Annotated in this window: 176 protein-coding genes, 4 pseudogenes and 3 riboswitches; of the genes and pseudogenes, 89 read left to right on the top strand and 91 right to left on the bottom strand. The window is 68.3% G+C overall.

Annotated features, from left to right (window positions below; all coding sequences use genetic code 11):
* The first annotated feature begins 67 nt into the window (after positions 1 to 67).
* The 4 genes from AC3WLY_RS29345 to AC3WLY_RS29330 all read left to right on the top strand — a co-directional run bounded on the left by AC3WLY_RS29345 (position 68) and on the right by AC3WLY_RS29330 (position 2,851).
* Positions 68 to 907: a formyltransferase family protein gene (locus tag AC3WLY_RS29345; protein ID WP_492309063.1), complete on the top strand. Its 840-nt coding sequence runs from the start codon at positions 68 to 70 to the stop codon at positions 905 to 907.
* On the top strand, positions 907 to 1,923 hold the full coding sequence (locus tag AC3WLY_RS29340; RefSeq protein WP_175749384.1) for a GNAT family N-acetyltransferase: 1,017 nt from the start codon (positions 907 to 909) through the stop codon (positions 1,921 to 1,923). The genes AC3WLY_RS29345 and AC3WLY_RS29340 overlap by 1 nt, the downstream gene beginning before the upstream one ends.
* Positions 1,924 to 2,174: 251 nt before the next feature.
* The gene (gene vapB / locus AC3WLY_RS29335; protein ID WP_175961454.1) at positions 2,175 to 2,438 is read left to right on the top strand and encodes a type II toxin-antitoxin system VapB family antitoxin; all 264 of its coding nucleotides are present in this window, start codon (positions 2,175 to 2,177) and stop codon (positions 2,436 to 2,438) included.
* The gene (locus AC3WLY_RS29330; RefSeq protein WP_492309062.1) at positions 2,435 to 2,851 is read left to right on the top strand and encodes a PIN domain-containing protein; all 417 of its coding nucleotides are present in this window, start codon (positions 2,435 to 2,437) and stop codon (positions 2,849 to 2,851) included. Before vapB ends, AC3WLY_RS29330 begins: the two co-directional genes overlap by 4 nt.
* A 48-nt stretch (positions 2,852 to 2,899) precedes the next feature.
* On the opposite strand, the gene AC3WLY_RS29325 is transcribed toward AC3WLY_RS29330, so the two are convergent.
* The gene (locus AC3WLY_RS29325; protein WP_492309061.1) at positions 2,900 to 3,805 is read right to left on the bottom strand and encodes a nucleotidyl transferase AbiEii/AbiGii toxin family protein; all 906 of its coding nucleotides are present in this window, start codon (positions 3,803 to 3,805) and stop codon (positions 2,900 to 2,902) included.
* The gene (locus tag AC3WLY_RS29320) at positions 3,774 to 4,847 is read right to left on the bottom strand and encodes a type IV toxin-antitoxin system AbiEi family antitoxin (RefSeq protein ID WP_492309060.1); all 1,074 of its coding nucleotides are present in this window, start codon (positions 4,845 to 4,847) and stop codon (positions 3,774 to 3,776) included. The genes AC3WLY_RS29325 and AC3WLY_RS29320 overlap by 32 nt, the downstream gene beginning before the upstream one ends.
* 342 nt (positions 4,848 to 5,189) lie before the next feature.
* On the opposite strand from AC3WLY_RS29320, the gene AC3WLY_RS29315 reads away from it, so the two are divergent.
* Complete coding sequence (locus AC3WLY_RS29315; RefSeq protein ID WP_492309059.1) at positions 5,190 to 6,353, top strand: M20 aminoacylase family protein; 1,164 nt, start codon at positions 5,190 to 5,192, stop codon at positions 6,351 to 6,353.
* A gap of 234 nt (positions 6,354 to 6,587) precedes the next feature.
* Here the strand turns inward: AC3WLY_RS29315 and AC3WLY_RS29310 are convergent, their stop codons facing one another.
* Positions 6,588 to 7,910, bottom strand: coding sequence for an integrase catalytic domain-containing protein (locus AC3WLY_RS29310; protein WP_492309058.1), 1,323 nt, complete (start codon positions 7,908 to 7,910; stop codon positions 6,588 to 6,590).
* 238 nt (positions 7,911 to 8,148) lie between these two features.
* On the opposite strand from AC3WLY_RS29310, the gene bamE reads away from it, so the two are divergent.
* The 3 genes from bamE to AC3WLY_RS29295 all read left to right on the top strand — a co-directional run bounded on the left by bamE (position 8,149) and on the right by AC3WLY_RS29295 (position 9,345).
* A complete protein-coding gene (bamE, locus tag AC3WLY_RS29305) occupies positions 8,149 to 8,688 on the top strand; it encodes an outer membrane protein assembly factor BamE domain-containing protein (RefSeq protein ID WP_310142595.1) in 540 nt (179 codons plus the stop codon).
* 122 nt (positions 8,689 to 8,810) lie between these two features.
* Entirely contained in the window at positions 8,811 to 9,056 is a 246-nt protein-coding gene (locus tag AC3WLY_RS29300; RefSeq protein WP_175961448.1) for a type II toxin-antitoxin system ParD family antitoxin, read from the top strand.
* Complete coding sequence (locus AC3WLY_RS29295) at positions 9,046 to 9,345, top strand: type II toxin-antitoxin system RelE/ParE family toxin (protein WP_492309057.1); 300 nt, start codon at positions 9,046 to 9,048, stop codon at positions 9,343 to 9,345. The genes AC3WLY_RS29300 and AC3WLY_RS29295 overlap by 11 nt, the downstream gene beginning before the upstream one ends.
* A 91-nt stretch (positions 9,346 to 9,436) precedes the next feature.
* Here the strand turns inward: AC3WLY_RS29295 and AC3WLY_RS29290 are convergent, their stop codons facing one another.
* The 4 genes from AC3WLY_RS29290 to cobA are packed head-to-tail and all read right to left on the bottom strand — an operon-like array spanning position 9,437 to position 12,564.
* The gene (locus tag AC3WLY_RS29290; protein WP_492309056.1) at positions 9,437 to 10,741 is read right to left on the bottom strand and encodes a cobyrinic acid a,c-diamide synthase CobB; all 1,305 of its coding nucleotides are present in this window, start codon (positions 10,739 to 10,741) and stop codon (positions 9,437 to 9,439) included.
* A 2-nt stretch (positions 10,742 to 10,743) separates the two neighbouring features.
* Positions 10,744 to 11,346 carry a cob(I)yrinic acid a,c-diamide adenosyltransferase gene (gene cobO, locus AC3WLY_RS29285; protein WP_034184156.1) on the bottom strand — a complete coding sequence of 201 codons (603 nt, stop codon included), beginning with the start codon at positions 11,344 to 11,346 and terminating at the stop codon, positions 10,744 to 10,746.
* A 34-nt stretch (positions 11,347 to 11,380) separates the two neighbouring features.
* Positions 11,381 to 11,758 carry a cobalamin biosynthesis protein gene (locus AC3WLY_RS29280; RefSeq protein WP_111017102.1) on the bottom strand — a complete coding sequence of 126 codons (378 nt, stop codon included), beginning with the start codon at positions 11,756 to 11,758 and terminating at the stop codon, positions 11,381 to 11,383.
* Positions 11,755 to 12,564, bottom strand: a complete 810-nt coding sequence (cobA, locus tag AC3WLY_RS29275) for a uroporphyrinogen-III C-methyltransferase (RefSeq protein WP_492309055.1) — start codon at positions 12,562 to 12,564, stop codon at positions 11,755 to 11,757. The genes AC3WLY_RS29280 and cobA overlap by 4 nt, the downstream gene beginning before the upstream one ends.
* 110 nt (positions 12,565 to 12,674) lie before the next feature.
* Positions 12,675 to 12,912: riboswitch (cobalamin riboswitch) on the bottom strand.
* 124 nt (positions 12,913 to 13,036) lie between these two features.
* A riboswitch (cobalamin riboswitch) is annotated at positions 13,037 to 13,300 on the top strand.
* A 187-nt stretch (positions 13,301 to 13,487) separates the two neighbouring features.
* Between cobA and AC3WLY_RS29270 the strand changes: the two genes are divergently transcribed.
* The 8 genes from AC3WLY_RS29270 to AC3WLY_RS29235 all read left to right on the top strand — a co-directional run bounded on the left by AC3WLY_RS29270 (position 13,488) and on the right by AC3WLY_RS29235 (position 22,891).
* Positions 13,488 to 14,546 carry a HoxN/HupN/NixA family nickel/cobalt transporter gene (locus AC3WLY_RS29270; protein WP_175961444.1) on the top strand — a complete coding sequence of 353 codons (1,059 nt, stop codon included), beginning with the start codon at positions 13,488 to 13,490 and terminating at the stop codon, positions 14,544 to 14,546.
* A gap of 25 nt (positions 14,547 to 14,571) precedes the next feature.
* Complete coding sequence (gene cobW, locus AC3WLY_RS29265; RefSeq protein WP_310142581.1) at positions 14,572 to 15,660, top strand: cobalamin biosynthesis protein CobW; 1,089 nt, start codon at positions 14,572 to 14,574, stop codon at positions 15,658 to 15,660.
* 6 nt (positions 15,661 to 15,666) lie between these two features.
* On the top strand, positions 15,667 to 19,476 hold the full coding sequence (gene cobN / locus AC3WLY_RS29260; RefSeq protein WP_492309054.1) for a cobaltochelatase subunit CobN: 3,810 nt from the start codon (positions 15,667 to 15,669) through the stop codon (positions 19,474 to 19,476).
* The gene (locus AC3WLY_RS29255; protein ID WP_492309053.1) at positions 19,473 to 20,558 is read left to right on the top strand and encodes a magnesium chelatase ATPase subunit I; all 1,086 of its coding nucleotides are present in this window, start codon (positions 19,473 to 19,475) and stop codon (positions 20,556 to 20,558) included. Before cobN ends, AC3WLY_RS29255 begins: the two co-directional genes overlap by 4 nt.
* Before the next feature lie 68 nt (positions 20,559 to 20,626).
* Positions 20,627 to 21,235: a vWA domain-containing protein gene (locus AC3WLY_RS29250; protein ID WP_492309052.1), complete on the top strand. Its 609-nt coding sequence runs from the start codon at positions 20,627 to 20,629 to the stop codon at positions 21,233 to 21,235.
* A gap of 100 nt (positions 21,236 to 21,335) precedes the next feature.
* Positions 21,336 to 21,788, top strand: coding sequence for a YaiI/YqxD family protein (locus tag AC3WLY_RS29245; protein WP_072440986.1), 453 nt, complete (start codon positions 21,336 to 21,338; stop codon positions 21,786 to 21,788).
* Positions 21,789 to 21,959: 171 nt separating this feature from the next.
* Complete coding sequence (locus AC3WLY_RS29240) at positions 21,960 to 22,532, top strand: DUF1993 family protein (protein WP_310142567.1); 573 nt, start codon at positions 21,960 to 21,962, stop codon at positions 22,530 to 22,532.
* A gap of 32 nt (positions 22,533 to 22,564) precedes the next feature.
* Positions 22,565 to 22,891, top strand: coding sequence for a low molecular weight protein tyrosine phosphatase family protein (locus AC3WLY_RS29235; RefSeq protein WP_310142565.1), 327 nt, complete (start codon positions 22,565 to 22,567; stop codon positions 22,889 to 22,891).
* 21 nt (positions 22,892 to 22,912) lie between these two features.
* On the opposite strand, the gene AC3WLY_RS29230 is transcribed toward AC3WLY_RS29235, so the two are convergent.
* Positions 22,913 to 23,335 carry an NUDIX hydrolase gene (locus AC3WLY_RS29230; protein ID WP_492309051.1) on the bottom strand — a complete coding sequence of 141 codons (423 nt, stop codon included), beginning with the start codon at positions 23,333 to 23,335 and terminating at the stop codon, positions 22,913 to 22,915.
* A 150-nt stretch (positions 23,336 to 23,485) separates the two neighbouring features.
* Positions 23,486 to 23,743, bottom strand: coding sequence for a hypothetical protein (locus tag AC3WLY_RS29225; RefSeq protein ID WP_492309050.1), 258 nt, complete (start codon positions 23,741 to 23,743; stop codon positions 23,486 to 23,488).
* Between the two features lie 275 nt (positions 23,744 to 24,018).
* Here AC3WLY_RS29225 and AC3WLY_RS29220 point away from each other — a divergent pair, with 275 nt between their 5' ends.
* The 4 genes from AC3WLY_RS29220 to AC3WLY_RS29205 all read left to right on the top strand — a co-directional run bounded on the left by AC3WLY_RS29220 (position 24,019) and on the right by AC3WLY_RS29205 (position 28,687).
* Entirely contained in the window at positions 24,019 to 25,182 is a 1,164-nt protein-coding gene (locus AC3WLY_RS29220) for a CaiB/BaiF CoA transferase family protein (RefSeq protein ID WP_492309049.1), read from the top strand.
* 127 nt (positions 25,183 to 25,309) lie between these two features.
* Positions 25,310 to 26,611, top strand: coding sequence for a CitMHS family transporter (locus tag AC3WLY_RS29215; RefSeq protein WP_492309048.1), 1,302 nt, complete (start codon positions 25,310 to 25,312; stop codon positions 26,609 to 26,611).
* A 112-nt stretch (positions 26,612 to 26,723) separates the two neighbouring features.
* On the top strand, positions 26,724 to 27,890 hold the full coding sequence (locus AC3WLY_RS29210; RefSeq protein WP_492309047.1) for an acyl-CoA dehydrogenase family protein: 1,167 nt from the start codon (positions 26,724 to 26,726) through the stop codon (positions 27,888 to 27,890).
* Between the two features lie 53 nt (positions 27,891 to 27,943).
* Positions 27,944 to 28,687, top strand: coding sequence for an IclR family transcriptional regulator (locus AC3WLY_RS29205; RefSeq protein ID WP_310142552.1), 744 nt, complete (start codon positions 27,944 to 27,946; stop codon positions 28,685 to 28,687).
* A gap of 176 nt (positions 28,688 to 28,863) precedes the next feature.
* Here the strand turns inward: AC3WLY_RS29205 and AC3WLY_RS29200 are convergent, their stop codons facing one another.
* The 6 genes from AC3WLY_RS29200 to cobG form a co-directional block, all read right to left on the bottom strand.
* Entirely contained in the window at positions 28,864 to 30,219 is a 1,356-nt protein-coding gene (locus AC3WLY_RS29200; RefSeq protein ID WP_492309046.1) for a chitinase, read from the bottom strand.
* Between the two features lie 133 nt (positions 30,220 to 30,352).
* The gene (locus AC3WLY_RS29195) at positions 30,353 to 30,571 is read right to left on the bottom strand and encodes a hypothetical protein (RefSeq protein WP_425133218.1); all 219 of its coding nucleotides are present in this window, start codon (positions 30,569 to 30,571) and stop codon (positions 30,353 to 30,355) included.
* A 93-nt stretch (positions 30,572 to 30,664) separates the two neighbouring features.
* A complete protein-coding gene (gene cobJ / locus AC3WLY_RS29190) occupies positions 30,665 to 32,374 on the bottom strand; it encodes a precorrin-3B C(17)-methyltransferase (RefSeq protein ID WP_310142548.1) in 1,710 nt (569 codons plus the stop codon).
* Positions 32,371 to 33,105 (bottom strand): precorrin-2 C(20)-methyltransferase, encoded by a 735-nt coding sequence (locus AC3WLY_RS29185; protein WP_034184173.1) that lies wholly within the window; start codon positions 33,103 to 33,105, stop codon positions 32,371 to 32,373. The genes cobJ and AC3WLY_RS29185 overlap by 4 nt, the downstream gene beginning before the upstream one ends.
* Positions 33,102 to 33,728, bottom strand: coding sequence for a precorrin-8X methylmutase (locus AC3WLY_RS29180; RefSeq protein ID WP_096470918.1), 627 nt, complete (start codon positions 33,726 to 33,728; stop codon positions 33,102 to 33,104). The genes AC3WLY_RS29185 and AC3WLY_RS29180 overlap by 4 nt, the downstream gene beginning before the upstream one ends.
* A complete protein-coding gene (gene cobG, locus AC3WLY_RS29175; RefSeq protein WP_492309094.1) occupies positions 33,721 to 35,100 on the bottom strand; it encodes a precorrin-3B synthase in 1,380 nt (459 codons plus the stop codon). The genes AC3WLY_RS29180 and cobG overlap by 8 nt, the downstream gene beginning before the upstream one ends.
* Positions 35,101 to 35,208: 108 nt before the next feature.
* A riboswitch (cobalamin riboswitch) is annotated at positions 35,209 to 35,400 on the bottom strand.
* Positions 35,401 to 35,602: 202 nt separating this feature from the next.
* Between cobG and cbiE the strand changes: the two genes are divergently transcribed.
* Genes cbiE through cobM form a run of 4 tightly spaced genes read left to right on the top strand, consistent with a single transcriptional unit; the run spans position 35,603 to position 39,426 of the window.
* Positions 35,603 to 36,838, top strand: a complete 1,236-nt coding sequence (cbiE, locus tag AC3WLY_RS29170) for a precorrin-6y C5,15-methyltransferase (decarboxylating) subunit CbiE (RefSeq protein ID WP_492309093.1) — start codon at positions 35,603 to 35,605, stop codon at positions 36,836 to 36,838.
* Positions 36,838 to 37,926, top strand: a complete 1,089-nt coding sequence (locus tag AC3WLY_RS29165) for a cobalt-precorrin-5B (C(1))-methyltransferase (protein WP_175961429.1) — start codon at positions 36,838 to 36,840, stop codon at positions 37,924 to 37,926. Before cbiE ends, AC3WLY_RS29165 begins: the two co-directional genes overlap by 1 nt.
* The gene (locus AC3WLY_RS29160; RefSeq protein ID WP_175961428.1) at positions 37,923 to 38,654 is read left to right on the top strand and encodes a cobalt-precorrin-6A reductase; all 732 of its coding nucleotides are present in this window, start codon (positions 37,923 to 37,925) and stop codon (positions 38,652 to 38,654) included. Before AC3WLY_RS29165 ends, AC3WLY_RS29160 begins: the two co-directional genes overlap by 4 nt.
* 43 nt (positions 38,655 to 38,697) lie before the next feature.
* Positions 38,698 to 39,426 (top strand): precorrin-4 C(11)-methyltransferase, encoded by a 729-nt coding sequence (gene cobM, locus AC3WLY_RS29155; protein WP_059789909.1) that lies wholly within the window; start codon positions 38,698 to 38,700, stop codon positions 39,424 to 39,426.
* A gap of 284 nt (positions 39,427 to 39,710) precedes the next feature.
* Here cobM and AC3WLY_RS29150 read toward each other — a convergent pair whose 3' ends face one another.
* Positions 39,711 to 40,889 carry an MFS transporter gene (locus tag AC3WLY_RS29150; RefSeq protein ID WP_492309045.1) on the bottom strand — a complete coding sequence of 393 codons (1,179 nt, stop codon included), beginning with the start codon at positions 40,887 to 40,889 and terminating at the stop codon, positions 39,711 to 39,713.
* Positions 40,890 to 41,018: 129 nt separating this feature from the next.
* Between AC3WLY_RS29150 and AC3WLY_RS29145 the strand changes: the two genes are divergently transcribed.
* Positions 41,019 to 41,552, top strand: a complete 534-nt coding sequence (locus AC3WLY_RS29145; RefSeq protein WP_492309044.1) for a MarR family winged helix-turn-helix transcriptional regulator — start codon at positions 41,019 to 41,021, stop codon at positions 41,550 to 41,552.
* A gap of 114 nt (positions 41,553 to 41,666) precedes the next feature.
* Here the strand turns inward: AC3WLY_RS29145 and AC3WLY_RS29140 are convergent, their stop codons facing one another.
* From AC3WLY_RS29140 to AC3WLY_RS29130, 3 genes are all read right to left on the bottom strand, one after another.
* Positions 41,667 to 42,371 (bottom strand): glutathione S-transferase N-terminal domain-containing protein, encoded by a 705-nt coding sequence (locus AC3WLY_RS29140; RefSeq protein ID WP_310142534.1) that lies wholly within the window; start codon positions 42,369 to 42,371, stop codon positions 41,667 to 41,669.
* Between the two features lie 193 nt (positions 42,372 to 42,564).
* Positions 42,565 to 43,689 (bottom strand): porin, encoded by a 1,125-nt coding sequence (locus tag AC3WLY_RS29135; protein WP_310142532.1) that lies wholly within the window; start codon positions 43,687 to 43,689, stop codon positions 42,565 to 42,567.
* 352 nt (positions 43,690 to 44,041) lie between these two features.
* Complete coding sequence (locus tag AC3WLY_RS29130) at positions 44,042 to 46,735, bottom strand: winged helix-turn-helix domain-containing protein (protein WP_492332737.1); 2,694 nt, start codon at positions 46,733 to 46,735, stop codon at positions 44,042 to 44,044.
* A 250-nt stretch (positions 46,736 to 46,985) separates the two neighbouring features.
* Between AC3WLY_RS29130 and AC3WLY_RS29125 the strand changes: the two genes are divergently transcribed.
* The 17 genes from AC3WLY_RS29125 to AC3WLY_RS29045 all read left to right on the top strand — a co-directional run bounded on the left by AC3WLY_RS29125 (position 46,986) and on the right by AC3WLY_RS29045 (position 67,291).
* Positions 46,986 to 47,903, top strand: coding sequence for a universal stress protein (locus AC3WLY_RS29125; RefSeq protein ID WP_175961422.1), 918 nt, complete (start codon positions 46,986 to 46,988; stop codon positions 47,901 to 47,903).
* A gap of 18 nt (positions 47,904 to 47,921) precedes the next feature.
* Entirely contained in the window at positions 47,922 to 48,902 is a 981-nt protein-coding gene (locus tag AC3WLY_RS29120; RefSeq protein WP_175961421.1) for a quinone oxidoreductase family protein, read from the top strand.
* Positions 48,903 to 48,912: 10 nt separating this feature from the next.
* Positions 48,913 to 49,761, top strand: a complete 849-nt coding sequence (locus AC3WLY_RS29115) for a TauD/TfdA dioxygenase family protein (RefSeq protein WP_492308845.1) — start codon at positions 48,913 to 48,915, stop codon at positions 49,759 to 49,761.
* Between the two features lie 127 nt (positions 49,762 to 49,888).
* On the top strand, positions 49,889 to 50,944 hold the full coding sequence (locus AC3WLY_RS29110) for a beta-keto acid cleavage family enzyme (RefSeq protein ID WP_492308846.1): 1,056 nt from the start codon (positions 49,889 to 49,891) through the stop codon (positions 50,942 to 50,944).
* A gap of 156 nt (positions 50,945 to 51,100) precedes the next feature.
* Positions 51,101 to 52,429 (top strand): MFS transporter, encoded by a 1,329-nt coding sequence (locus AC3WLY_RS29105; protein ID WP_310142522.1) that lies wholly within the window; start codon positions 51,101 to 51,103, stop codon positions 52,427 to 52,429.
* Between the two features lie 17 nt (positions 52,430 to 52,446).
* Positions 52,447 to 53,040, top strand: a complete 594-nt coding sequence (locus AC3WLY_RS29100; protein ID WP_310142520.1) for an alpha/beta fold hydrolase — start codon at positions 52,447 to 52,449, stop codon at positions 53,038 to 53,040.
* 133 nt (positions 53,041 to 53,173) lie between these two features.
* The gene (locus AC3WLY_RS29095) at positions 53,174 to 53,347 is read left to right on the top strand and encodes a hypothetical protein (protein ID WP_175920480.1); all 174 of its coding nucleotides are present in this window, start codon (positions 53,174 to 53,176) and stop codon (positions 53,345 to 53,347) included.
* A 150-nt stretch (positions 53,348 to 53,497) separates the two neighbouring features.
* Positions 53,498 to 53,734, top strand: a complete 237-nt coding sequence (locus AC3WLY_RS29090) for a type II toxin-antitoxin system death-on-curing family toxin (RefSeq protein ID WP_244137320.1) — start codon at positions 53,498 to 53,500, stop codon at positions 53,732 to 53,734.
* Between the two features lie 374 nt (positions 53,735 to 54,108).
* On the top strand, positions 54,109 to 55,284 hold the full coding sequence (locus AC3WLY_RS29085; RefSeq protein WP_492308847.1) for an ABC transporter substrate-binding protein: 1,176 nt from the start codon (positions 54,109 to 54,111) through the stop codon (positions 55,282 to 55,284).
* 49 nt (positions 55,285 to 55,333) lie between these two features.
* Positions 55,334 to 56,425, top strand: coding sequence for an ABC transporter ATP-binding protein (locus AC3WLY_RS29080; protein WP_492308848.1), 1,092 nt, complete (start codon positions 55,334 to 55,336; stop codon positions 56,423 to 56,425).
* A gap of 37 nt (positions 56,426 to 56,462) precedes the next feature.
* Positions 56,463 to 57,332: an ABC transporter permease gene (locus tag AC3WLY_RS29075; RefSeq protein ID WP_175961415.1), complete on the top strand. Its 870-nt coding sequence runs from the start codon at positions 56,463 to 56,465 to the stop codon at positions 57,330 to 57,332.
* Positions 57,332 to 58,255 carry an ABC transporter permease gene (locus AC3WLY_RS29070; protein WP_175961414.1) on the top strand — a complete coding sequence of 308 codons (924 nt, stop codon included), beginning with the start codon at positions 57,332 to 57,334 and terminating at the stop codon, positions 58,253 to 58,255. Before AC3WLY_RS29075 ends, AC3WLY_RS29070 begins: the two co-directional genes overlap by 1 nt.
* 149 nt (positions 58,256 to 58,404) lie before the next feature.
* Entirely contained in the window at positions 58,405 to 58,842 is a 438-nt protein-coding gene (locus tag AC3WLY_RS29065; RefSeq protein ID WP_034184197.1) for a hypothetical protein, read from the top strand.
* 557 nt (positions 58,843 to 59,399) lie between these two features.
* Positions 59,400 to 60,533 carry an ABC transporter substrate-binding protein gene (locus AC3WLY_RS29060; RefSeq protein ID WP_310142506.1) on the top strand — a complete coding sequence of 378 codons (1,134 nt, stop codon included), beginning with the start codon at positions 59,400 to 59,402 and terminating at the stop codon, positions 60,531 to 60,533.
* Positions 60,534 to 60,578: 45 nt separating this feature from the next.
* The gene (locus AC3WLY_RS29055; protein ID WP_492308849.1) at positions 60,579 to 64,271 is read left to right on the top strand and encodes a response regulator; all 3,693 of its coding nucleotides are present in this window, start codon (positions 60,579 to 60,581) and stop codon (positions 64,269 to 64,271) included.
* Between the two features lie 58 nt (positions 64,272 to 64,329).
* Entirely contained in the window at positions 64,330 to 66,912 is a 2,583-nt protein-coding gene (locus AC3WLY_RS29050) for an EAL domain-containing protein (RefSeq protein WP_492308850.1), read from the top strand.
* 166 nt (positions 66,913 to 67,078) lie between these two features.
* Complete coding sequence (locus AC3WLY_RS29045; protein ID WP_006497261.1) at positions 67,079 to 67,291, top strand: hypothetical protein; 213 nt, start codon at positions 67,079 to 67,081, stop codon at positions 67,289 to 67,291.
* Between the two features lie 292 nt (positions 67,292 to 67,583).
* Here AC3WLY_RS29045 and AC3WLY_RS29040 read toward each other — a convergent pair whose 3' ends face one another.
* Complete coding sequence (locus tag AC3WLY_RS29040; protein WP_492308851.1) at positions 67,584 to 68,558, bottom strand: D-2-hydroxyacid dehydrogenase; 975 nt, start codon at positions 68,556 to 68,558, stop codon at positions 67,584 to 67,586.
* A 269-nt stretch (positions 68,559 to 68,827) separates the two neighbouring features.
* On the opposite strand from AC3WLY_RS29040, the gene AC3WLY_RS29035 reads away from it, so the two are divergent.
* The 5 genes from AC3WLY_RS29035 to AC3WLY_RS29015 all read left to right on the top strand — a co-directional run bounded on the left by AC3WLY_RS29035 (position 68,828) and on the right by AC3WLY_RS29015 (position 73,482).
* Positions 68,828 to 70,018, top strand: coding sequence for a CaiB/BaiF CoA transferase family protein (locus AC3WLY_RS29035; protein ID WP_492308852.1), 1,191 nt, complete (start codon positions 68,828 to 68,830; stop codon positions 70,016 to 70,018).
* Positions 70,019 to 70,047: 29 nt separating this feature from the next.
* The gene (locus AC3WLY_RS29030) at positions 70,048 to 71,010 is read left to right on the top strand and encodes a hydroxymethylglutaryl-CoA lyase (RefSeq protein WP_492308853.1); all 963 of its coding nucleotides are present in this window, start codon (positions 70,048 to 70,050) and stop codon (positions 71,008 to 71,010) included.
* 23 nt (positions 71,011 to 71,033) lie between these two features.
* Complete coding sequence (locus AC3WLY_RS29025) at positions 71,034 to 71,417, top strand: VOC family protein (protein ID WP_034184203.1); 384 nt, start codon at positions 71,034 to 71,036, stop codon at positions 71,415 to 71,417.
* Positions 71,418 to 71,667: 250 nt separating this feature from the next.
* Positions 71,668 to 72,495 carry an alpha/beta hydrolase gene (locus AC3WLY_RS29020; protein WP_492308854.1) on the top strand — a complete coding sequence of 276 codons (828 nt, stop codon included), beginning with the start codon at positions 71,668 to 71,670 and terminating at the stop codon, positions 72,493 to 72,495.
* Between the two features lie 93 nt (positions 72,496 to 72,588).
* Positions 72,589 to 73,482 (top strand): LysR family transcriptional regulator, encoded by an 894-nt coding sequence (locus AC3WLY_RS29015; RefSeq protein ID WP_096470941.1) that lies wholly within the window; start codon positions 72,589 to 72,591, stop codon positions 73,480 to 73,482.
* Positions 73,483 to 73,554: 72 nt separating this feature from the next.
* Here AC3WLY_RS29015 and AC3WLY_RS29010 read toward each other — a convergent pair whose 3' ends face one another.
* The gene (locus AC3WLY_RS29010; protein ID WP_492308855.1) at positions 73,555 to 75,018 is read right to left on the bottom strand and encodes an MFS transporter; all 1,464 of its coding nucleotides are present in this window, start codon (positions 75,016 to 75,018) and stop codon (positions 73,555 to 73,557) included.
* Positions 75,019 to 75,462: 444 nt separating this feature from the next.
* Here AC3WLY_RS29010 and AC3WLY_RS29005 point away from each other — a divergent pair, with 444 nt between their 5' ends.
* From AC3WLY_RS29005 to AC3WLY_RS28990, 4 genes are all read left to right on the top strand, one after another.
* A complete protein-coding gene (locus AC3WLY_RS29005) occupies positions 75,463 to 76,563 on the top strand; it encodes an NAD(P)H-dependent flavin oxidoreductase (RefSeq protein WP_492308856.1) in 1,101 nt (366 codons plus the stop codon).
* 184 nt (positions 76,564 to 76,747) lie between these two features.
* Entirely contained in the window at positions 76,748 to 77,119 is a 372-nt protein-coding gene (locus AC3WLY_RS29000) for a GFA family protein (protein WP_175961404.1), read from the top strand.
* Entirely contained in the window at positions 77,116 to 77,244 is a 129-nt protein-coding gene (locus AC3WLY_RS28995) for a hypothetical protein (protein WP_256260697.1), read from the top strand. Before AC3WLY_RS29000 ends, AC3WLY_RS28995 begins: the two co-directional genes overlap by 4 nt.
* 124 nt (positions 77,245 to 77,368) lie before the next feature.
* Positions 77,369 to 77,824, top strand: a complete 456-nt coding sequence (locus AC3WLY_RS28990; RefSeq protein WP_492308857.1) for a MarR family winged helix-turn-helix transcriptional regulator — start codon at positions 77,369 to 77,371, stop codon at positions 77,822 to 77,824.
* A gap of 48 nt (positions 77,825 to 77,872) precedes the next feature.
* On the opposite strand, the gene AC3WLY_RS28985 is transcribed toward AC3WLY_RS28990, so the two are convergent.
* The 5 genes from AC3WLY_RS28985 to AC3WLY_RS28965 all read right to left on the bottom strand — a co-directional run bounded on the left by AC3WLY_RS28985 (position 77,873) and on the right by AC3WLY_RS28965 (position 80,773).
* Positions 77,873 to 78,589 (bottom strand): GNAT family N-acetyltransferase, encoded by a 717-nt coding sequence (locus AC3WLY_RS28985; RefSeq protein WP_492308907.1) that lies wholly within the window; start codon positions 78,587 to 78,589, stop codon positions 77,873 to 77,875.
* A gap of 246 nt (positions 78,590 to 78,835) precedes the next feature.
* Complete coding sequence (locus AC3WLY_RS28980) at positions 78,836 to 79,165, bottom strand: DUF4148 domain-containing protein (RefSeq protein ID WP_072441087.1); 330 nt, start codon at positions 79,163 to 79,165, stop codon at positions 78,836 to 78,838.
* A gap of 55 nt (positions 79,166 to 79,220) precedes the next feature.
* Positions 79,221 to 79,547, bottom strand: coding sequence for a DUF4148 domain-containing protein (locus tag AC3WLY_RS28975; protein WP_175961401.1), 327 nt, complete (start codon positions 79,545 to 79,547; stop codon positions 79,221 to 79,223).
* A gap of 66 nt (positions 79,548 to 79,613) precedes the next feature.
* A complete protein-coding gene (locus AC3WLY_RS28970; RefSeq protein ID WP_072441379.1) occupies positions 79,614 to 80,033 on the bottom strand; it encodes an organic hydroperoxide resistance protein in 420 nt (139 codons plus the stop codon).
* 275 nt (positions 80,034 to 80,308) lie between these two features.
* Positions 80,309 to 80,773, bottom strand: coding sequence for a RidA family protein (locus AC3WLY_RS28965; protein ID WP_492308858.1), 465 nt, complete (start codon positions 80,771 to 80,773; stop codon positions 80,309 to 80,311).
* 215 nt (positions 80,774 to 80,988) lie between these two features.
* On the opposite strand from AC3WLY_RS28965, the gene AC3WLY_RS28960 reads away from it, so the two are divergent.
* Complete coding sequence (locus AC3WLY_RS28960) at positions 80,989 to 81,954, top strand: LysR family transcriptional regulator (RefSeq protein WP_175961399.1); 966 nt, start codon at positions 80,989 to 80,991, stop codon at positions 81,952 to 81,954.
* A gap of 31 nt (positions 81,955 to 81,985) precedes the next feature.
* On the opposite strand, the gene AC3WLY_RS28955 is transcribed toward AC3WLY_RS28960, so the two are convergent.
* The 4 genes from AC3WLY_RS28955 to AC3WLY_RS28940 all read right to left on the bottom strand — a co-directional run bounded on the left by AC3WLY_RS28955 (position 81,986) and on the right by AC3WLY_RS28940 (position 84,861).
* Complete coding sequence (locus tag AC3WLY_RS28955) at positions 81,986 to 82,693, bottom strand: SDR family oxidoreductase (protein ID WP_310142470.1); 708 nt, start codon at positions 82,691 to 82,693, stop codon at positions 81,986 to 81,988.
* 521 nt (positions 82,694 to 83,214) lie between these two features.
* Complete coding sequence (locus AC3WLY_RS28950) at positions 83,215 to 83,778, bottom strand: shikimate kinase (protein ID WP_425132637.1); 564 nt, start codon at positions 83,776 to 83,778, stop codon at positions 83,215 to 83,217.
* Entirely contained in the window at positions 83,775 to 84,422 is a 648-nt protein-coding gene (locus AC3WLY_RS28945) for a hypothetical protein (protein WP_310142465.1), read from the bottom strand. Before AC3WLY_RS28945 ends, AC3WLY_RS28950 begins: the two co-directional genes overlap by 4 nt.
* Before the next feature lie 28 nt (positions 84,423 to 84,450).
* A complete protein-coding gene (locus AC3WLY_RS28940) occupies positions 84,451 to 84,861 on the bottom strand; it encodes an acyl-CoA thioesterase (RefSeq protein ID WP_034184218.1) in 411 nt (136 codons plus the stop codon).
* A 372-nt stretch (positions 84,862 to 85,233) separates the two neighbouring features.
* Here AC3WLY_RS28940 and AC3WLY_RS28935 point away from each other — a divergent pair, with 372 nt between their 5' ends.
* The gene (locus AC3WLY_RS28935) at positions 85,234 to 86,346 is read left to right on the top strand and encodes a 3-deoxy-7-phosphoheptulonate synthase (protein ID WP_492308859.1); all 1,113 of its coding nucleotides are present in this window, start codon (positions 85,234 to 85,236) and stop codon (positions 86,344 to 86,346) included.
* Positions 86,347 to 86,365: 19 nt separating this feature from the next.
* On the opposite strand, the gene AC3WLY_RS28930 is transcribed toward AC3WLY_RS28935, so the two are convergent.
* Complete coding sequence (locus AC3WLY_RS28930) at positions 86,366 to 87,733, bottom strand: glutamate--cysteine ligase (RefSeq protein WP_492308860.1); 1,368 nt, start codon at positions 87,731 to 87,733, stop codon at positions 86,366 to 86,368.
* 120 nt (positions 87,734 to 87,853) lie between these two features.
* On the bottom strand, positions 87,854 to 88,690 hold the full coding sequence (locus AC3WLY_RS28925; RefSeq protein ID WP_175961391.1) for an AraC family transcriptional regulator: 837 nt from the start codon (positions 88,688 to 88,690) through the stop codon (positions 87,854 to 87,856).
* A 103-nt stretch (positions 88,691 to 88,793) separates the two neighbouring features.
* Between AC3WLY_RS28925 and AC3WLY_RS28920 the strand changes: the two genes are divergently transcribed.
* The 5 genes from AC3WLY_RS28920 to AC3WLY_RS28900 all read left to right on the top strand — a co-directional run bounded on the left by AC3WLY_RS28920 (position 88,794) and on the right by AC3WLY_RS28900 (position 94,510).
* On the top strand, positions 88,794 to 90,293 hold the full coding sequence (locus AC3WLY_RS28920) for an efflux transporter outer membrane subunit (RefSeq protein WP_310142454.1): 1,500 nt from the start codon (positions 88,794 to 88,796) through the stop codon (positions 90,291 to 90,293).
* A 9-nt stretch (positions 90,294 to 90,302) separates the two neighbouring features.
* Positions 90,303 to 91,670 carry an HlyD family secretion protein gene (locus tag AC3WLY_RS28915; protein ID WP_492308861.1) on the top strand — a complete coding sequence of 456 codons (1,368 nt, stop codon included), beginning with the start codon at positions 90,303 to 90,305 and terminating at the stop codon, positions 91,668 to 91,670.
* Complete coding sequence (locus tag AC3WLY_RS28910) at positions 91,667 to 93,205, top strand: DHA2 family efflux MFS transporter permease subunit (protein ID WP_492308862.1); 1,539 nt, start codon at positions 91,667 to 91,669, stop codon at positions 93,203 to 93,205. Before AC3WLY_RS28915 ends, AC3WLY_RS28910 begins: the two co-directional genes overlap by 4 nt.
* Positions 93,206 to 93,264: 59 nt before the next feature.
* Positions 93,265 to 93,693 (top strand): hypothetical protein, encoded by a 429-nt coding sequence (locus AC3WLY_RS28905; RefSeq protein ID WP_175961387.1) that lies wholly within the window; start codon positions 93,265 to 93,267, stop codon positions 93,691 to 93,693.
* An 82-nt stretch (positions 93,694 to 93,775) separates the two neighbouring features.
* On the top strand, positions 93,776 to 94,510 hold the full coding sequence (locus tag AC3WLY_RS28900; protein WP_175961386.1) for an autoinducer binding domain-containing protein: 735 nt from the start codon (positions 93,776 to 93,778) through the stop codon (positions 94,508 to 94,510).
* Here AC3WLY_RS28900 and AC3WLY_RS28895 read toward each other — a convergent pair.
* The 7 genes from AC3WLY_RS28895 to AC3WLY_RS28865 all read right to left on the bottom strand — a co-directional run bounded on the left by AC3WLY_RS28895 (position 94,433) and on the right by AC3WLY_RS28865 (position 101,191).
* Positions 94,433 to 95,215, bottom strand: coding sequence for a glutamine amidotransferase (locus tag AC3WLY_RS28895; RefSeq protein ID WP_492308863.1), 783 nt, complete (start codon positions 95,213 to 95,215; stop codon positions 94,433 to 94,435). The genes AC3WLY_RS28900 and AC3WLY_RS28895 overlap by 78 nt on opposite strands.
* A 21-nt stretch (positions 95,216 to 95,236) precedes the next feature.
* The gene (locus AC3WLY_RS28890) at positions 95,237 to 95,881 is read right to left on the bottom strand and encodes a glutathione S-transferase family protein (RefSeq protein WP_175961384.1); all 645 of its coding nucleotides are present in this window, start codon (positions 95,879 to 95,881) and stop codon (positions 95,237 to 95,239) included.
* Entirely contained in the window at positions 95,875 to 97,068 is a 1,194-nt protein-coding gene (gene metC, locus AC3WLY_RS28885; RefSeq protein WP_492308908.1) for a cystathionine beta-lyase, read from the bottom strand. The genes AC3WLY_RS28890 and metC overlap by 7 nt, the downstream gene beginning before the upstream one ends.
* Positions 97,069 to 97,103: 35 nt before the next feature.
* Positions 97,104 to 97,757 (bottom strand): pyridoxine/pyridoxamine 5'-phosphate oxidase, encoded by a 654-nt coding sequence (locus AC3WLY_RS28880; RefSeq protein WP_175961383.1) that lies wholly within the window; start codon positions 97,755 to 97,757, stop codon positions 97,104 to 97,106.
* Positions 97,758 to 97,765: 8 nt separating this feature from the next.
* On the bottom strand, positions 97,766 to 98,668 hold the full coding sequence (locus AC3WLY_RS28875) for an HpcH/HpaI aldolase/citrate lyase family protein (protein ID WP_492308864.1): 903 nt from the start codon (positions 98,666 to 98,668) through the stop codon (positions 97,766 to 97,768).
* Between the two features lie 49 nt (positions 98,669 to 98,717).
* Entirely contained in the window at positions 98,718 to 99,860 is a 1,143-nt protein-coding gene (locus AC3WLY_RS28870) for an acyl-CoA dehydrogenase family protein (protein ID WP_175961381.1), read from the bottom strand.
* 455 nt (positions 99,861 to 100,315) lie between these two features.
* Positions 100,316 to 101,191, bottom strand: a complete 876-nt coding sequence (locus AC3WLY_RS28865; protein ID WP_175961380.1) for a lipid A biosynthesis lauroyl acyltransferase — start codon at positions 101,189 to 101,191, stop codon at positions 100,316 to 100,318.
* A gap of 745 nt (positions 101,192 to 101,936) precedes the next feature.
* On the opposite strand from AC3WLY_RS28865, the gene AC3WLY_RS28860 reads away from it, so the two are divergent.
* The 5 genes and pseudogenes from AC3WLY_RS28860 (at position 101,937) to AC3WLY_RS28840 (ending at position 104,267) form a co-directional block, all read left to right on the top strand.
* Positions 101,937 to 102,410: a universal stress protein gene (locus tag AC3WLY_RS28860; protein WP_492308865.1), complete on the top strand. Its 474-nt coding sequence runs from the start codon at positions 101,937 to 101,939 to the stop codon at positions 102,408 to 102,410.
* 9 nt (positions 102,411 to 102,419) lie between these two features.
* A pseudogene (locus AC3WLY_RS28855) lies at positions 102,420 to 102,593 on the top strand (DUF1488 family protein); the annotation flags it as partial.
* A 182-nt stretch (positions 102,594 to 102,775) separates the two neighbouring features.
* Positions 102,776 to 103,210 carry an Hsp20/alpha crystallin family protein gene (locus AC3WLY_RS28850; RefSeq protein WP_175961379.1) on the top strand — a complete coding sequence of 145 codons (435 nt, stop codon included), beginning with the start codon at positions 102,776 to 102,778 and terminating at the stop codon, positions 103,208 to 103,210.
* Positions 103,211 to 103,321: 111 nt separating this feature from the next.
* Positions 103,322 to 103,972 carry a BON domain-containing protein gene (locus AC3WLY_RS28845; protein ID WP_425132263.1) on the top strand — a complete coding sequence of 217 codons (651 nt, stop codon included), beginning with the start codon at positions 103,322 to 103,324 and terminating at the stop codon, positions 103,970 to 103,972.
* A gap of 55 nt (positions 103,973 to 104,027) precedes the next feature.
* Positions 104,028 to 104,267 (top strand): hypothetical protein, encoded by a 240-nt coding sequence (locus AC3WLY_RS28840; protein ID WP_425132264.1) that lies wholly within the window; start codon positions 104,028 to 104,030, stop codon positions 104,265 to 104,267.
* 77 nt (positions 104,268 to 104,344) lie between these two features.
* Here AC3WLY_RS28840 and AC3WLY_RS28835 read toward each other — a convergent pair whose 3' ends face one another.
* From AC3WLY_RS28835 to AC3WLY_RS28820, 4 genes and pseudogenes are all read right to left on the bottom strand, one after another.
* Positions 104,345 to 106,093, bottom strand: coding sequence for a SulP family inorganic anion transporter (locus AC3WLY_RS28835; protein ID WP_492308866.1), 1,749 nt, complete (start codon positions 106,091 to 106,093; stop codon positions 104,345 to 104,347).
* 186 nt (positions 106,094 to 106,279) lie between these two features.
* The gene (locus tag AC3WLY_RS28830; protein ID WP_175961586.1) at positions 106,280 to 106,531 is read right to left on the bottom strand and encodes a hypothetical protein; all 252 of its coding nucleotides are present in this window, start codon (positions 106,529 to 106,531) and stop codon (positions 106,280 to 106,282) included.
* A gap of 148 nt (positions 106,532 to 106,679) precedes the next feature.
* Positions 106,680 to 106,964 (bottom strand): annotated as a pseudogene (locus tag AC3WLY_RS28825) (LOG family protein); the annotation flags it as partial.
* A gap of 54 nt (positions 106,965 to 107,018) precedes the next feature.
* Positions 107,019 to 108,020: an Acg family FMN-binding oxidoreductase gene (locus tag AC3WLY_RS28820; protein ID WP_492308867.1), complete on the bottom strand. Its 1,002-nt coding sequence runs from the start codon at positions 108,018 to 108,020 to the stop codon at positions 107,019 to 107,021.
* Between the two features lie 176 nt (positions 108,021 to 108,196).
* Between AC3WLY_RS28820 and AC3WLY_RS28815 the strand changes: the two genes are divergently transcribed.
* Positions 108,197 to 109,186, top strand: a complete 990-nt coding sequence (locus tag AC3WLY_RS28815; RefSeq protein ID WP_492308868.1) for a zinc-dependent alcohol dehydrogenase family protein — start codon at positions 108,197 to 108,199, stop codon at positions 109,184 to 109,186.
* A 34-nt stretch (positions 109,187 to 109,220) separates the two neighbouring features.
* Here the strand turns inward: AC3WLY_RS28815 and fnr are convergent, their stop codons facing one another.
* Together fnr and AC3WLY_RS28805 are read right to left on the bottom strand one after the other, a co-directional pair.
* Entirely contained in the window at positions 109,221 to 109,994 is a 774-nt protein-coding gene (gene fnr, locus AC3WLY_RS28810) for a fumarate/nitrate reduction transcriptional regulator Fnr (RefSeq protein WP_310142420.1), read from the bottom strand.
* A gap of 303 nt (positions 109,995 to 110,297) precedes the next feature.
* A complete protein-coding gene (locus AC3WLY_RS28805) occupies positions 110,298 to 110,945 on the bottom strand; it encodes a response regulator (protein ID WP_175961373.1) in 648 nt (215 codons plus the stop codon).
* Between the two features lie 207 nt (positions 110,946 to 111,152).
* On the opposite strand from AC3WLY_RS28805, the gene AC3WLY_RS28800 reads away from it, so the two are divergent.
* A complete protein-coding gene (locus AC3WLY_RS28800) occupies positions 111,153 to 111,611 on the top strand; it encodes a universal stress protein (RefSeq protein ID WP_175961372.1) in 459 nt (152 codons plus the stop codon).
* Between the two features lie 52 nt (positions 111,612 to 111,663).
* Here the strand turns inward: AC3WLY_RS28800 and AC3WLY_RS28795 are convergent, their stop codons facing one another.
* The 3 genes from AC3WLY_RS28795 to AC3WLY_RS28785 form a co-directional block, all read right to left on the bottom strand.
* Positions 111,664 to 112,497, bottom strand: a complete 834-nt coding sequence (locus AC3WLY_RS28795; RefSeq protein ID WP_492308869.1) for a universal stress protein — start codon at positions 112,495 to 112,497, stop codon at positions 111,664 to 111,666.
* Positions 112,494 to 112,997, bottom strand: a complete 504-nt coding sequence (locus AC3WLY_RS28790; protein ID WP_175961370.1) for a universal stress protein — start codon at positions 112,995 to 112,997, stop codon at positions 112,494 to 112,496. The genes AC3WLY_RS28795 and AC3WLY_RS28790 overlap by 4 nt, the downstream gene beginning before the upstream one ends.
* A 177-nt stretch (positions 112,998 to 113,174) precedes the next feature.
* Positions 113,175 to 114,014: a universal stress protein gene (locus tag AC3WLY_RS28785; RefSeq protein WP_492308870.1), complete on the bottom strand. Its 840-nt coding sequence runs from the start codon at positions 114,012 to 114,014 to the stop codon at positions 113,175 to 113,177.
* A 209-nt stretch (positions 114,015 to 114,223) separates the two neighbouring features.
* Between AC3WLY_RS28785 and AC3WLY_RS28780 the strand changes: the two genes are divergently transcribed.
* From AC3WLY_RS28780 to AC3WLY_RS28765, 4 genes are all read left to right on the top strand, one after another.
* Positions 114,224 to 114,721 carry a hypothetical protein gene (locus AC3WLY_RS28780; RefSeq protein ID WP_492308871.1) on the top strand — a complete coding sequence of 166 codons (498 nt, stop codon included), beginning with the start codon at positions 114,224 to 114,226 and terminating at the stop codon, positions 114,719 to 114,721.
* A complete protein-coding gene (phbB, locus tag AC3WLY_RS28775) occupies positions 114,711 to 115,457 on the top strand; it encodes an acetoacetyl-CoA reductase (protein WP_175961367.1) in 747 nt (248 codons plus the stop codon). The genes AC3WLY_RS28780 and phbB overlap by 11 nt, the downstream gene beginning before the upstream one ends.
* Positions 115,454 to 117,268, top strand: a complete 1,815-nt coding sequence (locus AC3WLY_RS28770; RefSeq protein WP_492308872.1) for a PHA/PHB synthase family protein — start codon at positions 115,454 to 115,456, stop codon at positions 117,266 to 117,268. The genes phbB and AC3WLY_RS28770 overlap by 4 nt, the downstream gene beginning before the upstream one ends.
* A gap of 157 nt (positions 117,269 to 117,425) precedes the next feature.
* Complete coding sequence (locus AC3WLY_RS28765; RefSeq protein WP_175961365.1) at positions 117,426 to 118,466, top strand: zinc-dependent alcohol dehydrogenase family protein; 1,041 nt, start codon at positions 117,426 to 117,428, stop codon at positions 118,464 to 118,466.
* A gap of 84 nt (positions 118,467 to 118,550) precedes the next feature.
* On the opposite strand, the gene AC3WLY_RS28760 is transcribed toward AC3WLY_RS28765, so the two are convergent.
* Entirely contained in the window at positions 118,551 to 119,954 is a 1,404-nt protein-coding gene (locus tag AC3WLY_RS28760) for an MBL fold metallo-hydrolase RNA specificity domain-containing protein (protein ID WP_492308873.1), read from the bottom strand.
* Between the two features lie 1,165 nt (positions 119,955 to 121,119).
* Here AC3WLY_RS28760 and AC3WLY_RS28755 point away from each other — a divergent pair.
* The gene (locus AC3WLY_RS28755; protein WP_175961585.1) at positions 121,120 to 121,431 is read left to right on the top strand and encodes a hypothetical protein; all 312 of its coding nucleotides are present in this window, start codon (positions 121,120 to 121,122) and stop codon (positions 121,429 to 121,431) included.
* A 140-nt stretch (positions 121,432 to 121,571) separates the two neighbouring features.
* Here the strand turns inward: AC3WLY_RS28755 and AC3WLY_RS28750 are convergent, their stop codons facing one another.
* The 16 genes from AC3WLY_RS28750 to AC3WLY_RS28675 all read right to left on the bottom strand — a co-directional run bounded on the left by AC3WLY_RS28750 (position 121,572) and on the right by AC3WLY_RS28675 (position 144,084).
* Positions 121,572 to 121,946, bottom strand: a complete 375-nt coding sequence (locus AC3WLY_RS28750; protein ID WP_310142401.1) for a DUF3564 family protein — start codon at positions 121,944 to 121,946, stop codon at positions 121,572 to 121,574.
* A 380-nt stretch (positions 121,947 to 122,326) separates the two neighbouring features.
* Complete coding sequence (locus tag AC3WLY_RS28745) at positions 122,327 to 124,246, bottom strand: bifunctional aminoglycoside phosphotransferase/ATP-binding protein (protein ID WP_492308874.1); 1,920 nt, start codon at positions 124,244 to 124,246, stop codon at positions 122,327 to 122,329.
* A 338-nt stretch (positions 124,247 to 124,584) separates the two neighbouring features.
* Positions 124,585 to 127,758, bottom strand: coding sequence for a multidrug efflux RND transporter permease subunit (locus AC3WLY_RS28740; protein ID WP_492308909.1), 3,174 nt, complete (start codon positions 127,756 to 127,758; stop codon positions 124,585 to 124,587).
* 112 nt (positions 127,759 to 127,870) lie between these two features.
* Positions 127,871 to 129,505 (bottom strand): ABC transporter ATP-binding protein, encoded by a 1,635-nt coding sequence (locus AC3WLY_RS28735; protein ID WP_492308910.1) that lies wholly within the window; start codon positions 129,503 to 129,505, stop codon positions 127,871 to 127,873.
* Complete coding sequence (locus AC3WLY_RS28730; protein WP_492308875.1) at positions 129,505 to 130,608, bottom strand: ABC transporter permease; 1,104 nt, start codon at positions 130,606 to 130,608, stop codon at positions 129,505 to 129,507. The genes AC3WLY_RS28735 and AC3WLY_RS28730 overlap by 1 nt, the downstream gene beginning before the upstream one ends.
* A complete protein-coding gene (locus tag AC3WLY_RS28725) occupies positions 130,562 to 131,614 on the bottom strand; it encodes a microcin C ABC transporter permease YejB (protein ID WP_175961361.1) in 1,053 nt (350 codons plus the stop codon). Before AC3WLY_RS28725 ends, AC3WLY_RS28730 begins: the two co-directional genes overlap by 47 nt.
* A 12-nt stretch (positions 131,615 to 131,626) precedes the next feature.
* The gene (locus AC3WLY_RS28720; RefSeq protein WP_310143055.1) at positions 131,627 to 133,531 is read right to left on the bottom strand and encodes an ABC transporter substrate-binding protein; all 1,905 of its coding nucleotides are present in this window, start codon (positions 133,529 to 133,531) and stop codon (positions 131,627 to 131,629) included.
* A 237-nt stretch (positions 133,532 to 133,768) separates the two neighbouring features.
* The gene (locus AC3WLY_RS28715; protein ID WP_310143058.1) at positions 133,769 to 136,549 is read right to left on the bottom strand and encodes a TonB-dependent receptor domain-containing protein; all 2,781 of its coding nucleotides are present in this window, start codon (positions 136,547 to 136,549) and stop codon (positions 133,769 to 133,771) included.
* Positions 136,550 to 136,901: 352 nt separating this feature from the next.
* Positions 136,902 to 137,477 carry a helix-turn-helix domain-containing protein gene (locus tag AC3WLY_RS28710; protein ID WP_310143060.1) on the bottom strand — a complete coding sequence of 192 codons (576 nt, stop codon included), beginning with the start codon at positions 137,475 to 137,477 and terminating at the stop codon, positions 136,902 to 136,904.
* 309 nt (positions 137,478 to 137,786) lie between these two features.
* Positions 137,787 to 138,977 (bottom strand): tetratricopeptide repeat protein, encoded by a 1,191-nt coding sequence (locus AC3WLY_RS28705; RefSeq protein ID WP_425132280.1) that lies wholly within the window; start codon positions 138,975 to 138,977, stop codon positions 137,787 to 137,789.
* A 16-nt stretch (positions 138,978 to 138,993) separates the two neighbouring features.
* The gene (locus tag AC3WLY_RS28700; protein WP_072441201.1) at positions 138,994 to 139,425 is read right to left on the bottom strand and encodes an ExbD/TolR family protein; all 432 of its coding nucleotides are present in this window, start codon (positions 139,423 to 139,425) and stop codon (positions 138,994 to 138,996) included.
* Positions 139,426 to 139,521: 96 nt separating this feature from the next.
* Positions 139,522 to 139,944, bottom strand: a complete 423-nt coding sequence (locus tag AC3WLY_RS28695; RefSeq protein WP_175961355.1) for an ExbD/TolR family protein — start codon at positions 139,942 to 139,944, stop codon at positions 139,522 to 139,524.
* A 20-nt stretch (positions 139,945 to 139,964) separates the two neighbouring features.
* Positions 139,965 to 140,867 carry a MotA/TolQ/ExbB proton channel family protein gene (locus tag AC3WLY_RS28690; protein WP_492308877.1) on the bottom strand — a complete coding sequence of 301 codons (903 nt, stop codon included), beginning with the start codon at positions 140,865 to 140,867 and terminating at the stop codon, positions 139,965 to 139,967.
* 86 nt (positions 140,868 to 140,953) lie between these two features.
* The gene (locus AC3WLY_RS28685) at positions 140,954 to 141,655 is read right to left on the bottom strand and encodes an energy transducer TonB (RefSeq protein ID WP_347066751.1); all 702 of its coding nucleotides are present in this window, start codon (positions 141,653 to 141,655) and stop codon (positions 140,954 to 140,956) included.
* 855 nt (positions 141,656 to 142,510) lie between these two features.
* On the bottom strand, positions 142,511 to 142,996 hold the full coding sequence (locus tag AC3WLY_RS28680; protein ID WP_047900737.1) for an aminoacyl-tRNA deacylase: 486 nt from the start codon (positions 142,994 to 142,996) through the stop codon (positions 142,511 to 142,513).
* 101 nt (positions 142,997 to 143,097) lie between these two features.
* Positions 143,098 to 144,084: a cysteine synthase A gene (locus AC3WLY_RS28675; protein WP_175961352.1), complete on the bottom strand. Its 987-nt coding sequence runs from the start codon at positions 144,082 to 144,084 to the stop codon at positions 143,098 to 143,100.
* A gap of 141 nt (positions 144,085 to 144,225) precedes the next feature.
* Here AC3WLY_RS28675 and AC3WLY_RS28670 point away from each other — a divergent pair, with 141 nt between their 5' ends.
* Together AC3WLY_RS28670 and AC3WLY_RS28665 are read left to right on the top strand one after the other, a co-directional pair.
* On the top strand, positions 144,226 to 144,714 hold the full coding sequence (locus AC3WLY_RS28670) for an adenosine-specific kinase (protein WP_175961351.1): 489 nt from the start codon (positions 144,226 to 144,228) through the stop codon (positions 144,712 to 144,714).
* Between the two features lie 322 nt (positions 144,715 to 145,036).
* A complete protein-coding gene (locus tag AC3WLY_RS28665; protein ID WP_310143080.1) occupies positions 145,037 to 145,324 on the top strand; it encodes a YciI-like protein in 288 nt (95 codons plus the stop codon).
* 10 nt (positions 145,325 to 145,334) lie between these two features.
* Here the strand turns inward: AC3WLY_RS28665 and corA are convergent, their stop codons facing one another.
* Positions 145,335 to 146,312 carry a magnesium/cobalt transporter CorA gene (gene corA / locus AC3WLY_RS28660; RefSeq protein WP_175961349.1) on the bottom strand — a complete coding sequence of 326 codons (978 nt, stop codon included), beginning with the start codon at positions 146,310 to 146,312 and terminating at the stop codon, positions 145,335 to 145,337.
* Between the two features lie 179 nt (positions 146,313 to 146,491).
* Between corA and cydX the strand changes: the two genes are divergently transcribed.
* Together cydX and AC3WLY_RS28650 are read left to right on the top strand one after the other, a co-directional pair.
* The gene (gene cydX, locus AC3WLY_RS28655) at positions 146,492 to 146,638 is read left to right on the top strand and encodes a cytochrome bd-I oxidase subunit CydX (protein ID WP_034181373.1); all 147 of its coding nucleotides are present in this window, start codon (positions 146,492 to 146,494) and stop codon (positions 146,636 to 146,638) included.
* On the top strand, positions 146,635 to 147,252 hold the full coding sequence (locus tag AC3WLY_RS28650) for a P-loop nucleotide/nucleoside kinase family protein (RefSeq protein ID WP_310143083.1): 618 nt from the start codon (positions 146,635 to 146,637) through the stop codon (positions 147,250 to 147,252). The genes cydX and AC3WLY_RS28650 overlap by 4 nt, the downstream gene beginning before the upstream one ends.
* Before the next feature lie 100 nt (positions 147,253 to 147,352).
* On the opposite strand, the gene AC3WLY_RS28645 is transcribed toward AC3WLY_RS28650, so the two are convergent.
* Entirely contained in the window at positions 147,353 to 148,453 is a 1,101-nt protein-coding gene (locus AC3WLY_RS28645) for a saccharopine dehydrogenase family protein (protein WP_492308878.1), read from the bottom strand.
* A 458-nt stretch (positions 148,454 to 148,911) separates the two neighbouring features.
* Complete coding sequence (locus AC3WLY_RS28640; RefSeq protein WP_006481526.1) at positions 148,912 to 149,376, bottom strand: Lrp/AsnC family transcriptional regulator; 465 nt, start codon at positions 149,374 to 149,376, stop codon at positions 148,912 to 148,914.
* 370 nt (positions 149,377 to 149,746) lie between these two features.
* On the opposite strand from AC3WLY_RS28640, the gene AC3WLY_RS28635 reads away from it, so the two are divergent.
* Positions 149,747 to 150,298, top strand: a complete 552-nt coding sequence (locus AC3WLY_RS28635; protein WP_072441223.1) for a Spy/CpxP family protein refolding chaperone — start codon at positions 149,747 to 149,749, stop codon at positions 150,296 to 150,298.
* 131 nt (positions 150,299 to 150,429) lie between these two features.
* Entirely contained in the window at positions 150,430 to 150,861 is a 432-nt protein-coding gene (locus tag AC3WLY_RS28630; protein WP_175961346.1) for a PGDYG domain-containing protein, read from the top strand.
* Between the two features lie 33 nt (positions 150,862 to 150,894).
* Here the strand turns inward: AC3WLY_RS28630 and AC3WLY_RS28625 are convergent, their stop codons facing one another.
* From AC3WLY_RS28625 to AC3WLY_RS28590, 8 genes are all read right to left on the bottom strand, one after another.
* Entirely contained in the window at positions 150,895 to 151,257 is a 363-nt protein-coding gene (locus AC3WLY_RS28625; protein WP_175961345.1) for a DUF3022 domain-containing protein, read from the bottom strand.
* Between the two features lie 13 nt (positions 151,258 to 151,270).
* Positions 151,271 to 152,059 carry a YhfC family intramembrane metalloprotease gene (locus tag AC3WLY_RS28620; RefSeq protein ID WP_175961344.1) on the bottom strand — a complete coding sequence of 263 codons (789 nt, stop codon included), beginning with the start codon at positions 152,057 to 152,059 and terminating at the stop codon, positions 151,271 to 151,273.
* 54 nt (positions 152,060 to 152,113) lie between these two features.
* Positions 152,114 to 153,157 (bottom strand): LacI family DNA-binding transcriptional regulator, encoded by a 1,044-nt coding sequence (locus AC3WLY_RS28615; RefSeq protein WP_492308879.1) that lies wholly within the window; start codon positions 153,155 to 153,157, stop codon positions 152,114 to 152,116.
* A 464-nt stretch (positions 153,158 to 153,621) separates the two neighbouring features.
* Positions 153,622 to 154,587, bottom strand: a complete 966-nt coding sequence (locus AC3WLY_RS28610) for a 2-hydroxyacid dehydrogenase (RefSeq protein ID WP_425131327.1) — start codon at positions 154,585 to 154,587, stop codon at positions 153,622 to 153,624.
* Positions 154,588 to 154,592: 5 nt separating this feature from the next.
* Positions 154,593 to 155,873 carry an MFS transporter gene (locus tag AC3WLY_RS28605; protein ID WP_175961341.1) on the bottom strand — a complete coding sequence of 427 codons (1,281 nt, stop codon included), beginning with the start codon at positions 155,871 to 155,873 and terminating at the stop codon, positions 154,593 to 154,595.
* A gap of 158 nt (positions 155,874 to 156,031) precedes the next feature.
* Positions 156,032 to 157,024, bottom strand: a complete 993-nt coding sequence (locus AC3WLY_RS28600; RefSeq protein ID WP_492308880.1) for a sugar kinase — start codon at positions 157,022 to 157,024, stop codon at positions 156,032 to 156,034.
* Between the two features lie 28 nt (positions 157,025 to 157,052).
* Positions 157,053 to 157,817: a sugar phosphate isomerase/epimerase gene (locus tag AC3WLY_RS28595; RefSeq protein ID WP_492308881.1), complete on the bottom strand. Its 765-nt coding sequence runs from the start codon at positions 157,815 to 157,817 to the stop codon at positions 157,053 to 157,055.
* A gap of 159 nt (positions 157,818 to 157,976) precedes the next feature.
* The gene (locus AC3WLY_RS28590) at positions 157,977 to 158,870 is read right to left on the bottom strand and encodes a LysR family transcriptional regulator (protein ID WP_492308882.1); all 894 of its coding nucleotides are present in this window, start codon (positions 158,868 to 158,870) and stop codon (positions 157,977 to 157,979) included.
* A gap of 111 nt (positions 158,871 to 158,981) precedes the next feature.
* Here AC3WLY_RS28590 and AC3WLY_RS28585 point away from each other — a divergent pair, with 111 nt between their 5' ends.
* Entirely contained in the window at positions 158,982 to 160,049 is a 1,068-nt protein-coding gene (locus AC3WLY_RS28585) for a YeiH family protein (RefSeq protein ID WP_492308883.1), read from the top strand.
* Between the two features lie 103 nt (positions 160,050 to 160,152).
* Positions 160,153 to 161,886 (top strand): ClcB-like voltage-gated chloride channel protein, encoded by a 1,734-nt coding sequence (locus AC3WLY_RS28580; RefSeq protein WP_425131375.1) that lies wholly within the window; start codon positions 160,153 to 160,155, stop codon positions 161,884 to 161,886.
* A 95-nt stretch (positions 161,887 to 161,981) separates the two neighbouring features.
* Here AC3WLY_RS28580 and AC3WLY_RS28575 read toward each other — a convergent pair whose 3' ends face one another.
* A complete protein-coding gene (locus AC3WLY_RS28575; RefSeq protein ID WP_492308884.1) occupies positions 161,982 to 162,602 on the bottom strand; it encodes a TetR/AcrR family transcriptional regulator in 621 nt (206 codons plus the stop codon).
* 178 nt (positions 162,603 to 162,780) lie between these two features.
* Between AC3WLY_RS28575 and AC3WLY_RS28570 the strand changes: the two genes are divergently transcribed.
* The 4 genes from AC3WLY_RS28570 (at position 162,781) to AC3WLY_RS28555 (ending at position 169,763) form a co-directional block, all read left to right on the top strand.
* The gene (locus tag AC3WLY_RS28570) at positions 162,781 to 163,890 is read left to right on the top strand and encodes an efflux RND transporter periplasmic adaptor subunit (protein WP_492308885.1); all 1,110 of its coding nucleotides are present in this window, start codon (positions 162,781 to 162,783) and stop codon (positions 163,888 to 163,890) included.
* Positions 163,887 to 167,036 carry an efflux RND transporter permease subunit gene (locus AC3WLY_RS28565; RefSeq protein ID WP_492308886.1) on the top strand — a complete coding sequence of 1,050 codons (3,150 nt, stop codon included), beginning with the start codon at positions 163,887 to 163,889 and terminating at the stop codon, positions 167,034 to 167,036. Before AC3WLY_RS28570 ends, AC3WLY_RS28565 begins: the two co-directional genes overlap by 4 nt.
* 2 nt (positions 167,037 to 167,038) lie before the next feature.
* Positions 167,039 to 168,613, top strand: coding sequence for an efflux transporter outer membrane subunit (locus AC3WLY_RS28560; RefSeq protein ID WP_492308887.1), 1,575 nt, complete (start codon positions 167,039 to 167,041; stop codon positions 168,611 to 168,613).
* 121 nt (positions 168,614 to 168,734) lie between these two features.
* Positions 168,735 to 169,763, top strand: coding sequence for a MerR family transcriptional regulator (locus AC3WLY_RS28555; RefSeq protein WP_492308888.1), 1,029 nt, complete (start codon positions 168,735 to 168,737; stop codon positions 169,761 to 169,763).
* A gap of 150 nt (positions 169,764 to 169,913) precedes the next feature.
* On the opposite strand, the gene AC3WLY_RS28550 is transcribed toward AC3WLY_RS28555, so the two are convergent.
* Positions 169,914 to 170,180, bottom strand: coding sequence for a hypothetical protein (locus tag AC3WLY_RS28550; protein ID WP_244137315.1), 267 nt, complete (start codon positions 170,178 to 170,180; stop codon positions 169,914 to 169,916).
* Between the two features lie 106 nt (positions 170,181 to 170,286).
* On the opposite strand from AC3WLY_RS28550, the gene AC3WLY_RS28545 reads away from it, so the two are divergent.
* Positions 170,287 to 170,487, top strand: a complete 201-nt coding sequence (locus AC3WLY_RS28545; RefSeq protein WP_244137314.1) for a hypothetical protein — start codon at positions 170,287 to 170,289, stop codon at positions 170,485 to 170,487.
* 108 nt (positions 170,488 to 170,595) lie between these two features.
* On the opposite strand, the gene AC3WLY_RS28540 is transcribed toward AC3WLY_RS28545, so the two are convergent.
* The 3 genes from AC3WLY_RS28540 to AC3WLY_RS28530 form a co-directional block, all read right to left on the bottom strand.
* Positions 170,596 to 170,820 carry a helix-turn-helix domain-containing protein gene (locus AC3WLY_RS28540; protein ID WP_006488139.1) on the bottom strand — a complete coding sequence of 75 codons (225 nt, stop codon included), beginning with the start codon at positions 170,818 to 170,820 and terminating at the stop codon, positions 170,596 to 170,598.
* Between the two features lie 8 nt (positions 170,821 to 170,828).
* The gene (locus AC3WLY_RS28535; RefSeq protein ID WP_034181353.1) at positions 170,829 to 171,392 is read right to left on the bottom strand and encodes a DUF2975 domain-containing protein; all 564 of its coding nucleotides are present in this window, start codon (positions 171,390 to 171,392) and stop codon (positions 170,829 to 170,831) included.
* Positions 171,393 to 171,527: 135 nt separating this feature from the next.
* Positions 171,528 to 172,925, bottom strand: a complete 1,398-nt coding sequence (locus AC3WLY_RS28530; protein WP_492308889.1) for a sigma-54 interaction domain-containing protein — start codon at positions 172,923 to 172,925, stop codon at positions 171,528 to 171,530.
* A 249-nt stretch (positions 172,926 to 173,174) separates the two neighbouring features.
* On the opposite strand from AC3WLY_RS28530, the gene AC3WLY_RS28525 reads away from it, so the two are divergent.
* The 3 genes from AC3WLY_RS28525 to AC3WLY_RS28515 are packed head-to-tail and all read left to right on the top strand — an operon-like array spanning position 173,175 to position 176,585.
* On the top strand, positions 173,175 to 174,059 hold the full coding sequence (locus AC3WLY_RS28525; RefSeq protein WP_492308890.1) for an MBL fold metallo-hydrolase: 885 nt from the start codon (positions 173,175 to 173,177) through the stop codon (positions 174,057 to 174,059).
* 30 nt (positions 174,060 to 174,089) lie between these two features.
* A complete protein-coding gene (locus AC3WLY_RS28520) occupies positions 174,090 to 175,760 on the top strand; it encodes a bifunctional protein tyrosine phosphatase family protein/NAD(P)/FAD-dependent oxidoreductase (protein ID WP_492308891.1) in 1,671 nt (556 codons plus the stop codon).
* Between the two features lie 18 nt (positions 175,761 to 175,778).
* Complete coding sequence (locus tag AC3WLY_RS28515; protein ID WP_492308892.1) at positions 175,779 to 176,585, top strand: sulfite exporter TauE/SafE family protein; 807 nt, start codon at positions 175,779 to 175,781, stop codon at positions 176,583 to 176,585.
* Positions 176,586 to 176,681: 96 nt separating this feature from the next.
* Here AC3WLY_RS28515 and AC3WLY_RS28510 read toward each other — a convergent pair whose 3' ends face one another.
* The 4 genes from AC3WLY_RS28510 to AC3WLY_RS28495 all read right to left on the bottom strand — a co-directional run bounded on the left by AC3WLY_RS28510 (position 176,682) and on the right by AC3WLY_RS28495 (position 180,764).
* Complete coding sequence (locus AC3WLY_RS28510) at positions 176,682 to 177,503, bottom strand: ABC transporter permease subunit (protein ID WP_175961325.1); 822 nt, start codon at positions 177,501 to 177,503, stop codon at positions 176,682 to 176,684.
* A complete protein-coding gene (locus tag AC3WLY_RS28505) occupies positions 177,500 to 178,426 on the bottom strand; it encodes an ABC transporter permease subunit (protein ID WP_072441279.1) in 927 nt (308 codons plus the stop codon). Before AC3WLY_RS28505 ends, AC3WLY_RS28510 begins: the two co-directional genes overlap by 4 nt.
* Positions 178,423 to 179,583 (bottom strand): ABC transporter ATP-binding protein, encoded by a 1,161-nt coding sequence (locus tag AC3WLY_RS28500; RefSeq protein WP_175961324.1) that lies wholly within the window; start codon positions 179,581 to 179,583, stop codon positions 178,423 to 178,425. Before AC3WLY_RS28500 ends, AC3WLY_RS28505 begins: the two co-directional genes overlap by 4 nt.
* A gap of 86 nt (positions 179,584 to 179,669) precedes the next feature.
* Positions 179,670 to 180,764: a polyamine ABC transporter substrate-binding protein gene (locus AC3WLY_RS28495; RefSeq protein ID WP_175961323.1), complete on the bottom strand. Its 1,095-nt coding sequence runs from the start codon at positions 180,762 to 180,764 to the stop codon at positions 179,670 to 179,672.
* A gap of 421 nt (positions 180,765 to 181,185) precedes the next feature.
* On the opposite strand from AC3WLY_RS28495, the gene AC3WLY_RS28490 reads away from it, so the two are divergent.
* Complete coding sequence (locus tag AC3WLY_RS28490) at positions 181,186 to 181,389, top strand: DUF1289 domain-containing protein (protein ID WP_006493160.1); 204 nt, start codon at positions 181,186 to 181,188, stop codon at positions 181,387 to 181,389.
* 75 nt (positions 181,390 to 181,464) lie between these two features.
* Here AC3WLY_RS28490 and AC3WLY_RS28485 read toward each other — a convergent pair whose 3' ends face one another.
* The 3 genes from AC3WLY_RS28485 to AC3WLY_RS28475 all read right to left on the bottom strand — a co-directional run bounded on the left by AC3WLY_RS28485 (position 181,465) and on the right by AC3WLY_RS28475 (position 184,921).
* On the bottom strand, positions 181,465 to 182,106 hold the full coding sequence (locus tag AC3WLY_RS28485) for an OmpW/AlkL family protein (RefSeq protein WP_310143140.1): 642 nt from the start codon (positions 182,104 to 182,106) through the stop codon (positions 181,465 to 181,467).
* A 65-nt stretch (positions 182,107 to 182,171) separates the two neighbouring features.
* Positions 182,172 to 183,362 (bottom strand): NAD(P)H-dependent flavin oxidoreductase, encoded by a 1,191-nt coding sequence (locus AC3WLY_RS28480; protein ID WP_310143142.1) that lies wholly within the window; start codon positions 183,360 to 183,362, stop codon positions 182,172 to 182,174.
* Between the two features lie 122 nt (positions 183,363 to 183,484).
* The gene (locus AC3WLY_RS28475) at positions 183,485 to 184,921 is read right to left on the bottom strand and encodes an aldehyde dehydrogenase family protein (protein WP_492308893.1); all 1,437 of its coding nucleotides are present in this window, start codon (positions 184,919 to 184,921) and stop codon (positions 183,485 to 183,487) included.
* Positions 184,922 to 185,256: 335 nt separating this feature from the next.
* Between AC3WLY_RS28475 and AC3WLY_RS28470 the strand changes: the two genes are divergently transcribed.
* A complete protein-coding gene (locus tag AC3WLY_RS28470; RefSeq protein ID WP_034181339.1) occupies positions 185,257 to 185,622 on the top strand; it encodes a hypothetical protein in 366 nt (121 codons plus the stop codon).
* Positions 185,623 to 185,785: 163 nt separating this feature from the next.
* On the opposite strand, the gene AC3WLY_RS28465 is transcribed toward AC3WLY_RS28470, so the two are convergent.
* The gene (locus tag AC3WLY_RS28465) at positions 185,786 to 186,271 is read right to left on the bottom strand and encodes a YjjA family protein (protein ID WP_175961319.1); all 486 of its coding nucleotides are present in this window, start codon (positions 186,269 to 186,271) and stop codon (positions 185,786 to 185,788) included.
* A gap of 277 nt (positions 186,272 to 186,548) precedes the next feature.
* Here AC3WLY_RS28465 and AC3WLY_RS28460 point away from each other — a divergent pair.
* Positions 186,549 to 186,785, top strand: a pseudogene (locus AC3WLY_RS28460) (hypothetical protein); the annotation flags it as partial.
* A gap of 35 nt (positions 186,786 to 186,820) precedes the next feature.
* On the opposite strand, the gene AC3WLY_RS28455 reads toward AC3WLY_RS28460, so the two are convergent.
* On the bottom strand, positions 186,821 to 188,053 hold the full coding sequence (locus AC3WLY_RS28455; RefSeq protein WP_244137313.1) for an MFS transporter: 1,233 nt from the start codon (positions 188,051 to 188,053) through the stop codon (positions 186,821 to 186,823).
* A 217-nt stretch (positions 188,054 to 188,270) separates the two neighbouring features.
* A pseudogene (locus AC3WLY_RS28450) lies at positions 188,271 to 188,484 on the bottom strand (isochorismate synthase); the annotation flags it as partial.

The raw sequence follows: 188,484 nt of genomic DNA, 5'->3' as shown, positions 1-188,484 counted from the left end.
GCGCCGGCCTTCGTGGCCGGCGCGGGCCGGCCGCGGCGCCTTCGTCCGCTTTTTCCACGACGCATCCATGCCGAAGAAAAATCTCGTCTACATCCAGTCGCTGCGCAACGGCGCAGCCGATCGCGCCGGCCAGCCGGTCGCTTATCAGGGCGGCACGCGCTACATGAAGGCGCCGCTCGAATTCCTCGTCGAGCGCCTGAACGACTCGCCGCTCGGCGAGCGCTACACGCTCAAGGGCGTGATCGTCGACGACGACGACGGTTCGCCGGCCGACCGCGCGAAGGTGGCCGACTACGGCTTCGCGCGCACGCCGGGCCAGCCGTGGATCCTGCCGGAAGGGTTGACGGTGCAGGGCCGGCCGGTCGACGAACTGTTCTGCTCGATTCCGTCGACGTACCGGCGGCTGCCGCGCGACGCGCGCGAACGGGTGGCAGGCAAACAGGCGTTCGAGCGCCGCCTGCTCGAGCGCCTGCTCGAACTCGACGCCGACGTCGTCGTGCTCGACGGGCTGCTCGTGATCCTCGACGAACTCGTGCGGCCCGGTGCGCGCTTTCACCGACGCATCGCAAACATCCACCCGGGCATCACGGCCGACGATTCGCCGTACCAGCGGCGCGGCGCGTGGGCGACGCTCGACGCGCTGCACGGCGCGCGCGGCGAACGGGTCGACTGGGCGAGCGGCGCGACGTCGTCGGTCGAACCCGTGACGATGACGGGCGCGTCGTTCCACTACGTCGACAACGGCATCGATTCCGGCGAGGTGATCTGCGACGTGCTCGACACGCCGATCGCGCCGGACGACACGATTCTCGAACTGCGCTGGAACAACTTCCAGCGCAGCCTGTTTCCGGCGCTCGAGCGGGGGCTTCACGTGCTCGCCGACCGCCACGACGCGGGAGCACTGTGATGGAAGACACGCTGACGAAACCGGCCGGCGCCGCGGACGCCGTCGAAGGCGAGGTGGCCGCCGCGCTCGACGGCGCCGCGCATGGCCAGGCGACGCAGGTCGCCGAGCACACGCTCGACGCATGGCATCCCGACGACTCGCCGGACTGGCTGCTCGCGGCGTTCGTCCCGTTGTTCAACACCGACACGCGGTACGACGCGGCAACGATCTCGGTGCCGCTCGGTGGCGCCAGTGCGGCGGCCGTCGCGTCGTACGTGGCGCGCGCGGTGCGCGAGGGCGTGATCGACGGCGCGCAGGTCGCCGGCGACACGCTGCGCCTGAACGTGTCGCGCACGACGTTCTGGCAGAACCCGCGGCCGTGGCTGAGGGCGCCCGCGTCGAGCGGGATGCCGCTGCGCTACGCGATCACGAACGGCCACCGGCATCCGGTGCGGCCGCCGTCGCCGGCCGGCGAGATCTACGCGCGCACCATGCCGCAGGTCGGGATGACGTTCAGCCTGCGCACCGTCGATATCGATGCGCATGCGGACCTGTTCAGCGGCTGGATGAACCTCGATCGCGTCGCGCAGTTCTGGGACCAGCGCGGTACGCGCGACGAGCATGCGGCGTATCTCGCCGAGCGGCTCGCCGATCCGCACATGCACCCGATGATCGGCTATTTCGACGACACGCCGTTCGGCTATTTCGAGTTCTACTGGGCGAAGGAGGACCGCCTCGCGCCGTTCTACGACGCACACGACTACGATCGCGGGCTGCACCTGCTGATCGGCGACTCGCGCTTCCAGAGCGCGGGCAAGCTGCATGCGTGGTGGAGCGGGGTGCTGCACTACATGTTCGTCGACGAACCGCGCACGCAGCGGCTCGTCGGCGAGCCGCGCGTCGATCACGTGCGGCACATCGCGTACATGCACCGGCTCGGGTTCTATACGCTGAAGGAATTCGACTTCCCGCACAAGCGCGCGGCGCTCACCGTGATCGAGCGCGATACATTCTTCGACACTTTCCGGTTGCCGTGACGGGGCGGGCGCGCAGCGTCGGCGCGACGCTGCGCGCGGCCGTGCATCGCGCCTGTATTGGCCATCCGGGATATGGACCGCGCGGCCTGCGTCGTGAAGAATGAATCGCTCTTCTCATCGACGACAGGCTGGCAGCATGGCAAAAACACCCGCGACAGCGTTGGGGCGCGACGTCCGATTCGCATCCCCTCAAATTGACATATGCCGACATATGTCTAAAATGGGCGCATCGTACTCCCATGGAGTGGCTCATGCGCACCGTTTCCATTTTCAAGAACGCCCGTAACCAGGCAATCCGCATCCCGAAGGACATGGAGTTCGAGGGGGTGACGGAACTCGAGATCCGCCGCGAGGGCGACACGCTGCTGCTGCGCCCCGTGCGCCCCACGTGGCTGTCGTTCGCGAACGAACCGCTGGCCGACGCCGACTTCCTCGCCGAACGCCCGGCCGTCATCGAATCCGGCCGCTTCGACCTGTCCGGCGATGCCGGCGTGCCGACGGAGTCCGGCCGGTGACCACGCTCTACATGCTCGATACGAACATTTGTTCGTTCATCATGCGCGAGCGGCCGCCCGTGGTGCTGTCGCGGCTGCAGTCGTGCGTCAACGCTCAGCACCGGATCGTCGTGTCGGCAATCACCTATGCCGAAATGCGGTTCGGGGCCGTGGGCAGGAAGGCGTCGCCGAAGCATGCGGAACTCGTGACGGCGCTTGTTTCGCGGCTGGATGGCGTGCTGTCGTGGGATACGGCGGCCGTCGACGCAACGGCCGCGATTCGCGCGGATCTCGCCGCGCGCGGCACGCCGATCGGCGCGAACGATGCGTCGATCGCCGGGCACGCGATCGCGGCCGGCGCGGTACTCGTCACGAACAACGGCCGCGAATTCGGCCGTGTCGCCGGGTTGTCGCTCGAAGACTGGGCGGCCTGAGCGCAGTGCGGCGAAAGCGCGATGACGTTGCTGTTTCGCAGCGGCGCGTCACGCGTGCGGCGCGGGAGGATCGACGAGGAACGCGTTGCGGAACGCGTCGAGATACCGGTCGGCGTCATCGATGAATTCGCCCGGCAACTGCGCGAACGCGCGTGCCAGCAGATCCTGGCCGAGCGCCGCGTAAGTCGCTGCGTCGGACAACAGCGCGCGGATGGCGTCGCGCGTGTGCGGCGAAGCAATCCGCTTCGCATCCCGCGCGAGCAGCGCGGCGGCGGCGAGGCCCGGCTGGAACGCATGCGTCTCGAGCAGGTCCGGCGCGGCGTCCCAGATGCGCTCGCGATTGCCGGCGTCGTGATAATTGCGCAGCAGGAACAGCAGGTCGTACGCGTCGCTGTTCTGGCGCGCGCGCCGGTCCTTCCATGCGAGCAACTTCAGCAGCGCGAGCGCCGGCAGGCTGGCCACCGGCACCACGGTGCGCGCGTCGATCGACACCGGCAGCGCCGTGTCGACCGCCTCCTGGAACCCGAGCACGTTCAGCACGAATTCGCCGCCCGGCGGCCACGCGATCTCGCCCGGCGGCGTTTCGAGCGGCCCGAACGGCACGAGATCGAGCTCCGTGCGAAAACCGTGCGTTCCGCTTTCGAACAGCAGTTTCTGCTGCTGCTTCGGCGCGCGCGTGAATTGCCCGGTCGCGACGAGCGCATCGACGAGCTGCTCGTGGAACGGCCAGCTCACCGCGCACACCGCGACGTCGACATCCCGAGTCGCGCGCACCGGCCGGATGCCGTGGACATGCCACATCAGGATGTCGCGCGCGGTTGCGCCGGCGACGACGAACGCCGCGTCGAGGCGCGTGCAGGCGCTGCCGACCGCTTGCAGCAGCGCGACCGCCGCCGGCTCGAGCGGCCGGCGCGCGTTGACTTCAAGCGGGCGGATGGGCGAGGTATCGGTCATGGATCCGTTCGGCGGCGGCAAGATTGCGGCTGTCTCCGGACGAGACGAGATCCGCGTAGATCAGGAGCGGCGGCACGAGCGGCACATCCTGCTCGCGCCAGTCGAGCGCAGGCGAGCGCGGCCAGAACGCTTCGAGGATTTCGACGTCGCCGCGCGCGTCCGGACGCAGGCGGGCCTGGAGCAGCAGGCGGTTCGACACCGCGCCGTGCGTATAGACGGTGATCGCGGCCGGTTTCAGGTCGTGCGTCAGCAGGTCGGCCGCCGGTTCGCCGCCGAGCTGCGCATCGAACGACGCGAAATCGAAGCCGCGCCACCAGTCGGGTGCGAGGCCGGCAAATCGTCGGCTCGACAGTTTCGCGCGCAAGCGGCTCGGGTACAGCGCGACCCATTCCTGCACGAAGCGCGGCCAGTCGGGAAGCAGGCGCTCGCCGTTGCGGCGCTGCCCGACGAGGCCGCGCGCGATCAGATCGTCCATCGCGAGATTGACCGTGCCGAGCGCAACGCCCGACGCGGCGGCAATCGCCCGATACGGCTGCGCGACGAGGCCCGGCTGCGTCGCGAGTGCGAACATCACGGCCAGTCCCTTCGGCGTCGTCGCGCGCGACGCCTGCCGGCGCGGTGCGCGCGCGGGCTTCGGCCGGCCCGCGATCATCACGGTCGCCTCCGGCTGAATCAGGCATGCGTTGCCGGCGGTGTCGAGAAACGGGATGCCCTGGTCGGTCAGGCCGGCGGCCAGTTCGGCCGAAAGATGCGGCGCGATCAGCATCAGCGGCCGTTCGCCGGGCATCGGGGTAGCGCCGCCGCGGCGGCGCAGTTCCGCGAGTGCGCCCGGCAGCGATTCGACGCGCAGGCTCACGGCGACCGGCATCTCGAAGGCCTGCCCGGCAACGTCGAAGCGGATCATCGCGTCGGCACGCGCCTTATACGCGGCCGGCACGCGCATGGGCCGCGCCCTGAAGCGCCGGGTCGCGCGTTCGAACGCGGCGCAGGCTTCGTCGAGCACATGCTGTTCCGACATCGGGAGGGGGGCGTTCTCGGGCATCAGGGGCGATCGCTTGTTCACTTCTTTGTCAGCGTACACAAAAAATGTACAGACGTCAAAAAGTGAACAAATATCCGTAATGCTTTGATGTATAGGAGTTATTTTTGATGTTTGAACGGTCGTCGCCGGATCCTCATGCACGTTAATTCGATGCGGAGCGCACAGTTTCACGTATCCGGATCATCTGCGGCAGTCATCCGGATGGCCGGCTTGCGCTTGCCGCGCACCGCGCCAGCTACGGCAACTACCAGTTGCTACCACGACGACTTTCCGTCTGCCCGGTTGCCGGTGAACCGAATATCCTTGGCTGCACATTCCCCACCGGACACAGGAGACGACACCGTGACGCACAGCGTGATTCCCGCAGGCCTTGCCGACGAAATGATCGAGATCCGGCACCGCATCCATGCTCATCCCGAACTGGGCTTCGAGGAATTCGCGACGAGCGACCTCGTCGCGGAGCAACTGCAGTCGTGGGGCTACACGGTGCATCGCGGGCTCGGCGGCACGGGTGTCGTCGCGCAGTTGAAGGCAGGCAACGGCATGCAGCGCCTCGGCCTGCGCGCCGATATGGACGCGCTGCCGATCCACGAGGCGACGGGCCTGCCGTACCAGAGCACGATCGCCGGCAAGATGCACGCGTGCGGCCACGACGGCCACACGGCGATGCTGCTCGCCGCCGCGAAGCATCTCGCCCGGGAGCGCCGCTTCTCCGGCACGCTGAACCTGATTTTCCAGCCGGCCGAGGAAGGGCTCGGCGGCGCGAAGAAGATGCTCGACGAAGGCTTGTTCGAGCTGTTCCCGTGCGACGCGATCTTCGCGATGCACAACATGCCGGGCTTCCCGACGGGCAAGTTCGGTTTTCTGCCGGGGCCGTTCATGGCGTCGTCGGATACCGTGGTCATCGACGTGCAGGGCCGCGGCGGCCACGGCGCGGTGCCGCACAAGGCGATCGATCCCGTCGTCGTGTGCGCGCAGATCGTGCTGGCGTTGCAGACGATCGTGTCGCGCAACGTGTCGCCGCTCGACATGGCGATCGTCACGGTCGGCGCGATCCACGCGGGCGACGCGCCGAACGTGATCCCCGATCGCGCGCAGATGCGCCTGTCGGTGCGCGCGCTGAAACCGGAGGTGCGCGACCTGCTCGAGACGCGCATCAAGGAAGTCGTGCATGCGCAGGCGGCCGTGTTCGGCGCGACCGCGACGATCGACTACCAGCGCCGCTACCCGGTGCTCGTCAACGACGCGGAGATGACCGCGTTCGCGTGCAACGTCGCGCGCGAGTGGGTGGGCGATGCGAACCTGATCGACGGGATGGTGCCGCTTACCGGCAGCGAGGATTTCGCGTTCCTGCTCGAGAAGCGGCCGGGCTGCTACCTGATCATCGGCAACGGCGACGGGGAGGGCGGCTGCATGGTGCACAACCCCGGTTACGACTTCAACGATGCTGCGTTGCCGACGGGCGCGTCGTACTGGGTCAAGCTGGCCGAGGCGTTCCTGGTTTGACGCAGCGGCGTGGCGACGCGGCGGTCACCGCACGGTGTGCGCAAGCGCGGCCGCGTCCGCGAAATCGGACGCGCGCGGGCTGAGTACTTTCCAAAACCGAAAGGAGCCTGGAGGGAGCGGAGTACTTGGGGCTGGATGGTCGTTAAAGGGAACTGCATTTTAGGGTATGGGGAGTCTCGGTTGCGAGGGGGAAGTCGTGAAGGACGTAGCTCGTAGCGGCTTCCCCCTCGCGGGCTATGCGCGGCGTGCCCGAGCCAGGCTCCATACATCGGGGTAGCGAGGCCGGGTTTGGTCGGCGACCTTGCCCATCAGACGTTCCCGCGCCTGGCGAACCTGGCGGGCGGCTTCGACATCCGTCTGGCTGCGCGCGTGCTGCTTCAGTTGATCGATCGTGATGTCCGTACGCAGGAAGTCATCCACATTCGGCAGGCTGGCTAGCTTCTCAAGCGGCGTCATCACATCTTCGGCTCGGTGAACGCGTCGCGTTCGGCCCGGCTTCCTGGGATCAGGGACTTCGGTGCCGAAAAGGCAGGGTCGGTGCATGTTCAAAAACGGATTAAGCAGATCTACGCAAAAGGCGTTGAACTGCTTCGCCCACTCGGCCGGTATGTGCGCGTAGCCGAATTGCTTGCGCACGACATTGCCGTTCTTGGATTCGGCCAGGGCGTTGTCGTTACAGCGTCGTGGACGTGAGCGGGTGAACTCGATGAGTTGTTCCTTGAGCATCTTCGCGACCTCGTGATTGATGTACTCCGAACCGCCATCGCTGTGAAAGCCAAGAATACGGAATGGAAACTGGTCAATCATGTCGCGCAGTACCGGCAGCATGTGTTCCCGCTCCAGCGATGGCACGGTCGCGACGACTTCCCACTGGGTTACGCAGTCGACGGCGTTGATGTGATACACGCCGCGCTGTTCGTCGATGTTGCCCTGATGAACGCTGTCGATGCGGATGAAGCCGGGGCGGTTCTCTGGCGCGGGAGCCCGGCGCACGGCGATTGCCGCGCCTCTGGGATTGGCCTGAGTCTTCGTGTAGACCGTGTGATGCAGACGATAAGCCTGCGAACGTCGCAGGTTGTACAGGTGAGAGGCTGAAAGGTGCTGCAGGCGCTCGTAGCGCTCATCGTGGTAGACCTGATACATGCGACGCAGCACGACGACCATCGCCGGGCCGGAAAGCCTGCCGTACTCGCGCTCGGTCTGGGCGAGCGTGAAGATGTCCTCATCGGTGTAGCGGCGGGCGAAGGCATTCGCGGGCGAGCCCTTCAGCCATGCGAGCCTTTGCCCTTGCACCCAGCGTTGTACCAGCCGTGTCATGTGGGCTCGGCTGAAGCCGCTAAAGCGTCGCAGATAGCGCAGCACGAGCCCCCGGTGAGGTCGCTTGAGCTGGTCGTAGCGAAAGCGCCGCAGAACAGAGGCGACCCATTCGCGACGTTCGTGAGGGCACGCGGCGGGTGCGAAGTCGAGCGTCTGTGTACCGTCGAGGACGGCGCGCACCTGGTCCAGGGCACGGATTTGCGATTCGTTCAAGTTGATGATCATCCGGTAAATGATCATCCACCCCGGTGCTCCAGCGTCGGTCAACCCGTGCGTGTCGGGCCAACAACGGGCTCATTTGCATTGGAAACGCGCCAAAGACGCCACACAAGAGCCAGCGCAGACCCTCGCCCAGGCTCATGTTCCATTGGAAAGCGCTCTGCACGTTGATTTGACGCTCCTTGACATCGGCGCGACAGGCCGCGTGCTACGCTGCGCGCGACGCCGGATCGGCTCGATGAATACAGGTGTGGACGAAATGCGAAAACAGCTTCTGGCCGTGCTGACGGCCTGTGCGGTCGGCGTTCTGGCGGCCGGGTGCGACGACCAGAAGGTGGCCGATGCGGTCAATGCGATCAAGCCCGATCCGATGGCGTTCGGCAACCTGCAGCCGGGCGTCTCGACGACCGAGGACGTGCTCCGTCAGGCCGGCAAGCCCGAGATGGTCAGGCAGGGTGACGACGGCTCGCAGCGGTTCGAGTATCCGCGCGGCCCGTACGGCACGAGCACCTACATGCTCGATTTCGGGCCCGACGGCCGGCTCGTGTCGATCACGCAGGCGCTGACGGCGGCGAACATCGCGAAGGTCGTGCCCGGGATGTCGAAGGACGACGTGCGTCAACTGCTGGGCAAGCCGACCGAGGTCGCGCAATACGCATTGAGCCATGAAGAGGTGTGGAGCTGGCACTGGGCCGAGGGCGGCGTATCGGGCGATGCGATGTTCAACGCGCATTTCTCGCCCGATGGCACCGTGATCCGGACTTCGCGTTCGGAAGCGCCGGGCCGGGAAAAACCCTGACCTGACGAAGGAAGCAACACATGCGGCACGGGGTCGGACATCGGCAAGGTCGCCACTGTGGTCCAACGCGAAAATGTACCAAACTTTGGTATATGATGATCGCATTGAAAAGGAGGTGACTCATGTCGCGAAACACATCCGTTTCCCTGGGCGACCACTTTGCCGAATTCGTCGACGCTCAAGTCCAATCGGGGCGATACGGTTCCGCAAGCGACGTCGTGCGAGCCGGTTTGCGGCTCCTCGAGTCACACGAAACACAAATGCGTGCGTTGCAAGAAGCGTTGAAGGCCGGCGAGGCATCAGGAGAGCCACAGCCATTCGACAGCGAGGCCTTCCTGGTCCGCATGCGGGCCACGCATGGCGGTTAAAGGCAGACAGCTTCGGCTGACACCGCTGGCTGAACTCGATCTCGAAGACATTTGGCGTTATACCGTCGAGCATTGGTCGCTCGAGCAGGCAGACCACTACCACCGCGATCTGGTCGGGACGATGGAAGCGCTGGCGCGCGGCAAAAAGGCTGGCCGGACTTGCATTGTTCGGAATGGATATTTCCGGTACGCAGTAGGTTCTCACGTCGTGTTCTATCGCGAAACGGATGACACGATCGACGTGATTCGGGTCCTGCATCAGCGAATGGATATCGAACGACATTTGTAGCCGAGCACGTCGAGCGGCGCGATCGTTGCGAAGTGGCCCGCAATCCCGGCATGACTGATGCCGTCTCGATCCGAGCGCGGCATCGAGCAGTCTAGAACGCTTCCCCGCTGAACAACGCCACGACAGCATCCGGATTCGACGGCCAGTACATATGCATGTACGTCGCGACGATCGCGCCGCGGCGATAGACGGCTTCGCCGCTGCCCGGCGCGCCGTCGGGGCGCACCGCGTTCGCGACCGGTTCCAGCGGCGTCGCGAGCCGCGAATAATGAAACGTATGGCCGCGCATCGGCCCGGTGCGCGTATCGAGCTGCTGCATGCCGAGCGCCGCGAATCGGCGCTGCATCGTCGCGTGGCCCGGCAGCAGGCCGAGCATCGGCGTCGTTGCGCCGTCCACGTCGGTCAGCGATTCACACAGATACACCATCCCGCCGCATTCCGCGACGATCGGCCTGCCTGCAGCCGCATGCGCGCGAATCGTCCGCGCGGTTCCGGCATTCGCCGCGAGCGTTGCCGCATGCAGTTCCGGATAGCCGCCCGGCAGAAACAGCGCGTCGCAATCGTCCGGCACCGGTTCGCCGGCGAGCGGCGAGAAGAACCGCAGCCGCGCACCGAGCGCATCGAGAAGCGCGAGATTCGCCGGATAGATGAACGAGAACGCCGCATCGCGCGCAACCGCGATCCGTTTGCCGGCGAGCGCACGCGGCAGCGGCGCCGCGACGTCCGGTTCCGCGAACGCGACGGCAGGCGGCAATTCGGCGAGCGAAGTTTGCGCGATCACGTCGGCCGCGCGTTCGAGCCGCGCCTCGAGGTCGTCGATGTCGGCCGGCTGGTGCAGGCCGAGATGTCGCTCCGGCAACGCGATGCCTGCATCGGCCGGCACGTGGCCGAGCCAGCGCAGGTCGCCGGGCAGCGCCTGTTGCAGCAATTCCGCATGCCGGGCCGAGCCGACGCGGTTCGCCAGCACGCCGTGAAACGGCAGCCCCGGCCGGAACCGCGCGAGCCCGAACGCGATCGCGGCGAAGGTCTGCGCCATCGCCTTCGCGGAAATCACCGCGACCACCGGCACGCCGAACGCGGCCGCGAGATCGGCACTGCTCGGCGTGCCGTCGAACAGCCCCATCACGCCCTCGATCAGGATCAGGTCCGCATCGCGCGCGGCATCGGCCAGCAGCGCGCGGCAGCCGGCCTCGCCGACCATCCCGAGGTCGAGCGCATGTACGGGCGCGCCGCTCGCGCGCTCGAGCAGCATCGGATCGAGAAAATCGGGCCCGGTCTTGAACACGCGCACGCGGCGGCCGAGCCGGCGGTGCAGCCGCGCGAGGCCGGCCGTCACCGACGTCTTGCCCTGGCCGGACGCGGGCGCGCTGACGAACAGTGCGGGGCAGGCGGGCACGCTCAGAACTCCACGCCGCGCTGCGCCTTCACGCCTTGCTCCTTGTACGGATGCTTGACGAGCCGCATTTCAGTGACGAGATCGGCCGCGTCGATCAGCGCGTCGGGCGCGTGCCGCCCGGTGACGACGACATGCACCGACTCCGGACGCGCGACCAGCGTCGCGAGCACTTCGTCGAGCGGCAGGTATTCGTACTTCAGCACGGTGTTCAGCTCGTCGAGGATCACCATCCGGTAGTCGCCGCTTTCGATCATCCGGCGCGCCTCGTCCCAGCCCTTGCGCGCGGTCGCGATGTCGGCGTCGCGGTTCTGCGTGTTCCACGTGTAGCCGTCGCCCATCGTCACGAAGTCGCATTCCGCGACCGCGCCGAGGAAGTCGCGCTCGGACGTGTGCAGCGCGCCCTTGATGAACTGCACGACGCCGAGCCGCATGCCGTGGCCGAGCACGCGCACGGCCATGCCGAACGCAGCGGTGCTCTTGCCCTTGCCGTTGCCGGTGTGAACGATCAGCAGGCCTTTTTCATGGGTGGCGGCGGCCTGCTTCTTCTCGTGGCCGGCACGGCGGCGCTCGGCCATCCGCTGATGGGATTCGGAATCGGTCTTCATCGGGAATCGTCCTGTCGAAAGCGAAACAAAGGGTTCAGAGCGGGCCGGCGAGTGCGACCGTCACGCCGTTCCGGATGGATTTGGGGCCCAGCAGCCGGCCGTGCGGCGCCGCGAGCTGCGCGCACGGCTCGGCCACGCCCGCGACGCCGAAGCGTGCGAGCGCGGCGTCCGACGGGCCGCTCGCGGCCAGTTCGGGACGGCTCGCGAGTTGCGCCGCGTCGAACGCGACGAGCGGCCAGCCGCGTCGCGCGCACAGCGTGCGCAGCGCGCGGGCACGCGCCTTGTCGGCGAGCGTCGCGACGAGCGCCGGTTCGGCGGCCGGGTAGAGCGCCAGCGCCGCGCGGATCGCGGCATCGAGTTGCGCGGCCGTCACGCCCGCGCGGAACCCGACGCCGAGCGCGACGCGCATCATGCGCCGCCGCCGAGCGCCGCACGTACCGACGGATCGTCGGCAAGCGCCGCGACGCGGCCGATCACGACGATCGCCGGCGAACCGATGCCGGTCGCGCCGACGCGTTCGACGACGGTGTCGAGCGTCGCGAGCACGTGCCGCTGTTCGGGGCGCGTCGCGTTCTCGATCGCCGCGCACGGCGTATCGCCCGGCAGGCCGCCGTCGCGCAGCGCCGCCGCGATCGTGTCGAGCCGGCGGATGCCCATGTAGATCACGATCGTCATGCGCGTGGCCGCAAGCGCGCGCCAGTCGGGCTCGTCGGCGCCCGCGCCGTGGCCCGTGACGAAGATCACGCCCTGCGCGTCGCCGCGCTGCGTGACCGGAATGCCGAGCGCGGCTGGCGCGGCGATGCCTGCGGTGATGCCGTTCACGACCTCGACCGGGAAACCGGCCGCACCGAGCGCGGCCAGTTCCTCGCCGCCGCGGCCGAACACGAACGGATCGCCGCCCTTGAGCCGCGCGACGCTGCGGCCGGCGCGCAGGTGCGCGAGCATCGCGGCGACGATCGCTTCCTGCGGCGTCGATGCATGGCCGCCGCGCTTGCCGACATGCTCGATGTGCGCGTCGGCGCGCGCATGGCGCAGCACGTCGGGGTTCACGAGATCGTCGACGAGCAGCACGTCCGCCGCGCCGATCGCGCGCACGGCCTTGAGCGTCAGCAGCTCGGCGTCGCCGGGGCCGGCGCCGATGAGCCAGGCGCGGCTCATCGCGCGCGGCACGGCGCGCACCGTGTCGAAACAGTGGAAAGGGGACGGCGGGCGGCACATCGGCGGCCGGCGGACAGGCAATGCATGACGGATCGGGCGAAGCCCGCGCGAACGCGGGTGGAATGCGCACCCCATCCGTCCCCCGCGGATCGGGCGTTCGGCGAGCGTCGGGCTCGCCCCTTGCGTCGGCCGGTATCCGGGCTGGCCGCTTGCCAGGCCGCGGCCTTCCCGCCCGGCTGAAGGGCAGTGGCATCGTGGGCGGCATGGGCGCGAGCGCGGGGAAGCGCGTCGCGCGGGCGGCGTACCGTTGCGGGGACAGCACAGGCCGGGCGGACCTCCGCCTCCTGTTTCCCGTTTAACTGCATGCGCGGAATGCGCATGCGAGCACCGAACGCGGCGCTACGATAGCACAGCGATCCGCCCGCGCGAACCCGCTTCGCCGATGCCGGAAGCGGCCTCCGGCATGGCGCGGCGGCCATGCAAGCCGCCGTTCGGCGGGCCGCGCCGCCTTGACGCTCCCGCCCCCGACGCCTACACTCGCACGCGTTTTGGTGCTCGCGCGCGCCCTCCGGCGTGCGCAGTTAAACGGGAAACAGGGAGCCTGCCTGCGTCGCAGTCGAGCCAACCTGTGCTGCCCCCGCAACGGTAAGCGAACGCATCGTGCCCGCCGCGATGCAGCGCCGCTTCGCCGCATGCCGCGTGCATGCGGACGACCGCCACTGGATGCCCTGCGCATCCGGGAAGGCGAAGCGGCGTGTTCGTCAGCCCGGATACCGGCCTAAACGTTGGGGTTCAGCGCCGCGGGGAGGCGGCGCATCGTCCACGGCCGCAGCGTGCCCGACACCCGAGCGTTTCCCGATTCCCGTCGTCCGGCCGCCTGCGCGAGTGCGCATGATCCGGCGCGATGAAGGGCCGGACCGCACGGGGCGAGCAGCGACGGCCGTGTTGGCATTCTTCATGTCGACCGTTCGCAAAGGAGCGTCATGCTCGATTCGCTGTTTCGCCTGTTCAACGACAGTCCGTCCGGGCTGCGCGGCAAGATCGTCGCGATCTACGCGCTGCTGATCGCCTTCAACGCAGGCGCGTGGATCTGGGCGTTCGCCGCCTTCCACGGCCAGCCCGTGCTGCTCGGCACCGCGCTGCTCGCGTACGTGTTCGGGCTGCGCCATGCGGTCGACGCCGACCACATCGCGGCCATCGACAACGTCACGCGCAAGCTGATGCAGGAGGGCCGCAGCCCGCTCGGCGCGGGCCTGTTCTTCTCGCTCGGCCACTCGACGGTCGTGATCGTGATGTCGGTCGTGGTCGCGCTCACGGCCGCGTCGCTCGCGCGCTTCGAGAGCATGAAGGCGTGGGGCGGCGTGATCAGCACGAGCGTGTCGGCGTTCTTCCTGCTGGTGCTCGCGATCGCGAACCTGCTGATCCTGATTTCCGTCTACCGGACGTTTCGCGCCGCACGGCGCGGCGAGCCGATCGTCGACGCCGATCTCGACCTGCTGCTGAACCAGCGCGGCGTGCTCGCGCGTCTGTTCCGTCCGCTGTTCCGGCTCGTGTCGCGCAGCTGGCACCTGTATCCGGTCGGGTTCCTGTTCGGCTTCGGCTTCGATACGGCGACCGAGATCGCGCTGTTCGGCATCTCGGCGGCGCAGGTGCAGGGCGGTCTGTCGTTCTGGTCCGTGATGGCGCTGCCGATGCTGTTTACCGCCGGCATGACGCTGGTCGACACGACCGACGGCATCCTGATGATGGGCGCGTATCGCTGGGCGTACGTGCGGCCGATCCGCAAGATCTACTACAACATGACGATCACCTTCGTGTCGGTGCTGGTCGCCGCGCTGATCGGCGGCATCGAGGTGCTCGCGCTGCTCGCGGACAAGCTGTCGCTGCAGGGCCCCGTGTGGGACTTCGCGTCGATGGTGGCGTCGCACTTCGGCATGCTCGGCTACGTCGTGATCGGCCTGTTCCTCGCATGCTGGCTCGTGTCGGCCCTGATCTACCGGTTAAAGCGCTACGACGAGATCGACGTGACGATCTCGGCCTGACTCCCCTTACGACCCTGGATATTCCATGACCCTACGCAAGCTGCCCGTCACGATCGTCACGGGCTTTCTCGGCAGCGGCAAGACCACGCTGATGCGCCACATCCTGCAGCACGCCGAAGGCCGCCGCATCGCGGTGATCGTCAACGAATTTGGCGAGCTCGGCATCGACGGCGAAATCCTCAAGGGCTGCGGCATCGGCTGCGACGATGCGGAGGGCGCGCAGGACGAAGCGTCGGGCCAGCTTTACGAACTCGCGAACGGCTGCCTGTGCTGCACCGTGCAGGAAGAGTTCTATCCGGTGATGGAAGCGCTCGTCGAGCGCCGCGCGGACATCGACCACGTGCTGATCGAGACGTCGGGACTCGCGCTGCCGAAGCCGCTCGTGCAGGCGTTCAACTGGCCGACGATCCGCAACAGCTTCACAGTGGATGCAGTCGTGACCGTCGTCGACGGGCCGGCGGCCGCGAGCGGCCAGTTCGCGGAAAACCCGCAGGCCGTCGACGCGCAGCGCCGCGCCGACCCGAACCTCGACCACGAATCGCCGCTGCACGAGCTGTTCGCCGATCAACTATCGTCCGCCGATCTCGTGATCGTGAACAAGGCCGATCTCGTCGGCGACGCGCAGTTCGCGCAGATCGAAACCGCGATCCGCGACGAGATCCCGCCGCAGGTGAAGATCGTGCGCGCGACGCGCGGCGAGCTTGACCTCGCGATGCTGCTCGGGCTCGAATCGGCGTCGGAGGAAACGATCCACCTGCGCCACGACCATCACGGCTCGGCCGACGACGGCGATCACGATCACCATCACGACGACTTCGACTCGGTGGTCGTATCGGGCGACGCAGGCACGCGCGAAGCGACGATCGCGGCGCTGCAGCGTGTCGTCGAAGCGCACACGATCTATCGCGCGAAAGGCTTCGCCGCGCTGCCCGGCGCGCCGATGCGGCTCGTGATCCAGGGCGTCGGCCGCCGCTTCGACAGCTATTTCGACCGTCGCTGGCAGGACGGCGAAACGCGCGCGAGCCGTTTCGTGCTGATCGGCGAGGATCTCGACGCGGCCGCGCTGCAACGCGCGTTCGACGCCGCGTGCGCGGCCGAGCCGCAACAGGCGTAACGCACGATGCATCTGCTGCGCACCACGCCGGGCGGCTTCGTCGACGATACGCAGGGCGTCGTCCGGATCGACCAGCAGCCGGCCGACATCGTGATCCTGAGCTCGGCCGACACGACGCTGTCGCTACTCGCGAGCGTCGTACCGCAACTGCCGGCCGGCTTCCCGAGCGTGCGGCTCGCGAACGTCACGTTCCTGCGGCAGCCGGCGTCCGTCGACTTCTATGTCGACGACGTGCTGCGCCACGCGAAGACGGTCGTGATCGATCATCTCGGCGGCGAAGCGTACTGGCCGTACGGGATCGAACAGGCCGTGTCGCTCGCGTCGAAGCGTGGGCAGCAGCTCGCGATGTTCTCGGGCGACCTGCAGGAAGACCCGAACCTCGTCGCGAAGAGCACGGTCGCGCCCGACCTGTGCCGGCTGTGGTGGCGCTACCTGCGCGAAGGCGGCGTGCACAACGCCGAAGCGCTGTTGCGCAGCATCGCCTTCCATACGCTGGGCTTCGGCGACGAACCCGAGCTGCCGCGCCCGCTGCCGGCCGCCGCGCTGTATCACCCGGCGCGCGACCGCGCGAGCGTCGACGACTGGCGGCCGCGCTGGACGCCCGGCGCGCCGGTCGTCGCGATCCTGTTCTATCGCGCGCATTGGCAGGCCGCGAACACGGCCGTGTTCGATGCGCTGGCCGACGCGCTCGTTCGGGAAGGGCTGAATCCGCTGCCGATCGCGGTGACTTCGCTGAAGGACGCGGTTAGCCGCGAGGTCATCACGCAGCTCTGCGACACGCACGGCGTCGCGCTCGTGCTGAACACGACCGCGTTCGCGGCCGGTGCGATCGATGCCGCCGAGCCGGAGGTGCTCGCCGGCGACGCGCCGGTGCTGCAGGTGATCCTGTCCGGCGGCAATCGCGACGCGTGGGTGGCCGACAACCAGGGCCTGCATGCGCGCGATATCGCGATGCATATCGCGCTGCCCGAGGTCGACGGGCGCATCGTCACGCGCGCGGTGAGCTTCAAGGGGCTCGCGTATCGCTGCCCGCACACCGAGGTCGACGTCGTGCGCTACCAGCCGGATGCGGAGCGGATCGCGTTCGTCGCGGCGCTCGCGCGCGGCTGGTGCCGGCTGCGCACGCTCGACAACGCGAGCAAGCGCATCGCGCTGATCCTCGCGAACTATCCGCAAAGCGAAGGGCGGATCGGCAACGGCGTCGGGCTCGACACGCCGGCGTCCGCGCTGCGCGTGCTCGCGGCGCTGCGCGACGCGGGCTACGCGCTGGCCGACCTGCCGCCCGACGGCGACGCGCTGATCGCACGGCTCACCGAAGGCGTGACCAACGACGCGGCCGTGCATGCGCTGCGCCCGGCGTTCCAGAGTTTCGCGCTGGCCGACTACGTCGCGCATTTCGCGCGGCTGCCGGCGGCCGTGCGCGATGCGCTGAATGAGCGCTGGGGCCCGCCCGAAGCCGACCCGACGCTGCGCCACGGGCGTTTCACGATCGCGGGCTGGCGCGCGGGCAACGTGTTCGTCGGCATCCAGCCGTCGCGCTCGCGCGGCGAGAACGACTACGCGAGCTACCACGACGCGGATCTCGTGCCGCCGCATGCGTATCTCGCGTTCTATTTCTGGCTGCGCGATGCGTATCGCATCGACGCGGTCATCCATCTCGGCAAGCACGGCAATCTCGAATGGCTGCCGGGAAAGAGCGTCGCGCTGTCCGACGCATGCTGGCCCGACCTGACGCTCGGGCCGCTGCCGCACCTGTATCCGTTCATCGTCAACGATCCGGGCGAGGGCAGCCAGGCGAAGCGGCGCGCGCAGGCCGTGATCGTCGATCACCTGATGCCGCCGCTCACGCGCGCGGAAAATTACGGCCCGCTGCAGGATCTCGAGCGGCAGGTCGACGAATACTACGAAGCGCTGATGGTCGATGCGCGGCGCGCGAAGCTGCTGAGGAAGACGATTCTCGCGACGATCGCCGAACACCGGCTGCACGACGAACTGAGCGTATCGCCGCCGCGCGATGCGGGCGACGAGGATGCGCTGCTGACGCGCGTCGACGCGTGGCTGTGCGAATTGAAGGAAGCGCAGATTCGCGACGGGCTGCACGTGTTCGGCGTGTCGCCGGCCGATCGCCAGCGACGCGACACGCTGCTCGCGCTTGCGCGTTTTCCAGTTGGCGACGGCAAGGGCGAGCGCGCCGGGCTGATCGGTGCGCTCGCACGCGACCTGATGCTCGGCGACGATTTCGATCCGCTGTCGGCCGACTGGGCCGCGCCATGGGCCGGCCCGCGGCCGGCGATCCTGCAGGCGCTCGATGCGTCGCCGTGGCGTCATGCGGGCGATACGCGCGAGCGGCTCGAACGGCTCGCGCAGCAATGGCTGGACGGGCTGTGCGCGGCCACCGGGGGCAACCCCGGCACCGACGCGACGCCGCCCGGCGAATGGCCACATACGCTCGCGGTGATCGATCGCGTTCGCGCGACGCTGATGCCTGCGCTCGACGCATGCGGCGGCGAGGAAATGCGCCAGCTGCTGCGCGGGCTCGACGGCCGCTTCGTGCCGCCGGGGCCGAGCGGCTCGCCGTCGCGCGGCCGCCCCGACGTGCTGCCGACCGGGCGCAACTTCTACTCGGTCGACACACGCGCGGTGCCGACGCAGGCCGCGTGGTCGCTCGGCCTGAAATCCGCGCAGCAACTGATCGAGCGCCATCTGCAGGATCACGGCGATTATCCGCGCGCGATCGGCCTGTCCGTGTGGGGCACGGCGACGATGCGCACGGGCGGCGACGACATCGCGCAGGCGTTTGCGCTGCTCGGCGTGCGGCCGAAATGGGCGCACGGCAGCCATCGCGTGACCGATTTCGAGATCCTGCCGATCGAGATCTTCGACCGGCCGCGCATCGACGTGACGCTGCGCGTGTCGGGCTTCTTCCGCGACGCATTCCCGAACCTGATGCACCTGTTCGACGCGGCCGTGCAGGCCGTCGCCGCGCTCGACGAGCCCGAGGAACTCAACCCGATCCGCGCGCGCATCGAGCGCGAACGCGCGAAATGGATAGCGCAGGGCGTGCCGCCCGACGAAGCGCGGCGCCGCGCCGGCTGGCGCGTGTTCGGCGCGCGGCCGGGCAGCTACGGCGCGGGCCTGCAGGACCTGATCGACCAGCGCCGCTGGCAGACCGACGCCGATCTCGCCGATGCGTACCGCCAATGGGGCGGCCATGCGTACGCGCAGAACAGCGCGGGCGACGCTGCGCCCGACGTGTTCGGCGAGCGGCTGGCGACGATCGACGTCGTCGTGCAGAACCAGGACAGCCGCGAGCACGACATCCTCGATTCGAACGACTACTACCAGTTCCAGGGCGGGATGACGGCGGCCGTGCGGCACTTGTCCGGGCAGCAGCCGAGCATCTATCACGGCGACCATGCGAACCCGGTCGCGCCGAAGATGCGCACGCTGCGCGAGGAGATCGCGCGCGTGATCCGCTCGCGCGTCGTCAACCCGAAATGGCTCGACGGCGTGAAGCGCCACGGCTACAAGGGCGCGGCCGAGCTGGCCGCGACCGTCGACTACCTGTACGGCTATGATGCGACCGCGCGCGTGCTGTCCGACCACCAGTACGCACTCGTCGCCGACGCGTACCTGTTCGACGACGACACGCGCGCGTTCCTCGAACGGCACAACCCGAAGGCGCTGCACGGCATCTGCGAACGCTTCGTCGAGGCGATGCAGCGTGGCCTGTGGCAGCAGCCGGGCGACTATCGCGAGCGGATCGAAGCGGTCTGGCTCGAAAGCGAACAACTCCAGGAAGGAGGACGGCGATGACCGATCCGACGCTGCACCGCGCGCGCGCGGTCTTTCCGTTTGCGGCGCTCGTCGCGCAGGACGCGTTGCAGCAGGCGCTGCTGCTCGCCGCGATCGACCCGTCGCTCGGCGGCGTGCTGGTGAGCGGGCCGCGCGGCACCGCGAAATCGACCGCCGCGCGCGGCCTCGCGGAGCTGCTGCCCGAAGGGCAGTTCGTCACGCTGCCGCTGTCGGCGAGCGACGAACAGGTGACGGGCACGCTCGATCTCGCGCATGCGCTGGCTGAAAACGGCGTGCGCTTCCGGCCTGGCCTGCTGGCGCGCGCGCATCTCGGCGTGCTGTATGTCGACGAAGTGAACCTGCTCGCCGACGGGCTCGTCGATACGCTGCTCGACGTCGCCGCGAGCGGCGTGAACATCGTCGAGCGCGATGGCGTATCGCATGCGCACGACGCGCGCTTCGTGCTGGTCGGCACGATGAATCCCGAGGAAGGCGAACTGCGTCCGCAGTTGCTCGACCGCTTCGGGCTGATGGTCGAACTGGAAAATTGCTTCGATGCCGCGCAGCGCGAGCGGATCGTGAAGGCGCGGCTTGCATTCGATCTCGATCCGGATGCGTTCCGCGCCCGTCATGCAACCGCGCAGCGCGAACTCGGCGACCGGATTCATGCGGCGCGAGCGCGGCTGGCGATGCTCGATTTCGACGACGCGGTGCATGCGCGCGTCAGCGCGCTGTGCATCGACGCGGCCGTCGACGGGCTGCGCGCCGATCTCGTGATGCTGCGCGCCGCGCGCGCACTCGCCGCGCTGGAACGGGCCGATGCGGTGACGGTGTCGCATGTGGAGCGTGTGGCCGAAGCGGTGCTGCGGCACCGGCGCCATGCGGGTGCGCCGCCATCTTCCGGCGCGTCGCAGCCGGACCGCGAACGTGATGAACGTGACGATCGCTCGCCGCCGGATGCGCGCCAGCAGCCGGAGAACCAACCGGGAGCGACGAAGAACGACACCGCCGCAACGCAGGGCGACTGGGGCTACCTGCCGCCCGAACCCGCCGGGCTGCGCGACGTGAAAAGCGTCGTGCCGCTGCCGCTAAAAAAACGCTGAGCCATCGAGCAGGCGCCGCCGCGAATGCCGTTCGCGGTCCTCGATGGCAATCAGGCGCAGCCGCGCGCGTGCCGGGCACCGCGCGCGCCGGTACGGCCGTTGCGTGGCCGGCGACGCTCGCCGCGAAACGCGGCGATTCGCTCCACCTCGGCCATCTGCGCTTCCGGAAACGGGCCGGCACGCCGCACGCGCTGCATTGCTTCGTGCTCGACTGTTCGGCGTCGATGCTGTCGCACGACCGGCTCGCGCTGGCGAAGGGGCTGATCGTCGCGTATTTCGATCGCGCCGCGCGCGAGCGCGTCGAAACCGCGCTGATCTGCTTCGGCGGCAACGGCGCCGCGCGGCGCTTCGGCCCGGCCGTGCCGCGCTGGTGGAACGCGCGCTGGCTCGAACCGGTCGACGGCGGCGGCGGCACGCCGCTCGCGGACGGCATCGCGGCCGCCGCGCAGTTGCTCGCGCGCGAAGCGCGGCGCGAGCCCGGCAAGCAGCGCTGGCTGTGGGTGCTGTCCGACGGCCGCACGCGCGAAGCGCCGGCGAAACCCGAGGCGGCCGATCACGTCGTGTTCGTCGACTTCGACGACGCGGCCGTGCGGGTCGGGCAGGGTGCACGGCTGGCCGATGCGTGGGGCGCGCAGTGGGTGATGGCCGATGCGCTTTGCATGGGCCTCGCGGGCTGATCGGGCTGAGTGGGCTGATCGGGCGGCGTGTCGGCCCAGGGCCGCGGCCGGTGGTGCGCTATCATCGCCGCTTCTGCTTCAGCCCATTGGAAAACCCGCCATGCAAGTACTGGTCGATGCCGACGCGTGTCCCGCCGTCATCAAGGACATGCTGTTTCGCGCCGCGCGTCGTGCCGAAATCCGCGTGACGCTGGTCGCGAACCAGTTTCTGCGTACGCCGCCGTCGCCGTTCATCAAGGCGGTGCAGGTGCCGGCCGGCTTCGACGTGGCTGACGCGCGTATCGTCGAGCTGGCCGAGGCCGGCGACCTCGTGATCACCGCCGACATCCCGCTGGCCGCCGCCGTGCTCGACAAGGGCGCGCATGCGCTCGACCCGCGCGGCAACTGGTTCAGCCGCGAGAACATCGAGGAACGCCTGTCGACGCGCGCGATGATGGATCAGTTGCGCAGCACGGGCATCGACACGGGCGGGCCGGCGCCGTTCAGCGCGCGCGACGGCAAGACGTTTGCATCGCAGCTCGACCGGTTCCTGGCGCGATACGGCAAGCCGTGACGCCGCGTTTCGGCGTGCTCCACCATTGATCATCCCGCGTACGGAAACGCTCGCACGCGCCATGCGGCAATGCGTCGAATTCGCATCGGATCGTGTGCGCAGCTCGGGTCGGAATGCAGGTTTGCGCCGACGCTGATATCGTGGCGCAAACCACTACACAGGAGCTCGCACGTGTCGCCGACCCAACTTCTCGTTCCGACGTTTACCCAGATGCTGCGTGCGCAGTCCGCGTGGCTCGACAAGGCTGCCGCACACCGGCAGGCCGCGGGCGACGAGCCCGATGCGGCGATGACGCTGAAGCTGGCGGCCGACATGTATCCGCTCGCCGCACAGGTGCGCTTCTCATGCTTCCAGGCGATGGAGCCGGTCTACCGGCTGCGCGGCGAGCCGCTGCCGGCCGCGCTGCTGGCATTGCGCGAAGCCGGATGGAATGCGGATGCGCAGCCCGGCTCGTTGAGCGACGCGCAGGCGATCATCGCGGGCACGCTCGCGTTTCTCGGCGAACTCGCGCCGGATGCGCTCGATGGCGGCGCCGCGCTCCCGATCGCGCTCGAAATGCCGAACGGCGTCGCATTCGACATGACGGGCGAACAGTACGCGCGCGACTGGGCGCTGCCGCAGTTCTACTTCCACGCGATTGCCGCGTACGCGATCCTGCGCCATCACGGCGTCGAACTCGGCAAGGCCGACTACGTGCCGCACATGCTCGCGTACGTGCGGCCCGGCACGATTCCGCAAGGGTGATGGGTGAGCGGGCCAGCAGGCCGCGAAGCGGCATGACACGGGCACTGTTCATCTGCAGCCGCAACCGGCTGCGCAGCCCGACGGCCGAAGCGGTATTCGCCGCGTGGCCGGATGTCGAGACCGACTCCGCGGGCCTCGCGCCCGATGCGGATACGCGCCTGTCCGCCGAGCAGCTCGATTGGGCCGACATCGTCTTCGTGATGGAGCGCGCGCACAAGGCGAGGCTGTCGGCGCAATTCGGCGCCCGGCTAAAGCGCAAGAAAGTCGTCTGCCTCGATATCCCCGACCGTTACGCGTTCATGCAGCCCGAACTCGTCGCGCTGCTCGAACGCAAGGCCGGCCCGTTCCTGCGCGCGTGACCGGCGCAGGCGACATCGAGGTCAGCGCAGCGGGCCGTTCGCGATCGCCGAAAAGCAGTCGAGGCGCAGCAGCTCGATGATCTTGCGCGTCGGCACGCTCGCCCGGAGCGTGTCGAGCCGGTCGACGGTGAACCACTTGCAGCGGGCGATCTCGTTGCTCGCGCGCGGCGTCAGGTGCGCCGGCACGTCGGCCACGAACACGTGATGCAGCTTCGTCAGCCCGCCGAATTGCACCGCGTAGTCGAGCGCAAGCCCCTCCAGCCGCGTTTCCTCGGCGAGCTCCCGCTGCGCGGCCTCGAGCGGCGTCTCGCCGCGCCGGATCGTGCCGCCCGGCAGCGACCAGCGCGACGCGGTGCGGGCGACCAGCAGCACGCTGCTGCGCTGGCGGCACACGATCGTGGCTCTTTCCTTGATGACGGCGAGAATGTCCGGCCCGGTACTCATGTTCGGCAAAACAGGTGCTGAATCGTGGAGAAAATGCGCGTCGGCGGTTCGTTGTCCGGCAGCGGGCCGCGACGGCATGCAGGCAGCCGCAGCGATCTTACCGGCCGTTCGTGACAGTTCCGTGCATGGCATCGCGCCGCCTGCGCCAGGTTACGCGTGCGTGTAGATCCCGCTGCGCGTCGGCTTCGCGTGGCGCGAATGGCGGCGCGTGTGAACGGCGCGCCGGTGATGGGGCGGCGCCGTCACGTGCCGGCGCGTGGGCGCGGGCCGTGCGGTCGGCGCAGCGGCCTGCGGTGCCGCGGCCGGCATCTGCGTCTGTCCTTCGCCGAAATGGAATGTCCGGGTTTGCGCGTGTCCGACGCCGAGCGTCGACGCCAGCATGAAGGCCGCCAGCAGGATTCGTTTCATGAATATTTCGCCTTGCTTTTCGAGATGAGCGTTGCCCGCCAGCTTAACGAAGGGCGGGGTGGTGCCGCAACCGGCCCGGGTTCGGTGTCGTCTCCAGTTGCGTCCGGCGGCGTTATCCGCGCTTCGCGCCGGATGCATCCGGGCTTGACAACATAATTCCTGGGTGTGAATATAAATTCACTTACAAGAATTATTCGCCGAATCCGGAAAGTCGCGCCGCAGGCGCCGGCCGCCGGAACCGGCAGTCCGATCGACCGGAACCAGGAGCGGGACACATGGCGGAACGGGAGCAGCAGGGCGCGCTGGCGGGATTGCGCATCGTCGATCTGTCGCGGGTGCTGGGCGGCCCGTACGCGACGCAGATCCTCGCCGACCACGGCGCGGAGGTGATCAAGGTCGAACCGCCGTCCGGAGACGAGACGCGCACGTGGGGCCCGCCGTTCGACGGCGACACCGCGTCGTACTTCCTCGGCGTGAACCGCAACAAGCTCGGCGTCGCGCTCGACCTGGCACAACCGGGCGACCGCGAGCGGCTGCTCGGCCTGCTCGAACACGCGGACGCCATCGTCGAGAACTTCAAGATCGGCACGATGGAGCGCTGGGGGCTCGGTTTCGACGCGCTGCATGCGCGGTTTCCGCGGCTCGTTTATTGCCGCGTATCGGGCTTCGGCGCGGACGGCCCGCTCGGCGGGCTACCCGGCTACGATGCGGCCGTGCAGGCGCTTGCGGGGCTGATGAGCGTGAACGGAGAAGCAGGCGGCGCGCCGTTGCGCGTCGGCGTGCCGATCGTCGATCTCGTGACCGGACTGAACGCGGCGCTCGGCGTGCTGATGGCGCTGCGCGAGCGCGACGCGAGCGGCCGCGGCCAGTTCGTCGAATCGACGCTGTTCGACTGCGCGCTGTCGATCCTGCATCCGCATACGCCGAACTTCTTCCATTCGGGCAACGCGCCCGTGCGCACCGGCAACGCGCATCCGAACATCACGCCGTACGACAGCTTTCCGACGGCCACCGTCGACATCTTTCTCGCGGTCGGCAACAACGGGCAGTTCGCGGCGCTGTGCGACGTGCTCGGCACGCGCGACTGGCCCGACGATCCGCGTTTCGCGGACAACCGTGCGCGCAGCGCGAACCGCGCCGCGCTGCGCGCGCTCGTCGAAACGGCGCTGGCCGGACACGACGGCGCGGTGCTCGCCGAACAGTTGATGCGCCGCGGCGTGCCGTGCGCGCCAGTGCTCGGGCTCGACGCGGCGCTCGACCATCCGCACGTCGCGCATCGGCAGATGAAGGTCGAGCTGGGCCGCCATCGCGGCATCGCGTCGCCGATCAAGCTCGGCCGCACGCCGGCCACGTACCGACGGCCGCCGCCCGCGCTGAACGAACACGCGGCGCAGGTTTTCGCCGGCGCCGATAACGATCGCGCCAACCGCCGGGACTGACCGGCAGCGCGGCCGCCGGCCGTGCCGCGCGCCCGACGGCGGCGCACGGCCGCGCGGGCCGTACGCCCCCAATTCGGACAGCACGCCGGCCCGCGCACGGACGCACCGGCTGAAGAGGAGACGCATCATGCTCGCATGGATCGGCGCGATCGCCATCGTCGCGCTGTTCGGCCTGATCATCACGAAGCGGCTGTCGCCGCTCGTCGCGCTGATCGTCGTGCCGGTGGCCGCATCGCTCGCGGCCGGTTTCGGGCTGACCACCGGCAAGTTCATCGTGCACGGCGTACAGAACATCGGCCCGATCGCCGGGATGTTCGTTTTTGCGATTCTATTTTTCGGTATCCTCACCGATGCGGGGATGCTCGACCCGATCATCGCGGGCGTGCTGCGCGTGATCGGCTGCCACCCGCCGCGCATCGTGATGGGCTCGGCGCTGCTCGCGCTGCTGATCCATCTCGACGGTTCGGGCGCCGTCACGTTTCTCGTCACGCTGCCCGCGATGATGCCGCTCTATACGCGGCTCGGGATGGATCGCCGCATCCTCGCGTGCGTCACGTCGATGGCGGCCGGCGTCAACTTCCTGCCGTGGGTCGGGCCGATGCTGCGCGCGTCGGCGGCATTGCACATTCCCGGCTCGGCGATCTTCATGCCGATGATTCCGGTGCAGATCGTCGGGCTCGCGTTCGTGTTCGGCACCGCGTACGTGTTCGGCGTGCGCGAGGCGAAACGGCTCGGGCTCGATCGCGCCGGCGCGGCGTCGCTCGCGGTCGCGCCGCGCGAGCTGACCGACGCCGAACGCGCGCTGCGCCGGCCCGGGCGCTTTCGCATCAACCTCGCGCTGACGCTCGTCGTGCTCGTCACGCTGGTGTCGGGCATCGTCGACCCGATGGTGATGTTCATGCTCGGCACGGTCGCCGCGCTCGTGATCAACTACCCGGACGTGCAGGTCCAGCGCGAGCGGATCGACGCGCATGCGAAGGCCGCGCTGATGATGGCGAGCGTGCTGCTCGCGGCCGGCGCGTTCACCGGCATCATGTCCGGCACCGGGATGCTGAAGGCGATGGCGGAAGTCGTCGTCGCGCACGTGCCGGTCGAGCATGCGCGCCACATGCCGTTCGTGCTCGGGCTGCTGTCGATGCCGCTCAGCCTGCTGTTCGACCCCGATTCGTTTTATTTCGGCGTGCTGCCGGTGCTCGCGGAAAGCGGCAAGCTGCTCGGCGTGCCGCCGATCCAGATGGCGCAGGCCGCGCTGCTCGGCCAGATGACGACGGGCTTTCCGGTGAGCCCGCTCACGCCCGCGACGTTCCTGATCGTCGGACTGACCGGCGTCGAGCTCGCCGAACACCAGAAATTCACGATTCCGTTCCTGTTCGCCGCCACCGTGCTGATGGTCTTCGCCGCGGTCGCGGCGGGCGTGTTTCCGTTATGAGCGCCCCCAGACCTGTCGCTTCGCGCCAGGTCCCCCGACGGGACTTCCTTCGGGCGGCCCGGCGTTTTCTTGAGAACGGCGCGGCCGTTCACGTTTTCCGGGAGAGCAGTCCATGCAATTCGACCTGACCGAGGACCAGCGCGCGATCGAAAGCGCGATCGAGAAAATCTGCGCGCGCTTCGGCGACGACTACTGGCTCGAACGCGACCGCGCGGGCGGGTTTCCGGCCGATTTCCACGCGGCGCTCGCCGAGGCCGGCTGGCTCGGCATCGCGATGGACCCGGCCCACGGCGGCGCCGGGCTCGGGATGACCGAGGCCGGGCTGATGATGCGCACGATCAGCGCATCGGGTGCCGGCCTGTCCGGCGCGTCGGCCGTCCACATGAATATCTTCGGGCTGAACCCGGTGCAGGTGTTCGGCAACGACGTGCAGAAGGCGCGCTTCCTGCCGCCGCTGATCGCCGGGCGCGACAAGGCGTGCTTCGCGGTGACGGAGCCCGACGCGGGCCTCGACACCACGCACCTGACCACGCAGGCGCGCCGCGACGGCGATCATTACGTGCTGAGCGGGCGCAAGATCTGGATCTCGACCGCACAGGTCGCGAACAAGATGCTGATCATCGCGCGTACGACGCCGCTCGACCAGGTCGCGAAGCCGACCGACGGGCTGAGCCTGTTCTATACCGACCTCGACCGTTCGCGCGTCGAGGTGCGCGAGATCGAGAAGATGGGCCGCAAGGCCGTCGATTCGAACATGCTGTTCATCGACAACCTGCGCGTGTCACGCGACGACCTGATCGGCAGCGAAGGCGACGGCTTCCGCTATCTGCTGCACGGGCTGAATCCCGAACGGATCCTGATCGCCGCGGAGGCGATAGGGCTCGGGCAGGCCGCGCTGCGCCGCGCGACGCAGTATGCATGCGAGCGCGTCGTATTCGGCCGGCCGATCGGGCAGAACCAGTCGATCCAGCATCCGCTCGCGCTGGCGTGGATGCAGCTCGAGGCCGCGTGGCTGATGGTGATGAAGGCCGCGACGCGCTACGACGCGGGGCAGTCGTGCGGCGCGGAGGCGAACGCGGCGAAATACCTCGGCGCGGAAGCCGCGTTCCACGCGTGCCAGACGGCGATCGCGACGCACGGCGGAATGGGCTACGCGAAGGAATACCATGTCGAGCGCTACCTGCGCGAGTGTATGATTCCGAGGCTCGCGCCCGTGAGTCCGCAACTGATCCTGTGCTATATCGCGGAGAAGGTGCTCGGGCTGCCGAAGTCGTACTGACGCGCGGCGGCCCGCCCGGCGCGCGGTTTCCCGTTCCGAATCAAGCGCTCGTCATGGACGTCAAACTCGTTGCCCGCACGCTCGACCTGTTCGAGCTGTTCGCCGCCGAACGGCGGCCGCTGCCGCTGACCGAACTCGCGCGCCTGCTCAACGTGCCGGCGTCGAGCTGCCTCGCGATGGCGCGCACGCTCGTGAGCCGCGGCTACCTGTACGAAGTGCGCAAGCGCGGCGGCTACTACCCGACGCGGCGCCTGCAGACGATCGCCGCCGCGATCGATGCGACCGATCCCGTCGTCGACATCGTGCATCCGCATCTCGTCGCGCTGCGCGACGCGAGCCGCGAGACAGCCGTGCTCGGCAAGATCCAGGGTTCGTCGGTCACGTACCTCGACGTCGTCGAATCGGAGCAGGCGATCCGCTATACGCGCCAGCCGGGCGAACTGCGCCCGCTGCACGCGAACTCGATCGGCAAGGCGATCTTCGCGGAACTCGCCGGCGATGCGCAGCAGGCGCTCGGCGCGCAGTTGCCGTTCGAGCGCTTCACCGACGCGACGGTCGCGGACCTGCCGGCGCTCGTCGCGCAAACCGCACGGTTTCGCGAACTCGGCTGGGCCGAGAACTTCGGCGAAAGCGCGCCCGAGCTGTCGGCGATCGCGGTCGCGCTGACGCTCGACGGCGACTGGTACGGGCTGTCGGTCGTCGGGCCGACCGAGCGGATTCGTCAGCATCGCGACGCGCATGCGGCGCTGCTCGTCGACGCGAAGGCGCGACTGCTGGCCGAAAACGCGCGCGGGTAGGGTAGCGGCACGCGAGGGCCAGTAGCGGGCCAGCGTCTGAACTGCACCGCAAAAGTCGGGCACCGATCCAAGCTTTGGGGTGCTTTTCATGGCGAAGCATGACGAGCCGTTCCGGCATTCGCTCCTGCCGCGCCGGAAACGGCTCGCCGCGCATCATGCGCCGGCGCGTTGCGCCATCACGACTTCACCCACACGCCGCCGGCACTCGGGTTGTCGCCCTGGGTCCACCATTTCGCGCAGTATTTCGCGCCCTGGTACATCACGCACGTGCCGCCCTGGTAGGCGGTCGTGGCCGACCATACGGGCGAGCCGCCGCCGACCGGCTTCCACACGGCCGCCTGGCCGGGCACGTCGCCCTGCGTCCACCATTGCGCCTGATAGGTCGTGCCCTGGTAGGTGACCGTCGCGCCGGCCGTATAGACCTGGCCGGCCGCCCAGGGCGCGCCCGGCTGCGGCGTGCCGCCGTCCGAGCCGCCGCCGTAGTTCGGGTCCTGCGTGACGCCCGCGCCCCACTTGCCGTCGAGCTTGCGGAAAATCGCCGCGAACGCATACGGCTGCTGCGCGACGCCCGAGCAGGTCGGCGACGCATACGCGCCGTTGTTCGGGCACGGCTGGTCGCTGCCGACCGACCAGTTGCCGAAGAACCCGTAGCCGTTATTGACCGCCGCGTTCAGCACGCTTTGCGCGTTCGCGAGCGTGAAGGTCTCGCCCTGCACGTCGTTCACGCCGATCATCGGCGTCACCCCCACCATCTGCCACAGTTGCGCGCCGGTCTTCGGCTGGCCGGCCGACTTGAACGCGGTGTCGAGCTGCGAATACAGCGCCTGCGCGGCGCCGATCGCGGCCGCGCCCATGTCGATGTTCGCGGGGCCGTAGTCCATCGTCATCAGGTTCACGGCATCGAACGTTGTCTTGTTCGCGATCGCCGCGTCGACGACGTTCACGCCGTCCTGCGTGAGCCCGGTCGGCATCGTCGGCAGCGTCAGCGTGACGTGCAGCGGCTTGCCCTTCGCCGCATAGTCGGACTGCAGTTGCGCGACGGCCTGGAAGTTGCGCGCGACCGCGGCGGTGTCCTGCTGCGACGCACCTTCGATGTCGAAGTCGATATGCGTGAGGCCGTATGTGTCGATCACCGTCTGGTAGGCGGTCTTCAGCGCGGGAACCGTCGAGCAGGCCTGCATCAGCGGCGTGCCGTTCGCACCGCCGAACGACACGGCGACTTCGCCGCCTTTCGCGCGGTAGCTCGCGATCGACGTCGACAGCGCGGTGAGCAGGCCGCCGCTCGCGCCGTTGCCGATCGGCTGCACGCCGCCCCACGACGGCGCGCAGCCGCTGCCCGCGACCACGAACGCGAGCGTGAACTGCTGGATGCCTTGCCGGACGCCGATCTGGTCGACGAGCGGCGTCGGATAGAGCGTCACGTCGACGAAAGGCGCATAGACGCCGGCGCCGTGGGACGCGCTCGCGGCGGCGAGCAGACAGCCCGCGGCAAGCGCGCGCGGGATGAAACGCTGCAACACGTTGTTGTTCATTCTGTTCTCCAAGTGGAAGAGGGATACGCTGGCCCGCGTATCGCCGCCGGGCGGACGACCGGACATGCCGGCCGGCGGCGTGCCCATCTTGGAGGATTCGTGCCGAATAGTGAATGGTCAGGAGTTCTTTTTGTTATTTGATTTCCGATACGTAACGATCTTGCCGATTCGACACCGTTCCGTAATGCATCGGCGGACGATTTTCCCGATCGATCGTGCTGATTGCACGAAGCCCGATGCGCGTCGCTAACGTCGCTAACGTTGCGTTAGCCGATACAGGCTGCACCAGCGAGCGGGCCAGCGCGACGAAGCGTTCGACGCACACCGACGCAAACGGCTCGCTCCACGACACGATCTGCTCGACCGAATGCGCACCGGCGATCGGTACATGGATGACGCCCGGGCATGCCGACGTGCGCTGCCCCGGTTCACGCGCCGACCGCGCTCAGCGATACCAGCGCGGCGTATAGACCCACTCGCGTCCGCCGTCGATCGCGAAACGCCGTGTGGTCGACGAGCCGACGATCACCATCGTGCGCATGTCGACCTGGTCGCTGCGCAGCGCGCCGAGCGTCGTCGTCGCGAGCGTCGCGCCCGGCCGGCCGATGTCGCGCCCGAGCACGACCACCGTATCGGCCGCACGATGCGCGCGCACGACATCGAGCGCGCGGTCGAGCTGCCACGGCCGCGCACGCGAAATCGGGTTGTAGAACGCCATCACGAGATCGGCTTGCGCCGCATGCCGCAGGCGCATCTCGATCACGTCCCACGGCTTCAGGTTGTCCGACAGCGAGATCGCGCAGAAGTCGTGGCCGAGCGGCGCGCCGGCCTGTGCGGCGGTCGCGAGCGACGCCGATACGCCGGGTTCCACGCGCAGGTCGACCGCGGCCCATTGCGGATCGCGAGATTCGTCGAGCGCTTCGAGCACGGCCGCGGCCATCGCGAACACGCCGGGGTCGCCCGACGACACGACCGCGACGCGCCGGCCTTCGGCCGCGAGCTCGAACGCATGGCGCGCGCGCTGCATCTCCTCGCGATTGTCGGTGCCGTGCACGCGCTGGTCCGCCCGGAACGGGCCGGCCATGTTCACGTAGGTCGTGTAGCCGAGGATGTCGGTCGCCTCCGCGAGCGCGGCGCGCGCGGCCGGCGTGAGCCACGCGGCGGCGCCCGGGCCGAGGCCGAGCACCGTCAGGCGGCCGCGTGCACGGCCCAGCGTGGCGGGATCGACCGGACGCGATGCGACCGCGCACGCGAGCCCGTTCGACGCTGCGTGCAGCGTGTGCGCGACGCGCAATGCGCGGCCGAGCAGCGTGGCCGCATCGGCTTGCGCGTCACCGTCGACATCGACGAAGCGCAGCGGCACGCCGAGCGTTTGCGCCGCTTCCTCCAGCATGGTTTCGCCGATTGCCGACGCCGGCGCGACGATGGCCGCGAGCGCCAGCCGCGCGAAGCCTTGTGCGTCGAGCGCGGCTTCGATGCGCGCGGCGAGCGCTTCGTCCGCGTGCACGGTTTGCGCATCGACGCCGACCACCACGCTGCGCGGATGGATCACGAGTTCGTCTTGCGTGCCGCGCCACGCTTCGGGCGTCACGCGGATCGCATGCGCGGCTGCGTCGTCGCGCGGCAGCGCGACGTCGTCGAGCCACGGCGCCGCGCCGTCGATGCGCGTCGACGCGCCCGCGAGCAGGTCGGACACGAAGCGCTTGCCCTGCGCGAGATCGGCGAGCGCATAGCCTTCGGGCGGATTGAGCACGCACGCGCCGAAGCGCAGTTCGCCGCTCGTCGTGATCGCCGGCGCGACGCCGAGCCAATCGGCGATTTCGCGCGCGATCGCGTTGACGCCCGTCAGCCCGCCGAGCAGCGGCACGACGGCCGAGCCGTCCTCCGCGACCGCGAGCACCGGCGGCTCGACGCCCTTGTCGGCCAGCGCGGGCGCGACGCAGCGAATCACGATGCCGGCGGCGCACAGCGCGACGATCGGCAAGCCTCGCGCATAGAGTTCGCGCAGGTGCGCGCCGAGTTCGTCGAACGGCTCGTCGGCATCGACGCGCGACGCGAGCCCGTGCACGCGGGCGCCCGGGTAGCGCGCCTGGATGCGCCGTGCGGTGTCGAGCGCACCCGCGCCGAGAATCACGATCGCGGGCGGAGTCGTCATCCTTGCCATTTTTCCCCCGGCACGACGAGCAGCGAGAAATACGGCGACGCCATCGGGTCGACTTCGTCGAGCGGCACGATGCGCTGGCTCGCCATCGTCGCGCGCTCGACATACAACGCGCGCTTCGCGAGCCCGAGTTCGTCGAGCACGCGCCGCACCTTGTCGAAATTGCGGCCGAGCTTCATCACGACGGCCGCGTCGGCCTGCGCGAGCCGCGCGCGCAGCTCGTGCTCGGGCAGCACGCCCGACAGCACCGACAGGCTCTGGTTGCGATAGACGAGCGGCTGGCCGAGCACGGCCGTGCCGCCGAGCATGGCGCACACGCCCGGGATGACCTCGGTGTCGTAGCGCGGTGCGAGGCGGTCGTGCAGGTACATGTACGAGCCGTAGAAGAACGGGTCGCCTTCGCAGATCACCGCGACGTCGCGGCCCGCGTCGAGGTGCGCCGCGACGATTTCCGCGGCCGTATCGTAGAAGTCGGCGATCACCGTCTCGTAGCAGAGCGGCGGCGGCAAGGCCTCGGTCGTCACCGGATAGACGAGCGGCAGCTGCGTCTGCGTGTCGAGCAGGTGCGCTTCGACGATGCCGTAAGCATTGCCTTTCTTGCCCTTCGCGACGAAATACGCGACCACGGGCGCGGCCTGCAGCACGCGCAGCGCCTTGATCGTCATCAGTTCGGGGTCGCCGGGGCCGACGCCGACCCCGAACAGGCGTCCGCGCGCGGTCGTCATTCGACCTCCGTCGCGAGCGCGTTGACCGCGGCGGCGGCCATCGCGCTGCCGCCGCGCCGGCCGAGCAGCGCGACGTACGGCACGCCGCGGCTGTCGGCGTCGAGCATCGCCTTCGATTCGGCCGCGCCGATGAAGCCGACCGGGAATCCGAGGATCAGCGCGGGGCGCGGCGCGCCGGCGTCGATCATGTCGAGCAGGTGGAACAGCGCGGTCGGCGCGTTACCGATCACGACGACGCTGCCGGCGAGATGCGGGCGCCACAGTTCGAGCGCGGCGGCCGAGCGCGTGTTGCCGAGATGGCGCGCGAGGTCGGGCACCTCCGGCTCGCCGAGCGTGCAGATCACGGGATTGCCGGCCGGCAGCCGCGCGCGCGTGATGCCTTCGGCAACCATCTTCGCATCGCACAGGATCGGCGCGCCGGCCGCGAGCGCCGTACGGCCCGCGGTGCCGGCGCCGGCCGAGAAGCGCAGGTCGTAGACGACGTCGACCATCCCGCACGCGTGAATCACGCGCACCGCGAGTTTCTCGAGATCGGGCGGAACCTGCGACAGGTCGGCCTCGGCGCGGATCGTCGCGAACGACTGGCGGTAGATTTCCTGTCCGTCGCGAATGTAGTCAAGCATCGGTGGTGGTGTCCTGGCTATGCCGTGCGCCCGTCAGTCGGGCCGCGGCCTGGTCAATCGTCAGATGGCGCGCGAGCGGGGCGCCGAGGCCCGCGGCGGCGTCGCGCCGGTAAAGGTCGTAGTGCGCGGGCGCCACCGCGACCAGCGTGTGCGCAGCGGGATGCGGCAGCGCGCAGTGGCGCTCGCAGCCGGTCAGGTGCACGTCGACCGGATGGCCGATGCGTGCGGCGAGCGCGAGCGCGTCGCGTTTCGTGTCGGCGTGCGCTTTCGCGCAGCCCGCGCTGCCGGTGCACGCGACGAGCGTCGCAAGCGGGTCGGACGATGCGCAGACGAGGCCGAGCGCCGCGAGCGCATCGAGCGTGGCCGGTGCGCGTGCGTGCGACACGCCGTGGATGAACACGCCTTGCCACGGCGTCATCGACAGCGTGCCGTCGCCGTCGGCTTCGGCCAGTGCGGCGAGCCGTTCCAGCTGCGTCGCATCAAGCCGCCCGAGCACGAATTGCGCGCCGACGCTGCAGCGCGCCGCGTCGAGCGACAAGCGCGCGCCGAAACGCAGTGCGGCGTCGGAACGCGTGCGTCGCCAGCCGGCGAGCGCGGGATCGGCCGCGAGCGGGAAGGGCAGGTAGTGCTGCGCGCGTTCGAGCAACGCCCGTTCGCCGCACGTCGCGAGCAGCGCACGCATCCGCGTGACGTCGGCCGGCGCGAGATCGAGGAACGCGAGCAGCAGCGCGCGGACGAGCGCGACGCTCTGGTCGGGCGACACATCGACCGAAGCAGGCGTGTCATCGAATGCGACCGGCGGGCAGCCGGCCAGCCCGGCCGCGATGCGCACCACGCCGTCGTCGCGGCGCCATGCGGCGAGCCAGATGTCGTGCGGATGATCGAGCGCCGCGACCGATTCGCCGCCGTCGAGCTGGATCGCGAATTTCGGCGACAGCTCGCCGCGGCGCGGCTCGCTGGCCAGCATGTCGAGCAGCGGAACGGCGAGCGCGCGGCTGTCGACGAGCGCGGCGGGGTCGTGTCCGGCGAGCGGGCTGAGCATGACATTGCGGACGTCGTCGCTCGCGGCGAGTGCGGCCGCATCGGCGATTGCGTCCGCGGTCGATTTTGCGGTGACATCGGCGCGCGGGCCGAGCCCCGCGTCGAGCAACGCGCGCGTCAGCGCGTCGGCCGCGCCGTCGCGAATGCCGCGTAGCTGGAGATTCGCACGATTGGTCGCGTCGATCGCGCCGGAGCCGTATGCGCGCGCGGCGGCGGCGATCGCACGCGCCTGGCGCGCGTCGAGCCGGCCGCCCGGCAGCTTGATCCGGCACAGCCCGCCATCGGCGGCCGCGACGACGCGCACGAGCCCCGGGCAGGCCGACGGGCGCACGACGGGCGACGCAGGAATCGAATCGGGGGCGGAACTCAACGGGGTATCGGGACAGTGTCGCGCCGCGGGCCAACGCATCGGTACACCCCGCCCGACGCCGACTGGCACGCACGCACTTTCTGGCCGGCAGGTCTCCTGGCTGACAGGTCGGCGCCGGCTCCCGGCCTTCCCGGTCGAACCAGTGGCGTGAGGGGGGAGATCGGCTCGCTGTCTACAGTTGCGGGGGCAGCCACAGCGGCGCGCGGCGCGCCCTGTGTTCCCTCTTCGGCCCCGAAGGGCACCGGCGAACGAACGGCCGTAGGATACCCGATTTCGACCGCAATTCGCGACCGGAAAGCCGTTCTCGGCGGACGAAGCGGGGGTTGGCCCGGCGCCGGCGGGCCGGCAGGTGAAACGCGGGATGGAACACGGTACCATGCCGTCTTTCGCAATGCGGACGGCTGCGCCGGCCCTTTTTCGGCCGCGCGGCGACACGATGGAATCGAACGATGGGGAAGGGTGCATGACGGCGTGGCTGACGGTAGTGGGCATCGGCGACGACGGTTACGCGGGGCTCGGACGCAGCGCGCGGCGCGCGCTGCTCGACGCGACGCTCGTCGTCGGCGCGCAGCGGCATCTCGACATGCTGCCCGCACGGCTGCCGGCCGCGCGCGAAACGTGGCCGTCGCCGTTCGACGTCGCGGGCGTGCTGGCGCGTCGCCCGTCGCCCGTCTGCGTGCTCGCGAGCGGCGACCCGATGCTGTTCGGCGTCGGCGCCACGCTCGCGCGCGAGCTTTCCCCCGACGAATGGCGCGTGCTGCCCGCGCCGTCGTCGCTGTCGCTCGCGGCCGCGCGCCTCGGCTGGGCGCTGCAGGATATCGGCGCGGTATCGCTCGTCGGGCGTCCGCTCGCGACGCTCGCGCGCCACCTGCTGCCGGGCCGGCGCCTGTTCGTGCTGAGCGCCGACGGCCGCACGCCGGCCGCCGTCGCGGCCGAACTCGCCGCACGCGGCTTCGGGCCGACGCGCATCAGCGTGTTCGAACATCTGGGCGGCCCGCTCGAGCGGCGTGTCGACGGCCTCGCGCAGGACTGGAACGTCGACGAAACGGCCGCGCTCAATCTCGTCGCGCTCGACTGCCAGGCCGGCCCCGACGCGCCGCGCCGCGCGCTCACGCCCGGCCTGCCCGACGATGCGTACCGCCACGACGGCCAGCTCACCAAGCGCGACCTGCGCGCGGTGACGCTCGGGCGCCTCGCGCCCGCGCCCGGCGAGCTGCTGTGGGACGTCGGCGCCGGCAGCGGCTCGATCGGCATCGAATGGATGCGTGCGCATCCGTCATGCCAGGCGATTGCGATCGAAGCGCATGCGGAGCGGCAGCGCTACATCGAGCACAACCGCGACGCGCTCGGCGTGCCGGGCCTGCAACTCATCGCGGGGCGCGCACCCGACGCGCTCGCCGGGCTCGCCGCGCCGGATGCGATCTTCATCGGCGGCGGTGCGACGGCGCCCGGCGTGCTCGACGCGTGCTGGTCGTCGCTGAAACCCGGCGGCCGGCTGGTCGCGAACGCGGTCACGCTGCAGGGCGAGATGGCGCTCGCCGCATGGCGCGATGTGCACGGCGGCACGCTCACGCGGGTGTCGCTCGCGCATGCGGAGCCGCTCGGCCGCTTCGATACCTGGCGGCAGCCGTTGCCGGTCACGCTGTACGACGTGCGCAAGCCCGACGCGGCCGGACCGTCGAACCCGATGGACGCGTGATGCGCGACGAAACCCCCGAACAGCACGCACCGCTGCGCTTCGGCTACACGACCGGCAGCTGCGCGACCGCGACGTCGCTCGCGGCCGCGCGCCTGCTGCTCGCGGGCCACGCGGACGATGCGGTCGAGATCGTGCTGCCGAAGGGGCAGCGCGTGATGATGCGGCTCGAGTTCTGCCGGATCACGGCCGACGGCGCCGAAGCCGGCACGATCAAGGATGCCGGCGACGATCCCGACGTCACGCACGGCGCGCTGATCTTCGCGCGCGTCGCGCTCGCGGCGGCGCCCGGCGTGCGTTTTCACGCGGGGCCGGGCGTCGGCACGGTCACGCGTGCGGGGCTGACGCTGCCGGTCGGCGAACCGGCGATCAACCCGGTGCCGCGCCAGATGATGACGACGCACCTCGACGCGCTGGCGGCCGAGCACGGCTACACGGGCGGCTTCGACGTGACGATCGGCGTCGAAGGCGGCGAAGCGCTCGCGCTGAAGACGATGAACCCGCGCCTCGGCATCGTCGGCGGGCTGTCGATCCTCGGCACGACCGGCATCGTGCGGCCGTTCTCGTGCTCGGCCTATATCGCGTCGATCCACCAGGGCATCGACGTCGCGCGCGCGAACGGCATCCAGCATATCGCCGCGTGCACGGGCAACACGAGCGAAGACGCGATGCGCGCGCACTACCACCTGCCCGACATGGCGCTGGTCGAGATGGGCGATTTCGCGGGCGCGGTGCTCAAGCATCTGCGGCGCGCGCCGGTCGCGCGGCTGTCGATGTGCGGCGGCTTCGGCAAGCTCAGCAAGCTCGCGGCCGGCCACCTCGACCTGCACAGCCGCCATTCGAGCATCGACCTGCCGCTGCTCGCGCAGTGGGCGGCCGAGGCCGGTGCGAGCGATGCGCTGCAGGCCGCGATGCGCGCCGCGAACACGAGCCAGGAGGCGCTGAAGCTGGCGCTGGCCGCGGGCGTGCCGCTCGGCGATCTCGTCTGCGCGCAGGCGCTGCGCGTCGCGCGCGATATCGTGCCGCCTTCGGTCGCCGTCGAGATGTTCGCGATCGACCGGCAGGGCCGCTTCGTCGGGCAGGCGCGATGAGCGCGCGCATCCTGCTGCTCGGCGGCACCGGCGATGCGCTGAAAATCGCGCGCGCGCTCGGCCCGCATCACGTGTATAGCCTGGCCGGCCTCGGCAAGGTGCCCGACGACCTGCGCTGCGACGTGCGCGTCGGCGGTTTCGGCGGCGCCGCCGGATTGGCCGCGTATCTGCGCAGCGCCGGCATCGGCCTCGTGATCGACGCGACACATCCGTATGCCGCGCAAATCAGCGCGAATGCCGCTGCCGCGACGCGCGACGCGGGCGTGCCGCTGTGGGCGCTGCGCCGCGCGCCATGGGTGCCGCAACCCGGCGACGACTGGCGGATGGTCGACGACTGGGCCGGCATCGAGGCCGCGCTCGCGCCGTTCAAGCGGCCGCTGTTCACGCTCGGCCGCGAGCCGCTCGCGCATCTCGATGCGATTCCGCCGCACCAGTTCTGGCTCGTGCGCTGCCTCGACGCGCATCCCGGCAACGCGCACGCGCAGATCGTTGCCGCGCGCGGGCCGTTCACGCTCGACGGCGAGCGCGCGCTGTTCGCGCTGATGGGGATCGACGTCGTCGTCAGCAAGAACAGCGGCGGTGCGGCCACCGAGGCCAAGCTCGACGTCGCGCGCGAACGCAGGCTGCCGGTCGTGATGCTGCGGCGGCCGCCGTTGCCCGACGCCGACCGCACGTTCGACTCGGCCGCCGCGCTGGTCGACGCACTCGATCCGGCCGCGCGCGCGTGACGCCGCGCGGCCGATCGTCCAACGAATTGACGGAGATTTTTCGATGACGGTGTATTTCATCGGCGCGGGCCCCGGCGACCCGGAGCTGATCACGGTGAAGGGCCAACGCCTCGTGCGCACCTGCCCGGTGATCCTGTATGCGGGCTCGCTGGTGCCGGCGGCCGTGCTCGACGGCCATCGCGCGGAGCAGGTCGTCAATACGGCCGAACTCGACCTCGACGCGATCGTCGCGCTGCTCGCCGCCGCGCATGCGAAAGGGCAGGACGTCGCGCGCGTGCATTCGGGCGATCCGTCGCTGTACGGTGCGATCGGCGAGCAGATCCGCCGGCTGAAGGCGCTCGGGATTCCGTACGAAATCGTGCCGGGCGTGACGGCCACGGCCGCGTGCGCGGCGACGCTCGGCGTCGAGCTGACGCTGCCCGGCGTTGCGCAGACGGTGATCCTCACGCGCTTCGCGGGCAAGACGACGATGCCGGAAGGCGAAGCGCTCGGCTCGCTCGCCGCGCACCGCGCGACGCTCGCGATCCATCTCGGCGTGCGCCATCTCGCGCGCATCGTCGACGAAGTGCTGCCGCATTACGGCGCCGATTGCCCGGTCGCGGTGATCTATCGCGCGAGCTGGCCCGACGAGGAACGCGTGACCGGCACGCTCGCCGACATCGTCGGCAAGGTGCAGGGCACGCAGATCGAGCGCACCGCGCTGATCCTGATCGGGCGCGTGCTCGACGCCGAAGGGTTCGCGGATTCGACGTTGTACGCGAGCGCGGGCTGATCACGCTGCGCCGGCCGGAGTGCGGCGCGACGTTCGCGCAGGTGCGCGTCGCACGCGGATCGGCGATCGCGGACATCACGCGCACGATGACGGTCGAACCGCGTTCGCAACCCATGCCTCATGCCGATCTGCGAACAACTGATCGGCGCACTGGCCGACGACGTGCAGCCCGCGATCCGGGGGTGCCGGCCGTGCGACGAAGACGCGTGCGAGTTGCGGCGATGCGTGCCTATCGACGGTTGCCATCGGAGCGGGAAACGAGCGGCTGACGTGCGGCCGACCGCCTAAGCACTCGCAACACGCCGCGCGAGCCGCGGCGCAAAACCCGCCGCCAGCGCGAACAGCACGACGCACAGGCACGCCATCGCCACCCACGCGGGCGTCAGGTCCGCGAGATGCTGGCGCACGACGCCGGCCGCGAACGGGAACAACCCGGCGATCAGGTAGCCGACACCCTGCACGAACCCCGTCAGCGCTGCGGCGTCGGCCGGCGTCGCCACATGGTCGACCGTGACGATCAGCGACAGCGGAAACAGCGCACCGATTCCCGCGCCGAGCAGCAGCGCGGCCGGCAAGGCGAGCGCTTCGGGCGCGGCCAGCATCGCCAGCAACCCGACGAACAGCGACGCGATCGCCGCATGCAGCGCGGGCCGGCGATCGGGCAGGCGGTCGATCGTCGCCGAGATCGTCAGCCCCGCGACGACTTCCGCGAGCGTCACGCCGCCGAGCAGGCTGCCGGCCGCCGTCGGCGACCAGCCGAGCCGCATGTAGTACGGCGGCAGCCACGCGAGCACCAGCGTGTACGCGCCCGTCGCGATCCCGAAGAACAGCGCGAGCCGCCATGCGCGCGGCGAACGCGACGGCTGCGCAGTCGATGCCGAAGCCGGCCCGGCGGCGAGCGCATCGCCGCCGCGGCTGGCCAGCGGCCATGCTAGCGCGGCCACCGCGGCCGGCAGCGCCCAGCCCGCGAGCGCGGCGAGCCAGCCCCAGCGCGCCGCGGCGAACGGCGCGACGACGCTCGCGAGCACCGCGCCGCCCATGATCGACGTCGAATAGACGCCCATCGCGCCGCCGACGCGTGTCGCGAAATGCGCCTTTACGAAACCGGGCAGCAGCGCCTGCACCATCGCGATCCCGACGCCCGCGCAGCAGGCGCTCGCGAGCAGCAGCCACGCGTGCTGCGCGCCGATGCGCGATACGCAGGCCAGCCCGATCAGCGCGACGCCGAGCCCTACGCCGCCCGCGATGCCCGTCACGCGCTGCAGGCGCCGCGCACTCAGCGCACCGAGCCCCATCAGCAGGATCGGGATCGTCGTCAGCAGGCTGGCCGCGCCGTCGCCGATGCCGGTCGCGCGCTGGATCATGTCGAGCAGCGGGCCGACGGCGGCGAGCGCCGGCCGCAGGTTCAGCCCGACGAGCACGATGGCGGCGAGCCGCCATCCGGGGGAAGTGAAACGATTCATCGACAGGCCCTCTGTATCGGTGCACGGCGTCCGTCCGGGCGCCGTGCGTTTTCATGTAAAGTATCTCGGCATCAAGATAAATGCCGATTTATCTCGACGTCAAGATAACTGGTGAGCCGAGGAGGGTTAATGGATCGAGCCGCGCATGCGCTCGCGCAATGGCGCGCCGAGCGTCCGGATCTCGACGCGTCGTCGATGGTCGTGATGGGGCGGCTGCAGGAAGTCGCGCTGGTGATCGCGCGCGACCGTCTCAATCCGCTGTTTGCGCGCTACGGGATGCAGCCGGGTGAATTCGACGTGCTCGCGACGCTGCGGCGCAGCGGTGCGCCGTTCGCGCTGACGCCGACCGCGCTGTACGACGCGCTGATGATGTCGTCGGGCGGGATGACCGCGCGCATCGACCGGCTGCAGAAGGCCGGCTGGGTCGAGCGCCGGCCGAACCCGGCCGACGGGCGCGGCACGCTCGTCGCGCTGACGGAAACCGGCCGCGCGCTGATCGACGAAGCAGTTGTCGCGCATATCGACAACCAGCGCGCGCTGCTGGCCGCGCTGTCGGACGCGGAACAGGCGCAGTTGTCGCAATTGCTCGGAAAGTTGCTGGCGGGGCTGGCCGACGGAGCGCCGGAACGACCGGAAGGGTCGGAAGGGTCGGGACGAAAGTAACGTCGGCGAACGGCGGGCGCGAACGCGCCGAACGGAAAGAAGCGACACCCGCCGCGCAATGCGGCGGGCTGCGCGGATTATCGCGGGCCGCACACGGCGCGCCCGCGTCGCCGGTCAGCTGCGTGCCGGGATATTGAGCCCGCGCGCGACGGCCGGACGCGCGACGAACGCGTCGAGCGCCCGCGCGACGTGCCGGAATTCGCCGAAGCCGACCAGATCGCCCGCTTCGTAGAAGCCGACGAGGTTGCGCACCCACGGGAAGATCGCGATGTCGGCGATCGTGTACGTGTCGCCCATCATCCACTTGCGGTTCGCGAGATGCGCGTCGAGCACGCCGAGCAGACGCTTCGACTCGTCGACGTAGCGGTCGCGCGGACGCTTGTCCTCGTAGTCGCGGCCGGCGAACTTGTGAAAGAAGCCGACCTGGCCGAACATCGGGCCGATGCCGCCCATCTGGAACATCACCCACTGGATCGTCTCGTAGCGGCCGGCGAGATCCTTCGGGATCAGCTGGCCGGTCTTGTCCGCGAGATAGATCAGGATCGCGCCCGATTCGAACAGCGGCAGCGGCTTGCCGTCGGGGCCGTTCGGATCGATGATCGCCGGGATCTTGTTGTTCGGGTTCAGCGACAGGAACGCGGGCGACAACTGGTCGTTCGTGTCGAAGCGCACGAGATGCGGCTCGTACGGCAGGCCGGTTTCCTCGAGCATGATCGACACCTTGACGCCGTTCGGCGTCGGCAGCGAGTACAGCTGGAGACGGTCGGGATGCTGGGCCGGCCACTTTTGCGTGATCGGGAAGGCGGACAGGTCGGGCATGGAGGTTCGCTCGTCGAAGTGGATGATCCGCGTCCGCCGTATCGCTGCGTGTCGCGCCTGGGGCTCGACACGGCGGGCGGCGGGCCGCGCCGAAAAACGCCCACTGTAGCCGATCCCCGGAATCGATGCAGGCGGCGGCCGGGGTTCGTACCCGGGTGCCGCGTCGCCCGTTCCGCGTCAGGTCATCGCATCGTCAGAAGCTGTGCCGCAGCCCGACCATCGCGGCCGTCGTGCCGACACCCGGCGCGACCGGCTGCCCGTATACGAGCATCTGGCCCATCGTGCCGCGGTTGTTCACGCGGCCGACCTGCGCATAGACCATCGACCGCTTCGACAGGCTGTAGTCGGCCGCGAGCACGACCGCCGTCGACCGGTTCTCGGAACGGTTGCGGTCCTTCAGGTAGTACACGGCGGAGGTGACCTGCAGCGCGGGCGTGAAGCGGTAGCCGACGCCTGCCGACAGCATGTCGAGGTTCATCCGGTCCGCGTGCGCAGGATTCCTGCCGTTGCCGTACGACGCCGACACCGAGAAATCGCGGATCGTGTATTTCGCGCCGACGTAGATGAAGCGGTTGTTGTCGACGCCGGTCGGCGCGACGCCCGGTGCCGGATTCGTGTCGTGGCCGTTGTAGTAGACGGCCGACGCATTCAGCCCGTAGTTCGCATACCTGAGCACGACGGATTCGCGCGTGCCGCCCTGGAACTGCCCGGCGACGCCGCCCGGCGCATATTCGAGCGCGATCGACGCGCCCGCGAACGTGGGCGACTGGTAGACGAGCGCATTGCTGTCGTACAGCGCGCCGATCGCGCCGTTGGTGCTGGTCCCCGGCCAGCCGGCCGCGGTGTTCAGGCCGAGCCACGCGGTCAGCACGCTGCCGAAGAACTGCGCGTTGCGCACGTCGGTGTCGGCCATCGCGTAGATCATCGGCACGATCTGGCGGCCGGCCGTGAACGTGCCGAACGGGCCCGACACGCCGAGCGACGCGACCTGGTTGAAGATCGCGACGGCACCCGGCGTGTCGCTCAGTTGCAGCTTGCCGGTGCCGCTGTCGAACGAACCCTGAAGCTTGAAGTTGATCTTGTAGCCGCCGCCGATGTCCTCGCTGCCCTTGATGCCCCAGAAGCTCGAATAGATGCCGCCGTCCTTCATGCGAAACACCTTGCCGGTATTCGGCGCGGTCGGGCTGAACGACGCGGCCGACGTGCTCTGGTACAGCAGGCCCGTGTCGACCACGCCGTAGAGCGTGACGGAGGATTGCGCGTGCGCGAGCGCCGAACAGCCGGCAAGCGCCGCGAGCGCGGCCAGTTTCGTCTTCATGAAGTCTCCAGGGTCGTATTGGACCGGCCGGGATCGAGCCCGGCCGGGCGAAGCGGGGAAGCATCGGGGCAGGCGGGAAGGCGCGGGATGCGACGCCGGCGCGAGCCGTGCGGAAAGACTACGCAACGGCGGGCGGCCGCTCCCCCCCATGCGCGGGGGGCAGGGTTGCGGAGAATCGAAAGGGTTAGGGTCTGCTCATGCCAATAACGGGCTTGCGAACGTGCGTTTCAGCCCGTCCCCCAAGGGGACTTCCTGTGGGCGCGTGCAAGGAGAGGGGAGGCGCGATAGCCGCAGCTATTGCAACGACGAACGACGCCGCAATGCGGGTGGAACAGGCCGTTTCAGGCCAGCGTCAAGGTGCGCTTTCAAGCAGCCCGAGCACCAGTGCGCGGCGCACCGCATGCTTGCGCGAGCTGGCGTCGAGCTTGCCGAACAGGTTCTTCAGGTGCCACTTCACGGTTTCCTCGCCGACGGCGAGCGCTACCGCGATCTCCTTGTTCGACAGATTGCGCGCGAGCAATTCGAGAATCGCGCGCTCCTTCGGCGTCAGCACGACGCTCGGCACTGCGCGCGGGCTGGCGGCGCCGCGCGGCGCGGGCGGCACGATGCGCGGCTGCGGCAGCGCGTGCCGCGCGGGGCCGTCGCCGGCGGCCGCCTCGTCTCCGACGCGGCGGGCCCAGTCGGCAACGGCCGGATGCGCGTCGGCAAGCGTACGTGTGAGCCCGAACATGTCCGCGAGGTTCATCGCCTCGTCGAGCAGTGCGCGGCCGCTGCCGCCCGACTGTTCGAGCGCGAACGCGCCGAGTGCCATGATCTCGATGCGCTCGCGCCCCATGCTCATTTCGCGGGCCAGCACGGCCGCTTCGTCGAGCGCGGCGCTTGCGTCGTCCCAGCGGCGCGCGGCGAGCGCCGCGCCGGCATGCGCGGTCGCCTGCAGCAGCACGACGGGGCGCCGCCACAGCGGCCCGTGCGACGGAAACTCGGCCGCGGCGATCGCGTCGATGCGCTCGACCAGCGCATGGCAGGTCGCCTCGCGATAGCGGGCCGCGTGAATGCGCACCTGCTCGGCGAGACTCGCGACCGACAGGCGCGGCAGCCGGCGCGCGACGCCCATCGCGTCGAGCGCCTCGAGCAGGTCGATCGCGCGGTGCTCGACGCCGCGCAGCAGCGCGATGCGCGCGGCGGTGCGATAGCCGAGCAGCACGGTGTCGGGCGTGCCCGCGTGTTCGAGCACGTCGAGCCGGTTCGCGAGCAGCGCGGCGGCCTGGTCGACGCGGTCGGCCTCGTACGCGATCGCCGCGCACATCGCCGCGAGCATGCAGGTCAGCGGATGGCGGCGGCCGAGATCGGCTTCCGCGCGCGCCAGCGCCGGCGACAGCGCGTCGTCCGCGAGCCGGATCTGGCCTTCGCGCAGGTAGCTCAGGCCGGTGATCAGCTCGCCCCAGCGCGCGACGTAGCCGAACCCGGCCGCCGTCTCGCCGCGCGGCGCGGCCTGCTGGAAGCGGCGCGCCTGCGCCGGTTCGCCGACGATGATCGCGCGCGCCGACAGCCGGTTCGCGTGCATCTGCGCGAGCCACGTCGCCGCCGGCGGCGTGAAGTCGGCCCACGGTTCGAACAGTTCGACGAAACGGTCGATTTCATCGGCGTAATACGCGGCCGCGCTGAGGATCAGCGCGCATTCGTAGCGCATCGCGGCCGGCGTGCCGGAGTCGGCCAGGATGCCCGCGATCTGGCGCTGCGCCTCGACATGGCGCTCACCGAGCGCCAGCGCCCATGCGACCGCGATCCGCAGCGTCGGGCGCTTGTCGAGCTCCGCGTCGGGCAGCAGCGCGAGCCAGTCGAGCACGTCGTTGATGCGGCCCTGCTTGATCGCATCCTCGAGGCAGCGCTGCGCGAGCGCATACGCGGTCTCGACCTGGCCGGCCGCATACGCGTGGCGCGCCGCTTCCTCGGTCATCCCGTGCGTGTCGAGCCACGCGGCCGCGCGCGCATGCAGCACGCTGCGCTCCGCGTCCGGGCCCGCGGCCAGGCGGTCGCGCAGCGTGTCGCGCACGAGCGGATGCAGCCGGCACCAGTCCGAATCGTCCGATGCAATGAACAGCGGCGTGTCGCGCGCGAGCCGCGCGAGACGATCGGGCGCGCCAGCGTCGTCGAGCAGCGCGGCGCACAGCGACGGATGCAGCCGATCGGCGACGCTCGTGCGTGTCAGGAACGCGGTGTCGTCGGCCGACAGGTTCGCGAGCAGCAGCTCGACGAGCCGGTCGCGCGTGTCGTCCATACGTGCGGCGAGCGCGTCGACCGCCTGGCGCGGATCGGCCGAGCGCGCCATCGCGGCCATCGCGAGCTGCAGCCCGAGCGGCCAGCCGTCGACGCGTTCGAACAGCCGCGCGCACGCATCGGCGTCGACGCGCTGCGCGAAGCGCGCGCCGACCAGCGCGATCGTCTCGTCGAGCGTGAAGCGCAGCCAGTCGGGGCCCGCGAGCGTGCATTGCCCGCCGGCGAGCAGGTCGCCGGCCGCGTGATCGAGCCCGCGCCGCGCCGCGACGACCACATGCAGGTTTTGCGGCGCGTTGTGCAGCACGTAGGTCAGCGCGTCGAGGCCGGCGGCCGGCAGGCGCTCCGCGTCGTCGACGATCAGCAGCGCGTCGATCGACAGTTGCGCGACCTCGGCCAGCCACGCGGTCAGGCCGTCCAGCGCGCGCGCCGCGCCGCCCGGGATCAGGCGTCCGAAGCCGGGCCGCGCGCAGCCGGTGCGCACCGCCTGCACGAGCCCCTGCAGCAGCCGCGGCGCGTCGTCGCGCTCGTCGGCCGACAGCCACACGACCGCGCGGCCGAGCGCGAGGTATTCGCGGCGCCATTGCGCAAGCAGCGACGTCTTGCCGTAGCCGGCCGGCGCCTGCACGAGCGTGACCGGACGGCCGTCGAACGCCGGTGCGGCGAGGCTCAGCCGCGCACGGGCGAGCAACTGCGCCGGCACGCGCGGCGCGGTCGTTTTCAGGACCAGTTCGGTGGGGGGCGCGTCGGCGCGATCGGGTGGGTGGGCCATCGGGGCAGCAGTCGGAATCCGGCGGTGCCGTGCGGGCCAGCGTCCGGGGTGGGCGTGGGGGCAAGGATCGGTCGAACCGCGTTCGCGCGTCAATCCCCCCCGCGACGAGTGGGGCCGCGCCGGCGCCGCGCCGATAGCATGGGTTCCGATGCATGACGAATGACGAACACCACAAGGAGGGCACCCATGAAGATCGTATCGACCGGCGCGCTGTGCGGCGCGCCGACCGCCGGATAAGCGGAGCGGCGCGATGTACCGCCATCTGCTCGTGACGGTCGACGGCGCGCCCGGCGGCATCGACGCGATCGGCCATGCGCTCGAACTGGCCCGTGCGGTCGGCGCGCGGGTCACGTTCGTGCTGCCCGGCGCCGCGCCGGACTCGCGTTTATCCGGAGCGCGGCTGCCGGAACACGGTGCGAAAGTGGAAGCCGCTGCCCGGGCGCAGGGCTTGTCCCATGCGATCGCGGGGGCCGGCCACCCGGCGGCCGGCGACGCATCGCCCGGCACGCTCGCCGGCGAACTCGGTTGCGACCTGATCGGCGTCGCGGCGCTGCCGCACGACGCCGATGCGGCAACCTGCGCGCAGCGGCGGCGCCTGCTGGCGACGAGCGGCGTGCCGGTGCTCGTATGCACGTCGCAGCGTTCGTCGGCCGAGGCGCGCGTGATGGCGCGCTGTCTCGATGCACATCGCGCGGTCGGCGTGCTGCTGCAAGCGCTGATGGGGTGCGGCGATGCCGCGAACGGACCGCGGCGGCAAGCAGTCGACGCGCAGGGTGTGCTGGCGTCGCTCGCCGCGCTGCAGCACGCGCGGTTCGGCACGGCTGCCGAAGCGCGGCTGTTCGCGGCATTGCGCGCCCGTGCGGAGTGCGTCGCGGCCGAGCTGGACGAACTCGACCGCCAGCGGCAGCGCGACGCGCAAGCGCTCGACGCACTGGCGCGAATCGCCGTGGACGGGCTGCCGTCGGCCGCGTTCGACACGGCGCTCGCGCGCTATGCACACGGCGCGTTCGAGCAGATGGGGCGGATGGAAGGCGTGATTTTCCCGGCCGCGCGGCGCTACCTGGCCGACGCCGACTGGGCCGAACTGGACGAGCCGCAGGTGGCTGGCGCAGCCGCGACGCCGCCGGGCGCGAACGAACCCGACGATGCGCGACGCGCATCCGACTGACACCATACGGAGAACAAGATGGCACATGCAGTGCGATTCCACGAAACCGGCGGCCCCGACGTGCTGCGCTGGGAAGAAGTCGCCGTCGGCGACCCGGGACCCGGCCAGGTGCGCCTGCGGCACGAGGCGGTCGGCCTGAACTTCGCCGATACCTATTTCCGCAGCGGCCTGTATCCGGTTCCGCTGCCGTCCGGCATCGGCGTCGAGGCGGCCGGCGTGGTCGAAGCCGTCGGCCCCGGCGTGACGAACGTCGCAGCCGGCGATCGCGTGACTTACACGGGCTTCATCAACACGCTCGGTGCGTACAGCACCGAACGGCTGATCCCGGCCGCGCCGCTGATCCGGCTGCCGGCCGGCATCGCGTGCGACACCGCCGCGGCGATGACGATGCGCGGCCTGACGTCGGCCTACCTGCTGCGCCGCATCCACGCGTTCGCGCCGGGGGACACGCTGCTGCTGCACGCGGCCGCCGGCGGCGTCGGGCTGATCGTGTCGCAATGGGCGAAGCTGCTCGGGCTCACGGTGATCGGCACCGTGTCCAGCGAACGCAAGGCCGACATCGCCCGCGCGCACGGCTGCGACCATACGATCGACTACAGCCGCGAGGATGTCGCGAAGCGCGTGCGCGAACTGACGGACGGCGCGGGCGTCGACGTCGTGTTCGACAGCGTCGGCAAGGACACCTTCGAAGGCTCGCTCGATTCGCTGAAGCGGCGCGGGCTGATGGTGTGCGTCGGCACCGCGTCGGGCCCGATCCCGCCGTTCGATCCGCAACGCCTCGCGATGAAGGGCTCGTTGTACCTGACGCGCCCGGCGCTGGCCGACTACATCGCCGATCCTGCCGAGAAGAACGACCTGGCCGGTGAGCTGTTCGCGCATGTCGCGGCCGGCCGCATCCGGATCGAGATCAACCAGCGTTATGCGCTGCAGGACGCCGCGCAGGCGCACCGCGATCTCGAATCGCGCAGGACGACCGGTTCGTCGGTGTTCATCGTCTGAGGAGGCGCGCATGCGAGTCGAACCCCTGACCTGCGCGATCGGCGCGGAACTGCTGGACGTGAGCCTCGCCGATGCCGTGCACGACGACGGCCTGTTCGCCGAGATCCGCGCGCAGCTGCTCCGGCATCGCGTGCTGTTCCTGCGCGACCAGGACATCACGCGCGCCGAGCACGTCGCGTTCGCGCGGCGCTTCGGCGAGCTCGAGGATCATCCGGTCGCCGGCAGCGATCCCGAGCACCCGGGGCTCGTGCGGATCTACAAGTCGCCCGACCAGCCGAACGACCGCTACGAGAATGCGTGGCACAGCGACGCGAGCTGGCGCGTGGCGCCGCCGTTCGGCTGCGTGCTGCGCTGCATCGAAGGTCCGCCGGTTGGCGGCGACACGATGTGGGCGAACATGGTGCTCGCGTACGAGCGCCTGCCGGAACACGTGAAGCCGCAGATCGACGGGCTGCGCGCGCGGCACAGCATCGAGGCGAGCTTCGGCGCGGCGATGCCGATCGACAAGCGCCTCGCGCTGAAGGCGCAGTATCCGGACGCCGAGCATCCGGTCGTGCGCACGCATCCCGAAACCGGCGAGAAGGTGCTGTACGTGAATGCGTTCGCGACGCACTTCACGAATTTCCATACGCCGGAGCGCGTGCGTTTCGGGCAGGACGCGAACCCCGGCGCCGGCCAGTTGCTGCAATACCTGATCAGCCAGGCCACTATCCCCGAATACCAGGTGCGCTGGCGCTGGAAGAAAAACAGCGTCGCGATCTGGGACAACCGCAGCACCCAGCATTACGCGGTGATGGACTACCCGCCGTGCGTCCGCAGGATGGAGCGCGCGGGCATCGTCGGCGACGTGCCGTTCTGAGCGCGCCCGCACCGTAACCGATTCGCAACCCATGCAACGCGCCGGGCCCGCCGCCCGGCGCGGCGGGATACGCACGCCCGTACGCCCGGACACAACCCGAATACAACGATTTCCACTGGAGGACGACATGCAATTTCTCGACGATTCGCTGCACCCGGAAAACCAGGACAAGGTAGTCATCACGGTCGCGCCGTACGGCCCCGAATGGATGCCCGCCGATTTTCCGGAAGACATTCCGGTGACGATGGACGAGCACGTGAAGAAGGCCGTCGACTGCTACAACGCGGGCGCGACGGTGCTGCACCTGCACGTGCGCGAGCTCGATGGCAAGGGCAGCAAGCGGTTGTCGAAGTTCAACGAACTGCTCGGCCGGCTGCGCGAAGCCGTGCCCGACATGATCCTGCAGGTGGGCGGCTCGATCTCGTTCGCGCCGGAAGGCGACGGCGCGGAAGCAAAATGGCTGTCCGACGACACGCGACACATGCTCGCCGAGCTGAGCCCGAAGCCCGACCAGGTGACGGTCGCGATCAACACCGTGCAGATGAACATCACCGAGCTGATGAACCGCAACGACATCGCCGGCACGTCGCTGAACGAAACCGCGTACTGGGACGCGTACCGCGAGATGACCGTGCCGGCCGGTCCCGGCTGGGTCGACGAACATCTGCGGCGCCTGCAGGCGGCCGGCATCCAGCCGCATTTCCAGCTCACCGGCATGCACGCGCTCGAAACGCTCGAACGGATCATCCGCCGCGGCGTCTATCGCGGCCCGCTGAACGTCACGTGGGTCGGCATCGGCGGCGGCTTCGACGGCCCGAATCCGTACAACTTCATGGAATTCGTGCGGCGCTGCCCGGACGGTGCGTGCATCACGCTCGAATCGCTGATGAAGAACGTGCTGCCGATCAACACGATCGCGATGGCGCTGGGCCTGCATCCGCGCTGCGGGATCGAGGACACGATCATCGACCAGAAGGGCAACCGGATGACGTCGGTGCAGCAGGTCGAGCAGTGCGCGCGAATCGCGCGCGAACTCGGCCGCGACATCGCGACCGGCAAGGAAGCGAAGGCGATCTACCGGATCGGCGTGCAGTACGACGGTATCGACGAAACGCTCGCGCAGCTCGGGATGGCGCCGAACCGCCGGCCGGGCCAGGTGAGCGTGCCGCTGCGCGCGGCCTGACGCGCCGCGCATCCGGGCGGCCCGCGAGCGCCGCCCGCCGATCGATGTGGTGCGGCACCCACCCTCGCGCAGCGCGCGAGGCAAGCTCCGCCGAACGGAGCGGGGCCGCGCAAGCCGCGCCGGCGCGTTGCCGCACCGGTGCCGGAGGAGACACGCATGTTGATTCATCATGTCGAGCCGTCGCTGCAGGACCTGACGGCCACCGAGCGGCGCGCGCCTGCGTACGCGTGGCTCGTGTTCGGGCTGACCGTCGGCCTGCTGCTGTCGGACTACATGTCGCGGCAGGTGCTCAACGCGGTGTTTCCGCTGCTCAAGCATGCGTGGAACCTGTCGGACACGCAGCTCGGTTCGCTGTCCGGCGTCGTCGCGCTGCTGGTCGGCTTGCTGACCTTTCCGCTGTCGGTGCTCGCCGACCGCTTCGGGCGCGTGCGCAGCATCGTGCTGATGGCCGCGTTATGGAGCGTCGCGACGTTCGGCTGCGCGCTGTCGACCAACTACGCCGAAATGCTCGTGGCGCGCGGCCTCGTCGGGCTCGGCGAAGCCGCGTACGGCAGCGTCGGCGTCGCGCTGATCCTCAGCATCTTTCCGGCCCGCCTGCGCGCGACGCTGACCGGCGCGTTCATGGCCGGCGGCGCGTTCGGCTCCGTGTTCGGGATGGCGCTCGGCGGGCTGGTCGGCGCGCATCTCGGCTGGCGCTGGTCGTTCGGCGTGATGGCCGCGCTCGGCATCGTGCTGCTCGTCGCGTATCGCTGCGTGGTGACCGAACGGCGGCTTGCTGCCTGCCGCGTCGAGCCGTGCCGGCGCGATGCCGATGCGCCGCGCGACCTGCGCGGCAGCATGCGCGCGCTGATGTCGGGGCTGTTCGCGTCGCGTTCGGTGATCTGCGCGTATCTCGGCAGCGGGCTGCACCTGTTCGTGCCGGGCGCGCTGTTCGCGTGGCTGCCGAGCTATCTGAACCGCTACTACGCGATGGCGCCCGACCGTGCCGCCGTGCTCGCGGCCGGCTTCGTGCTGCTCGCGGGCGTCGGGATGGTCGGCTGCGGCATCGTCACCGACCGCGTCGGCCGTGCCGACGGTTCGCGCAAATGGCTGACCGCGATCGCGTATTGCGTGCTGGCGGGCATCTGCCTCGCGGTCGCGTTCCGGCTGCCGCCCGGGCCGCTGCAGCTCGCGCTGATTTGCGCGGGCATGCTGGTTGGCGCGGGCGCGTCCGGCGCATCGGGCGCGATGGTCGCGAACCTGACGCCGGCCGCGATCCACGCGTCGGCGTTCGCGACGCTCACGCTCGCCAACAACCTGCTCGGCATGGCGCCGGGCCCGCTGCTGACGGGTTGGGTCGCCGATCGCGCCGGGCTCGTCGGCGCACTGCAATGGATTCCCGTCGTGCCGCTCGCGGCCGCCGTGCTGTTCGCGATCGGACGCGCGAGCTACGCGGCCGATCTCGCGCGCGTCGAACGCGAACGGCGCGCGACACACCTTTCCTGAACCCTCCCGGAGGCTGCATGACCCTGGCGACCACGCCCACCATCCTGATCGTGCCCGGCTTGCGCGATCACGTCGAAGACCACTGGCAGACGCACCTCGAACGGCGCCTGCCGAACGCACGCTCCGTCGCGCCGCTGGAAGCCGACAAACTGAGCCGCGCCGCGCGCGTCGCGGCGCTCGACGCGGCGCTGGCCGAGATCGACGGCCCCGTGATCCTCGTCGCGCACAGCGCGGGCGTGATGATCGCCGTGCACTGGGCACGGCAGGCCACGCGCGCGATCCACGGCGCGCTGCTCGCGGCGCCGGCCGATCTCGATACGCCGATGCCCGACGGCTATCCAACCCCTGAAGCGATCGATGCGCACGGCTGGACGCCCGTGCCGACCGCACGGCTGCCGTTCCCGAGCCTCGTCGCCGCGAGCCGCAACGATCCGCTCGCGCGCTTCGAACGCGTCGAGGCGCTGGCGGCCGGGTGGGGCAGCAAGCTTGTCGATCTCGGCGAGGTCGGGCACCTGAACCCGGTGTCCGGGTATGGCGAGTGGCGTGACGCGGAACGGCTGATCGGCGAGGTGGTTGCGCTCGGCGAAAGCCGCGCCGATTTGATCGATTGACACGCCTGCATTGTTTTCCTGCGCGGACGTTCTGAGGCGGTTCGTTGGGTGCTACGATTGGCCGAAGTGTCGCCGCCGCATGCCAATGCGGGATAAGTGGCTGATTACTATTATTTTTTATCGGAAATCTGTCATGGCTCCCAAAAGGAAAACGCTGTACGGAGTCGAGCTGAAACCTCGCACGATCATTCGCCCCACGACGGAGGTCAAGGTTTCGACCGAAACCGAGAAAGGCGACGTGCTGCGTGCAGCACGAAAAGTCATTACCGAACACCGCGAGGTGCTGATCGCGCTGAAGGATCGCTGATTTGCTGGATCTCGATTACGTCATCACCATTCATGACGAGATCATCCGGGATCTCGGCGGCCTCAGCGGTTTCGCTCATGCCGGCCGAGGCGGCGTCGAGGCTGCCTTGCATCGCGTCGAAATCATGTTCATTACGCGGGACTTGATGACGTGTTCGGTATTGCCGCGACCTATGCCATCGCAATCGCGCGCGGCCATGTGTTTAATGATGCAAACAAGCGTACCGGCCTCACTTGCGCATTGACGTATATGGAGCGGCAAGGTATCTCGATTCCTCGCCTTGCCGATCTCGAAGACCTCATGGTCGATGTCGCCGACGGCAGCGTCACGAGCGAGGAACTGGCCGAGTATTTCAGTGCGGTCTGGGAATTGTCCCTGTCCCGTTGAAACCCTGCCTCACGCAGCCATTCTCTGCGGCCTTGTCTTGATGACCGCGCGCCGATAACCTGCACGGGCTCGATACCTCTTCCGGATATCCGGTCGACGTTGCATTCCTCCCACGAAACGCGCCGGTCGGGCGTTCCGACGCCCCGGCCTGATTCTGCCCCCCACACGCCGACATACGATGTCCTAACACGCTGCATTCAAACTGCCGCAGCACACCTGGCATCCGTTCGACCTGTTGAATCACAACATAGCGGAAGGTTTTTGTCAGGGAAAGTCCCGCCCCGCGCGTCATGGTTTTTTGTTGACCGACATCGTATAACGCCGTCATGATTTCCCGAAAGAAAGGTCCCATCCACCGACCGAAGCGAGGAGACATGAACACAACCACGATCGCGCGCCGTGCCCGCCGGATTGCCGTCGCGCTGGGCTTCACGCTGACGGCGGCAGGGGCCGCGACGGCCGTTGCCGCGCCCGTGTCGCTGAACATCGTCGACGTCGCGGGCAACCTGCAGCTCACGCAGAAGGCCATCGAAGCGTTCAAGGACAAGAACCCGAACCTCGTATCGAACGTCACGTTCACGAACGCGCCGGCGCCGCAGTTGCCGGGCAAGATCAAGGCGATGCAGGCGGCCGGGCGCTCCGACATCGACCTCGTGCTGACGGGCACCGACGCGCTGGCTGCCGGCATCGAACAGAACCTGTGGCAGAAACTGCTGCCCGACGACGCGGCCGCGTTCCCCGGCGTGCTCGACAGGTACGCGCCCGGCCCGCGCAAGATGCAGGATCTCGCGCAAGGCTTCGGCCTCGCCGTCACCTACATGCCGGCCGGCCCGCTGCTCGAATACAATCCGGCGAAGGTGAGCAACCCGCCGAAGACGCCCGACCAGTTGCTCGCATGGTGCAAGGCGCACCCGAACAAGCTGATCTACGCGCGCCCGGCGAATTCGGGCCCCGGCCGCACGTTCCTGATGGGGCTGCCGTACGTGCTCGGCGACAAGAATCCGCAGGACCCGATCAATGGCTGGGACAAGACCTGGGCGTTCCTGAAGGCATTGAACGACTGCGTCCCGTACTACCCGGGCGGCACGTCGGCCGTGATGAAGGAGCTCGGCGAGGGCACCCGCGACATGACCGTCACCGTCACCGGCTGGGACCTCAACCCGCGCGCGCTGGGCATCGTGCCGGCCGAGTTCCGGGTCCAGGCGTTCGACAACATGACGTGGGTCAACGACGCGCACTACATGGTGATTCCGAAGGGCGTGCCGAAGGAAAAGCTCGACGTGCTGTTCAAGCTGATGAACTTCCTGCTCGAACCGGCGCAGCAGGCGATGACCTACGACGACGGCTATTTCTATCCGGGCCCGGCGGTGAAGGGCGTGACGCTCGAGATGGCGCCCGCGCACAGCCAGGAGGTGATCCGCAAGTTCGGCCGCCCCGAATACGCGAAGCTGCTCGCCGATCGCCCGCACGTGCAGCCGCTCAACGCGCAGGCGATGGTCGCCGCGTTCCAGAAGTGGGATCGCGAGATCGGTTCGCAGAAATCGAAGTGACGCTTGAACCGGCGGGCGCCGCGGCGCCCGCGTGCATGGAGTTCGCGCAATGAAGCACAGTTTCGAACGCTTGCGGCTCGACGGCGTGTCCCGCAGCTTCACCAATGCGGAGGGCGCGCAGGTCGCCGCGCTGAACGGGCTCGACCTCGAGATCCGGCGCGGCGAGTTCATCGCGCTGCTCGGCCCGTCGGGCTGCGGCAAGTCGACCGCGCTGAACTGCATCGCGGGGCTGCAGCCGCTCACGAGCGGCGGCATCTGGCTCGACGACACGCGCATCGACGTGCTGCCGCCCGAGCGCCGCGGCTTCGGGATGGTGTTCCAGAACTACGCGCTGTTTCCGCACATGTCGGTGCTCGACAACGTCGGCTTCGGCCTCAAGATGCGCGGCATGGCGAAGCAGGAAACGCGGCGGCGCGCGCAGCAGGCGCTCGAACTCGTGCAGCTCGTCGGCCATGAGGGCAAGCTGCCCGGGCAGTTGTCGGGCGGGCAGCAGCAGCGCGTCGCGATCGCGCGCGCGATCGTCATCGAGCCGCCGCTCGTGCTGATGGACGAGCCGCTGTCGAACCTCGACACGAAGCTGCGCATCGAGATGCGCGCCGAGATCCGCCGTATCCACACGCAGCTCGAACGCGCGACGATCTACGTGACGCACGACCAGGACGAGGCGCTGTCGATGGCCGACCGCATCGTCGTGATGAAGGAGGGCGTCGTGCAGCAGGTCGCGTCGCCGAAGGACGTCTACACGCGCCCGCACAACCTGCATGTCGCGCGCTTCATGGGCTATCGCAACGTGCTGCCGTTCACGCTCGAAGGGATGGCCGGCGACTGCGTGAACGTCGCGGCCGGCGGCGTGCGTCTCGCGGGCGTGCCGATGGCCGGCTTCGACGCGAAGGACGTCGTGGTCGCGCTGCGCCCCGACGACATCGAGCGCGCGGACGACGCCGGCGACAACGCCGGCAACAACGCGTTCGACGCGACGGTCGAAACGGTCGAGTACGGCGGCCGCGACTCGCTGATTCGCGCGATCGCGCCGTTCGGTTCGATCTGGGCGCGCGTCGCCGGCGAATTCTCGGAAGGCGAACGGTTGCGGCTGCGCGTCGCGCCGTCGCGCACGCTCGTCTATGCGGGAGACGCGGCATGAGCCGCCCGACCGCAGCGCTGTCCCGCCGGGAGGCTGCATGAGCACGCTTGCGGCCGGCGCGCCGCGCGACGCGAAGGCCTGGCTCGTCACGCCCGCGCTCGGGTTCATCGTCGCGCTGTTCATCTATCCGTTCGCGTACGGCCTCGTGCTGTCGTTCCAGCCGACGAACGGCGGCGGCGCGCTCGCGAACTACGTGCAGTTCTTCACCGATACCGCGATGTGGCCGACCGTGCTCGTCACGCTGAAGCTCGCGGTGCCGGCCACGCTGCTCAACGTCGGCGTGTCGGTGCCCGTCGCGTTCGCGCTGCGCCGCCATTCGGCGTACCAGAAGTTCGTCACGACGCTGCTCGTGATTCCCGTCACGCTCGGCACGGTGCTCGTCGCCGACGGGATGCTCACGTACTTCGGGCCGAACGGCTGGTTCCCGCAGGCGCTGCAGGGGCTGCACCTGTACACCGACGAAGTGCGCCTCACGCACAACTACTGGGGCGTGCTGCTGTCGCTGATCGTGTCGGGCTTTCCGTTCGCATTCCTGCTGATGCTGTCGTACATCAGCGGCATTGACCCGACGCTCGCGCGCGCGGCCGCGACGCTCGGCGCGAACCCGTGGCAGCAGTTCCGGCAGATCTACCTGCCGCTGCTCGTGCCGGGGCTCACGATGGCGGCGTGCCTGTCGTTCGTGCAGGCGTTCTCGGTGTTCCCGTCGGCCGTGCTGCTCGGCGCGCCGGCCGGACCGACGCGCGTGATCTCGATCGCGGCGGCCGAGGCCGCGTTCGAGAGCTACGACTATTCGCTCGCGTCGGCGATCGCGATCGTGATGGGCTTCGTGCAGTTGCTGGTGGTCGCATCGATGCTCGGCGCGCGCCGCTTCTTCTACACGGGGCCGGTGACGGGGGGCAAGGGCTGATGGCGACCGACAATCGTGCCGCGCCGGCCTGGCCGCCGAAGCAGGGTTCGCCCGATGCACGGCCCGTCGATGCGAGGCAGCCGCAAAAGATGAGAAGCAACCTCGCCGGCCGCGCCTGGAAGGCGCTCGTCTGGGGGCTGATGGCGTTCTTCCTGCTGAACGTGATGCTGCTGATCGCGACCGTCGCGGTGAACTCGGTCGCGACGCGCTGGTTCGGCACGCCGCTGCCGCAGGGCTTCACGCTGCGCTGGTATGCGAAGGCGTGGCTGGACTTCCAGCTCGCGAGCGTGCTGTGGGTGACCGTCGAGGTCGTCGGCGCGGTCGTGCTGCTGTCGATCGCGCTCGGCGTGCCGGCCGCCTATGCGCTCGCGCGCGTGCAGTTTCGCGGCAAGCGCTTCGCGCTGCTGGTGTTCCTGCTGCCGCTGATGGTGCCGCCCGTCACGTACGGGATTCCGATGGCGACCGTGATGTACAAGGTCGGGCTCGCTGGCACGCTGCCGGGCGTGATCCTCGCGAACCTCGTGCCGGCGCTGCCGTTCGTGATCCTCGTGATGACGCCGTTCATCGAACAGATCGACCCGAATCTCGAAGCCGCCGCGCGCATCTTCGGCGCGAATACGTGGCGCTATTTCCGCTACGTGCTGCTGCCGCTGCTCGTGCCGGGCATGCTCGCGGCCGGGCTGCTCGTGCTGGTCCGCACGATCGGGATGTTCGAGCTGACGTTCTTCACCGCGGGCCCGAGCACGCAGACGCTCGTCGTCGCGCTGTATTACGCGGTGTTCTCGACCGGCGTGCGCGCGCCGCAGTCGATCGACGCGATGGCGATGATCTACATGGTCATCACGCTCGTGTGGGTCGTGATCGCGCTGCAGTTCGTGAGCCCGACGCAGCTCGTCAGCCGCGTGAAGCAGGAGCGGCAGTAGGCGCGGGCGCGGCAGCGGGCGATCGCGTCCGTGCAATTGGTTACAAATGGATACCGCGAACGACACGCGGACGTTGCAGACTACGCGGCATACCGGCCGGCGAACGTGTTCCCGCGCGCCCCCCGACGTTTACTCGACAACGGATCTCCATGAAGTTTCAAACGCTGCTGACACTCGGCTGTGCCTCGACGCTGCTGGCCGCCTGCAACCTGCTCCACGACGGTCCCGGATCGAACGACGTCGACGCCGCGGTGCGCCGCGCGCTCGAAGCGGAAAACCACGGCGGCCTGAACGCGCTGTTCGGCCAGCCGCTGCCGGTGTCGGCCGATGTCGTGTCGGCGAAGCCGGACGGCGACTGCAAGAAGCTCGGCGATCGCACGTACTCGTGCGACGTCGTCGTCACGTGGCGCAATGCCGATTACTCGCCGTCGCGCGCGAACCTGACCTTCGTGAAGGCCGCCGACGGCTCGTGGCAGACCTCGGGCGTCGACGCGGCGCTCGCGACCGGCACCGCGAAATCGCTGATCGACCAGATCGGCAAGGCGTGGCATGGCGACGCGGCCAGCGGCGCGTCGGCGCCGAAGTGACGTCGCCGCGGACTCCGGTTTGACCATCCGACGATCGGGACATTCGCGCCGTGCTGGCGAGCTTCCCGACGCGTTGCAGGTCGGGGGCCGGTTCCGTTTTCGAATCGGAACCGAATCGCGCCACCACGGCGCGCATTCATCGCGATTCGAATGAGCGAATTTAAGCAAAAGAATGGCGAATTAAAAATCGAATCGAAATTCCGAAAGCAAAACAAAATGCATCCTTCGCGTGGTGACGTTCCCGTGCGGGAAGTGCAATGCCGTCGATAATCCGCGTTTAATCGCCTCCGGCTTGCAGTCGCATTTGATGCAACCTATATATATGACTAATCGCATCGTGCCGCACCGGTAATCCGGCATGCGGCGGGCATGACCAGATAGCAAGAATCAAGAAACCGGGTGCGGAAGGGGAACCCAGCATGGGCAATAGCGTGTGTGTCGCACGAATGTGTTCGGGTACCCGGTTTCCGCATGTATTGCGCGCGCTTGCCCGTGCCGATCGCCTGCCGTTCGCGCCGATCGTTCGAAGCGCGGCGTTGCGCCGGACAGTGACGCTGATGGCCTGCGTTGCCGCGATGACCGGCCCCGGCGCCTGCCTCGCGGCAGAGCCCGGCGTGACCGACGGCGCGATCCGCCTTGGGATGGTCAACGCGCAATCGGGCAATTCGGCAGGCCTCGGGCGCGGGCTGCTGGCGGGCGCGCAAGCCGTGTTCGACGACGTGAACGCGCGCGGCGGCGTGCATGGCAGGAAGATCGACCTCGTGGTCGGCGACGATCGCTACGAGCCCGACAGGACCGTCGACAGCACGCTGGAGATGATCGAACGGGGCAATGTGTTCGCGCTGTTCGGCTATGTCGGCACGCCGACGACCACCGCGGTGCTGCCGATCATCCGGGAGGCCGGCATTCCGCTCGTCGGCCCGTTCACCGGCGCGATGGCGCTGCGCAAGCCGGTCGTGCCGGAGGTATTCAACATCCGCGCCAGCTATGAAGACGAGACCCGCGCGCTGGTCGACCATTTCATCGCGCACGACGGCGCGAAACGGTTCGCGGTGTTCTATCAGGACGACGGCTTCGGGCTCGCGGTGCTGGCGGGCACGCGGCTGGCGCTGCAGCGCCATGGCCTGGACGTCGTCGCGACCGGCACGTTCCGTCGCGGGACCACCGCGGTCGACACGGGCCTCGCATCGCTGCTGGACGGCCAGCCGGACGTCGTCGTCATGGCCGGCCCCTATACGCCGATTGCCGCGTTCATCCGCGCGGCACGTCGCGAAGGCCTGAAGGCCCGGCTCGCATCGGTATCGTTCGTCGGCACCGACGACCTGCTGCGCCTGGTCGGCGACGAAGGGGACGGCACGCTGATCTCGCAGGTCGTGCCGCTTCCGCAGAACGACCGGGACGTGATCCGCGACTGCGTACGGCTGATCGAGCGGCGCTTTCCGGGAGAACACGCGGGCGTGGTGCACATCGAGGGCTGCATCGACGCGAAGATCATGCTGATCGGCCTCGAACGCGCCGGCCCGTCGCCGACCCGGGCGGCGCTGAAGCAGGCGCTCGAATCGATCCGGCATCTCGACCTGGGCGGTCTGGTCGCCGATCTGGGCGCGGACAATCACCAGGCGCTGAATGCGGTGTTCCTCTCGGAAATCGCGCACGGCCGCATCGCGCCCGTGGACGCGCCGGCCAGATAACCAGCCGGATGGCCGCGCGCGGGCCGTCCCGATCCCGGAGGCTGCATGGACATCAAGGCCAAGCTTGTCACCGGCACCAGCCTGATGCTGCTGGGTGCGCTGGCGATTTCCGCGACCAGCCTGATCGCGGTGCACGGCATTGCGTCCGGCGTGCGCACGCTGACGACCGAATCGTTGCCGCTGCAGGTGCGCAGCAACGAACTCCAGCGCGCGTACGCGGAGCTCGCGGTGGATTTCGGCCGGCTCGAGCAGGCGCAGGACGCGTCCGAGCAGGAGCAGGCCGCGGCGGAGATCGAAACGCAATTGCAGCGGACTGCCGCCCTCATGGCCGCCGTGCGCGCGATCGACGGGCACGGCGTCGACGCGCCGTCCACCGACCTGCGCACGATGCTGCGGTCGATGAGCGAAGGCGTCGGCCAGCGTCTGCGGGACGAGGCACGGCTGGGCGCCGAAACCCGTCTGGTCGAGCGCATCCAGGCACGGGGCGACGCATTGATGGGCACGATCCGCGCCGAAACCGAACGGCTGGACAGCCAGGCCAGCGCGGCGGTGAGCGACGCGCTGGCGGCCAACACCGCGTACAACCGGACGATTCATGCGCTCGGCCAGGTTCGCATGAACGTCAAGGACATCGTCAGCGTTGCCGATCATGTCGACGCCGCGCCGAGCCGGTACCGGCTCGCTCCGCTGCGGGATCGCATGCAGGCGGCCATCGGCGGTGCGCGCAATGCGCTGGCGATCGCAGCGCCGAGCCTCGAGGCCGCCACGACGCAGGACGTCGCGAATGCGCTCGGGCGCGCGGCGGCCGACATCCTCGACGGCAACGACAGCCTTGTCGCGCTGCGCGGCAGGATGTTCGTGGAGCCGTCCGTCGCGACGCGCTACCACGCGAGGGAGGACAAGGTCCTGCAGTCGCTCGATGCGCTGGACACGAAGCTGGCGGAAATCGCCGACCCGTTCGCGCTGCGGATCGTCAAGGCGCGACAGCGCCTCGACGAAACGATCGCGCTCCAGCGGCAGGCGGCCCGGATCAGGTACCTGTCGACCGTCGTCAACGGCGGCATCAAGGAACTGGCGGCCGACCTTCGCATGGTCGCGCAAAGCAAAAGCACGGAACATCTCCAGCGTGCCGACGCCGACGCACGGGAGAATATCGGCAAGCTCGCCGCCGCCGCGAGCGCGCTGCGCGATGCACTCGTCGCGAGCGGGCAGCGCGAGTCGAGCCGCGCGCAGGATGTGGTTCCGCTGGCCGCGGAACTGGCCGGATCCGCACGCCGCATCGTCGCGGTGCGGTCGAACATGTTGTCCAACGACGCGAGCATGCAGCGCATCATCGCGGACGTGGAGACGACCGCGAATCGCCTCGCGGCCTATACGGAGCAGGAGGCCGTGCGCGTCGATCTGCAGCAGCGCAGCATCGTGTCGCAGGTCAATCGCGCGGTGACGAGCGCCATCGCGATGATCGTCGCCGTGTCGTATTTGCTCGCGATCGGCAGCCTCGTGATCAGTCATCGCCTCGGCACGTCGATCTCCCGCCCGCTGGGGAATCTGACGCGCACCATGGCCCGCATCCGCAGCGGCAGCGACCTGTCCCTGCGCATGTCCCACAAGGGCCGCGACGAAGTCGCGACCCTGATCGCCGGCTTCAACACGATGCTCGACGAAATCGAACGTCGCGACATCGACCTGCAGGCGGCAATCGCCGCGGCCGAAACCGCGAATTCGGCGAAATCGGAATTTCTCGCGAGGATGAGTCACGAGATCCGCACGCCGATGAACGGCGTGCTGGGCATGACCGAGCTGCTGCAACGCACGCGCCTGACGTCGAAGCAGCGCAAGTTCGTCGACACCGTGTATCGATCCGGTCAGACGCTGCTCATCATCATCGACGACATACTCGATTTTTCGAAGATCGAGGCCGGCAAGCTGACGCTGGAGCACATCGATTTCAACCTGCACCAATTGCTCGACGATGTCGTCGCGCTGCTGGAACCCAATGCGCAGCGCAAGGAGCTTGCGCTGGCATTCCGCAAGGCGGATACCGTGCCGCAATGGATGCGCGGCGACCCGGTCCGGCTGCGCCAGATCCTGACGAACCTGATCGGCAATGCAATCAAGTTCACCGAGCGCGGGCAGGTCGAGCTGGCCGTGTCGTATACGGACGACGGCCGCGTCGTGTTCGCGGTCGCCGACAGCGGCATCGGCATCGCGCCGGACATGGCCGCGCAGTTGTTCCGGCCGTTCCAGCAGGCCGACAGCTCGACCGCGCGCAAATACGGCGGAACCGGGCTGGGGCTCGTGATTTCCCGCCAGCTGGCCGAGATGATGGGCGGCGAGCTCACGCTCGAATCGACGCCCGGCAAGGGCTCGGTGTTCACCGTGACCGCGCGGCTCGAACCGGCGTCCGGCGTGGTCGACGTCGCGGCGGGCGCAAGGTCGTCGCTCGCGGGATTGAAGGTGCTGATCGTGGACGACAGCGAGACCGATCGCAGCGTGCTCGTCGAACATGCGATCGAATGGCAGCTGTGCGTCGCGACGGCCATCGGCGGCGACGATGCGCTGTCGCAGTTGCGGGCGGCCGCCGCCGACGGGACGCCGTTCGATCTGGCCATCGTCGACGTGCGGATGCCGGGCATGGACGGCATCTCGCTCGTTCAGCACATCCGCTACGACCCGTCGCTGCGTGCGCTCAGGATCGTCACGCTGACCGCGTTCGAGATGATGGACAGCATCCAGGTCGCGCGCGAACTCGACATCGACGCCCGGCTGACGAAGCCGCTCCATGGCGCGGAGCTTTATACGGCCATCGCATCGGCGATGCACATGAGGCCGCCGCCGCTGCCTTTGGCCGCGCCGGTGTCCGACGAAGCCGGGGCGGACGCGGCGCTGCCGCCCGACGCCGGATCGGCGCGCGTGCTGCTGGTCGAGGACAACGTGGTCAATCAGCAGATCGCGCTGGCGATGCTGGAGGACACCGGCTATCGGGTGGCCGTGGCCGAAGACGGCCGGCAGGCGCTGAAGATGCTGGCGGACGAAGCGTTCGACGTGGTCCTGATGGATTGCCAGATGCCGCTGCTGGACGGCTTCGAGGCGACGCGGCTGCTGCGTCGGCACGAAGCGGCAGCCGGCGCGCCGCGTCTGCCGGTCATCGCATTGACGGCCAACGCGCTCAGCGGCGACCGGGAGCGCTGCCTGGCCGCCGGCATGGACGACTACCTGGGAAAACCGTTCCGTCGCGATGCGCTGCTGCAGATGCTCGCGCGCCATGCCCGCGGCGCGGCGTCCGGGCCGGCCGTCGCGAGCGGCGACGCGGGAACCCAAGCCGGCATCGAAGCGGGCACCGAAGCCGGCGGGGCGACCACCGCCGATCCGGGCGGCGACGCGAACGTGATCGACCGCAAGGCGCTCGACGCATTGCGCGCGCTCCAGCGGCCGGGCCGCCCCGATATCCTGACCCGCATCATCGATCAGTTCACGCTCGATGCGCCGCGGCTGATCCGCGACATGCACGCGGCCGTCGAAGCGGGCGATGCCGACGCGCTGAGGCTGGCCGCCCATACGCTGAAATCGAGCAGTGCGAACGTCGGCGCGCACGTGCTGTCGGCCCGCTGCAAGGAGATCGAGCAACGGGCGCGCGCCGCCGACGTCGCCGCGGCAGCCGACCTCGTCGCCGGCACGGACGCCGAATTCGGGCACGCGCAGGCCGCGTTGACAGCGGAACGCATGGTGGAGGATTGAGCGGCCTGCCGGACGATCGCGGTGGCGATCGCGGCGGGTCGAAAACAGGAGAACGGTCGTGAACGAGGAAAATGTCGATGCACCGGTGATTCTGATCGTCGACGACGATGCGATGACGCGCCTGCTGGTCGTGGAAACCCTCGAGCCGGAGGGTTTTCGCGTCGAGGAAGCGACCGGGCCGCAGGAGGGCATCGACGCGTTCCTGCGTCATCGTCCTGCCGTGGTGCTGCTCGACGTCGAGATGCCCGGCGGCGACGGCTTCGCCTGCTGCCGCCGGCTGCGCGCGCTGCCGGAAGGTCGCCGTGTGCCGATCGTCATGCTCACGGGCAACGACGACGACGCGTCGATCGCCAGTGCCTTCGACGCCGGCGCGACCGATTTCGTCTCCAAGCCGATGCGCTGGAAGCTGCTCGGCTACCGGCTCCGCTACCTGCTGCGCGCGGCCGCGACGCTCGAAAAGCTCGCGACCGCCGAGATCAGCCTGACGCATGCGCAGGCGCTCGCGCATCTGGGCAACTGGGAGTATCAGGCCGGCCGGACCGACGGCAACTGGTCGCCGGAGCTGTTCCGGATCCTCGGGCTCGACCCCGAGTGCACGCCGCCGACCTTCGATCGGCTGCTGCAAGCCGTGCCGGTCGACGAGCAGCCGCTTTTGATCCAGTCGTTCACGAGCCTGCGCACCGAGGGCGCCCCGTTCTCGCTCGAGCATCGGCTGCTTCACCCGGACGGCACCGAGCGCCACGTGCTGCACCACGCGGAGGCGGGGCGCGACCTGAACCACGCGATCATCCTGCGCGGCATCGTGCAGGACATCACCGAGCGCAAGATGCAGCAGGGGCGCATCGAATACCTCGCCAACCACGATGCGCTGACCGGCCTGCCCAATCGCAACCTGCTGAGCGACCGCATGGAGCAGGCGATGTCGCACGCGCGGCGCACGGGACACCTGATCGCGGTGATGGTGCTCGACCTGGACCGCTTCAAGCACGTCAACGACACCTTCGGCCACTCGGTCGGCGACGGCCTGCTGCGAGCCGTCTCGGCTCGGCTCAAGGCTGCCGTGCGCGACGGCGACACGGTCGCGCGGCTCGGCGGCGACGAGTTCGTCGTGATGCTGGTCAACCTGTCGACCGCGACGGATGCGGACGCAGTCGCCCGCAAGGTCCTGAACACCTTCGGCGCGCCGTTCATGCTCGACGGACACGACCTGCACGTGACGACGAGCATCGGCGTCAGCGTTTGTCCGACCGACGGCGCCGACGCGGAGACGCTGCTGAAGACGGCCGACGCCGCGCTGTATTGCGCGAAGGAACGCGGGCGAAACGGCTACAGCTTCTACACGCGCGAGCTGGGCGCCCGCGTGGAAGAACAGGCCGAACTCGAAAACGCGCTGCACGAGGCCGTCGCGAACGGCGAACTGGAGCTGTACTACCAGCCGAAGGTCGATCTCAAAACCGGCCGGATCAGCGGCGTCGAGGCGCTGATTCGCTGGCGCCGCCCCGGCATCGGCGTGATTCCGCCCGACCGCTTCATCCCGATCGCCGAGGAAACCGGGCTGATTCTGCCGATCGGCGAATGGGTGCTGCGCACGGCCTGCGCGCAGGCCGTCGCGTGGCGTCACGACGGGCATGCGCCGCTACGGATCGCCGTCAACCTGTCGGCACGCCAGTTCCGGCAGCAGAACATGGCCGACGTGGTGCACAGGACGCTGCGGGATACCGGCCTGGAGCCGGCCTGGCTCGAACTCGAGTTGACCGAAAGCGTGCTGATGCAGGACCGCAACGCGATCGCGCACACGCTGCGCGAACTGAAGGCGCTCGGCGTCGTGCTGTCGCTGGACGACTTCGGCACCGGCTATTCCAGCCTGTCGTACCTGAAGGACCTGCCCATCGATGTCGTCAAGATCGACAAGTCGTTCCTCAGCGACGTCACCACGAGCGCGGAAGGCGCGTCGCTGACGCGCTCGATCATCGCGATGGCGGAGTCGCTGCACATGGAGACGGTGGCCGAGGGCGTGGAGACGGAAGCACAGCTTTCGTTCCTGAACCGGAACCGCTGCCATGCGATGCAGGGCTATTACTTCAGCCATCCGGTCACCGGAACGGAAATCGCCGACATGCTCTCCGCCGGCTCGGAGCTTCCCGAGCATTGCCGGCAGCGCGAGCTGCTGCACCGGACGCTGCTGCTGGTCGACCACGACCCGGCCGTCCTGCAGACGCTCAGGCAGGCGCTGGGCCGCGACGGCTACGAGGTTCTCGGCACGACCGATCCCGCCGACGCGCTCGACCTGCTCGCGCAACATCGTGTCGGCGTGATCGTGTCGGACTTCCGCATGCCGAGCCTGTCCGGGATCGACCTGTTGCAGCGCGTCAAGGCACTCTATCCGGACATCGTGCGCATCCTGCTGTCCGGCTATGGCGAAGGGCAGTCGATCGCCGCCGCGCCCGGCGACGGATCGGTCCAGAAGCTCCTGATCAAACCGTGGGATGTCGAGCTGTTGCGCACGCACATTGCCGAGTCGTTCAAGCGATTCGAGCGCAGCACGTTGCACAACCGGATAGGCCTCGACGCCGCCCGCATCGGCATGCGCCCGTCCTCCGTCAGGCCCGTCGAAGCGGCCGATTCCCGCGATCGCGCTTGAGCGACGCTGCGACGCTCGCGCGTCCCGCGCGGTGCCCGGGCGCGAACTGGCGGGCGAAACGACGACGAAAAAGGGGGTGATCACGGCGATCCACGGCATGCGTCCGGCGATATAGGGAAAACCCTTATCTCGGGGTATAATCGCTGGCTGAGAGAAAGGTCGAACCATGCCAGAACGTTTCCAAACCCTTGAAAAGTTTGTGTTTTCCCTCGTCGTGATGTCCGCGGTCGTGTGCTCGGCATTCCTCGCGTACGAGCGTCACCCCGAGATCAAGATCGCGCTGCACGAAGGCGAAGCGCTGATGCGCGAGAGCGCCAAGTATTCGGTCATTTGCTCGCCGTCCAAGGTCGATCCTTGCGTCGAGATGTCCGCCTACTGAAATTAGCGGCGGGCTCGGCGCGCCGAGCGGTGCGCTGCAGCCGAAACGGACGTTTTTCATGATTCGTCCCGTTCGGTTTCAGACTGGCCCTACAGCGTCGGCGGTTCGAATTCCTTGAAGTAGTGCCCATCGGGCGTTCAGAAACCGGCCGCAGGACAGGGCGGATGCACGAACCCGTCACGTGCCGAGTCGCTGGCGCAAGCCGCCCCCGGATTCAGTCGGCCCCGCTTCGAGCAATCGAGCGGGGCCGTTCTGTTTGCGCGGTTGCAACGATCGCCCGCACCGGCAAGCATCACACGAGTCGCACGACATGCCGCGGCTCGCCGCCCGCAAACGCGGCGACGTTGTCGACGAGCTGATCGGCGAGCGCCTGCATCGCCTCGTCGCTCGCCCATGCGACGTGCGGCGTCAGGATGAATGCCGGATGCGACAGGATCGCGTGGAACGGATGCGCGGCCGGCAGCGGTTCCTGCGTGACCACATCGAACCCGGCGCCCGCGATCTGCCCCGACTGCAATGCGTCGACGAGCGCGCTTTCGTCCACGAGCCCGCCGCGTGCGGTATTGATCAGCAGCGGCCGGCGCGTCATCCGCGCGAATGCGGCGGCATCGATCAGGTGCCGCGTCGCGGGCGTGAGCGGGCAGTGCAGCGTGATCACGTCGCTGTCGCGCAGCAGCGTGTCGAGCGGCGCGTAGCCGTCGCCGGCGGCATCGCCGTGCGCCGCGAACAGCACGCGCATGTCGAGCGCACGCGCGATGCCGGCCACCGCGCGCCCGAGCACGCCGTCGCCGACGATCCCAAGCGTCGAGCCGGCCAGGTCGCGGATCGGATGATCGAAGAAGCAGAACTGCCCGCTGTCGAGCCAGCGTCCCGCGCGCACCGCGTCGCGGTAAGCCACGAGACTGCGGCGCAGCGCGAAGATCAGCGCGAACGTATGCTCGGGCACCGTGCGGACCGCATACCCGCGTATGTTGCTCACGACGATCCCGCGCGACGCGCACGCGTCGAGATCGACGATGTCGGTACCGGTCGCGGCGATCGCGATCATTCGCACGCGCCGCGCACCGGCGAGTGTCGCCGCGTCGAGCCGCACCTTGTTGGTCACGACGATATCGGCGTCGGCAATGCGCGGCGCGACTTCGTGCGCGCTCGTCCGTTCGAACGCATGCAATTCGTGCGGAAACGGGAACGGCTTCAGCACGGTTTGCGGCGACAGCGTCGCGCGGTCGAGAAACACGATCTTCGCGGGTGAGGAAGCGGAAAACATGGCGGGTCTCGCTGACAGTGACAGGCGCCCGGCGGGCGCGGAACGGGATCGATTCTGCCGGCGGCGCGCACGGCGTCGCTTGACCGTTGCGCGAGCGCGCTTTCCCGGATGGAAAGGCTGACGCACGCCGTGCCAGAACGAATGCAGCGATCGCGCCGACGCGCGCCTTTCCGTTTCGGAAAGGCTGGTTGAGCATCGAGCGATTTTCGCGGTGCGCGAACGCCGTCATGATCGCCGTCATCGACAACACGATTTCATCGGAGACAGCCATGACGCGCCCCCTGGACGGCATCCGCGTGCTGGAACTCGGCCAACTGATCGCCGGGCCGTTCGCGGGCCGGATGCTCGCCGAATTCGGCGCGGACGTGATCAAGATCGAGCCGCCCGGCGTCGGCGACCCGCTGCGCAAATGGCGGCTGCTGCACGACGGCACATCGGTCTGGTGGGCCGCACAGTCGCGCAACAAGACCTCGCTCACGCTCGACCTGCGCACGCCCGAAGGGCAGGACGTCGTGCGCCGGCTCGTCGCCGGGACCGACGTGCTGATCGAGAACTTCCGGCCCGGCACGCTCGAAGGCTGGGGGCTCGGCTGGGACGCGCTGTCCGCGATCAATCCGGGGCTCGTGATGCTGCGCGTGTCGGGCTTCGGGCAAACGGGCCCGTACCGCGACCGCCCCGGCTTCGGCGTGATCGCCGAAGCGATGGGCGGCTTGCGGCACCTGACCGGCGAGCCCGGCCGCACGCCGGTGCGCGTCGGCATCTCGCTCGGCGATTCGCTGTCGGCATTGCATGGCGTGATCGGCGTGCTGCTCGCGCTGCGGCATCGCGAGCAGCAGGGCGGCAACGGGCAGGTCGTCGACGTCGCGCTGTACGAATCGGTGTTCAACATGATGGAAAGCCTGCTGCCCGAATACTCGGCGTTCGGCGCGGTGCGCGAGGCGGCCGGCAGCAGCCTGCCCGGCATCGCGCCCACCAATGCGTACCGCTGCCGCGACGGCAGGTACGCGCTGATCGCCGGCAACGGCGACAGCATCTTCCGGCGCCTGATGGAGCTGATCGGGCGGCCCGATCTCGGCAGCGATCCCGCGCTCGCGCACAACGACGGCCGCGTCGCGCAGGTCGAGCGCATCGACGCGGCGATCGGCGCGTGGAGCGCGCGCCACGATCTCGGCGACGTGCTGGCCGCGCTGAACGACGCGCGCATCCCGTCCGGGCGCATCTACGACGTGGCCGACATCGCGGCCGATCCGCATTACCGCGCGCGCGACATGATCGTCGACGCCGCGCTGCCGGACGGCACGCCTGTGCTGGTGCCGGGCATCGTGCCGAAACTCGGCGCGACGCCGGGGCGTATCGAACGCGCGGCGCCCGCGCTCGGCGCGGATACCGATGCGGTACTCGAATCGATCGGCATCGATGCCGCGACGCGCGGCGACTGGCGCACGCGCGGCGTGATCTGAACCGGCAACAGGAGACAAGAGGCGACATCATGAGCACTCGACACAAACGGCTCTATATCCACGAAGTCGCGACGCGCGACGGTTTCCAGAACGAAGCTGCGTTCGTCGATACCGACGACAAGATCGCGCTCGTCGATGCATTGAGCGCATGCGGCTACGCGAAGATCGAAGTCACGTCGTTCACGTCGCCGAAGGCGATCCCCGCATTGCGCGACGCGGAGGCCGTGATGCACGGCATCGCGCGCGCGCCGGGCGTCGTCTATACGGTGCTCGTGCCGAACGTGCGCGGCGCCGAGCGCGCGCTGTCGTGCGGCGTCGATGAAGTGAACCTCGTGATGTCGATGAGCGAGAGCCACAACCGCGCGAACCTGCGGATGACGCGCGAGCAGTCGTTCGCGCAGCTGCGCGACGTGAGCGACGCGGTGCGCGGCTCGGGTGTCGCGATCAACGTGTCGCTGTCGACCGCGATGGGCTGCCCGATGGAAGGCGACGTGCCGGCCGAAGCCGTGCTCGCGTGGATGCAGCGCTTCGCGGATCTCGGCGTGCACGGCTTCACGCTGTGCGACACGACGGGCATGGCGTTTCCGTCGCAGGTGCGCGATCTGTCCGGGCGCGCCCGCGAGCGCTTCGGCGCGCTGCAGCTCACGCTGCATTTTCACAACACACGCGGGATGGCGCTCGCGAATACGCTCGCGGCGCTCGACGCGGGCATCGACCGCTTCGACGCGTCGCTCGGCGGGCTCGGCGGCTGCCCGTATGCGCCGGGCGCGACCGGCAACGCGTGCACCGAGGAACTCGTGCACATGCTCGAACTGGACGGCTACGATACGGGCATCGACCTCGCGTGCGTGCTGGCCGCGTCGGCACGGCTGCCCGCGTTGATCGGGCATGACGTGCCGAGCCAGATCCTGAAGGCCGGGCGCCGCTCGGATCTTCATCCGCCACCGCGCGCCGACGCCGGCGACATGCCTGCGCAGCGCGCATTCTCATGAACAGGAACACAGGAGCGATTCCCATGGCGCTGATCGATCACCTGGACCATCTCGTGCTGACCTGCGTCGATCCCGACCGGACGAAGCATTTCTACACCGAGGTGCTGCAGATGCAGCTCGAAACCTTCGGCGCCGGCCGGCTTGCGTTCCGCTTCGGCAACCAGAAGATCAACCTGCACGTGCGCGGCGCGGAGTTCGAACCGAAAGCGCATGTGCCGGTGCCCGGCGCGCTCGACCTGTGCTTCATCGCGTCGGTGCCGCTCGACGACGTGATCGCGCACCTGAAGCGCGTCGAATGGCCGATCGTCGAAGGGCCCGTCGAACGCACGGGTGCGACGCAGAAGATCCGTTCGGTCTACGTGCGCGACCCCGACCTGAACCTGATCGAGATCTCCGAGTTGATCTGACCGGTGGCGCCGCTTCGGCGTATCGATCGGCTCGATCCGTCCGGTTGCGCGGGCACCGGCACGATGCGCGCGCGGCGTCGCAGTCTTTCGCCGAAAGCGGACAGGCCCGCGCCGCACCCGCCGAATCCGGATAGCCGGGCCCGGCCGCGCTGCGGATAATGGTGCGAACGCGTCGGTTCGGCCGACGCCTTCGCAGCGGGCATGACGAACCTGCCCCGCACCTCCGCAACCCGCCCCGGACACTCCCCGAATGACGATCCTCTATCGCGGCATGGACCGCGCGGCGCTCGACGCCGCCTACCTGAACACGAAGGCTATTCCCGATTTCCCGGCATTGCTCGCGTCGTGCCAGACGCGTAGCGCAGCGCTGTACGACGCGACACCCGGCCGCCGCGACCTGCGTTACGGCGCGCAACCGGCGCAGCGCTTCGACTGGCTGCCGTGCGGGCTGCCCGACGCGCCGCTGTTCGTGTTCATTCATGGCGGCTACTGGCAACACTGCACGAAAGAGGATTTCGCGTACGCGGCGAGCGGGCCGCTCGCGCGCGGCTTCGACGTCGTGCTTGCCGAATACACACTTGCGCCGGTCGCGACGATGACCGACATCGTCGGCGAGATCGGCGCGCTGCTCGATTTCCTCGTCACCGACCCCGACGGCCTCGGCACCGCGAACCGGCCGATCCATCTGAGCGGGCATTCGGCGGGCGGCCATCTGACTGCCGTGCATCGCGCGCATCCGGCCGTCGTTTCAGCGCTCGCGATCAGCCCGCTCGTCGATCTCGAACCGATTTCGCTGTGCTGCCTGAACGACAAGCTGCAGCTCACCGCGCAGGAGGTCGAAGCGTACAGCCCGCTACGTCACATCGGGCCCGGCGCGCCGACGGTCGTCGCGGTCGGCGACGCCGAACTGCCCGAACTCATCCGGCAAGCACATGAATACGCATCGGCGTGCGAAGCGGCCGGCGAACGGATCGCGCGCACCTGGCTGCCCGGCATGCAGCACTTCGCGGTGCTCGACGATCTCGCGAAGCCGGACGGTGCGATGCTCTCCGCGTTGCAGGCGATCGCGCCGCGCTAGTCGCGCGATATCGCGCGCACGGCCGGGCGTATGATCGGCGTCAGGCCGCCGCGACGATGGCGCGCGCCGTACGGCCTTCCCAGGATCCACGACATGGTGAACCCGCTTCATTTCGATCTGCAGTCGCTGCGCGTGTTCGCGCTCGTCGCCGAACACGGCAGCCTGACGAAGGCGGCCGAACACGGCCAGCTCACGCTGTCCGCGGTCAGCAAGCGCATCGCCGAACTCGAAAGCGTGACCGGCAGCGCACTGTTCGTCCGGCATGCGCGCGGCGTCGAACTGACACCCGCGGGCCGCGCGCTGCTCGACCATGCGGCGAAGGTGATCGAGCAGGTCAACCGGATGGCGCACGAGATGAGCGACTACGTCGCCGGCGTGCGCGGCCATATCCACGTGTGGACCAATACGTCCGCGATCGTCCAGTTCCTGCCCGCCGATCTCGCCGCGTTCCTCACCGACAACCCGGGCATCAAGGTAAGCCTCGAGGAGCGGCTGAGCCACGAGATCGTCGATGCGCTCGGGTCCGGCAAGGCCGATCTCGGCGTGTTCGCCGACAACGTGCCGGCACCGGGCATCGAACGGCGGCTGTACCGGCGCGACGAGCTCGTGCTGCTCGTGCCGCGCGCGCATCGCTTCGCCGCACGCGACAGCATCCGCTTCGCGGATACGCTCGACGAGGATTACGTCGGCTTGAGCGACGGCAGTTCGCTGCTCGCGCGCATGACCGACGCCGCGTTCGCGGCCGAACGCTCGCTGAAAGTGCGGATCCAGGTATCGAATTTCGACGGCGTGAGCCGGATGATCGAGGCCGGGCTCGGCATCGGCGTGCTGCCGCGCGATGCGGTGACCGGCGAGCGCGCCGCGCGGCTCGGGGTCGTGAAGCTCGACGACGCGTGGGCGACGCGCACGCTGTGGGTCGGCGTCAAGGCCGGCACCGTGCTGACGACCGACATCGCGAAGCTGTTCGATTTCATGTCGGCACGCTGACTGCGCCGAAACGGCGACGCGCGGGGCACGCCTGCGTGCGTCCCGTGCCGGCCGCCGCATTGCACCACTGGATTACACCGGATTGATTTCGTCCTGGCTGCGCCGCGTGGTCAGCGGCCCGAGCACGCGCAGCGCGACGGCGACGATGCCGAGCGCGACCGAGATCACGCCGAACATCGCGCCCGCGCCGTAGCTGCCGAGCACCGGCAGCAGCACGAACGGCAGCCCGCCGCTGACGATGCGCGACAGCGAATACGTGCTGCCGATCGCCGTCGAGCGCACGCGCGCCGGGAAAATCTCGGCCTGGTACACGTGATACGCGTTGCTGAACACGTTCGACGCGCAGGTCGTCAGCAATCCGAAGCCGACAATCAGCGCGGTATTGCCCGAGTACGCGAAGCACAGCCCGAATACGGCGATCGACAGGATCGACGCGATCACGAGCGTGCGGCGTTCGATCCAGTTGAGCAGCGGGATCGACAGCAGCGAGCCGATCGGATAGCCGACGAACGACAGCGCGATGAACAGCGTGCTGTCCGTCACGTCGAAGCCGCGGCTCTTCACGACCGTGCCGGCCAGCGTGCCGAAGCCGTAATAGCCGAAGCCCTGGAATAGGTGAAAGACCGCGAGCATCAGGTAGCGCGCGCCGTAGGGCTCGCGACGCAGCAGCGCGATGCGCTCGCCGAGCCCGAGCGGCCGTTGCGGTTCGGCCGATTCCGCGAAGTGCTCGGGCACCCGCACGCCGGTGCCTTCCGCGAAGCGCCGCAGCGCCGCGTGCGCGTCGGCGGTGCGGCCTTGCGCGAGCAGCCAGCGCGGGCTCTCCGGCAGACGGTGCTGGACGAACAGCACGTACACGGCGCCGAGGCTGCCGATCGCGAGAATGATGCGCCAGCCGGCCACGCCGGCCACATGCAGCGGGTTCAGCCACAGCGCGAGGAAGCCGACGAGCGGCACCGCGACATAGGAAGTCGTATAGGCCCACGCGGCGAGCCGCCCGCGCTTTTCCTTCGGCAGGATTTCGGACAGGAAGCTGTCGGCGACCGGATAGATCGCGCCGACGCCGATGCCGGTCAGGAAGCGGCACACGACGAGCATGTCGGCATTCACCGAGAACGCGCCGACCAGCGAGAACGCGCTGTACCACACGAGCGTCAGCAGGAACGCCTTGCGCCGGCCGATGCGGTCGGCGAGGCTGCCGAGGCACATCGCGCCGACGAACATCCCGATGAACGCCGATGCCAGCAGCAGCTTGAAATCGGTGCTCTGCCGGCTCAACCCGTATTCGTTCTGCAACGCGGAGCCGATCGTGCTGACGAGGAAGATCTCGTACATGTCGAAGAACAGCCCGATGCCGATCACCCACACGACGAACCGGTGCAATGCACCGACCGGCAGGTCGTCCATGAAATCGCCGAGCGTGACGCGGCGCGCGGGGAGGGCCGCCGCATCGGCGCCGACGCCGGCGGATGCGGCCGGCGGCCATGCGGACGCGGGGCCGCCCGCGTTGCCGCCCAGATCGAGGGATTGGCTGTTCATCGTGTCTCCTGATTGTCGATATGCCGTGGCGCACGGCCCGGCCGTTCGCGGCCGGCATGATGCGCCCGGCCGCACGATAGGGCGGCACGCACCGCAACGCCCATGAAAGGGCCGGCTGCGCGGGCTGCACCGATCGTCCGGCTCATGGTGGGCGAATCGGCGGCACGCGATAATTGCGGATGTATCAAGCGTCCTTTCCCGCTCAGAAAGGGTACGAACGCGCGGCGGGCGTCATTCGCGGGGGAAGGCCGGTGCGGCCTGCGCGGCGCGCGGTTGCGCACCGGATCCGGTTCGCTCTCGTGCAACCGGGCGGGCCGGGAAAACCATGAGGCGCGTTGCGCGGGCGCCGGCACGAACGCCGCCCCATGAAACATATGCACGGGGTTATCGTGCTCTGCCGACGCGGCATGTTCGCGATTCGACCGCCACCAGGAGGTAACCGACATGAATCACCCGACCGATAACCGGACGCTGTTGCGCGCGCTCGGCGTTCGCACACCGATCATCCAGGCGCCGATGGCCGGCGTCGGCACGCCGGCGCTCGCTGCCGCCGTGTCGAACGCGGGCGGGCTCGGCTCGCTCGGCGTCGGCGCGACGAACGCCGACGGCGCGCGCAAGATGATCCGCGACACGCGCGCGCTCACCGACCGGCCGTTCAACGTCAACGTGTTCTGCCATCGTCCGGCCCGCGCCGACGCAGCCGTCGAACGCGCGTGGCTCGACTGGCTCGCGCCGGCGTTCCACGCATACGGTGCGACGCCGCCCGCATCGCTGTCGGAGATCTATACGAGCTTCGTCGCGGACGAAGCGATGCAGGCGATGCTCGCCGAAGAAAAGCCGGCCGTCGTCAGCCTCCATTTCGGGCTGCCGTCCGCGGACGCGATCGCCGCGCTGAAGCGCTCGGGCATCACGCTGTTCGCAACTGCGACAAATCTCGACGAAGCGCGGCAGATCGCCGCCGCCGGCATCGACGCGATCGTCGCGCAGGGCATCGAAGCCGGCGGGCACCGCGGCGTGTTCGATTCGACCGCCCACGACGACCGCCTCGGCACGTTCGCGCTGACGCGCCTGATCGTGCGCGAATGCGCGCTGCCCGTGATCGCTGCCGGCGGCATCATGGATGGCGAAGGCATCGCCGCCGCGCTGGCGCTCGGCGCGCAGGCCGCGCAGCTCGGCACCGCGTTCGTCGCATGCCCGGAGACGTCGATCGACGACGGTTATCGCCGCGCGATCCTCGGCGACGCGGCGCGCCGCACGACGTTGACGTCCGCGATCTCGGGCCGGATCGCGCGCGGCATCGCGAACCGGCTGACCGCGCTCGGCGACGACCCGCACGCGCCGGCCACGCCCGCGTATCCGATCGCGTACGACGCGGGCAAGGCGCTGCATGCGGCCGCGAAGGCGCAGGGAGAATTCGGCTACGGCGCGCAGTGGGCCGGGCAGGCGGCGACGCTCGTCCGCTCGTTGCCAGCCGCCGAGCTGTTCGCGACGCTCGAGCGTGAAACGCGGGCCGCGATCGAACGCTTGCAGCACGCGCTGGACTGATCGCGCTCGGCCGGCAAACCGCGCACACGTGCCGGCGATCCGTGCTTCGGATCGCCGCGCCGAACGTGTTCCGGCTGCCATCGATTTGCAATGCTCTGTATCTGCGCAGACCGCGGATACAGTGCGATACAACGCAGGTTCAGGCGTCCGCTATAAAGCAGGCATGACTCTTCGAGAGCACATCATGTCTGCAACCTGGTTCAAAGGGTCCTGCCATTGCGGGGCCGTCAAATTCGAAGTGAAAGCCGCTATCGAGCCGGCGGTTCGCTGCAACTGCAGCCTGTGCCGCCGGCGCGGCGCGCTGATGAGCCCGATGTTTCCCGCTGACCACCTGAAAATCGTCGAAGGCGAGGGCGCACTGACGTGCTACCGCTTCAACACGCACACGGCCCGCCACTATTTCTGCAGCCGCTGCGGCGTCTATCCGTTCCATCAGACACGCATGGACCCCGCATGCTGGCGCGTCAATCTCGGCTGCCTCGACGGCGTCGATCCGTATGCGCTCGACGCAACCGTCGCAAACGGCGCGAGCCTGTCGGTCGTGGAGGACGCATGAAACGCTGGCTGATGATCCTGCTGTTTGCCGCGGGCGGGCTCGCGACCGAAATCGCGCATCCGGTGCAATGCTCGCTGCTGTCGGAAAGCCGGTTGCAATCCGGCAAGCGCCGCAGGCAGGACTGACGACGATCCGACCGCGTTTCTCCATCGCCCCGGTTCATCGAGACCGATTATCATGCTTCCGATAAGATCGCACGCGATATATAATGTGTGTATCTGCGGCCGTTCGCGTCGCTGGAGGAAGTTCATGAAACCGACCGAAGCCCCATCGCCCGCCGCGCCGAAGCTGTCCGAGTTCCTGTGTTTTGCGATCTACTCGGCGAACCTCGCGTTCGGCAAGGCGTACAAGCCGATCCTCGAAGAGCTCGGCCTCACCTATACGCAATACATCACGATCATTGCGCTGTGGGAGCAGGACAACCAGACGGTCGGCCAGCTTGGCGAGAAGCTGTTCCTCGAATCCAATACGTTGACGCCGATCCTGAAGAAACTCGAGGCGATGGGTTACCTGGAGCGGCACCGCGATCCGTCGGACGAGCGCCAGGTGCTCGTCAGCCTGACGAAGAGCGGCCGGCGCGTGCGCGAGAAGGGGCTCGACATGAACCTGGTCGAAGCCACCGGGTTGAAGCCGGACGAATTCGCGAAGGTGCAGAAGGCAATCGTCACGCTGCGCGGCAACCTGATCCGGTCGACCGAAGACTAAACACGCAGGCAACAAGCGGCCGATGCGCGTATCGCGTCGGCCGCGTCGTCATGCGTGTTCGTCGCCCAGCACCAGCAGGTTCATTTCGCGACGGACGACAAAACCAAGCGCGAGATAGCGTTCGATCGCGACCTGGTTCGACGTGAGGACGTGCAGGAACGGTGTTTCCGCGCGCGCACCGATCGCCGCGATCAACGACCGGATCAGCCGCGCCGCAAGCCCTTGCCGCCGAAACGCGGCATCCACGCAGACGGCGCTGATCTCGGTATACCCGTCGACCTGCATCCGCTCGCCGGCCATCGCCGCCAGCCGGCCTTCGCTGCGTACGCCGATATAGTCGCCAAGCTCGATCGTGCGCGGGCCGAACGGGCCGGGCTGCGCGGCCGTGGTCAGCGCGAGCATGTCCGGCACGTCGGCTTCGGCGAGCGTGACATGCTCCGATGCATGCGCCGGATCGGGCGTCCCTTGCCAGATCATTTGAAGCAACGCCGCGCGCCGGATCACCGGCAATCCCGCCGGCGGCGGGATCTCGTCCGGCGTGACCAGCGCGGCCGGCCCGTGCGCGGCGATCAGTTCGCGCAACGCATCGAACGATGCCTGGCTCGTGTCGGCGATCGCGGCGAACGGCGCAATGGCCGCCGGAAACCGCAGCGCGCGGTCGCTGCCGAGCGCAAAGCGGCTCTGTTTGCCCGCGAGCGCATTCCAGACGACATGGTCGAGCGGGTGTGCATCGCCCGTCGTGTTTCCGGTCGTGGCTTCCGGCATCGGCTGCTCCTCGATTGAAGATTTCGTGCCGCACAGAATAGACCGGATCGACCGGGCAGGTCGCCCCGCAACGACATGGATCGCGTCATTGGCCTGACACACGTGCGCTGGCCTTCTTCGTTCTCGGTGATCCATATCCGGAAGACGTCGATGCAAATCCGGACGCCCCAAATATAAAAACGCACACGATTACATCGCATGCGCTTTATGTGACGGACGTGGACGGCCGATTCCGTCGTGCAATGCTCAATGACCGAAATAGATCGAGCGCTCGGCCGTGCGAACCGCACTGCGGCTGCCGGACTGCGTCACGCCGTCGGCGTCATTGCCGTAACCGGACGCCATCGTATCGGCCGCGGCTACGCCGTTGTCGCGAATCCGGCTCAGCGCCGCCTGGAGATTGTCCGGGTAGTTCGGGTCGTTGGGGCGGTTCGGCAGGTAGCCGGCCTGCTGCAACGCGGCCAGTTCCGCACGCACCTGCGCACGCGTCACGGTACTTTCGCTCGCATTCGCCGGCGCGACGACGGCGGCCGACACGGCGACGAGAAGGGCAGCGATCAGTTGGGTTTTCATCATTCACCTCGGAACAGGAATAAAAAGAATTCAGGGGTCACGTATCGGCGCACGGCGTTCAATGACCGAAATACACCGAGCGTTCGGCTACGCTGACGGCATGCAGGCGGCCCGATTGCGTCACGGCCTCGCCGTTGCTGCCGTAGCCGGATGCCTGCTCGTTGGCCGCAACGGCATCGGCCGCATGGATCTGCGTCAGCGCGGCCTGCAGATCGCTCGGATAGGTCGCGTCGGTGGCGCGATTCAGCGGATAACCGGCCGTTTGAAGCTGCACGAGTTCGGCACGCACTTGCGCACGCGTCACGGTGCTTTCACTGGCAAACACCGGAGCGGCAACAGCGGCCGAAACGGCGACGAGAAGGGCGGAGATCAATCGGGTATTCATCATTTGCCTCGATAGGAAAAGAGTCGGGAGTTCGGCAGGGCGGCGCTCGGCCGCCCGATGCAGCGTTCACGCGATACGGATTTCGACGTCGATGTTGCCGCGCGTCGCCTTCGAATACGGGCAGGTCTGGTGCGCGGCATCGACGATGCGCTGCGCGACGTCGCGATCGAGCCCCGGCACGCTCACGTTCAGCCGGGCCTGCAGGAAGTACGCGTTGCCGGCCGTGCCGAGATCCACTTCGGCGTCGACGGCGAGATCGGCCGGCAGCGTCACCTTCGCGGCGCGCGCCGCAAGCTGCATCGCACCGATGAAGCAGGCCGACCAGCCGGCCGCGAACAATTGTTCCGGGTTGGTGCCGGTGCCGGCGCTGCCCGGCGACGACAACTGGATGTCGAGGCGGCCGTCGGAACTGCGTGCCGAGCCGTCGCGGCCGCCCGAAGTCGTATGCGTCTTGCCCGTGTACAGCACTTTTTCGATCTTGCTCATCATTTGCTCCGTCAGTTGGCAGGTTTTTCTCAGATGCGATTCGATCGCATGCGATGGAGTTTCGTCGAGGCGGCCACCCGTGTCAAGCGCATTCGATTAAATCGCATGCGCTATTTTGTATTTCAATGTATCCGGAACGTGTCGGGCTTTGCCGGACAAGGCTTTCGGCCGATCGAGCCCTGATATGCAAGGTAACGGGGCAGGCGACGAATGCCGGGCAGGGTGGGCGGAAACGCTCGCGGAGTGGATGGCCGCCCCGCGGCGCAGCCGATACGTCAGGCCGGGTCGATCTCGGCGATCACGACGAGGATGACGGCCGCGTCGGCCGGCAACTGGCGCTGGGAGAACGCCGAACGCGCGTGTCCCGCCTTGCCGCCCAGCGCGGCGGCGAACAGGTCGGACGCGCCGTCGATCACGGCCGGCTGTCCGTAAAAACCGTCGGCCGAGCTCACATGCCCCTCGACGCGCACGATCTTGCGCAGGCGATCGAACCCGCCCAGATGCCTGCGGATCTGCGCGAGCACGTTCAGCGCCGCAAGCCGCGCGGCGTCGCGGCCTTCGTCGACGCTCAACTGCTCGCCGACGCGGCCGGTATAGGCGATCCTGTCGTCGACGAGCGGCAGTTGTCCCGATACGAACAGCAGGTTGCCGGCTTCGCTGACAGCCGTATAGCTGCCGAGCGGGTTCGGCGGTTCGGGTAATGCAAGGCCGAGTTCGGCCAGCTTCTGTTCGACGGTCATGTCGTTCTCCTTGCGGGAAAATGGATCGGGCGATCGGTGTTGCCTGTCAGTCACTCTAGTCATGCGGCCGAAGCCGGTAAATGTCAGCGGCGCAATTGATTCGGGACACGATGTAACGAATCGCGCCACGCGTGCTCGCTGGTTTCCCGCGCGATATTCATGCACACTCGTTGCTTCATCGCGCGCCCCACACCGGAGACGGCAGGAACGGCACCATGCAACGCAAATTCGACGACTTGCTGCTGGGCAGCATCGAGCTGTTCTGTCTCGCCGCCGAACTCGGCAGCTTCACGCTGGCGGCAACCGCGGCGAGCGTCACGCCGGCCGCGGTCAGCCGGTCGGTGGCGCGGCTCGAGGAGCGTCTCGGCGTGCGGCTGTTCGTGCGCACGACACGACAGATCCGCCTGACCGATTCCGGCCGGCGCTATTTCGAGCAATGCCGCGATGCGCTGTCGCAGCTCGTCGACGCGGAACGCGAAGCGACCGGCCAGCAGGCAACGCCCGCCGGCGTGCTCCGGATCAGCATGCCGACGCCGTACGGACACTATCGCGTGCTGCCGCTGCTGCCCGCGTTTCGCGAGCGCTATCCGGACGTACGCGTCGAAACCCACCTGAGCAACCGCAACATCGACTTTGCCGAAGAGGGCTTCGATCTCGCGATCCGCGGCCGCGCGCCCGCCGATTCGAACCTTGTCGCGCGCAAGCTGGAGGACGCCGAACTCGTGATCGTCGCGACGCCCGGCTACCTGAAGCGCGCGGGCACGCCGACCGCCATCGACGATCTGCATGCGCACGAATGCATCCAGTTCGAGCTGCCGAGCAGCGGGCGGCCGATTCCCTGGCTGTTCGACGACGGATCGGACGAGATCGATATCGCGACGACCGGCAACTACAGTACGTCGGGCGACGTCCTCGCCGGCGTGACGCTCGCGCGCAGCGGTGCGGGCCTGTTCCAGACCTACCGCTTCATCGTCGAACAGGATCTGCGCGCCGGTACGCTCGTGGAGGTGCTGCCCGGCCTTGGCGGCCGGTCGCGGCCGTTCATGCTGCTGTATCCGCATGCGCGTTTTCTGTCGTCGCGCGTGCGCGTGTTCGTCGACTTTCTCGTCGAGCATCTGGAACGCGCGCCCGCCGGGCAGGCGCGCGGTGCGCGCACCAAACGAGCCGCCGCATCGCGATAGGCACGCCGGCTCGTTCTTTCGATGCCGATGCTCAGTGCCCGGCGCTCTGGCCGCCGTCGACGTGCAGGATCTCGCCGGTGACGAACGGCGCCGAGTCGAGATACAGGATCGCGTCGACGATGTCGCTCATCTCGCCCATGCGGCCGACCGGATGCAGCGACGCGAGCGTCGCATGCGTTTCGGGTGCATGCATCGGCGACTTGATGATGCCCGGCGACACGGCATTGACACGGATGCCGGCCTTCGCATACTCGATCGCGAGCGATTTCGTCGCCGCATTCAATCCGCCTTTCGTCAACGACGCGAGCACCGACGGCACGTTGCTGTTCGCGTGATCGACGAGGCTCGTCGTGATGCTGACTACGTGCCCGCTGCCGTGCTGCTGCATCGCGGCGATCGCGCGCTGCGTAACGTAAAAGAAACCGTTCAGGTTGACGCTCGTGACCTGCGCGTAGTCGTCCGCGGTGTACTGCGTGAACGGCTTCGCGATGAACACGCCGGCGTTGTTGACGAGCGTGTCGACGCGGCCGAAGCGTTCGATCGCGGCATCGACCACGCGGCGCGCGACGGCCGGATCGCCGATGTCGCCTGTGACGGTGACGAGATCGCGATCGTTCGACGGCCCGATCGAACGGGAAGTCGCGACGACGCGATGGCCGCGCGCGCGGAACGCGTTGACCGTTTCCGCGCCGATGCCTTGCGATGCGCCGGTGACGATGATGACTTTGGATGTGCTCATGACATACCTCGACAGGTGAATGGTGTTCGGCTTCAGTGCCGACCGGATCGATGAATCCGATGGGCGAACTGTAGGCGCGCCGATCGCGATTTCGAACACCCACCGTGGAGCAACAGTCTTGCGTCGCGGGAACAAATGCGCGGAGGGCCGGTTTTCTCGGGTCAGAGCGGCGGGTCGACATGCGGATGCAGGCGACGCGAAGCGGCGCCCGACGTCGCGCGCAAGCGCGTCGATGCGCTTGAAGCGTGGCGCAACCTCACCGGGAAACCGACTTTCCCGCCGCTTGACGAGCCGATTTGTCTGTAACGGCACACGCAGTTGGATAAATCGATGCATCCATCCGGATAACTTTTCTTATCACAATGGCACTATTACGAATCAAAACTCGCCGTTTCAGAAACGTGCCTGACGTCACCGTCCAGACCATTCCGATGCGACGCTCCATCGATTCGACGGCAGGGAAGCGGTCGTCAAGGCGCGGCTGCCCCGGCCGGCGACGGTCTTGAAACGAATGCACGCATTCAACCCGGTGCGCTCATCCGCGCCTGCAACACCGTCAACACTTCGGCCGTCGCACGCGCGACACCCTGCGCGGTCGTATCGACGAGCGCATGCGCGCATTCGCGATACAGCGGGTCGCGCATGCGGTACAGCGCAGCAAGCGTTTGCCGCGGCTCGGCCACCCGCAGCAGCGGCCGCCGCGCGTCGTCGCGCGTACGGCGCCACAGCGTGTCCGGATGCGCATGCAGATAGATCACGCAGCCGCGCTCGCTCAGTCGCGCGCGGGTGCGCGAATCCAGCACCGCGCCCCCGCCGGTCGCCACGATGACGTTCGGGCGCTGCGTCAGCTCGTCGACGATATGCGTTTCGAGCAGCCGGAAGCCGCCTTCGCCGACCATGTCGAACAGCACGGCGACCGAACGGCCGGTACGCCGCTCGATCTCGTCGTCGCTGTCGGCGAACGTCCAGCCGAGCGATGCGGCGAGCGCGCGGCCGAGCGTCGATTTGCCCGCGCCCATCATGCCGACCAGAAAGGCGCGCGCGGGCAGCGCGCGCACGTCGGCCGCCGCGACGACGGCGCTCATAGCCGCCGGGCGAGCGGCCAGCCGGCCCGCGTCGCCAGGCAGATCCGCCGCGCGCGCACCGCGTCCGACAGCGTGTCGAGCGCCGCGCCGGTCGACGCGCCGTCGGCGTCGAGCAGCGCGCCGAGCACCTGCCCGTCCGGATCGCCGGTCGCGATGTGCTCGGCCGCATCCGCCGCGATGCTCCGCGGCGTACGCTCGGGCGTCCCGTCGCGCTCGGGCCGCCGCCCGCCGTTGCGCAGATCGCGCCAGCGCATGACGAGGCCGCAGAACAGCGTGCCGCTCGGCACGGTTGCGTCGTCGCGCGGCTCCGCCGTGTCGCCGGGCGCCGCGCACCGCGTGATCCAGCTCGCGAACTCGAGCAGCGACGCATCGTGCGCGAGCGTCGCCGCGTCGAGCGCGACGGTCACGCCGGCGTCCCGCAACCGGCCGAGCAGCGGCCGCACGCCGTCGTGCGCGCCACCGCACGGCTGCAGCAACACTTCCAGTTCGTCCTCATGGCGGCTTGCGAGCGCACGGTGCCGGTCGAGCGCGGCCGGTTCGAGCAATGCATGCGCGGCATGCCGGACGATGACGATCGCGCGATCGTCGCGCCGCTCGACGATCGCGCCGATCCGGCGCCGCGCGCGCGCCACCGCGCAGCTCACGTGTCGCTCCCGACATGGCGCGCGCGCATCACAGCGAACCCTGGAATTCGAGCACGCGCGTCTTGAACTCGTCGGGCACGGCCAGCGTCGTGTTGTTCGCGTAATCGAACATCACGTGCGTCGACATACCGCGCGCGACGATCGTCTGGTCGTCGCGCTCCATCAGGTGCTCGAGATCGAAGCTCTTGCTGCCGAAGCGCACGATGCTCGACCGGATCGTCAGGTTGTCGCCGAACTGCGCCGGCGCCAGGTACTCGCACTGCGTCTTCACCATGATGTGCGGCAACTTCTCGCTTCGCGGCAAGCCGAGGAGATCGAACATGTAGCAGAGGTACGAATGCTGCAGATAGTCGTAATAGACGGGACTGCTCACATGCCCCATCGAATCCGTATCGCGATACTTGACGTGAATGGGCGTTTCGTAATGACGCTTCGACATGGTGACTCTCCGGAATAACTTGGTTGATTTATATATTCGAACCTGACTGGCCTGTCAGGCACCAGAAAATTAATCGAAAGCCTATCGGGACACCACTATCAGAACGGATAGCGGCCCGCCGCCGAAGGCCATGTGATACGGCTCTCCGCTTCCGTCAAAGCGCCCCTTATTTCCATGCAAAAACCGAATGTCCGACCCGACCCGCATTGCCAAAACAGGCATGACCCATGCCGATAACCCGCTTATTTCCGTCATTCATAAGCTTATGAATTGGAAACTGATAAATATGTTAGTTGCGCGCCAAAAGAACCATTCAATAAAGTCGCGTTGTAGTAAAAAATCCACCGAATTATCGACAGGAGGGTAGTCCCCATGCATGCAAACGCCTGGACGACCGACCGTGACGCCGTGCTGCGCTTGCCGACCCCCGCGGATCTGGCAGGCGCGCTGCAGCCGGCGTTGCGCGCGTCGCGCACCGTCCATACGACCCGTCGCGCGATCACCGACGTGCTGAACGGTGCGGACGACCGTCTCGTGGTCATCGCCGGCCCGTGCTCGGTGCACGACCCGGCCGCCGCGCGCGACTATGCGGCGCGGCTCGCGCTGCAACGCGCGCGGTTTGCGGACGAGCTGGAAATCGTGATGCGCGTGTACTTCGAGAAGCCGCGCACGACGGTCGGCTGGAAAGGGCTCGTCAACGATCCGCTGCTGGACGGCAGCGAGCGGATCGACGCCGGGCTGCATGCCGCCCGCGCGCTGCTGTGCGACATCAACGGCGCGGAGATGCCCGCGGCGACCGAATTCCTCGATCCGCTGTCGCCTCGCTACCTGGCCGATCTGGTCGCATGGGGCGCGATCGGCGCGCGCACGGTGGAATCCCAGGTGCATCGCGAGCTCGCGTCGTCGCTGCCGATCCCGATCGGCTTCAAGAACGGGACCGACGGCAACGTCCAGGTGGCCGTCGATGCGATGTGCGCGGCCGCGCGCGCGCACCGCTTCCTGTCGGTCGATGCATGCGGCCGGCTGTGCGCGGCGGCGTCGTCCGGCAATCCGCATACGCATGTCGTGCTGCGCGGCGGACACGAACCGAATTTCGACGCGGCCGCCGTGAATGCCGCATGCGAGCGCATGGCGGCCGCGCAATTCGCGCCGCGCGTGATGATCGACGTCAGTCACGGCAACAGCCGCCGCCAGTTCCGGAATCAGTTGGGCGTCGGCGCGGACGTCGCCGCGCAGGTCGCGGCCGGCGATACGCGCATCGTCGGCGTGCTGATCGAGTCGAACCTGATCGAAGGGCGACAGGACCTGGTGCCCGGCGTTCCGCTGCGCTACGGGCAGAGCATCACCGACGCGTGCCTGTCGTTCGCCGACACCGCCGGGCTCTTCGAGACGCTCGCGCACGCGGTTCGGGCACGGCGGCAGGGCCATGCGCCGATGCCCGGCATCGAGTTCGCGCACGAGCCGCTACTCGCATGCTGCGCATGAGCGGCCCGGCGCGACGCCGTCAGATTTCGGCTTCGTCGTAGATCCGCGTCGCGTCGCCGGCCCACGCGTCGCGATAGCGGGCGAGCCAGTGTTCGGCCTGGGTCGGCGCGCCGGCGACGATCTCGTCGAGCGGCGCGAGATACACGGATTCGTCGCGGCCGGCCGCATCCAGGCGCGCCCGCGCGCGCAGGCCGCGATGCGCGATTGCGAGCGCATCGGCCGCGAACGCACGCAACGGGCGGCTGTCGACCGGTGTATCGAGCCCGAGACGCGGCACGTCGCGACGCAATGCCAGCAGCGCGCCGCGATCGATCGCGGCGGCCAGCGTCTCGGCCTCCGACAGCGCGGCCGGATCGTACAGCAGGCCGGTCCAGAATGCGGACAGCGCGATCATCATGTCGGGCGAGCCGGCATCGGCGCCGCGCATCTCGAGATAGCGCTTCAGCCGCACCTCGGTGAATACCGTCGTCAGGTGGTCCGCGAAATCGCCGAGCGTCGGCGTGTCGCCTTCGAGATGCGGAATGCGCCGCCGCATGAAATCGCGAAACGTCCGCCCGGTCGCATCCGCGTAGCGGTCGCCGCGCCGCACGAAATACATCGGCACGTTGTCGAGCAGCCAGCTCACGTAGCGCTCGAAGCCGAAGCTGCGCGACAGGAACAATGCCGGCGCGCCGCAGCGATCCTCGTCGGTATCGAGCCACGTATGTGCGCGCGTCGACAGCAGGCCGGACGGGCGGCCTTCGCAGAACGGTGAATTCGCGAACAGCGCGGTCGCGACCGGCTGCAACGCGAGCGACACGCGCATCTTGCGCGCCATGTCGCTTTCCGACGAGAAATCGAGGTTGACCTGCACGGTGCAGGTGCGCTGCATCATGTCGAGCCCGCGCGTGCCGACGCGCGGCATATAGCGTCGCATGATCCCGTAGCGCTGCTTCGGCATCCACGGCAGCGCCGCGCGCGACAGGTGAGGGTGAAAGCCGAGCGGCGCGCAGCGCAGGCCGAGCGGATCGCACGCCGCGCGAGCCGCGGCGAGGTGCGCATGCAATTCGGCATGCGTGTCGTGCAGCGTGTCGAGCGGCGCGCCCGACAGTTCGAGCTGGCCGGCCGGTTCGAGCGAGATCGCCGCGCCGTCGCGCCGGATCACGCCGACGATCCGCCCGGCATCGACGATCGGCGTCCCGTCGCCGCGCAGCCGCTCGAGCACCGCGGCGATGCCGGACGGCCCGTCGTAGGGCGCGGCCGCGTGCGTCGCGCGAGCGACGACGAACTTCTCGTGCTCGGTGCCGATCCGGAACTGCGCGGCCGGCTTACAGCCGGCGGCCAGATGATCGGCGAGTTGCTGCTCTGAGACGATCGGCGTGTTGTCCGATCCGACGGCATTCGACATCGACACCCTCCACATGGCGTATTGAGCAACCGACCGGCCGGTTGCACGGCGACTATAGCGGCGTCGATGCAGGCGCAGTACTGGCAGGGGTGATAGGGGGCGGTGCGCAGTCGCGTCGCGCTACGGCTGTTTGCGCTTCGCGAAGTAATGCGCGGGCGAATCGCCGAACGCGCGGCGAAACATCGCGATGAAATTGCTCGGCGTCGCGTAGCCGAGCGCGTCCGCGATGTTGGCGACGCTGTCGCCGTTCGCGAGACGTTCGAGCGCGTGCGTGAGACGCGCCTGCTGCCGCCATTGCGCGAAGCTCGTGCCGGTTTCCGCGACGAACAGCCGGCTCAATGTGCGTGCGGACAAGCCGGCCCATTCGGCCCACGCTTCGAGCGTGCGGCTGTCGTGCGGCTGCCCGAGGATCGCGTTGGCGATCCGCAGCAGCCGCCGGTCGTGCGGCATCGGCAAGTGCAGCGGTTCGTGCGGCGCGCGGCGCATCTCGTCGAGCAGCACGACGCTGATGCGCGCCTGCTCGATGTCGAGCCGGTCCTGGTCGGCCCACGACACCGCGCGCCGCACGAGCGCGCGCATCAGGTCGGTAATCGCGATCACGCAGGGCTGGCCCGGCATCCGCCGGCTCGCGGCCGGTGCGATCACGACGCTCCAGCCGCTCAACGCACCGCTGATGCTGACCTTGTGCTGCTCGCCCGGCGGAATCCAGCCCGCGCGATGCGGCGGCAGCAGCCACGAACCGTGCGGCGTGCGCACGTGCGCGAAGCCGCTTTCCACGCAGAACACCTGGCCGCGCAGATGACTGTGCCAGTCGACCTCGCGGGTGCCGAGCTGATACGCGTTGCTGCCGTCGTCTTCGCCCCACACGGCGATCAGCGACGGGCCGTCCGCACGTTCGCTCGGATCGATGTCGGCGCGCGGTACGGCGCGCGGCGGAGAAGCATCACGGATGGGCATGGCCGGAATTCATTATTTTTTGTCTAAACAACATTATCAGCTTTGTCAGGGTGCGTCCAACAATGCATGTCGTGTTCAAACCGATACGAAGCAGAGGAATGCGATGCATGCAGCACTTGCTCCCTGGACACGCGATGCCGGCGCGCTGCGCGTCGTGTCGCGGATGGCCGTCGCCGCGGTGCTCGCCGTGCTCGGCGCGTGCGCGAGCCGCGACGGGCTTGCGCCCGCCGGCACGCTGCGCGGTGCCGATACGCTTGCCGCGTCGCGCAGCCTCGCGCATGCGCCGGCCGCGGACTGGCCGGCCGCCGACTGGTGGCGCGCGCTGAACGATGCGCAACTGAATGCGCTGATCGACGAAGCGCTCGCCGGCAATCCCGATCTCGCAACCGCCGATGCGCGCGCACGCGAAGCGCAGGCGCTGGTGATCGAAGCGCAGGCCGCGCGCGTGCCGCACGTCGTCGGCCGCGCGAGCGCGAAGGGCGAACGGCTGTCCGGCACCCAGTTCTCGGCGGGCGAAGGCGGCGGCTTCTTCAGCCACACGCGAGAGATGAATCTCGGCTTCAGTTGGGATCTCGATCTGTGGGGCGGCCGCCGCGCCGCATGGGAAGCCGCGCTCGGCGAAGCGCGTGCCGCGCGGATCGATGCGCAGGCCGCGCGCGTTCTGCTGTCCGTCAACGTCGCTCGCGCATACGTGAACCTCGCGTACGCGTTCGATCAGCAGGACGTCGCGCGCGCCGAATACGAGCGCGCCGACGAGGCGCTCACGCTGACGCGCCAGCGCGTCTCGAAAGGCATCGACAACGTCGCGCAACAGCGCCAGGCGGAAAGCGAGGTCGCAGCCGCGACGCGCGAGCAGGCGCGCGCGGCGCAGACGATCGACAGCGCGCGCATCGCGCTCGCGATCCTGCTCGGTGCGGGCCCCGATCGCGGGCTCGAACTCGTGCGTCCCGCGCCGCTGCCGGCCGCCGCGCTGGCGGTGCCGGCCGATCTGCCGGCCGCGCTGCTCGGCCGGCGCGCCGACCTCGTCGCCGCGCGCTGGCGGGTCGAGGCGGCGAGCCGCAACGTCGCAGCCGCCCGCGCGGAGTTCCTGCCGAACGTGAGTCTCACCGCGCTGATCGGGCTCGCGACACGCGGCGGCGCATCGCTGTTCCAGGCCGCGTCGCGCACCTACAACGTCAGTCCGGCCGTGAGCCTGCCGATCTTCGACGGCGGCGAGCGGCGCGGCGTGCTGCGCAGGCGCGATGCTCAATACGACCTCGCGGTCGCCGGCTACAACAAGACGCTGATCGGTGCGATCGGCGAGGTGGCCGACGATCTGCACCGCCTGCGCTCGCTCGCCGTGCAGGCCGATGCACAGCAGCTTGCGTTCGACTCCGCCACCGATGCGTGGCGGCTCGCGGACGCGCGCTACCGGGCCGGCGTCGGCAGCTACCTCGACGCGCTCGTCGTGCGCCAGCAACTGCTGATCGCAAGCCGCGAGGTCGCCGCGCTGCGGGCGCAGCGCGCGGACCAGTCGCTGCAGCTCGTCGCCGCGCTCGGCGGCGGCTTCCGCGCCGAGCCGGACGACGCCGCGCTCGCCGCCACTCCTTCCCACCGTCCTTGACATCGAACCATGAGCAGCGACAACCCCCTGCAGACTCCCGCGCGGCCCGCAGCCGCCGATCCCGCCAGCGCCCGCCAGAACCCGGCGGCCGACCATACCGGTGCGCCGCGCGCACCGGGCGGCCCGGACGCGCGCACGCAACCGGCACCGGGCGGCGCCGCACCCGCGACACCGCCGCCGCCCGCGCGACGCAAGCACCTCGTGCGCGCGCTCGTCGCCGTGTTCGCGCTCGGCATCGTCGGCTGGGGCATCTGGTACGTGCTCGTCGGCCGCTGGTACGAAGCCACCGACAACGCATACGCGCAAGGCAACGTCGTCGAGCTGACGCCGCAGGTGACGGGCACCGTCGTGTCGATCGACGCGGACGACGGCAACCTCGTGCGCGCCGGCACGCCGCTCGTCCGTCTCGACGCGAGCGACGCGCAGATCGCGCTCGCGGCCGCGCAGGCCGACCTCGCGGCAACGGTACGCAAGGTGCGCGGCCTGTACAGCAACGAGCGCGGGCTCGCGAACAGCATCGACGGCGCGCGCGCCGAACTCGACGCGCGACGCATCGCGCTCGACAAGGCGAAGGCCGACTACAGCCGCCGCGAGGATCTCGGCCGCTCCGGTGCGATCTCGCGCGAGGAGCTCGCGCATGCGCGCGATACGCTGACGTCCGCGCAAAGCGCGTATGCGGCCGCGCAAAGCGCGCTCGCGACGTTGAGCGAGCAGCATCAGACGAGCAAGGCGCTCGTCGACGACACCGCGGTCGCGTCGCATCCCGACGTGCAGGCCGCGGCCGCACGGCTGCGCGCCGCGTACCTTGCGCGCGCCCGCACCGACATCGTCGCGCCCGTGACCGGTTATGTCGCGAAGCGCACGGTGCAGGTCGGGCAGCGCGTGTCGCCCGGCGTGCCGCTGCTCGCGGTCGTGCCGTTGCGCGAGCTGTGGGTCGACGCGAACTTCACCGAGAAGCAGCTCGAGCACATGCGCATCGGGCAGCCGGTCGAACTGACCGCCGACCTGTACGGCGACTCGGTGCGTTACAGCGGGCGCGTGCAGAGCCTCGGCGTCGGCACCGGCAGCGCGTTCTCGCTGCTGCCGGCGCAGAACGCGACCGGCAACTGGATCAAGATCGTGCAGCGGCTGCCGGTGCGCATCGAACTGACGGACCCGGCCCAGCTCGACGCGCATCCGCTGCGGATCGGCCTGTCGATGCACGCACGCGTCGACCAGCACGACCGCAGCGGTGCGATGCTGTCGCATCGCGAGCAACGCGCGCCCGTGTTCCGCACCGACGTGTACCGCGACGAGCTCGCGCGCGCCGACAGCCTGATCGCCGACGTCGTGCATGCGAACCAGCCCGCCGCGGTGCGCACGGAGCGTGTGCGATGAGCGGCCCGATGGCGGCCGCCGATGCCGGCTTTCGTCCGTCGAGCGTCGCGCTGACGACCTTCGGCCTCGCGCTCGCGGTCTTCATGCAGGTGCTCGACGGCACCGTCGCGAACGTGTCGCTGCCGACGATCGCCGGCAACTTCGGCGTGAGCACGACGCAAAGCGCATGGGTCGTCACGACGTTCTCGGTCAGCAATGCGATCGCGCTGCCGCTGACCGGGTTTCTCGTCAAGCGCATCGGGCAGGTCAGGCTGTTCGTGTGGGCGACGCTCGCGTTCACGTTTGCGTCGCTGCTGTGCGGCCTCGCGCAAAACCTGCCGCAACTCGTCGCGTTCCGCGCGCTGCAGGGCCTGGTGGCCGGGCCGATGATCCCGACCACGCAAGCGCTGATGCTGTCGATCTACCCGCCGCAGCGGCGCGGCTTCGCGCTGTCGATGATCGCGATGGTCACCGTCGTCGCGCCGATCGCGGGCCCCGTGTTCGGCGGCTGGGTCACCGAGCATTACTCGTGGCGCTGGGCGTTCCTGATCAATTTGCCGATCGGCGTGTTCGCCGCGATGTGCGTATTCGCGCAGATGCGCGCGCGCGTCGAGACGACCGTCGCCGCGCGTGTCGACTACGTCGGCCTCGCCGCGCTCGTGGTCGGCGTCGGCGCGCTGCAGATCGTGCTCGACAAGGGCAACGAAGCCGACTGGTTCAACTCGACGTTCATCGTCGTGATGTCGGTGGTCGCCGCGTTCGGCATCGCGCTGTTCCTGATCTGGGAGCTCAACGAACCGAACCCGATCGTGAACCTGCGGCTGTTCGCGCATCGCAACTTCGCGGCCGGCACGCTGACGCTCGTGCTCGCGTATTCGGCGTTCTTCGCGGTCAACGTGATCGTGCCGCAGTGGCTGCAGCGCACGCTCGGCTACACCGCGTTCTGGGCCGGGCTCGCGGTCGCGCCGATGGGCGTGATCCCCGTGCTGATGACGCCGTTCATGGGCAAGTATGCGCCGCGCTTCAACATGCGCGTGCTCGTGTGCTGCGCGTTCGCGATCCTCGGCACGTCGTCGTTCCTGCGCGCGGGCTTCGTGCCGGACATCGACTTCACGCACATCGCGCTGATCCAGCTGCTGCAGGGCCTCGGCCTCGCGCTGTTCATCATGCCGATCAACAGCATCCTGCTGTCCGATCTGAAGCCGGACGAGATCGCCGCCGGCTCCGGCCTGTCGACGTTCCTGCGCACGCTCGGCGCGAGCTTCGCCGTGTCGATCACGTCGTTCCTGTGGGACCGGCGCGCGATCCTGCATCACGCACAGCTCAGCGAGCACGTGAGCGCGTTCGATCCGGCCGTGCGGGCCGAAGTCGCGCGGCTCGGCGGCGGCGATCCGCAGCGTGCGGCGATGCTGCTGGGCAACCTGGTCGATGCACAGGCCTACCAGATTTCGTTCAACGACATTTCGTTCGCGCTCGGCTGCGTGTATCTCGCCGTGATCGCGGTGGTGTGGCTCGCCCGCCCGCCGTTCGGCCCCGGCGCCGCCGCGAAACGATGAAGCGGGCGCTGCGCGGCCCGTTCCGACCCATGCTGTTCAATTCGATGGAGGTTGACCCGATGCATACCCACCACGCTGGAGAAACGCCGTCCGACCTGGCGACGCTTGCCGTGTTCGACGTCACGGAATTTCCGCTCGTCGTCGTGCGCAACGATGCGATCGCGGCCGGCTACGCGCAGCGCTGGCTCGACGACATGCACACGCTGATGCGGCACGGCGAGCCGTTTGTCATGATCTTTCCGCCGGCCCGCCCGGACGAACCGCACGACGACCGCAAGGAGCGCGGCATGTGGCTCAAGCAGAACCGTGCCGCGCTCGCCGAGGTCTGCCGCGCGCTCGTCACGATCGAACCGGACCCGAAGGAGCGCGAAGCGGCCATCGCGAACGCGGCCGGCATCGAAAAGGCGTTCGGGATTCCGCTCGACGTGACGGCTTCGCTCGAAGACGCGAAGCAGGCGGGCCGGCGACGCCTGACTGAGGCGCTCTAGCGCGGCCCGTTCGCGCGCAACGCCTCGAACCGGTTGCGCAAGTCCGCCTGAATGCAGATTCCAACTAAACGGGGTGGCTTGTATGAATGGACTGGATTGTCTGAAATGGTTGGTACCCGGCGACACGGACGCGTCATGGCAGCGGATGACCGACGCGGCCGCCGGGATGGGGTTCGACAAGGTCGTGCTGATCGTGTTGCCGTTTACCGGCGCGTCGTTCGATCTCGCGCGCAAGTGGAGCAGCGGCGTGCCCGGATGGACGGCGCTGTACCGGCAGCGCCAGTTCGACCGCGTCGACCCGATGCTGCGGCATTGCTTCCGCTCGGCGCTGCCGCTCGTCTGGGACGACGCGTTGTTCGCGCTGCCCGAGCAGCGGCCGTGCTACGAAGCGGCGTACGCGTACGGCATGCGCAGCGGCGTCGTGCTGCCGGTGCGCGGCGCGAAAGGGGAGGTCGGCATGCTGTCGTGCGCAAGCGCGGACGACCTCGGCCGGACGCGCGAGCGCTGCGACCGCCATCTCGCGGCGCTGACGCTGCTGCGCGACATCGCGTGCGAAGCGATCGCCGGCACGCATTGCCATGCACCGCCCGACAGCGTGCCGCGGCTCAGCCGGCGGGAAGTCGAATGCCTGCGCTGGCATGCGGCCGGCAAGACGTCGTGGGAAATCGGCCACATCCTGAACGTGACCGAGTCGTGCATCAATTTCCACTTCATGAATATCCGCCGCAAGTTCAACGTGTCACGTCGGCACGAAGCCGTGCTGCGCGCGGTCGAGTGGGGGCTGATCAGCATCTCCGACGTGACGGTGCCCACCTGATGCGGGCGCGCCCGCGAGCCAGCGATCGAGAAACGCGCTGAGCCATGCCGCCGTCGCGCGGTCGTGCCGCCGGCCCTCATTTGCCTGCGTCGCGAGATCCTGCGCGCCGGGCGCCGACAGCTTGTGCGCGGCGGCCGTGCTCCAGCGCCGCATCATCGGATAGCTCACTTCCGGGTGAAACTGGACGCCGTAAGCGTGCGGCCCGTAACGAACGGCCTGGTTCTCGAAATGCTCGCCGGTCGCGAGGATCTCGAGCCCGGCGACGCGCTCGAAGCCCTCGCGATGCCACTGGTAGACATGCGACGGCCATGAACCGAGCCGTCGGCCGGCGGGCGTCGCGGCGATCGGCCAATAGCCGATTTCCGCGCGCCCGTCCCGATGCGCGCTCACGCGGCCGCCCAGATGGCGGATCATCATCTGCGCGCCGAGGCAGACGCCGAGAAAGGGTGCGGCCTCGCGCAGCGGCACGCCGATCCAGTCGATCTCGTCGCGCATCCAGCGATCGCCGTCATTCGCGCTCATCGGGCCGCCGAACACCACGGCGCCCGCATGATCGGCGAGCGTCGCCGGCAACGGATCGCCGAGCGGCGGGCGCCGGATGTCGAGCGGATGGCCGCGAGCCGCGAGCAGCCGCCCGATCCGGCCGGGGCTCGACTGTTCGCGATGCAGGACGATCAGGATCGGACGAAGTGCTGAGTGCGTCATGTCGTGTGATTGGGTAGGAAGTCAGCCCGGCTGGCCGCGCAGCGCGTCGAACGACACCATCACCTGTTCGCGATAGGCGGGCCGTCGGCACAGGCGGGCGTACCAGGCCTCGACGTGCGGCAACGGCGGCCGCTCGACGTCGAGCGAGAAATAGCGGAACAGCGTCGCGCCGGCCGGAATGTCGGCCAGGCCCGGCGTCGCGCCGCCCAGAAAAGGTTGCGTCGACAACAGCCGGTCGAGCAGCCGGTAGTGCGTGGCGCTGCGTGCGGCCTTGTCGCGCACGATCGCGTCGTCGCGCCGCTCGGCCGGCGTGCGCACCAGCGCCCAGAACAATCCGGTCATCACGTCGGGCTCGAGCGAGGTCTGCGACCAGTCCATCCAGCGCTCCGCGCGCGAACGGGCGAACGTGTCGCGGCACCAGAACGGATTGTTCGGCACGCGCGCGGCGAGATAACGCAGGATCGTGTGCGACTCCCAGACGACGTCGCCGTCCCAGTCGATCACCGGGATCCGGCAGGTCGGGTTCAGCGCCGCGAACGCGGGCGTCTGCAGCGAGCCGTGCTCGCCGCCGGCCGGGATGTGCCGGTACGGCAATCCCAGCTCGCCGATGAGCCATAACACCTTCTGCACGTTGAACGACGTGCGGCGGCCCCAGACGGTCAGCATCGCGCGGCATCCCCGCAGGCACCGGCATCCGCGCACGCCGCGTAGCGGTCGAGACCGGCGGCGAGATCGGCGATCAGGTCGTCGGCATCCTCGAGCCCGATGTGCAGGCGCACGCCGCGGCTGCCGGGCGGCCAGCGCTCCGCGAGGCCGTGCGCGCCCAACTCGAACGGCAGCGCGAGGCTCTCGTAGCCGCCCCACGAGTAACCGAGCCCGAACAGCGTCAGGTGGTCGAGAAACGCTTCGATCGCGTGCCGAGGCGCAGGCCGCAGCACGATCGAGAACAGCCCCGATGCGCCGCCGAAATCGCGGCGCCACAGCGTGTGGCCGTCGTCGCCGGGCAGCGCCGGATACAGCACGCGCTGCACCTCGGCGCGCGACGCAAGCCAGCTCGCGACCGCGAGCGCGTTGCGCTGGTGCTGCCGCAGCCGCACGCCGAGCGTGCGCAACCCGCGCAGCGCGAGGTAGACGTCGTCGGGGCCCGCGCACAGTCCGAGATCGCCGTGCAGTTGCTTCAGCGCGGGCCACGCGCGCTCGTTGGCCGATACCGTGCCGAGCATCGCATCCGAATGCCCGACCAGGTACTTGGTGCCGGCCTGGATCGACAGGTCGATGCCGAATGCATGCGGCCGGAAGAAGAGCGGCGTGGCCCAGCTGTTGTCCGCGATCACCAGCGCGCCGTGCGCATGCGCGAGCCGGACAAGCGCGGGGATATCGTGCATGTCGAACGTATAGGAACCCGGAACTTCGACGTACAGCGCCCGCGTGTTCGCGCGGAATGCGGCTGCGACGGGCGTGCCGGCGTCGTACCAGGTCGTCTCGACGCCGAGCCGCGCGAGCACGCCTTCGCACGCATGACGCACCGGGCCGTAGACCGATGCGGTCATCAGCAGGTGGTCGCCGGGTTTCAGGCAGGACAGCAGCGCAAGCGTGCACGCGGACAACCCCGACGGACACAGCACCGCGCCGGCGCCGCCCTCGAGGCTCGTCACCGCGCGTTCGAGCGCGTCCGTCGTCGGTGTGCCGCGGCGGCCGTAGATATACGGCTGCGTGCGGTTCAGCAGATCCGCCACCGTCGGGCTGAGCACGGTCGACGCATGGTAGACGGGCGGATTGACGAAACCGTGCCACGCGGCGCTGTCGCGGCCCGCGTGCGCGAGCCGCGTGTCTTCGTGCAGTCGGTCGTGCATGCCGTCGCGCGGCTGCGATGCGTGCTCGGCGGACTTCACGGCCATAGCGCGCACCGTTCCCAGCGTTGACCGGCGCGACGGTAGGCCTGCCGCGCGAAGCGCCGCGCGCTGTCCGCGCGCCAGAATTCGGCTTCGTCCGGCGCCAGCGCGTACAGGTGCCAGTCGTCAGACACGAGGGCCGGATCGGCAGCCAGCCGCGCGAGCTGCGCGTCGATCGCGCGCGTCAGGTCGGCGGGATCGTCGAGCCGTTCGCTTTGCCGTCCGGCCAGGATGCTCGCGCGCGACCGCTCGGGGCGGCCCGCGAAATCGGCGCGGCCTTCGGCGGCCGGCAGCCGTTCGACCGGGCCGCTCAGCCGGACCTGGCTCGCGATCGCCGGCCAATAGAACGTCAGCGCGGCGTACGGCCGATTTTCGAGCTGGCGCCCCTTGGGGCTGCGCGTGCTCGCCGCGAAATGCCAGCCGCGCGCGTCGACGTTCAGCAGCACGACGGAGCGCGCATCGGGCCGTCCGTCCGGGCGGACCGTCGACAGCGTCATCACCTGAGGTTCGAGTGCTCCGGCGGCGACGGCCTCGTCGAGCCAGCGCTCGAACTGCGCGTGCGGCGTGTCGGGCCAATCCTGGGCGGGCACGTGCGGCGCCGCGTGCGCGAGTGTTTTCAGCGCCTTCAGGCGCGTTGCGATCGTATCCATGGCGTGGCTCATGCGATGCCGAATCGGGTCGCGCGGGCGATCAGCCGATGCGCGGCGAGATAGTCGGGGACTTCCGCGAGGAAACCGTCGACGACGGCCGCGGCGACGCGGCGGCCGCCGGATTCGCGCCGCGCGGTGTCGAACGCGTCGATCACGCGGCGGGCGAGGGCGACTTCGTCGGCCGTCGGCGTGAGCACGCGATTGACGACCGGCACGAACTGCGCGTTGACGATCGCTTTCGCCTGGTAACCCAGGCCGCGCGACACGCGCATGTCGAGCTCCGCGCCTTCGTTGTCGGCATAGCTGTACGGGCAGTCGATCGCCGTGACGCCGACCGCCGCGCATTCGACGCGAAAACGCGAGCGCACATAGTCGAGCTCGCGGCCCGCGCGCGTGCGCTCGGCGCCCATGTCGGCCACCATGTCCTCGGTCGCGACGAGCACGGCCGTCACGCGCGGGCTCGAACGCGCGATCGCCATCGTGTTCACGAGGCCGAGCGTCGTCTCGACGTTCGGCACCAGTTCCGTCGAACCGGGCGCGATGTCGTATTCGCGCTCGAAACGCGTCACGGCTTCGTCGAGCGCGACGACCTGCTCGGGCGTCGCGACATACGACATCATCACGATGTCCGGGCGGCCGCGCATCGCGGCGCGCAGGTCGTCGATCCCGCCCGCGTCGAGCAGGTTCACGCGCACGGACGCCAGTATGCCGGCGTCGCGCCAGCCCGCGAGCACGCGCTCGCTGAGCTCGCGCGCGGCCGGACGCCGGTCGGGCGGCGTAAAGGTTTCGAGTTCCTGGATCAGGACGTCAGCGCCGCTCGCGGCGCCGTCAACGAGCGCATCGTGATCGGCGCCGGCGAGAAACAGCCAGGAGCGGCGCAGGCGGGAAGGGCGTCGGTTCGTCGGTGTCATGCGTGGTTTCCTGTAGGGCGCGTGTTACGCGTATCGATGGCGCGGGCGTTCAGCCGGCGCGCATCATCTGGTTGAAGATGTTCTTGCGATGCATTTCCTCGGTCCCGCCGACGCTCATGAAGCCGAGCGCATCCGACGCGAACGCGGCCACCGGCCCGGCCTGATAGCCGAGGCTGCCGTACAGCCGCACGAGGCCGAGCGCGCCGTCGACGAGATCCTGCGCGCCGACCAGCTTCGCGATCGAGCAGGTCATCAACGCGTGCGGGTGATCCGTCAGCAGCTGCGCGAGCGCGCCGCGCGCGAGCCACGTGCCGCGCTCGATGCCGATCTGCAGGTCCACGAGACGGCCCTGCACGTACTGATGCGCGTCGATCGTGCTGTCGAAGCTGCGCCGGTCGCGGCAATAGCCGATCGCGTCGCGCAAATACGGCGTCGTCACCTGCGCGGCAACGAGGCCGTAGTAGAGGCGGCCGAGCGAAATGATGTCGATCAGGTTGCCGAGCCCCGCACCGGGCTCGCCCAGCAACTGGCTGCGCGCGATCGGGCAGTCGTCGAAATGCAGCGCGCCGGTGGGCAGATCGTCGAGGCCGAGCTTGCGGTCGGGCGCGGCGACGGTCATGCCCGGCTGGTCGCGATCGACGATCACGAGCGCGGTATTGCGCCGGCCGGGCGTATCGATGCGCGTGACGACAAGGATGAAGCGTGCGAGCGGCGCATGCGCGATATTGAATTTGCTGCCGGTCAGCCGGTAGCCGTCGCCGTGCTCGACCAGCTTCGTCGCAATGCTGCGCACGTCGGTGCCGGTGCCCGGTTCGGCAATCGCGGTCGCGCTCAGCTCGCCGCGCAGGATCGCGCCGAAATAGCGGTCCTGCTGCGGCGCCGTGCCGTATCGTTCGAGCGCGCGCACCATGCCGGCCTGCGCGATCACCGACAGCAGCAGCGCCGGGCGGCGGATCGCCGACGCAAGCCCCTCGAGCGCCGCGGAAAAGTGCCACCAGCCGTGACCGTCGCCGCCATACGTCTCCGGCACGATCATGTCCCACAGTCCTTCCTGCCCGAGCCGCGCCCAGCCGGCTGCGTCGAAGCCGGCAGGCACGCTGCCGTCGTGCTCCGCGGCAGCGGCGATCTCCGCGCCGATCCCGCGAAAACGCGCGAGCGTCGCATGCTGTTCCTGCGTCCAGTCAAATGGCATCTGTCGTGTCTCCGGTCGAAGCGGCGCGGCCTTCGACGGCGCGCCAGCGATGTCGACAAGATTACGGGGGCACGGACAGCAGGGGTACTGGCAGTAGTGGTAGTTGCCGGGCGCTTGCGTCGCGCCGGGTGCGTGCTCAGCACGCCGTCGAAGATCGACCGCGGTGTCGCGGATGCGGCCCCGTGGGTTCCCGGCGCGCGCATTTCGCAAGCCGACGTCATGGAGGCATCGCGTTTCGGATTGCCGCGGTGGTCGTGCCGCAGGCGATCAACGGCGCTGCATCGATCGGCAGGCCTCGGCGCTGGTCGGCAAGAACAGCGGGGCATGGCAGCCGCTGCCGCCGGATTTACCGCCCCGGTCGCAGGGCAGAGAGAAGTCGGCTCGTCATGGCACGACAAATAACATTCAAATTCGCATCTGTGCGTCAGCGCCGGGTTCTGCCGCTCATGCAGCCGTCAATAGACGCCTGGCTCGCCTGTCGGACGATGCTTGAACCGTCGGTGCACCCAGTAGTACTGCTCGGGAAATCGAAGGATCTGCTCTTCGAGAAAGGAATTCATCGTGCGCGCGTCGAACGACTCGCTGCCGGTCGGATAGCTGTCGAGCGGCTCGAAGATGGTCAGCTTGTAGCCGCGGAATTCCGGCAGCACTTCGGTCACGAACGGTACGACCCGCGCGCCGCTCAGCTTCGCCAGCCGCGATACCGACGTCAACGTGCAGGCCTGCACGCCGAACAGCGGCGCAAACACCGAACCCGTCGTGCCGTGATCCATGTCCGCGGCGAGCATCACCGGGGTGCCCGCACGCAGAAGTCTGACGAGGTGTTTCGCGCTCGCACTGCGTTCGATCATCTCGGCGCCGAAGCGCCCGCGCTGACGTTTGGCGAGATCGCATACGCGACGGTTCGACATGCGCGTATAGAGTGCCGCCACGGGCAGCGACGACGAATAGAGCATGCAGCCCACCTCGATGCCGACGAAGTGAAAACCCATGAAGATCGTCGGCGGCGCATCCGGATCGTGGAGATCGATGCGGCTGTCCAGCTCGACCAGGCGATTGAGCGACCGTGCGCTGCCGAACCACTGGAATCCGCGCTCCAGGTAGCTCCGGACGACATGTTCGAAATGGGCACGCGCGAGCACGTCGCGCTCCTCGTCGGTCTTCAGCGGAAAGCAGAGTTGCAGGTTGACATGCACCACGTGCTTGCGTCGGCTCGGGATCCGGTAGAGCGCAGCGCCGATGCCGCTGCCGGTTCTCGCGACCAGCGAGTACGGAAGAATGGACAGGAACCGTAGGAGGCCGAACAGCAGCCAATACCCGAGAGCGTTCATGATGATGATGGACTTCCGTCTGATGACTGCCCGGCGCCGCTCGAGTCGAGTGATGGGGTACGGGGAAATCGGGTTGTGTCGAGACCGTGCAAGGCAGGTGCTTGCGCGACCGCGTCTGACGGCGGCCGCGCGCCAGACCGATGATGGCCGACCGCTTCGATCCGACGTTCGAAGCGATACATGATGGCGGGCGGAAAGTTCATCCACGCGATGCCGACTCGGACGGCGCGGATGCGCATGGCCTCCAGATAGCGCGCCGGGTTCGGGCAGCGCGGCACATACGTGAATCGATGGAGCGCGTCACCGGCAGCCAGGTGGCGCGCGAAGGCGCAGGGAACGATCGCGGCGGCCGGTTCGACCGGCATCGCGACGATGTGGCAATACGCTCACGATAACACGTGCGTGCTCCCCGCCGAAGAAGTCGCCCGTCATGTCGAGTCGGGCCGCATCCATCCGCATGATCCGCAACGCGGGAAACCGATGTCGAAGGGCGTTCGCGAAAGCGGGTCGGTTCCTCCTGAAACTCACGGCCTGCCTCGCCGGCTATCGCCAACCTGCCTTCATCAAGGCCGATCCCCGCGGGGTGCCGCATCTCGTTTGGTAGCCCTGCATCGTTTCGCGAACCTCAATCCATTTTGTCGGTTTTCGCACCGTTGATTTCGGTCAACGTCCGATCCCGTCGCGCGCCGATGATGGAGAAAAGTCCAAACGTCGCATGCACGCCTGTCCATCCCGCGAGGTCCGTATGTACACGAATATCATGGTCGCCGTAGACGGTAGTGCTTCGTCCGGACAAGCACTTGACGAAGGCCTGAAGATGGCCCGCCTGCACCAGGCCCGTCTGTTTGCCGTTTTCGTCGTCGACAAATCCATTTTTCTCGGCTACGCCGGACGACTCGACCCGAATGCATTGATCGAGGAGGTCAGACATGACGGTGTAGCGGTGCTGCGAGACGTCGAGCGGACGATCGCGCACGCCGGGGTGAACGGCGATACGGAAATCGTCGAAACGGACCTCGGTCAGGATGTTGCGGAACGCCTGCAGCGCTATGTCGCCGAACATGCGATCGATCTGGCCGTACTCGGCACGCATGGCCGGCGCGGCATCCGGCGCGCGATGCTCGGCAGTGTCGCGGAACGCTTCCTGCGCACGTCGAGTTGCCCGGTACTGCTCGTGCGCGGCGACGACGCGACGCGTGCAGCCGTTGCGGCCGGATAGCGCAACTTCACGGCCGCGGCACTGGAAGATCATTTCGTCGCCGCGTCGCCTCGGGAGCCGGATCTCGTGGCCGCGTTCTCGTGCAATCGTCCCGCCATCGAAAGCGCGGCACGCCGCATGCTCGAGGAACTCGGCGGCCGGCCGATCCTGCTCCACAGCGGATTTTTCCGGTTCTGCACGTAACCGGCTCGCGCCGTTGACGCGTATCAAGCCGCAGCCGGCCCGCCCGTCTACGCTGGATTCCTGACAGGACGGTTCGTTCTCCGCGCGACAGGCGTATGTCGCAGCGACGCGTCCCGCATTCCGGTCCGGCACCGTCAGGACGAACGCGCCGGGTCGATTCAACCGTTCGAGGAGTACATATCATGAGCAACCTGACTCGCTACGATCCGTTTTCGATCGATCCCGTCTCCGACCTGTTTCAGGGGCTGTTCAGGCCGTTGCGAGGCATGACGCTGACGGACGAACCCGATCTCGCGTCGATGAAGATCGACGTCACGGAAAGCGACAACGCCTACAAGGTCAACGCGGAATTGCCCGGCGTCGCGAAGGACGACATCGATGTCCAGGTGACGGGCCGGACCGTATCGATCAGCGCAAAGATCGAACGCAACAACGAGCAGAAGGAAGGCGAGCGCGTGATCCGGCGCGAGCGCTACAGCGGCGCGATCAGCCGCTCGTTCTCGCTGCCCGGCGAGATCGACGACGCGAACGCGACGGCGGCGTATCAGGACGGCGTGCTGTCGCTGACGCTGCCGAAGAAGACGCCGGCCGGACAGAAGAAACTGACGATCGGGTGATCCGGCGGCGCGAGATATCCGTTGACCTGCATCAGCGAGCCGGCGCCGCGCATGTGCAAATCTGGCTGCATGCGGCGGACAGGCGCGCCGCGGCTCACAGGAGTGCACGCGATGAAAACCGACAAGCAATTGAAGCAGGACGTTCAGGATGAACTGGAGTCGGACCCGGCGATCGACGCGACCCGCATCGGTGTCGAGGTAGCCGACCGGATCGTGACGATTTCGGGTCACCCGCCAAGCTACGCGGAGAAACTGGCGATCGAGCGCGCGGCGAACCGCGTGGCCGGCGTCAAGGCGCTCGTCGTCGACATGACCGTGCATCTGCCGAACGACGACGTCCGCACCGACGAGGACATCGCCAACGCCGTGCGGTCGGTCCTGCACTGGACGGTCGGGCTGAACGACGATGCGCTCAAGGTGCAGGTCGAGCACGGCTGGATCACGCTGTCCGGCAAGGTCGACTGGGCATACCAGAGCCATCTGGCCGTGCGCGCGATCTCGCAGATGCGCAGCGTGACCGGCGTGACCGACCACATCGGCGTGCAGGGGGCGATCGGATCGGCCGACATCGGCAGCAACATCAAGCGCGCGATCATGCGTCACGCGGAACGCGAGGCGAAGCACATCGCGATCGAGGTGCGCGACGGCACCGTGCGGCTCTCCGGCAAGGTCGGCTCGTTCTCCGAACGCAAGGCCGTGCGCGGTGCCGCGTGGTCCGCACGAGGCGTGCGTGCCGTCGTCGACGACCTGGTCGTCGAGTGAACCCGGCCAGTGGCGGCCGGATACGGCGTCCGCACGGATGAAGGAGGGGATTCAGATGACAGTGTCAGGCGAGGTACATGACACGGACTGGTCGGTGGCGATCGAGACGATCGCCGCCGAAACGGGCGGCTATCGTTGCAGGATCCATGTGACGCTCACGTCGCCGGATGCCGCATGCGAACACACGTTCGCGCATAACAGGGCCCACGCCACCGAGCGCGAGGCCGCGGTCGAAGGGCTGCGAGCCGGGATGACGTGGGTCGAGATGAGGAAATCGAACACGTTCACGGTCTGAATCGCCGGCTGTCTCGGGCGTGTCGCATCGACGATGATTCTCCGGGTCACGCAAGACGACACGCGCCATTCGTGTGACTACTCGTCCGCTGGATCTCGTGCGGAACCCGGTGACGACGGACGCGCGACGGGTTCGCCTTGCCGCTGGACATGATGCGCGACCGCGTCGGTCACGGTCGGAAAGAAGCTGGCCGATCCGAATACGTCGAACAAGCCGTAAGCGCGCAGGCGATCCTTCACCGGGCCCTTCATTTCCGCGAAATTCAGCGCGATGCCTTGCTCGCCGAGCTCCTCGCGAAGCGCCACGAGCCGGTCCGCCGCGCTGACATCGATATCGGTGACGGGTTCTGCCGCGACGACGACTCGATCGACCGGGCCCGCCGCTTGCGTGAGCGCAGCGTGCAGATGCTCGCAGAAAATCTCGACATTGGCATAGAAGAGCGGGGCATCCCAGCGGAACAGCACGAGCCCGGGTGTTTGCACGGCGTCCGGATGTCGCGCAATGTCGTGATAACCGCGAACGCCCGCCAGCCGGCCAAGCACCGCATCGTACGGATGCCAGGCCCGCCAGACGAACGACAGCAGCGACAGCGCGCTCGCGAGCAGGACACCCGGTACGACACCCATGCCGACGACGCCCGCAAGGCACAGCACCGAAATCAGGCATTCGCCGCGGCGCATTCGATACAGTCGTACCACGCCGCGGACGTCGGCGATGCCGAACGCGGCGTAAATCACCACGGCAGCCAGCGCCGCACGCGGGACGAGCGTCAGCAGCGCCGGCGCGACAATGAGCAGCAACACGATGCAGGCCGCCGCGACGAGATTCGTGACCTGGCTTTGCGCGCCCGCGGCAATCGCGACGGGCGTACGCGACGCGCTGCTGCTGACCGCGCAGCCCTGCATCATGCCGGCCAGCAGATTGGCCGCCCCCAATGCGACCAGTTCCTGGTTGCGGTCCGGCGTGTCGCCCGCACGAGCGGAAAGGGCGCGCGACAACATGCTGATGTCGGCGAACGACACCAGTGCCACGGCGGCCGCGCCGGACGCGAGCGCGGTCACGTCGGCGAGCGACACGGCCGGAAGATGGGGCGTGGGCGCGCCGGCGGGCAACGCGCCGACCGTCGCGACCCCGTGCAACGGCAATACGCGTGCGGCCAGGGTCGCCGCCAGCACGGCGATCAACACGCCGGGCCAACGGGGCGTCATGCGTTTCATGGCCGCAATCGCCGCCAGAACGCCCACGCCCAGCACACACGCATCGATGGAAAACCGATGCTCGACGAGAGCCCGCACGACGTGCGACAGGCCGGAGAACACGTCGTTACCCGGCACGGACATGCCGAACAGCTCTGGCAGCCTGCCGACTGCAAGCGCGATGGCGATGCCGTTCAGGTAACCGTACTGGATCGGGCGCGACAGCAGATCGGTGACGAACCCGAGGCGGAGCGCACCGAGCAGGATGCAGATCGTTCCGGCCGATAGTGCCAGCGCGCCGGACAGCGCGACGGCCCGCTGCGGATCATGGTCGGCGAGCGGTGCGATGGCCGCTGCGATCAACGCGGCCAGCGCGGAATCCGGGCCCAGGACGAGGATCCGGCTCGGGCCGAGCACCGCATAGGCGAGCAACGCGGCGATCGATGCGTAGAGCCCGGTGACGGCGGGCAGGCCGGCCGCTTGCGCGTAGCTCATGCCGACCGGAACCAGCACTGCGGAGAGCGCCAAGCCCGCATACAGGTCGCGCGAGAGCCACGCACGCCGGTAGTCCGCGAGCAGCGCGATTCCCGGGAGCATGCGTGCGATGCGTCCGGAAAGAGGCCGGTTCATCGCGGTTTCGTCACGAAAAAGCCGGGGCGACGGACATGGCTTGCTCCGGCAAGCGTGCATTCGACGGGATGCCGCCGGGCCGTAACAGGCGCGCGAAACGCAAGAGCGGGAAGCGCCATTGCGCCGGATGACGGGAGCGCGGCCGCCTGACCGGATACCGGCGTCGCGACACGGCGGCGCTCGACATCACGCAGCCTGGAGCGCCGAAAGCTGCAGCGCCTGGGCAAAACGGGCCAGCGACGCAAGCGATCCCGTCACGCTTTCGTAGCGTTCGCGCCCGATCCGGGCATCGAGCATGACCATCATGCCGGCTTCGCGCGCAAGTGCGAGGAGCGTCTGCGTATCGGGTACCGTGCATCCTTGCGCAGCGGACCTGGAGGTGCCGGTGCGGCCGGCTGCCCGGCTGCCCGGTTCGAAACAAGACATCGCATGTGGCATGACGGCTCTCCTGGGCGAACGGCCGGGAATCGATGTGCGGTACAAGCGGTCGTCGTGCATCCAGTATCGTTTCCGCTCCCGCAGGATTCAATCAGGCAGCCCCGAACCGCGTGTAGGAAACGGGCAGACGAAATCGGCCGATTCCTACAGTGCCGTACCCGCCCGGGAAGAACACGGCGGCTTTCGCGCGTTCGAGCAGATGCAGCTTGCGGATCGCGAAATAGTGAAAGCGGAAGCACAAAGCCGGCGTGAGATAGGGATTGGGTGCCTGTTCGCGCGGAAGTTCGATGTTCAAGCCGATGCTCGGTGCACCGTTTTCGTAGGCGCCTCGATTGGCGGCCTCCATGATGTCCGGGCCGCCGCCGGTGATCACGGCGAGCCTTGCCGTGCGGGTGCGCCGGTCGGCCCGGCCGACGATGCGCCCGAATTCGCGCGTGACGTTCATGGTTTTTTTCCTCGTCAGGACGAAAGCTGGCGCAGCGCGCGATCAGGAAATCACTTCGTCGAGCGGTCGGCGCGGCGAATGCGGCACATGCGGGCCGCGCCCGATGCGCAGCAGCAGTTGCGGATGCCCGCGAAGCGCGAGCATGTCGCACAGCTGCGCGCGCAGTCCGGCCGTCTCGATCGGCTGGTTCAGGTACGACGCCGTGTAGCCCGCACGCGTCGCGACGAGCAGCATGCGCTCGAGCGCTTGCCCGGCGGCGAGCCAGGCCTCGCGATCGTCGCGAGCCGTCGCGATGCAGACGATCAGCGGCGACGCACCGACGAGCTGGTGGTGCAGCGCGGCCAGGCCGTTGCCGAGATCGAACGTGCGCACCGCGGTCGTCACGAGCGGCGCCGCGAAATCCAGCAGCGCCGGCACGCCGGCCGCGAATGCGGGCATGCCGTCGACGCGCCGGCGCGGATCGATCCAGCTCGCCAGTTCGCGCCGGAACCGCGGGTCGGCAAACTGCTGGCGATCCGCGTCGGCGATCACCTCGGCCACCCGCGCGCGCCGCGCGATCGAGTCGGCACAGGCCACGTCCGCGCCTTCCGCGGCGCCCGCCGCGATCAGCTCGTGCTGGAGCGCGTCCGGAACGGGTTCGGATTCGAACGGGGCGCGCGTCGTGACGCGCTCGGGGATCGCGGCGAACAGCGTACCCAGCTCCGCATCGGTGTAGCCGTCGTCGCACACGCGCACGAGTGCCAGGACGTCGGGATCGACGTCGGACGGGAACGCGCTGATCGTATGCGCGATCCCGGCATGATCGAGCGCGACGCGCAGGTTGAGCAGCGCCGCGCCGCAACTGATGATCAGTTCGCGATCGAACGGATCGACCACGGGCAGCGCGCGAACCCGGTCCGCGCAGACCGCGATCGTCGCGCCGTCGACGATGAACCGCCACGGCTGGGAATTGTGGCTCGACGGCGCCAGCACCGCGTAGCCCAGCAGCGACCGCAGTCGATCGTCGAGACGGGGGCTTGCAGCAACGGGGGTAACGGATGTCATTCGGCAATCTCCAGGGAGCCGGCCAGCGGCGGAACGCCATTTCATCCTGTCAGCAACCGGCCGGCGGCCGTTGACCCACGTCAAGCCCGCGTGAGCGAGTCGTACGGACACGGTTCCAGGCGCCTACGCTTGGAACAAGCGAAGCGCGCGGCGCCGATCGCGCGGGGGAGGCCCATATGCTTGCGATGATGTTCGACGGGACGACACCGGATTTGCGCGAGGCACACGTGCCGGCCCCACGGCCCGCGGCGGGCCAGCTGCTGATCGACGTGCACACATGCGGCGTATGCCGTACCGATCTCCACGTCGTCGACGGCGATCTCGCGCATCCGAAGCTGCCGCTGATTCCGGGGCATGAAATCGTCGGGACGGTGCGCTCGCTGGGTGCAGGCGTGGCGGGTTTCGCGGTCGGCGACCGGGTTGGCGTGCCATGGCTCGGCCGGACCTGCGGGCATTGCGCGTATTGCACCGCCGGACGGGAGAATCTGTGCGACAGCCCCGGATTCACCGGCTATACGATCGACGGCGGCTATGCCGAGCGCACCGTCGCAGACCACCGTTATTGCGTGCATCTGCCGCAGCGCTACGCCGACCAGGAGGCCGCACCGCTGCTTTGCGCGGGCCTGATCGGCTACCGTACGTTGCGCATGGCCGGCGACGCACGGCGAATCGGGATCTACGGGTTCGGCGCGGCGGCGCATCTCGTCGCGCAGATCGCACACCACGAAGGACGCCGGGTGTTCGCGCTGACGAAACCCGGCGATACCGTTGCGCAGCAGCTTGCGCTGTCGCTGGGGGCGGCATGGGCAGGCGGCAGCGACGAAGCGCCGCCCGAGACGCTCGATGCCGCGCTGATTTTCGCGCCGGTCGGCGCACTGGTGCCGGCGGCGCTGCGGGCGGTCGACAAGGGCGGGATCGTCGTGTGCGGCGGCATTCACATGAGCGACATCCCGGCTTTTCCGTACGCGTGGCTGTGGGGCGAGCGCCGCATCGCATCGGTGGCCAACCTGACGCGCGCGGATGCCGTCGCGTTCATGCGGATCGCCGGCGCGACGCCGCTGCGGGTCGAAGCAACGCGCTATGCGCTGACCGACGCGAACCGCGCGCTCTCGGACCTGCGCATGGGGCATCTATCGGGCGCCGCCGTACTCGACATGCGCGGCTGAACCGCGCGACGTGCGAGCCGGGAAATCCGCGGCGTCAGATGCGCGCGAGCTCTTCCGAATCGACGATGCGGATCTGCTTGCCCTGCGCCGCGACGAGCCCTTTCTGCTGGAACTTCGACAGCATGCGGCTGACCGTCTCGAGTTTCATGCCGAGATACTCGCCGATCTCGTCGCGGGTCATCCGCAGCACGAACTCCGCGGCCGAGTAGCCGCGTGCCTTGAAGCGCGTGGAGAGATTCAGCAGGAACGCGGCCACGCGCTGTTCCGCGCTCATCGTACCGAGCAGCAGCATCAACGCCGACTCGCGGACGATCTCGCCGCTCATCATCTGGTAGACGTGGTGCTGCATCGTCCGTACTTCTCGGCAGATCTGCTCGAGCTGGCCGAACGGAATGATGCAGACGGTGCTGTCTTCGAGCGCGATCGCATCGCCGTTGTGATGGCCGGTGTGCACGCCGTCCAGTCCGAGCGATTCGCCGACGATCTGGAAGCCGGTCACCTGCTCGTCGCCGTCGCGATGCATGACGACGGTCTTGAACGATCCGGTTCTCACCGCGTAGATGCTGTTGAACGTATCGCCGGCCCGATACAGGGTGTCGCCGCGCTTGACATGACGCGTCGTGCAGATCATCGCGTCGACCCGCGCGAAATCGTCGGGTGTCAGTTCCTGGGGCAGGCAAACGGCGCGCAGCGCGCACGACGAACAGCGGGACGACGCGCGCTTCGGCTGGTCCGACCGCTCGACGGCGTGCAGCGGAATAAAGGGGCGCGACTGCGGCGGCGTCGACACTTCGGCATGGCTCTGCATGATCTGCTCCGGTTGGTTGGGCGGCGGCGAATCGCGTGGGCACGGTCGCGCTGGCCGCTACGGGCGGCGTGAATCTTCGCCGCCTTCATCAAGGACGCGCCGCACCGGGGCGTCGGGACGACGATGCAGTCGATGCCGGACTGCGCCGCCGGGCCGCTCCGGAAGGCACACGTGTTTGTTTTTTCTTGACGGGGAGTATGGACAGCCGGACGCGCGAATGAAATCAGCGGAAATTGAAGATTAAGTAGGTGATGAAGAAGGGCTGTAGGGTAATTCCTACAAGCGTGCGGCAGCTTGTCGCGCTCAGAGTTCGTCCGGGTCGTCGAACAGCTTGTGGCGTACGGCGTAACGCACGAGCGACGCATCGTTCGGCATCTGCATTTTCTCGAGGATGCGCGTCTTGTAGGTGCTCACGGTCTTGACGCTGACGCACAGCGCCTGCGCGATTTCGGAGATCGATTCGCCGGAGGTCATGCGCCGGAACACGTCGAACTCGCGATCGGACAAGCGCTGGTGCGGCTGCAGTTCTGCCGGCTCGTTGAGGCTTTGCGCAAACTGCTCCGCCATCGCCAGGCTGACGTAGACGCCGCCGGATGCAATCTTGCTCAGCGCGGCCACCAGTTCCGCGCTCGCGCTTTCCTTCGTCATGTAGCCGGACGCGCCGGCGCGGAACGCACGCACCGCATATTGCTGTTCGGCATGCATCGTCAGGACGAGGATATGCAGGGCCGGCTTTTCGTCCTTGATCTGCCGGATGAGTTCGATGCCGTTGCGGCCTGGCATCGACAGATCGAGCACCAGCACGTGGGCAGGGGTGCCGCGGATCAGCGTAACGGTCGACTCGCTGTCGCGCGCCTCGCCCGCGACCTCGAAACCGGTTGCGTTCTGCAGGATGTGCCGGAGGCCATCCCGGACGAGCGCGTGGTCGTCGGCGACGAGTACCCTGATCATGTGACATGCCCCTTGCGCCGAACCGCCTTTGCGGACGAGCAGCGAAATTGTGCGCGTTTTGCCGGTGTTCGCCAATCGGGGCGCATGCACGGGGCCGCCATGTCCGCCCCGAGGCCCGCTTGATCGGTGTCAACGGGCCGGACGGCGGCGGGCCCAGACTGAAGATCCCGATCCGGCCGGAACGGGATGGATAAACCGGGAGGCGCCATGTATGAACGGATCTTCGCCGCGCTCGACGACAGTCGCGGCGCACGGCTCGCGCTCGACGAGGCGATAACGCTCGCCCGCGCGTCGGGCGGCCTCGTCGTCGCCGTGTGCGTCGTGTCGGATACGCCGCGGCTGACGAATATCGATAGCGGCTATGTCGATCGGAGCGACCCGGGCGGAGTAGGGGCAGACCTCGCGGCGACGGCGCTCGCCGATGCCGAGACCGCGTTCCGGCTGTGCGGGGTGCGCGGCACCGCGCAAACGATCGATGCGTGCGGCGAGAACGTGGCGTCGGTGCTGGCGCGCGCGGCCGCCGACTGCGATGCCGACCTGATCGTGATGGGGACGCACGGCCGGCGGGGTGTTCGCAGGGCGTTGCTCGGCAGCGTCGCCGAGTCGCTGCTGCGCACCGCGGACCGGCCCGTGCTGCTGGTCCGCGACGATTCGGGCGCGTCGTGATCCGCCAGGACGACGGGGCGGCCGACCGGGGCCGCCCCGTTCGCGTTCATGCTCAGTGCGACAGCAGCACCGGCACCGTCATGGTTTCGAGGATCGTGCGCGTCGCGCCGCCGAGTACGCGCTCGTGCGTCCGGGTATGGCTGTACAGGCCCATCACGATCAGGTCCGCGTGAAGGTCGGTGGCCCGGTTCAGCAGCGTCGCGCCGACGCCGACCGTGCCTGGGCGTGCCGTCGTCGAGAACGATGCGCGGATGCCGTGACGCTCCAGGTACGCGGCGACGTCCACGCCTGCCGGCGTCTTGTCCGGATCGGGTTGCCCGTGGCTGACCGTCTCGACGTTGACGAAGCGCGCACGCGCGAGCAGCGGCAGCGCGTCGGCCATCGCGCGCGCGGCTTCGCGCCCGCCGTCCCAGCCGATCAGCACGTTCTCGCCGATCTTGCGCACGTCGCCCGCGTACGGCACGACGAGCGCCGGACGGCCGCTGCCCATCACGACGTCCTCGATGAAATGGCGCGCGACGTGCGTCAGGCGGTCGTCGGGATCTTCCTGGCCGAGCACGAGCAGGTCGGCATGACGCGCATGCAGGATCGCGGCGTCGGTCGCGGCGCCGGCGGGCGCCTGCCATTCGACGCTGCGCCCCGCGCGCTCGGCGGCTTCGAGGAATTTCTCCTCCGCGTCCTTGCACCGCTGTTCGCACAGGCGCTCGTACACCGCGAGCTTGAGCGGCTCGTCGGGCCGCCGCAGCGGTTCGAAGAGATCCTGGCAGACCACGTACAGGCCGATCAGGTGCGCGTTCCAGCGTCCTGCGAGTTCGAGCGCCAGTTCGACGCGCGTCGCGCAACGATCGCTGTCGTCGAGATGGACGAGCAGGGTCTTGTAGCTCATGACGGCTCCTTTTCGGTCGATGCAGCGGCGGGCGCCGCAGCGGGCACCGGCGCGCAACTCGCCGGAATCATCAGCACGGGGCACGCGGCGCGCCGCAGCAAGCGCTCGGCGACGCTGCCCAGGACGAGGCGGCTGAAGCCGCGCCGGCCGTGGGTGCCCATCACGATCAGGTCGGCGCCGGCTTCCTTCGCAACGATCAGGAGCCGCTGCGCGACGTCTTCGCCGCCCGGATCGACATTGGCGATCCGCGGCGTGCCGGTTACGCCGCGCGCAGCCATGCGCTTCGCCGCGCCGTCGGTGACGCGCAGCCCTTCCTCGCGGAACGCGTCGATCAGGATCGACGGATCGTAGCCGTACATGTCGTAGGCCGGCACCAGGAAATCGACGACGTAGACCGGCGTGAGCCGCGCGCCCGATTCCGACGCAAGCGTCAGTGCGGCGTCGAGCGCGCGGGACGACGGTTCGCTGCCGTCGAGCGCGACCAGAATGTTCGAGTACATGGCGGTTCCCTCTGAACGCGTGTCAACGATTTCATCATCGGCGCACGCGCGCCGATCGCGCTGATCTGGATCAAGCGGCGCCGTCGCGTCGCAGCAGCCGCACCGCATCGCGTGCCGCAATCCACGCTTCGTCGGCCGGCTCGACGACGAGCAGCGCGAGCGTACGCATCGGCGCGCTCAGTGCGACATCAGTACCGGCAGCGTCATCGACGCCAGCACCGTGCGCGTGGCGCCGCCCATCAGCAGTTCGCGCCAGCGCGGATGGCCGTACGCGCCCATCACGAGCAGATCGCTGCCCGTTTCGTACGCGCGCGACAGCAGCGTGTCGCCGACGGACGTGCCGGGGCCGCTATCGATGTCGAGCACGTTGACGTCCGGCGCGTGGCGCGCAAGCATCAGCGCGGCATCCGCGGCCGGAATGCGGGTAGTCGCCGCTTCGGAATCGCCGTCGACCACCGCGACGACCGTCGTGCGTTTCGCGTGCTCGAGAAAGGGCAGCGCGTCGTGCGCAGCGCGCGTGGCCTCGCGGCTGCCGTCCCACGCCACCAGCGCGCGTTCGCCGAGCGACGGGAATTCCCCGGCATACGGCACGAACAGCACCGGACGCCCCGCCGACAGCACGAGCGTTTCCGGAAACTGGTCGTCGATATAGGTTTCGGGATCGTTCGGGTCGCTCTGGCCCGCGATCACGAGATCCGCGAGACGCGCGAGACGCGGCACCGCGACGTTGGCGCGCTCATCGGCGCGAATCCAGGCCGACGATACGCCGGCCCGTGCCGTTTCGGCATGAAACAGGCGTTCGAGCGCGGCGAGACGCTCGTCGCGCCGGTCGCGCTGTTCGCGAAAGTAATCGGCGGAACCGGCCATCACGTAAAACGAAGTCGGCTCCGGTGTGTAGATCGCGAACACCCCGGTCAGGTGCGCCTTGAAGCGCCGCGCGAGACGCAACGCGAGCTCGAGGCGCGAATGCGCGCGAACGCTCGTATCGAGATGCACGACCATGCTCTTGTAGCTCATCGGGATCGCTCCATCGACGGTATATCCGCCAGTGCAATTCAGTCTACGAAGCGGGCTTCCCGCGCGCTTGACGCAGATCAACGGCCGCCGTGCCGCACAGCCGCACAGTGAAGCGGTCGCGGCCGGTACCGGCAGGCGGCGCAAGACGGGTGCCGCCCGGGGTGCAGCAGGGGTGCCGACCCTTCGACCGAATCGACAGAGGGAAGACGATGACCACCGACGCTTTGACGACACCGGACGGCGCGTGCCGGGCAGCCTGCGACATCGCGCTGCGCCTGTTCGCGCTGAATCGCGACTGGCAGCACGAATGGCATGCGCTGACGGGACGGCGCATCGAGCGGGATCGCGACGCGGCGCGGCAGTTGCAGCAGGCGCTCGCGCAAGCGCGGGAATGGACCGAGTTCGGCGCGGCGGCACAGCGCGTGATGCGCGATTACGCGATCGCAAGCGCCGCGATCTGGCAGGACGCCGTCGAATGGAGCATGCGCACGCAATACGAGGAGGCGGGGGTCTGGCGCACCTGGCTACGCGAGTATGGCGCGGACATGCTGTCTCGCTACCAGACCGACTGGCTGCCCGACATGAGCCGGCTGGCCGTGGTCAACGAAGCGAGCATGCCGTGGCACGAATGGATGGCGGCGTTCGGACGCGGCATGACGGACATGGCCGGCGCGAATGCGACGCAGGAGCACGATCATGTGCGCTGACCGTGTCGCATTCGTGACGGGCGGCACGGGCGGCCTGGGCGCCGCGATCAGCCGTCGTCTGCACGCCGCGGGCATGACCGTCGCCGTGTCGCACACGGAGCGCAACGACCATATCGCGACCTGGCTGGTACAAGAACGCGAAGCAGGGCGCACCTTCCATGCGTTCGAGGTCGACGTCGCCGACTACGACTCGTGCCAGCACTGCGCGGCGCGCGTGCTCGCGCAATTCGGACCTGTCGACGTGCTCGTCAACAACGCGGGCATCACGCGCGACGCCAGCTTCGTCAAGATGACCAAGAGCATGTGGGACGCGGTGCTGCGCACCAATCTCGACAGCATGTTCAACATGACGAAGCCGTTCGTGCCCGGCATGATCGAAGCCGGCTTCGGCCGCATCGTCAACGTCGGTTCCGTGAACGGCTCGAGAGGCGCGTACGGGCAGGCCAACTATGCGGCCGCCAAGGCGGGCATTCACGGTTTCACGAAGGCGCTCGCGCTCGAACTCGCGCGACACGGCGTGACGGTCAACACGGTGTCGCCGGGCTACCTCGCGACCGCGATGGTCGAGTCGGTGCCGAAGGACGTGCTCGACACGAAAATCCTGCCGCAGATTCCGGTGGGGCGCCTCGGCAACCCCGACGAGATCGCGGCGCTCGTCGCGTGGCTGTGCTCGGACGCGGGCGCATTCGCGACCGGCGCGGAATTCGACGTCAACGGCGGCATGCACATGCGATGAATGATTCCGTCATCCGCGTGCCGGTCACGCGCCGTCCGGCGGCCGCCGCCGGTGAACTCGCGCAGGCCTCGCGTCCGGACACCTGCGCGCGGCCTGAAGCGTCGCCGGCCGAACAATGGGATCGCGCGGCGCGGGCGAGCCTGGCCGCGATGACACTCGGCCTGTCGCCCGTGTCGCTGGCGTTGGCCATGATCGACTGGGGTGCGCATCTCGCCGTGTCGCCCGGAAAATGCGTCGAACTGGCGTGGCAGGCATGGCGCGCGGCCGGTCCGTTGCCGGCGGCGAACGGCGCGTCCGACGACCCGGACGAGGCCGGGCTGACGGTGCATGCCGGGCAGGCCGATCCGCGTTTCGCCGCACCGGCGTGGTCGAACTGGCCGTTTTGCGCGTATCGCGACAACTTCCTGTCGATCCAGCACTGGTGGCACGACGCGACACACGGCGTGCGGGGCGTCGAGCGGCATCACGAGGCACTCGTCGGGTTCGCCGCGCGGCAATGGCTCGACGCATGCTCGCCGGGTAATTTCATCGCGACCAATCCGGTCGTGCTCGACGCGACGATACGCAGCGGCGGCGCCAATCTCGCGGCCGGTGCGCGGCACTGGCTGGACGATCTCGGCGCGCTGATCGATCGCGCCGGCGGCGCCCGGCCGCGCGATGGCCGGGCCTATCTGCCCGGGCGCGACGTCGCGATCACGCCGGGCCGGGTCGTATGGCGCAACGCACTGTGCGAATTGCTGCAGTACGAACCGACGACGGCCGGCGTCGCACGCGAGCCGATCCTGATCGTGCCGTCGTGGATCATGAAGTACTACATCCTCGACCTGCAGCCGCACAATTCGCTGATCCGCTTCCTGGTCGACGCGGGCTACACCGTGTTCGCGATCTCGTGGCGCAATCCGGGCGCGGAGTCGCGCGATCTCGGGCTCGACGATTACCTGCGCGACGGCTGCCTCGCCGCGCTCGACGCCGTTCGCGAGCGGTGCGGCGAAGCCGTCCACGCGGTCGGCTACTGCCTCGGCGGCACGCTGCTGGCCATCGGCGCGGCGGCGCTCGCGCGCGACGGGCGGCAGCACGACGCGTTGCGTTCCGTCACGCTGCTCGCGTCCCAGACCGATTTCAGCGAACCCGGCGAACTCGGCCTGTTCGTCGACGCGAGCGAGCTGTCCGCGCTCGACGCGCTGATGTGGCGGCAAGGCTACCTGGACGGCTCGCAGATGTCCGCCACGTTCGAGCTGCTGAATGCGCGCGACCTGATCTGGTCGCGCATGATGAGCGAGTATCTGTTCGGCAAGCGCACGAAGCCGAACGACCTGATGTCGTGGAATGCGGACGTCACGCGCATGCCGTACCGCATGCACACGGAATACCTGACGCGGCTGTTCCTCGACAACGACCTCGCGGCAGGCCGCTATTGCGTCGACGGCCGGCCGGTCGCGCTGTCGGATATCGACGTGCCGATGTTCGTGGTCGGAACCGAGCGCGATCACGTGTCGCCTTGGCATTCCGTCTACAAGCTCCACCTGCTCACGCACAACGCGCTGACTTTCGTGCTGACCTCGGGCGGCCATAACGCGGGCATCGTGTCGGAACCCGGCCATCCGGGCCGCCACTATCGCCGCGCCGCCCGTGAACCGGGCGCGCCTTACCGCAGCCAGCACGATTTCGTGAACGACACGCGCGCCGTCGACGGGTCGTGGTGGACGTGCTGGCGCGACTGGTTGCGCGCGCACGCGTCGGGCGACGTGCCGGCACGTACGCCGGACGCCGGCCTGGGGGCGGCGCCCGGCACTTACGTGCTCGAAACATGAAGAGCCTGACCGGCGGCGTTGTCGATCGCGCCGCTCGTCGTCGCGGCGGAACCGGGCCTGCGCATCGGCAGCGCTGCCGGCGCATGCGACGCCTGCCTGCAACGCGCACGCCGGGCCCGATCAACGAACGAACCTCCCTTTCGACGGAGATAACGCAATGAAAGCACTCGTATACCAGGGGCCGCAGCGCAAGGCGCTCGAACGGCGGCCGATGCCGGAGCTGCAGGCGCCGACCGACGCGATCGTCCGCGTGACGCGCACGACGATCTGCGGCACCGACCTGCATATCCTGAAGGGCGACGTGCCGTCGTGCGAGCCCGGCCGCGTCCTCGGCCACGAGGGCGTCGGGATCGTCGAGCAGGTCGGCGCGGCGGTCGACACGCTGCAGCCGGGCGACCACGTGCTGATCTCGTGCATCACGTCGTGCGGCCGGTGCGAATACTGCCGGCGCGGCCTGTACTCGCATTGCACGACGGGCGGCTGGATCCTCGGCAACCGGATCGACGGTACGCAGGCCGAGTACGTGCGCATCCCGCACGCGCAGACCAGCCTGTACCGGCTTCCGCCCGGCGCGGACGAGGATGCGCTCGTGATGCTGTCCGACATCCTGCCGACCGGATTCGAATGCGGCGTGCTGAACGGCAAGGTGCAGCCGGGCTGTTCGGTCGCGATCGTCGGCGCGGGACCGATCGGGCTCGCGGCGTTGCTGACCGCGCAGTTTTACTCGCCCGCGCAGATCATCATGATCGACCCGGACCGCAACCGGCTCGACGTCGCGCGGCGCTTCGGCGCGACCGACTGCTTCGACGGCGCCAATGGCGACCCTGTCGCGGACGTGATGAAGTTGACCGACGGCGTCGGCGTCGATTGCGCGATCGAGGCGGTCGGGATTCCGGCGACGTTCGAGATGTGCACGTCGCTCGTCGCGCCGGGCGGCGTCGTCGCGAACGTCGGCGTGCATGGCGTGAAGGCCGACCTGCATCTCGAGAAGCTGTGGGATCGCAACATCGCGATCACGACCCGGCTCGTCGATACGGTCAGCACGCCGATGCTGCTGAAGACCGTGCGCGCGGGGCGGCTCGATCCGAAGCGTTTGATCACGCACCGTTTTTCGCTCGACGACGTCGAGCGCGCGTACGACACGTTCGGCCGCGCCGCGGAAACGCATGCGCTGAAGGTCCTCATCGAAGTGGCGTGATGGCGGCGCGCGGCGCGGCGGGAGCGGGCGCCCGCCGCGCCGGATGACGCGATGCGCGCGGCGTTCGTGCGCCGCGCGGCGTCGTCAGGATGACAGCGCCGCCGGTTCGCGCGTGTCGTCACGCTCGGCTTCGTCGAGATCGACGGTCTGCCCGTAGGTCGGCACCTCGCACGGCCAGTGCAGGGTCTCGGCGATGCGCCGCCGCAACGCATCGGCCGCCGCCGGCTCGCCGTGCGTGACGAAGGTCCGGAACGGCGCGCGCTGCATCGTGCCGAGCCATCGCAGGATTTCCTCGTAGTCGGCATGCGCGGACAGCGTCGCGATCGACTCGACCCGGGCACGCACGCGCACGTACTCCCCGTGAATCTTCAGCGTCGGCTCATGAGCCGCCAGCGCCGCGCCGCGCGTGCCCGCGGCCTGGTAACCCGCCAGCGCGATCGTGTTGCGTGGATCGGGAGCATAGCGGCTCAGATGATGCAGCACGCGTCCGCCCGTCGCCATGCCGCTTCCCGCAATGATGACCATCGGTCCCTGATGGTCGGCGATCGCCTTCGACTGGTCGACCGTGCGGATCATCGTCGCCGCGTGGCCGAGCGCGTTCGCTGCCGACAAGGTCAGCCGGTGCTCGAGGACGTGGTGGCGATAGATCTCCGTCACGTCCGTCGCCATCGGGCTGTCGAGAAACACCGGCACGCGCGCCATGCGGCCGGCCGCTTTCAGGCGTGCGATGTAGTGCAGGATCTCCTGCGCGCGGCCGACGGTGAAGCAGGGGATCACGACCACGCCGCCGCGCGAGAAGGTGTTTTCGAACAGCGCCGCCAGCTCGGTCTCGGGGTCCGATGCCGGATGCAGCCGGTCGCCGTACGTCGATTCGACGACCAGGTAATCCGCATGCGCCGGTGGTGTCGGCGGCTGCATGATCGGGTCGTGATAGCGGCCGAGATCGCCGGAGAACGCCAGTACCTTGTGATCCCAGTGCATGACGACGCTGGCCGCGCCGAGGATGTGACCGGCGGGCAGCAGCCGGAACGACAGGCTGCCGCCCAGTGCGACGCATTCGTCGAATGCGGCGGGTTTCATCAGGCGCAGCGCGCGTTGCGCATCGTCGGTCGTGTAGAGCGGCCGGGCCGGGTGGTGCTTCGAATAACCGTGCCGGTTCGCGAAATCGGCTTCTTCCTCCTGCAGCCGCGCGCTGTCGCGCAGCATGATGTCGCAGAGTTCGGCCGTGGCCTGCGTGCAGTACACCGGGCCGCGAAACCCGTCGCGCGCGAGCACCGGCAGGTAGCCGGTGTGGTCGAGATGCGCATGCGTGAGGACCACCGCATCCAGCGTGTCGGGCGCGACCGGCAGCGGGTTCCAGTTGCGCAGCCGCAGGTTCTTCGTGCCCTGGAACAGGCCGCAATCGACCAGGATGCGCCGGTCGCGATGCTCGACCAGATACTTCGATCCGGTCACGGTCTCGGTCGCACCGAGAAAAGTCAGTTTCATGGCTTGCTCCGCCGGGATTTGAGGAGTTCGGTGTTCCGATTACATCGCGTGTGCGTGCAAGCGCTTTGACGGAAGTCAGGGATTGCCGTGTCCGCGTGCGAGGGAAGGCACGCGACAGCGGCGATTCGACTGGAGAATGGCGGCGAGCCGCCGTCCGGCATGCGGGGCGCTCCGTTTCGCGGGCTTGATGTGTGTCAACCGCGCCCGTCGGCACCCACATACAGTCGACACCAGGGCTTGCGCACGTGGTGCGCGGAGCCGACCAGCGCGGCGCGTTCGGAAGCCGGATGTCGTCTTCGAGCAGGCCGAGAACCGCCTGCATACGATCAAGGCCATGCAGGTCGCGACGCTGGCGAGCTAGGGGAGGGGTGAACCGACGCGTATCGGGGTCGCTCTGGGTGGCAACGCGCTGCTGCGACGCGGCGAGGCGATGACCGCCGCCGCGCGGCAGGAAAACGTGAGACTGGCTGCCGCCCAGCTCGCGGGCATCGCACGGCAACGAACTCGTAAGCATGTTCGTGGACCGATGAGGCCTCGCGCGACGCTGGTTGCCAAGGTGCGGCTCAGAGCAATGCTGACGACGGTGTGAAGAACCGGCTCGCCGATTCCGTCGGGCGCGTATCGTGAAGAATCCGAACCCCGGTACGCGCGTTCATTCGATCACACGGACAAATTCCTGCATCAGGTGAAGTCCGTCCGTGCTTCATCGTGACGCCCTGACGTTCGTGCGGATCCAGCCCTGCGTGTCGCCGAAGATTCAGTTGTCCGTCACGCGCACCGAGCAGGCCGGCGTGCGCTTCAGCGCTCCGGCCCCGCCTGGTGCCGCCGGACCGGGGCGCTTGCGACGCAGCGGTCGATGCGGGTTTCTTCGTCGCGGCTCCCGCGGCTCCCGCGGCACTCCGGCCTGTCCGGTTTCACGGCGAAAGCGTGCGATTCGTTGCTTGACCACGGTCGACGCGAGCCGCCGGTTCGTCGCGCGACCGGCGCCGGTTGTCGGGCAGCGCGCGCCGATGTCCGTCGGTTGACGCACATCAACAACGCAGGGCCGTCGCCACGGAAGATGGACGTACGAGTACGAAATCAAGTATTGCGAGCGCACCACACTGATGAACCGGCTCTGGCCATCAATCGGCGCAATCAACAGGAGCGGAACATGGGAATCTGGATGCAAATCGCCTACTTCGGCTTCGCCGGGTCGACTCAGCTGGAGGCGGAAGCGAGCATCCAACTGATGCGTCTCGAGCCGTTCGGTACGCAACTGGCCGGCTGCCATCTCGCGATCGAGGCCATGGGTGCGTCGACTCGCCAGCCGAGGTATGACGTGCGACTCGATCTGATCACGCGCAAGGGGGAATTCCGTCCCGTTCCGCATATGACGGGCGTGGACCCCATGGACGCGCTGGAGCGGGCATTCGACCTTGCCGAGCGGCAACTCGCCACGACCGCGGCCACAGGAACCCATGAGAACCCGCACTGACACGTCCTGCCCGTCGGGCGCGATTCGCCATGGCCCGCTGCGCCGACCCGCCGCGGTTCACAGCAGTTCCCGGCGGTTCGCGACGCGTGTGCCGGTCCGCCGCAGCAAGGGAGACGGTGCGGTCGGCAGCCCTGGTCCGGCTAGCTTTCTTCGTCGCCCGTGAAGACCTCGTGCTCCGGCATCTCCGCCGTATCGTCGACACACTGCACCCGCCATGCGCCAGGCACTGGCGCCTGCCGGGCATCGCGCAACCAGCGCGCGACGCCGGCCTGGCCTTCGAACGGCCCGGACGGTGCGTCGAGATCGAAATCGTCGAGCCAGCACAAGGCGCCCGCGTTGTCGGGGCCCGTCATTACGGTGGCGCCGTCTTCGCGGACGAGCGTCCCCCACACGGGCAGGTCCATCCCTGCATGACCTTCGCGCGACCAGCGACGCATGGCCGTGTCGATCCAGAGAATGGCATAGGCCGACGGGTTGTCGCAGGCGAAAGTATCGAGATGCAGCGTGATCCGCACGATGGGCTCCGAATCGACGAAGGAGGGCGGTCGCCGTCACCGGCGGTCGCGGCTTTTACTGGCTCATGACCCGGCGAATCAGCGCATGCTCGGAGCACAGCGGGCCGCCGTGCTTGGCGGGCAGCGGCATCGCCCCGGTGCGCGCGGCCGCCCGGTCTCAGCGTGTCATTGGAGCGGTAGTCATCGCGCGGTGTCCGGCAAGTAGTCCGACTCAGTTTATGCGTTGCCCCAAGCCGGCGATTGATGCAGGTCAAACGCCGGCACGCGCTCGCCGACCGGTTCCTGTCGAGCCGACCCGCGGCCGGACTGGAATCGGCAGGGATCGAAAGTCAGCCGGAGTTTGGAGAACGGCCGTAGGGGTATGCCAACGGTCTTTGTGCTCACGCATAGGGCCCAAGCGATCTCGGCAATCGTCTCGCCGGCGCCGTCCCGGGAAACGAACCGACGCGCGGATGCTTCGTCGCGTCTGCGGCGGCGCGCCCCCGTTCCGCGCGCAACGCGGCCAGCAGCGGCCGCCAGTATCCCGCCCACCGGAACCGATCGATCGGCACCTCCGTGTCGAAGGGAAGCGAGATCGCCGCTTCGTCCGGCGTCAATGGCTCGGCGTCGCGCCACTGCGCGTCCAGCACCGCGGGCCCGGCATCGGACACGTCGTTTCCGGCCAGCCAGCGCCGCTTGACGCGTTCGGCCATGCAGGACCGGCCGGCGCGGAAATCGAGGATGAACACGGGTACGCCAAGCGCCCCGGCCAGCGCGACGAAGCGCGCACGGCGGGCGTGGGCCAGGAAGGTGGCGTCGACGATCGTCGGGTAGCCGGCCCGCAGCGTGGTCTCCGCGATCTCGCGCAGCCGATCGTATTGGGCATCGATCGCGTCCGCCGCATAGGCGCTGTCGGACAATGCGCCGTGCCCGACGGGGGCGAGCGGATGCGTGCGTTTGCGCTCGCTGTCGCTCGACACGCGAACCGCGCCGATCAGATCGGCGAGCGCGCGGCTTGCGACGGATTTGCCGGAGCCGGACGCGCCGTGGCATAGCAACAGATACGGCGGCGGCCTGTCTGCGACGCGCGCGGCGAGCGCAATGTAACGTCCGGCCGCGCGCAGGTCGTCGCTTTGCGCCGATGTGAATCGCGGGCCGCCCGAACCGGCGCGCAGCACGGCCACCTGCGCGCGCACCAGCGCGCGATAGCCGACGTACAGCGGCAGCGCCGCGAGGCCGGCGAAATCGCCGGTCGCCTCCAGCCAGCGATTGAGCAGGCGATAGGCGAGGTCGGCGCGGCCGTGTGCACACAGATCCATCGCGAGGAATGCCAGGTCGTTGACGACGTCGATCCAGCGAAGTGCGTCGCTGAATTCGATGCAGTCGAACATCAACACGTCGGTGCCCCGGCGGACCAGATTGCCGAGGTGCAGGTCGCCATGGCAGGCGCGCACGAAGCCGTCCGCCCGGCGCGCGTCGAGATGACGGGACAGTGCCGCGCAGCTGCGTCGGTAGCTGTCCCGCAGCGTGGCCTGCACGGCCATGGGCCCGACCGCGAGCGAGGCGAGTACGGCATCGAGTTGCGCGTGCAGCAAGGCCGCGCTGCCGAACGCGGTGGACGGCACGTCCTTGCTCGCGTGCGCATGAAAGCTCGCGACCCGGGCCGCGACGCGGTCGATATCCGCGTTCGTAAGCGCCCCCGCCGCCAGCAGGCGGGAAAACAGCGCGGCCTGGTCGAAACGGCGCATCTTCACCAGATAGTCGATGGCCGCCGCCGAACGCGTATCGCAGCCGGCAAACCGGCAGCCGCGCCGCGTGCGCTCGAGCGGCATGACGGCCAGATAAAGCTCGCGCGCCAGCGGCCGGTTCAGGAGCAGTTCGGCGGCGCAACTGCGGCGCCGGGCGGCGAGGGGTCTGAAGTCGGCAAAGCCCAGGTCGAGCGGCTTGAGCCGCTTGTAGGCGAAACGCCCGGCCAGGTAGACCACCGAGAGATGCGTCTCGATTCGTTCGATCCGGCCGGCGGGGTGCGGGTAGGAGGACGCGCGCCGCAGCGCCGTGTCGAGCCGCCGCGCGTGGCGGCGGGCGGCCCGCAACCGGTTCTGCTTTCGCACCGGGCCCAAACGCCGGGGGAGCACGGCAAGCGACATGATTGCCCTGGGATTCGACAATGAATCGCGCATGGCGAACGTCCGGCTGCCGGATGCGGCTGGCGCCAGCGATGCGATGCCGCCGCCCACCAGATAGAACCGGCCATTGTCCCGATCGACGCCCGCCGCGCGTCGACGAGCGGCTCGATCCGAATCCCGTGTGCGGCGTTGCATGGAAAAGCCCCTGTTCAGATTGAATGGATCCGCTGTCGACGTCCACGGACGCGCCGAATCGCGCTGCCGCAATTCGCGAGCGCCCGCACCACGATATCCGCGTTCCTGACACGGCGATTGAGATGCGTCAACCGATCCGGCTGGCTGCATGGTCGGCTCCATGATCTGACGGGGAGCCGGCAAGCTTACCGAGGTCCAAACGCGACATTTCAACTTTGCTCAGATGCGACATTACAACTTTGCTCTTACAATTTTTTGTGCGCTAATTATGATTATGTCAAATATGATATTCACATCCGAAAACCCCCGATCCCGCCGCCAACAACCCGCCGCGACCCTCAATCCACCTCCAGATCCCCAACCGTTTTCGCCCGCCGCGCGTCGCGCCTCGTCATCGCAGCGTGCCGTCCACGCCGGCCGACAGACACCACCACGCGAAACGCCACCGGCGCGAACACGAGCCCGAACATCGTCGCCGCAAGCACGCCTCCGAACGCGCCCGTGCCGATCGAACGCCGGCTTTCCGCACCGGCGCCCGTCGCCAGCACGAGCGGCACGACCCCGAGCAAAAACGCCATCGACGTCATCACGATCGGCCGGAATCGCGCCGCGGCCGCGTCGATCACCGCCTGTCGCAGCGGCACGCCGCGCCCGGCGAGATCGCGCGCGTACTGCACGATCAGGATCGCGTTCTTCGCCGCCAGCCCGACCACGGTGATCATCCCGACCTTGAAGTACACGTCGTTCGGCATGCCGCGCGCGAGCGCCGCTGCAATCGCGCCGATCATGCCGAGCGGCACGATCGTCAGCACGGACAGCGGAATCGACCAGCTCTCGTACAACGCGGCAAGCGCCATGAAAACCGCCAGCACGGACAGCCCGACGAGCAGCGGCGTTTGCCGCGCGGCAACCTGCTCCTCGCGCGCCGCATCGACCCAGTCGAAGCCGATCCCGGCCGGCAGCGCGCCGGCGAGCCGCTCCATCTCCGCCATCGCCGCGCCCGAACTCGTGCCGGTCGCCGCCCGGCCGCTGATGTCGAGCGACGGATAGCCGTTGTAGCGATTCAGCATCGCCGGCCCGATCGTCCAGTGCGGCGCGGCGATGGCCGATAGCGGAACCATGTCCCCGGTGCGGTTCGGCACCGTCAGCGCCATCAGTTGCGCATCGGTCGCGCGTGCGACCGGCTCGGCCTCGACGATCACCCGCCGCATCCGGCCCGACGCCGGAAAATCGTTGATGTAGTTCGAGCCGAACGTGCCGCCCAGGAGGCCAGCGATCCGCTCGAACGGTACGCCGAGCGCATACGCCTTCGCGCGATCGACATCGAGTTCGATACGCGGCGCGTCCGGCATGTCTTCGAAATGCACGGCGGCGAGCAATGGATCCGCCTTCGCGCGTTCGGACAGCTGCTCGCGAGCCGCCTTCAACGCGTCGAGCCCGACGCCCCCACGATCCTCGAGCCGGAACGTGAATCCGTCGGAATGCCCGATGCCGCGCACCGACGGCGGCAGCGACGCCTCGACGTCGCCGTCGAGGATCGTGCCGAAACGCCCGTTGAGCCGGTCGCGCAACGCCATCGCATCGACGTCGCGCTGCGCCCAGTCCTTCAGCTCCACGAACGCCATCCCGACGTTCTGTCCGCTGCCCGCGAAACTCCAGCCGATCACGCTCGTCACGTTCGCGATCGCCGGCTCCGCGCGCAGGATCGCCTCGACACGCTCGACGACCGCGAGCGTGCGCGCCTGCGTGGCGCCCGCCGGCAACTGGATCATCACCTGCAGTTGCCCCTGGTCCTCGGTCGGCAGAAAGCCGCCCGGCATCATCCAGTACAGCAGCCCGCATGCGATCACGAGCGCCGCGTACACTGCCACGACCATGCCGGTGCGGCGCACGGCGAACACGGCGATGCGGCGATAACCCTTTTCGACGCGTGCGAAGGCCGCACCGAACCGGTCGGCCAGACGCGCGCCGATGCCGCGTCGCCGCGCGCGGCCGGTTCCGCCATCGCGTCGCGCGACCGGCTTCAGCAGGTTCGCGCACAGCGCGGGCGTGAGCGACAGCGCCACGAACGACGACACCAGCATCGATGCGATCATCGCGACCGCGAACTGCCGGTAGATGCCGCCGACGGTGCCCGGAAAAAACGCCATCGGCACGAATACGGCGGTCAGCACCGCGGTCACGCCGACGATCGCACCGCCGATCCGCTTCATTGCGCGGCGCGTGGCGTCGCGCGGCGACACGCCCTCCTCCATCACCCGGTGCACGCTCTCGACGACGACGATCGCGTCGTCGACGAGGATGCCGATCGCCAGCACGAGACCGAACATCGTGAACACGTTGATCGACAGTCCGAACGCCCACATCGCGACGAACGCGCCCATCAGCGTGACGGGAATCACGACGGTCGGCACCAGCGTGTAACGCAGGTCGCGCAGGAACAGCCACATCACGCAGAACACCAGCACGACCGCCTCGACGAGCGTCAGCACGACCTCCCGGATCGCGATCGTCACGAAATGCGCACCGTCGAACGGAATCTCGATCGCCACGCCCGGCGGCAACACCCTCGACAACTCGGCGAGCCGCGCACGGATCGCGTTCGACGTTTCGAGCGCGTTGCCGCGCGGGCCGAGCTGGATGCCGACCGTGGCCGCCGGCCGGCCGTTCAGCCGCGAATAGAACGAGTAGTCGTCGCGGCCGAGTTCGACGCGCGCGACGTCGGCGACGCGCACCGCCGAACCGTCCGTCTTCGACTTCAGCACGATCCGGCCGAACTCGTCCGGCGACGCGAGCTGCCCCTTGACGACGATCGACGCGGTGAGCTGCTGGCCGCCCGGGAACGGCGCATCGCCGATCGCGCCGGCCGTCACCGTCGCGTTCTGCGTGCCGATCGCCGCGATCACGTCGTCGGCGCCGACACCGTATTCGCGCAGCTTGTGCGGATCGAGCCAGACCCGCAGCGCCTCGTCGGCGTCCCACAGTTCGGCCGCGCCGACGCCCGGCGCACGCTTCAGTTCGCGCAGCACGTAGCGGTTCAGGTAATCGCCGAGCTGCGCGGAATCGCGCGTGCCGTCGGTCGACGTCAGCGTGACGAGCATCAGGAACGTGTTCGCCGCCTTGAATACGCCGATCCCTTGCTGGACGACCTGCTGCGGCAACCGTGACTCGACCTGCTTCAGCCGGTTGTTCACGTCGACGAGCGCGATGTCCGGATCGGTGCCGGGCGAAAACGTCACGTCGATCTCGAGGTTGCCGTGACCGTCGCTGCTCGTCTCGTAGTACAGCAGCCCGTCGGCGCCGTCGAGGCTTTCCTCGATGATGCTGCCGACGTCGCCGTCGACCGTCTCGGTCGACGCGCCCGGATACGCGGCCGTGATCACGACCCGCGGCGGCGCAAGGCGCGGATATTGCGCGATCGGAAGCTGCGGAATCGCGAGCACGCCCGCGACGACGATTGCAAGCGCAACGATCCACGCAAAGACGGGACGATCGATGAAGAACGATGGCATCGGCATGCGTCAGCGAACCGCCGGCGTTCCGGCGCGAGACCGCGGGACGGTATCACCGTCGGCACCACCACACGGCGCGTGGGTGGCCTGGGCGCGCTTCGCCCGGTTCACGTCAATCATCGGTTCTCTCTTGGGGGCCGCGCACCGGAGCCAGCATCGACGACGCAAGCAGCGCGCGTGTATACGGATGGGACGGCGCATGCAGCACGTCGAGCGTATCGCCCTCCTCGACCACGCGCCCCGCCTTCATCACGACGATCCGATGGGCCATCGCACGCATCACCGCGAGATCGTGCGTGATAAACAGGTAGCTCAATTTGTACTTCTTTTGCAGATTCGTCAGCAGATTCAGCACCTGCTTCTGGATCGACACGTCGAGCGCGCTCGTCGGTTCGTCCAGCACCAGCAATTCGGGCTCCACCGCCAGCGCACGTGCGATCGCGATCCGCTGCCGCTGGCCGCCGGAGAATTCGTGCGGATAACGCAGCATCGACTCGGCCGCCAGGCCGACCTCCTGAAGCAGCACGGCGATTCGTGCGCGGCGTGCGTCCCCGGCCACCTGCGGCCGGTGCACGGCGAGCCCCTCGCCGACGATCTGCTCGACCGTCATCCGCGGCGACAGCGAGCCGAACGGGTCCTGGAACACGACCTGCATCCTGCCGTACAGCGCGCGCCTGCCCCCCGTCGTCCGCAGCGCGTCCAGCGGCATGCCGTCGATCTCGATCGAGCCGGCCGCCGGCCGCTGCAGGCCGAGCACCGTCGCCGCAAGCGTCGATTTCCCCGAGCCCGACTCGCCGACGATCCCGAGCGTTTCGCCGCGCCTCAGGTTCAGCTTCACGTCGTGCACCGCCCGGAACGTCGTCTTGCCGAGCACCGCGCGCCAGCCCTTCGCCGCGATGCGGTAGTCGACGGCGAGGTCCTGCACGTCGAGGATCGTCGGTGCGCCAGCCGCGACCGGCTCGACGTTCCGCTGCGGCGCGCTGTCGAGCAGCCGGCGCGTATAGACGTGCTGCGGCGCGGCGAACAGCGCGTCGGTCGTGTTCGTCTCCACGAGCACGCCCTGCTCCATCACGGCCACGCGCTGTGCAAAGCGCCGCACGAGATTCAGGTCATGCGTGATCAGCAGCACGGCCATCCCGCGCGCGGCCGCCTCCTGCTCCTGCAATTCGATCAGCAGATCGACGATCTGCTGGCGCACCGTCACGTCGAGCGCCGTCGTCGGCTCGTCCGCCAGCAACAGCCGCGGCCGGCACGCCAGCGCCATCGCGATCATCGCGCGCTGCCGCTGCCCGCCCGACAACTGATGCGGAAAGCTGTCGATACGCCGCTCCGGCTCCGGGATACCGGTGCGCCGCAGCAGCGCGATCCCCCGCTCGCGCGCGTCGCCCGGCCGCAGCCCCTCGTGCAGCCGCAGGCTCTCGGCGATCTGCTTGCCGATCGTATACAGCGGATTCAGCGCGGTCATCGGTTCCTGGAACACCATCGCGATGTCGGCGCCGCGAATCCCGCGCATCTGCTGTTCGGACTTCGCGAGCAGGTCCTCGCCGTCGAACAGCATCCGTCCCGACAGCGTTGCGTGCTGCGCGAGGCGCAGTATCGACAGCGCCGTCACGCTCTTGCCCGACCCGGATTCGCCGACGAGCGCCACGCGCTCGCCGCGCCCGATCGACAGGCTCAGGTCCTGTACGGCCGCCTTCGCGCCGAAGCGTGCCGAAAACCCGTCGATCTGCAGCAACGCGTTCGCCATCATCGCCCCCCGCCGAACGCCGAGCCGCGCGAGCGCGTATCGAGCGCGTTGCGCAGTGCGTCGCCCATGAACGTGAGCAGCAGCAGCGTGACGACCAGCGCCGCGAACGCGGAGATCGAGATCCACCACGCGTCGAGGTAGTTCTTGCCTTCCTGCAGCAGCTCGCCGAGGCTCGGCGTCGGCGGCTGCACGCCGAGGCCGAGGAAGTCGAGGCTCGTCAGCGACAGGATCGCCGCGCTCATCCGGAACGGCAGGAACGTGATCACCGGCGTCAGGCTGTTCGGCAGCACGTGCCGCCACATGATCTGCCAGTTCGATAGCCCCATCGTGCGCGCGGCCTTCACGTAGTCGAGCGCGCGGTTGCGCAGGAACTCCGCGCGCACGTAATCGGACAGCACGAGCCAGCCGAACATCGACAGCAGGACGAACAGCAGCCACAGCGACGGCGTGAAGATCGACGCGAAGATGATCAGCAGGTACAGGTCCGGCAACGCGCTCCAGATCTCGATCAGGCGCTGCCCGACCAGGTCGGTGCGGCCGCCGTAGAAGCCCTGCAGCGCGCCCGTCAGCACGCCGACCAGCACCCCCGACACGGTCAGCGCGAACGCCATCAGCACCGACAGCCGGAACCCGTACAGCAGCCGCGCGAGCACGTCGCGCCCGAACTGGTCGGTGCCGAGCCAGTTGCTCGCCGACGGCGGCGCCGGATACGGCTGCGATGCGAAGTAGTCGATCGTGTCGTAGCGATAGCGGTTCGGCGGATAGACCGCGAAATTGCCGTGCGACTCGAGCTTCGCGCGCATGTAGGGATCGAGATAGTTCGTCTTCGCGGGAAAGTCGCCGCCGAACGCGGTCTCCGGATAGTCCTTCACGATCGGAAAGTAATAGTGCCCGTCGTAGCGCACGAGCAGCGGCCGGTCGTTCGACAGGCCGTCGGCACACAGGCTGAGCACGAACAGCGCCATGAAGATCACGAGGCTTGCATAGCCGAGCGGCTGCGCGCGAAAGCGCTGCCACGTGCGCCGCCACGGCGACGGCGACGGCGCGCACGCGGGATCAGTGGTCCAGGCGGCTGAACTGGATACGGGGGTCGACGACGACATAGCAGATATCCGCGATGAGCTTGGTCAGCAGACCGATCAGGGTGAACAGGAACAGCGAGCCGAGCACGACCGGATAGTCGCGGCGGATCACCGAGTCGTACGACAGTTGCCCCATCCCGTCGAGCGAGAACAGCGTCTCGATCAGCAGGTTGCCGTTCAGGAACGCGCCGACGAATGCCGCCGGCAGCCCGGTGAGCAGCGGAATTGCCGCATTGCGCAGCACGTGCTTCCACAGCACGTCGCGCTCCGGCGCTCCCTTCGCGCGCGCGGTCAGCACGTACTGCCGGCCGATTTCCTCGAGGAACGTGTTCTTCGTCAGGATCGTGACGATCGCGAAATTGCCGATCACCGCCGCGGTCACCGGCATCGCGATGTGCCACAGATAGTCGAGCGTCCTGCCGATCAGCGTCAGGTCGTCGAAGTTGTCCGACGTGAGCCCGCGCATCGGAAACACCTGCCAGAACGTGCCGCCGCCGAACAGCATCAGCAGCAGCACGCCGAGCACGAAACCCGGCACCGCATAGCCGGTCAGCACCAGCACGCTCGTCACGGTGTCGAACCGCGAGCCGTTGCGCACCGCCTTCGCGATGCCGAGCGGTACCGACACGAGATAGGTGAGGATCACCGTCCACAGCCCGAGCGTGATCGACACCGGCAGCTTCGACCGGATCACCGCCCACACGCTGCGGTGCGCGAAGTAGGACTGGCCGAGGTCGAAGGTCGCATAGCTTTTCAACATCAGCAGATAGCGCTCGAGCGGCGGCTTGTCGAAGCCGAACTGCTTGCGGATCTGCTCGATCTGCTGCGGATCGACGCCCTGGCTGCCGTGGTAGCCGCCCCCGCCTCCGCCCGCCTCGCCCCCGTGCGCGCTGCCGTGGCGCAGCTGCGCGAGCACCTGCTCCACCGGGCCGCCCGGCACGAACTGCGTGACCGCGAACGTGATCGTCACCACCCCGATCAGCGTCGGGATCATCAGCAGCAGCCGCCTGAATATGTATGTCAGCATCGTCGCTCCCCGTCAGGCCGCCGGAGCGGGTCGTGCCGCCGGCTTCTTCACGTACCAGTAGTCGATGATCCAGTCCTCGTACTGATAGGAGTCCGGCACGATCGCCGGGTGGCCGAGCGTCGCCTTGTACGCGATCCGCGCGTTCGGCAGGTAGTACTGCGGGATCAGCGCGTACAGGTTGATCAGCACGCGGTCGAGCGCGTGCGTGGCCGTTTCGAGATCGTCGAGCGTGTCGGCCGCGAGCGCCGCCCGAATCAGCGCATCGACGGCCTTCGACTTCACGCCCGGATAGTTCTCCGAGCCCGGCTGCGACGCGGCCGCGCTGCCGAAACGGCGCGTCAGCTCCGCGCCCGGGATCGTCACGGGCAAGTAGATGTACGTCGTCATGTCGTACTCGAAATTGTCGAGCCGCTTCTGGTAGAGCGCGCTGTCGATCTCGTGCAGATACGCGTGGATGCCGAGCGTCGCGAGCGCCTGCGTGTACGGCAGGATCAGGCGGTCCATGCCGGGCTGGTCGTCGATGATCTCGATCGTCATCGGCGTGCCGTTCGCGTCGCGCAGCGCGCCGTCGCGGTAGCGCCAGCCGGCCTGCGCGAGCAGGTCGCGCGCTTCCTTCAGGTTCGCGCGCAGAGAGCCGGGCGGCAGCGTCGACGGCTGGCCGACCATCGGCCCGAACACCGCCGGCGGCAGCGTCGACCGGAAGGGTTCGAGCAGCGCGAGCTCCTTGGCGCTCGGCACGCCGGACGCCGCGAACGGGCTCGCCTCCCAGAAGCTGCTGGTGCGGCGATACTGCCCGTAGAACATCATCCGGCTCATCCAGTCGAAGTCGAACGCCAGCGCGAGCGCATGCCGTACACGCACGTCCTGGAACATCGGCTTGCGCATGTTCATCAGGAAACCCTGCATCTGCGCGGGGCCGTCCGGGAATTCCCCCTTCTTCAGCATGCCGTTGCGGAAATTCTTGCCGACGTACTTGCGAGCCCACTGCGTCGAGCTGTATTCCATCCGCGCGTCGACATCGCCGGCCTTGAACGCCTCGAGCGACGTGTACTGGTCCAGGTACAGCTTGAACGACACGTGGGCGAAACGAAACATCCCGCGCCGCGACGGAAGGTTCGCGGCCCAGTAGTGCGGGTTGCGCACGTAGCGGATCTGCTTGTCGTTCTTGCGCTGCTCGATCAGGTACGGACCGCTCGCGATGGGCGGCACGGTCGCGAGCTGGTCGAACGGCGGCCGCGTGCCGTCCGCGCGTTGCCCCCATTTCGGCGAGAACACCGGCAGGTCGCCCGCGATCAGCGCCGCGTCGCGCTCCGCGTGCTTGAATTCGAAGCGGATCGCATGACTGTCGACCACGACCGCACGCTTGATGATCGAGAACTGCGCGTTGTAGATCGGCGACGCCTGCGGGCTCGTCAGCGTGTCGAACGAATACTTGACGTCTGCCGCGGTGATCGCGTCGCCGTTCGAGAAGCGCGCGGCCGGGTTGATGTGGAACGTCGCGGACAGCCGGTCCGGTGCGACCTCGACATCGTCGGCGATCAGCGCGTATTCGGACGCGAGTTCGTCCCAGCTGCGCTGCATCAGCGTGTCGAACATCAGGTTCTTGATGTCCGGCGCGGGCGAGCCGCGCACGAGGAACGGATTCAGCGAATCGTAGCTTTGCGCTTCGTCGTAGTTTTCGAAATTCAGCGTGCCGGTGTCCGGCGCATCCGCATCCGCGTAATCGAAATGCGTGAAGTCCGGCGGATATTTCGGCTGGTCGTATTGCGAAATCGCCGACACCGCGAACGCGGCCCGCGGCATGGCGCCGGCCGACGCGAGCAGCACAGCACATGCGAGCAGCACGGCGCGCGTGCCGTTGCCCATCAGGTATGCATGGCGCGGCACATGTGCCCCTCGCCATTTCAACAGTGTCATGGTCAGTCTGTCCGGAAGCGTGCGGGCGCGATGCCTGCGCGCGGTCGATGCCTGTGCCGGACACGGCATGCCGCCCGCGTCCCGCTGGTAATTCGTGCTGCAAACGATCCGACAAGCTGCGCCGTCGCGGCCCCGTTCGCAGACCGTCGTGGCGCCAGGCGAAAAAAGGCCGCTCCAAAGAAAGGGGGGGGACGTGGAGCGGCCGGTCTAAAGCCTGTCAGTACATCGCGATCGCCGTCAGAACTTGTACGTCGCGCCGATCTGCGCGAAGCGGCCGATGTACGAATACACCGACGTGTCGTACCCGCTCTGGCTCAGCGTGCCGTTCGCGAAGATCGGATCGTACGGCGGCGTGCGGTTGAAGATGTTGTCGATGCCACCGTAGATCGTCCAGTTCTTGAAGCCCGTGTACGTCAGCATCAGGTTGAACTGGCTGTACGAACCGACCTTCGGCGGCTCCGGCAGCAGGTTCTGCGCGTATGGGCCCGTGAACTGCCACGTCAGCGCCGCATCGAACTTGCGATAGTTCCAGTCCAGCGTCGTGTTGCCGCGCCAGCGCGGAAAGCTGCCGCCGAACGGCTGCGTGATCGTGAAGTTGTTGCCCGCGCCGTTTATCGGTGCGCCGCCCGGGAAGCCGATCTTGTAGCTGTTGATGTACGCCCAGTCGCCCGACAGCGTGAGCATGCCCCAGCCCTTGAGCGGCAGCCCCTGGCGGAACGTGCCTTCGAAGCCGTTCGTGTCGAGGTAGCCGAGGTTCTGGTACGGAATCACCTTGTACAGCAACTGGCCCGTCGTCGGATCGGTCACGACCTGCGACGGCTTGCCCTGGCCGATCACGTTGTCGATGCGGATCTTGTACCAGTCGAAGCCGATATCCGTGTAGCGGCTCGGCGAAACCTGGAAGCCGATGTTGAAGTTGCGCGTACGCTCCGGCGCGAGATTCGGGTTGCCGACCGTGATCGACGTGTAGTTCTGGCCGGTGGCCGGGTCGACCTGGATGCCGAGCGTCTGCGACTTGCTGTCCTCGACGAAGGTCGGCGCGCGGAAGCCGCGGTTGTACGACGTATACAGCGTGAGCGCCTTGATCGGCTGGTAGCGCAGCGCGAAGCGCGGCGAGAACGCACCGCCCACGTCCGTGTAGTGGTCGTAGCGACCTGCCTGGCTGAACGTCAGGTTCTCCAGGATCGGCACGTTGATCTGGTAATAGACGGCCGCGACGTTGCGCGCGCCGTTCACTGTCTGCAGATCGGGCGAGATCACCGCGCCGCTCAGGTATTCGGAGCCCGGTGTCAGCGTTTCGCTCTGGTGCGTGAACTGCGCGCCGAAGCCGATGCCGACGTCACCGGTCGGCAGGTGGAACAGGTTCGGCGTCGACAGCGTCGCGTCGATCGTGTCGAGCTTCGAGATGCCGAGGTTGTTCGCTTCCTGGTACAGGCCGTTGAACGCGTTCGGCGTCGCCGCCGGATTCGCGAAATTCAGCGTGCCGTTCTGGTAGATGTTGTTCAACGCGTTCACGTTCAGCTGGTTCGTGAACACGTTCGATACGGTGCTCTGCGAATGGCTGACCGAGGTCGCCCAGTCCCAGTCGCCGTACGGTAGCGTGAACGAACCCTTGATACCGGCCGACGCGCGCCAGTAGTTGGCCCAGGTCTTCTGCGCGACCGTGTTCGGGAACGCGTAGGTCAACGGCGTCGCCGCGCCCGTCGTGTTGTACGGGTTGGTCACCGGTACGACCGTGTTGAACGGCGACAGCAACTGCGTCTGCGGATTCCACACCAGCGCCGGATTCTGCGGGTTGCCGATCACGTTGTTCCACAGGCCGTTGTTGGTCGTGGTGGTGTTGTAGCTCTCGAGGAAATCCGCGAAGGCCGTCGTCGTGTCGTTGATCTTGAAGTCGCCATGCAGCTTCGCATTCAGACGTTCGGTCATCGGCAGGATCGACGTGCTTTCGGCCGTGTTGTACGAGCAGATCGTGCCCGGCAGGCCGGCCGACAGCGAGTTCGGCGCGGCCGGTCGGACCGCCCCGCCGAACGGGCAGCCGCTCAGCGCCTGCGCACTGCCGTCGGGCATGTTCCAGTAGGACGGCGCGAGCAGCGAAAAGCCGCCCGGCTTGCCCGTGAAGTCCTGGTTGCGGGTCGAATCGCGATCAGCAAGGGTAAAACCGTTCGACTTGTAGTAGCTGAGCGCCGCCGTCACGTTGAAGCGGTCGGCGTTCAGGTCGCCGAAGCCGCCGAGCACGCCGAACTTCGTCGTGCCGTCGCCGTTGCCGGCGTTGATTGCGCTGCCGATGCTGCCGTCGAGCTGCAGCCCGCGGAAATTGTGTTTCGTGATGATGTTGACGACGCCGCCGATCGCGTCCGACCCGTATTGCGACACCGCGCCCGTCTTCACGATTTCGATGCGCTCGATGTCGTTGAGCGGCAGCGTGTTGAGGTCGAAGAACGAATCGACGCTGTTCGAGAAGAACGCATACGGTGCCACACGCTGGCCGTCGATCAACACGAGCGTGTATTTCTCGGACAGGCCGCGCAGCGCGATGCCGGCCGCGCCGGCCGCGAAGTTGCCCGACTGCCCTTCGCCCCAACTGTTCGCCGAGTTGGCCGTCGCATTGCGCAGGAAGTCGGCGACGGTCACCGCGCCGCTGCTCTGGATTTCCTTCGGCGTGATCGTCTGCACCTGCTGGAAACCGGTCTTGTCGGCCTGCCGGATCAGCGAACCCGTCACTTCGAATCGCTTGATCTGCGCGACCTTGCCCTGCCCGTTCGAGCCGGGTGTGGCAGGCGTCGCCTCGGGTGCCGCACCGGACGCCGCGGCACCCGTTGCAGCGGCGGCATCCGGCGTGCCGCCCGCTTCCTGTGCGACGGTCACGGGCGCGCCGTTCGCGACCGCATCCGCGATCGCGACGGCGCCCGGCGCCGGCTGGCTCTGGGCGAACGCCGGCGGCACCAGTGCGGCCGTCAGCGCCAGTTCCGCCCAGACTATCCTCTTGATGGCCAACGCCAAAACTCTCTGCTTCATCTTGTTCCCTCTCGCTCGTAGTAAGACCCCACCTGCAGTGCGCCGGAACCTTGTGAATTCCTTGCGCGTCCTGGGCGCCGGTGTATCGGAACCCGCGATTGCCACTCTTCCGACTGCCACGACTCCAACGGATCGGCCTCGGGGCACCCGTGCCTGTCAGCACCACCGTCTTTTATGATTTTGTTTCGTCATACTTATTACCTACATTGAGCGCACTTCCCTGCTACCTCCCGATTCGATGGACGGCGAATCCTGCTGGCGACGAGCATGTCTCGCGCGCCGTACCGCATGCCATCCACTGTCGATCGGGTACTTCTCCTTCATCGCGGCGCGCAGCGCCGGCCGCCCCCGGCTAGAACAACCTCGGCGTGCCGACCCAGACGATTACCGCCTCTTCATCGGCCGTGTTGCGCCACGCATGCGGCATCGTCGATTCGTAATGCGCGGTATCGCCCTCGTTCAGCGTGAGCGTGCAATCCTCGAGGGTCAGCGCGACCTGCCCGCGCATCACATAGACGAACTCCTCGCCCGCATGCGTCGTCATCTCGGACGGCGACTGCCCCGCCGGCATCCGGACGAGAATCGCTTCGAGCTTGCGGCCATCCACCAGATTCGTCAGCCTGGCGAACTGGCTGGCCGAGTTCGCGAACTGGAAATACTGCAGCGCGTTCCTGCGGCACACCGAGCGCGCTTCCGTCGGCGTGTCGATGAAATACTGCATCGTCACGCCCAGCGCCTTCGCGATCCGGACCAGCGACGTGATCGACGGCGTTGCCCGCCCGCGCTCGACCTGCGACAGGAACGGTTTCGAAATGCCGGCGATCGTGGACGTTTCGTCGAGCGTGAGTTTCAGGCGCTGGCGCAGCGCCCGGATCTTGTTGCCGAGCGACACGGCGACGAGCACCGACTCATCAGGGGGCAAAACCATGGAAAGTCGGAGCCTCGCAGTCGAAATCGATTTGATGTCGGCGATCCTTGACCGATGCGATGACGCGATCGGCCCGGCGCGATACCCGGCTGCGCGCTGCCGCTGCGTGCAGGCGGCGCGCGGCGCAGCGCGGCACCGTCGCCGCACGGTCGAGCGGCCTTCGGATATTTCATTCGGTTTACTAACTAACAAGGCTGCCCCTTTTCTTCGTTAACCTGACCGTCAGGCACTCGTGCTGCCGTACTGCCGCGGCGGCCCGCCGCTTTTCGACCTCGCCCGTGTTGCGCGCCGTCGCCCCCTTCCGTTGCGTTACCGGGACGCCACCGCCGTCCAGAGTTTTGCCAGGTCGCCGGAACCGTCGGCTCCCTTGACCGTACGCAGCACCTGGACCGCGCGCGCCTTCTGACCGGCCACGTAGTACGCCTCGCCGAGCCGCAGCCGCGCCGCGTCGGGATGCTCGAGCCCGCCCTTCGCGATCGCCTGCTCCATCATCGGTAAGCCCTGCTGCGCGTGGCCCGCAAAGACGAGGTTCATGCCCGCGTCGATCGGCGCCGCCGGCGTGGCGGCGTCCCCGCCCGGTTGCGCGCGCTTGGCGGCGAGCGCCTGCAGCCGCTTCTCGCGGTCCGCCTGCGCGTCCTTGCCGAGTACGCCGGACGCGAACCCCTGGTCGATCACTTGCTTGCCTTCGGCGGGAGACCCTGCAACCAGCGCGAGCTGCGTCATCTCCATGTACGCGTCGGCCGTCGCGAGCGACCCCGTCGCCCGGCGCAACCGGTAGATGTCGAGGTCGAGCGACGACAGATACCCGGGGTTGCCGCGAATGGCCGTGACCATTTCGTCCCAGTACGCAGGGCTCGGGTGGTAGGCCACCAGCAGCCCGAGCGCACCACGGTATGCGCTGCCGTCCTTCACTTTCTGCGCGCACGTCGCGAGCATCTGCAACTGCCCTTCATCCGGTGCGTGTCCGCCATTCGCCTGCGCGTCCGTGCTCGCCTTCAACTGGCTCACGACCGGCGCGCAATCGTTCGACAGGTAATACGACTGCGTGAGCAGCGTGCGCATTTCCGGATCCGCCCCGCCGACCTTCAGGTAGCGCTGCGCGGTCCGGATCGCCAGCGGGTAGTTCTTCTGCTGGAAGTAGATGCCGGCGAGCGCCGCCGTCGTCCGCTGCTCGTCCTCGCCCGACAGCCGCCCCGAGTTCAGCACGGTCTCATACGCCTGCGCGGCCGTGCCGGACTCGCCGGCCGCCATCGCCGCCGCACCGCGCATCTCTTCCACCATGTACGTTTCGTACGGCGTCCGGCTGGGCACGGCGGCGGCCTGGGCGATCTTGCCGAGCGCCTCGCGATACTTGTGCGCCCGGTACAGCTCCTGCGCTGCCGCCAGCGGTTTCGCCACGTCCGGCCGCAGCGCGTCCGCCGGCAGCGCCGGCCGGCCGAGCATGCATGCCGCGCCGAGCGCGGTCACCGCCATCATCCGTTTCCATCGTCGCTGGTTCATCGGCTCGTCCGTTCCGTCATTGCATGAACTGCTCGTTGCCGATCAGGCCGATCTTGGTCGCGCCCACGCGTTGCGCGGATGCCAGCACGGCCGCCACGTCCTTGTACGGCACCAGCTTGTTGGGCCGCAGATGGATCTCCGCCTGCACGGGTTCCGCCGCCACCTGGGTCAGCTTCGCCTCGAGCGCCGCGCGGTCCGGCACCGGTGCGCCGTTCCACGTCGTCGTGCCGTCGAAGTCGATGTCGATCTGCACGATTTCCGGCGGTGTCGCCGGCGGCGGCGGATTGCCCACCGGCAAATCCATCTTCACCGAATGCATCTGAATCGGGATCGTGATGATCAGCATGATCAGCAACACCAGCATCACGTCGATCAGTGGCGTGGTGTTGATGTCGACCATCACGTCCGGTTCCGCATTGCCTCCGCCCGAAGGCACGTTCATTCCCATCGTCGACTCCTGTCGATCAGCGTTAGTGCTTCAGCACTTACTCCTGCCCCATGCTTCGCATCTGATCCCATGCTTCGCAGCAATTCCCGTGCGACGCTAGCCGCCGCGCGCCGGCGGCTCCGTAATGAATGACACCTTCGCGATACCCGCCCGCTCGCACATCGTGATGACCCGGCCGATGAACTCGTAGCGCGTGTTCTGGTCGCCCCGCACGTGGACGCTCGGCTGCGGCTGCTGCTGCGACACGCCCTTCAGCTTCGCGAGCAGCGTCGACGCATCCACCAGTTGCTCGCCCCAGAAGAAATCGCCATCGCGGTTCACCGCGATCTCGATGCTTTTCGGCGTCGTCTGCAGCGGCTGCACCGTCTCTTTCGGAAGCTGAAGCTGGATCGTGTGCGTCACGACCGGAATCGTGATCAGAAAGATGATCAGCAACACCAGCATCACGTCGACGAGCGGCGTCGTGTTGATGTTGGCGATCACCTCGTCGCTATCGTCCTGCCCGACGTTCATGGCCATCGCGCGTCTCCGTCAGCCGATCAGTTCGCGAGCGATGCCGCCGGCGCCGACGCGCGCACCGGGCGCCGGTTGCCGGCCAGCAGCACCGTGTGCAGTTGCGCGCCGAAGTTGCGGACGCGTTCCATCACGGACTTGTTGCGCCGGACCAGGAAGTTGTAGCCGAGCACCGCCGGCACCGCGACGGCAAGGCCGATTGCGGTCATGATGAGCGCCTCGCCCACCGGGCCCGCGACCTTGTCGATCGACGCCTGGCCCGCGATGCCGATCGCCGTCAGCGCGTGATAAATCCCCCAGACCGTGCCGAACAGCCCCACGAACGGGGCCGTCGAGCCTACCGTGGCCAGAAAAGCGAGCCCGTCCTGCATCCGGTTCGACACGTTCGTGATCGAGCGCTCGACCGATACGTCGATCCACGTGTTGCGATCCACTGCTTCCAGCAGTGCGTCTTCGTGATGCTCGCCGGCCTCGATCGCCGTTTCGGCGATGAAGCGGAACGGCGATGCCTCGTCGAGCAGCCTGGCGCCCTCCGCCAGCGACGGCGCGGACCAGAGCTGGGCGTCCGCCAGCTTTGCGCGACGATTCGCGCGCAACTGTTCCAGGAACTTGGTGATCATGATGTACCAGCTTCCCATCGACATGATCACCAGCAGGATCAGCACGAAACGCGCGACGAAGTCGCCGTTCTTCCATAGCGCGCCCAGGCCGTACGGATTCTCGACCGCTTCCGTCGTGGCCGGCGCGGGCGGCGGCGCCGGCTCGGCGGCGGCCGGTGCCGGCGTGGCCGACGGCGTCGCGGCCTGCGCCGACGTGCCGGCCGCCCCGCTTGCCTGCGCATGAGCGAGCCGCGGTGCAACGAACCCGTCGACTACCGCGACGGACATCAATATGCTTGCCGCCAGCGCGGCCAGTGAACGCTTCGTCATACCCCACTCCAGTTCTTTCGGTGAACTTAATACTTCAGTTCGAGACGGTTTTCCCCGACCCGGCGCGTGCCGGGCCGCCCACTGCATCAATTCAGATTGAACGAGAACGGCACCTGGACCCGTACCGGCTGGCCCTGCGCGACGCACTTGAACCGTTTCACGGTGTTGTAGGCGGCGCGATCGAGGATCGGATCGGCGGACTGCGCCACGCGCTCGTTCGTGATGTTCCCTTCCGCATCCACGACGAATTCGATCGTCACGTCGCCCGTGATGTTGTTTTCCTGCGCTTCCTTCGGGTACTGGATCGACGCGCGCAGCGTGTCGGAATTCGGGCAGACGACGCCTACGTCATGGCTGACCGGCTTGGCCGGCGCCGGAGCGGGCGCCACGACCGGCGCCTGCACGGCCGGCGCGGAAGGAACCGGGGCCGACTGGTGCGTGATCGTCGCCTGCGGCGGCGCCTGCACCGGCACTTCCGGCGGCGGGACGAACGGCGGTGGCGGCGGCGCGAATTTCGGCGGCGGGAGCTTGACGACGGGCATCGGCGGCGGCGGCGGCGGCTTGACCGGCTCGATGATGCGGGTTTCGATCGGATGCTGGATCACCTGCACGACTTTCGTCGCGAGGCCGTTGAGCAATGCGTAGATCAGCACTGCATGCAGTACCAGGACGATTCCGATGCCGCCGAACCGGCGCACCGGATTCTGCTGCTTCTTGCCGAACTCTCGCGGACGCCCCAGCGTAGCCAGTCCGCTGTTCGAAGTAGTCAAACCTTCTTCGACTTTCATGCCCACCATGCATCCCCCAAGCGATTCGCCCAGTTTCGGGTTGCTGCCGGTGGCGAAGCCAGGTCGGCATCGCCACCGTATCAACCCGAATATTTCATTTCAAATTCAATTTGCAATCCGAATTGAAAGAATCACACTCGAATTCCAATTCATTCTTTTTCAAGGAATCGATCCGGCCGGCTCGGCCCGGTGTCACACCGGGAATCCACGCGCCCGCACGGTCAGGCAATTGTCAGCTGTGCTGGCTTAACCCGGCATTCCGTATGACGATGCGCCGTTCGTTACGCGGTGATGTCAATGACGCCGTTCACTTGGGTGCAGAAGATAGCAAGGAAAAAATTTTGCCGTCAAACTTTATTTGATGTCCGAATACAAAGTTTGGAGGATTTATTCAAGTAATATTCTGGTAAGCAGAAATCCACCTTTTATTATTGAAACGGTAATTGATTTGTATGGGTATATTCGAAATCGAATGTTGAATCATTTCGACATATATATCCGTATATTTCCCCCCGCCGCACCAAAATGGTTCACCCCTGAAGCGACGTGCAAGGCTTATCCCTTCATGTCGCCAATGCCGACATCGGTCGTCCAGTGCCGCCGCTCACCCTCCTCTAGTCGCCGACACCGCTCCCGGGACACATCGAGAGCACGAATGGCCCGCCTCATAATTGATCTGTAATCCGATACAAACAGAAGAAGGACCTTCATAACATGAAAGTCCACTAAACCACTTCGGATATCGAATTAACTGTGGAGGATGACACGCGAAGTCCCGGCGCACGAACACGTCGCCCACACTTCGGCACGCACACGTGCGCACCAGCCCCGCGCGTCACCGCACGCGCCGCGCAATCACGACTGCATACCCTGCATCTTGTGCGAAAAATGCGCGCGCTCGGCCGTCTCCATCAGCATCAGGAATTCGTCCTGAGTCATGTGGATCAGCGCTTCGTGGTCGCCGGCCTCGAAATAAACATCCGGCTGCTGCGCGAGGCGTTCCTCGAGGAACGTCTTCATCCCGTACGCCATGCAGACCGGCGGCAGCGCGCCCATGTCGCAATCCTTGAACAGTTCGCGCAGTTCGACCTCCCGGGCGAGCACGAGATGGCGCCCCGTCTTCACCCAGAGATCCGACAGGCGCACGGCGTGCGTCGTCGGCAATACGGCGGCGACGTAGCCCTCGTCGTCCTCGAGGAGCACGGTTTTCGCGAGGCGATCGCCGGGAATATGCGCGGCGGCGGCCGTCTCCATGCTCGTATGGCTATAGGGGTGGTACACGACTTCGTACCGCGATGACTTCTGGCGCAGGCAATCCTGCAGGGTGGCAGATACAGGCATGGCACACCTCGTCTGGGCGAATCGGGCGAACGGAGTTCGCTCCGGATTTGTTCAGCATAGCTCGCATTCGGGCCAATGGAAATCGCTGCCTCGCCCCTTCCTCATTCGGGCTCCAGCTCCGGTTCCAACCCCTTTTCGCGCAGCCATTCGCGGTTGAAAAGCCGCGCGCGATAAATGTCGCCGCGATCGCACAGCAAGGTCACGATCGTGTGCCCCGGGCCCATCCGGCGGGCCAGCCAAACCGCCGCCGCGACGTTGATGCCGCTCGATCCGCCAACGTACAGCCCTTCTTCGCGCAGCAGCCGGTAGACCATCTTCACGCACTGCGCATCGTCGATCCGCACGGCGTCATCGATCGGCGCACCGGCGAGATTCGCGGTGACGCGCGTCGAGCCGATGCCTTCTGTGATCGAGTTGCCTTCGGCGCCGAGATCGCCCGTTTTCACGTAACCGTAGAGCCCACTGCCGTGGGGATCGGCCAGCACGATCCGGACCTCCGGATTCTGCTCCTTCAGGTAGCGGCTCACGCCTGCCAGCGTGCCGCCCGTGCCGGTCGCGCAGACGAACGCATCGACCGTGCCCGCCGTGTCGCGCCAGATTTCCGGCCCGGTCGTCTCGTAGTGTGCCTGCCGGTTGACGACGTTGTCGAACTGGTTGGCCCATACCGCGTTGTCGAGTTCGTCCGCGAGCCGCCCGGCAATCTTCTGATAGTTGTTCGGGTCGCGGTACGGCGCCGCCGGCACCGGGCGCACGTCGGCGCCGAGCGTGCGCAGGATCGCCATCTTGTCCGGCGATTGCGTGTCGGGAATCACGATCACGCAGCGATAACCGCGCGCCGCGCAGATATGCGCAAGACCGATGCCCGTGTTGCCCGCCGTGCCCTCGACGACGGTGCCGCCCGGCTTCAGCGCGCCACGCTGCTCGGCGTCGCGGATGATGTAGAGCGCCGCGCGATCCTTCACCGAGCCGCCCGGATTCATGAATTCCGCCTTGCCGAGGATCTCGCAGCCCGTTTCCGCGCTGAGCTTCGCCAGCCGGATCAACGGTGTGCGACCCACACAGTCGACGAAGCCCTGTCGCACGTCCATGTCCCCCTCCTTTGCATTCGCGCTCGCGGCACCCTACACAACGAAGGATAGGACGCGCCCGCCGCTTTCGGCGCCGGCCGCCGCGTACTAAGCTTGGAGAGCCCATTGCGGCGCGCGCCGCATCGCCAGACGAGGTCCGCCATGCTGCAATTGCAAACCGTCGCCGTCGACAAGCCCGAGGCCATGAATTTCATCCTCGGCCAGTCGCATTTCATCAAGTCCGTCGAGGACATCCACGAGACGCTGGTCGGCACCGTGCCCGGCATCCGTTTCGGGCTCGCGTTCTGCGAGGCATCGGGCAAGCGGCTCGTGCGCCGTTCCGGCACCGATGCGGAGCTCGTCGAACTCGCGTGCCGCAACGCCAGCGCAATCGGCGCCGGGCACGCTTTCATCGTGTTCCTCGGCGACGGTTTCTATCCGGTCAACGTGCTCAATGCGATCAAGGCTGTGCCGGAGGTCTGCCGGATCTACTGCGCGACCGCGAACCCGACCGACGTGATCGTCGCGGAAACCGCGCAAGGACGCGGGATCGTCGGCGTCGTCGACGGCTTTCCGCCGCTCGGCATCGAGAACGACGACGACGTGCGCTGGCGCAAGGATCTGCTGCGCACGATCGGATACAAGGCGTAGCATGGGCCGCCGGGACGGATGGGTCATGATCGCGTCGCTTCTGCCGGGGCCTGCCCTGCAGACGCTGCAGCATCATTGGACGGACCTTCGTGTCTCGGCTTTGTCGAACGAGATGCAAAAGCCCATGCATCAGCGGCGCGTTCGCGGCGGCAATCTCGGGGCGTAGGACAACCAGACCGTTAGTTGCATTTTAGAGGGCGGGAATACGCTTCCGCTTGCATCGCGCTGCCGCCGCCCGGCTGTCCTATACTGGCCGCAGCAGACCGACCGACGGCCGCGCCGACACACCGGCCACAGCCGCCGACTCTTCCCGGAGCAACGCATGCATTACCAGCTGATCTACGAACTCGTCGACGATTACCTGTCCCGTCGCGAACCGTTCCGCGCCCAGCATCTCGCGCTCGCACAGGCCGCGACCGAGCGCGGTGAGCTCATGCTTGCCGGCGCGTTGGCGGACCCGGCCGACCAGGCCGTGCTCGTGTTCGAAGGCGATTCGCCGGAAGCGGCCGAGTCGTTCGCGCGCGCCGATCCGTACGTGCAGAACGGCCTCGTGAAATCCTGGCGCGTGCGCCCGTGGCGCGTCGTGGTCGGCAAGCACGCGCCGCGCTAGACGCGCGAGGCTACAGCCACCCTGCCCGCTTGAAGCGCCACCATAGCGCGAGATCGGCCGCGACCATCACCGCAATGCAGCCGTAGAAACCGTATTTCAGGTGCAGCTCCGGCATGTTCGCGAAGTTCATCCCGTAGATGCCGGCAATCATCGTCGGAATCGCGAACAGCGCGGCGAACGAGCCGAGCCGCTTGGTCACCTCGTTCTCGGCGAGCGAGATCATTCCGAGGTTGACCTGGATCGCCGTCACGACCATCTCGCGCCGCCCTTCGATCGTCTTCACGATCCGCTGCAGATGGTCGTACACGTCGCGGAAGTAATGCTCCATCCCGCTGCATATCTGCGGGATGCGTCCGCCCGTGAGCTTCGCGAGCGGCTCGATCAGCGGCGCCGTGTGCTGATGCAGCATCACGAGGCGGCGCTTCAGCGAATAGAGATCCTCGATGATCGCGCGCGACGACGCGGGCGTGGCCTTCGTGAAGATGCGGTCCTCGAGTTCCTCGAGCTCGGCGCCGAGCGTTTCGAGGATCGGGAAATAGCGGTCGACGACCTGGTCCATCAGCGCGTAGAACACGAACGCCGAGCCTTCCTGCAGCAGATGCGGCTCGCGCTCGCAGCGCTTGCGCACGTCGCGGAAGTCCTGCTCGGTGCGGTTGCGGATCGACAGCACATAGTTCGGGCCGACGAACACGTTCAGCTCGCCGACGTTGAGTTCGCCGTCGCCGTCGAGCTCGACCATATGCAGCACCGCGAACAGCGAATCGCCGTACTCCTCGATCTTCGGCCGCTGATGTCCCTTGCGGGCATCCTCGAGCGCGAGCTCGTGCAGCCCGAACTCCTCGCCCATCAGGTCGATTTCGTCGGGCGTCGGATCCTTCAGCGCGACCCACACGAAGCATTCGGGCTTCGACACGTAGTCGCTGATGGCGTCGATATCGATGTCGGCCAGCTTGCGGCCGTCCTGGTATGCAGCACAGTTGATCAGCATGTTGTCTGTGATGTTGCGGTTTACGCATCAGTTTACCGCTTTGTTGCACGGTCGGCCCGGCTTGCGCGGCACACCGATATTGGTCATGATCGGGCTGCGTGCACCGCAGCACGCGCACCAACGCACTTCGGCACGTACGCCGCACGGCCGTGCGGCCCAACCGTCAAGGAGGCAGACCCATGTGGTATTTCTCGTGGATACTCGGCATCGGCGTGGCACTCGGCTTCGGCATCATCAACGCGATGTGGCTGGAAGCGGAAGTGTTCTCGCGCGGCGACAAGCGCAGCGACACGTCGAGCCAGGGGTCGGGGAGCAAATATTCGTGACGCACCTGGTGTTCTTCTGCGGTCACGCCGGCACCGGCAAGACCACGCTCGCGAAGCGGCTCATCCGGCCGCTGATGCGCGCGACCGGCGAAGCTTTCTGCCTGCTCGACAAGGACACGCTGTACGGCCGCTACAGCTCGGCCGCGATGGGCGCGCTCACCGACGATCCGAACGACCGCGACAGCCCGCTCTACCTGAAGCATCTGCGCGATCCCGAATACCACGGCCTGCTCGACACGGCCCGTGAAAATCTTGCGCTCGGCATCAGCGCGATCGTCGTCGGCCCGCTGTCGCGCGAAGTGCGCGACCGGCGCATCCTCGACCGCGCGTGGCTCGGCATCGCGCCCGACGTCACGCTGACGGTCGTCTGGGTCCACACGTCGGAAGACGTCGCGCACGCGCGGATCGTCGCGCGCGGCAACCCGAACGACGCGTACAAGCTCGCGCACTGGGACGAATACCGGCAGCGCCGCTTCGTACCGACCGGCCACGAATGCGACGGCATCGTGATGTTCGACAACACCGCGCCGTCCGACGCGGACGTCGACGCATTGCTGTACCGCATCGTGCCGCCCGCGCCCGCCGCGACGATCGTCCCGCCGCTGCCGGCCTGACCGGCACCGGCGCCCTTCTCTCTCCCTCAAAAAAACAACGCCGGAAGCGCTGCTGCGCTACCGGCGTCGTACGGCCCTCGTGCCTGAGACTGGCGGGTGGTCAGGCCACCGCGTGCACGCGCTCCATCGTGCCGCCTTCGTACAGCTTGCCGAAACGGTTCGACAGGAACGCCTTCAGCGATACCTTTTCCTGCGGGATGAAACCGCTCTGCGGCAGCTTCTTCTCGCGGAACAGATCCAGCACCGCGCACATCGCGCCGGCCGTCGTGATCTGGATCGCGCTCATGTGCATCCCGCACACGTCCTTTGCGAAGATCTTGCGCGTGAACACGTCCTGCACGAGCTGGCCGTCCTTCACGCCCGTCACCGTGACGAACACGAGCACGACGTCCTGCTTCGTCGACGGCACCGCGCGGCGCATGATCGACTTCAGCGTGTCGCGGTCGGTCGACAGGCGCAGGTCCTCGAGCAGGAACTGCACGAGTTCGCGGTGGCCCGGGTAGCGCACCGACTTGTAGTCGAGCGTCTCGACCTTGCCCGACAGCGTCTCGCACAGCGTGCCCAGGCCGCCCGACGTGTTGAACGCTTCGTATTCGGTGCCGTCGAGCGAGAAGTGCTCGAGGCCTTCGAGCGGCTGCACCCACTGCTTGCGGCCGTCGCGGATCGCTTCGCACGGCTGGCAGTATTCGTTGATCAGGCCGTCGACGCTCCACGTCAGGTTGTACTTCAGCGCGTTGGTCGGATACTCGGGCAGCGCGCCGACGCGCATCTTCACGTCGCGCACTTCGCTGAAGCCGTTCACGAGTTCATGCGCGGCGATGCCGATGAAGCCCGGCGCGAGGCCGCATTGCGGCATGAACGCGCGGTCCGAACCGTCGGCCAGTTCGCGGATCGCGTGGGTCGCGCGCACGTCTTCGGTCAGGTCGAAGTAATGGACGCCGGCAGCCTTCGCGGCGGCGGCGACGTTGACCGCGAGGTAATAAGGCAGCGCGTTGACGAGCGCATCGAAGCCCTTCACTGCTTCGCGAATCGCGTTCGCGTCGGCTGAATCGACCCGTTGCGTCGCGATGCCTTCGCGCGACAGCTTTGCGAGCGCATCCGCATCGCGGTCGAACGCGACGACTTCGTAGTCGCCCGTTTCACGCAGCATGTGAGCAATGGTGTGGCCGATCAGACCTGCGCCGACGATGACGATTTTCATGCGCTTATCTCCTGATGATGGGTTGGTGTTGTGGACGGCGTTGAGCCATGAACACAGTTTAGGGACGCGCAAAATCAGTTCCAAGACGAAGAATGATGCGAAACGACCGATAATTTCGACGAAATAACGAGTCATTTCGTCTAAACGACCAAATCATCTAAAAATCGCGTATAGCTCGTGCCGCAAGCGGACCGTTACGGCCTGCGTTCTCGAAGGCGGAAAGAAGGAGGAACGACGCGCGCGCTCGTCATGCGCGGAAATGCGCAAGAGAATGCAACATGGATGCGTCGAACGACGCGTGGAAACGGCCGTCCGCGCCCCTGCGGAACATCGGGCACGGCGGTGTCAAATATGTGGAGGCTCGTGCACTCGGCGCGCACGAACGTGCTCGCGGATCAGGCAGACATCTGTGCGGAATACTCGACTGCGACATCAAATGCGATGTCGCGAGGTGCGCATCAGCCGCCGATCGTCCCGCGATCGATCTTGCGCGAAAGTATGATCGACGTCGTCGTGCGTTCGACGCCTTCGAGCGTGCCGATCTGGTCGAGCAGGTCGTTGAGCCGTTCGGGCGAATCGGCGCGCAGCCACGCGACGTAGTCGTACTCGCCGCTCACCGCACACAGCAACTGCACTTCGGGCATCCGGTCGAGCTTGCGCAACACATCCTTGCCGAACTTCGGCGTGAGGATGATGCCGACATACGCGTAAATGCTCGCGTCGAGCACGTCCTGCCCGAGCCGGACGCTGTAGCCGGCGATCACGTTGGTGCGTTCGAGCCGCGCGATGCGTGCGACGACCGTCGTGCGCGCGACGTCGAGCTGGCGCGCGAGATCCGCGACGCTTGCGCGCGCATCGGCTTGCAGCAGCGCGACGAGCTGCCGGTCGAGATCGTCGAGTTGGTCGAGACGGGGTGGACGCATGAGGCCGGGCCGGCGTGCGACGCGCCGGCTAAGTGGAAGGTGACGCGATGATAGCGCCGAACGCCGGTACGCCCAAACGGCATCGCGCGCCGTCATGCGGTCTCGCTGCCTTGTTCGTGCACAACGACCGCATCCGGATCGCGCTTGCCGCTCACTTGCCGAGCCCGTCGCCGGTACGTGCCGGACCATCGCCAGCCCCGCGCCGATCCGCTATGTCCCTTTCAGTTTCGATTCGTATCGGATGTAAGCAAGTGTCGCATTCACTACCGCGCTGCATGCAACGTGCTACTAATACCGTGCGACGCGAGATGCGTGCTTGCGGCAATTGCCGCCGCGCCCGCTCGCAAGACACCACCCCGGAGAGCCAACCATGAAGAAAATCTCGCTCACCCTCGCTACGCTCGCCGTTGCAGCCAGCGCGTTCGCGCAAACCCCGGCGCAGCCGCAAGCGCCCGCTCCGGCCACGACGGCTGCGGCCGCAGCATCGGCCCCGAGCGCCGAGCAGCGCGCGGCGCGCCACGAAGCGCGCGTCGAGCAGCGCATCAAGTACCTGCACGACCAGTTGAAGATCACGTCGGCGCAGGAACCGCAATGGAAGACGTTCGCCGACACGATGCGCGACAACGGCGAAACGATGGGCCGCCTCTATCGCGACCGGATGGCCAAGCACGACGTCTCCGCGCTCGACGACATGAAGCAGTATGCGGAATTGTCGCAGGCGAACGCCGACGGCGCGAAGAAGCTCTCCGACGCATTCGCGCCGCTCTACGCGAGCTTCCCGGCCGAGCAGAAGGCGCTGGCCGACACGACGTTCCGCAGCTGGCTGAACCATGGCGGCGAGCACCGCGGCAAGGGCAAGACGAAGGGCAAGGAAGGCAAGGCGGCCGCCGCGCCAGCCGCAAGCGCACCCGCGCAACCCTGACGCCCTCCCCGCCGGCGCCGCACTGCCCGTTACGGGCCGAACGGCGCCGCGCGTCCTGCCGGCGATCGGCGCGCGTCACACGGCGCGCCGAATTCGGGATAAGCTCCCGGCTTTTCCCGCACTTCCTCGCCATGCACGAACTCAAGCACATCGATCTGCGTACCGACCCGCAGGCCCGTCGCGTCGTCAAGGACGAAACCGTCGCCGTTTCATTCGCGGACGCAGACGGCGAACTGATGAGCCTCGAAGGCCCGAACCGCTATGTCGCGGGCGACGCGCTGATCACGGGCTCGACCGGCGACCGCTGGGTCGTGTCGCGCGCGCGCTTCGACGCCAAATACCTGCCCGCCGATCCGGCACTCGCGCACGGCGCGCCGGGCGCCTACCGTAACCGGCCGGCCGTCGTGCTCGCGCGCCGGATGGACGAGCCGTTTACGATCGCCCGCTCGGAAAACGGCGACACGCTGCGCGGCGTCGCCGGCGACTGGGTCATGCAGTACGCACCCGGCGACTACGGCGTCGTGCAGGCGCAGCGCTTCGCGCAGGTCTACCGCGACGCGTAATCCGCCGCGCCGGCATGAAGCCGGCGTGCATGCTCACGCAAAGTCTTCGTCGAGTTCGAGTTCCGCGTTGCGCTCGACGGCCTCACCGGCCGCGTGTCGCTCCTCGAGCGACCCGAGCATCGCTTCCGTATATGCATGCAGCACCGCATGGCTGCGCGCGCGCTGCATCGGCTTGAGCGCGAGATAACGCGCGAGCGCGGCCGGCACGATGCGGATATCGAGCGTCATCCGCTTCGGCGTCGCGCCGAAACGCATCGCGAGCCAGTGCACGGACAGGAACCGCCCGCGCTCGTCGCCGCTTTCGGCGAAGCGCGTCTGCTCCGGAAAGAGATCGCAGATCACGCGCGCGAGCGCGTCGAATTCGGCGCTCCGGCATTCGATCAGATAGTCGTCCATCCCGTCTCTCCCGTCAGGCAGCCGTACGCGGTGGCCGGCACGTCTTCACCATCACGACGACCAGGATCGCGGCCAGCACGAAATACGCGGCCTCGACCCATGCGGCCGGCAGCACGCGCACCTGGTACAGCAGCGCCGGCGCCGCGGCGAGCGCATGCAGCACGATCGCGAGCGGCAACACGCCCGCACGGCCGGCGCGCACGCCGCGCCAGACCAGCACCGACAGCGCAAGCTGCAGCACGAACGCCGCGCAGCGTTCGAGCAGCAACAGCAGGATCGACTGCACCGACAGCGTCGCGAGCATCACGTGCAGCCGCACGACGGTATCGCCCGGCAGGTCGGAAAGCTGCGTCTCGAGCTGACCGCGGCTTGCCAGCCACGCGAGATACGACCACTGGCCCCACACGAGCACGCCGACGAACCACGCTTCGGCGCCGCCGTGGCCGATCCCGTAGCCGATTGCGCGACCGTCGCCGGCCGACGTGCCGTAGCGCCGGTTCAGGAAACGCATCCCGAGATAACGGCCGACTTCCTCGAATACGGCGGTCGCGAGCGCGCTGTACGCGACGAACGCGAGCGGCTGCGTCAGCCAGCCATCCGCCGGCGTCTGGCTCAGCACGAGCCCGTGGAACGCGCGTTCGACGATCATCGCAAACAGCGTGAAGACGGCGACGCCGACGATCGTGTCGCGGCGGTTGAGCGCAAGCGGCTTGCGCAGGATACGGAAGAGGACGAGCGGCAGCAGCGCGATGATCAGCGTGGCGGCAATCAGCACCGCCAGCGTGACGGGAGCGACAGTCATGTATTTCCTTGTTCGGGGCAGCGCACCTGACGCGCTGCGTGCCCCGCATGATACTCAGCTTGCGGTCGACGCGCGCGCAATCAGCTCGCCCGGCAGCATCGCGACGCGCACGTCGCCCGCTGCGCCGTCGATCCGCTCGTGCACGAATTCGACGGCCTTGTAGCCGATTTCGTAGGTCGGCTGACGGATCGTCGTGATGCCGATCAGCTCGGCCCATTCCGGATCGTCGATCGACAGCAGCGCGGCCTTCTGCTGCCACGCGGCGCCGAAACGCGCGCGCAGGTGGCGCGCGATCGCGAGCGCGACCGGCGCGTTCGCGGCGAACAGCGCCGCGCGCACGCCGCGCCGCGTTGCGTCGTCGATGCGCGTATCGAGGTCGGCGAGCGCCGCCGCGGCCGCGTCGGGCTCGTTCAGGTCGAGCACGACCGTCGACGGCACCGGCAGCCCGCGCGCGCCCAGCGCCGTGCGGAACGCGGCCTCGCGCAGGCGCCGCGAGCTGACGTGCTCGAACGGCTGCACGACGAAATGGATCGCGTCGAAGCCGTGCTCGATCAGGTGCGCGAGCGCCGTCTCGATCGCATCGACGTTGTCGAGGCCGATCAGGTCGGCCTCGAAACCCTCGACGGTCCGGTCGACGAGCACGGCCGGGATGCCGGCGCCGCGCAGCGGGCGCAGCACGTCCTCTTCGGCGCCGAGCGCGTTGACGATCAGCCCTTCGACACGGTAGGTCGTGAGCAGCTGCAGGAAGCGGCGCTCCATCTCGACCTCGTTCGCCGCGTGACAGATGAGCGGCATGTAGCCGAGCGCATGGCACGCGGCCTCGACGCCCTGCAGCACTTCGACGGTATAAGGATTGGTCAGGTCGGCCGCGAGCATGCCGAGCAGCCGGTTGCGGCCGCGCTTGAGCCCGCGCGCCATCTGGTTCGGCCGGTAGTTGAGGCGCGCGATCGCGGCCTCGATCCGCTGACGCAGATCGACGGACAGCACATGCGTCTCGCCGTTCAGGTAGCGCGAAACGCTGGTCTTGCCCGTGCCGGCCTCGCGTGCGACATCGCTGATCGTCGCCGGACGCGGCGTGGAAGGATGCGAATCGGTCACTGTCGTGCCTCGCGACGTACGATCCGTGCCGCTTCGTGAGCGGACGGACCTTTGTTGTTGGAAACGTAAGCCACCCGGCGGACTCCTCTGTCGACCAGCGTTAGCGCTTCAGCGCTTACGCTGGTCCCATGCTTCGCGGTCGACCAGCGTCAGCCCTTCAGCGCTTACGCTGGTCCCATGCTTCGCGGTCGACCAGCGTCAGCCCTTCAGCGCTTACGTTGATCCCATGCTTCGCGGTCGATCGGCGCCGGCGCATCGGCGCCCGCTCCAGTCACGTGCAAAAGCAGTCGGCCGCACCGGACCTGGCGCGGATGCCCGTCGCCGAACGCCGCCGGCAGCGTTGCCGGGCCGTCGATGCGACAAGCGGGCGATCATAACGCAGCCAGCCCTCCGGCACCAAGACCGTCGACTCTAACGGCGCCGGCACCCCGCCGGCCGGCTGTCTTCCCGTTACCCGGCGCGGCTCAGGCCCGCGCGAGCGCGTCCGGATTGACGAGATTCGCGCGCAGCGTGCCGGCCAGCGCGCCGACCAGGTTTTCCGCGGCGCAGCGCGCCATCGCGTGGCGCGTCTCGTGCGTCGCCGAACCGATATGCGGCAGCGCGACGACATTCTTCATCTGCAACAGCGGCGAATCCGCCGGCAGCGGCTCCTTCTCGAACACGTCGAGCCCCGCGCCACGGATCGTGCCCGCGCGCAGCGCGTCGACCAGCGCGGCTTCGTCGACGACGGGCCCGCGCGACGCGTTGATCAGGATCGCGCCGCGCTTCATCTTCGCGAATTCGGCCGCGCCGATCAGGTGGTGCGTTTCCGGCGACAGCGGCACCTGCACGCACACGAAATCCGACTGCGCGAGCAGTTCGTCGAGCGTCACGCGCCGCGCGCCGTACTGCGTCTCGGCTTCGGCATGCGCGGACCGGTTCGCGTACAGCACCTGCATCCGGAAGCCGAGTGCCGCGCGGCGTGCAACCGCGCCGCCGATCCGCCCGAGCCCGACGATGCCGAGCGTCTTGCCCTGCACGTCGGTGCCGTACAGGTCCGGGCCGATGCTGCGATGCCAGTGGCCGGCCTTCACCCACTCGGCCAGCTCGACCACCCGCCGCGCCGACGCCAGGATCAGCGAAAACACCGTATCGGCGGTCGACTCGGTCAGCACGTCCGGCGTATGCGCGAGCACGATCCCGCGCCGCGTGAGATCCGCGACGTCGAAATTGTCGTAGCCGACCGAGATCGTCGACCAGGCCTTCAGCCGCGGTGCGCGGTCGAGCATCTGCGGCGTGACCTTCAGGCTCGCGCCGATCGCGCCGTCCGCGCTGCCGAGCGCATCGGCGAGCACGTCGGCGCCGTCTGCCTGCACGACGTCCGCATGCTCGCGCAGGTACGCGAGAACGTCATCGGGCAGCGGCTTGTAGGCGACGATACGAGGCTTCATCAGTTTCATTTTCCTTGCAGCGGCGCGGCGAGCGGATGCGCATCGCGCGCCTGGGGTTTGACGGACAGCGTGAGGATCACCGCGGCGACGAGCGCGGCGCTCATGAACGCGTACGACGCGACGGGCGACCCGGTCGCCCCGTTCAGGTAGCCGACGAAGTACGAGCCGACAAACGAACCGAGCGCGCCCATGCTGTTGATCAGCGCCATCGCGCCGCCGGCGACGTTCTTCGGCAGCAGCTCCGGCACGATCGCGAAGAACGGGCCGTACGGCGCGTACATCGCGGCGCCCGCGACGACCAGCAGCGCATACGAGATCCAGAAATGCGACGAGCCGAGCGCGTACGACGCGGCGAACGCGGCTGCGCCGATCAGCAGGAACGGCCATACGAAGCCGCGGCGCGAGCCGACCTTGTCGGACGCCCACGATGCGGCAAGCATCGCGATCGTCGCCGCGAGATACGGCAGCGCGGACAGCCAGCCGGTCGCGACCATCCCGAGGTCGGAGCCGTTCTTGACGATCGACGGCAGCCACAGCACGAAGCCGTACACGCCGATGCTCCAGCAGAAATACTGCGCGCACAGCTTGATCACGGCCGGCGAGCGGAACGCCTCGCCATAGTTGCGCACGGGCTTGATCGCCGCCTGCTCGGCCGCGAGCGCGGCGTCGAGGTCGCGTTTTTCCTGCGCGGTGAGCCACGGCGAATCGGCCGGCTTGTCCTGCACGAGGAACCACCAGCACACGGCCCAGAGGACGGCGGGCACGCCTTCGGCGATGAACATATGGCGCCAGCCGAATTCGTGCACGAGATAGCCCGACACGATCGACATCCACAGCACGGTGACCGGATTGCCGAGGATCAGGAACGTGTTCGCGCGCGAGCGTTCGTTCTTCGTGAACCAGTTGCTGATGTAGATCAGCATCGCCGGCATCACGGCCGCCTCGACGACGCCGAGCACGAAGCGGATCGCCATCAGCGACGGGATGTTGCTGACCACGCCGGTGAGCGCCGCGCAGCCGCCCCACAGCACGAGGCTGACGAACACGAGCTTCTTCACGCTGCGGCGCTCCGCATAGATCGCGCCGGGAATCTGGAAGAAGAAGTAGCCGAGGAAGAACAGCGCGCCGATCAGCGACGACAGGCCCTTGCTGATGCCGAGGTCCTGGTTGATGCCGGCCGCCGCCGCGAACCCGTAGTTCGCGCGGTCGAGGTAGGCGAGGCTGTACGTGATGAACACGATCGGCATGATCGTCCACCAGCGTCGGGCTGCGAGATTGGTTGCCATCAGAATGTCTCCTTTGTTGACCGGGCTGACGCCTCAGCGCTTCGCGGCCGGAACCGGTGCGTCAGCACCGCTCCGGTCGCCTGCTTTGCCGTCCGGTCTCACGCAAAGCGGTGCTTGACGCACAAAATGAATCCGCGGATTGTGCCGTGTTCGGCCTCTCATTGCGCGGTGACGGTTTCCTCTAAGCGATCGGCGCGATTGCTGACATTTTCGAGCCGGTCGAGTGCTTCGCGCGTCGGCAAGCCTTCCGAATCGCCGATCACCTGGATCGCGAGCGCGCCGATCCGGTTGCCGCGCGCGACGGCCTGTTCGACGCTGCGGCCTTCCAGCAGCGCGCTGACCACACCGACCGCGAAGCCGTCGCCGGCGCCGACCGTGTCGACGACGCGTTCGACGCGCTCGCCCGCGACCGTGCCTTCGCGGCCGTCGGCCGTCCGGAAGTACGCGCCCTGCTCGCCGAGCTTGATCACGACGCCGCGCGCGCCCCGTGCGAGATAGAAGCCCGCGATGTCGGCCGGCGTGTCGTGCCCGGTGAGCTGCCGCCCTTCGGCGAGGCCCGGCAGCACCCAGTCGGCGAGCGTAGCCAACGCGTTCAGCGTCTTCGCCATCACGTCGGCGGACGGCCACAGCGTCGGGCGCAGGTTCGGGTCGAACGAGATCGTCTTGCCGGCCGCGCGCATCTCGCGCGCGAGCCGGAACGCGAGCTCGCACGACGTCGCGGAGATCGCCGGCGCGACACCCGTCAGGTGCAGGTGGCGCGCACCGAGCACATAGTCGGCCACGTAATCGTCGCACGACAGGTGGCTTGCGGCCGAGCCCTTGCGGAAATATTCGACGGTCGGGTCGCTGCCGTCGTCGTTGCGCGACTTCAGCTGGAAACCGGTCGGGTAACGCGGATCGACGGTCACGCATGATGCGTCGATGCCTTCGCGTGCGAGTGTGTCGAGCACGTAGCCGCCGAACGAATCGCGGCCGATGCGGCTCATCCAGCCGACCCGGAAGCCGAGCCGCGACAGGCCGATCGCGACGTTCAGGTCGGCGCCCGCGATCCGCTTCGTGAATTGCGCCGCATGCGCGAGATGGCCGGGCTCGGTCGCGACGAACATCGCCATCGCCTCGCCGTAGGTCACGACATCGAGTGCTGCTTTCATGAGTGAACTCCTCAGGATTCTTCTGCCGTCACGCCGTTGCAAGCCACGCGACGCGCCGGCATGCATCGCCCGCCAGGTCGGCCGCGTCGAACGGAAACTCGATGCCGCGCGGCGCATGCTGCGGCAGCACCGCGAGCACGCCGGTCACGAGCGGGTCGTTCGGCGCCGGCGCGGCCGCGAAACGGCGCGCGCCCTCGCCGACGACCGCCTTGCAATGAATGTATTCCACATGCGGCGCGAGCATCTGCGCGCAGTCGAGCGGCACTTCGCCCGGCCACTGCCAGTTGCCGATGTCGAACGTCATCCCGAGCGCATCGGGCATGCCCGCCGCGGCCAGCGCGTCGAACAGCCGGCGGAACTGCGCGAGCGCGCCGCCGACCGGAAGCTGGCCGTTCTCGACCACCACCCGGGCACGCGCGCCGCGCGACAGCGCGACGATGTCGGCCGCATGCGCATCGCCGGCGAAGCCGCCGAGCTGGAATTTCACGAAACGCGCGCCGAGCGCGTCGGCTTCCGCGAGCGCGTCGCGCAATGCGTCGGCGTCGAGCGCGCCCGTTTCCGTGTACAGCGAGGCCGGCGTCGAATAGACCGACCACAGCCCGTGGCCGGCCAGTTGCGCGCCGAGCGCGGCCAGCGCGCCGGGCGTCGCGTCGTCGTCCGACGCGAACAGCTCGCGCCTCACCTCGAAGCCGGTCGCACCGGATGCCGCCGCGGTCGCGACGAATGCGCTGTGGCCCTCCTGGCGCACACGGTCCATCCCGAATGCGCTCGCCACGATCACGATGTCTGCCATTTTGCCCTTTTTACCGGAATGGAACCGGTTCCATTTGCTTGAGACGGATGGTGCGCTTCGGTTCGGACACACGCCATAGAGGAAATCCCTAAGACCGGATGCCACGCTAACGCGCGCCCGACGGCGTGCATCGTGTGGCCCCGGATCGGCTTCGGCCACCTATGCGAGATCCTGCGCGAGACTCATTTCGAGGAACTGCGCGGCGACCCGCGACGGCGCGCCGCCATGCGGCACGAGGATGGAGAAATGACGCGTGAGCGGCGCGGGCGCCAATGAGCGCAGCACGAGCGCCGCATCCTGGTGACGCAGCGACATCGCGGACACGAACCCGACGCCCATCCCGGCACGCACGGCCTCCTTCACCGCTTCGACGCCCGCGATCTCGAACGCCACGCGCATCGGCGCGCCACCGTGCGCGAACGCGCGCTCGACGAGCTGCCGCACGCCGGAGCCTTCCTCGCGCAACACGAGCGGATGGGCAGCGAGCGCATCGAGCGTCACGCCCGCATCGTAGCCGCGCGCGGCCAGCGGATGGCCGGCCGGCACGATCGCGACGATCTCGTCCTCGTGCCACGCATGCACGGCCGTGCCGGACGGCAGCGCCTCGCCGGGCGGCCCTTCGATCATCGCGATGTCGAGCGACGGCAGCGCGGCGACCACGTCGGCCGTATTGCCGCTCATCGTCTGGATCGTCACGCGCGGCGCACGCGGCTGGAACGCCGCGATCAGGTACGGCAGCAGATAGCTCGCGGGCGTCGTACTCGCACCGATCCGCAGCGTGCCGGCCTCGAGGCCGCGCACCGCGTCGCGAAACGCGCGCGCCTGCGCGAACGTGTCGCGCTGCGCCTTCGCGTATTGCGCCAGTTGCTCGCCGACCGGCGTCAGGCGGATGCCGCGGCCGTCGCGCTGGTACAGCGGCTCGCCGAATTCGTCCTGCAGCAGCCGCAACTGGCCCGACACGGCCGGCTGCGACAGATGCAGCGCCACGGCGGCGTGGCTGATGTTCAGGTGCTCGGCGACGGCCGCGAACGTTATCAGTTGATCCGGGGTCATGGGGATGAATTATCGGCTTTCCGGATAGTTTACGTCACAAATCACAATTTTTCATATCGATATAACAAAATTAGGATTACAGCATCGCAACACGCTCAATTCCGATGCGCCATGTCCACTGCCCCGACTCCCCATCTCAGCCACGCCGCGCCGTCGATGCGCGGCCAGTTGAACGGCGTGCTGTTCGTCGCGCTGTTCGCCGCCGCCGTCACGAGCCTGTCCGGGCTCCCCGCGATCGCGGGGCTCGGCCTGTCGCCGCTGATCGTCGGCATCGTCGCCGGCGCGCTGTACGGCAATGCGCTGCGCGACGGCATGCCGGCCAGCTGGGCAGCCGGCGTCAATTTCTCCGCGCGCAAGCTGCTGCGCATCGCGGTCGCGTTCTTCGGGTTGCGCGTGAGCCTGCAGGAAATCGCGCAGGTCGGCCTGCCGGGCCTGACGGTCTCGGTGCTGGTCGTCGTCAGCACGCTCGTGATCGGCACCTGGGCCGGCATGAAGCTGATGAAGCTCGACCGCGACGCGGCGCTGCTGACCGCCGCCGGCAGCGCGATCTGCGGCGCGGCCGCCGTGCTCGCGTTCGAGTCGACGCTGCAGTCGAAGCCGCACCAGAGCGCGATGGCCGTGGGCAGCGTCGTGCTGTTCGGCACGCTGTCGATGTTCCTGTACCCGATCGCGTATCACGCCGGGCTGCTGAACCTCGATCCGGCCGGCCTCGGCCTGTTCTTCGGCGGCACGATCCACGAGGTCGCGCAGGTGGTCGGCGCAGCCAGCGACATCAGCCCGCAGGTCGCGCATATCGCGACGATCGTCAAGATGACGCGCGTGATGCTGCTGGTCCCGGTGCTGCTCGTGCTCGGCTGGTGGCTCGCCCGCTCGGCCCGCGCGACGGCCGGCGGTGCGCAAGGCAAGCGCAAGGTGGCCGTGCCCTGGTTCGCGCTCGGCTTCCTCGGCTTCGTGATCGTCAATTCGCTGAACGTGCTGCCCACCGACGTCACGCATACGCTGAACGTGCTCGATACCTTCGCGCTGACGATGGCGATGACCGCGCTCGGCATCGAGACGCGCGTGTCGCAGATCCGCGCAGCCGGCCCCCGCGCACTGGTGACCGGCCTGATCCTGTACGTGTGGCTGATCGCCGGCGGCTACGGGATCACCTGGGCCGTGCAGCACTGGCTTGGCTGAGCCGCCCGTCCGCAACACTTCGCGCGCCGCGCCCGACGGGATGGTCCCGCGGGCGCGGCGCGGTGCTATGCTTCGCGTCGTTTTCCATCGCCCCCTTTCAGCCGTGCTCTCGTTCCTGCTGAAGCTGCGCACTCGCGCCGAAACGCTGTTCCGCCTGTCGGACGCCCATACGATGCTGATCTGGTCGGCCATCGTCGGCGTCGGCGGCGCCTTCGCCACCATGGCGTTCCGCGAAGGCATCGACCTGATGCAGCACCTGATCTCCGGGCACAGCGGCAGCTTCGTCCAGATGGCGAAGAGCCTGCCGTGGTACGTGCGGTTCTGGATGCCGGCCGCGGGCGGCTTCCTCGCCGGCTGCGTGCTGCTGCTCGCGACACGCGGCGACAAGCCGTCCGGCAAGACCGACTACATGGAATCCGTCGCGCTCGGCAACGGCATCGTGCCCGTGCGGCAGAGCCTGTGGCGCAGCGTGTCGTCGCTGTTGACGATCGGCAGCGGCGGCTCGATTGGCCGCGAAGGCCCGATGGTGCAGCTCGCGGCGCTTGCCGCGTCGCTCGTCGGCCGCTTCGTGCACTTCGACCCGCCGCGCCTGCGCCTGCTGGTCGCCTGCGGGGCAGCGGCCGGCATCACGTCCGCGTACAACGCGCCGATCGCCGGCGCGTTCTTCGTGTCGGAGATCGTGCTCGGCACGATCGCGATGGAGAGCTTCGGGCCGATGGTCGTCGCGTCGGTCGTCGCGAACATCGTGATGCGCGAATTCGCCGGCTACCGGCCGCCGTACGAAATGCCGGTGTTTCCGGCCGTCACGGGCCCCGAGGTGCTGCCGTTCGTCGTGCTCGGCGCGCTGTGCGGCGTGCTCGCGCCGCAGTTCCTGCACCTGCTCGACGCGTCGAAGAACCAGTTCAAGCGGCTGCCCGTGCCGCTGCCCCTGCGGCTCGCGCTCGGCGGCCTCGTCGTCGGCGTGATCTCGGTGTGGATTCCGGACGTATGGGGCAACGGCTACAGCGTCGTGAACCACATCCTTCATTCGCCGTGGACCTGGCAGGCGCTCGTCGCGGTACTTGTGTTCAAGGTGATCGCGACCGCCGCGACCGCCGGCTCGGGCGCGATCGGCGGCGTCTTCACGCCGACGCTGTTCGTCGGCGCGGTGTTCGGTTCGCTGTTCGGGCTCGCGATGCAAGCACTGTGGCCCGGCCATACGTCGGCGTATTTCGCATATGCGATCGTCGGGATGGGCGCGTTCATGGCGGGCGCCACGCAGGCGCCGCTGATGGCGATCCTGATGATCTTCGAGATGACGCTGAGCTATCAGGTCGTGCTGCCGTTGCTGGTGTCGTGCGTGTTCGCGTACTTCGTCGCACGCGCGACGGGCACGACGTCGATGTACGAGATCACGCTGCACCACTACCAGGACGCGCAGGAACGGCTGCGGCTGCGCACCACGCAGATGCGCGAGCTGATCCAGCCCGCGCAGACGGTCGTGCCGCTCACCGCGAGCGTCGCCGACATGACGCGCGTGTTTCTCGAATATCCGGTGAAGTATCTGTACGTGACCGACGACGCCGGGCGCTTCCGCGGCGCGGTCGCGCTGAAGGACATCACGTCCGACCTGCTCGACAAGCGCGACACGTCCGACAAGACGGCCGCGCATTATGCGCATACGCCGTTTCCGCTCCTCACGCCCGACATGCCGCTTGCCACCGCGCTCGAACGCTTCATGGCGTTCCAGGGCGAACGGCTGCCGGTGATCGAAAGCGAAGCCGAGCCGACGCTCGCGGGCGTCGTCTACAAGACGTCGCTGCTCGACGCGTATCGGCGGATGACGGGCGAGCGCTGATGCGCATGGTGCGGCTCGGGCCTCACCGCGCCGCACCACTTCATCGCATCCGGCCTGCCACGGGTGAACACGACGCCCGCGAACCCGCTTCCCCGTCAGTCCGGCGCGCGCCCCAGCACGACCCGCGCGAAGAACCCGGCGAGCACCGCTTCGGCCGAGTCGGCCGACACGTGCTGCGGATCGGCCGTGTAAAACGACTGCACGCCGTCGCACAGGCACATCAGGCCGAACGCGAGCGTCTCGGCCGGCAACAGCAGCGGCGTGCCCGCGCGCTCGGCGAAGCGCTGGATGAATTCGGCCATCTGCAGCCGCTTGCCGTGCAGGAACTGGTTGAAGCGCACGCGAAACTTCGCGTCGCGCGCCGCCTGCAGCTTCGCCTCGCCCCACAGCAGCGAATATTCGTCGTCGCGAAACAGCGTCCGGTAGTACGCGAGCGCCATCGACTCCATCTGCTCGCGCGGACCGCCTTCCTCGAAGATCGCTTCGAAATCGGCCCGCACTGAATCATGGTCGCGCGCGAGCAGTTCGAGCAGCAGGTCCGACTTGCTGCGGAAATTCGAGTAGAACGCACCGCGCGTAAAGCCGGCCGCGGCCGCGATGTCCTCGACGCTCGCGGCCACAAAGCCTTTCTTCAGAAAAATACGATGCGCGGCATTCAGCAGACGTTCGCGCGTCTGGTCCCTGCTCTGCTCGCGAGTTAAGCGCTGTGGTTTCATGGCGCGCAGTCTAGCACCACTCCCCTTTCGGATTCATCTTTGCATTCAGATACAGGTGTGTATTAGAATTCGCCGCAGTTTCTGAAATTGTTGTCCGCGCGCCGCTGCCGGCGTCGCTTGGGGCAAGCGCCCGTCGCGCTTGCCGGCTTCGTTCCGCTCCATCTCCCCTGGGGGTTTCGTGAATCGCTCCGGTTCCCGCGCCGCGCTGCTGATCGGCGTCGCGCTCTTCGTCGCCGCCTGTCATCCGAAAGAATCCGCGCCGCCCGCGCCGCGCCCCGTCGTCGCGCTGCCTGCGCATGCCGATGCCGCCGCGGCCAAGCGCACGCTGCCCGGCGAAATCCAGACGCGCTACGCGACCCCGCTGTCGTTCCGCATCGCCGGCAAGATCGTCGAGCGCAAGGTGCGGCTCGGCGATACGGTCAAGGTCGGCCAGGTCGTCGCGCTGCTCGATCCGTCCGACGTCGAGAAAAACGCTGCGAGCGCACAGGCGCAGCTCGATGCCGCGACGCACACCCTCGCGTTCGCGAAGCAGCAGCTCGACCGCGACCGCGCGCAGGCGCATGAAAACCTGATCGCGACCGCGCAGCTCGAGCAGACCCAGAACAGCTACACGTCGGCGCTCGCGCAGCGCGACCAGGCACAGCAGCAGCTCGCGCTCGCGAAGAACCAGCTCCGCTACGCGACGCTCGTCGCCGATCATGCCGGCTACATCACCGCCGAACAGGCCGACACCGGCCAGAACGTGTCGGCCGGCCAGGCCGTCTACCAGCTCGCGTGGTCCGGCGACGTGGACGTCGTCAGCGACGTGCCCGAAGCCGCGCTCGCGTCGCTCGCGCCGGGCCATGCGGCGACCGTCACGCTGCCGTCGTTGCCTGGCCGCCAGTTCGCGGCGAAGGTGCGCGAAGTCGCGCCGGCCGCCGATCCGCAAAGCCGCACGTATCGCGTGAAGCTCACGCTCGCCGCGCCCGATCCGGCGATCCGCCTCGGCATGACCGCGAACGTCGCATTCGACGGCGCGCCGGCCGCCGGCGACGCGCAGCCGATCACGCTGCCCGCGACCGCGCTGTTCCACGACGGCGCGCAGCCGGCCGTGTGGGTCGTGCGCACGAAGGACGACACGCTCGAATTGCGCCGCGTCGACGTCGCGCGCTTCAACGAGCGCACCGTCACCGTGTCGCACGGGCTGCAGCCGGGCGAGCGCGTCGTGCTGCAGGGCGTGCATACGGTCAGCGCGGGCGAGAAGGTGCGCCCGGTCGCGCCGCTGCATCCGGAGGACTTCGCATCGTGAGCGCCCCCCGCGAAGAAGGCCGGTTCAACCTGTCGGCGTGGGCGCTGCGCCATCAGGCGCTCGTCGTCTACCTGATCGCGCTCGCGACGCTCGCGGGCATCCTCGCGTACACGCGGCTCGCGCAGTCCGAAGACCCGCCGTTCACGTTCCGCGTGATGGTGATCCGCACGTTCTGGCCCGGCGCGACCGCGCGGCAGGTGCAGGAACAGGTGACCGACCGGATCGGCCGCAAGCTGCAGGAAACGCCGGCCATCGACTTCCTGCGTAGCTATTCGCGCCCCGGCGAATCGCTGATCTTCTTCACGATGAAGGACTCGGCGCCCGTGAAGGACGTGCCCGAGACCTGGTACCAGATCCGCAAGAAAGTCGGCGACATCGGCTATACGCTGCCGTCCGGCGTGCAGGGCCCGTTCTTCAACGACGAATTCGGCGACGTCTACACCAACATCTGGACGCTCGAAGGCGACGGCTTCTCACCCGCGCAGCTGCACGACTACGCGGACCAGTTGCGCACCGTGCTGCTGCGCGTGCCGGGGGTCGGCAAGGTCGACTATTTCGGCGACCCCGACCAGCGGATCTTCATCGAGGTGAACAACGCGCAGCTCACGCGCCTCGGCATCTCGCCGCAGCAGCTCGGGCAGGCGATCAACGCGCAGAACGACATCTCGTCGGCCGGCGTGCTGACGACCGCCGACGATCGCGTATTCGTGCGGCCGAGCGGCCAGTTCGACAACGTCGACGCGATCGCCGATACGCTGATCCGCATCAACGGCCGCACGTTCCGGCTCGGCGATCTCGCGACGGTCAAGCGCGGCTACGACGATCCGGTCGTCACGCAGATGCGCGCGGCCGGCAAGGCGGTGCTCGGCATCGGCGTGACGATGCAGCCGGGCGGCGACGTGATCCGGCTCGGCAAGGCGCTCGACGCGGAATCGAAGGACCTGCAGGCGCGCCTGCCGGCCGGCCTCAAGCTGGTCGAGGTGTCGAGCATGCCGCACGCGGTCGCGCATTCGGTCGACGACTTCCTCGAGGCGGTCGCCGAAGCCGTCGCGATCGTGCTGGTCGTGAGCCTCGTGTCGCTCGGCCTGCGCACCGGGATGGTCGTCGTGATCTCGATTCCGGTCGTGCTCGCGGTCACGGCCCTGTTCATGTACCTGTTCGACATCGGGCTGCACAAGGTGTCGCTCGGCACGCTCGTGCTCGCGCTCGGGCTGCTCGTCGACGACGCGATCATCGCGGTCGAGATGATGGCCGTGAAGCTCGAACAGGGCTACAGCCGCGCGCGCGCCGCCGCGTTCGCGTACACCAGCACCGCGTTCCCGATGCTGACGGGCACGCTCGTCACGGTGTCGGGCTTCCTGCCGATCGCGCTCGCGAAATCGAGCACCGGCGAATACACGCGCTCGATCTTCGAGGTGTCGGCGATCGCGCTGATCGCGTCGTGGTTCGCGGCCGTCGTGCTGATCCCGCTGCTCGGCTACCACATGCTGCCCGAGCGCAAGCGGCAGGCGCACGAAGCACACCTGCCCGACGACCACGAGCACGACATCTACGACACGCGCTTCTACCGGCGGCTGCGCGGCTGGGTCGACTGGTGCATCGAGCGGCGCTTCGTCGTGCTGCTGATCACGGGCGCCCTCTTCGTCGTGTCGCTGATGGGCTTCTCGCTGGTGCCGCAGCAGTTCTTCCCGAGCTCCGACCGGCCCGAGCTGCTGGTCGACCTGCGGCTGCCCGAGGGCGCGTCGTTCGCGGCGACGCTGCGCGAGACCGAACGCCTCGAAAAGGCGATCGACAAGCGCCCCGAGATCGATCATTCGGTGAACTTCGTCGGCAGCGGCGCGCCGCGCTTCTACCTGCCGCTCGACCAGCAGCTGCAACTGCCGAACTTCGCGCAGTTCGTGATCACCGCGAAATCGGTCGAGGATCGCGAGAAGCTCGCGACCTGGCTCGAAACCACGCTGCGCGACCGGTTCCCGGCCGTGCGCTGGAGGCTGTCGCGGCTCGAGAACGGCCCGCCGGTCGGCTATCCCGTGCAGTTCCGCGTGAGCGGCGACAGCATCGCGACGGTCCGCTCGATCGCCGAGAAGGTCGCGGCGACGATGCGCGGCGATGCGCGCACGGTCAACGTGCAGTTCGACTGGGACGAGCCGGCCGAGCGCTCGGTGCGCTTCGAGATCGACCAGAAGAAGGCGCGCGAGCTGAACGTCACGTCGCAGGACGTGTCGAGCTTCCTCGCGATGACGCTGTCCGGCACGACCGTCACGCAGTACCGCGAGCGCGACAAGCTGATCGCGGTCGACCTGCGCGCACCGCAGGCCGACCGCGTCGATCCGGCCAAGCTCGCGGGTCTGGCGCTGCCGACGCCGAACGGCCCGGTGCCGCTCGGCTCGCTCGGCCGCTTCGAGCCGACGCTCGAATACGGCGTCGTGTGGGAACGCGACCGCCAGCCGACCATCACCGTGCAGTCGGACGTGCGCGCCGGCGCACAGGGCATCGACGTCACGCACGCGGTCGACGCGAAGCTGAACGCGCTGCGCGCGCAGTTGCCGGTCGGCTATCAGATCAACATCGGCGGCTCGGTCGAGGAAAGCGCGAAGGCGCAGAACTCGATCAACGTGCAGATGCCGCTGATGGCGATCGCCGTGTTCACGCTGCTGATGATCCAGTTGCAGAGCTTCTCGCGCGTGCTGATGGTCGTGCTGACCGCGCCGCTCGGGCTGATCGGCGTGGTCGCCACGCTGCTGCTGTTCGGCAAGCCGTTCGGCTTCGTCGCGATGCTCGGCGTGATCGCGATGTTCGGGATCATCATGCGCAACTCGGTGATCCTGGTCGACCAGATCGAGCAGGACATCGCGGTCGGCCACGGCCGCGTCGACGCGATCATCGGCGCGACGGTGCGGCGCTTCCGCCCGATCACGCTGACGGCCGCGGCCGCCGTGCTCGCGCTGATCCCGCTGCTGCGCTCGAACTTCTTCGGGCCGATGGCGACCGCGCTGATGGGCGGCATCACGAGCGCGACCGTGCTGACGCTGTTCTACCTGCCTGCGCTGTACGCGACGTGGTTCCGCGTGAAGCGCGACGAACGCGACCCGCAGGACGGCCCGCCGCATGACGGCAGCACGCCGGCCGCGCCGTCGGGAGCCTGACCATGGATGTGTCGATGAAGCTGAAAACCCAAGCCGTGCGCGCGCTCGCGGCCGCGAGCCTCGCCGGGCCCCTGGCCGGCTGCGCGTGGTTCGCGCCGAGCGGCGAGCCGCCCGCGATGCCGTCGCCCGCGCATTACGGCGCGGTGCCGCAAGTCCAGCAGACCGTGTCCGCGCAAGGCGTCGCGCAGCAGTTCGAAGTCGGCGCGCAGCCGGTGCCCGACTGGTGGAAGCAGTACCGTTCCGATGCGCTGAACGCGCTCGTCGACGAAGGGCTGCGCAACAGCCCGACGCTCAGTGCGGCGTCGCACTCGCTGGATGCCGCGCGCGAGCAGTTGCGCGGGCAGATCGGCAGCTCGATGCTGCCGTCGATCGACGCGGTCGGCCAGGCCACGCGTCAGCGTGCGCTCGGCGTGCCGATTCCGGCGCTCGGCGCACCGACGCTGCTGTACGACACATTCGTCGGGCAACTGCAGGCGAGCTACACGGTCGACCTGTTCGGCGCCTCCCGCTTCGCGAACCGCGCGCTCGCGAAACGCGTCGACGTCAGTGCGTTCCAGCTCGAATCCGCGCGGCGCGCGCTGGCCGCGAACATCGTCACCGCGTCGATCACGGTATCGGTGCTGAACGCGCAGATCGACACGACCGAGCGGCTCGTCGCGCTCGCGAACGACCAGGCGCACGACGCCGAACGCCGCTACGCGCTCGGCTCGGCGTCGCGCAGCGACGCGCTGAACGCGCGGCAAAGCGCCGACACGTTCGCGGCAAGCCTTCCCGCGCTGCGCCAGCAGCGCGACTCGGCGCGCCATGCGCTCGCGGTGCTGGTCGGCCGCACGCCCGACCGGCCGCCGGCCGATCTCACGCTCGCCGATCTGCACCTGCCCGAACAGGTGCCCGTCGTGGTGCCGTCGGACCTGCTGCAAAGCCGCCCGGACATCCAGGCGGCCGACGCGGGGCTGAAGGCGGCCGCTGCCGAAGTGGGCGTCGCGACTGCGCAGATGTTCCCGCAACTTTCGCTGTCGGCGGCGATGGGCAAAGGCGGCTTCAGCTGGCCGACGATGCTGTCGGGCGCCGGCGCGATCTGGAACGTCGGCGCGTCGCTGAGCCAGCCGATCTTCCACGGCGGCGCGCTGCTCGCGCAGCGCCGCGCGGCGAAGGCCGCCTACGAAGCCGCGGTCGACCAGTACAAGCAGGCCGTGCTCGGCGCGTTCCAGAACGTCGCCGATTCGCTCGCGGCGCTCGAGCATGACGCGGAGGCGCTCGACGCATCGTCGCGCGCCGCGCTGTCCGCACGCGGCGCGTACGACGACGCAGCCGCCCGCGTGCGGCTCGGCGCGCTGCCGCCGTCGGCCGCGCGCGCCAGCGAACTGCAGTACCGCAACGCGCGGCTCGACGAGATCCGCGCGACCGGCGCGCGGTTCGCGGATACCGCGCGACTCTATCAGGCGATGGGCACGCCGCCGGCCGACAAGGCCGATCAGTCCGGCAAATCCGGCAAATCCGGCAAGGCGGCCGGCGACAACGCAACCGGCAAGGAAGCGCGCGCCGCCACGCCCGACACCGCGCCTTCGCCGCAATAAGCCGGCCCTTCGATCGGGCGCGCGCGGTCAACCCGTCGCGCGCCCGATTTCCGATCTTCCGCTTGACCCTCACGTAGCGTAACGTTCGAGACTCCAGTGTGCGTACCGAACGGAGGAACGAATGCAGCTGAAAGTGGGAGAACTGGCGAAACGCAGCGGGCTGACCGTCCGCACGCTTCATCACTATCACGCGATCGGTCTGCTGACGCCTTCGGCACGTGCCGACAACGGCTACCGGCTGTACGACCGCCACGACATCGCCCGGCTCCACCAGATCCAGGCGCTGCGTCGCTTCGGACTGTCGCTCACCGAAATCGGCGACTACCTGAACCAGCCCGGCACCCCGCTCGTCGATCTCGTCGCGAAGCAGATCGCGCTGCTCGACCGTCAGCTCGCGCAAACCGCGCAGCTGCGCGAGCGGCTCGTGAGCCTGCACGCGCAGCTCGCCGCCGGCACGGAGCCGGAGCTGGCCGATTGGCTCACCACACTGGAGTTGATGACCGTGTACGACAAATATTTTTCCGAGGAAGAACTCGCGCGCATGCCGATGTACCGAAAGAGCCAGGCGGGCGACGCGGAATGGATCGCGCTCGTCGGCGAGGTCCGCGCGCTGCACGACGCGGGCGTGCCGCCCGAGGACGAGCGCGCCCGTGCGCTCGCCGGCCGCTGGATGGCGCTGCTCGTGCGCGACACGAACAACGACCCTCGGCTGCTGGCGAAGTTGAACCTGATGCACGAGCGCGAACCGGCGATGCAGTCGAAGATCGGCATTTCGACCGCGCTGCGCGACTATGTGCTGCGCGCGACAGCCGAAACGAAGATGCGGATCTTCGAGAAGTATCTCGCGCCGGACGAGATCCGCTTCATGCGCGCGCACTACGGCGAACGCGCGATGGAATGGCCGCAACTGATGGCCGACGTGCGCGACGCGATCGACGCGGGCGCGACGCCCGATTCGCCGGAAGGTCGTGCGCTCGCGCAGCGCTGGCTCGACCTGTTCTGCAGCTATGCGGGCCACGATCCGGCCACGCACGCGAAATTCCGTCACGCGATGATGAACGAGCCGGCGCTGACGAAGGACGCGTGGGTCGACGATACGCTGCTCGGCTTCATCCGCGAGGCGATGGCACAGTTGGTGCCGGCGCGCTGATCGCGTGATGCCCGGGCGGGTGCGTGGCGGTTTCGCGCGCCGCCCGGGCGGGCCGTCACGGTAGCCGGCAGCCGGTCCGGCCGACGGTCGATCGCGCAACGGGACCGCCGCGCAACCCGCGCACACGCACCACGGTTCGAGCCGCACGCTTCACCACTTGCAGCCCGTATCGCGAACCGCATCCAGCGCGAGCATCGGCAGCGCAAGCAAGCCTGCGCCCGAATATGCGCTTCGGCAATCGGCGCGACGCGCCCCCGACATTCCGCCTGCCAGCTTTTCGTCGACCGAATTGCGGCGTGACGCCGGGAGTCCGGACGATGCGCCCAACGCGCCGACGGCCGCGGCCGCTGGACTGTGCGGCGTCGCGCGCCGCGCGCCGATCGTCGCCAGATCGCGCCCCCAGTCGAGCTCGGGCATTGACGCACGCTCCGACCGGCTTTCGCGCTGATCCGGCGTGCGGGTTGCGCGCGCCGTCCTTTGCGTGTCCGACGCGCGCGGCATTTCGGACAGCGAACGTGTCGCGATGCGCGGCGTCGCCGCAGCGCCGGAGCGGCGCGCCGATTCACGCGTGCCGGGTACGCGTGCGTCAGGCGCGGTGCGCCCGTCTGCCTTCGTCGCGCGCGCATGCTCCGGCGTAACCGGAATCAACCGGACGCTCAGCGCGATCCTGTCCGATTCGTCGATCTTTTTTGCAGCCGGGCCGGCCGCCGTCGGCATCCACTGAAGCGCGAACCATCCGAGCACGTGGACCGATAAAGCGACCACCGCGGCGACTGCAACGATCCCCGACCGGCGACGCCGCGCCGCATCGGCAGTCCGCCGTGGCGGCACGTCAATCCGGCTCGCCACCGCCGTCATCGCTGAACGCGAGCAGGTCGCCGGGCTGGCAATCGAGATAGCGGCAGATGGCTTCGAGCGTAGCGAAACGGATGCCCTTGACCTTCCCCTGCTTGAGCAACGACAGATTCTGCTCGGTGATGCCGACCGCCGCCGCGAGATCTTTCGAGCGGACCTTGCGGGTCGCGAGCATCACGTCGAGCTTGACCACGATCGTCATGGCGGGCCTCAGACGAACTGCCGATGTTCGGCGTCGAGTTCGCTCGCCTGCCGGAGGATATGCGCGATGACCGCAATACACGCCGCGGTAAACAACGCGACGACGTAAGGCATGCTGAAGCCGATGCTGACCACGCGATGGCCGACCGGCTCGCGCATCGTCGCCCACACGCTCAGGAGCGGTTCGCACAACAGGCTCAGCAGCACCCACAGGCCGATCGCACGGCCCGTCTTGCCGAGATGGCCTGCCGCCTGCGCGGAGAAATAGTCACGGCGCGCATAAGTCCGGAACAGCGCGCGCAGATGGCGCAGGCCGTTCGCGAGCGCGACGAGCGGCACGCTCGACAGCAGGATGCCGACCGCCTTTTGCCACCACGGGAAAGCAGCGACATCCACGTGCAGGTTCGACATTACCGAGTCGGTGAGGCCGAATACGAAACCGGGCCCGGAGTCGGCCGCGCTCAGCGACGGAAACGCCCAGCAAGCAGCGTTGAGCACCAGCATGGCGACGATGAACCACAGCGTGACGGCAGCCATGCGTTGGCTGATGCGGGCAATACGATCGGAATGCATGCGACATCCTCTTCGATGGTGGCGAACACGCATCGATTGTACGTCGATAATTATCGTAAAACGATAATTATTTTTCGTATCGCATGAATTTATGATTGCCGAGCATATTCGTCATCGATACGTAGGAACACCCGCTCACCCGCCGCGCGTGCCCAGCCCGAGCGCCTTCAACCGCCGGTACAACGTGCGCTCGCTCATCCCCGTGCGCTCGGCCAGCGCCTTGCGCGTGCCGGTGAATTCGCCGGCGATCCGCACCAGTTCGGCATCCGTCAGCGCGCCCGCCGCGCCCGCGCCATCCTGCTGCGTCGCCGATGCCGCCACGAGTTCGGCCGGCAGATGCTCGACCCGGATCGTCCCGTCGTCCGCGAACAGGCATGCGCGTTCGAGCACGTTGCGCAGTTCGCGGATGTTGCCCGGCCATGCATACGCGTCGAGGCACGCGCGCGCGCTCTCGGTCAGCACGAACGGCCGGGCCGCGAACGGCCGCGCGCCCGCATCGCCCGCGTTCGCGCGCGCGTTTGCGATCCGCCGCAGGATCGATTCGGCGAGCAGCGCAACGTCGCCCTGCCGTTCGCGCAGCGCCGGCAGCGGAATCGGAAACGCGCTGATCCGGTAGTAGAGGTCCTGCCGGAACCGGCCGTCGTCGATCATCTCGCGCAGCGGCTTGTGCGTGGCCGCGACGAGCCGGAAATCCGCGCGCAGCGCCTCGACGCCGCCGACGCGCCGGAACGTGCCCGACTCGATCAGCCGCAGCAGCTTCACCTGCATCGGCAGCGGCACGTCGCCGATTTCGTCGAGAAACAGCGTGCCGCCCTGCGCGGTCTCGACGAGGCCCGGCTTGCGCTGGTTCGCGCCCGTGAACGCACCCTTCTCATAGCCGAACAGTTCGCTCTCGAACAGCGTCTCGGCGATCCCCGAGCAATCGACGACGACGAACGGCCCCATCGCGCGATCGCTCGCCTCGTGCAGCGCGCGGGCGAACAGCTCCTTGCCGGTGCCCGACTCGCCGAGCAGCAGCACTGGCAACAGCGACGGCGCGACGCGCTGCAGCGCGCCGAGCGCCGCGTTGAACGCGTCGGCGCCGCCGACCAGCCCTTCCGCGCTCGGCTGCGCGGACGCGCTGCGCACCGTCGTCAGCCGCTCGACATACGCGATCACGTTGCCGTCCGCATCGAAGATCGGCCGCAGTTCGACGTCGACGTGCTCGGGGCCGCGCGGCGTGTGGTGGATGTGCAGCACGCGGTTCAGCCCGCGCGATTCGAGCGCCTGCTTCATCGGGCAATGCTCGCCGGCCTGGTCGCACGGCACGTCGTAGTGATGCGAGACCTGGAAGCAATGCCGGCCCACGTGCTCGACGCCCGCCACGCCGAACTGGCGCCGGTACGCATCGTTCGCCGCGAGGATGCGGTAGTCGGGATCGACGACGATCATCGGCTGCGGGTCCTGCTCGAGATAGGCGACGAGCGCGCGAACGTCGGGCGTGACATCGCGGCGCGGCGCGGGAACGATCGGGATGGTGTCGTGCGGATTCATGCGGACGCTCGGTGACGGTTCTGCCGGACGGACTGCCAGGCAGGCCGCCAATTCTGCCACGACACTGCCAGATATGGCAGTCCGCCTGCTCGACCGGCTGGCGCCAACGCCCGTACAGCGCCACGGCCGCGCCGAAAACCCGAGCCGAATCAAGTCTCTGGCCCATCGGCCAGCGCCGCGGTACCGGTTGGCACGGTTCTTGAGTTAGAGATCCCGATTGCAAATGCAGAACCCGATCGAGGACACCCCGTGAGCAACGCCCCCACGCTGTCGGTCGAAGGCTTTTTCGACCCGGCAACCCACACCGTCAGCTATCTTCTGCTCGATACGGCGAGCCGCGCGTGCGCGCTGGTCGACAGCGTGCTCGACTACGATCCGAAATCCGGCCGCACGCGCACCGCCAGCGCCGACCGGCTGATCGCGCGCGTCGCCGAACTCGGCGCGACCGTGCACTGGCTGCTGGAGACGCACGTGCATGCCGACCACCTGTCGGCCGCGCCGTACCTGAAAGCACGGGTCGGCGGCCGGATCGCGATCGGTTCGCACGTGCGCCGCGTGCAGCACGTCTTCGGCACGCTGTTCAACGCGGGCCCCGGCTTCGCGGAGGACGGCCGCCAGTTCGACCGGCTCGTCGACGACGGCGACACGCTCGCGCTCGGCGCGCTGACGATCCGCGCGCTGCACACGCCGGGCCACACGCCCGCGTGCATGACCTACTGCGTCGACGACGCGACGCAGCGCGCGGCGTTCGTCGGCGACACGCTGTTCATGCCCGACTACGGCACGGCCCGCTGCGACTTCCCGGGCGGCGACGCGCGCACGCTGTACCGCTCGATCTCCCGCGTGCTCGCGCTGCCGCCCGACACGCGCCTGTATCTGTGCCACGACTACCAGCCGGGCGGCCGCGACGTGCAGTTCGTGACGACGGTCGCCGAGCAGCGCCGCGCGAACGTGCACGTGAAGGATGGCGTGACCGAGGACGATTTCGTCACGATGCGCACCGCGCGCGATGCGACGCTCGACATGCCGGTGCTGATGCTGCCGTCCGTGCAGGTCAACATGCGCGCCGGCCACCTGCCGGAGCCCGAAAACAATGGCGTGCGCTACCTGAAGATTCCGCTCGACGCGATCTGAGCGCCGCCGCCCCCAACCGAGAACCCCGACATGACCACCATCCGCAAGCTGACCGACGCGCTGTCGGTCTCGCCGCAGATCGCGGCGGCCGACCTGCCCGCGCTGCACGCGGCGGGCATCCGCGCGATCGTCTGCAACCGGCCCGACGGTGAAGGCCCCGACCAGCCGACCGTCACCGAGATCCGCGCGGCCGCCGCGCCGCTCGGCATCGACGTGCATTATCTGCCGGTCGATACGGGCAAGGTGACCGACGACCAGGCCGCGCAGTTCGGCGCGCTCGTCGCGTCGCTCGACGGCCCGGTGCTCGCATACTGCCGCAGCGGGATGCGCTCGGCCACGCTGTGGGCGCTGTCGCAAGCGGGCCAGCGCCCGCTGAACGACATCGTCGCGACGGCCGACGCGGCCGGTTACGACCTGCGCGCGCTCGCGTCGCGCGTCGCGCAAGGCGGCAGGCAGGCGGCGCCGGCCGTCGATGCGCGGCACGACATCGTGATCGTCGGCGCGGGCGCGGCCGGTATCGCCGTCGCATCGAGCTTGCTCGCGCGCGACGCGTCGCTCGACATCGCGGTGATCGATCCGGCCGACGTCCACTACTACCAGCCGGGCTGGACGATGGTCGGCGCGGGTGTGTTCCGGCCCGAGACCACCGCGCGCCGGATGACCGACTTGCTGCCGCGCGGCGTGCACCGGATCCAGGCCGCCGTCGCCGGCTTCGAGCCCGACGCGCACACGGTCGTGCTCGACGGCTGCCGGCGCATCGGCTACCGCAAGCTCGTCGTGTGCCCGGGGCTCAAGCTCGACTGGCACGCGATCGAAGGCCTCGCCGACACGCTCGGCCGCAACGGCGTCACGTCGAACTACCGCTACGATCTCGCGCCGTACACGTGGGAGCTCGTCCGTACGTTTCGCGGCGGCAACGCACTTTTCACGCAGCCGCCGATGCCGATCAAGTGCGCGGGCGCGCCGCAGAAGGCGATGTACCTGTCGTGCGACCACTGGCGGCGCGCGGGGCGACTCGAGGCCGCGAACGTCGAGTTCCTGAATGCGGGCGGTGCGCTGTTCGGCGTGGCCGACTACGTGCCCGCGCTGATGGAGTACGTGAAAAGCTATGACATCGCGCTGTCGTTCGGCCACAACCTCGTCGCGATCGACGGGCCCGCGCGCCGCGCGACGTTCGTGCGTGCGCTACCGGACGGCGGCAAGGAAACCGTCGTGCGTTCGTTCGACATGATCCACGTCGTGCCGCCGCAGAAGGCGCCCGACTTCGTGCGTTCGAGCCCGCTCGCCGACGCGGCCGGCTGGATCGACGTCGATCCGGCGACGCTGCGGCACAAGCACTTTCCGGACATCTACGCGCTCGGCGACGCCACCAACACGACCAATGCGAAAACGGCCGCGGCGGCCCGCAAGCAGGCGCCCGTCGTCGCGCACAACCTGCTCGCATCGCTCGGCCGCGCGCACGGCGACGCCGCGTACGACGGCTACGGCTCGTGCCCGCTTACCGTCGAGCGCGGCAAGATCGTGCTCGCCGAATTCCTGTACGGCGGCAAGGTCGCGCCGACCTTCCCCGCATGGCTGATCGACGGCCGCCGCCCGTCGCGGCTCGCGTGGCTGCTCAAGGAACGCGTGCTGCCGCCGCTTTACTGGAAGGCGATGCTCAAGGGCCGCGAATGGCTCGCGAAGCCCGCGATCGCACGTTGAGCGGAGCCCGATGACGTCATGCTGATTTCCCTCGTGCTGGGCGGCTTCGTCGGCGCCGTGCTCGGCCTGACCGGCGCCGGCGGCGGCATTCTCGCGGTGCCCGCACTCGTCGTCGGCATGAGCTGGCCGATGCAGCAGGCCACGCCCGTCGCGCTTGTCGCGGTAGCCGGCAGTGCCGCGCTCGGCGCGCTCGAAGGCTTCCGCCGCGGGCTCGTGCGCTATCGCGCCGCGCTGCTGATGGCCGTGGCCGGCGTGCCGCTGACCACGCTCGGTGTGCGGCTCGCGCACGTGCTGCCGCAGCGCCTGCTGCTCGCACTGTTCGCGCTGACGATGCTGATCGTCGCCGGCCGCCTGCTGCGGCAGGCGCTGCGACACGCGAGCGTCGACGCGGACGCATCGCCGCTGTGCGTCGGTCGCGTGAATCCCGATACGGGCCGTCTCGTGTGGTCCTGGCCGGTCGGCTTCGCGCTCGCGTCGACCGGCGCGGTAACCGGCCTGATGACGGGGCTGCTCGGCGTCGGCGGCGGCTTCGTGATCGTGCCGATGCTGCGCAAGTTCACGAACGTGTCGATGCACGGCATCGTCGCGACGTCGCTGATGGTGATCGCGCTGGTCGGCACCGGCGGCGTGTTCGCGACGCTCATGTCGGGCACGCGCGCGCCGCTCGACGTGACGCTGTGGTTCACCGTCGCGACCGCGCTCGGCATGGCCGCCGGACGCGGTGCGTCGCGGCACCTTGCCGCGCGACACGTGCAGGCCGGCTTCGCGGCCGTGCTCGTGTGCGTCGCGCTCGGAATGCTGGCGAAGGCGGCGTTCGGCGTGTGAGCCTCCGGCGGCTGCCGGTCAGCGCCGCCAAACAAAACGCCCGGCCCGACTCGTCGTCGGCACCGGGCGTTTTTCGTTGCGGCCGCAATCTGCGCGTCAGGTCGCGAACCCCGCCATCCGCTTGCGCTCCTGGCGCAGCATCACGAAGTTCGCGATCACGACGCCGGCCGTCACCGCGACGATGAACAGCGTCGCGAGCGCGTTCATCTCCGGGTTCAGCCCGAGGCGCACGCGCGAGAACACGACGAGCGGCAGCGTCGTCGAGCCGGGGCCCGACAGGAACGCCGACAGCACGAGGTCGTCGATCGACAGCGTGAACGACAGCAGCCAGCCCGCGATCAGCGCCTGCGAAATCAGCGGCAGCGTGATCGTGAAGAACACCTTCAGCGGCGTCGCGCCGAGATCGAGCGCGGCTTCTTCCAGCGACGGATTCAGCTCGCGCACGCGCGACTGCACGATGATCGCGACATACGAGATGCACAGCATCACGTGGCCGAGCCAGATCGTGAAGATGCCGCGCTCGGCCGGCCAGCCGATCCACTTCGCGAGCTCGATGAACAGCAGCAGCAGCGAGATCCCCTGGATCACCTCGGGAATCACGAGCGGCGCGTTGATCATCCCGCTGAACAGCGCGAAGCCGCGAAAGCGCCCCATCCGCGCGAGCACGAAGCCGGCCCACGTGCCGATGAACACCGATGCGAACGCGGTCAGCACGCCGATCTTCAGCGACAGCCACGCGGCCGTCAGCAGCTCGTCGTCCTCGACGAGCGCCGAGTACCAGCGGAACGAAAAACCCGACCACACGGTGACGAGCTTCGACTCGTTGAACGAATAGACGATCAGGCTGAGGATCGGGATGTACAGGAACGCGAAGCCGGCAAACAGCACCGCGAACTGCAGGTAACGATTCGGCTTCATCGACGGGCCTCCTGCTCCTTCGCCTGGAAGTGCTGGAACATCGCCATCGGCACGAGCAGCAGCAGCACCATCGCGCAGGTCACGGCCGACGCCATCGGCCAGTCCGCGTTGTTGAAGAACTCATTCCACATCACGCGGCCGATCATCAGCGTGTTCGCGCCGCCGAGCAGTTCCGGAATCACGTACTCGCCGACCGCCGGGATGAACACCAGCAGGCAACCCGCGATGATCCCGTTCTTCGACAGCGGCAGCGTGATCTGCACGAACGCCTTCCACGGTTTCGCGCCGAGATCGTATGCGGCTTCCAGCAGGCGCAGGTCCATCTTCACGAGGTGCGCGTAGAGCGGCATCACGAGAAACGGCAGGTACGAATACACCATCCCGATGTACACCGCGTAGTTCGTGCGGTACAGCTCGATCGGCGTATGGGTCAGGCCGATCCACATCAGGAAGTTGTTCAGCAGCCCGTTGTTCTTCAGGATGCCGATCCATGCGTACACGCGGATCAGGAACGACGTCCAGAACGGCAGCATCACGCCCATCATCAGCAGGTTGCGGGTCGCCGGGTTCGAGCGCGCGATGTAGTACGCCATCGGATAGCCGATCAGCAGACACAGCAGCGTCGTGACCGCGGCCACCCACACCGAGTTCACGTAGGTCGCGAAATACAGGCTGTCCGTGAACAGGAACGCGTAGTGCGACAGGTTCAGCGCGACGTGCACGACGCCGTCCGCGTACGACGCGAGCTCCGTGTACGGCGGGATGCCGAGCTGCAGCTCCGCGAAGCTGATCTTGACGACCAGCACGAACGGCACGAGGAAGAACAGCACGAGCCACGTGAACGGCCCGGCGACGACCGCCGTGGCGCCCGTCAGGTTGAAGCGCCGCACCGGCCACTCGAGCAGGGACTTGAACGCGCTCATGACGTCAGCACCACGCCTGCGGTCGCGCTCCAGCGCACGTAGATCTCGTCGCCGAGCGACGGCGTGTCGAGCTCCGAAATCGCGAGGCTCGACACGTTCGCGACCACCGTCTTGCCCGCGTCGAGCTTCACGTGATACAGCGAATAACCGCCCATGTACGCGACATTGCCGATCCTGCCGCGCGCCCAGTTGAACGCGCCTTCGGGCGGCTTGCGCGTGAGCGCGATCCGCTCGGGGCGCACCGACACCGTGACCGGCATCCCGAGCGGGCCCGAGATCCCGTGGCTCACGTACAGCCGGCTCGGCAGCTCCGGCGATTCGATGTACACGTGGTCGGGTTCGTCCTCGACGGTCACGCCGTCGAACAGGTTCGTCGAACCGATGAACTCGGCCGAGAAGCGGCTGCTCGGATATTCGTAGACCTCGTTCGGCGAGCCGATCTGCACGATCTGCCCTTCGCTCATCACCGCGAGGCGGTTCGCCATCGTCATCGCTTCTTCCTGGTCGTGCGTGACCATGATGCAGGTGACGCCGACCTTGTTCAGGATGTTGACGAGCTCGATCTGCGTGCGCTGGCGGATCTGCTTGTCGAGCGCGGACATCGGCTCGTCGAGCAGCAGCAGCTTCGGGCGCTTGACCAGCGAACGCGCGAGCGCGACGCGCTGCTGCTGGCCGCCGGAGAGCTGATGCGGCTTGCGCTTCGCGTACTTGCTCATCTGCACGAGTTCGAGCGCCGCATGCACGCGCTCCTTCAGCTCGGCCTTCGGCACGCCTTCCTGCTTCAGGCCGAACGCGACGTTCGACTCGACCGACATGTGCGGGAACAGCGCATACGACTGGAACATCATGTTCACGGGCCGCTTGTACGGCGGCATCTGCGCGAGGTCCTCGCCGTCGATCAGGATCTTGCCCGACGTGACCGTCTCGAGGCCCGCGAGCATCCGCAGCAACGTCGACTTGCCGCAGCCCGAGCTGCCGAGCAGCGCGAACAGCTCGCCTTGGCGCACGGTCAGGTTGACGCTGCGCACGGCTTCGGTGTCGCCGAATTTCTTCACGACGTCGACGATCTGGACAAAGTTCTCGGCGCGCGCATTGGCGCCGGAGGAGGAAACGGAGAACGGTGCGCCCGCGACCGGCGCACCCGACTGGCTATTCATGATGTGCTGCTTCTCTCCTGCGTTTGACGAACAAAGCCCCCGGGGGCACCAGGGGCTTCATGACTGCTGGGGAACGCCGGCTCGCGTCAGCGGCCCGATTTCAGCTCCGTCCACAGACGCGTCTGCAGGCGCTGGATTTCAGGCGGCAGCGGCTTGAGCAGGAACAGCGTCTTCACGACGTCGGCCGGCGGGTAGACGGCCGGATCGTTCGCGACGTCGGGCCGCACGTACTTGCGTGCCTCGGCGTTGGCGCTCGGGTAGTACACCGCGTTCGTGATCGCCGCGTGCACCTTCGGATCCTCGATGTAGTTGATCCACTGCAGCGCGGCATCCTTGTTCTTCGCGTCCTTCGGGATCGCCATCACGTCGAACCACACCGGCGCGCCGCCCTTCGGAATGTAGTACTCGATCTTGTATGGCTTCTTCGCCTCGATCGCGCGATGCTTCGCGATCACGACGTCGCCCGACCAGCCGAACGCGAAGCAGATGTCGCCGCCGACCAGATCGTTGATGTAGCCCGACGAGTTGAATTGCGTGATGTACGGGCGGATCTTCTTCAGCACTTCCATCGCGGCCTTGTAGTCGGCCGGGTTCGTGCTCATCGGATCCTTGCCGATGTAGTGCAGCGTCGCCGCGAACATCTGGTCGGGCGCGTCGAGCACCGACACGCCGCAGGTCTTCAGCTTCGAGATGTTTTCCGGCTTGAACAGGATGTCCCAGTTGTCGAGCGGGACCTTGCCGAGCGCCTGCTGCGCCTTGGTCATGTTGTACGCGAGACCCGTCGTGCCATACGCCCAGGGCACCGAGTACTTGTTGCCCGGGTCCGCGCCCGCGACCAGCGCCATCAGTTGCGGATCGAGGTACTTGAGGTTCGGCAGCTTCGACTTGTCGAGCGGCGCGAAGATGCCGGCGGCGATCTGCTTGCCCGCGTAGTTGCTGGTCGGCACGACGATGTCGTAGCCCGAGCTGCCCGTCAGCAGCTTCGCCTGCAGCGTGTCGTCGCTGTCGTAGTTGTCGTAGCGGACCTTGACGCCCGCCTGCTTCTCGAAGTTCGGGATCGTGTCCTTCGCAATGTAGTCCGACCAGTTATAGACATTGAGCTGCGTATCCTTCGCCGCTGCCGCCGATGCACCCACGCAGAGCGCGAGCGCTGCGAACCGGCCCACTACTTTTGCTTTCATCCCGTTCTCCCTCCGGCCGGACCGTTTGTCCGGCTGCCGTCTGCCTCGTCACGGCGGCGCATTCTGGTGCTCCGCCCCTCGAAAACCCCGAAAACTACCACCATTCGCGCTCCGTCACAAAAAAATCATGCCGGTGTCGCGCAAACGGAACAGATTACCGCCGCCGGCCAGTCAGGCCGCTCGTGCGGTTGGGTATTCCGAGGGGAATTCTATCGGGTAATCGACGGCTGTCCACCGGGAAAAACAGGCAGCGGCGCAACCGCGTTCGCCGGCTGCGTGAATTGCGCGCCCGACGGCCGGGCACGCCGCCGTTTCACCGGTGAAATCACGGCGTACCTCGCGCCTCGCGCCCCGGCGCCGGGCCGATCGGCCACGATGCATTAAAATGGCGGCTGACGATTCAACTGCGCGAACCCTTCCGATGGCCTCCAATCTCCACGACCTGCCCGACAGCCCCTGCATCGGCGTGTGCTCGACCCTCTTCGACGAAGTCTGCAAAGGCTGCGGCCGCACGGCCGCCGAAGTGTCGAACTGGGTGTTCCTGAGCGACGACGAGAAGCGCGCGGTGTGGGAACGCATCACGCGCGAAGGCACCGCGATGCGCTTCCAGTACGACAAGCTGTAAATCCGCCGCGCATAAAAAAAGCGGCATGCCGACCGCCATGCCGCGAACCCCAACTCTGTTCTTTTCCTGCCGCGTCTAGAACTTCATCCCGACGCCCACGCCGACGATCAACGGATCGATGTGCAGCGTGCCGATGCCCTTGTCGCCGAGCGTCGCATCGGTGCTCATCCAGATCTTCTTCACGTCGACGTTCATGAACACCTTCTTCGTCAACTGCACGTCGACGCCGAACTGCAGTGCGGGGCCGAAGCTGCTCTTGTTGATCGACACGCCCTCCCCGCCGACGTTGAGCCCGTTGTTGTAGAAGTACGTGTAGTTCAACCCGGCGCCGACGTACGGACGCACCTTGCCGGCATGGTTGAAGTGATACTGCAGCAGCAGCGTCGGCGGCAGCACGCCCACGCCACCGAGGTTACCGAGGCTCGACGTCACCTGGTGCCGCGACGTGCCGAGGATCAGCTCGACGCCGAGGTAGTCGCGGATCATGTACGTGAAGTCGAGCTCGGGCACGATCGCGTTGTTCACGCCGACGTTGAGCGCGCCGAGCGTGTCGCTCGCGCGCTCGTTCGGCTGGATGCTGATCGCGCGCAGCCGGACCAGTACGTCACCCTGGTTGATGCCGTCGCCCGGCGACGCCGCGTGCGACACCGACGGCATCGCGACGAAGCTTGCCGCGACGGCGGCAGCGGTGACAAAAGTTCGAATCGTTTGATGCATGGTACGGACCCCCAAAGAATGGTTCCCATTCTCCTCGTAGGGTCTTTTCGTCATCTTGATATTCGTCAAGCCAGCGTAAACGTGGGACGGTTTGCCGCAGGCTCGGTCGCACGGCCCGTCAGCAGCAGGTCGAGCAAATCGCGCACGCTGCGGATCGCGCGGCCGAACGGCAGCGCTTCGCGGCCGCGGAAGAACAGCCCGTTCGCGACGTCGCCGCGCAGCGCGGCCGCCAACCGCGTGTCGATGCAGAAATGGCCGAACTTCTCGATGCCGTCGCGCAAGCCGCATACGCTCAGGCATTCGAGCGCGGTCGGGCAGCGCTGCTTGAATGCGCCGAGCTTGTTGCGGATGCGCGTCTCGTTGCGCAGGTAACGATCGAGCCACGGCGTCTTCACCGCGCGCGCGGGCAGCCCCGTCACGCTGACGAATTCGACGATGTCGTCGGGCGCCGCATCGGCGAGCACGCGCTTGAACTCCGGATGCGCATCGCCCTCTTGCGTCACCGCGAACGGCGTCCCGACCTGCACGCCGTTCGCACCGGCCGCGAGCGCCGCACGCACCATCTCGTGACTGTTGATCCCGCCCGCAACGATCAGCGGGATCGTGTCGCGCGCGAGGCCCAGCGACGCCATCACCTGCGCGGTCTCGTCGAGCACGCGCGCGAAATCGAAGCGCGCGTCGTGCATGTCGTCGATCTGCGTGACGCCGAGGTGGCCGCCTGCGTGCGCCGGATGCTCGATCACGATCGCATCGGGCAGGCGCCCCTTCTTCATCCACTTCTTCAGCACGAGCGCGATCCCGCGGCTGTCCGACAGGATCGGGATCAGCGCGACGTCGTGTCCTTGCGTGAGATCGGGCAGATCGAGCGGCAGGCCCGCGCCCATCACGATCGCATCGGCGCCTTCGTCGCACGCGACTCGCACGTAGTCCGCATGCGCGCTCACCGCCTTCATCACGTTGACCGCGATCATCCCGCGCCCTTCGCCGTAGGTCTTCGCGAGACGGATCTCGCGCGCCAATGCGTCGAGGTTCGCGGCCTCGAGCGTCGCGCGATCGGGCTGCGCACGACAACGCGCGAGCAGATCCGCATGATGGTGGCGCAGGTCGATGCTCGCGATCGTGCCGAGCGCGCCTTCGCGGGCGACGCTGCCCGCCAGCCGGTGCGCGGAGATGCCGACGCCCATGCCACCCTGCACGACAGGCAGCAAGGTGCGGCCGCGTATCGTCAGCGGCGGAAAGGAAGTGCGTACGGTCATCGGATACCTCGTCGGAACATCGGAACCGCGATGATCGACGATTCACCGCCGCGCACCTTGACGGCCGTCAATAAAAAACGGCACGCGAGCGTGCCGTTTCCGGTTCATGCGGTGCGAAACGCTCAGGCCGGCTTCGCTGGCTTCAACTGCATCGACTTGTACTCGAGATACTCTTCGAGCCCGTACACGCCGTTCTCGCGGCCGTGCCCCGACTGCTTGTAGCCGCCGAACGGCGCGGCGCCGTTCCACGTGCCGCCGTTGATGTCGACCTGCCCCGTGCGGATGCGCCGCGCGATGCCCATCGCGCGTTCGTCGCTGCCGGCCCATACCGCGCCGCCGAGCCCGTACGGCGAATCGTTCGCGATCTGCACGGCTTCGTCTTCGTCGCGATACGTGATGATCGACAGCACCGGCCCGAAGATCTCTTCCTGCGCGATCGTCGATTTCGGATCGACACGACCGAACACGGTCGGCTTCACGAAGAAACCTTTCGCGAGCCCTTCCGGCAGGCCCGTGCCGCCCGTCACGAGTTCCGCGCCTTCATCGATCCCGCGCTGGATGTACGCCTGCACGCGCTGCTGCTGCACGGCCGACGCGAGCGCGCCGAGGCGCGTTGCGTCCTGCCGCGGATCGCCCGCGACGTATGTTTCGGCCGCGGCCTTCGCAATCTCGCGCGCCTCTTCGTAGCGCGTTTCCGGCACCAGCATCCGCGTGTGCGCCGAACAGGTCTGCCCCGCGTTCAGGTAGCACGCGTTGACCGTGCCCTTCACCGCCGTCGCGAAATCGGCATCGTCGAGGATCACCGACGCCGACTTGCCGCCCAGTTCGAGCGCGACGCGCTTGACGCCCGCGGCCGCCAGCTCGGCCACGCGCTTGCCGGCGCGCGTCGAGCCCGTGAACGACACCATGTCGACGTCCGGGTCGGTAGCCAGCACTTCGCCGACGACCGGGCCGTAGCCGCACACGAGGTTGAACACGCCGGCCGGCAGGCCGGCTTCGTGAATCGCTTCGGCGAGCATGAATGCGTTGAGCGGCGCGACTTCGGACGGCTTCAGGACGACCGTGCAGCCGGCCGCGAGCGCCGGCGCGACCTTCAGCGTGACCTGGTTGAGCGGGTAGTTCCACGGCGTGATCGCCGCGACCACGCCGACCGGCTCGCGCACCACGAGCGAGTTGCCGACCCGCGCCTCGAATTCGAACGACTCGGCGAGCTTCGCATATGCCTTCCAGTTGTAGATCGGGCCGCCGACCTGGATCGCGCGCGACAGCTTGATCGGCATCCCGACCTCGCCGGTGATCGACTGCGCGAGTTCCTCGCTGCGCGCCTGCAGACGCTCGACGATCTTGCGCAGATAGCCCGCGCGCGTCGCGGCCGGCGTGGCCGCCCACGCGTCGAAGGCCGCGCGCGCCGCGCGGATCGCGTCCTGCGCGTCGGAGGCGATGCCCTCCGGAATCCGGCCGATCACGGCCTCGGTGCCCGAGTCGATCACGTCGATCGTGCCCGTTCCGGCCGGTTTGCGCCATGCGCCGTCGATATAGAACTGGTCGTAGATTTTCATCGTGTTCCGTCTCCTGTCGGGCAGAGTTGGCGCTTTAGCGCTTATGGCGGCGGGAGCAGGTACTCCAGCCCCATGCTTCGCGGGGAAGCCGACATTCTAGCGAGCGTTGCGGTCGACTGGTGTGACGATTGACAGCCATTCGAAAGGACTCCGGCCTCTGCCGCACCCTCGCTGCGCCGTCGGCGTGAGCGCCGGCCCGGCGTCCGCCATGCCGCTGCGGTGTCAGCATCCGCCCGGGTGCGCGGCCGGGCCCGCATCGTGCTATGTTTTTATTATCGGCACCGGCCCATTGCGACCGGCGCCGCCCGGAATCGACGCATTTCGTGAGCGCTGCCATGTCCGACGCATCCCATACCCTCGGCTCGCAAGACCGCCTGGAGCTGCTTTGCTGGCTCACCTGCGGCAATCTCGGCGCGTTTTACCTCAACGAATCGTGGCCGGACGCCACGTTCCAGGTCCAGGCCGCGCACCGCTGGCTCGACCGCCATCACCGCCAGGCCGACTGGCTCGCGATCGCCAAGCTCGCGGCGCTCGCGCAGGACATCGCGAAGCGGCACGCCGGGTTCGTCGACGCGCCGTGGGCGCGCGACGCGGTCGAGGAAATCGTCGATACCGACGATCTCGACTATCGGGCAAAACTCGTGCAATGGGTGTACGACGACTGCTGCAAGGCGCTCGCGGACAAGCGGCTGGCCGATTGAGTCGCATATCGAGCCGCATATCGAGCCGTACGCGTGCGGGCCGCGGCACCGCTTCGCGCGACGGTCTTGTCGTCGATGCGGAAGTAGCGGCCGGACTGGCTGACGGGGTACGGCGCGCCAGCACCGCCCGCTGCACCGGCACGCGCAATGCGCGCTGTTGCGCTTACAGCAGCGACTTCGCCTGTGTCAGCACCTTGTCGCAGATCTGCCTGGTCACCTGCTGTTTCAGGCCACCGCCGCTCAGGTCGAGCTTGCTGCCGTTGCCGGCGTCGAGGATCCCGCTCGCGCCGCTGGTATAGCCGCTGTCGGTCGACGCATTGCCGCCGAGCCTGCCGAGCAGCGCGTCCTTCACCGACGATGCGCTGCCGGACGCGCCGCCGAGATAGTTGTTCTGGATACAGAACTGCAGCAGGCCCGCGACGTTGCCGGTACTCCCCGGCATCAGCGACGAACCGCCGCCAGTCAGTGCGCCGCCGAGGTTGCCGAGGTTACCGAGGTTACCGAGCGCACTGCCTGCGCTGCCGCCCGAGTCGCCACCACCGCCGACCTGTTTCAGGACATCACCAAGCTGCGCATGAGCCACCGAAAACGGCCCGAGCAATCCGATCAGCGCGCCGGCAACGATCGCGCGGTATAGACGTGCATTCATGTGAAGCCTCCTGGCTGTGACTGCATAAGTGCCTCGAATCGAATCAAAGGATACCCAATCAACCGGTGCATGACAGCCTTCGTGCGCGGCCTGAAACGTCAGGCATCGTGATATCGCCGCGATTTGACAATGCTTGACGGGATGCCCGCGCAGCATGCGCGGCCGGTTCGATGCGCGACAGACTGCACTCGCGCACGATCGCCATTGCGTGTCGCCGGTACATGCGATGCGTCATAGAATCGTCGTCGCCTGCCGTCCGGACCATCCGGCCCGATACAAGTACACGGGCAAGGCGTACACGATGCCCGGCGTGAAGGCCATCGCGGGCGTGATGGGCAACGACGACGAACGCGTCGATTTCCGCGCCGGCAGCCGGCTGCTGATCGTCGCGGGCTGCTTCAACGACGATTGCGGCGACGACAACGCGAAGGCGGCCCGGTTCTTCTACGAATGGACCGGCACGCGGCTGCGTCCGGTCGGCACCTGTCCGCTGGTCGTTGCGCCAGTCGAATAACCGGCGACCGATTCGCGCAGCACTCGTGAAAACCGTCACGCTACCGGCGCGTGTGCCCCGTCGCCGCATGCCGTGACGAACACGACCGCGAGCACCACGCCGATCGACACGAACGGCGCCGCCGGATGCAGTTCGTACAGCATCGTACCGGCCAGCGGCGCGACGACTATGCTGAGCCCTTGCGCCATCGACATCGCGCCCGCGCACGCGGCCTGCTCGTGCGCTTCGACTCGCGTGCTCGCGAGCGCTGCGACTGCGGGAAACGCGGCGCCCAACCCGCACGCCGCCACGAAGTAGCTCGCGCACAGCAGCAGCGGGTACGCGGCCTCCGCGGCCAGCGCCGACACGAACCCCACGCCCCCCGCCAGCGCACCCCAGCGCAGGCACTGGAGCGGCGCGACCGCACGCAGGCGGCCAACCAGCGACTGTGTCGCGATCAGCCCGATGCCGGCGCTGCCGAGCGCGTAGCCGACCACCATCGACGCGTCGCCCGTCCGCACGTGCAGCCGGTCGATCGCGTAAAAGCCGAGCACGCTGTTCGCGATCATCACCGCGCTGTATAGCGCGAACGCGCTGCACCACGGCAGGCGCAGGCGCGGATCGGTCGGCTTCAGCCGGGGCGGCGCCTGCCGCACCGCATGCGCGCCGTCGTCGCGCAGCCGTCGCAGCCCCGCCAGTCCGGCGAGCGGCAGCAGCGCGAAAACGGCGAGCGCGAGCGTCATGTCGATCCCGGCCAGCCAGCCCGCGAGCGGCGGCGCGAGCACCATCCCGATCGCGCCCGCCGCGCCGAATCGTGCGATCGCGGCCGCGCGCCCCGTGGCCGGTGTCCGGTCCGCGATCCACGCCATGGCCGCGACTGGCAACCCCGCATAGCAGCCGCCCATCGCCGCGCGCGTGACGAGCAGCGCGACAAAGCCCGCCCATACCGGCGGCACGGCGCTGCCTCCGTCGCGCAATGCCCAGCCGACGTAGCCGGCCAGCAGCAGCGAACTCGCGACGAAGCCGCCGATCGCCGCACGCATCGCCGGCAGCCGCCCGCGGGTGTCGGCCGCGCGCCCCCAGCGCGGCGCGGCGATCATCCACACGAGCCCGACGATGCCGATGATCGCGCCGACATGCAGCGGCTCGAGATGCATGCGCCGCGCCATCGGCCCGGCGATCGTGACGAATGCGTAGGTGCCGGCCACCATCGCGAAATTCACGAACAGCAGCGGCAGGAAAGACACGCCGGCATCGGCCGGCGTGGGCAGGGAGTCAGCGGAAGTCATCGACATAAGGTGTTCCGATGAAAAAGGTAAGCGTCGTGCGTCAGTGCGAATGGACGCCGGCACCGCGTGGCGCGGCGCATCGGGCACGGGCAGCCGCGCACCGACGCGCTGTCGTTCCTCGTGACACGCCAACGCGAACGCGCCTGCCGCGCCTTGTTCGGCACAGGCCGGGATGTATTTCATGACGATGCTCCGGAAACGGCAGGCAGCCGGACCGTCACACACCGAGCGTCGCGTCGCCGGTCGCCTCCAGCGTGCGCGCCAGCACGACCTTGTCGAGCTCGCCCGCGCGAATCCTGGCGACCGCCTGCGCGACCGCGTCTGCATAAGCATCCGCGGACGGCACCTCGCGCGTCGCGTAGCGCGTGCCGGCCGGCCCGGCTGCCCGCTGCGCGCCGAGCGGCCGCGCGCGCAGCATCGTGCGCGCGACC

The sequence above is a fragment of the Burkholderia sp. FW306-1C-G01B genome, assembly GCF_058781685.1.
The sequence above is the reverse complement of the archived record's forward strand: the minus strand, read 5'-3'. Positions and strand labels throughout refer to the sequence as shown.

What these genes read in the sequence shown, in the direction of transcription:
- AC3WLY_RS28755 (WP_175961585.1), top strand. Translation starts at nt 121,120, where the DNA reads ATGCAAATCGCCTACTTCGGCTTCGCCGGGTCGACTCAGCTGGAGGCG.
- cobN (WP_492309054.1), top strand. Translation starts at nt 15,667, where the DNA reads ATGCATCTGCTGCGCACCACGCCGGGCGGCTTCGTCGACGATACGCAG.
- AC3WLY_RS29035 (WP_492308852.1), top strand. Translation starts at nt 68,828, where the DNA reads ATGACGCGCCCCCTGGACGGCATCCGCGTGCTGGAACTCGGCCAACTG.
- AC3WLY_RS28790 (WP_175961370.1), bottom strand. Translation starts at nt 112,997, where the DNA reads ATGTACTCGAACATTCTGGTCGCGCTCGACGGCAGCGAACCGTCGTCC.
- cobA (WP_492309055.1), bottom strand. Translation starts at nt 12,564, where the DNA reads ATGTGCCGCCCGCCGTCCCCTTTCCACTGTTTCGACACGGTGCGCGCC.
- AC3WLY_RS28625 (WP_175961345.1), bottom strand. Translation starts at nt 151,257, where the DNA reads ATGGACGACTATCTGATCGAATGCCGGAGCGCCGAATTCGACGCGCTC.
- AC3WLY_RS28765 (WP_175961365.1), top strand. Translation starts at nt 117,426, where the DNA reads ATGAAAGCACTCGTATACCAGGGGCCGCAGCGCAAGGCGCTCGAACGG.
- AC3WLY_RS28960 (WP_175961399.1), top strand. Translation starts at nt 80,989, where the DNA reads ATGCAACGCAAATTCGACGACTTGCTGCTGGGCAGCATCGAGCTGTTC.
- AC3WLY_RS28720 (WP_310143055.1), bottom strand. Translation starts at nt 133,531, where the DNA reads ATGACACTGTTGAAATGGCGAGGGGCACATGTGCCGCGCCATGCATAC.
- AC3WLY_RS28695 (WP_175961355.1), bottom strand. Translation starts at nt 139,944, where the DNA reads ATGGCCATGAACGTCGGGCAGGACGATAGCGACGAGGTGATCGCCAAC.
- AC3WLY_RS28745 (WP_492308874.1), bottom strand. Translation starts at nt 124,246, where the DNA reads ATGCAACGCCGCACACGGGATTCGGATCGAGCCGCTCGTCGACGCGCG.
- AC3WLY_RS28985 (WP_492308907.1), bottom strand. Translation starts at nt 78,589, where the DNA reads ATGCCGGAAGCCACGACCGGAAACACGACGGGCGATGCACACCCGCTC.
- AC3WLY_RS29215 (WP_492309048.1), top strand. Translation starts at nt 25,310, where the DNA reads ATGCTCGCATGGATCGGCGCGATCGCCATCGTCGCGCTGTTCGGCCTG.
- metC (WP_492308908.1), bottom strand. Translation starts at nt 97,068, where the DNA reads ATGCACGACCGACTGCACGAAGACACGCGGCTCGCGCACGCGGGCCGC.
- AC3WLY_RS28680 (WP_047900737.1), bottom strand. Translation starts at nt 142,996, where the DNA reads ATGCCTGTATCTGCCACCCTGCAGGATTGCCTGCGCCAGAAGTCATCG.
- AC3WLY_RS28955 (WP_310142470.1), bottom strand. Translation starts at nt 82,693, where the DNA reads ATGAGCACATCCAAAGTCATCATCGTCACCGGCGCATCGCAAGGCATC.
- AC3WLY_RS28465 (WP_175961319.1), bottom strand. Translation starts at nt 186,271, where the DNA reads ATGAATGCACGTCTATACCGCGCGATCGTTGCCGGCGCGCTGATCGGA.
- corA (WP_175961349.1), bottom strand. Translation starts at nt 146,312, where the DNA reads ATGCTGATCAACTGTGCTGCATACCAGGACGGCCGCAAGCTGGCCGAC.
- AC3WLY_RS29280 (WP_111017102.1), bottom strand. Translation starts at nt 11,758, where the DNA reads ATGATGCGCGTCGCGCTCGGCGTCGGGTTCCGCGCGGGCGTGACGGCC.
- AC3WLY_RS28795 (WP_492308869.1), bottom strand. Translation starts at nt 112,497, where the DNA reads ATGAGCTACAAGACCCTGCTCGTCCATCTCGACGACAGCGATCGTTGC.
- AC3WLY_RS28715 (WP_310143058.1), bottom strand. Translation starts at nt 136,549, where the DNA reads ATGAAGCAGAGAGTTTTGGCGTTGGCCATCAAGAGGATAGTCTGGGCG.
- AC3WLY_RS29120 (WP_175961421.1), top strand. Translation starts at nt 47,922, where the DNA reads ATGGCACATGCAGTGCGATTCCACGAAACCGGCGGCCCCGACGTGCTG.
- AC3WLY_RS28740 (WP_492308909.1), bottom strand. Translation starts at nt 127,758, where the DNA reads ATGCCATCGTTCTTCATCGATCGTCCCGTCTTTGCGTGGATCGTTGCG.
- AC3WLY_RS28600 (WP_492308880.1), bottom strand. Translation starts at nt 157,024, where the DNA reads ATGAAAGCAGCACTCGATGTCGTGACCTACGGCGAGGCGATGGCGATG.
- AC3WLY_RS28770 (WP_492308872.1), top strand. Translation starts at nt 115,454, where the DNA reads ATGAATGATTCCGTCATCCGCGTGCCGGTCACGCGCCGTCCGGCGGCC.
- cobJ (WP_310142548.1), bottom strand. Translation starts at nt 32,374, where the DNA reads ATGACGACTCCGCCCGCGATCGTGATTCTCGGCGCGGGTGCGCTCGAC.
- AC3WLY_RS29025 (WP_034184203.1), top strand. Translation starts at nt 71,034, where the DNA reads ATGGCGCTGATCGATCACCTGGACCATCTCGTGCTGACCTGCGTCGAT.
- AC3WLY_RS28640 (WP_006481526.1), bottom strand. Translation starts at nt 149,376, where the DNA reads ATGCGTCCACCCCGTCTCGACCAACTCGACGATCTCGACCGGCAGCTC.
- AC3WLY_RS28905 (WP_175961387.1), top strand. Translation starts at nt 93,265, where the DNA reads ATGCATACCCACCACGCTGGAGAAACGCCGTCCGACCTGGCGACGCTT.
- AC3WLY_RS28550 (WP_244137315.1), bottom strand. Translation starts at nt 170,180, where the DNA reads ATGCCCGAGCTCGACTGGGGGCGCGATCTGGCGACGATCGGCGCGCGG.
- AC3WLY_RS28915 (WP_492308861.1), top strand. Translation starts at nt 90,303, where the DNA reads ATGAGCAGCGACAACCCCCTGCAGACTCCCGCGCGGCCCGCAGCCGCC.
- AC3WLY_RS28860 (WP_492308865.1), top strand. Translation starts at nt 101,937, where the DNA reads ATGTACACGAATATCATGGTCGCCGTAGACGGTAGTGCTTCGTCCGGA.
- AC3WLY_RS28820 (WP_492308867.1), bottom strand. Translation starts at nt 108,020, where the DNA reads ATGACATCCGTTACCCCCGTTGCTGCAAGCCCCCGTCTCGACGATCGA.
- AC3WLY_RS28730 (WP_492308875.1), bottom strand. Translation starts at nt 130,608, where the DNA reads ATGTCGTCGTCGACCCCCGTATCCAGTTCAGCCGCCTGGACCACTGAT.
- AC3WLY_RS29220 (WP_492309049.1), top strand. Translation starts at nt 24,019, where the DNA reads ATGGCGGAACGGGAGCAGCAGGGCGCGCTGGCGGGATTGCGCATCGTC.
- AC3WLY_RS29230 (WP_492309051.1), bottom strand. Translation starts at nt 23,335, where the DNA reads ATGAGTACCGGGCCGGACATTCTCGCCGTCATCAAGGAAAGAGCCACG.
- AC3WLY_RS28595 (WP_492308881.1), bottom strand. Translation starts at nt 157,817, where the DNA reads ATGGCAGACATCGTGATCGTGGCGAGCGCATTCGGGATGGACCGTGTG.
- AC3WLY_RS28510 (WP_175961325.1), bottom strand. Translation starts at nt 177,503, where the DNA reads ATGAAGCCGAATCGTTACCTGCAGTTCGCGGTGCTGTTTGCCGGCTTC.
- AC3WLY_RS28940 (WP_034184218.1), bottom strand. Translation starts at nt 84,861, where the DNA reads ATGTCGAAGCGTCATTACGAAACGCCCATTCACGTCAAGTATCGCGAT.
- AC3WLY_RS28610 (WP_425131327.1), bottom strand. Translation starts at nt 154,587, where the DNA reads ATGAAGCCTCGTATCGTCGCCTACAAGCCGCTGCCCGATGACGTTCTC.
- AC3WLY_RS29325 (WP_492309061.1), bottom strand. Translation starts at nt 3,805, where the DNA reads ATGACCGATACCTCGCCCATCCGCCCGCTTGAAGTCAACGCGCGCCGG.
- cobM (WP_059789909.1), top strand. Translation starts at nt 38,698, where the DNA reads ATGACGGTGTATTTCATCGGCGCGGGCCCCGGCGACCCGGAGCTGATC.
- AC3WLY_RS28645 (WP_492308878.1), bottom strand. Translation starts at nt 148,453, where the DNA reads ATGAAAATCGTCATCGTCGGCGCAGGTCTGATCGGCCACACCATTGCT.
- AC3WLY_RS28480 (WP_310143142.1), bottom strand. Translation starts at nt 183,362, where the DNA reads ATGACCGTACGCACTTCCTTTCCGCCGCTGACGATACGCGGCCGCACC.
- AC3WLY_RS29095 (WP_175920480.1), top strand. Translation starts at nt 53,174, where the DNA reads ATGGCTCCCAAAAGGAAAACGCTGTACGGAGTCGAGCTGAAACCTCGC.
- AC3WLY_RS28850 (WP_175961379.1), top strand. Translation starts at nt 102,776, where the DNA reads ATGAGCAACCTGACTCGCTACGATCCGTTTTCGATCGATCCCGTCTCC.
- AC3WLY_RS28490 (WP_006493160.1), top strand. Translation starts at nt 181,186, where the DNA reads ATGGCCTCCAATCTCCACGACCTGCCCGACAGCCCCTGCATCGGCGTG.
- AC3WLY_RS28910 (WP_492308862.1), top strand. Translation starts at nt 91,667, where the DNA reads ATGAGCGGCCCGATGGCGGCCGCCGATGCCGGCTTTCGTCCGTCGAGC.
- AC3WLY_RS29140 (WP_310142534.1), bottom strand. Translation starts at nt 42,371, where the DNA reads ATGCCCGACCTGTCCGCCTTCCCGATCACGCAAAAGTGGCCGGCCCAG.
- AC3WLY_RS28930 (WP_492308860.1), bottom strand. Translation starts at nt 87,733, where the DNA reads ATGTCGAATGCCGTCGGATCGGACAACACGCCGATCGTCTCAGAGCAG.
- AC3WLY_RS28505 (WP_072441279.1), bottom strand. Translation starts at nt 178,426, where the DNA reads ATGAGCGCGTTCAAGTCCCTGCTCGAGTGGCCGGTGCGGCGCTTCAAC.
- AC3WLY_RS28835 (WP_492308866.1), bottom strand. Translation starts at nt 106,093, where the DNA reads ATGAACCGGCCTCTTTCCGGACGCATCGCACGCATGCTCCCGGGAATC.
- AC3WLY_RS28925 (WP_175961391.1), bottom strand. Translation starts at nt 88,690, where the DNA reads ATGCCCATCCGTGATGCTTCTCCGCCGCGCGCCGTACCGCGCGCCGAC.
- AC3WLY_RS28990 (WP_492308857.1), top strand. Translation starts at nt 77,369, where the DNA reads ATGAAACCGACCGAAGCCCCATCGCCCGCCGCGCCGAAGCTGTCCGAG.
- AC3WLY_RS28670 (WP_175961351.1), top strand. Translation starts at nt 144,226, where the DNA reads ATGCTGCAATTGCAAACCGTCGCCGTCGACAAGCCCGAGGCCATGAAT.
- AC3WLY_RS29150 (WP_492309045.1), bottom strand. Translation starts at nt 40,889, where the DNA reads ATGAATCGTTTCACTTCCCCCGGATGGCGGCTCGCCGCCATCGTGCTC.
- AC3WLY_RS28870 (WP_175961381.1), bottom strand. Translation starts at nt 99,860, where the DNA reads ATGCCATTTGACTGGACGCAGGAACAGCATGCGACGCTCGCGCGTTTT.
- AC3WLY_RS28530 (WP_492308889.1), bottom strand. Translation starts at nt 172,925, where the DNA reads ATGAATCCGCACGACACCATCCCGATCGTTCCCGCGCCGCGCCGCGAT.
- AC3WLY_RS29180 (WP_096470918.1), bottom strand. Translation starts at nt 33,728, where the DNA reads ATGCTTGACTACATTCGCGACGGACAGGAAATCTACCGCCAGTCGTTC.
- AC3WLY_RS28995 (WP_256260697.1), top strand. Translation starts at nt 77,116, where the DNA reads ATGAAACGCTGGCTGATGATCCTGCTGTTTGCCGCGGGCGGGCTCGCG.
- AC3WLY_RS28875 (WP_492308864.1), bottom strand. Translation starts at nt 98,668, where the DNA reads ATGACACCGACGAACCGACGCCCTTCCCGCCTGCGCCGCTCCTGGCTG.
- AC3WLY_RS28845 (WP_425132263.1), top strand. Translation starts at nt 103,322, where the DNA reads ATGAAAACCGACAAGCAATTGAAGCAGGACGTTCAGGATGAACTGGAG.
- AC3WLY_RS29075 (WP_175961415.1), top strand. Translation starts at nt 56,463, where the DNA reads ATGAGCACGCTTGCGGCCGGCGCGCCGCGCGACGCGAAGGCCTGGCTC.
- AC3WLY_RS29020 (WP_492308854.1), top strand. Translation starts at nt 71,668, where the DNA reads ATGACGATCCTCTATCGCGGCATGGACCGCGCGGCGCTCGACGCCGCC.
- AC3WLY_RS28540 (WP_006488139.1), bottom strand. Translation starts at nt 170,820, where the DNA reads ATGACGATCGTGGTCAAGCTCGACGTGATGCTCGCGACCCGCAAGGTC.
- AC3WLY_RS29030 (WP_492308853.1), top strand. Translation starts at nt 70,048, where the DNA reads ATGAGCACTCGACACAAACGGCTCTATATCCACGAAGTCGCGACGCGC.
- AC3WLY_RS29320 (WP_492309060.1), bottom strand. Translation starts at nt 4,847, where the DNA reads ATGCCCGAGAACGCCCCCCTCCCGATGTCGGAACAGCATGTGCTCGAC.
- AC3WLY_RS29070 (WP_175961414.1), top strand. Translation starts at nt 57,332, where the DNA reads ATGGCGACCGACAATCGTGCCGCGCCGGCCTGGCCGCCGAAGCAGGGT.
- AC3WLY_RS29310 (WP_492309058.1), bottom strand. Translation starts at nt 7,910, where the DNA reads ATGATCATTTACCGGATGATCATCAACTTGAACGAATCGCAAATCCGT.
- AC3WLY_RS28780 (WP_492308871.1), top strand. Translation starts at nt 114,224, where the DNA reads ATGACCACCGACGCTTTGACGACACCGGACGGCGCGTGCCGGGCAGCC.
- AC3WLY_RS29345 (WP_492309063.1), top strand. Translation starts at nt 68, where the DNA reads ATGCCGAAGAAAAATCTCGTCTACATCCAGTCGCTGCGCAACGGCGCA.
- AC3WLY_RS29015 (WP_096470941.1), top strand. Translation starts at nt 72,589, where the DNA reads ATGGTGAACCCGCTTCATTTCGATCTGCAGTCGCTGCGCGTGTTCGCG.
- AC3WLY_RS28865 (WP_175961380.1), bottom strand. Translation starts at nt 101,191, where the DNA reads ATGAACGCTCTCGGGTATTGGCTGCTGTTCGGCCTCCTACGGTTCCTG.
- AC3WLY_RS29340 (WP_175749384.1), top strand. Translation starts at nt 907, where the DNA reads ATGGAAGACACGCTGACGAAACCGGCCGGCGCCGCGGACGCCGTCGAA.
- bamE (WP_310142595.1), top strand. Translation starts at nt 8,149, where the DNA reads ATGCGAAAACAGCTTCTGGCCGTGCTGACGGCCTGTGCGGTCGGCGTT.
- AC3WLY_RS28735 (WP_492308910.1), bottom strand. Translation starts at nt 129,505, where the DNA reads ATGGCGAACGCGTTGCTGCAGATCGACGGGTTTTCGGCACGCTTCGGC.
- AC3WLY_RS28700 (WP_072441201.1), bottom strand. Translation starts at nt 139,425, where the DNA reads ATGGGAATGAACGTGCCTTCGGGCGGAGGCAATGCGGAACCGGACGTG.
- AC3WLY_RS28500 (WP_175961324.1), bottom strand. Translation starts at nt 179,583, where the DNA reads ATGAATAGCCAGTCGGGTGCGCCGGTCGCGGGCGCACCGTTCTCCGTT.
- AC3WLY_RS28585 (WP_492308883.1), top strand. Translation starts at nt 158,982, where the DNA reads ATGTCCACTGCCCCGACTCCCCATCTCAGCCACGCCGCGCCGTCGATG.
- AC3WLY_RS29085 (WP_492308847.1), top strand. Translation starts at nt 54,109, where the DNA reads ATGAACACAACCACGATCGCGCGCCGTGCCCGCCGGATTGCCGTCGCG.
- AC3WLY_RS28980 (WP_072441087.1), bottom strand. Translation starts at nt 79,165, where the DNA reads ATGATGAAAACCCAACTGATCGCTGCCCTTCTCGTCGCCGTGTCGGCC.
- AC3WLY_RS28485 (WP_310143140.1), bottom strand. Translation starts at nt 182,106, where the DNA reads ATGCATCAAACGATTCGAACTTTTGTCACCGCTGCCGCCGTCGCGGCA.
- AC3WLY_RS28705 (WP_425132280.1), bottom strand. Translation starts at nt 138,977, where the DNA reads ATGAACCAGCGACGATGGAAACGGATGATGGCGGTGACCGCGCTCGGC.
- AC3WLY_RS28470 (WP_034181339.1), top strand. Translation starts at nt 185,257, where the DNA reads ATGTCCGACGCATCCCATACCCTCGGCTCGCAAGACCGCCTGGAGCTG.
- AC3WLY_RS28725 (WP_175961361.1), bottom strand. Translation starts at nt 131,614, where the DNA reads ATGCTGACATACATATTCAGGCGGCTGCTGCTGATGATCCCGACGCTG.
- cobO (WP_034184156.1), bottom strand. Translation starts at nt 11,346, where the DNA reads ATGAAGACCGATTCCGAATCCCATCAGCGGATGGCCGAGCGCCGCCGT.
- AC3WLY_RS28935 (WP_492308859.1), top strand. Translation starts at nt 85,234, where the DNA reads ATGCATGCAAACGCCTGGACGACCGACCGTGACGCCGTGCTGCGCTTG.
- AC3WLY_RS28630 (WP_175961346.1), top strand. Translation starts at nt 150,430, where the DNA reads ATGCACGAACTCAAGCACATCGATCTGCGTACCGACCCGCAGGCCCGT.
- AC3WLY_RS28560 (WP_492308887.1), top strand. Translation starts at nt 167,039, where the DNA reads ATGGATGTGTCGATGAAGCTGAAAACCCAAGCCGTGCGCGCGCTCGCG.
- phbB (WP_175961367.1), top strand. Translation starts at nt 114,711, where the DNA reads ATGTGCGCTGACCGTGTCGCATTCGTGACGGGCGGCACGGGCGGCCTG.
- AC3WLY_RS29130 (WP_492332737.1), bottom strand. Translation starts at nt 46,735, where the DNA reads ATGGCCCACCCACCCGATCGCGCCGACGCGCCCCCCACCGAACTGGTC.
- AC3WLY_RS28830 (WP_175961586.1), bottom strand. Translation starts at nt 106,531, where the DNA reads ATGCCACATGCGATGTCTTGTTTCGAACCGGGCAGCCGGGCAGCCGGC.
- AC3WLY_RS29165 (WP_175961429.1), top strand. Translation starts at nt 36,838, where the DNA reads ATGCGCGACGAAACCCCCGAACAGCACGCACCGCTGCGCTTCGGCTAC.
- AC3WLY_RS28785 (WP_492308870.1), bottom strand. Translation starts at nt 114,014, where the DNA reads ATGAGCTACAAGAGCATGGTCGTGCATCTCGATACGAGCGTTCGCGCG.
- AC3WLY_RS28710 (WP_310143060.1), bottom strand. Translation starts at nt 137,477, where the DNA reads ATGGTTTTGCCCCCTGATGAGTCGGTGCTCGTCGCCGTGTCGCTCGGC.
- AC3WLY_RS29200 (WP_492309046.1), bottom strand. Translation starts at nt 30,219, where the DNA reads ATGAACAACAACGTGTTGCAGCGTTTCATCCCGCGCGCGCTTGCCGCG.
- AC3WLY_RS28965 (WP_492308858.1), bottom strand. Translation starts at nt 80,773, where the DNA reads ATGACCGTCGAACAGAAGCTGGCCGAACTCGGCCTTGCATTACCCGAA.
- AC3WLY_RS28840 (WP_425132264.1), top strand. Translation starts at nt 104,028, where the DNA reads ATGACAGTGTCAGGCGAGGTACATGACACGGACTGGTCGGTGGCGATC.
- AC3WLY_RS28635 (WP_072441223.1), top strand. Translation starts at nt 149,747, where the DNA reads ATGAAGAAAATCTCGCTCACCCTCGCTACGCTCGCCGTTGCAGCCAGC.
- AC3WLY_RS29210 (WP_492309047.1), top strand. Translation starts at nt 26,724, where the DNA reads ATGCAATTCGACCTGACCGAGGACCAGCGCGCGATCGAAAGCGCGATC.
- AC3WLY_RS29125 (WP_175961422.1), top strand. Translation starts at nt 46,986, where the DNA reads ATGTACCGCCATCTGCTCGTGACGGTCGACGGCGCGCCCGGCGGCATC.
- AC3WLY_RS29055 (WP_492308849.1), top strand. Translation starts at nt 60,579, where the DNA reads ATGGACATCAAGGCCAAGCTTGTCACCGGCACCAGCCTGATGCTGCTG.
- AC3WLY_RS28555 (WP_492308888.1), top strand. Translation starts at nt 168,735, where the DNA reads ATGCAGCTGAAAGTGGGAGAACTGGCGAAACGCAGCGGGCTGACCGTC.
- AC3WLY_RS28455 (WP_244137313.1), bottom strand. Translation starts at nt 188,053, where the DNA reads ATGACTTCCGCTGACTCCCTGCCCACGCCGGCCGATGCCGGCGTGTCT.
- AC3WLY_RS28605 (WP_175961341.1), bottom strand. Translation starts at nt 155,873, where the DNA reads ATGGCAACCAATCTCGCAGCCCGACGCTGGTGGACGATCATGCCGATC.
- AC3WLY_RS28535 (WP_034181353.1), bottom strand. Translation starts at nt 171,392, where the DNA reads ATGCATTCCGATCGTATTGCCCGCATCAGCCAACGCATGGCTGCCGTC.
- AC3WLY_RS28890 (WP_175961384.1), bottom strand. Translation starts at nt 95,881, where the DNA reads ATGCTGACCGTCTGGGGCCGCCGCACGTCGTTCAACGTGCAGAAGGTG.
- AC3WLY_RS28675 (WP_175961352.1), bottom strand. Translation starts at nt 144,084, where the DNA reads ATGGACGTGCGACAGGGCTTCGTCGACTGTGTGGGTCGCACACCGTTG.
- fnr (WP_310142420.1), bottom strand. Translation starts at nt 109,994, where the DNA reads ATGCAGAGCCATGCCGAAGTGTCGACGCCGCCGCAGTCGCGCCCCTTT.
- AC3WLY_RS29300 (WP_175961448.1), top strand. Translation starts at nt 8,811, where the DNA reads ATGTCGCGAAACACATCCGTTTCCCTGGGCGACCACTTTGCCGAATTC.
- AC3WLY_RS29005 (WP_492308856.1), top strand. Translation starts at nt 75,463, where the DNA reads ATGAATCACCCGACCGATAACCGGACGCTGTTGCGCGCGCTCGGCGTT.
- AC3WLY_RS28520 (WP_492308891.1), top strand. Translation starts at nt 174,090, where the DNA reads ATGACCACCATCCGCAAGCTGACCGACGCGCTGTCGGTCTCGCCGCAG.
- AC3WLY_RS29145 (WP_492309044.1), top strand. Translation starts at nt 41,019, where the DNA reads ATGGATCGAGCCGCGCATGCGCTCGCGCAATGGCGCGCCGAGCGTCCG.
- cydX (WP_034181373.1), top strand. Translation starts at nt 146,492, where the DNA reads ATGTGGTATTTCTCGTGGATACTCGGCATCGGCGTGGCACTCGGCTTC.
- AC3WLY_RS29185 (WP_034184173.1), bottom strand. Translation starts at nt 33,105, where the DNA reads ATGACGACCGCGCGCGGACGCCTGTTCGGGGTCGGCGTCGGCCCCGGC.
- AC3WLY_RS29040 (WP_492308851.1), bottom strand. Translation starts at nt 68,558, where the DNA reads ATGTTTTCCGCTTCCTCACCCGCGAAGATCGTGTTTCTCGACCGCGCG.
- AC3WLY_RS29245 (WP_072440986.1), top strand. Translation starts at nt 21,336, where the DNA reads ATGCAAGTACTGGTCGATGCCGACGCGTGTCCCGCCGTCATCAAGGAC.
- AC3WLY_RS28805 (WP_175961373.1), bottom strand. Translation starts at nt 110,945, where the DNA reads ATGATCAGGGTACTCGTCGCCGACGACCACGCGCTCGTCCGGGATGGC.
- cobW (WP_310142581.1), top strand. Translation starts at nt 14,572, where the DNA reads ATGACCCTACGCAAGCTGCCCGTCACGATCGTCACGGGCTTTCTCGGC.
- vapB (WP_175961454.1), top strand. Translation starts at nt 2,175, where the DNA reads ATGCGCACCGTTTCCATTTTCAAGAACGCCCGTAACCAGGCAATCCGC.
- AC3WLY_RS28620 (WP_175961344.1), bottom strand. Translation starts at nt 152,059, where the DNA reads ATGACTGTCGCTCCCGTCACGCTGGCGGTGCTGATTGCCGCCACGCTG.
- AC3WLY_RS28950 (WP_425132637.1), bottom strand. Translation starts at nt 83,778, where the DNA reads ATGAGCGCCGTCGTCGCGGCGGCCGACGTGCGCGCGCTGCCCGCGCGC.
- AC3WLY_RS28815 (WP_492308868.1), top strand. Translation starts at nt 108,197, where the DNA reads ATGCTTGCGATGATGTTCGACGGGACGACACCGGATTTGCGCGAGGCA.
- AC3WLY_RS29010 (WP_492308855.1), bottom strand. Translation starts at nt 75,018, where the DNA reads ATGAACAGCCAATCCCTCGATCTGGGCGGCAACGCGGGCGGCCCCGCG.
- AC3WLY_RS28475 (WP_492308893.1), bottom strand. Translation starts at nt 184,921, where the DNA reads ATGAAAATCTACGACCAGTTCTATATCGACGGCGCATGGCGCAAACCG.
- AC3WLY_RS29060 (WP_310142506.1), top strand. Translation starts at nt 59,400, where the DNA reads ATGGCCTGCGTTGCCGCGATGACCGGCCCCGGCGCCTGCCTCGCGGCA.
- AC3WLY_RS29225 (WP_492309050.1), bottom strand. Translation starts at nt 23,743, where the DNA reads ATGAAACGAATCCTGCTGGCGGCCTTCATGCTGGCGTCGACGCTCGGC.
- AC3WLY_RS29065 (WP_034184197.1), top strand. Translation starts at nt 58,405, where the DNA reads ATGAAGTTTCAAACGCTGCTGACACTCGGCTGTGCCTCGACGCTGCTG.
- AC3WLY_RS29110 (WP_492308846.1), top strand. Translation starts at nt 49,889, where the DNA reads ATGCAATTTCTCGACGATTCGCTGCACCCGGAAAACCAGGACAAGGTA.
- cbiE (WP_492309093.1), top strand. Translation starts at nt 35,603, where the DNA reads ATGACGGCGTGGCTGACGGTAGTGGGCATCGGCGACGACGGTTACGCG.
- AC3WLY_RS28900 (WP_175961386.1), top strand. Translation starts at nt 93,776, where the DNA reads ATGAATGGACTGGATTGTCTGAAATGGTTGGTACCCGGCGACACGGAC.
- AC3WLY_RS28760 (WP_492308873.1), bottom strand. Translation starts at nt 119,954, where the DNA reads ATGAAACTGACTTTTCTCGGTGCGACCGAGACCGTGACCGGATCGAAG.
- AC3WLY_RS29135 (WP_310142532.1), bottom strand. Translation starts at nt 43,689, where the DNA reads ATGAAGACGAAACTGGCCGCGCTCGCGGCGCTTGCCGGCTGTTCGGCG.
- AC3WLY_RS29115 (WP_492308845.1), top strand. Translation starts at nt 48,913, where the DNA reads ATGCGAGTCGAACCCCTGACCTGCGCGATCGGCGCGGAACTGCTGGAC.
- AC3WLY_RS28545 (WP_244137314.1), top strand. Translation starts at nt 170,287, where the DNA reads ATGCGCGGCGTCGCCGCAGCGCCGGAGCGGCGCGCCGATTCACGCGTG.
- AC3WLY_RS29045 (WP_006497261.1), top strand. Translation starts at nt 67,079, where the DNA reads ATGCCAGAACGTTTCCAAACCCTTGAAAAGTTTGTGTTTTCCCTCGTC.
- AC3WLY_RS29255 (WP_492309053.1), top strand. Translation starts at nt 19,473, where the DNA reads ATGACCGATCCGACGCTGCACCGCGCGCGCGCGGTCTTTCCGTTTGCG.
- AC3WLY_RS28685 (WP_347066751.1), bottom strand. Translation starts at nt 141,655, where the DNA reads ATGAAAGTCGAAGAAGGTTTGACTACTTCGAACAGCGGACTGGCTACG.
- AC3WLY_RS28515 (WP_492308892.1), top strand. Translation starts at nt 175,779, where the DNA reads ATGCTGATTTCCCTCGTGCTGGGCGGCTTCGTCGGCGCCGTGCTCGGC.
- AC3WLY_RS28690 (WP_492308877.1), bottom strand. Translation starts at nt 140,867, where the DNA reads ATGACGAAGCGTTCACTGGCCGCGCTGGCGGCAAGCATATTGATGTCC.
- AC3WLY_RS28970 (WP_072441379.1), bottom strand. Translation starts at nt 80,033, where the DNA reads ATGAGCAAGATCGAAAAAGTGCTGTACACGGGCAAGACGCATACGACT.
- AC3WLY_RS28590 (WP_492308882.1), bottom strand. Translation starts at nt 158,870, where the DNA reads ATGACCCCGGATCAACTGATAACGTTCGCGGCCGTCGCCGAGCACCTG.
- AC3WLY_RS28975 (WP_175961401.1), bottom strand. Translation starts at nt 79,547, where the DNA reads ATGAATACCCGATTGATCTCCGCCCTTCTCGTCGCCGTTTCGGCCGCT.
- AC3WLY_RS29270 (WP_175961444.1), top strand. Translation starts at nt 13,488, where the DNA reads ATGCTCGATTCGCTGTTTCGCCTGTTCAACGACAGTCCGTCCGGGCTG.
- AC3WLY_RS29100 (WP_310142520.1), top strand. Translation starts at nt 52,447, where the DNA reads ATGACCCTGGCGACCACGCCCACCATCCTGATCGTGCCCGGCTTGCGC.
- AC3WLY_RS28880 (WP_175961383.1), bottom strand. Translation starts at nt 97,757, where the DNA reads ATGGATACGATCGCAACGCGCCTGAAGGCGCTGAAAACACTCGCGCAC.
- AC3WLY_RS29235 (WP_310142565.1), top strand. Translation starts at nt 22,565, where the DNA reads ATGACACGGGCACTGTTCATCTGCAGCCGCAACCGGCTGCGCAGCCCG.
- AC3WLY_RS28800 (WP_175961372.1), top strand. Translation starts at nt 111,153, where the DNA reads ATGTATGAACGGATCTTCGCCGCGCTCGACGACAGTCGCGGCGCACGG.
- AC3WLY_RS29160 (WP_175961428.1), top strand. Translation starts at nt 37,923, where the DNA reads ATGAGCGCGCGCATCCTGCTGCTCGGCGGCACCGGCGATGCGCTGAAA.
- AC3WLY_RS28920 (WP_310142454.1), top strand. Translation starts at nt 88,794, where the DNA reads ATGCATGCAGCACTTGCTCCCTGGACACGCGATGCCGGCGCGCTGCGC.
- AC3WLY_RS29295 (WP_492309057.1), top strand. Translation starts at nt 9,046, where the DNA reads ATGGCGGTTAAAGGCAGACAGCTTCGGCTGACACCGCTGGCTGAACTC.
- AC3WLY_RS28665 (WP_310143080.1), top strand. Translation starts at nt 145,037, where the DNA reads ATGCATTACCAGCTGATCTACGAACTCGTCGACGATTACCTGTCCCGT.
- AC3WLY_RS28895 (WP_492308863.1), bottom strand. Translation starts at nt 95,215, where the DNA reads ATGACGCACTCAGCACTTCGTCCGATCCTGATCGTCCTGCATCGCGAA.
- AC3WLY_RS29080 (WP_492308848.1), top strand. Translation starts at nt 55,334, where the DNA reads ATGAAGCACAGTTTCGAACGCTTGCGGCTCGACGGCGTGTCCCGCAGC.
- AC3WLY_RS28575 (WP_492308884.1), bottom strand. Translation starts at nt 162,602, where the DNA reads ATGAAACCACAGCGCTTAACTCGCGAGCAGAGCAGGGACCAGACGCGC.
- AC3WLY_RS29205 (WP_310142552.1), top strand. Translation starts at nt 27,944, where the DNA reads ATGGACGTCAAACTCGTTGCCCGCACGCTCGACCTGTTCGAGCTGTTC.
- AC3WLY_RS29105 (WP_310142522.1), top strand. Translation starts at nt 51,101, where the DNA reads ATGTTGATTCATCATGTCGAGCCGTCGCTGCAGGACCTGACGGCCACC.
- AC3WLY_RS28495 (WP_175961323.1), bottom strand. Translation starts at nt 180,764, where the DNA reads ATGAAAGCAAAAGTAGTGGGCCGGTTCGCAGCGCTCGCGCTCTGCGTG.
- AC3WLY_RS29000 (WP_175961404.1), top strand. Translation starts at nt 76,748, where the DNA reads ATGTCTGCAACCTGGTTCAAAGGGTCCTGCCATTGCGGGGCCGTCAAA.